The organism is Amycolatopsis sp. SB7-3 (assembly GCF_041021335.1).
GTDB classification, from domain to species: Bacteria; Actinomycetota; Actinomycetes; order Mycobacteriales; family Pseudonocardiaceae; genus Amycolatopsis; species Amycolatopsis japonica.
The window spans coordinates 1-227,257 of record NZ_JBFPJQ010000006.1 but is presented as its reverse complement, the minus strand read 5'-3'; the positions used below and the strand labels follow the sequence as shown (position 1 = coordinate 227,257).

General features: G+C 69.2%; 217 protein-coding genes, 2 tRNA genes and 1 riboswitch. Of the genes, 96 read left to right on the top strand and 123 right to left on the bottom strand.

Annotated elements, in window-relative coordinates:
- Positions 1–95 precede the first annotated feature (95 nt).
- The 5 genes from AB8M46_RS33775 to AB8M46_RS33755 are packed head-to-tail and all read left to right on the top strand — an operon-like array spanning position 96 to position 4,872.
- Positions 96–1,253 carry a CaiB/BaiF CoA-transferase family protein gene (locus AB8M46_RS33775; RefSeq protein WP_037343019.1) on the top strand — a complete coding sequence of 386 codons (1,158 nt, stop codon included), beginning with the start codon at positions 96–98 and terminating at the stop codon, positions 1,251–1,253.
- A gap of 9 nt (positions 1,254–1,262) precedes the next feature.
- Entirely contained in the window at positions 1,263–2,027 is a 765-nt protein-coding gene (locus AB8M46_RS33770; protein WP_394362843.1) for a crotonase/enoyl-CoA hydratase family protein, read from the top strand.
- A 1-nt stretch (position 2,028) separates the two neighbouring features.
- A complete protein-coding gene (locus AB8M46_RS33765) occupies positions 2,029–2,775 on the top strand; it encodes an acetoacetate decarboxylase (protein WP_394362842.1) in 747 nt (248 codons plus the stop codon).
- The gene (locus tag AB8M46_RS33760) at positions 2,772–3,701 is read left to right on the top strand and encodes a 3-hydroxyacyl-CoA dehydrogenase NAD-binding domain-containing protein (protein ID WP_394362841.1); all 930 of its coding nucleotides are present in this window, start codon (positions 2,772–2,774) and stop codon (positions 3,699–3,701) included. Before AB8M46_RS33765 ends, AB8M46_RS33760 begins: the two co-directional genes overlap by 4 nt.
- Before the next feature lies 1 nt (position 3,702).
- Positions 3,703–4,872 (top strand): acyl-CoA dehydrogenase family protein, encoded by a 1,170-nt coding sequence (locus AB8M46_RS33755; RefSeq protein ID WP_394362840.1) that lies wholly within the window; start codon positions 3,703–3,705, stop codon positions 4,870–4,872.
- Positions 4,873–4,946: 74 nt separating this feature from the next.
- Here the strand turns inward: AB8M46_RS33755 and AB8M46_RS33750 are convergent, their stop codons facing one another.
- The 4 genes from AB8M46_RS33750 to AB8M46_RS33735 all read right to left on the bottom strand — a co-directional run bounded on the left by AB8M46_RS33750 (position 4,947) and on the right by AB8M46_RS33735 (position 9,500).
- Complete coding sequence (locus AB8M46_RS33750) at positions 4,947–6,332, bottom strand: neutral zinc metallopeptidase (protein WP_394362839.1); 1,386 nt, start codon at positions 6,330–6,332, stop codon at positions 4,947–4,949.
- A gap of 26 nt (positions 6,333–6,358) precedes the next feature.
- The gene (locus tag AB8M46_RS33745) at positions 6,359–7,243 is read right to left on the bottom strand and encodes a hypothetical protein (protein WP_394362838.1); all 885 of its coding nucleotides are present in this window, start codon (positions 7,241–7,243) and stop codon (positions 6,359–6,361) included.
- Between the two features lie 138 nt (positions 7,244–7,381).
- Complete coding sequence (locus tag AB8M46_RS33740) at positions 7,382–8,581, bottom strand: LCP family protein (RefSeq protein WP_394362949.1); 1,200 nt, start codon at positions 8,579–8,581, stop codon at positions 7,382–7,384.
- Positions 8,582–8,756: 175 nt separating this feature from the next.
- A complete protein-coding gene (locus AB8M46_RS33735; protein ID WP_394362837.1) occupies positions 8,757–9,500 on the bottom strand; it encodes an SDR family NAD(P)-dependent oxidoreductase in 744 nt (247 codons plus the stop codon).
- Positions 9,501–9,600: 100 nt separating this feature from the next.
- On the opposite strand from AB8M46_RS33735, the gene AB8M46_RS33730 reads away from it, so the two are divergent.
- Both AB8M46_RS33730 and AB8M46_RS33725 read left to right on the top strand, forming a co-directional pair.
- A complete protein-coding gene (locus AB8M46_RS33730; RefSeq protein WP_378429323.1) occupies positions 9,601–10,227 on the top strand; it encodes a TetR/AcrR family transcriptional regulator in 627 nt (208 codons plus the stop codon).
- A gap of 37 nt (positions 10,228–10,264) precedes the next feature.
- Entirely contained in the window at positions 10,265–11,830 is a 1,566-nt protein-coding gene (locus tag AB8M46_RS33725; protein WP_394362836.1) for an MDR family MFS transporter, read from the top strand.
- Positions 11,831–11,928: 98 nt separating this feature from the next.
- Here AB8M46_RS33725 and AB8M46_RS33720 read toward each other — a convergent pair whose 3' ends face one another.
- On the bottom strand, positions 11,929–12,180 hold the full coding sequence (locus AB8M46_RS33720) for a WhiB family transcriptional regulator (RefSeq protein ID WP_125737219.1): 252 nt from the start codon (positions 12,178–12,180) through the stop codon (positions 11,929–11,931).
- Between the two features lie 178 nt (positions 12,181–12,358).
- Between AB8M46_RS33720 and shbA the strand changes: the two genes are divergently transcribed.
- Together shbA and AB8M46_RS33710 are read left to right on the top strand one after the other, a co-directional pair.
- Positions 12,359–13,534 carry an RNA polymerase sigma factor ShbA gene (gene shbA / locus AB8M46_RS33715; protein ID WP_394362948.1) on the top strand — a complete coding sequence of 392 codons (1,176 nt, stop codon included), beginning with the start codon at positions 12,359–12,361 and terminating at the stop codon, positions 13,532–13,534.
- A gap of 140 nt (positions 13,535–13,674) precedes the next feature.
- Positions 13,675–14,385: a DUF4190 domain-containing protein gene (locus AB8M46_RS33710; protein ID WP_394362835.1), complete on the top strand. Its 711-nt coding sequence runs from the start codon at positions 13,675–13,677 to the stop codon at positions 14,383–14,385.
- A gap of 43 nt (positions 14,386–14,428) precedes the next feature.
- On the opposite strand, the gene AB8M46_RS33705 is transcribed toward AB8M46_RS33710, so the two are convergent.
- Positions 14,429–15,001 (bottom strand): hypothetical protein, encoded by a 573-nt coding sequence (locus AB8M46_RS33705; RefSeq protein WP_394362834.1) that lies wholly within the window; start codon positions 14,999–15,001, stop codon positions 14,429–14,431.
- Between the two features lie 220 nt (positions 15,002–15,221).
- On the opposite strand from AB8M46_RS33705, the gene AB8M46_RS33700 reads away from it, so the two are divergent.
- Entirely contained in the window at positions 15,222–15,500 is a 279-nt protein-coding gene (locus tag AB8M46_RS33700) for a DUF3892 domain-containing protein (RefSeq protein WP_037342995.1), read from the top strand.
- A gap of 317 nt (positions 15,501–15,817) precedes the next feature.
- A complete protein-coding gene (locus AB8M46_RS33695; RefSeq protein WP_394362833.1) occupies positions 15,818–17,425 on the top strand; it encodes a TROVE domain-containing protein in 1,608 nt (535 codons plus the stop codon).
- A 138-nt stretch (positions 17,426–17,563) separates the two neighbouring features.
- Here AB8M46_RS33695 and AB8M46_RS33690 read toward each other — a convergent pair whose 3' ends face one another.
- The 5 genes from AB8M46_RS33690 to AB8M46_RS33670 form a co-directional block, all read right to left on the bottom strand.
- Positions 17,564–18,097, bottom strand: a complete 534-nt coding sequence (locus tag AB8M46_RS33690) for a hypothetical protein (RefSeq protein WP_394362832.1) — start codon at positions 18,095–18,097, stop codon at positions 17,564–17,566.
- A gap of 164 nt (positions 18,098–18,261) precedes the next feature.
- Entirely contained in the window at positions 18,262–18,966 is a 705-nt protein-coding gene (locus AB8M46_RS33685; RefSeq protein WP_394362831.1) for a DUF3558 family protein, read from the bottom strand.
- A 1,863-nt stretch (positions 18,967–20,829) separates the two neighbouring features.
- A complete protein-coding gene (locus tag AB8M46_RS33680; RefSeq protein WP_394362830.1) occupies positions 20,830–21,264 on the bottom strand; it encodes a hypothetical protein in 435 nt (144 codons plus the stop codon).
- Positions 21,265–21,341: 77 nt separating this feature from the next.
- On the bottom strand, positions 21,342–21,614 hold the full coding sequence (locus tag AB8M46_RS33675) for a hypothetical protein (protein ID WP_394362829.1): 273 nt from the start codon (positions 21,612–21,614) through the stop codon (positions 21,342–21,344).
- A gap of 294 nt (positions 21,615–21,908) precedes the next feature.
- Positions 21,909–21,985 (bottom strand) — tRNA-Ile (locus AB8M46_RS33670).
- 222 nt (positions 21,986–22,207) lie between these two features.
- Here AB8M46_RS33670 and AB8M46_RS33665 point away from each other — a divergent pair.
- Positions 22,208–22,357 (top strand): hypothetical protein, encoded by a 150-nt coding sequence (locus AB8M46_RS33665; protein ID WP_162836900.1) that lies wholly within the window; start codon positions 22,208–22,210, stop codon positions 22,355–22,357.
- Between the two features lie 25 nt (positions 22,358–22,382).
- Here the strand turns inward: AB8M46_RS33665 and AB8M46_RS33660 are convergent, their stop codons facing one another.
- The 7 genes from AB8M46_RS33660 to AB8M46_RS33630 all read right to left on the bottom strand — a co-directional run bounded on the left by AB8M46_RS33660 (position 22,383) and on the right by AB8M46_RS33630 (position 27,562).
- Positions 22,383–22,886 (bottom strand): hypothetical protein, encoded by a 504-nt coding sequence (locus AB8M46_RS33660; RefSeq protein ID WP_394362828.1) that lies wholly within the window; start codon positions 22,884–22,886, stop codon positions 22,383–22,385.
- Between the two features lie 57 nt (positions 22,887–22,943).
- Entirely contained in the window at positions 22,944–23,675 is a 732-nt protein-coding gene (locus AB8M46_RS33655) for a polyphosphate polymerase domain-containing protein (RefSeq protein WP_394362827.1), read from the bottom strand.
- A gap of 29 nt (positions 23,676–23,704) precedes the next feature.
- Positions 23,705–24,289, bottom strand: coding sequence for a DUF4956 domain-containing protein (locus AB8M46_RS33650; RefSeq protein WP_394362826.1), 585 nt, complete (start codon positions 24,287–24,289; stop codon positions 23,705–23,707).
- A gap of 60 nt (positions 24,290–24,349) precedes the next feature.
- On the bottom strand, positions 24,350–25,012 hold the full coding sequence (locus AB8M46_RS33645) for a response regulator transcription factor (RefSeq protein ID WP_037342964.1): 663 nt from the start codon (positions 25,010–25,012) through the stop codon (positions 24,350–24,352).
- Complete coding sequence (locus AB8M46_RS33640; RefSeq protein ID WP_394362825.1) at positions 25,009–26,400, bottom strand: sensor histidine kinase; 1,392 nt, start codon at positions 26,398–26,400, stop codon at positions 25,009–25,011. Before AB8M46_RS33640 ends, AB8M46_RS33645 begins: the two co-directional genes overlap by 4 nt.
- Positions 26,401–26,409: 9 nt before the next feature.
- Positions 26,410–26,670 carry a hypothetical protein gene (locus tag AB8M46_RS33635; protein ID WP_125737234.1) on the bottom strand — a complete coding sequence of 87 codons (261 nt, stop codon included), beginning with the start codon at positions 26,668–26,670 and terminating at the stop codon, positions 26,410–26,412.
- A 73-nt stretch (positions 26,671–26,743) separates the two neighbouring features.
- Positions 26,744–27,562, bottom strand: coding sequence for an NAD(P)H-binding protein (locus AB8M46_RS33630; RefSeq protein WP_394362824.1), 819 nt, complete (start codon positions 27,560–27,562; stop codon positions 26,744–26,746).
- Between the two features lie 136 nt (positions 27,563–27,698).
- Between AB8M46_RS33630 and AB8M46_RS33625 the strand changes: the two genes are divergently transcribed.
- The 6 genes from AB8M46_RS33625 to AB8M46_RS33600 all read left to right on the top strand — a co-directional run bounded on the left by AB8M46_RS33625 (position 27,699) and on the right by AB8M46_RS33600 (position 32,054).
- Positions 27,699–28,844, top strand: coding sequence for a CaiB/BaiF CoA-transferase family protein (locus tag AB8M46_RS33625; RefSeq protein ID WP_037342958.1), 1,146 nt, complete (start codon positions 27,699–27,701; stop codon positions 28,842–28,844).
- Between the two features lie 58 nt (positions 28,845–28,902).
- Positions 28,903–30,066, top strand: a complete 1,164-nt coding sequence (locus tag AB8M46_RS33620) for an FAD-dependent monooxygenase (protein WP_394362823.1) — start codon at positions 28,903–28,905, stop codon at positions 30,064–30,066.
- 156 nt (positions 30,067–30,222) lie between these two features.
- Complete coding sequence (locus AB8M46_RS33615) at positions 30,223–30,804, top strand: RNA polymerase sigma factor (protein WP_037342956.1); 582 nt, start codon at positions 30,223–30,225, stop codon at positions 30,802–30,804.
- Entirely contained in the window at positions 30,795–31,361 is a 567-nt protein-coding gene (locus tag AB8M46_RS33610; protein WP_394362822.1) for an Asp23/Gls24 family envelope stress response protein, read from the top strand. The genes AB8M46_RS33615 and AB8M46_RS33610 overlap by 10 nt, the downstream gene beginning before the upstream one ends.
- Positions 31,351–31,752 (top strand): Asp23/Gls24 family envelope stress response protein, encoded by a 402-nt coding sequence (locus tag AB8M46_RS33605; RefSeq protein WP_037342953.1) that lies wholly within the window; start codon positions 31,351–31,353, stop codon positions 31,750–31,752. The genes AB8M46_RS33610 and AB8M46_RS33605 overlap by 11 nt, the downstream gene beginning before the upstream one ends.
- Positions 31,749–32,054 carry a hypothetical protein gene (locus AB8M46_RS33600; protein WP_037342951.1) on the top strand — a complete coding sequence of 102 codons (306 nt, stop codon included), beginning with the start codon at positions 31,749–31,751 and terminating at the stop codon, positions 32,052–32,054. The genes AB8M46_RS33605 and AB8M46_RS33600 overlap by 4 nt, the downstream gene beginning before the upstream one ends.
- Positions 32,055–32,113: 59 nt before the next feature.
- Here the strand turns inward: AB8M46_RS33600 and AB8M46_RS33595 are convergent, their stop codons facing one another.
- Complete coding sequence (locus AB8M46_RS33595) at positions 32,114–32,791, bottom strand: fasciclin domain-containing protein (RefSeq protein ID WP_037342949.1); 678 nt, start codon at positions 32,789–32,791, stop codon at positions 32,114–32,116.
- A gap of 88 nt (positions 32,792–32,879) precedes the next feature.
- A complete protein-coding gene (locus tag AB8M46_RS33590; RefSeq protein ID WP_394362821.1) occupies positions 32,880–34,430 on the bottom strand; it encodes a molybdopterin-dependent oxidoreductase in 1,551 nt (516 codons plus the stop codon).
- Positions 34,431–34,596: 166 nt separating this feature from the next.
- On the opposite strand from AB8M46_RS33590, the gene argG reads away from it, so the two are divergent.
- A complete protein-coding gene (gene argG / locus AB8M46_RS33585) occupies positions 34,597–36,045 on the top strand; it encodes an argininosuccinate synthase (protein WP_037342945.1) in 1,449 nt (482 codons plus the stop codon).
- Between the two features lie 66 nt (positions 36,046–36,111).
- Here the strand turns inward: argG and AB8M46_RS33580 are convergent, their stop codons facing one another.
- Together AB8M46_RS33580 and AB8M46_RS33575 are read right to left on the bottom strand one after the other, a co-directional pair.
- Positions 36,112–37,368: an SON protein gene (locus AB8M46_RS33580; RefSeq protein ID WP_394362820.1), complete on the bottom strand. Its 1,257-nt coding sequence runs from the start codon at positions 37,366–37,368 to the stop codon at positions 36,112–36,114.
- A gap of 118 nt (positions 37,369–37,486) precedes the next feature.
- A complete protein-coding gene (locus tag AB8M46_RS33575; RefSeq protein WP_394362819.1) occupies positions 37,487–38,671 on the bottom strand; it encodes a PQQ-dependent sugar dehydrogenase in 1,185 nt (394 codons plus the stop codon).
- Between the two features lie 338 nt (positions 38,672–39,009).
- Between AB8M46_RS33575 and AB8M46_RS33570 the strand changes: the two genes are divergently transcribed.
- Entirely contained in the window at positions 39,010–39,369 is a 360-nt protein-coding gene (locus AB8M46_RS33570; protein ID WP_350592906.1) for a helix-turn-helix domain-containing protein, read from the top strand.
- 624 nt (positions 39,370–39,993) lie between these two features.
- On the opposite strand, the gene AB8M46_RS33565 is transcribed toward AB8M46_RS33570, so the two are convergent.
- Positions 39,994–43,023: a tetratricopeptide repeat protein gene (locus AB8M46_RS33565; protein WP_394362818.1), complete on the bottom strand. Its 3,030-nt coding sequence runs from the start codon at positions 43,021–43,023 to the stop codon at positions 39,994–39,996.
- Positions 43,024–43,245: 222 nt separating this feature from the next.
- Between AB8M46_RS33565 and AB8M46_RS33560 the strand changes: the two genes are divergently transcribed.
- Positions 43,246–44,463: a hypothetical protein gene (locus AB8M46_RS33560; protein ID WP_394362817.1), complete on the top strand. Its 1,218-nt coding sequence runs from the start codon at positions 43,246–43,248 to the stop codon at positions 44,461–44,463.
- Positions 44,464–44,720: 257 nt separating this feature from the next.
- On the opposite strand, the gene AB8M46_RS33555 is transcribed toward AB8M46_RS33560, so the two are convergent.
- The gene (locus AB8M46_RS33555; protein WP_394362816.1) at positions 44,721–46,811 is read right to left on the bottom strand and encodes a tetratricopeptide repeat protein; all 2,091 of its coding nucleotides are present in this window, start codon (positions 46,809–46,811) and stop codon (positions 44,721–44,723) included.
- Positions 46,812–47,554: 743 nt separating this feature from the next.
- On the opposite strand from AB8M46_RS33555, the gene AB8M46_RS33550 reads away from it, so the two are divergent.
- Positions 47,555–48,712 carry a Cys-Gln thioester bond-forming surface protein gene (locus AB8M46_RS33550; RefSeq protein WP_394362815.1) on the top strand — a complete coding sequence of 386 codons (1,158 nt, stop codon included), beginning with the start codon at positions 47,555–47,557 and terminating at the stop codon, positions 48,710–48,712.
- 54 nt (positions 48,713–48,766) lie between these two features.
- Here the strand turns inward: AB8M46_RS33550 and AB8M46_RS33545 are convergent, their stop codons facing one another.
- Positions 48,767–49,510 carry a helix-turn-helix domain-containing protein gene (locus AB8M46_RS33545; protein ID WP_394362814.1) on the bottom strand — a complete coding sequence of 248 codons (744 nt, stop codon included), beginning with the start codon at positions 49,508–49,510 and terminating at the stop codon, positions 48,767–48,769.
- Positions 49,511–49,564: 54 nt separating this feature from the next.
- Between AB8M46_RS33545 and AB8M46_RS33540 the strand changes: the two genes are divergently transcribed.
- The 3 genes from AB8M46_RS33540 (at position 49,565) to AB8M46_RS33530 (ending at position 52,871) form a co-directional block, all read left to right on the top strand.
- Positions 49,565–50,740: an MFS transporter gene (locus AB8M46_RS33540; protein ID WP_394362813.1), complete on the top strand. Its 1,176-nt coding sequence runs from the start codon at positions 49,565–49,567 to the stop codon at positions 50,738–50,740.
- A gap of 88 nt (positions 50,741–50,828) precedes the next feature.
- Entirely contained in the window at positions 50,829–52,139 is a 1,311-nt protein-coding gene (locus AB8M46_RS33535) for a lipase family protein (protein WP_394362812.1), read from the top strand.
- Positions 52,140–52,226: 87 nt separating this feature from the next.
- Positions 52,227–52,871 (top strand): TetR/AcrR family transcriptional regulator, encoded by a 645-nt coding sequence (locus AB8M46_RS33530; RefSeq protein ID WP_394362811.1) that lies wholly within the window; start codon positions 52,227–52,229, stop codon positions 52,869–52,871.
- On the opposite strand, the gene AB8M46_RS33525 is transcribed toward AB8M46_RS33530, so the two are convergent.
- Genes AB8M46_RS33525 through AB8M46_RS33515 form a run of 3 tightly spaced genes read right to left on the bottom strand, consistent with a single transcriptional unit; the run spans position 52,868 to position 56,102 of the window.
- Positions 52,868–53,716 carry an SDR family NAD(P)-dependent oxidoreductase gene (locus tag AB8M46_RS33525; protein ID WP_394362810.1) on the bottom strand — a complete coding sequence of 283 codons (849 nt, stop codon included), beginning with the start codon at positions 53,714–53,716 and terminating at the stop codon, positions 52,868–52,870. The genes AB8M46_RS33530 and AB8M46_RS33525 overlap by 4 nt on opposite strands.
- The gene (locus AB8M46_RS33520; RefSeq protein WP_394362809.1) at positions 53,713–54,612 is read right to left on the bottom strand and encodes an alpha/beta fold hydrolase; all 900 of its coding nucleotides are present in this window, start codon (positions 54,610–54,612) and stop codon (positions 53,713–53,715) included. Before AB8M46_RS33520 ends, AB8M46_RS33525 begins: the two co-directional genes overlap by 4 nt.
- On the bottom strand, positions 54,609–56,102 hold the full coding sequence (locus AB8M46_RS33515; RefSeq protein ID WP_394362808.1) for a flavin-containing monooxygenase: 1,494 nt from the start codon (positions 56,100–56,102) through the stop codon (positions 54,609–54,611). The genes AB8M46_RS33520 and AB8M46_RS33515 overlap by 4 nt, the downstream gene beginning before the upstream one ends.
- An 89-nt stretch (positions 56,103–56,191) precedes the next feature.
- Between AB8M46_RS33515 and AB8M46_RS33510 the strand changes: the two genes are divergently transcribed.
- Positions 56,192–57,436, top strand: coding sequence for a PucR family transcriptional regulator (locus tag AB8M46_RS33510; RefSeq protein WP_394362807.1), 1,245 nt, complete (start codon positions 56,192–56,194; stop codon positions 57,434–57,436).
- A gap of 4 nt (positions 57,437–57,440) precedes the next feature.
- On the opposite strand, the gene AB8M46_RS33505 is transcribed toward AB8M46_RS33510, so the two are convergent.
- Positions 57,441–57,746 carry a hypothetical protein gene (locus AB8M46_RS33505; protein WP_394362806.1) on the bottom strand — a complete coding sequence of 102 codons (306 nt, stop codon included), beginning with the start codon at positions 57,744–57,746 and terminating at the stop codon, positions 57,441–57,443.
- A gap of 114 nt (positions 57,747–57,860) precedes the next feature.
- Here AB8M46_RS33505 and AB8M46_RS33500 point away from each other — a divergent pair, with 114 nt between their 5' ends.
- The 4 genes from AB8M46_RS33500 (at position 57,861) to AB8M46_RS33485 (ending at position 61,778) form a co-directional block, all read left to right on the top strand.
- Complete coding sequence (locus tag AB8M46_RS33500) at positions 57,861–58,640, top strand: isocitrate lyase/phosphoenolpyruvate mutase family protein (protein ID WP_125737249.1); 780 nt, start codon at positions 57,861–57,863, stop codon at positions 58,638–58,640.
- Between the two features lie 34 nt (positions 58,641–58,674).
- Complete coding sequence (locus AB8M46_RS33495; protein WP_378426862.1) at positions 58,675–59,289, top strand: DUF2238 domain-containing protein; 615 nt, start codon at positions 58,675–58,677, stop codon at positions 59,287–59,289.
- Between the two features lie 42 nt (positions 59,290–59,331).
- Positions 59,332–60,729 carry an amino acid permease gene (locus AB8M46_RS33490; RefSeq protein ID WP_037342918.1) on the top strand — a complete coding sequence of 466 codons (1,398 nt, stop codon included), beginning with the start codon at positions 59,332–59,334 and terminating at the stop codon, positions 60,727–60,729.
- Positions 60,730–60,986: 257 nt separating this feature from the next.
- Positions 60,987–61,778, top strand: coding sequence for a hypothetical protein (locus tag AB8M46_RS33485; RefSeq protein WP_394362805.1), 792 nt, complete (start codon positions 60,987–60,989; stop codon positions 61,776–61,778).
- 52 nt (positions 61,779–61,830) lie between these two features.
- Here AB8M46_RS33485 and AB8M46_RS33480 read toward each other — a convergent pair whose 3' ends face one another.
- Positions 61,831–62,169 carry a nuclear transport factor 2 family protein gene (locus AB8M46_RS33480; protein WP_016332516.1) on the bottom strand — a complete coding sequence of 113 codons (339 nt, stop codon included), beginning with the start codon at positions 62,167–62,169 and terminating at the stop codon, positions 61,831–61,833.
- Between the two features lie 77 nt (positions 62,170–62,246).
- Here AB8M46_RS33480 and AB8M46_RS33475 point away from each other — a divergent pair, with 77 nt between their 5' ends.
- Genes AB8M46_RS33475 through AB8M46_RS33465 form a run of 3 tightly spaced genes read left to right on the top strand, consistent with a single transcriptional unit; the run spans position 62,247 to position 66,238 of the window.
- Positions 62,247–63,230 carry a helix-turn-helix transcriptional regulator gene (locus tag AB8M46_RS33475; protein WP_394362804.1) on the top strand — a complete coding sequence of 328 codons (984 nt, stop codon included), beginning with the start codon at positions 62,247–62,249 and terminating at the stop codon, positions 63,228–63,230.
- 30 nt (positions 63,231–63,260) lie between these two features.
- On the top strand, positions 63,261–65,642 hold the full coding sequence (locus AB8M46_RS33470; protein ID WP_394362803.1) for an ATP-binding protein: 2,382 nt from the start codon (positions 63,261–63,263) through the stop codon (positions 65,640–65,642).
- A gap of 53 nt (positions 65,643–65,695) precedes the next feature.
- The gene (locus AB8M46_RS33465) at positions 65,696–66,238 is read left to right on the top strand and encodes a GNAT family N-acetyltransferase (RefSeq protein ID WP_394362802.1); all 543 of its coding nucleotides are present in this window, start codon (positions 65,696–65,698) and stop codon (positions 66,236–66,238) included.
- Between the two features lie 77 nt (positions 66,239–66,315).
- Here the strand turns inward: AB8M46_RS33465 and AB8M46_RS33460 are convergent, their stop codons facing one another.
- The 3 genes from AB8M46_RS33460 to AB8M46_RS33450 form a co-directional block, all read right to left on the bottom strand.
- Entirely contained in the window at positions 66,316–67,569 is a 1,254-nt protein-coding gene (locus AB8M46_RS33460) for a DUF222 domain-containing protein (RefSeq protein WP_394362801.1), read from the bottom strand.
- A gap of 412 nt (positions 67,570–67,981) precedes the next feature.
- Positions 67,982–68,833, bottom strand: a complete 852-nt coding sequence (locus AB8M46_RS33455) for an SDR family oxidoreductase (protein ID WP_394362800.1) — start codon at positions 68,831–68,833, stop codon at positions 67,982–67,984.
- A 25-nt stretch (positions 68,834–68,858) separates the two neighbouring features.
- Positions 68,859–70,223 carry an MFS transporter gene (locus AB8M46_RS33450; RefSeq protein WP_394362799.1) on the bottom strand — a complete coding sequence of 455 codons (1,365 nt, stop codon included), beginning with the start codon at positions 70,221–70,223 and terminating at the stop codon, positions 68,859–68,861.
- 76 nt (positions 70,224–70,299) lie between these two features.
- Between AB8M46_RS33450 and AB8M46_RS33445 the strand changes: the two genes are divergently transcribed.
- A complete protein-coding gene (locus AB8M46_RS33445; RefSeq protein ID WP_394362798.1) occupies positions 70,300–72,990 on the top strand; it encodes an ATP-binding protein in 2,691 nt (896 codons plus the stop codon).
- A gap of 12 nt (positions 72,991–73,002) precedes the next feature.
- Here AB8M46_RS33445 and AB8M46_RS33440 read toward each other — a convergent pair whose 3' ends face one another.
- Entirely contained in the window at positions 73,003–73,881 is an 879-nt protein-coding gene (locus AB8M46_RS33440; protein WP_037342906.1) for a VCBS repeat-containing protein, read from the bottom strand.
- On the opposite strand from AB8M46_RS33440, the gene AB8M46_RS33435 reads away from it, so the two are divergent.
- The 3 genes from AB8M46_RS33435 (at position 73,868) to AB8M46_RS33425 (ending at position 80,385) form a co-directional block, all read left to right on the top strand.
- Positions 73,868–74,662, top strand: coding sequence for a helix-turn-helix domain-containing protein (locus tag AB8M46_RS33435; RefSeq protein WP_369797433.1), 795 nt, complete (start codon positions 73,868–73,870; stop codon positions 74,660–74,662). The genes AB8M46_RS33440 and AB8M46_RS33435 overlap by 14 nt on opposite strands.
- A 168-nt stretch (positions 74,663–74,830) precedes the next feature.
- Entirely contained in the window at positions 74,831–79,705 is a 4,875-nt protein-coding gene (locus AB8M46_RS33430) for an RHS repeat-associated core domain-containing protein (RefSeq protein WP_394362797.1), read from the top strand.
- 56 nt (positions 79,706–79,761) lie between these two features.
- Complete coding sequence (locus AB8M46_RS33425; protein WP_037342901.1) at positions 79,762–80,385, top strand: TetR/AcrR family transcriptional regulator; 624 nt, start codon at positions 79,762–79,764, stop codon at positions 80,383–80,385.
- 1 nt (position 80,386) lies between these two features.
- Here AB8M46_RS33425 and AB8M46_RS33420 read toward each other — a convergent pair whose 3' ends face one another.
- Positions 80,387–81,358 (bottom strand): amidohydrolase family protein, encoded by a 972-nt coding sequence (locus AB8M46_RS33420; protein ID WP_037342899.1) that lies wholly within the window; start codon positions 81,356–81,358, stop codon positions 80,387–80,389.
- A gap of 84 nt (positions 81,359–81,442) precedes the next feature.
- Between AB8M46_RS33420 and AB8M46_RS33415 the strand changes: the two genes are divergently transcribed.
- The 5 genes from AB8M46_RS33415 to AB8M46_RS33395 all read left to right on the top strand — a co-directional run bounded on the left by AB8M46_RS33415 (position 81,443) and on the right by AB8M46_RS33395 (position 86,143).
- On the top strand, positions 81,443–82,315 hold the full coding sequence (locus AB8M46_RS33415; protein WP_394362796.1) for an alpha/beta fold hydrolase: 873 nt from the start codon (positions 81,443–81,445) through the stop codon (positions 82,313–82,315).
- On the top strand, positions 82,312–83,280 hold the full coding sequence (locus AB8M46_RS33410) for a VOC family protein (protein WP_394362795.1): 969 nt from the start codon (positions 82,312–82,314) through the stop codon (positions 83,278–83,280). The genes AB8M46_RS33415 and AB8M46_RS33410 overlap by 4 nt, the downstream gene beginning before the upstream one ends.
- A gap of 13 nt (positions 83,281–83,293) precedes the next feature.
- On the top strand, positions 83,294–84,790 hold the full coding sequence (locus AB8M46_RS33405) for a bifunctional 3-(3-hydroxy-phenyl)propionate/3-hydroxycinnamic acid hydroxylase (RefSeq protein WP_394362794.1): 1,497 nt from the start codon (positions 83,294–83,296) through the stop codon (positions 84,788–84,790).
- Between the two features lie 84 nt (positions 84,791–84,874).
- Positions 84,875–85,690 (top strand): serine hydrolase, encoded by an 816-nt coding sequence (locus AB8M46_RS33400; protein ID WP_394362793.1) that lies wholly within the window; start codon positions 84,875–84,877, stop codon positions 85,688–85,690.
- A gap of 84 nt (positions 85,691–85,774) precedes the next feature.
- Positions 85,775–86,143 carry a VOC family protein gene (locus tag AB8M46_RS33395; protein ID WP_378425611.1) on the top strand — a complete coding sequence of 123 codons (369 nt, stop codon included), beginning with the start codon at positions 85,775–85,777 and terminating at the stop codon, positions 86,141–86,143.
- Here AB8M46_RS33395 and AB8M46_RS33390 read toward each other — a convergent pair.
- Positions 86,140–87,021: an alpha/beta fold hydrolase gene (locus tag AB8M46_RS33390; protein WP_394362792.1), complete on the bottom strand. Its 882-nt coding sequence runs from the start codon at positions 87,019–87,021 to the stop codon at positions 86,140–86,142. The genes AB8M46_RS33395 and AB8M46_RS33390 overlap by 4 nt on opposite strands.
- A 67-nt stretch (positions 87,022–87,088) precedes the next feature.
- Here AB8M46_RS33390 and AB8M46_RS33385 point away from each other — a divergent pair, with 67 nt between their 5' ends.
- Positions 87,089–87,715 carry a winged helix-turn-helix transcriptional regulator gene (locus tag AB8M46_RS33385; protein WP_394362791.1) on the top strand — a complete coding sequence of 209 codons (627 nt, stop codon included), beginning with the start codon at positions 87,089–87,091 and terminating at the stop codon, positions 87,713–87,715.
- 46 nt (positions 87,716–87,761) lie between these two features.
- Here AB8M46_RS33385 and AB8M46_RS33380 read toward each other — a convergent pair whose 3' ends face one another.
- Complete coding sequence (locus AB8M46_RS33380) at positions 87,762–88,268, bottom strand: O-acetyl-ADP-ribose deacetylase (protein ID WP_394362790.1); 507 nt, start codon at positions 88,266–88,268, stop codon at positions 87,762–87,764.
- A gap of 121 nt (positions 88,269–88,389) precedes the next feature.
- Positions 88,390–88,989 carry a TetR/AcrR family transcriptional regulator gene (locus AB8M46_RS33375; RefSeq protein ID WP_394362789.1) on the bottom strand — a complete coding sequence of 200 codons (600 nt, stop codon included), beginning with the start codon at positions 88,987–88,989 and terminating at the stop codon, positions 88,390–88,392.
- A gap of 90 nt (positions 88,990–89,079) precedes the next feature.
- Between AB8M46_RS33375 and AB8M46_RS33370 the strand changes: the two genes are divergently transcribed.
- The gene (locus tag AB8M46_RS33370) at positions 89,080–90,570 is read left to right on the top strand and encodes a carboxylesterase/lipase family protein (protein ID WP_394362788.1); all 1,491 of its coding nucleotides are present in this window, start codon (positions 89,080–89,082) and stop codon (positions 90,568–90,570) included.
- 16 nt (positions 90,571–90,586) lie between these two features.
- Here the strand turns inward: AB8M46_RS33370 and AB8M46_RS33365 are convergent, their stop codons facing one another.
- Positions 90,587–91,819: a PP2C family protein-serine/threonine phosphatase gene (locus AB8M46_RS33365; protein WP_394362787.1), complete on the bottom strand. Its 1,233-nt coding sequence runs from the start codon at positions 91,817–91,819 to the stop codon at positions 90,587–90,589.
- 142 nt (positions 91,820–91,961) lie between these two features.
- On the opposite strand from AB8M46_RS33365, the gene AB8M46_RS33360 reads away from it, so the two are divergent.
- From AB8M46_RS33360 to AB8M46_RS33325, 8 genes are all read left to right on the top strand, one after another.
- Positions 91,962–92,411, top strand: coding sequence for a MarR family transcriptional regulator (locus AB8M46_RS33360; protein WP_228708172.1), 450 nt, complete (start codon positions 91,962–91,964; stop codon positions 92,409–92,411).
- Between the two features lie 105 nt (positions 92,412–92,516).
- Positions 92,517–93,380, top strand: coding sequence for an STAS domain-containing protein (locus tag AB8M46_RS33355; protein WP_037342888.1), 864 nt, complete (start codon positions 92,517–92,519; stop codon positions 93,378–93,380).
- Positions 93,377–93,775 carry an STAS domain-containing protein gene (locus AB8M46_RS33350; protein WP_037342887.1) on the top strand — a complete coding sequence of 133 codons (399 nt, stop codon included), beginning with the start codon at positions 93,377–93,379 and terminating at the stop codon, positions 93,773–93,775. Before AB8M46_RS33355 ends, AB8M46_RS33350 begins: the two co-directional genes overlap by 4 nt.
- Complete coding sequence (locus tag AB8M46_RS33345; RefSeq protein ID WP_016335021.1) at positions 93,765–94,196, top strand: anti-sigma regulatory factor; 432 nt, start codon at positions 93,765–93,767, stop codon at positions 94,194–94,196. Before AB8M46_RS33350 ends, AB8M46_RS33345 begins: the two co-directional genes overlap by 11 nt.
- The gene (locus AB8M46_RS33340; RefSeq protein ID WP_394362786.1) at positions 94,193–95,191 is read left to right on the top strand and encodes an ATP-binding protein; all 999 of its coding nucleotides are present in this window, start codon (positions 94,193–94,195) and stop codon (positions 95,189–95,191) included. The genes AB8M46_RS33345 and AB8M46_RS33340 overlap by 4 nt, the downstream gene beginning before the upstream one ends.
- Positions 95,188–96,372, top strand: coding sequence for a PP2C family protein-serine/threonine phosphatase (locus tag AB8M46_RS33335; protein ID WP_037342885.1), 1,185 nt, complete (start codon positions 95,188–95,190; stop codon positions 96,370–96,372). The genes AB8M46_RS33340 and AB8M46_RS33335 overlap by 4 nt, the downstream gene beginning before the upstream one ends.
- Positions 96,373–96,500: 128 nt before the next feature.
- Positions 96,501–96,968, top strand: coding sequence for an ATP-binding protein (locus AB8M46_RS33330; RefSeq protein WP_394362785.1), 468 nt, complete (start codon positions 96,501–96,503; stop codon positions 96,966–96,968).
- Positions 96,969–97,045: 77 nt separating this feature from the next.
- Positions 97,046–97,444, top strand: a complete 399-nt coding sequence (locus AB8M46_RS33325; RefSeq protein ID WP_394362784.1) for an STAS domain-containing protein — start codon at positions 97,046–97,048, stop codon at positions 97,442–97,444.
- A gap of 59 nt (positions 97,445–97,503) precedes the next feature.
- Here AB8M46_RS33325 and AB8M46_RS33320 read toward each other — a convergent pair.
- Positions 97,504–97,576, bottom strand: a tRNA-Asn gene (locus AB8M46_RS33320).
- A gap of 163 nt (positions 97,577–97,739) precedes the next feature.
- Between AB8M46_RS33320 and AB8M46_RS33315 the strand changes: the two genes are divergently transcribed.
- Positions 97,740–97,919, top strand: a complete 180-nt coding sequence (locus AB8M46_RS33315) for a hypothetical protein (protein ID WP_007031230.1) — start codon at positions 97,740–97,742, stop codon at positions 97,917–97,919.
- A 50-nt stretch (positions 97,920–97,969) separates the two neighbouring features.
- On the opposite strand, the gene AB8M46_RS33310 is transcribed toward AB8M46_RS33315, so the two are convergent.
- Genes AB8M46_RS33310 through dnaG form a run of 3 tightly spaced genes read right to left on the bottom strand, consistent with a single transcriptional unit; the run spans position 97,970 to position 101,169 of the window.
- Positions 97,970–98,734, bottom strand: coding sequence for a trans-aconitate 2-methyltransferase (locus tag AB8M46_RS33310; RefSeq protein ID WP_394362783.1), 765 nt, complete (start codon positions 98,732–98,734; stop codon positions 97,970–97,972).
- Positions 98,735–98,749: 15 nt separating this feature from the next.
- A complete protein-coding gene (locus AB8M46_RS33305) occupies positions 98,750–99,262 on the bottom strand; it encodes a hypothetical protein (RefSeq protein WP_394362782.1) in 513 nt (170 codons plus the stop codon).
- 2 nt (positions 99,263–99,264) lie between these two features.
- On the bottom strand, positions 99,265–101,169 hold the full coding sequence (gene dnaG / locus AB8M46_RS33300; RefSeq protein ID WP_394362781.1) for a DNA primase: 1,905 nt from the start codon (positions 101,167–101,169) through the stop codon (positions 99,265–99,267).
- A 45-nt stretch (positions 101,170–101,214) separates the two neighbouring features.
- On the opposite strand from dnaG, the gene AB8M46_RS33295 reads away from it, so the two are divergent.
- A complete protein-coding gene (locus AB8M46_RS33295; protein ID WP_350592958.1) occupies positions 101,215–102,153 on the top strand; it encodes a sigma-70 family RNA polymerase sigma factor in 939 nt (312 codons plus the stop codon).
- Positions 102,154–102,211: 58 nt separating this feature from the next.
- Here AB8M46_RS33295 and AB8M46_RS33290 read toward each other — a convergent pair whose 3' ends face one another.
- On the bottom strand, positions 102,212–102,778 hold the full coding sequence (locus AB8M46_RS33290) for a carboxymuconolactone decarboxylase family protein (protein WP_394362780.1): 567 nt from the start codon (positions 102,776–102,778) through the stop codon (positions 102,212–102,214).
- Between the two features lie 174 nt (positions 102,779–102,952).
- Between AB8M46_RS33290 and AB8M46_RS33285 the strand changes: the two genes are divergently transcribed.
- On the top strand, positions 102,953–104,194 hold the full coding sequence (locus tag AB8M46_RS33285) for an aldehyde dehydrogenase family protein (RefSeq protein ID WP_394362779.1): 1,242 nt from the start codon (positions 102,953–102,955) through the stop codon (positions 104,192–104,194).
- Here AB8M46_RS33285 and AB8M46_RS33280 read toward each other — a convergent pair.
- The 12 genes from AB8M46_RS33280 to AB8M46_RS33225 all read right to left on the bottom strand — a co-directional run bounded on the left by AB8M46_RS33280 (position 104,184) and on the right by AB8M46_RS33225 (position 116,902).
- Positions 104,184–105,986, bottom strand: a complete 1,803-nt coding sequence (locus AB8M46_RS33280) for a glycosyl transferase (RefSeq protein WP_394362778.1) — start codon at positions 105,984–105,986, stop codon at positions 104,184–104,186. The two genes, AB8M46_RS33285 and AB8M46_RS33280, sit on opposite strands and share 11 nt — an antisense overlap.
- A 9-nt stretch (positions 105,987–105,995) precedes the next feature.
- Complete coding sequence (locus AB8M46_RS33275) at positions 105,996–107,072, bottom strand: serpin family protein (RefSeq protein WP_037342871.1); 1,077 nt, start codon at positions 107,070–107,072, stop codon at positions 105,996–105,998.
- A 196-nt stretch (positions 107,073–107,268) separates the two neighbouring features.
- Positions 107,269–108,549: a deoxyguanosinetriphosphate triphosphohydrolase gene (locus AB8M46_RS33270; RefSeq protein ID WP_394362777.1), complete on the bottom strand. Its 1,281-nt coding sequence runs from the start codon at positions 108,547–108,549 to the stop codon at positions 107,269–107,271.
- A 38-nt stretch (positions 108,550–108,587) separates the two neighbouring features.
- Positions 108,588–109,220, bottom strand: a complete 633-nt coding sequence (locus AB8M46_RS33265) for a YdcF family protein (RefSeq protein WP_394362776.1) — start codon at positions 109,218–109,220, stop codon at positions 108,588–108,590.
- A gap of 32 nt (positions 109,221–109,252) precedes the next feature.
- Positions 109,253–109,858 (bottom strand): response regulator transcription factor, encoded by a 606-nt coding sequence (locus AB8M46_RS33260; RefSeq protein WP_037342867.1) that lies wholly within the window; start codon positions 109,856–109,858, stop codon positions 109,253–109,255.
- Entirely contained in the window at positions 109,855–111,051 is a 1,197-nt protein-coding gene (locus AB8M46_RS33255; RefSeq protein ID WP_394362775.1) for a sensor histidine kinase, read from the bottom strand. Before AB8M46_RS33255 ends, AB8M46_RS33260 begins: the two co-directional genes overlap by 4 nt.
- Before the next feature lie 15 nt (positions 111,052–111,066).
- The gene (locus tag AB8M46_RS33250) at positions 111,067–111,795 is read right to left on the bottom strand and encodes an ABC transporter permease (protein ID WP_394362774.1); all 729 of its coding nucleotides are present in this window, start codon (positions 111,793–111,795) and stop codon (positions 111,067–111,069) included.
- Positions 111,792–112,715, bottom strand: a complete 924-nt coding sequence (locus tag AB8M46_RS33245) for an ABC transporter ATP-binding protein (RefSeq protein WP_394362773.1) — start codon at positions 112,713–112,715, stop codon at positions 111,792–111,794. The genes AB8M46_RS33250 and AB8M46_RS33245 overlap by 4 nt, the downstream gene beginning before the upstream one ends.
- Before the next feature lie 177 nt (positions 112,716–112,892).
- Positions 112,893–114,281, bottom strand: coding sequence for a glycine--tRNA ligase (locus tag AB8M46_RS33240; RefSeq protein WP_034316415.1), 1,389 nt, complete (start codon positions 114,279–114,281; stop codon positions 112,893–112,895).
- Between the two features lie 91 nt (positions 114,282–114,372).
- Complete coding sequence (locus AB8M46_RS33235; RefSeq protein WP_394362772.1) at positions 114,373–115,035, bottom strand: class F sortase; 663 nt, start codon at positions 115,033–115,035, stop codon at positions 114,373–114,375.
- A 156-nt stretch (positions 115,036–115,191) separates the two neighbouring features.
- Positions 115,192–115,821 carry a class F sortase gene (locus tag AB8M46_RS33230; protein WP_125736877.1) on the bottom strand — a complete coding sequence of 210 codons (630 nt, stop codon included), beginning with the start codon at positions 115,819–115,821 and terminating at the stop codon, positions 115,192–115,194.
- 7 nt (positions 115,822–115,828) lie between these two features.
- On the bottom strand, positions 115,829–116,902 hold the full coding sequence (locus AB8M46_RS33225; protein WP_394362771.1) for a hypothetical protein: 1,074 nt from the start codon (positions 116,900–116,902) through the stop codon (positions 115,829–115,831).
- 265 nt (positions 116,903–117,167) lie between these two features.
- Here AB8M46_RS33225 and AB8M46_RS33220 point away from each other — a divergent pair, with 265 nt between their 5' ends.
- Together AB8M46_RS33220 and AB8M46_RS33215 are read left to right on the top strand one after the other, a co-directional pair.
- Positions 117,168–117,551, top strand: a complete 384-nt coding sequence (locus tag AB8M46_RS33220) for a helix-turn-helix transcriptional regulator (RefSeq protein WP_037343441.1) — start codon at positions 117,168–117,170, stop codon at positions 117,549–117,551.
- A gap of 2 nt (positions 117,552–117,553) precedes the next feature.
- Positions 117,554–117,967, top strand: a complete 414-nt coding sequence (locus AB8M46_RS33215) for a Fur family transcriptional regulator (RefSeq protein ID WP_020629376.1) — start codon at positions 117,554–117,556, stop codon at positions 117,965–117,967.
- Positions 117,968–118,031: 64 nt separating this feature from the next.
- On the opposite strand, the gene AB8M46_RS33210 is transcribed toward AB8M46_RS33215, so the two are convergent.
- From AB8M46_RS33210 to AB8M46_RS33105, 22 genes are all read right to left on the bottom strand, one after another.
- Positions 118,032–118,562: a hypothetical protein gene (locus tag AB8M46_RS33210; protein WP_394362770.1), complete on the bottom strand. Its 531-nt coding sequence runs from the start codon at positions 118,560–118,562 to the stop codon at positions 118,032–118,034.
- 11 nt (positions 118,563–118,573) lie between these two features.
- Positions 118,574–119,299 carry a TIGR03943 family putative permease subunit gene (locus AB8M46_RS33205; RefSeq protein ID WP_394362769.1) on the bottom strand — a complete coding sequence of 242 codons (726 nt, stop codon included), beginning with the start codon at positions 119,297–119,299 and terminating at the stop codon, positions 118,574–118,576.
- Positions 119,296–120,312 (bottom strand): permease, encoded by a 1,017-nt coding sequence (locus AB8M46_RS33200; RefSeq protein WP_016332474.1) that lies wholly within the window; start codon positions 120,310–120,312, stop codon positions 119,296–119,298. Before AB8M46_RS33200 ends, AB8M46_RS33205 begins: the two co-directional genes overlap by 4 nt.
- A 37-nt stretch (positions 120,313–120,349) precedes the next feature.
- Positions 120,350–120,772: a hypothetical protein gene (locus AB8M46_RS33195; protein WP_005158775.1), complete on the bottom strand. Its 423-nt coding sequence runs from the start codon at positions 120,770–120,772 to the stop codon at positions 120,350–120,352.
- On the bottom strand, positions 120,769–121,590 hold the full coding sequence (locus tag AB8M46_RS33190; RefSeq protein ID WP_037342848.1) for an isoprenyl transferase: 822 nt from the start codon (positions 121,588–121,590) through the stop codon (positions 120,769–120,771). Before AB8M46_RS33190 ends, AB8M46_RS33195 begins: the two co-directional genes overlap by 4 nt.
- 39 nt (positions 121,591–121,629) lie before the next feature.
- On the bottom strand, positions 121,630–122,391 hold the full coding sequence (gene recO, locus AB8M46_RS33185) for a DNA repair protein RecO (RefSeq protein WP_037342846.1): 762 nt from the start codon (positions 122,389–122,391) through the stop codon (positions 121,630–121,632).
- A 49-nt stretch (positions 122,392–122,440) separates the two neighbouring features.
- On the bottom strand, positions 122,441–122,869 hold the full coding sequence (locus AB8M46_RS33180) for a CD225/dispanin family protein (RefSeq protein ID WP_037342843.1): 429 nt from the start codon (positions 122,867–122,869) through the stop codon (positions 122,441–122,443).
- A gap of 38 nt (positions 122,870–122,907) precedes the next feature.
- Positions 122,908–123,369 carry a CD225/dispanin family protein gene (locus AB8M46_RS33175; RefSeq protein WP_037342840.1) on the bottom strand — a complete coding sequence of 154 codons (462 nt, stop codon included), beginning with the start codon at positions 123,367–123,369 and terminating at the stop codon, positions 122,908–122,910.
- 55 nt (positions 123,370–123,424) lie between these two features.
- A complete protein-coding gene (locus AB8M46_RS33170; RefSeq protein WP_394362768.1) occupies positions 123,425–124,501 on the bottom strand; it encodes an RDD family protein in 1,077 nt (358 codons plus the stop codon).
- Positions 124,502–124,647: 146 nt separating this feature from the next.
- On the bottom strand, positions 124,648–125,100 hold the full coding sequence (locus tag AB8M46_RS33165) for a DUF2752 domain-containing protein (RefSeq protein ID WP_037342836.1): 453 nt from the start codon (positions 125,098–125,100) through the stop codon (positions 124,648–124,650).
- The gene (locus AB8M46_RS33160; RefSeq protein ID WP_016332466.1) at positions 125,097–125,447 is read right to left on the bottom strand and encodes a CD225/dispanin family protein; all 351 of its coding nucleotides are present in this window, start codon (positions 125,445–125,447) and stop codon (positions 125,097–125,099) included. Before AB8M46_RS33160 ends, AB8M46_RS33165 begins: the two co-directional genes overlap by 4 nt.
- Positions 125,448–125,472: 25 nt before the next feature.
- Positions 125,473–125,814 (bottom strand): CD225/dispanin family protein, encoded by a 342-nt coding sequence (locus tag AB8M46_RS33155; protein WP_016332465.1) that lies wholly within the window; start codon positions 125,812–125,814, stop codon positions 125,473–125,475.
- 156 nt (positions 125,815–125,970) lie between these two features.
- Positions 125,971–126,870 carry a GTPase Era gene (gene era / locus AB8M46_RS33150; protein ID WP_016332464.1) on the bottom strand — a complete coding sequence of 300 codons (900 nt, stop codon included), beginning with the start codon at positions 126,868–126,870 and terminating at the stop codon, positions 125,971–125,973.
- Positions 126,870–127,196 carry a hypothetical protein gene (locus tag AB8M46_RS33145; RefSeq protein WP_037342833.1) on the bottom strand — a complete coding sequence of 109 codons (327 nt, stop codon included), beginning with the start codon at positions 127,194–127,196 and terminating at the stop codon, positions 126,870–126,872. Before AB8M46_RS33145 ends, era begins: the two co-directional genes overlap by 1 nt.
- The gene (locus tag AB8M46_RS33140; protein WP_037342830.1) at positions 127,189–128,541 is read right to left on the bottom strand and encodes a hemolysin family protein; all 1,353 of its coding nucleotides are present in this window, start codon (positions 128,539–128,541) and stop codon (positions 127,189–127,191) included. Before AB8M46_RS33140 ends, AB8M46_RS33145 begins: the two co-directional genes overlap by 8 nt.
- A gap of 13 nt (positions 128,542–128,554) precedes the next feature.
- A complete protein-coding gene (gene ybeY / locus AB8M46_RS33135) occupies positions 128,555–129,109 on the bottom strand; it encodes an rRNA maturation RNase YbeY (protein WP_016332461.1) in 555 nt (184 codons plus the stop codon).
- Positions 129,106–130,191 (bottom strand): PhoH family protein, encoded by a 1,086-nt coding sequence (locus AB8M46_RS33130; protein WP_037342828.1) that lies wholly within the window; start codon positions 130,189–130,191, stop codon positions 129,106–129,108. The genes ybeY and AB8M46_RS33130 overlap by 4 nt, the downstream gene beginning before the upstream one ends.
- 114 nt (positions 130,192–130,305) lie before the next feature.
- Positions 130,306–130,656 (bottom strand): histidine triad nucleotide-binding protein, encoded by a 351-nt coding sequence (locus AB8M46_RS33125; RefSeq protein WP_037342826.1) that lies wholly within the window; start codon positions 130,654–130,656, stop codon positions 130,306–130,308.
- Between the two features lie 823 nt (positions 130,657–131,479).
- On the bottom strand, positions 131,480–132,232 hold the full coding sequence (locus tag AB8M46_RS33120; protein WP_037342824.1) for a 16S rRNA (uracil(1498)-N(3))-methyltransferase: 753 nt from the start codon (positions 132,230–132,232) through the stop codon (positions 131,480–131,482).
- Positions 132,233–132,235: 3 nt separating this feature from the next.
- Positions 132,236–133,399, bottom strand: coding sequence for a molecular chaperone DnaJ (dnaJ, locus tag AB8M46_RS33115; protein WP_037342822.1), 1,164 nt, complete (start codon positions 133,397–133,399; stop codon positions 132,236–132,238).
- A gap of 42 nt (positions 133,400–133,441) precedes the next feature.
- Positions 133,442–134,467, bottom strand: coding sequence for a heat-inducible transcriptional repressor HrcA (gene hrcA / locus AB8M46_RS33110; RefSeq protein WP_125737392.1), 1,026 nt, complete (start codon positions 134,465–134,467; stop codon positions 133,442–133,444).
- An 80-nt stretch (positions 134,468–134,547) separates the two neighbouring features.
- Complete coding sequence (locus AB8M46_RS33105) at positions 134,548–135,156, bottom strand: DUF1707 domain-containing protein (protein ID WP_394362767.1); 609 nt, start codon at positions 135,154–135,156, stop codon at positions 134,548–134,550.
- 189 nt (positions 135,157–135,345) lie between these two features.
- Here AB8M46_RS33105 and AB8M46_RS33100 point away from each other — a divergent pair, with 189 nt between their 5' ends.
- A complete protein-coding gene (locus tag AB8M46_RS33100; protein ID WP_394362766.1) occupies positions 135,346–136,572 on the top strand; it encodes a lipase family protein in 1,227 nt (408 codons plus the stop codon).
- An 87-nt stretch (positions 136,573–136,659) separates the two neighbouring features.
- Here the strand turns inward: AB8M46_RS33100 and AB8M46_RS33095 are convergent, their stop codons facing one another.
- Positions 136,660–138,156: a CoA-acylating methylmalonate-semialdehyde dehydrogenase gene (locus AB8M46_RS33095; RefSeq protein ID WP_394362765.1), complete on the bottom strand. Its 1,497-nt coding sequence runs from the start codon at positions 138,154–138,156 to the stop codon at positions 136,660–136,662.
- Positions 138,157–138,299: 143 nt separating this feature from the next.
- Here AB8M46_RS33095 and AB8M46_RS33090 point away from each other — a divergent pair, with 143 nt between their 5' ends.
- Both AB8M46_RS33090 and AB8M46_RS33085 read left to right on the top strand, forming a co-directional pair.
- Entirely contained in the window at positions 138,300–139,922 is a 1,623-nt protein-coding gene (locus AB8M46_RS33090) for a PucR family transcriptional regulator ligand-binding domain-containing protein (RefSeq protein WP_350573661.1), read from the top strand.
- Between the two features lie 59 nt (positions 139,923–139,981).
- Positions 139,982–140,347 carry an SSI family serine proteinase inhibitor gene (locus AB8M46_RS33085; RefSeq protein ID WP_125737397.1) on the top strand — a complete coding sequence of 122 codons (366 nt, stop codon included), beginning with the start codon at positions 139,982–139,984 and terminating at the stop codon, positions 140,345–140,347.
- Positions 140,348–140,467: 120 nt separating this feature from the next.
- Here the strand turns inward: AB8M46_RS33085 and AB8M46_RS33080 are convergent, their stop codons facing one another.
- The 3 genes from AB8M46_RS33080 to AB8M46_RS33070 form a co-directional block, all read right to left on the bottom strand.
- Positions 140,468–142,030, bottom strand: a complete 1,563-nt coding sequence (locus AB8M46_RS33080) for a DUF4153 domain-containing protein (protein WP_394362764.1) — start codon at positions 142,028–142,030, stop codon at positions 140,468–140,470.
- Between the two features lie 70 nt (positions 142,031–142,100).
- On the bottom strand, positions 142,101–143,126 hold the full coding sequence (locus AB8M46_RS33075; protein ID WP_037342812.1) for a HAMP domain-containing sensor histidine kinase: 1,026 nt from the start codon (positions 143,124–143,126) through the stop codon (positions 142,101–142,103).
- Positions 143,123–143,806 carry a response regulator transcription factor gene (locus AB8M46_RS33070; protein ID WP_394362947.1) on the bottom strand — a complete coding sequence of 228 codons (684 nt, stop codon included), beginning with the start codon at positions 143,804–143,806 and terminating at the stop codon, positions 143,123–143,125. Before AB8M46_RS33070 ends, AB8M46_RS33075 begins: the two co-directional genes overlap by 4 nt.
- Before the next feature lie 241 nt (positions 143,807–144,047).
- On the opposite strand from AB8M46_RS33070, the gene AB8M46_RS33065 reads away from it, so the two are divergent.
- Genes AB8M46_RS33065 through AB8M46_RS33050 form a run of 4 tightly spaced genes read left to right on the top strand, consistent with a single transcriptional unit; the run spans position 144,048 to position 148,797 of the window.
- Positions 144,048–145,619 carry an NCS1 family nucleobase:cation symporter-1 gene (locus AB8M46_RS33065; protein WP_394362763.1) on the top strand — a complete coding sequence of 524 codons (1,572 nt, stop codon included), beginning with the start codon at positions 144,048–144,050 and terminating at the stop codon, positions 145,617–145,619.
- Complete coding sequence (locus tag AB8M46_RS33060; RefSeq protein ID WP_073846488.1) at positions 145,570–146,412, top strand: nitrilase-related carbon-nitrogen hydrolase; 843 nt, start codon at positions 145,570–145,572, stop codon at positions 146,410–146,412. Before AB8M46_RS33065 ends, AB8M46_RS33060 begins: the two co-directional genes overlap by 50 nt.
- Positions 146,412–147,797, top strand: a complete 1,386-nt coding sequence (gene hydA / locus AB8M46_RS33055; protein ID WP_037342806.1) for a dihydropyrimidinase — start codon at positions 146,412–146,414, stop codon at positions 147,795–147,797. The genes AB8M46_RS33060 and hydA overlap by 1 nt, the downstream gene beginning before the upstream one ends.
- A 10-nt stretch (positions 147,798–147,807) precedes the next feature.
- Positions 147,808–148,797, top strand: coding sequence for a TIGR03842 family LLM class F420-dependent oxidoreductase (locus AB8M46_RS33050; RefSeq protein WP_394362762.1), 990 nt, complete (start codon positions 147,808–147,810; stop codon positions 148,795–148,797).
- 59 nt (positions 148,798–148,856) lie between these two features.
- Here the strand turns inward: AB8M46_RS33050 and AB8M46_RS33045 are convergent, their stop codons facing one another.
- Positions 148,857–150,347, bottom strand: coding sequence for an FAD-dependent monooxygenase (locus AB8M46_RS33045; RefSeq protein WP_394362761.1), 1,491 nt, complete (start codon positions 150,345–150,347; stop codon positions 148,857–148,859).
- A 173-nt stretch (positions 150,348–150,520) separates the two neighbouring features.
- Between AB8M46_RS33045 and AB8M46_RS33040 the strand changes: the two genes are divergently transcribed.
- A complete protein-coding gene (locus AB8M46_RS33040; protein WP_394362760.1) occupies positions 150,521–151,984 on the top strand; it encodes an alpha/beta hydrolase in 1,464 nt (487 codons plus the stop codon).
- A gap of 12 nt (positions 151,985–151,996) precedes the next feature.
- On the opposite strand, the gene AB8M46_RS33035 is transcribed toward AB8M46_RS33040, so the two are convergent.
- Genes AB8M46_RS33035 through AB8M46_RS33025 form a run of 3 tightly spaced genes read right to left on the bottom strand, consistent with a single transcriptional unit; the run spans position 151,997 to position 154,514 of the window.
- A complete protein-coding gene (locus AB8M46_RS33035; RefSeq protein ID WP_037342800.1) occupies positions 151,997–153,232 on the bottom strand; it encodes a serine hydrolase in 1,236 nt (411 codons plus the stop codon).
- A 10-nt stretch (positions 153,233–153,242) separates the two neighbouring features.
- Positions 153,243–154,043, bottom strand: coding sequence for a siderophore-interacting protein (locus tag AB8M46_RS33030; protein WP_394362759.1), 801 nt, complete (start codon positions 154,041–154,043; stop codon positions 153,243–153,245).
- Between the two features lie 30 nt (positions 154,044–154,073).
- Complete coding sequence (locus AB8M46_RS33025) at positions 154,074–154,514, bottom strand: SgcJ/EcaC family oxidoreductase (RefSeq protein WP_394362758.1); 441 nt, start codon at positions 154,512–154,514, stop codon at positions 154,074–154,076.
- Between the two features lie 112 nt (positions 154,515–154,626).
- Between AB8M46_RS33025 and AB8M46_RS33020 the strand changes: the two genes are divergently transcribed.
- Complete coding sequence (locus AB8M46_RS33020; RefSeq protein WP_394362757.1) at positions 154,627–155,301, top strand: TetR/AcrR family transcriptional regulator; 675 nt, start codon at positions 154,627–154,629, stop codon at positions 155,299–155,301.
- A gap of 3 nt (positions 155,302–155,304) precedes the next feature.
- Here AB8M46_RS33020 and AB8M46_RS33015 read toward each other — a convergent pair whose 3' ends face one another.
- The 5 genes from AB8M46_RS33015 to AB8M46_RS32995 are packed head-to-tail and all read right to left on the bottom strand — an operon-like array spanning position 155,305 to position 160,217.
- Positions 155,305–156,327, bottom strand: coding sequence for a GNAT family N-acetyltransferase (locus AB8M46_RS33015; protein ID WP_394362756.1), 1,023 nt, complete (start codon positions 156,325–156,327; stop codon positions 155,305–155,307).
- Positions 156,321–157,364 carry a GNAT family N-acetyltransferase gene (locus tag AB8M46_RS33010; protein WP_394362755.1) on the bottom strand — a complete coding sequence of 348 codons (1,044 nt, stop codon included), beginning with the start codon at positions 157,362–157,364 and terminating at the stop codon, positions 156,321–156,323. Before AB8M46_RS33010 ends, AB8M46_RS33015 begins: the two co-directional genes overlap by 7 nt.
- The gene (locus tag AB8M46_RS33005) at positions 157,361–158,464 is read right to left on the bottom strand and encodes a hypothetical protein (RefSeq protein WP_378423809.1); all 1,104 of its coding nucleotides are present in this window, start codon (positions 158,462–158,464) and stop codon (positions 157,361–157,363) included. The genes AB8M46_RS33010 and AB8M46_RS33005 overlap by 4 nt, the downstream gene beginning before the upstream one ends.
- Complete coding sequence (locus AB8M46_RS33000) at positions 158,458–159,495, bottom strand: GNAT family N-acetyltransferase (RefSeq protein ID WP_394362754.1); 1,038 nt, start codon at positions 159,493–159,495, stop codon at positions 158,458–158,460. Before AB8M46_RS33000 ends, AB8M46_RS33005 begins: the two co-directional genes overlap by 7 nt.
- On the bottom strand, positions 159,492–160,217 hold the full coding sequence (locus AB8M46_RS32995; protein ID WP_394362946.1) for a hypothetical protein: 726 nt from the start codon (positions 160,215–160,217) through the stop codon (positions 159,492–159,494). Before AB8M46_RS32995 ends, AB8M46_RS33000 begins: the two co-directional genes overlap by 4 nt.
- Positions 160,218–160,539: 322 nt before the next feature.
- Here AB8M46_RS32995 and AB8M46_RS32990 point away from each other — a divergent pair, with 322 nt between their 5' ends.
- Genes AB8M46_RS32990 through AB8M46_RS32975 form a run of 4 tightly spaced genes read left to right on the top strand, consistent with a single transcriptional unit; the run spans position 160,540 to position 166,579 of the window.
- Complete coding sequence (locus AB8M46_RS32990; protein WP_037342792.1) at positions 160,540–162,774, top strand: glycosyltransferase; 2,235 nt, start codon at positions 160,540–160,542, stop codon at positions 162,772–162,774.
- Entirely contained in the window at positions 162,771–164,048 is a 1,278-nt protein-coding gene (locus AB8M46_RS32985; RefSeq protein ID WP_394362753.1) for a hypothetical protein, read from the top strand. Before AB8M46_RS32990 ends, AB8M46_RS32985 begins: the two co-directional genes overlap by 4 nt.
- Before the next feature lie 21 nt (positions 164,049–164,069).
- On the top strand, positions 164,070–165,872 hold the full coding sequence (locus tag AB8M46_RS32980) for a carbamoyltransferase (RefSeq protein WP_394362752.1): 1,803 nt from the start codon (positions 164,070–164,072) through the stop codon (positions 165,870–165,872).
- On the top strand, positions 165,869–166,579 hold the full coding sequence (locus AB8M46_RS32975) for a hypothetical protein (RefSeq protein WP_394362751.1): 711 nt from the start codon (positions 165,869–165,871) through the stop codon (positions 166,577–166,579). Before AB8M46_RS32980 ends, AB8M46_RS32975 begins: the two co-directional genes overlap by 4 nt.
- Positions 166,580–166,799: 220 nt before the next feature.
- Here the strand turns inward: AB8M46_RS32975 and hemW are convergent, their stop codons facing one another.
- The 3 genes from hemW to AB8M46_RS32960 form a co-directional block, all read right to left on the bottom strand.
- Positions 166,800–168,014: a radical SAM family heme chaperone HemW gene (gene hemW, locus AB8M46_RS32970; protein ID WP_394362750.1), complete on the bottom strand. Its 1,215-nt coding sequence runs from the start codon at positions 168,012–168,014 to the stop codon at positions 166,800–166,802.
- A gap of 64 nt (positions 168,015–168,078) precedes the next feature.
- A complete protein-coding gene (locus AB8M46_RS32965) occupies positions 168,079–168,435 on the bottom strand; it encodes a hypothetical protein (protein ID WP_394362749.1) in 357 nt (118 codons plus the stop codon).
- Positions 168,436–168,520: 85 nt separating this feature from the next.
- A complete protein-coding gene (locus AB8M46_RS32960) occupies positions 168,521–168,934 on the bottom strand; it encodes a VOC family protein (RefSeq protein ID WP_037342777.1) in 414 nt (137 codons plus the stop codon).
- 81 nt (positions 168,935–169,015) lie between these two features.
- Between AB8M46_RS32960 and AB8M46_RS32955 the strand changes: the two genes are divergently transcribed.
- From AB8M46_RS32955 to AB8M46_RS32910, 10 genes are all read left to right on the top strand, one after another.
- A complete protein-coding gene (locus AB8M46_RS32955) occupies positions 169,016–169,588 on the top strand; it encodes a TetR/AcrR family transcriptional regulator (protein ID WP_063272848.1) in 573 nt (190 codons plus the stop codon).
- Between the two features lie 153 nt (positions 169,589–169,741).
- Positions 169,742–169,828 carry a putative leader peptide gene (locus AB8M46_RS32950; protein ID WP_350573702.1) on the top strand — a complete coding sequence of 29 codons (87 nt, stop codon included), beginning with the start codon at positions 169,742–169,744 and terminating at the stop codon, positions 169,826–169,828.
- 36 nt (positions 169,829–169,864) lie between these two features.
- Positions 169,865–171,559: a nitrite/sulfite reductase gene (locus AB8M46_RS32945; protein WP_394362748.1), complete on the top strand. Its 1,695-nt coding sequence runs from the start codon at positions 169,865–169,867 to the stop codon at positions 171,557–171,559.
- A complete protein-coding gene (locus tag AB8M46_RS32940) occupies positions 171,556–171,708 on the top strand; it encodes a hypothetical protein (protein WP_034316341.1) in 153 nt (50 codons plus the stop codon). The genes AB8M46_RS32945 and AB8M46_RS32940 overlap by 4 nt, the downstream gene beginning before the upstream one ends.
- Positions 171,705–172,400 (top strand): phosphoadenylyl-sulfate reductase, encoded by a 696-nt coding sequence (locus AB8M46_RS32935; protein ID WP_016332423.1) that lies wholly within the window; start codon positions 171,705–171,707, stop codon positions 172,398–172,400. Before AB8M46_RS32940 ends, AB8M46_RS32935 begins: the two co-directional genes overlap by 4 nt.
- Positions 172,401–172,411: 11 nt before the next feature.
- Positions 172,412–173,332 (top strand): sulfate adenylyltransferase subunit CysD, encoded by a 921-nt coding sequence (gene cysD, locus AB8M46_RS32930; RefSeq protein ID WP_037342770.1) that lies wholly within the window; start codon positions 172,412–172,414, stop codon positions 173,330–173,332.
- Positions 173,332–174,594: a sulfate adenylyltransferase subunit 1 gene (locus AB8M46_RS32925; RefSeq protein WP_038517152.1), complete on the top strand. Its 1,263-nt coding sequence runs from the start codon at positions 173,332–173,334 to the stop codon at positions 174,592–174,594. Before cysD ends, AB8M46_RS32925 begins: the two co-directional genes overlap by 1 nt.
- Positions 174,591–175,340 carry a sirohydrochlorin chelatase gene (locus tag AB8M46_RS32920; RefSeq protein WP_378423788.1) on the top strand — a complete coding sequence of 250 codons (750 nt, stop codon included), beginning with the start codon at positions 174,591–174,593 and terminating at the stop codon, positions 175,338–175,340. The genes AB8M46_RS32925 and AB8M46_RS32920 overlap by 4 nt, the downstream gene beginning before the upstream one ends.
- Positions 175,341–175,519: 179 nt before the next feature.
- On the top strand, positions 175,520–176,143 hold the full coding sequence (locus AB8M46_RS32915; protein WP_394362747.1) for a cyclase: 624 nt from the start codon (positions 175,520–175,522) through the stop codon (positions 176,141–176,143).
- Positions 176,144–176,221: 78 nt separating this feature from the next.
- Positions 176,222–176,995 carry an enoyl-CoA hydratase family protein gene (locus AB8M46_RS32910; RefSeq protein ID WP_016332418.1) on the top strand — a complete coding sequence of 258 codons (774 nt, stop codon included), beginning with the start codon at positions 176,222–176,224 and terminating at the stop codon, positions 176,993–176,995.
- A gap of 160 nt (positions 176,996–177,155) precedes the next feature.
- Here AB8M46_RS32910 and AB8M46_RS32905 read toward each other — a convergent pair whose 3' ends face one another.
- From AB8M46_RS32905 to AB8M46_RS32895, 3 genes are read right to left on the bottom strand one after another with little or no spacing between them, the layout of a single operon-like run.
- On the bottom strand, positions 177,156–177,512 hold the full coding sequence (locus tag AB8M46_RS32905; RefSeq protein ID WP_394362746.1) for a barstar family protein: 357 nt from the start codon (positions 177,510–177,512) through the stop codon (positions 177,156–177,158).
- Positions 177,509–177,988: a ribonuclease domain-containing protein gene (locus tag AB8M46_RS32900; RefSeq protein ID WP_125737423.1), complete on the bottom strand. Its 480-nt coding sequence runs from the start codon at positions 177,986–177,988 to the stop codon at positions 177,509–177,511. The genes AB8M46_RS32905 and AB8M46_RS32900 overlap by 4 nt, the downstream gene beginning before the upstream one ends.
- A gap of 11 nt (positions 177,989–177,999) precedes the next feature.
- Positions 178,000–178,203, bottom strand: coding sequence for a CDP-alcohol phosphatidyltransferase family protein (locus AB8M46_RS32895; RefSeq protein WP_037342760.1), 204 nt, complete (start codon positions 178,201–178,203; stop codon positions 178,000–178,002).
- Positions 178,204–178,262: 59 nt separating this feature from the next.
- Between AB8M46_RS32895 and AB8M46_RS32890 the strand changes: the two genes are divergently transcribed.
- The 3 genes from AB8M46_RS32890 to AB8M46_RS32880 all read left to right on the top strand — a co-directional run bounded on the left by AB8M46_RS32890 (position 178,263) and on the right by AB8M46_RS32880 (position 182,010).
- Positions 178,263–179,228, top strand: a complete 966-nt coding sequence (locus tag AB8M46_RS32890) for a zinc-binding dehydrogenase (RefSeq protein ID WP_037342758.1) — start codon at positions 178,263–178,265, stop codon at positions 179,226–179,228.
- 183 nt (positions 179,229–179,411) lie between these two features.
- On the top strand, positions 179,412–180,455 hold the full coding sequence (locus tag AB8M46_RS32885; protein ID WP_037342756.1) for an alpha/beta hydrolase: 1,044 nt from the start codon (positions 179,412–179,414) through the stop codon (positions 180,453–180,455).
- A gap of 79 nt (positions 180,456–180,534) precedes the next feature.
- The gene (locus AB8M46_RS32880; RefSeq protein WP_125737424.1) at positions 180,535–182,010 is read left to right on the top strand and encodes an amino acid permease; all 1,476 of its coding nucleotides are present in this window, start codon (positions 180,535–180,537) and stop codon (positions 182,008–182,010) included.
- Here AB8M46_RS32880 and AB8M46_RS32875 read toward each other — a convergent pair.
- Complete coding sequence (locus AB8M46_RS32875) at positions 181,985–183,037, bottom strand: NAD(P)H-dependent flavin oxidoreductase (RefSeq protein WP_394362745.1); 1,053 nt, start codon at positions 183,035–183,037, stop codon at positions 181,985–181,987. The two genes, AB8M46_RS32880 and AB8M46_RS32875, sit on opposite strands and share 26 nt — an antisense overlap.
- A 152-nt stretch (positions 183,038–183,189) precedes the next feature.
- Here AB8M46_RS32875 and AB8M46_RS32870 point away from each other — a divergent pair, with 152 nt between their 5' ends.
- Together AB8M46_RS32870 and AB8M46_RS32865 are read left to right on the top strand one after the other, a co-directional pair.
- The gene (locus AB8M46_RS32870) at positions 183,190–184,953 is read left to right on the top strand and encodes a family 20 glycosylhydrolase (RefSeq protein WP_394362744.1); all 1,764 of its coding nucleotides are present in this window, start codon (positions 183,190–183,192) and stop codon (positions 184,951–184,953) included.
- A 58-nt stretch (positions 184,954–185,011) separates the two neighbouring features.
- Positions 185,012–185,458: a pyridoxamine 5'-phosphate oxidase gene (locus AB8M46_RS32865; protein WP_037342749.1), complete on the top strand. Its 447-nt coding sequence runs from the start codon at positions 185,012–185,014 to the stop codon at positions 185,456–185,458.
- A gap of 51 nt (positions 185,459–185,509) precedes the next feature.
- Here the strand turns inward: AB8M46_RS32865 and lepA are convergent, their stop codons facing one another.
- A complete protein-coding gene (lepA, locus tag AB8M46_RS32860; protein ID WP_037342747.1) occupies positions 185,510–187,351 on the bottom strand; it encodes a translation elongation factor 4 in 1,842 nt (613 codons plus the stop codon).
- Between the two features lie 113 nt (positions 187,352–187,464).
- On the opposite strand from lepA, the gene AB8M46_RS32855 reads away from it, so the two are divergent.
- Positions 187,465–188,052: a class I SAM-dependent methyltransferase gene (locus AB8M46_RS32855; RefSeq protein ID WP_394362743.1), complete on the top strand. Its 588-nt coding sequence runs from the start codon at positions 187,465–187,467 to the stop codon at positions 188,050–188,052.
- On the opposite strand, the gene AB8M46_RS32850 is transcribed toward AB8M46_RS32855, so the two are convergent.
- Complete coding sequence (locus AB8M46_RS32850; protein WP_394362742.1) at positions 188,049–188,423, bottom strand: VOC family protein; 375 nt, start codon at positions 188,421–188,423, stop codon at positions 188,049–188,051. The genes AB8M46_RS32855 and AB8M46_RS32850 overlap by 4 nt on opposite strands.
- A 23-nt stretch (positions 188,424–188,446) precedes the next feature.
- The gene (locus tag AB8M46_RS32845; RefSeq protein ID WP_394362741.1) at positions 188,447–189,352 is read right to left on the bottom strand and encodes an EamA family transporter; all 906 of its coding nucleotides are present in this window, start codon (positions 189,350–189,352) and stop codon (positions 188,447–188,449) included.
- Between the two features lie 333 nt (positions 189,353–189,685).
- Here AB8M46_RS32845 and rpsT point away from each other — a divergent pair, with 333 nt between their 5' ends.
- Positions 189,686–189,946 (top strand): 30S ribosomal protein S20, encoded by a 261-nt coding sequence (rpsT, locus tag AB8M46_RS32840; RefSeq protein WP_005158599.1) that lies wholly within the window; start codon positions 189,686–189,688, stop codon positions 189,944–189,946.
- A 52-nt stretch (positions 189,947–189,998) separates the two neighbouring features.
- Here rpsT and holA read toward each other — a convergent pair whose 3' ends face one another.
- On the bottom strand, positions 189,999–190,982 hold the full coding sequence (holA, locus tag AB8M46_RS32835) for a DNA polymerase III subunit delta (protein ID WP_016332404.1): 984 nt from the start codon (positions 190,980–190,982) through the stop codon (positions 189,999–190,001).
- A 135-nt stretch (positions 190,983–191,117) separates the two neighbouring features.
- Positions 191,118–191,251: riboswitch (SAM riboswitch) on the top strand.
- 13 nt (positions 191,252–191,264) lie between these two features.
- On the opposite strand from holA, the gene thrC reads away from it, so the two are divergent.
- Entirely contained in the window at positions 191,265–192,530 is a 1,266-nt protein-coding gene (gene thrC, locus AB8M46_RS32830) for a threonine synthase (protein ID WP_005158594.1), read from the top strand.
- Positions 192,531–192,560: 30 nt separating this feature from the next.
- Here thrC and AB8M46_RS32825 read toward each other — a convergent pair whose 3' ends face one another.
- From AB8M46_RS32825 to nadD, 7 genes are all read right to left on the bottom strand, one after another.
- A complete protein-coding gene (locus tag AB8M46_RS32825; RefSeq protein WP_394362740.1) occupies positions 192,561–194,966 on the bottom strand; it encodes a ComEC/Rec2 family competence protein in 2,406 nt (801 codons plus the stop codon).
- Complete coding sequence (locus tag AB8M46_RS32820) at positions 194,963–195,685, bottom strand: ComEA family DNA-binding protein (protein ID WP_350591409.1); 723 nt, start codon at positions 195,683–195,685, stop codon at positions 194,963–194,965. Before AB8M46_RS32820 ends, AB8M46_RS32825 begins: the two co-directional genes overlap by 4 nt.
- A 145-nt stretch (positions 195,686–195,830) precedes the next feature.
- The gene (locus tag AB8M46_RS32815; protein ID WP_394362739.1) at positions 195,831–196,676 is read right to left on the bottom strand and encodes a DegV family protein; all 846 of its coding nucleotides are present in this window, start codon (positions 196,674–196,676) and stop codon (positions 195,831–195,833) included.
- Positions 196,677–196,686: 10 nt separating this feature from the next.
- Positions 196,687–197,415 carry a diglucosylglycerate octanoyltransferase gene (gene octT / locus AB8M46_RS32810; protein WP_037342735.1) on the bottom strand — a complete coding sequence of 243 codons (729 nt, stop codon included), beginning with the start codon at positions 197,413–197,415 and terminating at the stop codon, positions 196,687–196,689.
- Between the two features lie 3 nt (positions 197,416–197,418).
- On the bottom strand, positions 197,419–198,033 hold the full coding sequence (locus AB8M46_RS32805; RefSeq protein ID WP_037342734.1) for a histidine phosphatase family protein: 615 nt from the start codon (positions 198,031–198,033) through the stop codon (positions 197,419–197,421).
- The gene (gene rsfS, locus AB8M46_RS32800; protein ID WP_037342733.1) at positions 198,030–198,434 is read right to left on the bottom strand and encodes a ribosome silencing factor; all 405 of its coding nucleotides are present in this window, start codon (positions 198,432–198,434) and stop codon (positions 198,030–198,032) included. Before rsfS ends, AB8M46_RS32805 begins: the two co-directional genes overlap by 4 nt.
- Positions 198,435–198,456: 22 nt before the next feature.
- Entirely contained in the window at positions 198,457–199,089 is a 633-nt protein-coding gene (gene nadD / locus AB8M46_RS32795; RefSeq protein WP_081975916.1) for a nicotinate-nucleotide adenylyltransferase, read from the bottom strand.
- 161 nt (positions 199,090–199,250) lie between these two features.
- On the opposite strand from nadD, the gene AB8M46_RS32790 reads away from it, so the two are divergent.
- The 3 genes from AB8M46_RS32790 to argS all read left to right on the top strand — a co-directional run bounded on the left by AB8M46_RS32790 (position 199,251) and on the right by argS (position 204,529).
- Entirely contained in the window at positions 199,251–201,356 is a 2,106-nt protein-coding gene (locus AB8M46_RS32790) for a RecQ family ATP-dependent DNA helicase (protein WP_394362738.1), read from the top strand.
- A 91-nt stretch (positions 201,357–201,447) separates the two neighbouring features.
- Entirely contained in the window at positions 201,448–202,734 is a 1,287-nt protein-coding gene (locus AB8M46_RS32785) for an MFS transporter (protein WP_038517199.1), read from the top strand.
- A gap of 70 nt (positions 202,735–202,804) precedes the next feature.
- On the top strand, positions 202,805–204,529 hold the full coding sequence (argS, locus tag AB8M46_RS32780; protein ID WP_394362737.1) for an arginine--tRNA ligase: 1,725 nt from the start codon (positions 202,805–202,807) through the stop codon (positions 204,527–204,529).
- On the opposite strand, the gene AB8M46_RS32775 is transcribed toward argS, so the two are convergent.
- Positions 204,524–205,798, bottom strand: a complete 1,275-nt coding sequence (locus AB8M46_RS32775) for an FAD-dependent oxidoreductase (RefSeq protein ID WP_394362736.1) — start codon at positions 205,796–205,798, stop codon at positions 204,524–204,526. The genes argS and AB8M46_RS32775 overlap by 6 nt on opposite strands.
- 92 nt (positions 205,799–205,890) lie before the next feature.
- Here AB8M46_RS32775 and AB8M46_RS32770 point away from each other — a divergent pair, with 92 nt between their 5' ends.
- The gene (locus AB8M46_RS32770) at positions 205,891–206,520 is read left to right on the top strand and encodes a TetR/AcrR family transcriptional regulator (protein WP_394362735.1); all 630 of its coding nucleotides are present in this window, start codon (positions 205,891–205,893) and stop codon (positions 206,518–206,520) included.
- A 15-nt stretch (positions 206,521–206,535) separates the two neighbouring features.
- On the opposite strand, the gene proB is transcribed toward AB8M46_RS32770, so the two are convergent.
- The 5 genes from proB to AB8M46_RS32745 all read right to left on the bottom strand — a co-directional run bounded on the left by proB (position 206,536) and on the right by AB8M46_RS32745 (position 213,047).
- Positions 206,536–207,645, bottom strand: coding sequence for a glutamate 5-kinase (gene proB, locus AB8M46_RS32765; protein ID WP_394362734.1), 1,110 nt, complete (start codon positions 207,643–207,645; stop codon positions 206,536–206,538).
- The gene (gene obgE, locus AB8M46_RS32760) at positions 207,642–209,105 is read right to left on the bottom strand and encodes a GTPase ObgE (protein WP_037342724.1); all 1,464 of its coding nucleotides are present in this window, start codon (positions 209,103–209,105) and stop codon (positions 207,642–207,644) included. The genes proB and obgE overlap by 4 nt, the downstream gene beginning before the upstream one ends.
- Positions 209,106–209,218: 113 nt before the next feature.
- Positions 209,219–209,476: a 50S ribosomal protein L27 gene (gene rpmA / locus AB8M46_RS32755; RefSeq protein ID WP_007034782.1), complete on the bottom strand. Its 258-nt coding sequence runs from the start codon at positions 209,474–209,476 to the stop codon at positions 209,219–209,221.
- Positions 209,477–209,514: 38 nt separating this feature from the next.
- Positions 209,515–209,829 carry a 50S ribosomal protein L21 gene (gene rplU / locus AB8M46_RS32750; protein ID WP_005158538.1) on the bottom strand — a complete coding sequence of 105 codons (315 nt, stop codon included), beginning with the start codon at positions 209,827–209,829 and terminating at the stop codon, positions 209,515–209,517.
- 173 nt (positions 209,830–210,002) lie between these two features.
- Positions 210,003–213,047 carry a translation initiation factor IF-2 N-terminal domain-containing protein gene (locus AB8M46_RS32745; protein WP_394362733.1) on the bottom strand — a complete coding sequence of 1,015 codons (3,045 nt, stop codon included), beginning with the start codon at positions 213,045–213,047 and terminating at the stop codon, positions 210,003–210,005.
- Between the two features lie 524 nt (positions 213,048–213,571).
- Here AB8M46_RS32745 and AB8M46_RS32740 point away from each other — a divergent pair.
- Positions 213,572–215,002, top strand: a complete 1,431-nt coding sequence (locus AB8M46_RS32740) for a S8 family peptidase (protein ID WP_394362732.1) — start codon at positions 213,572–213,574, stop codon at positions 215,000–215,002.
- A gap of 4 nt (positions 215,003–215,006) precedes the next feature.
- Here the strand turns inward: AB8M46_RS32740 and AB8M46_RS32735 are convergent, their stop codons facing one another.
- The 3 genes from AB8M46_RS32735 to AB8M46_RS32725 are packed head-to-tail and all read right to left on the bottom strand — an operon-like array spanning position 215,007 to position 217,565.
- Positions 215,007–215,834, bottom strand: coding sequence for an ABC transporter permease (locus AB8M46_RS32735; RefSeq protein WP_037342719.1), 828 nt, complete (start codon positions 215,832–215,834; stop codon positions 215,007–215,009).
- 1 nt (position 215,835) lies between these two features.
- Positions 215,836–216,651 carry an ABC transporter permease gene (locus AB8M46_RS32730; RefSeq protein ID WP_394362731.1) on the bottom strand — a complete coding sequence of 272 codons (816 nt, stop codon included), beginning with the start codon at positions 216,649–216,651 and terminating at the stop codon, positions 215,836–215,838.
- Positions 216,651–217,565, bottom strand: a complete 915-nt coding sequence (locus AB8M46_RS32725; protein WP_051972852.1) for an ABC transporter ATP-binding protein — start codon at positions 217,563–217,565, stop codon at positions 216,651–216,653. Before AB8M46_RS32725 ends, AB8M46_RS32730 begins: the two co-directional genes overlap by 1 nt.
- Before the next feature lie 118 nt (positions 217,566–217,683).
- Here AB8M46_RS32725 and AB8M46_RS32720 point away from each other — a divergent pair, with 118 nt between their 5' ends.
- Complete coding sequence (locus AB8M46_RS32720; protein WP_394362730.1) at positions 217,684–218,694, top strand: M14 family zinc carboxypeptidase; 1,011 nt, start codon at positions 217,684–217,686, stop codon at positions 218,692–218,694.
- Positions 218,695–218,753: 59 nt separating this feature from the next.
- Here the strand turns inward: AB8M46_RS32720 and AB8M46_RS32715 are convergent, their stop codons facing one another.
- From AB8M46_RS32715 to AB8M46_RS32700, 4 genes are all read right to left on the bottom strand, one after another.
- A complete protein-coding gene (locus AB8M46_RS32715) occupies positions 218,754–222,098 on the bottom strand; it encodes a phosphodiester glycosidase family protein (protein ID WP_394362945.1) in 3,345 nt (1,114 codons plus the stop codon).
- Positions 222,099–222,225: 127 nt separating this feature from the next.
- Positions 222,226–222,969: a maleylpyruvate isomerase family mycothiol-dependent enzyme gene (locus AB8M46_RS32710; RefSeq protein WP_394362729.1), complete on the bottom strand. Its 744-nt coding sequence runs from the start codon at positions 222,967–222,969 to the stop codon at positions 222,226–222,228.
- A gap of 55 nt (positions 222,970–223,024) precedes the next feature.
- A complete protein-coding gene (gene ndk / locus AB8M46_RS32705; protein ID WP_005158515.1) occupies positions 223,025–223,435 on the bottom strand; it encodes a nucleoside-diphosphate kinase in 411 nt (136 codons plus the stop codon).
- Positions 223,436–223,499: 64 nt separating this feature from the next.
- Entirely contained in the window at positions 223,500–223,847 is a 348-nt protein-coding gene (locus AB8M46_RS32700) for a helix-turn-helix domain-containing protein (RefSeq protein WP_037342702.1), read from the bottom strand.
- Between the two features lie 112 nt (positions 223,848–223,959).
- Between AB8M46_RS32700 and AB8M46_RS32695 the strand changes: the two genes are divergently transcribed.
- Complete coding sequence (locus tag AB8M46_RS32695; protein WP_394362728.1) at positions 223,960–224,853, top strand: NAD(P)-dependent oxidoreductase; 894 nt, start codon at positions 223,960–223,962, stop codon at positions 224,851–224,853.
- Here the strand turns inward: AB8M46_RS32695 and AB8M46_RS32690 are convergent.
- Positions 224,807–226,363, bottom strand: a complete 1,557-nt coding sequence (locus AB8M46_RS32690; RefSeq protein WP_394362727.1) for an alkaline phosphatase D family protein — start codon at positions 226,361–226,363, stop codon at positions 224,807–224,809. The two genes, AB8M46_RS32695 and AB8M46_RS32690, sit on opposite strands and share 47 nt — an antisense overlap.
- A 231-nt stretch (positions 226,364–226,594) precedes the next feature.
- Between AB8M46_RS32690 and AB8M46_RS32685 the strand changes: the two genes are divergently transcribed.
- On the top strand, positions 226,595–227,257 hold a 663-nt coding region (locus AB8M46_RS32685; protein ID WP_394362726.1), incomplete at its 3' end, for a DUF222 domain-containing protein.

The following is a 227,257-nucleotide window of genomic DNA, read 5'->3' as shown; positions in this document are numbered from 1 at the left end:
CGTGGTCATACCATTCTGCTTTTCTTGATCATTCCCTTTCCCGCAATTCGCGCCTAACTTCGGTTGTAGAGCGAACAACGGCGAAGGGAAGCACAATGACTCACACCGCCACCGGACCACTGGACGGCGTTCGCGTGATCGACCTCTCGACGGTCGTCATGGGCCCGTACGCCGCGCAGATCCTCGGCGACCTGGGCGCCGACGTGATCAAGATCGAGTCCCCCGCCGACACCGTGCGGGTGGGCAGGTTCCGGACGACGCCGGGCATGACCGCGCTCAATCTGAACGTGAACCGCAACAAGCGCAGCGTCGCCCTCAACCTCAAGGACGAAGAGGAACGCGAGCAGGCGCTCAAGCTGATCGACACCGCCGACGTGCTGATCACCAACATGCGCCCCGGCGCGCTGAGCAGGCTCGGCATGAACTACGCCGACCTCGCCGCGCGCAACCCCGGCCTGGTCTACGCCCACGCGCAAGGCTTCCGCGGCGACTCCGACCGCGCCGGTCACGCCGCCTACGACGAGACGGTGCAGGCGTCGTCCGGGCTGGTCGACGTCGCGAACCGCGCGCTGGGCAAGCCGGTCTACCTGCCGACGATCATCGGCGACAAGGTCTCCTCCCTGACCATCGCCTACACCGTGCTCGCCGCGCTGGTGCACCGCGACCGGACGGGCGAGGGCCAGCGGGTCGAGATCCCGATGACCGACACGCTGATCGCGTTCAACCTCGTCGAGCATCTCGCCGGGCACGTCTTCGAGCCCGCCGAGGGACCGACCGGTTTCGGTCCGTCGATGAACCCCGGCCACCAGGCGGTGCACACCAAGGACGGCATGGCCTGCGTGATCCCGTACAACCCACAGAACTTCCGCGACTTCTTCCACGCCGCCGGGCGGCCGGAACTGGCCGAGGACCCGCGGGTCAACGGCGACGCGATCGACGGCGCCGACCACGAGGCACTGGCCGCGATGATCGCCGAATGCGCCCCGGCGCTGACCACCGCGGAATGGACCGAGGTCTGCGCGAAGCACAGCATCCCGATGGCCCCGGTCCTCGAACTCGACCACGCGCAGGACGACGAATACGTCCGCGACGGCCACCTGCTCGACGTCGTCGAGCACCCGAGCGAGGGCTCGATCCGCACCATCGGCATCCCGGTGAAGTTCTCCGCGACCCCCGGTTCCGTCCGGCGCCTGGCTCCCCTGCCGGGTCAGGACACCGAAGACGTCCTGCGCGAACTCGCCACCACTCGCTGAGGAAGAACCATGAGCAACGAAGTACGCACGGAACGGGTCGGCGGCACACTGCTGATCACGATCGACCGGCCCCAGGCGCGCAACGCGGTGAACGCCGCCGTCGCGGCAGGCCTTGCGGAAGCACTGGACCTGCTGGAATCCGATCCCACGTTGCGGGCCGGGGTCCTGACCGGCGCGGACGGCTCGTTCAGCGCCGGCATGGATCTCAAGGCGGCGCTGAAGGGCGAATCGCCCGAGATCCCCGGCCGCGGGTTCGGCGGGCTGACCGAGGCCGAACTGTCGAAGCCCCTGATCGCGGCCGTCGAAGGCTGGGCGATGGGCGGCGGGTTCGAACTGGCGCTGGGCTGCGACCTCATCGTCGCCGCCGAGGACGCGCAGTTCGGCCTGCCGGAAGTGAAGCGCGGGTTGATCGCCGCCGGTGGCGGTGTGATCCGGCTGCCGAAGCGGATCCCGCATCACCTGGCGATGGAGTTCCTGCTCACCGGCGAACCGATCGGCGCCGAGCGCGCCGGAAGCCTGGGGCTGGTGAACCGGGTCGTGCCGAGCGGCGAGGCCGCCGCGGTCGCCCTGCAACTGGCCGAGCGGATCGCCGCCAACGCTCCCCTGGCGCTGGCACTGGTCAAGAAGATCGTCCGCGCGGCGGACGGCGTCCCCGACGCGCAAGCGTTTGCCTCCCAGCGTTCGGAGCTCCCGGCGCTGATGAAATCGGCCGACGTCCGCGAAGGCATGCAGGCCTTCGCCGAGCGCCGCGCTCCACAGTGGACTGGAGAGTGAGATGAAGCAGCAGGACGTTCTCCGGCATGTGACCACGCCGCTCACCAACCCCGCGTACGCCCCGGTGGTGCCCCGGTTCACGAACCGCGAGTACCTGAACATCGTCTACCGCACCGACGCCGACGCCCTGCGCGCCGTCGTGCCGGAGCCGCTGGAGATCGACGAGCCGCTGGTGCGGTTCGAGGTGATGAAGATGGGCGACGTCAGCGGTTACGGGCCCTACACCGAGTCCGGGCAAGCGATCCCGGTGAGCTTCGAGGGCGAACGCGGCGAGTACCTGCACGCGATGTACCTCGACAACTTCCCGGCCACCGCGTCCGGCCGCGAGATCAGCGCCTACCCGAAGACCATCGGCTCGCCGAGGCTGTTCGCCGAGAACGGCGCGCTCGTCGGGACACTGGACTACGGCAGCCAGCGCGTCGCCACCGCGACCATGGGCTACAAGCACCACCGGCTGGACGTGGCCGAGGCGGAAGCGCAGATCACCGTGCCGACGTTCATGCTCAAGACCATCCCGGACTACGACGGTTCGCCCCGCGTGTTCGAGCTGGTCCGCACCGAGATCACCGACGTCGTGGTCAAGGAGGCCTGGACCGGGCCGGCGCGGTTGCAGCTGTTCCAGCACGTGCTGGCCCCGCTCGCCGACCTCCCGGTGCGGGAGGTCGTCTCCGCGAGCCACATCCTCACCGACCTGACGCTCGCCCCGGTCAAGCCGGTCTTCGACTACTTGAAGGGAGCACGGTCATGACTTTTCGCACCGCCGCCGTGATCGGCGCGGGCACGATCGGCCTGTCGTGGACGGCATTGTTCGCCGCGCACGGCATGGAGGTCCAGGTCTCGGATCCGCGGCCCGACCTCGCCGACGCCGTCGCGGACGCACTGGAGACGTTCGCCCCGCATCTCGGCCGGTCCGTCGCGGAACTCGCCCCTCGCGTCCACCTCGCCGCCGACGTCGCGGAGGCCGTCCGGAACGCGGACGTCGTGCAGGAGAACGGACCCGAGAACGTCGAGTTCAAAAAGGACCTGTTCGCGACGCTGGTCCGCGAAGCATCGTCTCACGCGTTGTTGCTCAGCTCGTCTTCCGCGATCCCCTCGACGGCGTTCGCGGCGGAGCTGGACGACGCGTCGCGAGTCCTCATCGGACACCCGTTCAACCCGCCGCATCTGATCCCGCTGGTCGAGGTCGTACCCGGTGAGCGCACGAGTGCCGAGTCGGTCGAGCGGGCCGTGGAGTTCTACCGGTTCGTCGGCCGCACCCCGGTGGTGGAACGCAAGGAGATCCCCGGCTTCGTCGGCAACCGGCTGCAGAACGCGCTGAGCCGCGAGGCGATCTACTTGGTGGAACAGGGTGTCGTGTCACCGTCCGAACTGGACACGGTGATGACGAACTCGCTCGGCATCCGCTGGTCGACGGTCGGGCCGTTCCTCGGCTCGCATCTGGGCGGCGGCCCCGGCGGCTACCGGCACATGGCCGAGCACATCGGCAAGTCGATGAAGAAGATGTGGGCGGGCCTCGGGCAGCCCTCGCAAGACCCCGAAGAACAGGAACGGCTCATCGAAGCCGTGGAATCCGCTTACGGCTCCTCCACGTACTCGGAACTCGCCGAGACGCGCGACCGCAAGCAGCTCGCTGTGCTGTCCGCTTTGGACAGTGCCGCCAGGGAGGAGAACTGACATGACCGCCGACTTCTACGCCTACGAAGACCTGCTGCCCGAGGAGGAGCGCAAGCTGCTGCTCAAGACGCGCGACTTCATGCGCACCGAGGTCAAGCCGCTGGTGAACGAGTACTGGGCCAAGGGCGAGTTCCCGCACGAACTCGTCGGCAAGTTCCGCGAACTCGGCCTCGCCGGGCTGCCCTACGAGGGCTACGGCGAACACCTCCCGGCCACCAGCCACCTGCTCAGCGGCATGATGGCGATGGAGATGACCCGCACCGACCCGTCCGTGGCCACGTTCTTCGGTGTCCACAACGGACTCGCGATGTACAGCATCTACTCCGGCGGCAGCCAGGAACAGCGTGATCGCTGGCTCCCGTCGATGGCGGCGATGGACAAGATCGGCGCCTTCGCGATGACCGAACCGCTCGGCGGTTCCGACGTCGCGGGCGGCATGCGCACCACGGCGAGGCGCGAGGGCGACACCTGGGTCCTCAACGGCGCCAAGAAGTGGATCGGCAACGCGACCTTCGCCGACCTGGTCATCGTGTGGGCCCGCGACGAGGAAGACAACAACGTCAAGGGTTTCGTGGTCGAGAAGGACTCGCCCGGATTCGTGCCGGTCAAGATCGAGAACAAATTCGCGTTCCGGATCGTGGAGAACGCCGAGATCACGCTGACCGACGTCCGGGTGCCGGAGGCCAACCGGCTGCAGGGCATCGACTCGTTCCGCGACGTCGCCGAGATCCTGCGCGCGACCCGGGGCGGCGTGGCCTGGCAGGCGCTGGGCGTGATGATCGGCGCCTACGAACTCGCGCTGGACTACGCCAAGGAACGCGAGCAGTTCGGCCGTCCGATCGCGCGGTTCCAGCTGGTGCAGGACCTGCTGGTGAAGAGCCTCGGCAACATCACCGCGTCGTGGGGCATGCTGGTGCAGCTCGCGCGGCTGCAGGACGCCGGGATCTTCAAGGACGAGCACTCGTCGCTGGCGAAGGCGTTCGTGACCTCGCGCATGCGAGAGGTCGTCGCCTGGGACCGTGAGATCTTCGGCGGCAACGGGATCGTGCTGGACAACGACATCATGCGGTTCTTCACCGACGCCGAGGCGATCTATTCGTTCGAAGGCACGCGGGAGATGAACACGCTGATCGTCGGGAAGGCGATCACCGGCCAGAGCGCCTTCGTCTGATCTGAAGGCCAAGTCCGTGAAGGCCTCCTTCACTACCTTGAGGGTAGGGAAGGAGGCCTTCACGGACTTGGCGGCTAGCGGTACTTCGTGCCGCAGGTGTCCTGGGTGCCGGACGAGAAACCGTCGCGGAAGGCGGCGACCCTGGCGAAACCCGCCGGGAGCGTCCGGCCCCGGACGTCCGCCGCGATCAGGCTGTTCCGCGTCAGCATCTCGGCGATCGCCTCGTCGAGGTCGCCCGGCGACAACGTGAGCGCCCCGCCGTCCGTGAGGGTCGAAGCCCAGAAGCCGGTGAGACACGCGGTGCGCTGCGCGGCCACCGGACCGTCGAGCCGGAACCCGCCTTCCTGCTGGACAGCGAGCGTGTAGCGCGACGCGACCTCGGCGAACGCGGCGAAGTCCCCGATGCCTCCCTGCCGCCCCCTGCGCGGCGGGGTCCCGATGCGGACGAGACCGTCGAGGTCGAGGTTGATCTGGTTGGACTCCGAGCAGTACGACGCGAGCGCGTCCTCCGCCGTCACGCCGCAGGCCGCACCGGTGGTGAGCGTCGGCGGGGTGGCCGCGAGCCGGAAGGCCTGCCGCAGGCTGGTGGTGAGGTCGGCCAGGGCCTGCCGGTCGTCGAGGCGGACGTTCGCCGCGGCCGAACCGAATCCGCCCTGTGTGCTCCGGCCTTCGATTTCCCGCACGTCGATCTTCGCGCATCGCGCGGGTCCGTCGGTGAACCCGAACTGGAACGCGGAAACCCGGTCGAACGCGTTGCCGTGCGCCCCGTCGTCGTCGAAGGCGACCCCCGCGGAGTCCCGGATCTGGAACAGGGCGGTGAGCACCTCGTTGAGCCCGCGGCCCGTGGACACCTGGAACATGGGCGACTTGTCCTCGGCGACCCAGCGGAGGTACGCCCCGGTGTAGCAATCGGCCTGCTGTTCCTTGACGATCGACGGCGCCGCGCCCGGCAGACCGAGCCGGTACTGGACGGCGTGACCGATCTCGTGGGCGAGCACGGTCATCACCGCCGCCGGGCCGAGGGAATCGTTGAGCATCGGCAACAACTCCCCGCGATCCCACGCGACGACGTCTTCCCCCGAGCAATAGAAGGCGTTCACGAGGCCGGCGGTCGAGGTGCCGCAGATCTCGCGGTCGCGGCCGCCCGAGTCGTAGGAGACGAGCGTGGTCAGCGGCCGGAACTCGCGGTCGAAGGTCGCGGGCAGATGCTCGCGCCAATACCGCTGGACGTCGGCGACGGCGTTGGCCGCGAGCCGGTCGATCTCGCCGCCGTCACCCCCGACGACCGGGAGACCGGCGTCGAGCACGCCGGGTTTGAACCCGCTGGGGCCGTCGGTGATCTCGAGCCCCGCGACGCGGGTGGGGTCCACCGGTTGTGCCGCTCCCCCTACCGTCGCGGCACAACCGGTGAGGAACAGAGACAGGCTCGCCATGATCGCCCAGCCGGACCGACGTTTCATCACACCATTCCCGTCTCTGCTGTCCGTCAACCGAAGAAGACCGAGCTGATCGTGTCGTCGAACTTGAGCTTGGCGAGATCCTTGACGTCACCGTCGATGACGAGGGACTTGCCCTTGCAGTCCTTTTCGGACCAGAGTTTGAGCGAACCGGAGGCGGAGACCGACGACGTCACGTCCGGGCGGGCGACGTTCTGGCAGCCCTTGCCCGCGAGTCCCTGGGACGGCTCGTCGTCGCTGAAGTTCTTGCCGTCGAAGAGAACCGCGCTGGACGCGGGCTTCTGCGGCGGTGCCGTCTCCTCCGGCTGCCCGTTCTGCGCCTTCTGGCCGTCGGGCGCGAGCCCGAACCACGTTCCGCCGACACCCTGCCCGAGCGTGTCACCGGGTTTGGTGTCCTTCGCGAACCGGTAGGCGGGCCAGCCGCCGAGGGTCAGCTGAAGGGTCCCGTCGTCGCGCTTGACCGTGCCGACGGCGGATTTCCTGATCCCGGCGAGGAAAACCTTGCTGCCGGGAGTGACGAGCACCGGCGGCCAGGTCTTGGCGCATTCACCGTTGCAGGTCGACTTCGACGGCTTGGCGGTGTCCTTGTCGAAGCGGTACAATGTCAGGCCGGCGCCGTTGACGACCACCGGATCGAGGTTCCCCGCCCTGGAAGCCTTGAGCTGCACCCATTTGCGCGCGACGTTCTGGTCCGCGGTGCCGGCCGTGCCGTCGGAACCCGTTGCCCAGTCACCGGTCTTGGGCTGCGCGTTGTTGGCCTTCGCGGTCCCGGCGAGGAAGGACAACCCCTCGGAGACCTGCTCGGCCGGCGCCGGTCCCGTCGGCAGCGCGGTGTTCTGCGAACCACAGGCGGCGAGTGACAACGCCCCGGCGGTGACGAGCACGGCGATCGGCAGAACTCGATTGCGAAGCATGCTTCTTTCTCCCCTGCACCCTTGGGTTCCAGGCTCTCTGGAACTCCCCTACGCCATCGACACGGACGACGGCTCGATGCGGTTCAAAAGAATCTTGGAAGAGTTTTCCGGGCCCCTCCTCGAGGCGGCCGGGAAGGCTCAGTTCACGCAGCCGGCCATCGCGGGCGGCGTGGAAGAACCGGACGACGAAGGCGGAGCGGCGAGCGAAGAAGTGGCCGCCACCGGCTTGATCCCGATCCCGCCGGTCGAATCCCCCACCGCGGCGACACTCGTCGCGTTCAGCGCGGACTTCACGAACGCCTTCACCTCGGCCGGATCGACCTTCACCGCGTCACCATCGGACGGCGTCGGCAGCGAAAGGCTCTGTACCGGGATCGTCTGGAACTTCAGCGCCCCCGAGCTCATCCCCCGCAGCTGCTGCGCGAAGCCGAGCACGTCCCAGCCGCGGTCGAGTACGACCGAACCCTGGATCGCGCCGATCAGGGAGCTCAGCCTGGTGGGATCGGTGAAGGTCCCGGCGTCGAGGACGGTCTTGGCCATGCTCGACAGGAACGCCTGCTGCCGCGCGATGCGGTCCAGGTCGCTGGGCAGGCCGTGCCGCTGCCGCACGAAGGCCAGCGCCTGCGGGCCCGAAAGCAACTGCTTGCCCGCCGGGAACGACGCACCGGAGAACTTGTCCTGCACGGGGTTGTTGAGGCAGACCTCGACACCGCCAACGGCTTCGCTCAGCGCGGAGAACCCGGCGAGGTTGACGGCGGCGTAGTGGTTGATGGACAGGCCGGTGAACTGCTCGATCGTCTGGATCGTGAGCTTGGCGCCCGCCTCGTTGGCCTTGACCTCGAGCTGCGGACCGGACAGGCCCTGCGCACGCAGCGTGTTCATCGCGGCGTTCTTGCCGCGGCTGTACGCCGAATTGATCTTGTGCTTGCCGAACCCGCCCGCGATGTCCACATAGGAATCACGCGGGATGGAGATGGCCGTGGCGCCCGCCCCGCCCGCCGGGATGTGGACCACGATCATGGTGTCGGTGGTGTCGCCGCCGTCGTCGCCGCTCCCGGCGTGCAACGCGTCGAGGACGTTCCGCGGCAACGGGTTCCCGTTGGCGTCGGTCCGGGAGTCGATTCCGACGAGCAGGATGTTCTGTGCCACCTTCAGCGGTTCGCCCGCCGGGCCGTCGGGTACCTGCGCGGAGGGGGCGATCACGTCGGCCGTGACGATCGCTTCGTCCAAACGGCTCAGCTGGGTCCACGCGAAACCCGTGACCCCCAAGACCGCCGTCGACACCAGGCCCAGTGCGACACGGCCGCCGATCCGCCGTCCTCGCGACGTGAGCAGCACGACCTTCTCCCCGCTTCCGTGAATGATCCCCCGCATTCGAGGATCACCGCGTTAGCTGGGAATTACCTGAGAAACGTGTCATAAGCGGGTCTTAAAGCCCGTTCGGACCATTCGAAGTGATCAAGCAGACAGCCGATCGCGACACCGAGTGCCGGACCGACCGCGTAGCGCTTCCCTAGCGGGGCATGCGCCGCCAGATCGCGCGTGGCACCACGCGCATCACCGCGAACATGGGCCTCAGGAGTCCCGGCACCCACACCGTTCCCCGGCGCTTCCGGAGCGCGGCGACCGTCGCGTCGGCGACCTGATCGGGGGTGCTGGAGAACGGCGCCGGCGACATGCCCTCGGTCATCCGGCCGATCACGAAGCCGGGCCGGACGAGCAGCAGCCGTACACCGGTGCCGTGCAGGGCGTCGGCCAGCCCGCTCGCGAAACCGTCGAGGCCCGCCTTCGCCGATCCGTAGACGTAGTTCGCCCGCCGGACCCGCACCCCGGCGACCGAAGAGAAGACCACGAGGCTGCCGTTTCCTTGCTCACGAAGCACATTGGCCACATGCGTCAGCACACTCACATGAGCCACATAGTCGGTGTGCACGATCGCGACGGCGTGTCCGGCGTCCGCTTCGGCACGCGCCTGGTCGCCGAGGATCCCGAAGGCGGTGACGACGACGTCGAGCGGCCCGTGTTCCGCGACGACCTTCTGCAGGAACGGCCCGTGCGCGGCGAGGTCGTCGGCGTCGAACTCGACGGCGTCGACGGTCTCCGCGCCCGCGGCCAGCAGCCGCTCGGACTCCGCTCCGAGGTCCGTGCTCCGTCGCGCGGCCAGCACGATCCGGCGCGCCCCGCCCTTGGCGAGCCGTTCCGCGACCGCGAGGCCGATCTCGCTGCGTCCGCCCAGTACCAGCACCGTTCCGCTCACCCGCCGCAGTCTGCCAGGCGGCCCGGCGCCGGCCGGCAGTGGCACGGTTCACAAACTGCAATTTTGCAGTATCTGCATCTTTGCGCGTATCGTGGTGCCCATGCCCGAACCCGTCAAAGGTCTCCGCGAGCGCAAGCGGCTGGAAACCCACCGCGCGCTGGCGACCACCGCCGTCCGGCTCGTCGCCGAACGCGGCCTGGACCAGGTGACGGTCGAGGACATCAGCGCGGCCGCGGGGGTTTCACCGCGCACGTTCTTCAACTACTTCGCGTCCAAAGAGGACGCTGTGGTCATCGCGCACGCCGACACCGCGGAGCGGACCCGGCGCACCATCGAGAAGTTCCTTGCCACGCCGAAGGAAGTCAGCACTCCGCGCGCTTTCGTCGACGCGCTGAAGGAGGACTTCGCCCAAGTCGACGAGAACCGCGAAGAGTGGCTCGGCCGCATGAAGGCCATTCAGGAGAACGCCACCCTGCATTCGCGCGCGGTGGCGATGAACCACGACACCATCGCGCCGATGATCGAGGCGATCGCCCGCCGCACGGGCGTGGATCCGAAGGCCGATCTGTATCCGTCGCTGGTGCTGTCCACGCTCGGCGGCGCGGTCAACGCCGTGCTGATGCTCTGGTATCAGCACGACGGCCGGATGTCCGCGCTCGACCTGCTCGACGACGCCGTCGAACTGCTTCTCGCCGGGCTCCCGGAGCCCGGCGGCCGCGCGCGCTGACGCGCCCGGCACCACAGGAACACGAAGGGGGACCACCATGTCCGTATCCACGACCGAACCACGAGAACCGGAGGCCCCGGCGGGCTCGATGGGCCGCAAACAGGTCCTCGAAGCGATGTCGGGGCTGATGATGGGCATGTTCGTCGCCATCCTCGCCTCGACGGTGGTGGCGAACGCGTTGCCGCGGATCGTCTCCGAACTCGGCGGCTCGCAGGCCTCCTACACCTGGGTGGTCACCACCGAACTGCTCGCGATGACCGCGACGGTGCCGCTCTGGGGCAAGCTTTCCGATCTGTACAACAAGAAGCTGCTGATCCAGCTCTCGCTCGGGTTGTTCGTGGTCGGTTCGCTGGTCGCCGGGTTCGCCGGCAACATCGAGCTCCTGATCGGCAGCCGGGTCGCGCAGGGCATCGGCGCGGGCGGGCTCACCGCGCTCGCGCAGGTGATCATGGCGGCCATCGTCTCGCCGCGTGAACTCGGGAAGTATTCGGGGATCTTCGGCGCCGTGTTCGCCGTCGGGACCATCGCGGGCCCGCTGATCGGCGGGGTCATGGTGGACACGTCGTGGCTCGGCTGGCGCTGGTGCTTCTTCCTCGGGGTCCCGTTCGCGATCGCGGCGATCCTGCTGCTGCAGCGCACCCTGAACCTGCCGACGATCCGGCGTGACGTGAAGGTCGACTACCTCGGCGCGTTCCTGATCATGGCCGGTGTCTCGACACTGCTGGTCTGGTCCTCGCTGGCCGGGCACCAGTTCGCGTGGAGCTCGTGGTGGACGGTCGGCCTGGTGACCGCGGGCGTCGTCATCCTCGCGCTCGCCGTCTACGTCGAGTCGAAGGTGGCCGAGCCGATCCTGCCGCTGACCCTGTTCCGCAACCACACGGTCACCCTGACCACCCTCGCGAGTTTCCTCGTCGGTGTCGCGATGTTCGGCGGGACGGTGTTCCTGTCGCAGTACTTCCAGCTGTCGCTCGGCAAATCGCCGACGGTGGCCGGATTGCTGAGCCTGCCGATGATCTTCGGCATCCTCGTGTCGTCCACGGTTTCGGGTCAGCTGATCAGCCGCACCGGCAAGTGGAAGAGCCACCTGCTGCTCGGCGCGACGCTGATGACGGCAGGCCTGGCGCTGCTGGGCACGATCGACGCGAAGACGAACCTGGTCATCCTGGGCGCGTACATGGTGCTGCTGGGCGTCGGCGTCGGCATGCTGATGCAGAACCTCGTCCTGGTGTCGCAGAACGACGTCGACGCGCACGACCTCGGCACGGCGACCTCGACGCTGTCGTTCTTCCGCAGCCTCGGCGGCTCGATCGGCGTGAGCGCGCTGGGCGCGGTGCTCGCGAACCGGGTCGTCGCGCTGATGAGCGAAAAGCTCGGGCCGCTGCCCGGCGGTGGCGAGGGCGGCGCGGTGCCGAACATCGCCACGCTGCCCGAACCGGTCGCGAACGTCGTCCGCGAGGCCTACGGGGAGGCGACCAGCGAGCTGTTCCTGATCAGCGCGCCGATCGCGCTGCTGGTGATCGTCGCCGTCGCCTTCCTCAAGCACAAGCCGCTCAAGACCCAGTCGGGCAACGAGCGGCTGGCCGAGGAGACCGCCGCCGCCTGATCGCCACGACCGAGGGGCCCGGTTCGCGGAACCGGGCCCCTCTTTTCGCGCGCACGAAGAACACGGTGGAAATTCGAGGAACGCGATGTCGAGTGATTTCAGGCGGCGTTGCCGACGCGAATCAGCTGGCGTCGTTCGCCGCCGGTCAGCCCGCCGAAAACGCCGTGGGCCAATCCGTTGTCCACGGCGTAGGCCAGACAGGCCGATACGACCGGGCACCGCGCGCAGACGGCCTTCGCCCTGGCCGCCTGACGTGCGCCGGGGCCGGTTTCGGTGACCGGGAAGAACAGTTCGGGATCCTCACCGCGGCAAGCGGCCTCACTCAGGTCTCCCGCCATCCTCGTTTCCATTTTCCTATCACCTCCTTTTTTCCGATTTTCCCTTCCCCGTCAAACGACTTCCGGGTATCCGCCCTCGTACGCACCGCAAACATCACCTTGACCGAATCGTTACACTCAGCGGCCCGCTCACTGCACCTGTCCTGTGAGGGCATTCGCGTCAGGCGGCTGAGAGCGGTGAGTGCGGGTGATGGTCCACGAAGGGTTCGACGAGTTCTTCCACGCCGAATTTCCGCTGCTCACCGGCTTCCTGTGCAAGGCGGGCTTCGCGCTGGACCCGGCCCGCGACGCGGCCGCGGAGGCGCTGCTCAACGCCTACGAGGACTGGCCGGGCATCACGCAGCCGAAGGCGTGGGTCCGCCGCGTCGGGCATCGGCGGGCGAAGGAGCAGACCGCGGTCCGGGCCGATTGGGCCTCCGCCGACGCCGGCCGGGAGGACAAACTCACCGCGCTCGCCGACGAGGCGTCGGCCGTCCTGACGATGCTGGGGAGCCTGCCGAAACGCCAGCAACTCGCCATGGCCTGGACGTTGGACGGCTACTCGGAGCGGGAGATCGCCGGGGTGCTGGGGATCGCGGACGAGGCGGTCGGCGCGACACTGCGCCACGCGCGTGGCCGGCTGGCTGAGCACGATCCCGGCTTCGCCGACCGGCTGGACAGCGCCAACGGCGCCTTCCTCTACGCCTTGCGGATGGGCCTCGACGCCGAAGACACCCTCGCCCGGATCAAGAACCGCGCGATGGTCAGGGAACTCGCCCTGGTGGCGCCCGGAACCCCGGCGGACTCGGAACCCGAGCAGGTGACGCCGTCGCAGTGGTACACCCTCGACGAACCCGTCGTGGCCGCCGGGAAGGGTGACAAGCGTGCGCTGGACCAGCTGCTGACCACCGTGCGCCCGCTCGTGATCCGGTACTGCCGGTCGCGGATCGGCAGACAGGAACGGACGTACGCGTCGGCGGACGACGTCGCGCAGGAGGTCTGTGTGGCGATCCTCCGCGCGCTGCCGACCTATCGGGAACGGGGACGGCCGTTCCTCGCCTTCGTCTACGGCATCGCCCAGCACAAGGTCGCCGACGCCCGCCGGGCCGCCGCCCGCAACCGCGCCGAGCCCGTCGCCGAAGTCCCCGACGGGATCTCGGAATCCGTGGGCCCGGAACAACGGGCGCTGCACAACGAATTGAGCGACCGGATGGGCGAACTGCTGCGGATCCTGCCGGACAAGCAACGGGAGATCGTCGTGCTGCGGATCGTCGTGGGCCTGTCGGCGGAGGAGACCGCCGGTGTCGTCGGTTCGACGGCCGGTGCCGTGCGAGTGGCGCAGCACCGCGCTTTGACGCGTTTGCGGAAGATCCTCGCCGAGGAATGAACGGTCACGGATACCTGATCGTTACGCCGTTTTCGTAACGTCCGGCGGTTCCGATTCGCGCGGAAAAATCGCCGACGATGAGACGTAACATGCCAATACGTCACGCCGATCTCCACGCGAAGACATGCGAAAGGATCATCGTGACCACTCCCTCGCCGTACCCCTATCAGGCGGCACCCGTCACTACGCCTCCACGTAACGGATTGGGCACCGCGGGGTTCGTACTCGGCCTCGTCGGGCTGCTGTTCTCCCCGATCCCGTTCATCGGCGTCATCGCCTGGCCGCTCGTCATCGTCGGGCTCATCCTCGCCGGAATCGGTTTCTCCCGCGCGAAAAGCGGCGTCGCGACCAACAAAGGTCTCGCACTGACAGGCATCATCCTGTCCGCGGTCGGCCTGGTCGTCTGCATTCTGTGGACGATCGTGTTCAGCAAGGCCGTCGTCGACGCGGCGAACTCGCTTCCGACGACGCCGGCATCCGCGCCTGGGGCGCCGATCGGCGGCGACGCGGGGACGTCCGCGCCGGAACAGCCCGCCAAACAACAGGCCGCCGAGCACACCGTGGTCTACCGGGTGACCGGGACCGGCGGCGCCAAGGCGGGCAACATCACCTACACGACCGACGGAATGACCACCAGCAATCAGGAAGCCAACGTCAAGCTCCCGTGGGAGAAGACGATCAAGCTGCCGGCGGGCGAGGCTCTGCAGATGGTGAGCATCCTGGCGCAGGGCAATGGCAAGGGGGCCGTCAAGGTCACCATCGAGGTCGACGGCAAGCTCATCAAGGAAGCCAGCGCCGAGGAGTACGGCGTCGCGCACGCGAGCGAGAACATCGGCTCGCTCGGCAACTGAGCGGTTGGTGCAGGCCCTGCCCGAACGGGCCTGCACCACCGAGTCAGGGGCGGCAGCGTTCCGCGGTCGCGGCGGCCGTTTTCAGCTCCGGAGCGCCCAAGACGGCCGCGACCGGGTCGAGCGCGCCGTGCGTGTCCTTCTGGGCGGCGATGAGCCCGTCGACCGCGCGGCCCTGCGCGGCGGTGTCGTTCTTCCCCGCCGCGTCCAGACCCGCCTTCGCTTTCACGGTCTTGTCGCGCGCCGAGGTGTACTTCGCGAGGAACTCCTGCTTCGCCGCGTCTCCGGCCGGAACCGGAGCGGCGGGCAGCGCGCCGAGGCCGTCGACCGTCTTGGTCAGAATCGCCGCGTAGTGCCCGAGCTGGTCGCTCGTGCTCTTCTTGATGGCTTCCAAGGTCTCGCCACTCGCCGACGGCATCTTGTTGTTGCCGTCGATGAAGTCCTTGACCACGCCGCAGAAGCCGTTCATCCAGGCCACCGCCGCGGCCGGTTCCGCCGCCGACGGCGAAGGCGCCGCCTGCGGGGCCGCCTCCGGTGCCGGCTCCGGCGCGCAGCCGGCCAAGACCGCCACGGCCAGGGCGATTCCCGCCAGGGCCGATCTCTTGTGGGCAGCGCACATGTCCGTTTCCCCTCTCCGCCGTCCGGTGTTCCCGCCGGCGTGAGGACGGTGACATGGCGAAACGCGCGCGGTCTGCGTCATCTGACTCAGAACGACGCCCCGCGCTCGAACTCGTAACGTTCGAAGCACGGCGACCGGACGGCGTAACGGGGTGCGGGCAGGTGGCGAGTACCGCTTTACCCCTGTTCGCTCGAGGGCATCCAGCCGAAGAGGTAGCACCATGGCCATCAAGATCATCGCAGCGCGGCTCGAAGGTGGGAAGTTCCACGAAAGCATCACGAAACTGCGCTGGATCAACCCCGGCAGCGGCGAGACCGGCGAGAGTTTCGTTTCGGCGATCGTGGCGTGGCTCGAGGACGACGACGGGAAGGCCTACGTGGACGAGGGGATCCACCGGGTGGCCGTGGAGATCATCAAGCCGACCTTCGGCCCGAAATTCCTCCGCACGCGCGCGGACGGGATCTGGAAAGACAACCTGCTGGAGCTTCCCCGCTTCTGAGGCTGGCCGGTTAATTCCGGAGACGCGGGCACGAGCACTCTGTTAGCTTGAGCGAGCACTCCCGGTGCGCAGGCCACGGTTACTTCCTCTTTCACAGGCACCCGTGACCGACAATTTCTCGGGAGCCATGATTTCGGATGTGCCCGGTGCGCAGGCGACGGTTACTTCGATTACCCAAGGGTTGCGGGTTCGAGCCCCGCCCGGCAGCCATCCTGCCGGTAGCTCAATCGGTAGAGCATTGGACAGCCACCGTCACCGACTTTTTCTCGGGCCTCATCCGGAATCGCAGCTCCCCTCGAACGAAACGAGGGTCGAGGGTGTCGAAGTTCAACACCACCGGTACACGGCCGGCGACGAGCTCACCGATCGTCGGCGAGCGCAGCCCCGGCGGCGTCACCCACGAAGGTGGCGACGGCTACGCGCGGGACACCAAGTCCGAACTGTTCCTGCTCGCCGTCACCAACATGGTCGGCGAGAACACCTTCTACGAGACCGGCGACAAGCGCGACACGCGATTCGCCGACCTCGTCCGGGAGACGGCGCTCGCCGACCCGGAGTGGACCGCGCGGTTCCTGCGCTGGCTCCGCACGGAGGCGAACATGCGGACCGCCGCGATCGTCGGCGCCGCCGAATACGTCCGCGCCCGGCTCGGCGGTGACCCGTCGCCTGACGCCTCCATCGCGAACCGTGCCGTCGTCGGCTCGGTACTCCAGCGCGCCGACGAGCCCGGCGAACTGCTCGCGTACTGGACCTCCCTGTACGGCAAGAAGATCCCGAAGCCGGTCAAGCGTGGCGTCGCCGACGCGGCCGTCCGGCTCTTCGACGAGAAGTCGTTCCTCAAGTGGGACTCCGCCGCGCGCGCTTTCCGGTTCGCGGACGTCCTCGGCCTGGCCCACCCGGACCCGAAGGATCCGGTGCAGGACGCCCTGTTCAAGCACATCGTCGACGTCCGGTTCAACCCCGGCCGCGAGATCCCCGCCGAACTGGAAGTCCTCGGCGCCCGCGCGGAGCTCATGGCGTGGGACAAGGAGAAGCGGCGCGAGCTCTTCAGCCGGCCCGACACCGCACGGTCCGCCCTCCGGCGGGCGGGCATGACGTGGGAGTCCCTGGCGGGCTGGCTCCAGGGCCCGATGGACGCGCGCGCTTGGGAAGCCATGATCCCTTCCATGGGCTACATGGCGCTGCTGCGGAACCTCCGGAACTTCGACGAGGCAGGCGTGTCCGACGAGGTGGCCGAGGGCGTCGCGGCGCGGCTGGCCGATCCGGAGCAGATCGCGAAGTCGCGGCAGTTCCCGATGAGGTTCCTCTCCGCGTATCGGGCGGCGCCGTCGCTTCGCTGGTCGTACCCGCTGGAAAAGGCGATCGCCCAGTCGCTGGCGAACGTGCCACGGCTCACCGGGAGGACACTGATCCTCGTCGACACCTCGGGTTCGATGAACGCGGGTTTCAGCAAGGACGGCACGCTGATGCGGTGGGACGCGGCCGCGATCTTCGGGATCGCGCTCGGCGCCCGCTGCGAGACGGCGGACGTCGTGTCGTTCTCGAACGCCTACTACGGCGGCACCGGTTCCAAGGCCTTCGACGTGCCCCGAGGTGAGTCACTGCTGCGCGGGCTCGACCGGTGGAAGAACGACGGCTACTTCATCGGCGCGGGCACCGACACCGTCGGCGCGATCCAGCGCCACCTGCGTCCGGACTACCACGACCGGGTGGTGATCCTGACCGACGAGCAGCACTCGTCCGGCAACGTCGGCCAGGCCGTGCCGAAGGACACGGCGTTGTACACGTGGAACCTCGCGGGCTACGAGCGCGGCCACTCGACGTCCGGACGGGGTAACCGGCACACCTTCGGCGGCCTCACGGACGCCGCTTTCACGATGATCCCGTTCCTCGAAGCGGGACGGAACGCGGACTGGCCGTTCTGACGAGGTCGGGGCGCGCGGCCATGTCGCGAAAGCCACTTTCGGGACATCAGACGTCGCGAAAGTGGCTTTCGCGTCCCATCCCGCCGTTCCAGCCAGCCACTTCTGTCCTTATTGGACATTACGTGTGCGTCGGTCAGTTCAGCGACTGTGGTGGATCTCGCAGTCGGGGTTCGGGCAGTCGGCAGCGTTCCGCGCGTTCCAGGCTGCGCGCATCGAGTCATACCGCCGGGTGAACTGGGCATCCCGTCGCACGCTCCACACCGACGGGGCCACTCTGCGGGTGACCAGGAGTTCATGAGGCGAGTAGTCGTTGTCAGTGCGGGATACCTCAAGCCCGGCAGCAGTGAGGATCTTCCGGATCGCCTCGGCCATCGCCTCGCCGATCGCGGACATCAACTGCGAGAACGCGGCGCATTCGTCGCCTTCCCGATGTGGGTCGTCGGCCCAGGCCTCCTGCCCCGCGTCAAGAAGGAGCGCGTGCTCCTGCCAGTCGACGAGCACTCCGCGCAGATCGGGCAAGTCGACCGACACGACCGCACCGGCGACGCCGGTCGGACGGCCGCCGGGGACCACCGGCAACCCGGCGGCCGCCAGCTCAGCCTGGACGACATCGCACAGCGTCTCCAGCCGGAACCGCCGATCCGAATCGACCTCAAGGGGTTCTTCCGTCATGCCGCCATCTTCGCAGGCGCCCCCGACAAGTCCGGTGACGGCGAAGTCAGCACAAATGACCCGAAACCTCGTCCAGTTGATCCGGAACGCCCTTCCGGCTCGCTTCCCGCCGGTATTGGGATACGGCGAAACGACAAGGCAGAAGAGCGCCGACTGAATGATGCTTAGCCGCGATTGCGTTCGTGTGCCTTGGTCAGCACGCTCGACATTTTCGAGGCCTCGTCGTCGGAGCCGCTCAGGTTCGGCGCGACGAGCTGGACGGACGTAAATCTCCCGCCACTGCAGGTTTGTCCGTTGATGGCCTTGGGGTTCTCCCGGGTGGGAATCAGATTCACGGTGCGGGAGCTGCCGGCCGGTAGTCCTTGAACCTCCAGCAGCGTGGAGAACAGCTCACAGGCACGATCCGGCGCGATCTCCTTGCCTGAGGCGATCAGGTCGCGAGCCGCTTCCAGTTTGCGAGCCGTCTCCGGATCGTCGAGCAGTCCCGACTTCTTCACCTGCTCTATTGCCGCGGGCAATTGCGTTGCCCACTTTTCCGCTGACGTACCGATCACCTGGACGCGACCTCCGGCAGGCGTCTCCCAGTGACACGCGGGCAATCCGCCGACTGCCCGCGCCTTCGGCTCGGACGCCTCTCCGGCAATCATCGACAGGTCAGCCGGTGTGAGAAGTTCACACAAAGCGTCCGGGGCGGCCGTCTCGGCAGCCGGGTCGGCGGACGACGGGGCCGCACTCTCGGCGACCTTGCCCTGCGGCGCCGAACCAGACTTGGCCGACGAACACCCGGCTAGCAATAGCATTGCCGACGCGGCGACAACCACTGCGATTCGACCGGCTCTCAGCGAGCCGAGGCACTCCACGTTCGACATCTTGCGCTCATCTCCCCCATCGAAAGTGAACAGAGGCTACCAGGAACGCAGTTGCGAGCGCGGGCAAGATACCGCCGACAGCCGGAAAAGCCGTTCTTCAGCAACGGAAACCGTCGCCGGCGAGGTCGATGAGATGCTCGATGCCCTCGGCGCCTTCGCGACCCTCTCCGACCCCACCATCAAAACCCCACCGCCCAAGCGGCTTGACCGCCACCGCACCACAAGCCCGCGCGTGCCACAATCAACGCCATGTCGACCATCCGAAAGGGCAATGCCGCGTAGATCACCAGCCCGTGTCCGGGCCGATACTCATCGCCGCTGCCGCACTGACGAGCGGATTCTCCCGCTTCGGGGCCTCTCACCCCGAGGACGAGCCGGCATCGCCCGCCTCGAACGCACCCGGCTTTGGCCCGGGGCCTCCGCCGAAGCACTTCAAGCTTGGAAGCTGTTCGTCCATGAACCCATGTGTCGACTCTGGGACCCTCACTGCGGCTGCGGCGTGCCGCAATGCTGCCCCGACCCAGCCGAATTGCGACGAACCCTCATCCTTGTCGCACACGCCCTTCCGCCCAAGGACGCCAGAATCTTCCGGAAACAACTCGCAATACTCGACGAACTATGGTGACCGGAAACCCATTCCCCGTTGACAACCACCATAGGGACACTGCCCGAATCCTGGCGATCAACACCTCACACGAACCCCCGCGCAAGGCCAGCGCCACAGCAGTCGGACTTGTGCTCTTCCCGCCACAGCGAGCTGTGACGAGAAAGGCTGCTACGAAGCGCTTCTCCAGCTACCGGCACGCCGGAGCGAACAGAGACCAATCGCGCTTGACCCAAGGCAAAATTGCCACCGAAGGGCCAACGTCCCCACAGGCCGGGCAACGATATCGATATGGTGGGCCGGGTCGGGGAGGCAACGGAGCCCAATCGGAGACGACGTGCCCTCCATTCGGCAGCACATTTGCCGCCAGCAGGATCACCATGCCCTTCCCGCTCACCCGGGGCGACATCCCGTCCCGCACCGCTGGAATCGCCAGCCGCCTCCAAATTATCAAGGCACTCCAGTCATCGTGCCGCGACATTCACCGCCCAGCTGAAAGAGGACTTCATGGGTGGCGACGCCTGCACCGCTTCGCGCCGTCATGGCCTTCGCCACCATTGACACCGCCGATCACCTCGGCGTCAACCAAGCGCATAGATCGATACTCGGGGCCAGATGTCGCCAATTGTCGACGCCCCCGCCGACCCGGTTAACACCGACGTCGCCCGGTCAGGGTTGTCGCCACTGCGCGGCTACGGAAGGCAGAATCGCTGATACTCAGCACGCAAGGCTGCCGGTCAGGTCCCGCGCGATCTTCCCCATGAAGGGGCGTCTGTTAGGGGACCGGACGCTTGACTATTCGATGTAATTCCCGGACCGTGCCGTCGCCGGGAGACACCCGTAGCGTCGCCGTCCACGACCTCAGACGCGTTCCCGTGCTACCTCAGATGTCTGGCCGCCTATCGGGGACCATCCGACTTACATCGACGAAGAGGCACTCATCGCCTTCCTGCACTCCGCTTGGCGCTGGAGCAGAATCTCCGAGCAGCCCGACGCCGCCGGAGGACCGTGCGGCTCATGACCGGACTTGCTACGCCGAGGCACCCTCGTCTAACGGCTGCGGATCCTGAGTCTCCCGCAATCCCAGCACTTCCCTCCGACCCCGATCGACGCGCTCTACGACGCCTGAGCGGCACCGCTGACTGCCGAACGCCAGGGCGATGTGTTTTAAGGGCTTCATGTGGCGGATAGCGAGCCGGGCTAACGCGACAGGGTGAGGACTGGTTTCTCCCTGTCCTCACCCTGTCTACAGTTTCGATTTAGGCGTATCCCCGCACTTTCTCCCTGCGTGGCCGGGAGAACAAACCCACGATGCCCGGGTTCCCTGGAAGTGACCATTGGCCGCCGGGCCATTCGACTGCCGCTGGACGCCAGCCGAGCAAGGTCTTCCTGGAGACCAGCTCAAGCTGCCCATCGACCAGGGCTCGTGTGAACGACGCGAACTCCTCGACGTCCTCCGGCAAAGTCTCGTCCACTTCGAACGGATCCAGATCGTCGAGGAACAGTTCCCCGACGCTTCCAGTCATGCGTAGCTCCAGGCGCGGCACACCCGAGACGGCCGGCTCAATGCGGACTGTTTTCTCCGCATCATTATGGTCGACGATGAGGGAGACCTTCCCGCTTTCGATCAGCTCCCCGTAAGCAGTTCTGAGCGCACCCACGAACTGGTCGGCTGATGGCTGCGAGTAGCTCATCGTCCTCCCTTGACCATGTGATAGTGGAAGTGGACGTTGATTCGTTTTCCACGCCATCGCACATAGCGCCCGCGGAATCAAAGGTACGAACGCTTCGACCCCACGCGCAGCGCGAGGCTGTGGTTACCCTTCTTCGCGCTACCTTTCCATGTCCAACCGAGTCTGAGCTTGTCGTTGCGGTTAAAGATACCGATCTTGTGCCTGCCGAACAATTTGCTGGGCGCGCCGAAGATCCTAGACTTCTGCACGATCTTACCAACGGCGGCTACGTAGCGAGCCCCACGGAAGGTGACCGCGCCTGCCGCATACATCGCCGCCTTACCCCAGTTGCCCCGGACCGCGTTGCCCACTGCGGCTATACCGCCGGCGACCATCCCGATTCGAGAACACGGATCACACTCAGCCGACTGTGACCACACCCAGCTTGCCCAGCTGTGGAAGCAAAGAACTCCGGACCTGCTGAAGGCCCCATCGCAGCGGCTGTGGCGAGGAGGTAGAAAGACTGCTACGCCACGAACCGGCTCTGCGGAGCACTTCGCCTGCTACCGGCACGCCGGAGCAAACAGAGACCAATCGCGCTTGACACCAAGGTGAATTTGCCGCCGAAGGGCCAATATCCCCACAGATCGGCAACGATATCGATATGGTGGGCCGGGTCGGGCTCGAACCGACGGCCAAGGGATTATGAGTCCCCTGCTCTAACCAACTGAGCTACCGGCCCCAACGGTGCCCTGACACCTCCGCGGGAGCCGTCCCCGCCCGAACAGCGGGTTTGCGAACGCACAGAAGTCCCAGTTCGCTCCAAGCTATCACAGCGTTCACCTGCCCCGATCGCCTAGGCCGATCAGCTGGTTTCCGGCGCCGGGCAAAGCCGGCTCGTCTAGGTTTCAGGGACCAGCGCCGGGCGGCTCGCCGTCCGGGCCCGTCGGGCAGGGAGGCGCTCGTGGCGAATCCGGTCGCCATCGGGCTCGGTGTCGTGGTCGTCATCGGCATCGTGTTGTCACTGAGGGCGAGCATCCGGGTACTGCGGCGAGCCGGTCTCCGGATCGACGCGATCCTGGCCGACGAGCTGGACGACCGGCCGCCGCGGTAGTCGATTACCGGTCCAATTTGGACGGTCAGCCACCCAAGCCCGAACCGCCTCCCGGAGGTGTAGTGCCAGGTGTGGGCGTCTCACTTGTCGGAGGCGTCGTAGTCGGCGTCGGCTTCGGCGTTGTCGACGACGGAAGCTTCGTCGGAGTCGGGCTGGTCGTCACCGGCGCCCCGCCATAGGCCGCATAGCTGAACCAGATCGCCCCGCCCACCTTCGGCGTGGTCTGGTCGAACATCGCCCGCACCTTGAACGTGGTCGCCGTGTACGAACCCTGCACCGTGTTCAGCATGTACGCGTTGAACTGTCCCGGCGTGTTCGCCGAGACGACCACCACCGCCGGGACCGCGCCCAGCGTGTGCTGCACGGTGCACATCCCGGCGCCGTCGGTCACGCACGACGTCTCCGCGGCCTGCACGCTCGGCGCCGGCGACGGGCCGACGGCGCCGGACGTCCCGGCGAACACCGTGCCCCCGGCCGCGGCGACGGCCAGCCCCGCCACGGCGAGCGCGGCCTTCTCCCTGGTCCTCATGTTCGTCCTCCCTCGCTCGGAACCCGAAGGCAAGGGTCGGCGGCCGCGCCGCGATCGTTACGCCACCCCGAGTCGCCGCAGCGCCGGTCGCCACCGGTTCCCGCCGGTCGCCAGCCCCAGCGCCACGAGGCCCGCGCAGTACTTGCTCACCGATTGCTCCCGGATCCGCAGCTTCGCCAGCGCCTCGGTGACGCTGTTGCGCTCGGAAGCCGACTTCACCTCCAGCAGCACCAGGTCGTCCCCCGCCGCCAGGCTCCGCGGGCCGGAACGCCAGATCAGCGACGTGTCGCAGGTGATCCGCGTGTCGGCGGTGACGAGGGTGGTCCGCCGGTAGTCGGTCACCAGCGCGGGGAGCAGCGGCCGGGGCGCTGGGCGGCCGTAGGCGGCGGTGAGGGCGTCGTCCAGGAACCTCAGGGCGGGTGTGGTCAGGCCGTGCGCAGCCTCGGCCGGATGGGGGCGGCGGACCTTGACCGTTTCGTCGCGTCGTCCGCTGACCTTGAGTTCGCAGTAGGTGTCGGCCGAGTCGGTGTAGGTCCGCGTGCGGATCTTGAACCGGCGACGGCGATCCTGCCGGTGCGCGCGGAAGATCGCCAGATCCGGTGTGTCGAAATAGGTCGACGAGTAGCCGAACACCCGTTGCCCGCCGATTTCCAGGCAGCGGAGCGACAGCACGTCGGTGACGGCAAGGAAGTCGTTGAGCGGCAGGACGTACTTGCGGTCCGTCCTGCTCATCAGCCCGCTCGTGGCGACGACTTCGGCCAGCGACAGCGAAGGAAGCCTCTTCGCCACCGCGGCGACGGTGGCCGTCCCGCGCCCGTTCACCGGTGCCCCGCCGGAGCACCGTGGACGACGGCTGCGGTGTCCGGCCGGAACCGGACGTCGACGACGGTGACCTCGCGGACATAGTCCACTTCGGACACACTGTGCCGCACGACCGTTCCGCCGAGCCGCGCGCGCAGCTCCATCAGCATCGTCTGCTCGTCGGGGTACACGGTGTCGAGCACGACCGTCCGCCGCTGCGGACCACGGGTGCGCGACGGGTGGTCGGCGACGTACATGACGGCCAGCAACAGCACGTTGAAGACGGCGATGATCCGCCAGTCCGCGGACGGCAGCCCGTTCACCAGGCCGAGCACCAGCGCGACGAAGTAGTACGCGACCTCCTGCTGGCTGATCGAATCGGATCGCAGCCGGATGATCGACAGTACCCCGAAAAGGCCGAGCCCGAGCGCGCTCGCGGTCGACACGGAAAGCAGCACGGCGACCGAAACGCAGACTCCGACGTTCAGCGCGAGATAGGCGCACGCGAGGTCACCGCGATGATGACGACGGGCGTAGATACCGTAGGCGAGGATCACGGCGGCGACGAGGTCGACGGCGAGATGAAGCAGTGTCGTGGTCATGGAAACCACTGTGCCGCCCGAGAAAGAGACCGTCGTGAGATCGCGATGAGAACCGTCTCATCAGGACTCACCGAGCCGGTAGCCCATCCCCCGCACGGTTTCGATCCGCTCGGCGCCGATCTTCCCGCGCAGGTAACGGATGTAGACGTCCACCACGTTCGATCCCGGATCGAAATCGAAACCCCAGACCCCGCCGAGCAGTTGCTCACGGGACAGCACCTGGCCGCGGTTGCGCAGCAACGTCTCCAGCAGCGCGAACTCGCGGGCGGTGAGGTCCTTCTCCTCCCCGGCCACCGAAACCCGCCGTGTGCGCAGGTCGAGGGCGAGGTCTCCGGCCCGCAGCACCGCCGGCTCGGCTTCGGGATTTCCCCGTAGCCGCAACCGGATCCGCGCCAGCAGTTCCTCGAAGGCGAACGGTTTCGCGAGATAGTCGTCGGCGCCGCCGGACAGCCCGGCGACCCGGTCGACGACGCTGTCGCGCGCGGTCAGGATGATCACCGGCACCGTGCGGCCCGCCGCGCGCAGCGCCCGCAGCAGATCCGAGCCGTCGAGGTCCGGGAGACCGAGATCGAGGACCACGAGGTCGTGCGCGCCGGTCAACGCCTCGGTCAGCCCTTCGGACCCGGTCTTGACCCAGCGGGTCGCGAAACCCTGCGCCCGCAGGCCTTTCTCGACGAAGGCACCGATCCTGGCGGAATCCTCCACCACGAGCACGCTGGTCACCGCTCCGCACCTTCCGTGACGGGGATCTCCATGGTGAACGTCGCTCCTTCGCCGGGCACGGTGTCGAGCAGCACCCGGCCACCGTGCGCTTCGGCGATCGCGGCGACGATCGCCAGGCCGAGCCCGGCTCCGTCGTCGCCGCTGGAATTGCTGCCGCGTTTGAACCGTTCGAAGATCCGGCTCCTCGAATCCGGCGGGACACCCTCGCCGGTGTCACGGACCCAGAGCCGCGCCGTCGTCGCCGTCACCTCGGAGCCGAGGGCGATCTCGTCGCCGGGTGCGGTGTGCCGGACCGCGTTGGAGACCAGCTGCAGCAGCGCCTGCGCGAGCCGTTGCCCGTCCGCGCGGACCTTCACCTCGGCCACCGCGTCGAGCCGCCAGACGCGGTCGGCCAGCGGACGGGATTTGGCCAGGGTTTCGACGGTGAGATCGGCGAGGTCGGTCTCACCGGGCGCGAGGAAGCCGGGGTCGCCGGATTTGGCGAGCACCAGCAGATCGTCCACGATCCGTTGCATCCGCCCGAGTTCGTCGAGGACCAGCCGCCGCGTCTCCGCGTTCTCCTCGGGATCTTCACCCATCAGCTCGATATGGCCACGGACGATCGTGATCGGCGTGCGCAGTTCGTGCCCGGCGTCGTCGATGAAGTCACGCTGCCCGGCGAAGGCGCTTTCGAGCCGGTCCAGCATCGTGTTGAAGGTGCGGCCGAGCGCGGCGACGTCATCCGAGCCCCGGACCTCGATCCGGCGGGAAAGATCGGTTTCGCCGATCTGCTCGGCGGCCAGGCGTACCTCCCGGACCGGCGCGAGGATGCGGCCGGCGACCAGCCAGCCGATCAGCCCGGCCAGTACCAGCGCGGCGCCCGACATCGCGGCCATCACGCCGACGACGTCGTTGATCTCGCCCGCGGCGTGGTCGACGAACTCGACGATCACCAGCGCGCCGCGGCCCGGCGAGCCCTCGATGGTCACCGGGACGACGCCGTAGCGCGCGGACCCGACCGCGGTGGTGACCGTGCCGTACGCCGGGCTCGTGGCCCTGGAGAGTTCGGCGACGAATTTCGGGTCCGTGTCGAGGCGGACCGGCGGCTCGATCGCGCTCCGCCTCGACGCGGCACCGTCGCTGATCGAGAAGAACGTCTCGTACTTCTCGGGCAGATTCCGTTCCAAGTGGCGGCCGAGGACCGCTTCGACGGTGGCGGGCTGCCCGGCCGGACGGGCATCCGGAGACGCCAGGAAGGCTCGGAGTTTGCCGGTCTCGTGCGCGATCTCGTTGTCGAGGCGCTGGTCCAGCTGATTGTGCAGGACGGTCCGGGTCGCCAGCAGCGAACCGGCGAGCGCGAGCAGCACGACCAGCAGGACCCACGCGAGGATCCGGGCTCGGGCGCTCATCGGCCCCGCTCAGTCGTCGAGGTCGAAGTGGTCATCGGCGTCATCAGGGTCATCATCGACGTCGTCGTCGTGCCCGGCCAGCCGGGGCGGGACGACGGCGGGTGGGGCGCCCGCCTCCCCCGGTCCGGAGACGGCCCGGCCCGCGGGGGCGACCACGGCGGGGCCGAGATCGGGCGGCGAGACCGCGGTGGCCGCGATGACGGCGAACGTGCCGGTGGCCGCCACCACGACGGCGGCGACCCCGGCCAGGACGATGATTCGGACTCGCATACCCCCAGGCTGCCCGGACCGGGTGAGCCGCCGATGAGGGCTCGATGAGAACTTTCTCATCGAGCCCTCCCGCTCATTTGAACGCCGCCACGTTCCGCGCCGCCCATTCGGCGAACGTGCGTCCCGGCCGGCCGAGGACTTTTTCGACGTCGGGGCTGACCCGCAGTTCGTCCTCCGTGGGCGCGCCGAGGATCGAGAGCGTGGCCTCCACGACCACCGGCGGCATGAACTCCGACATCGCGGCGCGGGCCTCGTCCTCGCTCAGTTCGGTGAACCGCACCGGCTCGCCCAGCGCCTCGCCGAGGTCGGCCGCCTGCCGCCGGGGCGAGATCGGTTCGGGTCCGGTGAGCACATAGGTCCGGCCGTGGTGGCCGGGTTCGCGCAGCACGGCCGCCGCGACGTCGGCGATGTCCGCCGGGTCGATGACGGGCAAGGCGACGTCGCCGAACGGGGCGGCGACCACCCGGTCGGCCCGGATCGACTGCGCCCACTGGAAGGCGTTCGACGCGAAACCACCTGGACGCAGCACCGTCCACTCCGGACTCGACGCCTTGACCGCCTCTTCGAACGCGGGCGCGTGCCGTCCGGACCCGACTCCTTGGGAGGACAGGAGCACGATCCCCGCTCCCCCTGCCGCCGCGACGATTTCCGCGACGTCGCCGCCCGCCGCCATGAATTCCCCTGAGGTCAGCAGGAAAATCCGATCCGCGCCGTCGAAGACCTGCTTCAATCCGTCGGACCTCGTGAGGTCGGCTTGCACGGTCCGCACGCCGTCGGGCACGTCCGCCGCCGAGATCCGGCGCGACACCGCCGTCACCTCTTCTCCCGCCGCGGCAAGGGTTTCCACCAGCAGCCGTCCGACGTTCCCGGTCGCTCCGGTCACCACGATCATGGTCTCTCCTCGAATCACGTTGCGTTGACGCGACCGAAGCTACCTTCCTGGAGATAGTAGGTACCTAGAGGAAAGTATTGGGTTCGTGAGCGCGATCACAACTTGTAAGACACGAGGGGCCGCTTAGGGTCGGGCCATGTCCGAAACCGCACTCGGCCCGCTTCGCGTCCTCGATTTCTCGCGGGTGCTCGCCGGCCCGTTCGCCACCATGCTGCTGGCCGACCTCGGCGCGACGGTGATCAAGGTCGAGCGGCCGGGCACCGGCGACGACACCCGCAGCTGGGGCCCGCCCTACGACGCGGCCGGTCAGGCGACGTACTTCCAGTCGGTGAACCGGAACAAGACGAGTGTGGCGCTGGACCTCGGGAATCCGGACGACCTCGCCCAGGCCCGCGCGCTCGCGCTGGAGGCCGACGTCGTGGTCGAGAACTTCCGGCCGGGCGTGATGGAGCGCCTCGGCCTCGGCCCGGAGGTGCTGCTGGCGGCGAACCCCGGCCTAGTCCTCTGCTCCGTCACGGGTTTCGGTTCCGGCGGCGGCGCCGCGCTGCCCGGTTACGACCTGCTCATCCAGGCCGTGGGCGGGCTGATGAGCATCACCGGCGACCCGGCGGGTGAACCGCAGAAAGTCGGCGTCGCGCTCGTCGACGTGCTGGCCGGGCTGTTCGCGAGCGTCGGCATCCTCGCCGCCCTGCGCCACCGCGACCGCACCGGGCAGGGACAGCGCGTCGAGATCGACCTGCTGTCCAGCCTGCTCGCCGCCCTGGTCAACCAGGGCAGCGCCTACACCTCCGGCGGGACGGTCCCGGCGCGGATGGGCAACCGGCATCCCAGCATCGCCCCGTACGAACTCGTCCCCTGCGCCGATCACGAACTCGCGCTCGCCGTCGGCAACGACCGGCAGTTCGCGGCGCTGTGCGAGGTCATCGGCCTGCCGGAACTCGCGGAAGACAGCCGGTTCGCCACCAATCCGGCACGGGTCGCGCACCGGACCGGCCTTCGCGCGCTGCTCGAAGACCATTTCGGCAAACGTCCCGCGGCCGAGTGGGCGGCGGAGCTGAGCGCGGCGGGCGTTCCCGCCGGGGAGGTCAACGACGTCGCGGGCGCGTTCGCGCTGGCCGAACGGCTCGGCCTGAACCCGACGGTCGATCTCCCGCGGCCCGACGGCACCTCCGTGCGGCTGACCCGCAACCCGATCGGGCTGTCGGCGACACCACCTCGCTACGAGACGGCGCCGCCGGAAGCCCCTGGGCAACTCACCCTTCCGCTCCCCGGCTGGAGCTGACGGACGGCGGTCAGCGGACTGTCAGCACTTCGTCAACGCCGGCCGCGAATCTCCTGCCATGACGAACAAGACAGTCCTCATCTCCGGCGCCAGCATCGCCGGTCCCGCGCTCGCCTTCTGGCTTTCCCGCCAGGGCTACGCGGTCACCGTCGTCGAACGGTCGCGGGAACTCCGCAGCGGTGGCCAGGCGGTCGATTTCAAGGGCGCCACCCACCGCGCCGTCCTCGAGCAGATGGGCATCCTCGACGAGATCGAGCGGCAGCAGACCGGCGGGCTCGACCAGACCATCGTCGACGCCGAGGGGCGGCCGCTCGCCGTCCTGCCCGGTGAGTTCACCGGCGGCGACGTCGAGATCCGGCGCGGCGATCTGGCCCGGATCCTGTACGACCGGACCTCGGCGGACTGCGAGTACGTCTTCGGCGACTCGATCACTTCGCTGACCGAGACCCCCGACGGCGTCGACGTCACCTTCGAGCGCGAAGCCTCGAGGCGGTTCGACCTCGTCTTCGGCGCCGACGGCATTCACTCGACCGTGCGACGGCTGGCGTTCGGCCCGGAAGCCGACTACGTGCAGCACCTCGGCCACTACTACGCCCTGGTCGAGACCGGCGAAACCGACGGCGGCCCGGCCGTGATGTACAACGAACCCGGCCGCATGGCCGCCACCGGCGGGCCCAAGGCGACCGCTTTCTTCGTGTTCGCCTCCCCGGAAATCAGTTACGACCGATACGACACCGGACGGCAGAAGGAGATCCTGACCACCGCGTTCGAGGGCGGTGGCTGGCGGCTGCCCGAGCTGATGGAGATGGTGAAACGCTCGGACGACGTCTACCTGGACTCGATCGCCCGGGTGACGATGGACGGCTACTCCACCGGCCGCGTCGCGCTGCTCGGCGACGCGGCGTACGGCAACACGCTGGGCGGCTTCGGCACCGGGCTCGCCGTGGTGGCCGCGTACGTCATCGCGGGCGAACTCGCCGCGGCGGACGGTGACCACGAACTCGCCTTCCGCCGGTACGACGAGAAGTTCCGTGGTTACGCCAAGATCGCCCGCAACGCCAACGCCGGGCCGTTCCTCGCGCCGCCGACCCCGCTGCGGATCAAGCTGCGCGACCAGATGTTCAAGCGCCGGTTCCTGCTGCGCGGGATGCTGTGGGTGACCGACAGGTTCGCCACCGACATCACCCTCGACGAGTACCCCGCACTCGCCCGGCAGGGCTGACCACCCGGCTTCGGCGTGCGCGATCCGCCGTGCCGTGGTCGGCTGGATCGGGTTTCCCGCGTGACGTTTCCGGGGAAGCGGTGTCTTGAAGGGTGACCACCTGTCCGGGTGGGGTGAAGGGAGCTTCGGCATGACGGCGCTGCACAGGTGCGCTCGATGACGACTTCGGCGAGAACAGAGCCGCTCGCGGCCGGCGAAACGGTGCTGGACGACGCGACGCTGGTGGCGCGCGCCCGCGACGGCGAGATCCGCGCGTACGAGCAGCTCGTCCTGCGCTTCCAGGGGCCGATGTACCGGCTGGCGCTGCGGATGCTGGGGAACAAGGGCGACGCCGAAGACGTCGTCCAGGAGGTGTTCCTCATCGCCTGGCGGCGGCTCGACCAGCTGCAGGAGGACGCGGCGTTCGTCGGCTGGCTCTACCGGATGACGACCAACCGGTGCCTGAACGTGATCCGCGCCAGGAAGCCGGTGGCCGACGTCGAGCTGGACCAGCAGGAGTCCACCGGTTCGGCGGGCCGTCCGGACCGCGCGGCCGAGACGAGCGCGCAGATGACGGCGCTCACCGGGGCGCTGGACCAGCTGACCGCCGAGCAACGGGCCTGCTGGCTGTTGCGGGAGGTCCACGGTCGCTCCTACGAGGAGATCGCGAAGGCGATCGGGGCGACCACCACCGCGGTGCGCGGACGCATCGCGCGAGCACGAGCACAGTTGGCGGAGGTGATGGCGCCATGGCGATGAACCACGCGACCCGCGACTACCTGCTGCCGTGCGGCCGTGATGTGGAACAGGTCTGGGAACGGCTCGACGAGGTCGACGCCGGCCGGGCGGACGCGCACGAACTCGACTGCCCGCACTGCCGGGCGACCCGCGAAAGCCTGCTGGTGCTGCGCGGACTGACCAGGGAACTGGCCGACGACGACGCCGAGCCGTCGCCGGATCTCACCGGCCGCATCATGTCCGCGATCCGCGCCGAGGTGCGGCGTCGCGATCTGGTGCCGCTGGCGAGCCCGGAGCCGGGCGAGGTCCAGGTGAGCGATCAGGCGGTGGCGGCCGTGCTGCGGTTCGCCGCGGACTCCGTCGACGGCGTCCGCGCGCGGCGCTGCCGGGTCCTGCCCGCACCGGACATCGCCGACCCGCTGGCCGTGAACGTGGAGCTGAGCCTGGCGATCGCGCATGATTTCGACGGTGACTCGCTGGACGTCGTCCGTGAGCGGGTCACCGCGGCGGCGGGTGCCAGGGTCGGCGTCCGCCTGGCCCGGCTCGATCTGGTGGTGGAGGACCTCTATGACGCGTGAGCAGGCCACGGCCCGGCAACTGGTCGAGACGGTGATCGCCCCGCCGGTGATCGCGGCGGTCGCCGCGCATGCCGCGGCCCGGGTCCCCGGCGTGGTACGCCTGGAACCCGGGCTGCGCGGGCTGGCCGGTTCGCTGACCAGGATCGCGCGGCAGCGGATCAAGGGCCTCGAACCGGCGCCCACGGAAGGGGTCCGCGCGTTCGTCGAGCACGACCCGCCGGACGTCCGGGTGGAGATCGATCTTTCGCTCTCCGGCCTGGACCAGGCCGCCGCGACCGCGCAGGCGGTGCAGCGGGCCGTGGGCAAGGCGGTCACCGAGGCGACCGGGCTCACCCCGTCCGCCGTCTCGGTGTCCATTTTGGACATCGAAATCCGTGGAGGACTGTTGTGACCGCACGTTCCGAACTGACCGCTTCGCTGCTCAGCGCCCTCCGCGAGATACCGGGGCTGCGCGCGGCCACGCCGTCGACCACGGCCGCCGCGTCGGCGGTGCCGTGGGATCTCGACGTGATGGCCGTCGACATCTCCGAGAACGTCGTCGAGATCCGCGTGGTCGCGCTGGAGGTGCCGATCCCGCCGCTCACGGAGGTCGCCGGGGCCACGTTACGCGCTGTGCTGGCCGGAACCCCTTGGGAGAACGCGAGTCTGCGGCTCGTGGTGACCGATGTGGACGCCGCCGCGCTCGTTCCCTGAAACGCGGATCGCGGTGGCCGCGCCGTGAGGCGTGACCACCGCGATCGCGGGGTGGGGACCTAGTTCTTGTTGGTGCCCGGGGTCAGGACCTTGTCGATGACGAAGACGGTGGCGTTCTTGGTGGGGATGTTGCCGCACAGGATCTTCGCGCCGTTGACGGTCATGTTCTCGCCGGAGCCCTCGATCTTGACCGGGCCGCCCGCGGTGTTCAGGCTCTCCACGGACTTGGCGGACTCCAGGCCCTTGGCGTCGTAACGCTTGCCGACGACGTGGTACTGCAGGATCGGCGCCAGCTGGTCCGGCTTGCCGGCGAGTTCGGTGAACTTGGCCTCGCCCAAGGCTTCGAAGGCCGGGTCCGCCGGAGCGAACACGGTGATGGCCTGCTGGCTGTTGAGCGTGTCCACCAGGTTGGTGGCCTTCACCGCGGCGACCAGCTTGGTCAGCAGCGGGTTGGTCGAGGCGGCACTGGCGACCGGCTGCGGGCCCATCGAGTCCAGCGAACCCGGCGCACTGCCCTGCGGCAGCTGCGAACAGGCCGGGCCGAACACGTCGGCGTTGGTGGTGACGCCGTCACCGGAAGCGGCGCTGGACATCGGGGCCGACATCGACGAGGACGGGGCGGGCGCGGGGGCGCTGCTGGAGCTGCCGGACGAAGCGCTGTCGTTGCTGCTGCAGGCGGCCAGGGCCAGCGCGGTGACCGCGGTGAAACCGATTCCTGCGACGCGAAGCTTGCTCACGGAAAATCACTCCATTTGTTTTTCGGACTCTTACCGGGTATTCGGAACCACGGTGAAATCGGATTGCCACCCATTCGAGTGACGCCGATCACCGTGCGGTGAAACTGATGACATGCCAGCCGGTCGCCCCGTCGGGGACGGTTCCGGCGCGCGCGTCGGTCTGGGTGTAACCGGATTTGTCGACAGCCCGGACGGTGACCTGATGACTGCCCGCCGGAACGTCGAATTCGGTCCACCACATCCGCCAGGTGTTCCGCCCCACCTCACGGGAAAGCGTTGCGGGCAGCCAGCTTCCGTTCGCGCCGAGCCGGACTTCGACCCGCTCGATCCCGGTGTGCTGCGCCCAGGCGACACCCGAGACCCGGACCTTGCCGGCGGGTACCGTTTCGAATCCTTTCGGACTGTCGATCCTGGATTGCGTTTTGATCGGGGCCTGTTCACCCCAGCCGCGATCGAGCCAGTACGCGCGGCGCGCTTTCCACGTGGTGATCTCCAGATCCTTGACCCATTTCGTCGCCGAAACGTAGCCATAGAGACCGGGGATGACCATGCGCGCGGGAAAACCGTGTTCCACCGGAAGCGGTTCCCCGTTCATCCCGATCGCGAGCATCGCGCCCCGCTCCGGATCGAGCGCGGCGACGACCGGGCTGCCCGCGGTCCAGCCGTCGACGCTGGTGGAGAAGATCTGCTCGGCACCGGGCAGGATCCCGGCCTCCCGCAACAAGTCTCCGAGATCCACGCCGATGAAGTTCGCCGTCGACACGTACGTCCCGCCGACCTCGTTGGACACGCAGGTCATGGTGATCGTGCGTTCGATCAGCGGCCGGTCGCGGATGTCGTCGTAGCTGAACCGTTTCTCCTCGCGCACCATGCCGTGCAGCCGGAGGCTCCAGTCCTCGGCCCGGACCTGCGGCACCGACAGCGCCGTGTCGACGCGGTAGAAGTCGCGGTTCGAGGTGAGGAACGTCGGCGTGCCGAGCTTCGCGAAATCCGCGTCGGCCGGAATGGGCGGCGCCGGCTCGGCGGGAACGAGCCGCCCGACGGCCGCCCGCGAAGACTCCGCGTCTCGCGTGCCGGCGAGGAGCTGACCTCCGGCCCCCGCCGCCCCTGCGGCCACGACGGCACCCGCTCCGGCCAGCAACACCGACCTGCGTGATGCGCCCGCGACCTCGGTCTGGGGAGTGGCCGAGGCCAGGCGATGCAGCCAGAGGAAGACGCCCACCCCGGCGATCAGGCTGGCCAGCGGCGCGAGCAGCGCGACCGGCGAGAGGTCGGGCCGCAGCGCCACGGCGAGCCCGCCCAGCAGGCCGAAGGCGGCGATCAGCACGATGCCCGGAAGGGGTGACCGGCGCGAGGCGATCCCGGCCACGGCTGCGGCGAGCACCATCACCACCGCCATCCCGCCGAGCAGCACGAGCTTGTCGTAGACGCCGAACGTGCGGACTGCGAAATCCTTCAGCCCGACCGGCGTCAGATCGATCGCCCCGTTGCCGACCGCGAGGTACGGCGAGGCGTTGGCGCTGATGAACCCGGCCACCAGATGGCCGGCCGCCAAGGCCGCGGCGAGGGCCACGACCCCGATCAGCGCCGCCCCGAAGAAGGGAAGGCGTGGTTCCCGAGCGGCCCGCGAAGTCTCCATGCCGGGTATTCGAGGCGGCCGGGCCCGCGGACAGGTCGCGTGGGTCGTGAGTGGCGATTCGGGTTAGAACCCGAATCGCCACTCACGACCCAGGCGACCACCCACCCGAGTTGCGCCGCTCACCCCGGCTTGCATGGTCATACACTCCTATGCATATACTTCCATCATGTCCAAGGTACTCACCTCTCTGCCTGTCGGCGAACGCGTCGGGATCGCCTTCTCCGGCGGCCTCGACACCTCGGTAGCGGTCGCGTGGATGCGCGAGAAGGGTGCAGTGCCGTGCACCTACACCGCTGACATCGGCCAATACGACGAACCCGACATCGCGTCGGTCCCAGGCCGGGCGAAGGCCTACGGCGCCGAGATCGCGCGTGCCGTCGACTGCAAGGCCGCGCTGGTCGAGGAAGGTCTCGCGGCGCTGTCCTGCGGCGCCTTCCACATCCGCAACGGCGGTCGCACCTACTTCAACACGACCCCGCTCGGCCGCGCGGTCACCGGCACCCTGCTGGTGCGCGCGATGCTCGAGGACGACGTCCAGATCTGGGGCGACGGCTCCACCTTCAAGGGCAACGACATCGAGCGGTTCTACCGCTACGGCCTGCTCGCGAACCCGTCCCTGCGGATCTACAAGCCGTGGCTGGACGCCGCGTTCGTCAGCGAACTCGGCGGCCGCAAGGAGATGTCCGAGTGGCTGCAGGCCCACGGCCTGCCGTACCGGGACAGCACCGAGAAGGCCTACTCCACCGACGCGAACATCTGGGGCGCGACGCACGAGGCCAAGTCGCTGGAGCACCTCGACACCGGCATCGAGATCGTGAACCCGATCATGGGCGTCCGGTTCTGGGACCCCGAGGTCGAGATCGCGGCCGAGGACGTCACGATCGGCTTCGAGCAGGGCCGCCCGGTGACGATCAACGGCAAGGAGTTCGCCACCGCGGTCGACCTGGTCCTGGAGGCCAACGCCATCGGCGGACGGCACGGGCTCGGCATGTCCGACCAGATCGAGAACCGGATCATCGAGGCCAAGAGCCGCGGTATCTACGAGGCGCCGGGCATGGCGCTGCTGCACGCGGCGTACGAGCGGCTCGTCAACGCGATCCACAACGAGGACACCCTCGCCAGCTACCACAACGAGGGCCGCCGCCTCGGCAGGCTGATGTACGAAGGCCGCTGGCTGGACCCGCAGGCGATGATGCTGCGCGAGTCGCTGCAGCGGTGGGTCGGCGCGGCCGTCACCGGCGAGGTCACCCTGCGGCTGCGGCGCGGCGAGGACTACTCGATCCTCGACACCACCGGCCCGTTCTTCAGCTACCACCCGGACAAGCTGTCCATGGAGCGCACCGAGGACTCGGCGTTCGGCCCGGTGGACCGGATCGGCCAGCTCACCATGCGGAACCTCGACATCGCGGACTCGCGCGCCAAACTCGAGCAGTACGCCGGGCTCGGCATGGTCGGCGGCGGGCACCCGACGCTGATCGGCGCCGCGCAGGCCGCGTCGACCGGCCTGATCGGGGCGATGGACGCGGGCGGCGCGCAGGCGATCGCCTCGCGCGGCAAGGCCTCGGGCGAGGACGAACTGCTCGACCACGCCGCGATCGAATCCGGTACGGACTGACCCGAACAGACGGGACGCGAAAGCGCCGGGCGCGCGGCATCGAAGCCGTTCGCCCGGCGCTGTTTTTTACTTGCCGCCCAGCTGGGACCGCCGCTGCCCCAGCTCGTCCACGAGCCGGGTGACCTCGACCTGCCCGATCGCTTCGGCCAGCACGGAAACCGAGGCGATGCTCTCGATCTGATACTGGACCGGAACGCCGCCCGACGCCCGCGACCGCGCTTCCGCGTCCGCCTTCTTCTCCGCCTCGACGGCCGAGAAGACGCCGCCGGCCCCGCCGTTGACGCAGCTGATCGAGCCGGAGCCGTTCATCGGCAGCGTGGCCGTGTTCCGGCAACTGCCCGCCGAGCGGCCGCCGATCGTGACGTTCGCGGTCATCGTGGCGTTGACCTGGCCGGTGACCTTCCCGCCGCTCGCCGAGGCGGAACTCGAGACGTTCGCGGTCACCGTGCAGCCCGAGGCACTGCACGCGACCGTGGCCGCGCCGTCCATGTCGAACCGCACACCGGTATTCACTGCGCCGGTCAGCTTCTTGGTGTTCGACGTCAGTTCTTCGTAGACGGCGTCGGTCTCCTGCGGCGACAAAGCGTCCACATCGGAGTCACCGAGACCGGCACCCGACGACGGCTGCGGCAGCGAACCCGCGCCGGGCAGGGAAGGCATACCGCCGGGCATCTTCACGGAGTACCGGAGAAGCCGGTGCGGCGCTTCCTTCGACACGTACAGGTCACCGGCGGGCGTGCTCGCCTTGAGCGCCGGGACGTCCCGGATGCTCGGGCCCTCGGTGATCTCGTCCGCCCGCTCCAGCGCCTCACGCAACCGGGTCGCGAGTTTCTCCGGGGACTCGAACTGCTGCAGGACCGGGCCGAACAGCTCGTCCTCACCGGTGATCCACCGGTCCTTGAGCTCCTCGGCCGAGTCCGTGGACGCCCCGGGCAGCATCCCGTCGGGCGCCTTGAAGAACACCTTCCCGCCGACGACGAGGATCTCGATCTTCTTGCCCTGGAAGGACATCGTGCCGGACGTCTCGCCGTACGCCGTGGTCTTGACGTCCGTCTCGATCATCCCGCCGACCGCGGAGGTGCTGTTCCGGACGGCGGGCGCCGACGAAAGCCCGGCCAGTGCCTGCTCGAAGGGCTCACGGCCGGCGTTCGAGGGCCACAGCAACCAGGTCGTCAGACCCGCGAGGAGCACCACCACCAGCCCGGCGATCCCGGCGAACAGCGGCCACCGGGGTTTCCGGGCGGGCGGCGCCGGTACCGGTTGCGGGACCCAGCCCTGCGGCGGCGGCCACTGCGCGCCTCCGGGTGGGAATGATTGCTCCACGTCGCCCTCCATCACTGAATTCATCGAACGAACTCAAGCTAGGGAGGAAGGATGAAAACTTGATGAAACACGATCAGGTCCCCTGCCGCGCCGGGCGGACGCGGCAGGGGAAGCCGGTTCAGCCCTTGCGCGCGAACGAGATCCGGTGCAGCCCACCGGGCGTCTCGTCGGCCAGGTACAGCTCGCCGTTCTGATCGGTGCCGAACGTGGTGGCGTCGAGCGGGAACTGGCCGATCTTGGCGCTTTCATAAGTGCCGTCGGCCTTCTTGCGGACGGCCCAGGCCGTTCCCTGGCAGAAGTCGGTGGCGAGATAGGTCCCGCCCGCCAGCGAGGCGTACTTCCGGCCGCGGTAGACGTGCCCGCCGATCACCGCGCAGCCCTCCGCGCCGGAGATGTAGTGGAAGACCGGTTCGGTATAGGTCACGCCGTCCTTGCACCGCGTCTCGTCGAAGACGACCGGCCCCTCCTTGCAGGACCAGCCGAAGTTCGCGCCGCCCTTGCCCTTGGCGAGGTGGTCGACCTCCTCGAACCGGCCCTGGCCGACGTCGCCGATCCACAGCGAGCCGTCGGCCGGGTCGAAGGAGAACCGCCAGGGATTGCGCAGCCCGTACGACCAGATCTCCGCCCGCGCGCCCGCGACGCCGACGAACGGGTTGCCCGGCGGCACGCAGTACTTCAGCGGACGGCACGCGCGGTTGACGTCGACGCGCAGGATCTTGCCCAGCAGCGTGTCCAGGCGCTGCCCGCTGGCCAGCGGGTCGCCTCCTCCGCCGCCGTCGCCGATCCCCCAGTACAGGTAGCCGTCCGGGCCGAACGCCAGCTGGCCGCCGTTGTGGTTGGGGAACTCGGCGTGCGGCTGCGTGATCAGCTCGGTGAGCTCCCCGGTGTCGAACCGGACGCGGGACAACGTCACCGCGCTGTCGGACTTGCGGGTGTACGCGACGTAGGCGCGCCGGTCCTTGGCGATCGCGAGCCCGAGCAGCCCGCGTTCGACGTCCGCGCCGTTCACCTTGTCGCTGATGTCGAGGACCGGTTTGGCGGCGAGTCCGGTCTTGGGGTGGTAAGCCCGGACGACCCCTCGCTTCTCCACGATGAGGATCCGGCCGCTCCCGTCGTCGAGCGCCGTGATCGCGGTCGGGTTCACCAGCCCGGACGCGACCTTGGTTGCCGTGGCGGTCAGCTCGCCGAGCGGAACACCCCGCGCTTCCTGGGTCTCCGCGCTGCTCGCGGCCGGGAGCAGCGCCCCGGCCAAGGCGAGCCCGGCCACCAGGGACAACCCCCGGCGGAGGTGCCGTCGCGTCATGAAGGACTCCAATCGCCAGTGAATGGTCTGGTCCAATTCAACAGCGGTCGGCGGAGCGGCGGTACCTCCATACGCGAGGTTTTCGTTGGTTTCTTTCCGGCGCGGAGCAGTCCTCTGAGGGATGGAGTTGCGGCCAGGCACTCGCGAAATGGACACCATGCGCCCGCAAGCCGTCGGCGACCTGCCGCTCCCGACCGCTATCCGCGAGTCGAAACACTCGGATAGCGGTGTGGGATCCGACGGTCATGCCGTTGGCTGGAAGGTCGAAATAGAGCCTGAGCCACCAGGGACCTCGCGTCGGACAACGATCGATCAGCTGTGCGGGCGGCGATGATCTGATGACCGAAGAAGATGACAGCCCCGGGGAACATACCGGCACCACCGAGCGCGAGGACGACCTCGGCTCACTGAACGATGAGCTTGTCCGTCTCTACAACGACGGCGAGACGATCGAGAGTCTCGCGGCACGCTACGCGTTGAGCTATCACAAGGTACGCACCACCCTGCTGGCCGCCGGTGTCACGCTCCGGCCGCCGAAAATCCAACTCCCGCCCACACCTCCAGGCTTGGTCAACGCCTATCTGGCAGGCCGGAGCATTCGGCAGCTCGCCGACATTCACGGCATGAGCTACAACCAGACCCGCCGAATCCTTCTCGCCGAAGGCGTTACCCTGCGCCCACGAGGGCGACAGCAATAAGTCTTGCGACCACCCCCGAAGCCGGATACCCCGGGCGGGCGGTGCCGCGCCACGCCCGGAGAACCGAAACCCTACTCACAGCGCACGACTTCGATCGTCACGCAGAGTACACAATCCAGATGTAGCGTTCCATTACGCTGGCCTGCTCCTTTCACGTCTCTCTTGGTGTGCACCCACCCGCCCGATAGGGTCGCATCTTCAGGCTTGCGAAGAGCTCATTCGCATATTGAGCAGGCTTGAATTGAAGGTCGCCTTGTGAGTGACGGGGGCAGCCTACAGCCACTCAGCCAGCCGCTTTCAGCACCCCGTCACACCATTGCGCAACCGTCGCAGCAACACGCCACACGATGGGCTTGACGTGCAGTTTCTCTTTGCGCACACGCAAGCCCGACCGACGTTGGCGCAAACGTCGGCACATCGGTACCACGCGCCGCGGCCAACGGCCGCCGCCTCACCGAGATGCGCATCCTTGATCTACTGATCAGTAATCGCGGAATCGGCCTAGCTCGAGGAATTCACTCGACACCAAGGAGTGAATGGAACGCCGCGAAAGCTGCTTTGAGTAGCGTTACACGGCCGGACATCCACACGACCGATTGTTACCCAGCGGTACCATTCGACGTCTCAGGAACGGTGGTCGCCATGGACGATCCGGAGATGCGGCGAGGGCATCGCCACGGTGTCTCCGTCACCTTCACGAGCCGCCGGGACGAGATGGCCGTGCGCGTCCAGTTCCGCCAGCAGCGTCTCGATGGCGTCCGCCTTCGCCAGGCGAGCCCGCCCGCGGTAGAGCTCGGCGGCCTCCCGCCACAGTTCCCGCGCGTCGTCGGGATCGCCGTGCTCACAGAGGACCGCCGCCAGTGCGGAAAGCGCCCGGGCCCGTCCCGTCGCGTGTCGGGTCCGGTTCGCCAACGCGACCGCCAGATGCGCATGCCGGAGCGCCGCCCGAGCGTCGCCTTCCGCGTGCCGCAGCTGAGCGAGCACCGTGTTGAGCTTCATGACCGTCGGAAGATCTTGACTCACCTCGATCAACGCCTGCCCGGCGGCGCACTCCTCCGACGCTTCGGAGAGTCTGCCGAGCCGGACCAGCAACGCCCCGAGGGCGGCATGGGCTCGCATCAGTTCGGTCGCATCACCGGCTTCGCGCCGATGCCGCACAGCTTCCCGGTACAGAGCGAGCGCTTCCTCGTCGTGACCGCCCATCTCGAGCAGCGCGTCGGCGAAGCGGTGCTCCGCGCTGGCGCACAACATCGGCTCGCCCAGCGCGCGAACGGCCGGAAGTACCTTCCGGTACCTTTCGACCGCTTCGGCCGCGCGACCGGCATGGAAGTGCACTCGGGCCAGGTTCAGCCTGGTCGTCACACCGCCGATCGCGATCCCGTGGGCGTCGGCCAGTTCCAGCGCGCGCAGCAGGCACCGCTCGGCCGCGTCGTCGGCGCCGGCCAGCATGTGCACGACCCCGAGATCATTCAGGCATGAAGCCAATGAGTTCATGTCGCCTTGCGCCGTCGCGGCACGGATCGCGATGGTCAGCCCTTCGACCGCGTCGGGGTATCTCCCCTGTAACAAGAAGAATTCCGAGGCCATTGCCGGCAGGAGATACGAGATTCCGTTGAGAACGCCTTCTGACGCCGCGCTGATGGCCATCAGCGACTTTCGTTCCCGCAGCACCCATTGCCGCGCTTCGGCGACGTTCCGGAACCCGGGCGTTGGCGCCGCCCGCACCATCGGAGGTAGGTTCAGCAGCTCTTTGTGCGGGAACTGCAAGCGATATGCGTCGATGACCACGCGCAGGTAGAACTCGAACATCTTCCTCCGCGCGAGGTCCACATCGGACAGTTGGGTGGCCAGCGACGCGGCGTACAGATGAAGAAGGTCGTGCACGCGATAGCGGTCGAGGTCGGCCGGGTGGTCGATCAGGTGCGCGGCGACCAGTATGTCGAGCGAGCGCCGCACCTCCGATGCCGGGCGCCCGTCCGCGGCGGCGATCACCGCGGTGGTCATCTCGGCGCTCGGATGCAGGCCGATCAGGGCGAACACACGCCGCTCGGCGGGTTCGAGGTCCTGATACGAAAGGGCGAAGGCGGACCTCAGGCTCATCCCCGGCCAGTCGCCCTCGTCGCCGAGGTCCAGAAACAGGTCGGCGTCGCGCAGCTGGCTCGCCAGGGTCCGCATCCGCGTGCCCGCCCTGGAGATGGCGCGTTCGGCCACCAGGGTCAGCGCCAACGGGTTGCCGTCGCACAGCCGCACCAGTTCTTCGACTCCCTCCGCGTCGTCTCGCGCGCGGTGACCGATTCGCCGGGTCAACAGAGCGGAGGAATACTGGTCGGCGAGCGGGAACACCGTGATCACCGGCGGAGTCAGTTTCGCCGACAAGGATTTCAGGCGCCATCGCGAAACGATCAGTACCGTGCACGACGACAGGACACCCAGCAGCGGCGCGACCTGATCGGAACTGCGCACGTTGTCGAGGATCACCAGCATCGAGCGCCGGGCGAGCAGCGCCGACAGTTTCGCGGCGCGGGCGATCGGATTGACCACTTGGTCGACCGGGAAATCCAGCAACGACAAGAGCGTGTCGACTATCTCGCCGGCGTCGGCCTTCGCGGCCTGACTGTCCCCGCGAAGATCCAGCATGACCGCGCCGTGCCGGTAGCGTCGTTCCGCACGATGGGCCCATTTGGCCGCCAAGGTCGTCTTCCCGACCCCGGGTCCTCCGGTCACCACCACCGCGGCCCGTTTCGGCGCGCCCGCGGAATCGGTCGTGTAAGCGTCGAGCAGCGCGATCAGGTCGACTCTCCCCGCGACATCGTCGACGTCCGGCGGCAAATGCCGGATCACGTGTTCGCTTTGGCTCGCGGGATCGAGCGGAGCCGGTTTGCGCCGGGCCATCACCCGTTCCGGCCGCATCAGTACCTTGTCGTTGACCGCCCGCAGTTCGTCCGCGGCCCTTGTCTCCCCTGCCTCACGGTAACGGGCATACGTCGCCCGGAAGAAATCGGCGGCTTCGGCGGGCTGATCGGCTTCGGCCAGCGCCCGGATTTTCAATTTCTCGAAACTCAGTTCCCCCGGATGCGCCTGTTCCAGTTCCGCCAGTTTCCGCACCGCGGCGTCGGCTTTTCCGGTCGCCAAATGCTCCGCCACGACGAACGCGTTGGCGGGTATCCACGTACTGCGCTCCCATAAGGCACGCCACGCGTCGGCGCGCTCGGTCCGGAGATCGGCCAAAGGTTCGTCCCGGCACAACCGGAGGGCCGAAAGCGCTTCGACGAGCGCGCGGTCGTGCTGACCGAGTTCCCGGAACCGGCGCGCCCTGTCCATCGTGGTCTGGAAGCCGAAGTGATCGACCAGTGCAGGCTCGATCTCCAACAGGCAACCAGCTTTGCTTACACTCACCTTCGCGGGCACGGTGTTTTTGTCGAACGCCTGGCGCAGCTTCGTCGCGTTCTGGTGAAGCGTCGAAAGTGCGTCCTGTGGCGCGCCCTCGTGCTCCTGCCACACCCAGTCGACGACGACGTCCAGCGGCAATCGGCGGTTCGGCGCCGTCAGCAACGCGGTCAGCACCTGCCTCGGCCGAGGCCCCGCCCAGTTCACATCCACATTCCCGTGCATTAGCATGGCCGTCTGCCCGAGAATTCCGAAAGCGATTTCCACGAGTGCGCCCCTTCCCCATGGCGAACCCGGGTTCGCCACCCCTGTCCCGCCGGATCATTTTTCCATCCGCCCGCGCATAAGGCCAGGTCATCGGCTTAATTGTCAAACTTCGGCGATCACCGTTGATCATCTGTCAATGAACTGACAACCGGCCGAAGCCGTTTTCTCCACGATCGCTCCCATGCTGACTGCGGATACCGGAGTACGAGCGAGGGGAATTTCATGACCGAGTCATCGTGGGTCCGCAGTCCGGTCGGCGGTTCCGATCAGCACTGGGCGACACGCAAGGGCGTCAAATCCGTACTGGTGATGATCCCGCACATCGTCGCGGGCAACCGGCTCCTCGATCTGCTTCCGCTCTTCGAGGCCGACCACCGCGTCCAGGCGACCTTCACCGTCCCGGAATGGGAATCCTGGCGTGCCACCCACGACTTCGTGGAGGCACAAGGCGGAATAGTCCTCCCCTGGGCGCAGGCCCGGCGCGGCGAGTACGACCTCGTCCTCGCCGCCAGCCAGCGCGGCATCGACGAAGTCGCGGGACCGGTACTGCTGGTCCCGCACGGCGGCGGATTCGGCCAGTACCGGCCGTCACGGCCTCCGGGCGCCGGCTCCGGCTGGAGTCCCCAGATCGGGCTCGACGCGGGTCAGCTGATGCGGGAAGGCCGGGTTCGCGCCGACTCGATCGTGCTCGTCCACGATCGCGAAATGGACGTCCTCGCCGAGACCTGCCCTCGCGCGGTTCCCGCCGCCGTCGTCGCGGGCGACATCGCACTGGACCGGCTCACCGCCAGCCTTCCCTTCCGCGATCACTACCGGCGAGGGCTCGGCGTGACCGACGACCGGCGCCTGGTGGTCGTCACCTCGACCTGGTCCGACCGGTCGGCCTTCGGCCGTCACCACGACCTGTTCGAGCGGGTGCTCGGCGAACTCCCGCCCGATCACTTCCGGGTGCTCGGTGTCCTGCATCCCCAGATCTGGTCGCACCACAGCCTTTGGCAGATCCGCACCTGGCTGGCCGACAGTCTGCGGTCCGGGCTCGAGCTACTGCGCCCCGAAGGGAGCTGGCGGGCCGCCTTGATCGCCGCGGACCACGTCATCGGCGACTACGGCTCCGTGACCGGCTACGCGGCGGGTATCGGCAAACCGGTGCTCCTGGCCGTGGACGGGACCGAGCCGTTGCTGCCGGGCACACCCGGTGCGGTCATCGCCGAACACGCGCCCCGGTGGGCGCCCGGCAGTTCCCTTCTCCCCCTGTTGTGCGAGGCGGAGTCCTCCGGCGTGGCCGAGCGGGTCCGCGAGCTGCTCTCGTCCCGGCCGGGTCGCGCCGGCGAGATCCTGCGCGCCGAGATGTACCGGCTCCTCGGCTTGCCCGAACCCACCAGGGCGGTCCCGGTGTCCCCGGTGCCGATGGCGGAGGTGCTGCCGTGCCGGCCTCTCTAGCGGGCAGCTCGTTCCTCCTGTCCTATGCGAACGGCGGAACCCGTGCCTCCCTCGCCGATGTGCTCGTCCACCCAGGACCGCGTCCGGTCGCGGACGCCCGCGCTGTACTCGCGAGCGACTTCGACCGGCTGCCCGGCCTCACGGTCGTCGCCGTAGCGTGCTCCCCCGGACGCTGTCTCGTCGGCGACCGCACGGGAGACGTGGTCGTCCTCTCGTGCGTGTCCGCCGAATTGGCGGGCGCGGGAGCCTATCTGTGGCTACTCGCCGGCCGTCGGCTCCGCCTGTTGCGGATGGTCGCCCCGTGCGGCCAAGGCATCCAACCGGGCTCGGGCCCGCTGCACCCGCAGCCCGCCGATCGGGCCGCACAGCTCGAGTGCCCTGGCCAGATGGCCGCGGGCGGCACCGAAATCGCCCTCGAGCTCAGCGACCTCGGCGAACGCCACCAGCACATCGGACTGATAGACGGCCGAGCCTGACTCGTCGAACACCGCGGCGGCGCGGGCCAGTTCACGTTTCGCCGCGGTGATCTCGCCCGCCCGCGCGTCGATCCGCGCCAACGAGAGGGTGACCTCGGCCTCGCCTTTCACATCACCGATCCCGGTGAACAGCTCCTGCGCGAGACGCAGGTTCCGGGCGGCGTCGGCGGTCCGGCCCGCCTGCAGCAACGCCTCCCCGATCCGGCGGTGGCGCTGGGCGACGCCGCGGTCGATCCCGAGTTCCCTCTCGATCACGAGGCTCTGGCCGAAGAACTCGACCGCCCGCTCGAAGTCGCCACGGCCTTGTGCCGCCATGCCCAGCTGGTCCAAGGCCACGGACTCGTTGTGGCGGCTCCCGGCCGCCCTCGCCAGGTCCGCGGCTTTCAGACATTCGGTTTCGGCCGTTTCGAACCGTCCCAGGTCCAGGTGGGCGCGGGCCAGCTGGCAGCGCAACCGTGCTTCGGCGATGGTGTGGCCGCACCGGTGTGCCGCGGCGATGCCGACCTCGTGCGTCCGGAGCCAAAGCCGATAGTGCTTGCGGTAGAGGAACAGTTCCCACAGGGCTTCGCACAGTTGCCAGGCGAGCTCGTCCTGCCCCAGCGCGGACGTCTCTTCGAGCACCTCGACGATGTCCGGCAGCCGTTCGTCCAGCCATTGAAGGGCTTCGGCACCTGTGGCGAACAACGCGGGCGCGGCGTCGTACCGGGCGCGTACGGTACCGATCGTCCACCGCATCGGGATCACCACCAGGTTCGCCCGCGTCATCCGGTGCAGGTACCAGTCCGCGATACGGGCGACGACTTCGAACCGTTCGTCGTCCGGCAGCGCCCGCGCGTGCAACCGCACCAGATCGTGGAAGCGGTAGCCGCGCTCGCCGACTTCTTCGAGAAGGCTGGCGTCCGCCAGTTCTTGGAGCCCGTCCGCGGCCTCGTTTTCGGAGACCCGCGCCGCGGCGGCCGCCGCTCCCACTTCGATCGTCGGCCCCGGATACTCGCCTGCCAGCCGATAGAGCCTGGCCGCGCGCGGCGACAAGGCCGAATAGGACGAGTCGAAAGTGGCCGTCAACGACGCCTCCCCCACCGGCGACAGCTTCGTCAACCGCACCCGTTCGTCACGGAGCTCCGCCACCATCCTGGCCACCGGCCAGTTCGGCCGCGACGCCAATCTCGCGCCCGCCACCCGGAGTGCGATCGGCAACCGTCCGCACAGAGCCGCCAGCGTGGTCACCTCCGGGAGTTCCCCCGCCACCCGCGATTCGCCGACCGAACGCCTCAGCAGCTCGACGGCGTGCTCCTCCGGCAGCGGCGCCATGTCGACGAACCGCGCGCCCTCCGCGTGCAGACCGTCCAGCCTCAGCCTGCTGGTGACCACCACGACGCATCCCGACGAGGCGGGGATCAACGGCCGCACCTGCGCGGCCGAGATCGCGTTGTCCGCCACCAGCAGCAGCCGCATCCCCGCGGTGGTGGTCCGGAACAGCGCCGCCTGCTCGGCCAGCCCCACCGGCACCCGCTCCGGCGGAACCCCCAGCGCCCGAAGGAACGCTCCGAGCGCGTCCTCGGGCGGCACGGCCGTCTCCGGCGAGAACCCGCGCAGATCCGCGTAAAGCTGGCCCGACGGGAAGCGTCCGGCGTTCCGGACCGCCCAGGTGACCGCGAGCGCGGTCTTGCCCACCCCACCGGGCCCGACCACCACCGTCACCGCGGGCGACCGGTCGGCCGAAGCGTCCTCCTCGCGAGCGGCGGCCGAGTCGAGCGCTTCGAGTTCGGCGATCCTGCTCGTGAAGTGCGCCGGGACCGGAGGCAACTGACGAGGGACGGGGGTACCGGAGGGTGATCGCTCGACGGTCGCCGAGCCGAGGTCATCTCCCATGACCACCCCCCGGCAGGCGACTATCCGGGCGCGAATTGCGCGGCCGCGGTTCTTCACGTTCGAGAACGGACTTCCACGACGAACAGAATCGTGGGTCACGCGTCAAAGATCGCATGCTCGTGTCTCCCCACACGGCCGTCTTCTTTTGTCCGCGCAATTCCCCGCGCCGCGAACTCCCGGCAATGCCCGAACCTCCCTGTCTACCTCGCCGAGCGGGATCCCTCCCAGCGAACCGGGTACATGTACCCGAAAGAACCAAGGCATCGGCCCCCGAGCCCCGGATACGGCTCGTTGCAGGAGGCGCCGACGACATCACCACATACAGTGATCTCGGACACTTCCATTTCCGCAAACAATCGAACCGACGAGAACGGCAAGCGGAAATCAGCCGACGAGAAAGAATACTATCGGAAACGCCGCGAAAAACCGGGACAGTTCCCTGTTCTGCGATTCTCCGGCCGGACGATCACACGGCGGCCCCTTCCGACGGACCGTGACCGCCACGAGGCCCGTCCGACGACAGGCGTCATCTACTCGCCCAAGATCATTCTCTTGGCGTTCACCCTTCTTTCGGGGCAATCCGGACATCGGCCATACCCCTGAGTAGCCACATGTATGACCTCTGTATGCTCCGCTCTCGCTCGATGGGATTGTTCATCCCCCGTTCGGGCGAGCCGTTGCGGTCGGGGCCTGTGGTCGCACGCGGCGCTGGCATTCGTGGTCCGTATCCGGATGGGAGACACATGCACGGCAGGTCAGTTCTGGTTCGCGGCGGGATCGCGGTGGCCACCGCGGCCGTCGCGCTGACGATGGCCGCTCCGGCCGCCCTCGCCGACGACGGCGCGGCGCGCGGCCGGGTCGACGGTGACGCCGGCACCGGCGGTTTCAAGGTGAACTTCGAAGGCGGGAAGCACGCCGACACGGTGCTGTTCACGCTGAAGCTGTCGGACGGCAGCAAGCTCAAGATGTACTGCGTGCAGGTCGAGGTCGGCATGCGCACCGATCAGGACATGATCGAGCGCCCGTGGAACAAGTACCCGGACACCGCCTCGCCGTTCAACAAGAACAACGAGAAGATCAACTGGGTGCTGCACCACGGCTACCCGGCGGCCTCGGCGAAGGCTCTCGAAGCCACGCTGGGCAAGAGCGACGTCAAGCTCAACGGCGGCCTTTCCGTCAAGGAGGCCATCACCGCGACCCAGGCCGCGGTCTGGCACTTCAGTGACGGCAAGAACCTGAAGCGCGCGGAGCCGATTTCGGGTGCGGCCGCGGAAGACTCCGCCGACGTGCTGGCCGTCTACGACTACCTCGTCGGCAAGGACAACGTCGGCATCGGCCAGCAGCCGAAGCCGACCCTCGACATCGGCCCGGCCAAGGCCTCGGGCGCGACCGGTTCCCGGATCGGTCCGTTCAGCATCGCCACCAGCGGTGACATCACCGAGCTGACGAGCAAGCTGCCCGAGGGCGTCAAGGTCACCGACGCCGACGGCAAGGAGATCAAGGCCGCCGACGTCAAGGACGGCACCAAGGTCTACGTCGACGTCCCCAAGGACGCCAAGGACGGCAACGGCACGTTCGCGCTGAAGGTCAGCGGCCACCTCGACACCGGCCGCCTGTTCGTCAGCGAGAACTACGCGAAGGTGCCCGCCCAGTCCCTGATCGTGGCGGAGTCCGAGAAGACCTCGGTCGTCGCGAACGCGACCGCGACCTGGAAGCAGGGTGGCGCCCCCGCCACCGACACCCCGGCGCCCACCACCCCCGGTGGCGCCGAGTCGGGTGGCGGCAACGAGCTGGCCAACACCGGTGCCTCCGCGACCATGCCGCTGGTCATCGGTGGCGCGCTCCTCGGCGCGGGTGTGCTGATGGTGCTGCTGGTGCGCCGTCGCCGTAGCGAGGCGTAAGAAGCGAACGACGAAGCGGGGCCGGTCCATTGTGGACCGGCCCCGCTTTCGCGTTCACCGGTCGTAGTGCGTGCCCGGCGTGTGCCCGAAGGCGCGGCGGAAGACGTCGATGAACGCGCTCGTGGACGCCCAGCCGCAGGCATGCGCCACCGCGGTCACCGGAGTGTCCTCGGCCAGGAGGACCAAAGCACGGTAGAGCCGCAACTGCGTGCGCCACTGCGGGAACGTCATGCCGAGATCGGCCTTGAAGAGCCGGGCCAGCGTTCGGTCACTGGCCCCGACGCTGGCGCCGAGGGCGGCCAGTGTCCGGTTGTCGGCGGGATCGGCGCTGAGGATCTCGCACAGTGCGCGCAGCCGCGGGTCGTCCGGCGTCGGCAGGTGCAAGGGTTGCTGCGGCGAGGCGCGCAGCTGATCGAGCAGGACCGCGCGCAGCCGGCGGCGTTCCGGGGTGTCCTCGCGCGGCGGATCCGTGTACGCGCGGATGAGTTCTCGCAGGAGCGGGCCGACGGCCAGCACGCTCGGTTCGTTCAGCCGCAAGGGGTTCACCGTGGCGGGCAGGCCGACCAGCCGGAGTTCGAGGTCGCCGTGCGCCTGGTGGGCGTGCACGGTCCCGGCGGGCACCCAGATCGCCCTGGTGGCCGGCGCGACCCAGGAACCCTTGTCGGTCGTGATGGCCAGGACGCCACGGGCCGCGTAGACGACTTGATGCTCGTCGTGGCGATGCGCGTCGACGATCGTGCCGGAGGCCAGTGACCGGACCTGGGTCGGCGCCGCGGGCAGGTGGCGGATTTCCGTCATCGTTTGTCATTTTATCGGAAGCGCGACACCGGTGCCCACGACGAGCATGACGGCATGCCGAAGATCAAAGCGATCGCCCTGCTCTCGGCCGGGCACGCGTGTGTGGATGTGTATCAGGGTTCGGTCGCCGCGCTGGTGCCGTTCTTCGCGGCCGAACGCGCCTACGGATACGCGGCGGTGTCGGGAATCGTGCTCGCCGCGTCGCTGCTTTCGTCAGTGGCGCAGCCGTTGTTCGGCGCGCTGACCGACCGCTGGGCGATGCCGTGGCTGCTGCCGTCGGCCACCCTCCTCGGCGGCCTCGGGATCGGGCTCGGCGGGCTGGTCGACTCGTACGCGCTGACGCTCGCTTTCGTCGCCCTGTCGGGAATCGGCGTCGCCGCTTACCACCCCGAGGCCGCGAGGGTCGCGAGGATTACGAGCGGCGGAGGGCATACGGCCATGGGCTGGTTCTCCCTCGGCGGGAACGTCGGATTCGCCGCCGCACCCGTCCTCGTCGCCGCGGTCATGGCGCTGGGCGGGCTCCGGATGTCGCCGCTGCTCGTCGTTCCCGCGCTGGCGGGATCCGTGCTCTGCCTTCCCGTGCTGCGCGCCCTCACGCGGAAGGCCGGCGCCGGCGGCTCGCGATCGGACGCCGCCGGCTTCGACGACTGGAGGTCGTTCGCGAAGCTGTCGGCGGCGGTCGTCTTCCGCTCGATCGTGTTCGTCGGGCTGAGCACGTTCGTCTCCCTCTACGCCCAGCAGCGGACCGGCGGCGGCACGACGACGGGCAGCGCCGCCCTGTTCCTGCTCTATGTCGGCGGCGCCGTGGGCACCCTGCTGGGAAGCAGGCTGGCCGGACGCCGGGGCCGGGTCACCGTGATCCGGTGGTCGTATCTGGCCACCGTCGGCACGGTCGCGGGAGTCGTGTTCGTTCCGGGCCCGGCCTTCTTCGCCTTCGTCCTCCTGGCCGCGGTGAGCCTGTACATCCCGTTCTCACTCCAGATCACCCTCTCCCAGGACTATCTCCCCACGCGGGTCGGCACCGCCAGCGGCGTCACGCTCGGCCTGACGGTCAGCATCGGCGGTCTCGCGAGTCCCGTCATCGGAACGGTCGCCGACCACACCTCTCTGCAAACGGCCTTGATTCCGTTGATCGCACTGCCGTTTTTGTGCTGGATCACAACCCGCACCCTGTCCGAGCCGTGCTCCGTCCAAACCGGAGTGGAAGAAGTGTCAATGTCGCGCCAATAAATGGTGTACGGCCCTGTACATCATCGGTTACCGGCTGGTAGGTTCCGGGAATCCAAACGTGATCCACTTCATGATTCAAAGGGGAGTCATGACCCGAAAGCCCGCTCGTCTGCTGGCCGTCGCGATCGCCCTCATCGTCGGTTTCGCCGCCGCGCCCGCCGCCTCCGCCGCCCCCGTCACCGACCCGTTCTACAGCTACGACGGCAGCGAACCGTTGTCTTCGTACAGCCCCGGGACCGTTTTGAAGACCCGGACGCTCAATTACCACGTCCTCGGCATTTCCACGCCGCTCAAGGTGACCCAGTTGCTCTACCGGTCCACCGACGCGCAGGGGAAGCCGTCCGCCAACGTCACCTCGGTGCTGCGCAGCCTCACCGGCGACAGCACCAAAGCCGTTTCGTACCAATCGTTCTACGATTCGCTGAACCCCGAGCACGGCCCGTCGAGGGCGATCGCCGGCGACGTCTCGCTCGGCGGCCTGATCGCCAACGCGGAGTCGCTGTTCATCGCCCCCGCGCTGCTGCTGGGCTACAACGTCGTCATCCCCGACACCGAAGGCCAGAAGGCGAACTTCGCCGCCGGGCCGGAATACGGGAAGAACACGCTCGATTCCATCCGCGCCGCCACGAGGTCGCCGGGGACGGGAATGAACGACAAGACCCGGTTCGGGCTCATCGGCTATTCGGGCGGCGCCATCGCGACCGGCTGGGCGGCCGCGCTCGCGCCGGATTACGCGCCCGAGGTCAACAAGAACCTCGTCGGTTTCACCGAAGGCGGAGTGCTCGTCAAACCGTCGCACAATCTCAAATACGTCAACGGCAGTGTCGCGTGGACCGGGGTCATCCCGATGGCGCTCATCGGCGTCTCGCGGTCTTTCGACATCGACCTCAAGCCGTACGCGAATTCGTACGGGCTCCAGGTGCTCAAGGACATGGAGAAGGCGTCGATCGTCGACGCGCTCGGCCGTTATCCCGGGCTGACGTGGGAGAAATTCGTCAAACCCGAGTACACGAACCCGAACAAGGTGCTGCCGTACGTCGAGGCCGTGAACAAGATCAACCTCGGTTCCGCGCCGACTCCGACCGTGCCCGGTTACATCGCGCAGGGCAACAACGGTGTCGTGGAAGGCACATTCGGCAACCCGCCGGGGATCGGGACCGGTGACGGCGTGATGGTCGCCGGTGACGTGCGCTCGCTCGCCCGGCAGTACTGCGACACCGGCAACAAGTCGATCAAGTACGACCAGTACGACCTGCTGAGCCACGTCGGGGCGGCCGCCGCCTGGGCACCGCAGGCCATCGGCTGGCTCAACGACCGGTTCGCGGGCAAGACCGCGCCGTCCAGCTGCGGGAAGATCGCGCCCGGCAACTCCCTCGCCCCGGAGGTGCCGGTCAGCTGACCGCTCGGTCCGTGAAGGCCTCCTTGAGGGACTCTGGGTCCCTTAAGGAGGCCTTCACGGATTTCGGGGACCGGTACGGTGCCGCACGTGACCGAGCACCGCAAGCTGCCGAAGGGGCCGCACAACCTCAGCCGCGACGAGGTCGCCGGAACCCAGCGCGCCCGGCTGATCGACGCGGTTCTGGAGAACGCCGGCAAACGCGGCTACGTCGCTACCACGGTCGGCCACATCACCGCCACGGCGGGCGTGTCACGGACCTCGTTCTACGAGCAGTTCACCGGTAAACAGGACGCGTTCCTCGCCGCCTATCGCGAGATCACCACCGAGTTCATCACGCAGGGCGTCGCCGCGGGCGCCGAAGCCGCCACTCCGCTGGACGCCGTCGCCGTCTGCTGCGATTTCCTCGTCGACTACGTGCATCGGCGTCCTACCGCCGTCCGCGCCGCGCTGCTGGAGATCTACGCGCTCGGCGACGCGGGGCTCGAAGCACGCGAGAAGACCTTGCGTGCCGGGGAAGCCGTCTTCGACCGGACGGCGGAATGGTTGCGCGCCACCGATCCCGCGCTGCCGTCACCGCCGCCGTTCACCGCGCGGACGGTCGTCGCCGCCACCATCGAGCTGATCACGCAGGCCATCTGGATCGGCACTCCGGACGCCTACGACCAGGCGCGCGAAGCCGTCCGTTACACCTGGCTGCTCGGCCTGTTCGGGCACCGGAGCGTCGAGGGCTAGCGGGCGAGGCGCCGCCGTTCGAAGTCGACGATCAGTTTCGGATACCGCCGCGGGAGCAACCGGACGAGCCGGTCGACCAGTTTCGCGTCGTTTCCGACGAGTACCCGAGGTTTCCCCGCCTCGACGCCGTCGACGATGATGCGGGCGGCCTGATCCGCCGGCATCTTCAGCAGTTTCTCGTTGTACACGCGGACGCGTTCCCGCTGTTCGGCGGTGGGCTCGATACCGCGCGCCTCGGCTTCCTTCAACGCCGCCGAGGCGATGCCGGTCTTGACGCCGCCCGGGTGGACGACCGTGACCCGCACCGGATGCCTGCCCGCGATCATCTCGGTGCGCAACGCCTCGGTGAACCCGCGGACGCCGAACTTGCTGGCGCAGTAGGCGCTGAGCGTCGGCTGGGCCATGAAACCGTTGAGGCTGGAGACGTTCACGACCTGGCCGTCACCGGATTCGATCAGATGCGGCAGGAAGGCCTTGGTGCCGTTGATGACGCCGAAGAGGTTGACCGCGAGGGTGCGGTCGTACAGTTCCCATTCGGCGTCGAGCACGGTCTGCCCGCCGCCCGCGATCCCCGCGTTGTTGTAGATCTGGTGCACCACACCGAATTGCCCGGCGACGGTGGTCGCGTACTCCTGCACGGCCGCACGGTCGCTGACGTCCAGTGCGGCGCCCTGTACTTCCGCTCCGAGGGCCTTGACCTCGGCGACGGTCTCGGCCAGCCCGCCTTCGTCCACATCGGACACCGCGAGCCGCGCTCCTCGCCGGGCGAGTTCGAGCGCCAGCTGACGGCCGATGCCGGAACCGGCGCCGGTGACGACGGCGACCTTCCCGCGAACGCTGCTCATCGGGTTTCTCCTGCCGGATCGAGGGCCACTTCGGCGGTGAGCTCGACGAGCCGCTCCACCAGATCCGGGGCGATGTGGTGCCCCATTCCGGGGATTTCGACGTAGCGAGCACCGCTGATGGCCTTGGCGGTCGCGCGACCGCCGCTGTGGTGGACCATCCGGTCGGTGTCGCCGTGGACCACGACCGTCGGGCAGGTGATACGGGCGAGTTCGGCGGTGCGGTCGCCGCTGGCCTGGATCGCGCCGATCTGGCGGGCGATACCGCTGCGGGCGCGCCGTCCCCCGGCGCGTTCCCACAGGCCCTCGGCCCAGGCCGTTTCGACGTCCTTGTCCAGCGGGAACTTCGCCGAACCGAGGTGGCCCATCAGCGACAGGTGTCCCACCACGGATTCTTCGACCGTCCGGGCGGGCCGCCTCGCCATGCGCACCAACGTCGACTTCGCGGGCTGCCCGACGCGGCGATGTCCGGTGGTGGAGAAGATCGACGTCAGCGACAGGACGCGGCCGGGGTTCCGGGCGGCGACGGTCTGGGCGATCATGCCGCCCATCGACATGCCGACCAGATGCGTCTTCTCGATGCCCAGGTGGTCCAGCAGGCCGACGGTGTCCGCCGCCATGTCGCCCAGGTCGTACGCGCCCGGCAGCGGTTTGGCCAGCAGTTGCCGGAGTTTGCCCGGGTTCGGCGCCTTGATGCGGTCCGAACAACCCGCGTCCCGATTGTCGAACCGGATGACACGGAAGCCGCGGCGGGTGAAACCGTCGATCATTTCCCGCGGCCACGACGTGAGGTCCAGGCCGAGGCCGGCGATCAGCACCAGCGGCATCCCGTCGGCCGGGCCGTCCTCGCGGTAGCAGAGCCGCGGGCCGCCGGGGAGGTCGGCGAAGCTGTCGGTCACGAGCCCACCGCCTCACGGACCTTGGCGCGGGAGAAGTGCAGCTCGGGATCGGTGATGTCGTCCGCGCGCAGCAGTTTGATGTCCGAGTGGTAGCTCATCGAAGTCAGCCACGGCATGCGGTCGCCCTGACGCGGGAGCTGGTCGAGAGCGCGCTGCACGTATCCGGCGGCGAAGTCCAGGAACGGCTTCGTCGGCATGTCCGGATCGGCGAGGACGGGGCGGCAGACGTCGTAGCCGTGGGTGTCCATATGCGTCAGCAGGCGGCAGAAGTGCTCGCACAGCAGGCCGATCTTGAGCGTCCACGACGAGTTCGTGTACCCGATCGCGAAAGCGACGTTCGGCACGTCCGAGAGCATCATCCCCTTGTACGCGACCGTTTCCGACAGGACCACCGGCTTGCCGTCGACGCTGAACTTCGCCCCGCCGAACACCTGCAGGTTCAGGCCGGTGGCGGTGACGATGATGTCCGCCTCCAGCTCGCGCCCGGATTCGAGCAGGATCCCCTTCTCGGTGAACGTCTTGATCTTGTCGGTGACGACGTCCGCCTTCCCCTTGCGGATCGCGGCGAACAGGTCGCCGCCGGGCACCGCGCACAGCCGCTGGTCCCACGGGTCGTACGGCGGGTTGAAGTGCTCGTCGACCGGATAGTCCTTGGGAAGCTGCTTCTTGTTGACGTACCGGATGAGCCCGCGGGCGGTCTTCGGGAACTTCTGGCAGAACTGCCAGACCGCGAGTCCCTTGCGGATGTTCTTGCGGCGTGTCAACGCGTACGCCCGCTCGTCGCCGAGGATCTTGCGCAGGCCGTTCGCGATCTTGTCCTCGCGCGGCACCGGCATCACGTACGTCGGGGTGCGCTGCAGCATCGTCACGTGCGCCGCGGTGCCCGCCATCGCCGGGATCAGGGTGACCGCGGTGGCGCCGCTGCCGATCACGACGACGCGTTTGCCCGCGTAGTCGAGGTCTTCCGGCCAGTGCTGCGGGTGCACGATCGTGCCGGCGAAGCGGTCGCGGCCTTCGAAGCGCGGGGTGAAGCCCTCGTCGTAGCGGTAGTAGCCGCCCGCGTTGAACAGCCAGCCCGCGCTGAGCCGGGTGCGCTCGCCGGTGTCGGTCCGCTCGATCTCCAGCAGCCAGCGCGCCTCGTCACTCGACCAGGCGGCCGAGAGCAGCTTGTGGTGGTAGCGGATGCTGGGCTCGATGCCGTTCTCGGCGATCGTCTCGCGCAGGTACGACAGGATCCGGGGCGCGTCGGCGATCGACTGCTTGTCCCGCCACGGTTTGAACTCGTAGCCGAAGGTGTGGAGGTCGGAGTCGGAGCGGATGCCCGGGTAGCGGAACAGGTCCCAGGTGCCGCCGGACGTGCCGCGGGCCTCCAGGATGGCGAACGTCTTGCCCGGGTTCTCGGTCTTCAGGTAGCGCGCGGCCCCGATCCCGGAAATCCCGGCACCGATGATGACCACGTCGAGGTGCTCGACGGGTGTGCTCGTCGTCATGCGGTACTCCAGCCTCGTCTCGGTTCCCTCCACGATGCGGGGCGGCCGTGGAGTTGCGCTAGCACTATCTGCACCATCATGCTGCACTCATGGTGCAAAGTGCCGCATCGCCGTGGCCGACCCTGTCGCCCGAGGCCCGTGACCTCTTCCGGCGAGGCGCGGAAATCGTGCTGCATCCGCGCGCCGAATGGATCGAGGAACTGCACGAAGCCTCCCTCGGCGGCGACAGCATGCGCGCGGTCGCCGAAGACCCCGTGCTCACCGAGGGGACCAAACGCGCGAATCTGGCGAATCTGCTGCACTGGGCGGCCGCCAACGTGCAGCATCCCGGCAAACGCGTCTCCGCCAACCTGAACCAGGAAGTGCTCGACGGCGCCCGCGACATGGTGCGCCGCGGCTTCGACTCCGGCGGCCTCGACGCCTACCGGCGGGCGCAAGGAGTGGCCTGGCGCCGGTGGATCGAGATCTGTTTCGACCTCACGTCGGATCCGGTCCTGCTCCGCGAACTGCTCGACGTCTCGTCGCTGTCCATCACCACGTTCATCGAGGACACCGTCGCCGCGGTGTCGGAACGGATGGCCGCCGAACGCACGGAACTGACCCGCGGCGCCCACGCAGAACGACGGGCGACGGTCACGTTGCTGCTGGAAGGCGCGCCCATCAGCCGCTCGCGCGCCGAAGCCCAGCTCGGCTACCCGCTCGCCGGCCCGCATACGGCCGCGATCGTCTGGAGTGGCTCGGCCACCCCGTCGTCGCAACAGCTCGAAACCGCCGCGGAAACGCTCATGCGGGCCAGCGGCGCCTCACACCGGCTGACCGTCGTCGCGAGCGCCGCCGCGTTGTGGGTCTGGCTGCCCGGCCGGACGCCGCCACGCACGGACCGGCTCGCCGAAGACCTCGCGCCGCATCCCGACGTCCGGGTCGCACTGGGGCGGCCCGGCAGCGGGATCGACGGCTTCCGCCGCAGCCACCTGGACGCCGCCGCCACCCAGCGGATGCTCGCCCGGCTCACCTCACCGCAGCAGATCGCGCGGTACCAGGACATCCAGCTGCTCGTGCTGCTCACCGGTGATCCGGCGCAGGCGGGCGAGTTCATCGCGGACACCCTCGGCGAACTCCGGCACGCCGACGCCGAGACCCGGGAGACCGTGCGGACCTACGTGCACGAACTGGGCAACACGACGCGGACCGCGGAACGGCTCTACACGCACCGCAACACCGTCGTCCGGCGGCTGGCGCGGGCCGACGAACTGCTCCCCAGGCCGTTGGCGGAGAACGCGGTGGACGTGGCTGTGGCGCTGGAAACGTTGCGGTGGCTGGGAAGCGGGGCTTGAGCCGTCACGACAACGGCAGGTCGAGGTTCCGGATCATGGCGCGTTGTTCCGCCGTCAGCTCCCCCTCGACCGTGATGGTGAACGGCGGTGTTTCCGTGCGGGAGCGAAGAAAGTTGCCCCAGGCGATCCCCAGGTTCGCCAGCCCGGTCAGGGAGCCGATGGACATGCAGATGACCTCGAAGACATCGGGGTTCCGTGCCCCGGCGAGACTGAGCGTCGCGGACCGCGTCACGTCGACGTCGTCGCGGAGCCAGCTGTAGAACTCGGTCAGCGCTTGTTCGTCGCCGGCGGCGTTGATCGTCAGCTCCATGGGGCCTCCCTCGAACGTGCTATGCCTCCCAGTCGTGGCCTCGGCCCAGGGCGTAACAGGTTTGGCGCACTCATCTCCTCGTCGTGATCCGGGTGCAACCTCTAGATTGGAGGCATGGTTTCCACCGCCGAGAAGGCCACGCGGCTGCAGGAGTTGCACGCCGCCCCCGAACTGCTGCTCGTCGTCAACGTCTGGGACGCGATTACCGCGAAGGTCGTCGCCGAAACCCCTGGCACCCAGGCGCTCGCCACGCCGAGCCACGGTATCGCCGCCGCCCGCGGCTATCCCGACGGCGAGGTGATCCCCCGCGACGAAATGATTTCCGAGGTCGCCCTGATCGTCCGGGTGGCGGGCGATCTGCCGGTCACCGCCGACCTGGAAGCCGGCTACGGCGACCCGGGCGGCACGGTCGCCCGCGCGATCGAGGTCGGCGCGGTCGGCTGCAACCTCGAAGACCAGATGAAACCGCTGGCCGAATCGGTCAAGGCCGTCGAGGCCGCGGTCGCCGCCGCCCAGTCCTCCGGTGTCGACTTCGTGCTCAACGCCCGCACCGACGCCTTCCTCCGGGCGGGCGACCGTGACCCCGAAGAGGTGCTGGCCGACGCGATCGCCCGTGGCCGCGCGTACCTGGACGCGGGCGCGTCGAACGTCTTCGTGCCCGGCAAGCTCGACGAGAGCCAGGTCGGCAGGCTGGTCGAGGCGCTGGGCGAGCGCAAGGTGAACCTGATCGGCGTCCCGGGTTCGATCCCGCTGGCCACCGCGCAGAAGCTCGGTGTCTCCCGCGTGTCCTACGGGCCGTTCAGCCAGAACGTCGCGCTCACCGCGCTGGCGAAGCTCACCGAGGACGTCTACGCCGGCGGCGGTCTGCCCGCCGACATGCGCAAGCTGAACTGAGCGAGCGGGAGTCCGTCGAAGTAGGGTCCCTTCCATGGTGCGCGGTGTCGGCCGGACGGAAGGGACCCTGCTGGCAGGCGCGGTGCTCGCGGCACTCGTGGTGACCGGCGTCCAGGCGAAATCCCCCGGCACGTGGCTGCTGGAAGTCGTCTGGGTGCTGATCGGGTTGCCGCTGGTGGTGGCGCTGCGCAAACGCTTTCCCTTGACCCGTTTGCTGTGCTGGTTGCTGGTGCTGCACGCGTTCGTGCTGTGTTACGGCGGGCAGTACACCTACGCCGAGACGCCTGCCGGGGAGTGGTTCCAGGCCTGGATGGGCACTCAGCGGAACAACTACGACCGGTTCGCCCACTTCGTCCAGGGTTTCGTCCCCGCGATCGCCGTGCGCGAGGTGCTGCTGCGACGGACGCCACTGCGCCCCGGCGGCTGGGTCGCGTTCCTGACCGTCTGTGTCTGCCTGTCGATCGCCGCCGGCTTCGAATTCGTGGAGTGGTCCAGCGCACTCCTCGCCGGTTCGGGCGCGGACGACTTCCTGGGCACCCAAGGGGATGTCTGGGACACCCAGTGGGACATGTTCCTCTGCCTGTGCGGCGCGGTGGTGTCCTTGCTGGTCTGGCGCCGGACGCACGACCGGCAGCTCGACGGGCGATAGCCGGGCCCGGGGGCTTCCGACGCGGCAGATACGGTCGTCGTCATGAATTTGCGAGCCGCGGCGGTGCGGCGTAAACCGGTCGCCGACCTGATCACCGAAAGTGATCACGGCACGCTGAAGCGCTCCCTCGGCCTCGGGCAGCTGACCATGCTCAGCATCGGCGCGACGCTGGGCAGCGGGATCTTCGTCGTACTCGGTGAGGCGGTTCCCGTCGCGGGTCCCGCGGTCGTGCTGTCGTTCGTGCTGGCCGGTGTCACCGCGCTGTTCTCGGCGCTCTCCTACGCCGAACTGGCCGGGATGATCCCGGTGTCCGGTTCGTCCTACTCCTACGCGTACGCCACGCTCGGCGAACTGGTCGCTTGGGTCTGCGGCTGGTGTCTGGTGCTCGAGTACGGCGTCTCGGTGGCGTCGGTCGCCGTCGGCTGGGGGCAGTACCTCAACGAACTGCTGCGGCTGACGTTCGGGTTCGCCATCCCCGACGCGTTGAGCCAGCCGCCGGGGTCGGGCGGGATCGTCAACGTCCCGGCCATCGTCGTCGTGCTGCTCGCCATGTTCCTGTTGCTGTCGGGTGCGAAGGAGAGCGCGCGGGCCAACGCGATCATGGTCGTGATCAAGGTCGGCACGCTGGTGCTGTTCTGCGCGATCGCGTTCTCGGCGGTGCGGGCGGCGAATTTCACCCCGTTCCTGCCGCTCGGCCTGGCCGGGCTGAGCGCGGGTGCCGCGAAACTCTTCTTCTCCTACATCGGTTTCGACGCCGCGTCCACGGCGGGCGAGGAGGCGAAGAACCCGCAGCGCGACCTGCCTCGGGCGATCCTGCTCTCGCTCGCCATCGTCACCGTGCTGTACTGCCTGGTCGCCGTGGCCGCGGTCGGCGCGTTGCCGTGGCAGGAGTTCGACGGCCAGGAGGCCGCGCTCTCGCATGTGCTCGGCGTCGTGGCGGACAACCCGTTGTGGGCCGGGCTGCTCGCCGTCGGCGCGATCGTGGCGATCTCCAGCGTGGTGCTGACCGTCCTCTACGGACAGACACGCATCCTGTTCTCGATGTCCCGCGACGGCCTGGTGCCCGCCGCGCTGTCCAAAGTGGACCCCAAAAGCGGCACGCCCCGGATCAACACCCTCGTGGTCTCCGGTTTCGTCGCGGCGCTGGCCGCGTTCATCCCGCTCGGGAAGCTGGCCGACGCCACCAGTATCGGCACGCTCTTCGCCTTCGGGCTGGTGAACGTCGCCGTCCTGCTGCTGCGACGGCGGCAGCCGGAGGCACCGCGCTCGTTCCGGGTTCCGTTCTCCCCCGTCACGCCGGTCCTCGGGGTGCTGTGCTGCGGCTACATGATGCTCAGCCTCGACGGCGCCACCTGGATCGTCTTCGCCGGCTGGATGGCGCTCGGCCTGCTGATCTACTTCGGTTACAGCATGCGCCGATCCCGGCTGGCCGCGGAATAGCCCGTTCGCCGCCATAATTCCTAGCCTGTCCAGCCGCAGTACGGGCCGGATCGTTGAAGTGACGGTGATCGATAGGGGACACTTCCGTCCGACCACGGAAAACCCTACCGTGAACCGAGGAATTCATGCGCCGAAATCGCATTACCGTGCTGACCGCGTGCCTCGTCCTGTCCCTCTCCCCATTCCCCGTGTCCGCCGCCGCGCAAGAGACGGCGGCCCCCTTCTGTTATGAAGAACCCGTCCAGCCGAAAGCCGATGTGAGTGACATAAAGGCCGGTTTCCAGTCCACGAAGTGGCTTCAGACGATCCAGGCCGTATACAAGCGGCGCTGGCCCAGCGGCGAAGGCCTCGCGACCGCCCAGGCCAAGGACAAGTACTTCAGCCAGTTCGTGAACAAGACCAGCTTCAACGCGCTCGCCGAGTCCCTGATGGTGGCGATCCACGAAGAGACCCACATGTGGGATCTGGATCCTTCGAGAACCTCGTGGGACGTCTATGTCTCCGCCTGGATCGACGCTTCCCGCAAGGCGATGAAGGTCCCGATCCACGGCGGATTCCCGCGCCGCGAAATACTGCCGCTGATCACGGACGATCTCACGCGGTCGATGGACGACATCTACCTGCGCGACCAGCAGCAGGGGTCGTACCGGATCCAAGGGGTCATCGCGGAGCTCAACGCCGGCCTCATGGGATTGCCCGCGGCGACCGTCGTCGCCGAGTACATCCAAGGAGTCGGCGCGAGCAATTCCCGCGACATCGCGGCGACGAACATGCGCTACCTCCAGCTGTACCTGCGCGTCGCCAAGACGAAGCATCCCGATTACTGGGCCAAGATCAAGGCACAGCCCGAATTACGCGAATTCGTGCTCATCGAGTTCCTTCGGACGGCCTACTGGCTGGATCAATCCGCACCCCATGCCGCCAAACTCGGCAGTGCGGACGTGGCCAAGATCGTCGCCAAGAACTACGCCCCCGAGAACATCGCGATCATCGAGGAGTTCACCGGCGCCAAGGTGAACACCGGCACGGCCAGGAACTGCACGGTCTGACGCCGTACCCGGCTCGCCGGTGACGGGGCCCGTCACCGGCGAGCCGCCGGCGTCACGGCACGAACACCGGCTGATCCAGCGCCCACAGCCAGGAGCCGTCCGGCTGACGGCGGGCGACCTCGACGGTCATCTCACCGGTGGTCAGCGTGGACGCGGTGAGCGCGAGGTCCCCGCTCACCAGCGCCGGGTGCTGCCTGCCCGGCAGGAGTTCCGGCGCGGCCGCGACGAACTCCTCGTACACCTTGCGGATCTCCGCGTGCCCGGTCGCGACGTTGCCCGGCGGGAACGCCAGCACCGCGTCCGGTTCGTACAACGCCACCAGCCCGTCGACATCGCCCGCGTTGCCTCGTTCGATGAAGAACCTGCCCAGATCGTTCGGCTCAGTGGCCACAGTCCTGCTTGTCATGGGGATGAGCTTCGCAGCGAATACACGACATCCTGTGTCGTGTATTCCGCTAGGGTTTTCGCATGCGCGCCGACCGGCTGGTCTCCCTGGTGTTGCTGTTGCGGCACCGGGGCAGGCTGTCCGCGACCACGCTCGCCCGCGAGCTGGAGGTCTCCACCCGCACCGTGCTGCGCGACATCGAGGCGTTGTCGGCGGCTGGTGTCCCGGTGTACGCCGAACGCGGCAGGCACGGCGGTTTCGCGCTGCTGCCCGGTTTCCAGACGGAACTCACCGGACTGAACCACGACGAGGCACTCGCGCTGCTGATCGCGGGTTCGCGCCGTGGCGCGCAGGCGTTCGGCCTCGGTTCCGCGCTCGCCTCGGCCATGCTCAAGGTGATCGACGCGCTGCCGGAGGGCCAGCGGGACACCGCGGCGGGCGCGGCCCGGCGCCTGCTCGTCGACCCGGAGACCGATCTCCTCTCGCGCCGGGTGGCCGGCGAGGAGGTGTCCGACGCCATCGTCGCCGAGGTCCGGCGCGCGGTGTTCTCCGGGCACAAGCTGCGCATTCACTACGCGGCCTCGGGTCAGGCGGCGCGCTGGCGCACGGTGGACCCGATCGGGCTGGTCACCGTCCGGGATCAGGGTTATCTGCTGGCCACGAGGGCAGGCGAGGACCGTACTTACCGGCTGTCCCGGCTACGGGCCGCCGAGGAACTCCCCGAACCCGCGGAACGACCGGAGCGCGTCGATCTGGACCGGACCTGGCAGGAACGCAGCACGAGGTTCCGGACCGGCGGGGACCAGGTCGCGGTCGAGGTACGGGTGGATCCGGCACGGCGGGACCAGCTGGTGGGCACCGCGCTGGCCGTCCTCGCGGAGGAAACCGACGAGGACGGCACGCTGCGGCTGGAGGTGACGTTCCAGGACGCGCGGCACGCCGAATGGGCGCTGTGGAACCTCGCCGCGGACGCGGAAGCCCTTGCCCCGCCTTGGTTACGCGATTCCTTGCGGGACAGGGCGGCGGCGATCACGGCCCGCTATCCCGTGAGACAAAAGTCAAGTTGAGGCCGCAGGTCGGGGCGGGATAATCCGATCATGACGAACGCCGCCCCTGGCCGGGCAGCCACGAGTTTCCGCGTGCTGCTGAAGGGTTACCGCGTCCGCGCCGACCTCACGCAGGAGGAGCTCGCCGAGGGGTCCGGGGTGAGCGTCCGCGCGATCAGCGACATGGAGCGGGGGATCGCGAAAAGCCCGCAACGCCGGACTATCGAAGCACTCGCCGCGCGGCTGTCCTTGACCGACGAAGAGCTGACCGGCCTGCAGAAGGCCGCGAGGCGGGGCCGGGCCCCCTCCCCCGGTATCCCCAAGACGCACCTGATCGGCGTGCTTCCGGCGGACGTCGACGACCTCACCGGACGCGAGAGTGATCTCGACGCGCTGCGTGCCCTTTCCGCGGATCTGTGCGACGGACGGCGCCGGGCGGGGCGGGTCGCGATCCTGAGCGGACCGCCCGGGACCGGCAAGACCACCCTCGCGGTCCGTGTGGCGCACAACCTCGCCGAGGAGTTCCCCGACGGCAGGCTTTTCCTGAAGCTACGCGGCATGTCCGCCGACCCGGCGAACCCGGCGGACGTGCTGCATCTGATCCTGCGTTCGCTGGGTGTCGACGCCGTGCGCATCCCCGCCGATCCGGAAGACCGGGCGGGCCTGTGCCGGTCACTCCTGCGGGATCGGGCCGTCCTGATCGTCTTGGACGACGCGGCCGACGAAGCCCAGGTCCGCCCGCTGCTGGTCGGCGGGCCGCGGTGCCTCACCCTGGTCACCGGCCGTCAGATGCTGGTGGGCCTGGAATGCGCGAGCAGGCTCCCTCTCGACGTCTTCAGCGAGCGCGACGCCGTCTCCCTGCTGTCGGCCATCATCGGGGCGGACCGCGTCGCGCGTGAACGGCGAGCGGCACTCGAACTGGTCGAACTGTGCGGCAGGCTGCCGCTGGCGCTGCGGATCGCGGGCAATCGGCTGGCGAGCCGTCCGACGTGGCCGCTGTCGCGTCTGGTGGACCAGCTCCGCGACCGCGGCCGTCGGCTGACCGCACTGACCGCCGGCGATCTCTGCGTGCGCAGCGTGTTCGAACTGTCGTATCGCCAGCTCAGCCCGAACGCCGCCGCGATGTTCCGGCGGCTGTCGCTCGTCCCGGCCGCGGATTTCCCGGTGGGTGCCGCGATGACGCTCGTCGAAGCTTCCGACGAGGACGACGCCGCCGTCTTCCTGGAGGAACTGGCCGACGCGAGCCTGCTGCAGACGTCTCAGGAGAACGGGCGATACCAGTTCCACGACCTCCTGCGGGTCTTCGCGACCGAACGGCTCGCCCGGGAGGAATCCCCCGAAGTCGCCGCAGCGGCGGAAAAGCGGCTGACGGACTGGCTGGTGCGCACCGCGACGGCGGCGGGCCGCTACTTCCACCCGACCGACGGGGTCAGCCCGCTCCCGGTCGCCACGCCGTCGTTCGGTGACCACACCGGCGCGGGCAGATGGCTCGAAGCCGAGCTGAAGAACTGGCTCGCCGCGGTCAAAAGCGTCGCCGCGCGCGGTGACCACCGGCCGGTCCTCGACCTCGCCGAGTCGATGCACTGGTATTCGGAGATCGGCGGTACCGCGAGCGTCTGGTACGACGTGTTCGGGCTCGCGGTGAACTCGGCCATCGCGCTCGGCAGCAAACGGGACGAGGCGGTGCACCGGAACTATCTGTCCTGGGTGCACGCTTCGCTGCGTGACCGGGCGGAGGAGTCGATCCGGATGGCCCGGCTGGCGTGGGACGCCGCGGTGGAGGCGGGCGACCGGCGCGAACAGGGCTGGGCGCGGGTGTACCTGACGAGCGCCCACGCCCGCGACGCCGACGCCACGACGTCACCGAAGCTCTTCGACGAGGCGGCGCGTCTGTTCGAAGAGGCCGGCTACCCGCTCGGAGTCCACGTGGCGCGGACGATGCGGGCTTCGTACTGGTACCGGAACGGCCGGTTCGCCGACGCCGCCGAGGAGTTCGACGTCTGCGTCCGTTACTTCGCGCAGGAGCACGGCGGCACGCGGACCCCGGTGGACGACACCAACTACGCGTACGTGCTGCTGCGGTCCGCGCGGAACCTGGCCGCGCTCGACGCACCCGATCGGGCGCTCACCCAATGCGAAACGGCGCTCGCCCTGTTCCGCAAGCACGGAGCGGCCATGGGCCAGGCCCGCGCGCTGCAGGAGACGGGACGGCTCCTGCGCCGTCAGGGCGACCACGCGAACGCGCACCGCCGCTTGTCCGAGGCCGAGGAGCTCTACGAACGCATCGGGCTGACGCAGGCCCAGATCGAAACACTCGTCGAACGAGCGGCTCTGGCCGACGAGAGCGGCGATCCGGCGTCGGCACGCGCGGACCGGGAACGGGCTCGTGGTCTCGGCTTTGGGACGTCAGATGTCCCGAAACCCACACAGTGAGCCCTTTCAAAGGCTGCCTGACAGGTGGTGTTCCGGACGCGATACTGGCTTTCATGATTCCAGCGAACCGCCCGGACACAGTCCACTTGAGGGCGTTCACCGAGGCCGACCTCGCCTTTCTCGACCGTCTCTGCACGGATCCCGATGCGCTCGGCGAGTTCGAGTGGCCCGGATTCGGTGATCCGAGGGCACGCCGCAAGCGATGGGAGCTCGACGGGTACATCTCCGCCGAGTCCGCGTCGGTCGCGATCGCGCGGGCCGACGACACGGTTGTCGGTATCGTCACCTGGAAGCCCCGCGGCTTCCCCTCGGGTGTCACCTACGAGATCGGCGTGGGGGTGCTACCCGAACATCGTGGACAGGGGGTGGGCACGGCGGCGCAGAAGTTGCTCGTGGACTACCTGTTCGGCCGCACGACCGCGAACAGAATCGAAGCCCTCACCAATGGCGGTAACCTCGGCGAGCAGAAAGCCCTCGAACGCCTGGGGTTCCGCCGGGAAGGGGTCATGCGCAGCAGATCCTTCTACCACGGCGAGTATGTCGATGTGCTCGTCTACGGTCTGCTCCGCTCGGAGCATTCTCCCGGAACGCCATGAGCAACCTAAAGGCTCAGTGACCGACTGCGGGCATGCCGAGGGGCCCGTCGCCTGGGTGGCCGACGGGCTCCTCGGGTTCAGCGGTGGTGCAGGGTGTTGCGCCGAGGTTGTCGGAGCGGGTCCCGGTATTGGGGTGGGATGAAGTCCGGTAGCCCATCGGCCGCCATGCGGACTTCCCAATCGCCGTGGTGAATCAACCGATGATGGAACCCGCAGAGCAACACGAGATTCCGAAGATCCGTCGGGCCGCCGTCTGTCCAGTGGTGAATGTGGTGGGCGTGGCAGTTCTTGGGTTTCCGGTGGCAGCCGGGGAATGCGCAACCACCGTCGCGGATGTTCAACGCCCGTCGCTGCCCTGGGGTGACGAACCGTCTCAGCCGCCCCATATCCAGCGGCTCACCCGAGGCACCCATAACCACCGGCACCATCAGGCAATCGCAAGCGGCCAGTCGGGCTTCGCGGGCGGTCATCGTTCCGACGAAGTCGAGACAGGCGGTCCCGAGACCGGACTTCAGTTCCTCGAGTCCGACGGTGACGTGCACCAACGTCCGGTAGCCGCTGGTCCCCGGTTGGTCGGGGCAGGCGATGGCCAGGTCGAGGAGTTCGGCCCAGGCGTCTCCCAGGCGCTCGCACTTCATCCGCAGATCCGCTTGCCCGAACTCGTCCACCGGCCGCGGCTGGGCATGCGCCTCCAACGCGGCCGCGGTCCGGGCCCCGGTGTCGTCATCGAGAAGACCGGTGAGTTTCCAGAAGCCGTCTTTGCGGCGTTCCAGGGTGATCTCGCGGCGTGGTTCCTTGGGTTCGGGGTCTTTGGGTTCGTTGCCGTCGGGGTTCAGTAAGCCCTGCAGGTTCGCCTCGGCCTTGGCGAGTTGGCGGGGTCCGGCGGTCGGGGCGAGGTTTGCGAGGATCTGCTCCGCACCGGCCCGGTCCTCGGCCGAAATGTCGGCCGGGAGGTTTTTCAAGATCTCCAGGATCTGATCGATCCGCTCGTCCCCGACCAGCCCCTGGGCGGCGACCGCGGCGGTCGCGGGCGCGACCGGCGGAACCTCCGTGCCATCCAGGGCCCGGGTGGGGTTCAGCGCGATGGCGCGCTTCACCACCGCACCCGCCTCACCCCGTGACAACCCCGCGATCTCGGCGAGCCAGCTCGCCGTGCTCCCGTGCCCGTACAAGTCTTTGGCGCCCCGAGACTCGATCTCCGCCAGGAACCGCCCCAGACAAACGGTCGCGATCCGGATCACCTGCAAAGACTGCTGCACACCATGAGCAAGCTCCAGCTTGCCGGCGCGCCACAGCTCCTGCGGCAACTCGGGAAGGAAGGTCTCGGACACAACTCCATGATACCGCAATTTCCTCGAACACGTGTTCGTAATTTTAGCAACAAGCCAACTCGTACCGACAACACTGAAGGGTGAAACAGTCGCCAACGCCGCATCACCCTGAGCGACTCGCATTTAGTCGACTAAATGCGAAGAGATCCACGCAGTTAGTCGACTAAATGATGAATCGGCAACTCCCAGGCGCCGCACTACCGGTGTACCCCCAAGCCCCGCAACCAACTCCGCCACATCCGGCACATCCGCGAGATGCGCCGGGTGATTCATGTACCGCTCGTACCCCTCGATGTCTTCGAGCACAGTCACGGCGCCGTAGTCGAATTCACCGCCGAAATCGGGACCGACGACGCGTGTTTTTCTTCGTCGGACACTCCGGGCTTGAGCGTGAACCGGATGCAGTGGTAGATCATCGGGCGGCCTCGAAGGCGGCGGCGTGGTCGCGGGCGAAATCGATCACGTCACGCGCGGGGTGTCCGGTCAGGTCGGCGACGGACGTGTGCACTTCGGCGGCTTCGCCTCGGGCGTAGTGGGCGTAGTCCTCGATGAGGCCGTCGAGCTGCCACGGCGGAAGCAGACCGCTCAGCGCGGCGGCGAACTGGTCGGCGGACGTGTCGTGGAAGACGACGCTCCGTCCCAGAACCGCGGAAAGCGCGTGGGCGATCTCGGTGTGAGTCACGGCGCGCGGGCCGGTCAGCGTGTACGTCCTTCCCGCGTGGCCCGGATCGGTGAGCACGACCGCGGCGGAGTCCGCGATGTCCCTGGTGTCGATCGCGCTGACGGCGGCGTCGCCGATGGGTGCGGCGATGAAGCCCTGCGCGATGGTGCGGGAGAAGGCGAGCAGCGCCTGCAGGTACAGGTTGGGGCGCAGCACGGTGTGCTCGATCCCGAGGTTTCGGACGTATTCCTCGACTTCGGCGTGCCAGCGCAGGAATCGTACCGGCGAGCCGGCGTTCGCCGCGTACTGCGAGAGCAGCACGAGCCGGTTGACGCCGGCGTCCCGGGCCAGGTCGGCGAACCGGATCTGGTGCGCGGCGGCGTCGGCCGCGGACGGGCTGTTGAGGAAGGCCGCGTCGACGCCTTTCAGTGCCGCGGCGACGGATTCCGGATCACCCAGATCGGCGACGACGGTTTCGGCGCCGGGAACGGAGCGGCCCGGGTCCCGGGTCATGGCGCGGACGGCGACTCCGCGAGCTCGAAGGGCGGGGATCAAGGCGGATCCGACGGTTCCGGTCGCGCCGGTCACCAACACGGTGTCCATTGTGGAGTGTCCTTTCTGGTCGCGATCAACGTTTGGCGGAGGCGAGCGACACCGCGAGGGCGATGACGACGAAGGCTGCCTCGCCGAGGAAAGCGGTCGTGAACGAGATGTCGCCGTGGGTTCCGGCGGCACCGATGGCGATTCCGGCGAGCGCGGCGAGGCCGACCGCGCCGCCCAGCTGCTGCGCGGCGTTGACCAGTCCGCTGAGCAGACCCGCTTCGCCGTCCGCGCTGTCGCGGACCGCCATCGCGGTGGCGTTGACGGCGCCCAGCCCGAGTCCGGTGCCGATCAGCAGGAACGCGCCCAGCAGGCTGATCGAGAAGCCACTGGTCGTCGGATCCCAGGCCAGCCACAGGAAACCGGCGAGCAGGACGGTGAGAGCTGTCGGCAGCGCGCGGCCGGGCCCGACGCGTTTCGCCAGTATCGGCGCCAGGACACTGCCGACGATGATCATGACGGCGAGCGGAAGCTGGGTCATCCCGGTCGCCAGCGGGCTCATCCCGAGCACGTCCTGCTGGTACTGGGGCAGGAAGAAGAACAGGCTCGTCAGGGTGCCGCCGATCAGCACCATCACCAGATTCGCGGTGACCACCGGCTTCCGGCGGAACACCCCCAGCGGGACCAGTGGCCGCGCGGAACGCCGCTCGACGACCACGAACGCCGCCAGCGAAACGAGACCCGTGGCGAGCCCGGCGACCGTGCCGGGCGCGGTCCAGCCGGCGTCCGAGGCGGAGACCATGCCCAGCGCGAGCCCGGAGATCCCGATGGTGATCGTGACGGCGCCCAGCGCGTCGAACCGGCCCGGCCTGCCGGGCACCGGCGCCACCGCGCGCCACACGACGAACGCGCCGAGGACACCGAACGGCACCGGCGTCACGAACACCGCCTGCCAGCCGAGCAGTTCGGTGAGCGTTCCGCCGAGGAAGACGCCGGCGAGGCTGCCCGCCCCCGCGACCGCGCCCCAGATCCCCATCGCCCGGGTGCGTTCCGTGGGCGACGGGTAGAGGCCGAGCACGAGCGACAGCGCGGCGGGCATCAGGACCGCGGCCCCGATCCCCTGCCCGATCCGCCCGGCGATCAGCATCCCGCCGCCGGTGGCCAGCGCGCAGAAGGCGGTCGCCGCGAGATAGCCCGTCATTCCGGCCAGGAACACCTTCCTGGCCCCGAGCACGTCGGCGAGGCGGCCGCCGAGCAGCAGCAGACCGGCGAAGGTCACCAGGTAGCTGTCCACCACCACGGTGAGTTCGGCGGCGCTGAGCCCCAGGCCCTGCCGGATCCTGGATCCGGCCAGGTTGACCATCGCGGCATCGAGGATGACCAGGAACATGGCGCTCGCCAGACCGGCCATCGCCATCCCGCGCGAGATCCGTTTCGTCTCTCGTACTGTCATGCCGCAACGATCGCGCGGACCCGCCTCCGCTCGCGTCGGCGACAATCACCTACTTCATCTCGCTAGGGTTCGGGCCATGCCCACGACGTCCTCCCGTCCGCTCGTCGGCAGGCGCGACGAGATCGATCGCCTCCTCGCCCTGGTCCACGCGGCCGGCCGGGGTGAGGGCGGGGTGCTCGTCCTCCGTGGTGAACCCGGGATCGGCAAGAGCGCGCTGCTCGACCACGTCGAGCAGGCGGCCGCCGGGGAATTCCAGCTCATCCGCGCGTCCGGGTCGGAGTTCGAGGGCGAACTGCCGTTCGCGGCATTGCATCAGCTGTGCGTTCCGGCGCTGGCGCATCTCGACACGCTGTCGGCGCCGTACCGCGAGTCCCTCCTCGTCGCTTTCGGGCTGGCCGACGGCGCGCCGGACCCGTTCCGGGTCGGCCTCGCCGCGCTCGAACTGCTGTCGACCGCCGCCGGGGCGCGTCCGATGCTGTGCCTGGTCGACGACGCGCATTGGCTGGACACCGCGTCGGCGAGGGCGCTGACGTTCCTGGCGAGGCGGATCGCGGCCGAGCCGATCGCGATGGTCTTCGCCGCCCGCGACCGGGATCCGGTCCGCGGCCTGGACGAGCTGCCCGGCCTGACGGTCGGCGGCCTGACCGACGCGCACGCGCGCGCCTTGCTGGCCGCGGAGAAGACCGTGACGCTGGACGAGCGGGTGCGTGACCGCCTGCTCGCCGAGGCACGCGGCAACCCGCTCGCCCTGATCGAACTGCCGAAAGCGGGTGGCTTCGCGCCGCCGGAGCCGTCGCCGGTCGCGAACCGGATCGAACGCAGTTTCCTGGCCAGGATGGCGGAGCTGCCCGTGGACGCGCGGAGGCTGTTGATCCTCGCGAGCGCCGATCCCACCGGCGATCCCGGTCTGCTGTGGGCGGCCGCGGGGCGGCTGGACATCGACGTGCCCACCGCGAGCGCCGCCGCCGAGGCGTCCGGGCTGATCCGGTTCGACACACGGGCGCGCTTCTGCCATCCGCTGGCGCGGTCCGCCGCGTACCGCGCGGCCGAGCCGGAGCAGCGCCATACCGCGCATCGCGCGCTGGCCGAGGTCACCGACGCGGAAACCGCCGGGGACCGGCGGGCCTGGCACCGTGCGCAGGCCACCACCGGACCGGACGAGGAGGTCGCGGCGGAGCTGGAGCTGTCGGCGTCGCGGGCGCAGGCGCGCGGTGGTGTGGCGGCCGCCGCCGCGTTCCTCGAACGGGCGGCGGCGCTTTCGCTCGATTCCGCCAAGCAGACCGAGCGCACCCTCGCGGCCGCGCGGACGACGCTCGAAGCGGGCGGGACGGAGGCGGCGGCGGATCTGCTGGCCAGCGTCGACACGGAGACCTTGGACGTGCCGCAGCACGCGTCCGTCGACCTGCTGCGGGGGCGGATCGCGTTCGTCCAAGGCGCGGAGGGGGCCGTGCGGGGGCCGGAGCTCATTTTGCGGGCGGCGCAACGGCTCGCCACCGTCGATCCGGGGCGATCGCGCGAGTTCTTCGTCGCGGCACTGGAAATGGGGCTCGTCGTCGGCAGGGCCGCGGGAGTGCTGGACCGCGTCCTCGACGCGGCGCGCTCGGCGCCTCCGGGGCCGCCGGACCTCCTCGACGCGCTCGTGCGGCTGACCACCGAGGGACACCATGCCGGTGTTCCCGCGCTTCGCCGGGTTCTCGCCGGCGACGACGACGGCTGGACCAGGACGCCGGCCTTGGCCACCGTGCTCGCGGGCGAGCTGTGGGACATCGAGCTGCACGCGACGATCGTCGACTGGCTCGTGCGGACCGGGCGCGACACCGGATCGCCGATGACCATCCGGCTCGGTCTCTCCCAGGTGGCGCTGCACGCGGTGCTCACCGGGAACTTCGGCCGGGCGATGGACGCGATCGCGGAAGAGGAGGCGATCGCGGACGCCGTCGGCGACGCGCCGCAGCTCTACCCGCGAGTGCATCTGGCGGCCCTGCGCGGCCGTCGTGAGGAAGTGCTCGACCTGTTCGCCGAGGCGACGACGCGGGGCAGCGGCCAGCTGACCGCGAACGCCCACTGGGCGACGGCCGTGCTGTACAACGGTCTCGCCGAATACCCGGCCGCGCTGGACGCGGCGACACGTGCCGTGGCGAGCGGTGATCTTTTCCTCGCCGGGATCGCGCTGCCCGAGCTCGTGGAGGCCGCGGTCCGGTGCGGGGAGCACGCCGTCGCCCGGTCGGCGCTGGACTCCTTGACCGAACGCACGGAACCCGCCGGAACCGCGTTCGCCCTCGGGATCGCGGCGGCCGCGCGGGCGTTGGTCAGCGACGCGGAGGCCGATCACCTGGAAGCGTTGGGGCAGCTGGAAAACAGCCCGGTCTCGGTACATCTCGCGCGGGCGCGCCTGCGGTACGGCGAGTGGCTGCGCCGCGAGGGCCGCCGACGCGAGGCACGCGAACACCTGCGCACCGCGCACGAACGGCTGTCGGACATCGGGCTGGAGGCGTTCACCCGGCGGGCCGCCGACGAACTGCGGGCGACCGGGGAGGTCGCCCGCAGCCGCACCGGACATTCCTACGACCACCTGACCATGCAGGAGACGCATATCGCGCGCCAGGTCGCCGCGGGCGCGACCTCGAAGGAGGTGGCCACGCGCCTGTTCCTCAGCCCCCGCACGGTGGACGCCCACCTGCGCAACATCTTCCGCAAGCTCGGCATCACCTCGCGCAGGCAGCTGAGGGGTATGCCCGACCTCCTCGACGCGGAGGCCGCTTCTTGACTTTCACACCGCTCAGACCGGGATGTCGCCCGCTGTCCCCCATTGGGTGGTGAACAGGTTCAGGCCGTACCAGGTCCCGTTCGACGGGCGCCACACCACGAAGTCCGCCCGCGGGTCGCCGCCGAAATCGCCGCCCAGGGGCACGTCGCCCGCCACACCCCATTGCTGGGTGGCGATACCGAGCACGTACCAGACGCCGTTACCCGGCCGCCAAACGGCGAAATCGGCCCGGCCGTCGGCGTTGAAATCGCCGGCCACCGGAATGTCGCCCACGGTGCCCCATTGCTGGGTCGCGATTCCCCGTACGTACCAGACGCCGTCGCTCGGCCGCCAAACGGTGAAGTCGGTTCGGCCGTCCGCGTCGAAATCGTCCGCGACCGGAACGTCACCGGCGACACCCCATTGCACGGTGGCGATACCCAGCACGTACCAGGTCCCATTACTCGGCCGCCACACGGCGAAATCGGAGCGGCCGTCGGCATTGAAATCGCCGGTCAACGGAACGTCGCCCGCCACGCCCCACTGCTGGGTCACCACCACGCCGTTGCTGCTCTGGATGATGTACCAAATACCGTTGCCCGGCCGCCATACGGCGAAGTCGGCCCGGTGGTCACCGTCGTAGTCGGCGGCGACCGGCACGTCACCCGAGACGCCCCACTGCTGCGTCACCACGCTGCCGTCGCTGCTGCGGATCACATACCAGACACCGTTGCCAGGGCGCCAAACCGCCTTGTCGGCGAACCCGTCGCCGTCGAAGTCCGCCGCGGTCTTCTGCGACGGTGGCGAGGCGGCGATCCGGACGTCGCCCTCGTCCGCGCCCGCCGCGGGTGCCACGAGCAGACCGGCGAGCAGACCGGCCAGCGCCGTCCCCAGCCGAATGGATCTTCGCATTTTGCTCGAACCTCTTTCCGTTCGGTGGATGCACTCTTCCCAGTTCGCGTTTTTTGACCGAAGATACGCACCGGGACCGTTCCACCCTGACACCGACGTGTTGGCCTTGTCAGCAAGGTTTCCGTCCAGTGGACCGCGCGAGGGGATTTCAATGGAGACCAAGAGAAGACCGAGAAGCGTCCTCGAAGGCGCTTTCACCCTATTGGATGCCTTGGTACGACATCAAGGTGAAGCGGGATTGACCCAGCTGGCGAATTCGTGCTCGATACCGAAAGCGACGGCACATCGATTACTCGAGCAATTGACCGCGCTGGAGGTTGTCCAGCGCAGCGAAAACCGCTATCGCGTCGGCGCGCAGGCATTCCGGCTCGGCCAATCGTGGCAACCCTATCCACGTCTGCTGGAACTGGCCCGCGGCGAGCTCCGGCGCCTGACCGCGACGACGCGAGCCAGTTCGGTGCTCGCCGTGCCCTGCGACGGGCACTTCCTGATCGCCGCCGCCAGCCTCGCCCGGCCGGAGGATCACCTCCTTTTCCGCCCTGGATCGACCGTGCCGCAGCGCATCGGCCGGTTCTGCCCCGTCTGGCAGGCGGAACACGAACTCGTCGCCATCGAAGCGGCCATCAGGTTGCCGACCGGTCGCGCGGTCGGTTCGATCGCGGCCGTACTCGCGCCGCGGCAGCCACTCGCCGCGCTGTCCGAAACCGTCGCCCGCACCGCCCGCACGCTCGGCGCGGCGCTGGTGCGCAAGGCCGACACCATGTCGCCAATGTCCCTTTGAGCGCACAACGCGGTTTTCGAACGTTCGGGCCGCTTGCCCATTCGGGCAGACTTACCCCGTCCCACCGGCGATCCCGGCACAGGGCGCCGGATCCGGCCGTGCTCGGGATGATTGAATGACAAGGTTGTCACCCCGGCGTCCCGATCACCTTGAAGCGAGGCAAGTCGCGTGTCCAATCCGTTGATCGCGCCCACTCAGGATTCGACGAAGTGGTTCACCGGCGTCTCGTTGCTGGAGACCGCGGACGGGCTGAAGACGGCGATCGAATCCGGGGACTGGGCGGGCGTCGCGATGGGCGCGGTCGGGACCGCGCTGGACGCGCTGTCGATGGCGCTGGACCCGTTCGGCGCGATCCTGGCGGCCGGGGTGTCGTGGCTGATGGAGCACGTCGGCCCGCTCAAGGACGCGCTGGACGCGTTGGCGGGCAACGCCGACGAGGTCCAGGCGCAAGCGCAGACGTGGGCGAACGTGGCCAAGGAACTGGGCGAGGTCAGCGAGGAGCTGACCGTCCTGGTCAAGAAGGACATCGAGTCGTGGAAGGGCGAGGCGGCCGACGCCTACCGCAAACAAGCGACCGACACCGCCACCGTCATCCAATCCGCGCAAAAGGGATCCGAAGGCGCGTCGTCCGGGGTGAAGACCGCGGGCGAGGTCGTCGCCGCGGTGCGGACCCTGGTGCGCGACATCATCGCCGAGCTGATCGGGCATCTGATCTCGTGGGCGCTGCAGGTGGTGTTCACCCTCGGCATCGGGCTGACCTGGGTGGTGCCGCAGGTGGTGGCGGCCGTGGCGAAGACGGCGGCGAAGATCACCGACCTGACGACCAAACTGGTGAAGGCGCTCAAGGCGCTGGTCCCGCTGCTGAAGAAGGCCGGGGACCTGTTCGACGACGCGGCGAAGGCGTTGAAGAACCTCAAGGGCGGCAAGGTCACTCCCTCGGGCAAGCCGAAGGACCTGGACACGAAGCCCAAAGGACCGCCCAAGGACAAGGACAAGGGCGGCGACGACTCCACCACGCCGTCGGGCGACCACTCCTCCCCGAAGAACGACCCGCCGAAGAACGACCCGCCACCCAAGAACGATCCGCCGCCGAAGAACGACCCGCCGGACAACTCGCGCGGCCTCGACGGTTCGCACGGCGACGGCTCGACCACCACCTCCGGCGCGAAAGGCGGTGGAGGCAAACGGGATCGGACCGAGACCAACGAACCGGGCTGCAAGGAAGGCAGCGGTGACCCGATCGACGTCCAGAGCGGGGACGTGCTGGTCACCGAAAGCGATCTGGTCGTGCCGGGACCGCTGGGCCAGCTCGTGGTCCGCAACCACGTCTCGTCCTACCGGGGCGGTCGCTGGTTCGGCCCGTCGTGGGCGACGCTGGTGGACGAGCGGCTGACCGTCGCGAACGGGACGGTCACCTATTACTCCGCCGACGCGATGATCCTGCGGTTCCCGGTGCCCGCGCCGGGAACGGAGGCCACCGCCGTGCACGGCCCGCCGCGCCGGCTGCGCGGCGAGGGTGCCGAGTACTTCCTGACGGATCCGGGACGCGGCACCGAACGCCGGTTCGTGCCGGCCGAAGGCGACCCGGGTCTGTTCCTGCTCAAGGAGATCCGGACCGAGGAGCACGCCTACGTCGAGCTGGAGCACGACGACGACGGCGCTCCCGCCAGGCTCAGGCACTTCGGCGGCGCGTGGATCGCCTTCGACGTCTCCGACGGCCGGATCCGCGCCATCCGCGCGCTGGGCGAAGCCACCGAAGTCCCCGTCGCCCGCTACGACTACGACACGCGCGGACATCTCAGTGTCCGCACGAATTCCTCGCCCCATCCGGCCCGTTACAGCCACGACGCCGAGGGCCGGATCACCGGCTGGACCGACCACAGCGGCGCCTGGTACCGCTACGTCTACGACGAGCACGGCCGCTGTGTCCGGGGCGTCGGGGATCAGGGCTACCTCGACACCTCGCTCGGCTACGGCGAGCGGATCACCACCGTCACCGACTCCTTCGGCCTTCGCACGGTGTACGAGTTCGACGAGGACGGGAACACCGCGGGGCTGACCGACCGGCTCGGCGGCGTGATCCGGAGCGAGTACGGTCCGCGCGACGTGCTGCTCAACCGCACCGACCAGCTCGGCAGGCGGACGCAGTTCGAGCACGACGCGGCCGGGCGGCTCCGCTCGGTGCTCCGCGCCGACGGCTCGCGCGTGGTGCTCACGGAATGGACCCACACCGAGCTCGCGATCGAGGTGACCGACGGCGGCCGGGTGTTCCGGCGGCGGTACACGGCCCCGAACGTGCCGGATCCGTACACCGACCCGCTCGGCGTCACCGAGGACCAGCACCTCGAGGACTCCTACGTCGACGATCCCGCCCCGGGTGACGAGGTGCCCCGGCTCGAGGTCGATCTCTTCGGGCGGCCGCGCGCGGTCGAGGAGGCCGGCGGCCGGACGACGTACGCGTGGACGGTGGAAGGTTCCCTGCGGGAGGTCGTCGCCGCGAACGGGACCCGCCGCCAGTGGGCTTTCGACGGCGAGAGCCGGGAAACCGCCCGCATCGACGAACTCGGCAGGACGACCCGTACCGAGAACGGCCCGATGGGCACGATCACCGCCACGATCGACCCCGGCGGAGCGCGCACCACTTGGCGCTACGACACCGAACTGCGGCTCGTGGCGGTGACCAACCCCGCCGGGCAGACGTGGCACTTCACCTACGACGCCGAAGGACGGCTGCTCACCCAGCAGGATTTCGCGGGCCGGATCACCCGGTGCGATTACGACGCCGCCGGGCAGCGGGTGCGGCGGGTCAACGCGGCCGGTGAGTCCGTGGAGTGGCGGTACGACCTGCTCGGCAACCCGATCGAGCGGATCAGCCCGTCGGGTACCGAGACCTACCGTTACGACCCGGTGGGGCGTCTCGTGCGCGCCACCGGCCCGGACGGTGTCGTCGAGCTGGAACACGACGAGGCGGGCCGGGTCGTCCGCCAGGCGGGCACGGCCGGGAACACCGCCGTCGGTTATTCCACCGACACCAAGACCATGCGCACTCCGTCCGGAATGGACGTCCATTGGGGACAGACCGACGACGGGGCGGAGCTGCTGCGGATCGCGGGCACCGAACTGACCTTGCGCGAAGACGCCGCCGGGCGCACGGTCGCCGTCTCCGCCGGAGTGAATCCGTTGCTGCGGCAGGAATTCGACCCGGCGGGCAGGCTCGTCGCGCAGCACACCCCGGCCGGCACCAAGCGCTACCACCGGCGGCCGGACGGCAGCGTCGCCGCGCGGGAGGACCCGGCGGGCGGAGTGCGCTACGAGTACGACTACGCGGGCCGGATCACCGCGGCGCACCATCACGGCGCTGCGGAGCACTACACCTACGACGTACTCGGCAATCTGCTCACCTCGTCGCTCGGGCCGGGCGCGGCGCGTTACGTCCACGACGGGCAGGGCAGGCTCATCCGGCGGACCCTGCCCGCACCGGACGGGACCGAGCTGACCTGGGTGTTCGGCTGGGACGCGCACGACCACCTGGTCACCGTGCACACGCCGGACGGCGCCCGGTGGCGCTACCGCTACGACGCGCTGGACCGGCGCGTGGCCAAGGAGCGACTGGACTTCACGGGCGCGGTCGCCGAACGGGTCGATTTCACTTGGGACGGCAACGATCTCGTCGAAGCCCGGCACACCTTCGGCGGGGCCCCGGTGGAGACCCTGACCTGGATCCGCCATCCGTACGGGAACCGGGTGGTGGCGCAGGCGCGCACCCTGCCCGACGGCCGCACCGAGGTCGCCGCGGTGATCACCGACGAGATCGGCACCCCCACGGAGCTGGTCGGCCCGGTGGACGGCCGGGTCAGCCTGGTCCGGACGAGCGTCTGGGGCCTCGTCGCCCCCGGCACCCGCCCGGAGACGCCGCTCCGGTTCCCCGGCCAGTTCCACGACGCGGAAACCGGGCTGTACTTCAACCTCTTCCGCTACTACGACCCGGTCAACGCGCGCTACATCTCGCCGGACCCGCTCGGCCTGACCCCCGGGCCGAATCCGGAGACCTACGTCGACGATCCGTTCCTTGAGGCCGACCCGCTCGGTCTCACCAGGAACTCCGGCAAGCAGACCAACTACGCCGACGACCCGTACGCCTACCTCGACGACGACTCCACCTTCAACGCCCCGGCCCCGTGCAAGAAAGCCAAGCGGCCCGCGGCGAACCAGAACCCGGGGGCGGGCAACGCGGGCAACGGCGCCGGTTTCGCCAAGAAGCCCAAGACGGGCAGGCACGAACCCCCGATCACCGGCGACGCCAACAAGTCGCACGGCGATTCCGGCCGCACGGTGATGGAGGGCGGCGGCAAGGAGGGCAAGGGAACGCTCGACGGCTCCGGAAAGGGCGAATACCCGGGCGGAACCGACCCCGCGGGCAACCACCTCACCGACGTCGACGGCCTGAACGGCAAGGGCCACTCGAACTACGATCCGCGCCTGCGGGCCGAGCTCGACAAGCTGCGCTCGTCCGACCCCAACGACAAGATCGGCTACAAACCCGACCACCCCAACGGCTACTTCATCAAGGGCCACCTGCAGAACCAGGTGCTCGGCGGCTCCGGCACCGCGGACAACATGACCACCCTGTCCCGCAAGGCGAACGCCCAGATGTCGGGCAACTTCGAGGGGAAGCTCAAGGAGGCCGACATCAAGATCGGCCAGGTCAAGGAAGCCGTCGGCGGGATGAAGGATCCGGAGCTGCAGCGAAAGCTGAACGCGTTGGGTATCGACAAGACACCGGCGGAGTTCCGGCAAGAGGCCGGGCGCCTGGAGGTGGACTACTCGGTCACCGCCAGCGACAAGGTCAAATGGAAGGACGCCGTCAACCCGGAAGAGCGCGGCATCCGGGACCACGTCGTGCTCAACGCCGAATACAAGAACCTGACACCCGATCTGCAGAAGTTCATCGATTTCCGGATGAAGGACGACTTCCTGACGAAATTCCCGCCCGTGGGCACGAAGATGGACACGATCAGCGGCAAGTTCGACCCGCCGCTGTGACCGGCACGCCTTCCCGTGTCCCGTAGCATTCACTCCAGTAAGTGGAGGGAGCTCGGATGACGGAAGCCCGCAAGACGCGACAGCGCCGCGCGAACGGCGAGGAGTCGCGACGCCGGATCCTGGACGCGGCCGCCGAGATCGCTGGCGAACGCGGCTACGACGGCACCAGCATCGCGCAGGTCAGTGAGCGCTGCGGGCTGCCGGCCAGCTCGATCTACTGGCACTTCCGCGACAAGGACGAGCTCATCGCCGCGGTCATCGAGCGCAGTTTCACCAGCTGGCTGGGCGCGTTCACGCTCCCGGCGGACGGCACGCGTCTCACTCTCGGGGCGTTCACCGAAGTCGCGACCCAGGTCGGGAAGACCCTTCTGGCCACGCCGGACTTCCTGCGCCTCGGCTTGATGCTGGCGCTCGCGCGACGCCCGGAGGAGCCCACGGCGCGACGGAAGTTCCTGGAGGTCCGGGAGATCGCGCTTCGCCGGGTGGAGTCGGCCTTCGCCGCGTCCGCGCCCTGGCTGACCGAAGACACCGTGCGCCTGGTCGCCCTCTACGCGCTGGCCGCCGTCGATGGTTTCTTCGTCGCCAAGGAGATCGGCGGGGACGACGTCGACCTGCACCGCTTGCTGGCGTTGCACGCGCGGGCCGTGTTCGACCTCGTCGACGGCGACCGGCCTTCGTGATTCATCCTTTCAAGCGCGGGAACAGCGCTTCGGAGTTCCCGCGATCGATCGCGGCGCGCAGGCCGGGGTCGAGCGGGTACTTCTCGAACTGCTTGTTCAGGAACCCGATCGCGACGGGCGGCGCGAACGGGAAGTCGCTGCCGTAGGTGATGTGGTCGGGTGACGCGACTTCGAGCAGGCTGGGCAGCGCGGCCGGGCTCGCCGACAGGGCGACGTCGTAGTAGAACCGCTTCAGCACCGAAAGTTGTTTGGGTACCTGGTGTTTCTGGTCGAGCAGCGTCCAGGCCTGCTGCGCCTTGTTCTTCTCGTTCAGCATGGCGAGCAGGATCCGGTAGGCGATGTAGGGCACGAACCCGCCGGCGTGGGCGAGGATGAACTTGATACCGGGGTACTTCTTCATCGAGCCCGACAGGATCAGGCTGATCGCCGTGCGGGTGGTGTCCAGCAGGAAATCGGCGGTGAACGTCGGGATGCCGGGGACCTCCGGGGCGGGCAGCTCGCCGGGATGGACGAAGACGACGGCGCCGCGTTCGTGCAGGAACCGCAACAGCGGCTCGAAGCCGGGGTCGCCGAGGTAGCGGCCGTCGTTGTTGGCCAGCAGCACGATTCCGTCCGCGTGCAGCACGTCGAGCGCGTACTCGGCCTCGGCGACGGCCCCCTCGACGTCGGGAAGGGTCAGGGTGGCGAAGAACCCGAACCGGTCTGGCTCTCGTGCCACGACCTCGGCGCTGAATTCGTTGATCTCCCGCGCCCAGCGGCGCGCCTCGGCGACGTCCCCGAAATAGACTCCCGGCGTCGACAGTGACAGCACGCCGGTCTGGATGTCGTTGCCGTCCATGAACTTCAGCGCGGCCCCTTCCGACCACGCGGGCAGGTCCACCCCGCCGGGGCGAATGCCTTTCTCGTGCATCCAGGCCGCGTAGCGCGGCGGGACCAGGTGCTGGTGGGTGTCGATTCGGCGGGCACGGCTCATCGGTTTCCTCTTCCTTGACGTCTCGTCGCCTCAAGCTTACCGTAACGATCGCTCCAATTGTATCGATCACTACAGGAGTCACGTATGACCTCGACCCGCACGGTCCGTGCCGGCGCCCGCGACGTCTTCCTCGCCGACGTGTCGCCCCGGGGCGGCCGCGAGGCACGGCGTCCCCCGCTTCTCCTCCTGCACGGAGGCGGGCCCGGGGCCACCGGTCTGTCGAACTACGCGCGCAACGTCGACGCGCTGGTGGCGGCGGGACATCGGGTCCTCGTACCGGACATGCCCGGCTACGGACAGTCCACAAAGGACCTAGATCAGACCGATCCGTTCGGTGATCTCGCGATCTTCGTTCGCGAACTGCTGGACGCGCTCGATGTCGAGAAGGCGCACGTGGTCGGCAATTCCTACGGGGGCGCGGCCGCGTTGCGGCTCGCGCTGGACCGGCCGGACCGGGTCTCGTCGCTGGTGCTGATGGGACCCGGCGGTATCGGCACGACCCGGAAGCCGCCCACGAAAGGCCTCAACGCGCTCCTGGACTACTACGCCGGGAACGGCCCGAGCCGGGCGAAGCTGACGACGTTCGTCCGTGACTACCTGGTGCACGACGCCTCATCGGTGCCGGACGAGCTGATCGAATCCCGCTACCAGGCGAGCATCGACCCCGCCGTGATCGCCGCCCCGCCGTTGCGGCGGCCGTCCGGCCGCGACGCCCTACGCACCCTCTGGCGGATGGACTTCACCCGCCAGAGGGGCCGGCTCGAACGCTGCGCGATCCCGACGCTGGCCGTCTGGGGAACCCTCGACAAGGTGAATCGGCCCTCCGGTGGGCCGTGGCTGGCACGCACCATGCCCCGCTGCGATCTGCATCTGTTCGCCCAGACCGGTCATTGGGTCCAGTACGAGCAGGCGGACCGGTTCAACCGGCTGCTGCTCGACTGGGTGAGCGCGGCATGACCCGCCCCGACATCTTCGGCGCCGCGCGGCTGGGTTACGTCGTCGTCGAATCCCGGCGGCTGACCGAGTGGAACCGGTTCGGCGCCGACGCGATCGGCCTGCACGTCGACGCGCTGACCCGCGACACGCTCCGGTTCCGGCTCGACGACCGCGAATGCCGTTTCCTGATCCAGCGCGGTCCCGCCGAGGACGTCACCGCCGCGGGCTGGGAGGTCGACGACCACACGAGCTTCGAGGTGATCCTCGGCCGGGCCACGGCGGCCGGCCTGCCGGTCACGGAAGGGACTGCGGAGGAAGCCGCACTCCGCGGCGTCGAACGGCTCTGGCGCTTCCCCGGCCCCAAAGGCATCGCCACCGAGATCTTCACCCGCGCCCGCACGAGCACGACGTCGCCGCGGATGCTCAACGCCGCCTTCGTGACCGGGCGGAGCGGCATGGGCCATCTCGCGATCACCACCACCCGGCCCGAGCGGCTGCACGCGTACTGGGACGACCTGCTCGATCTGCGGTTGTCCGACCGGATCGTCGAGCGGATCGGCCCGGCCAGGCTGAACATCCGGTTCCTGCGCAGCGGGCGACGCCATCATTCGATCGCGGTCGCCAGCGTCGCGGGCCTCGCGATCGACCCCATCCGCACCTCGGTGCAGCACGTGAACATCGAGATCGCCACCCTGGACGACCTGCTCGCGAGCTTCCACCGGGTCACCGAACTCGGCTTCGCCATGGCGTGGTCGATCGGGCAGCACACCAACGACCGGGAACTGTCCTACTACTGCGTCACGCCATCGGGTTTCGAGCTGGAGGTCGGCTGGAACCCCGTCGTCGTCACCCCGGAACTCGAACGCACCTGGGAACCGACGACCTACGACGGCATTTCGCTCTGGGGCCACACCCCCGCCGGCGTGCGCGTCGCCACCCTCATGTCCCGATTCCAGGCCGCGGTGCGGTCACTTCGCGAAGGCTAGGAGGCACGACACCGTGTCCGGCATTGCGCATTACGACGTGGCCGTCATCGGCTACGGCCCCAGCGGGGTCACCGCCGCCAACCTGCTCGGCGCGCAGGGGCTCTCGGTGGTGGTGATCGAACGCGAGCCCGAGGTCTACGGCCGGGCGCGGGCCATCTCCACCGACGAGGAGGTCGTGCGGATCTGGCAGCAGACCGGCCTGGCCGACGAACTCACCCGCGACATGCTCGCCGGGCTGCCGATCGATTTCGTCGACGACCACGGCGTCCCGTTCCTGAGCGCGGCCTTCGAATCCGCGGGGCACGGCCATCCGCCGCAGCAATTCCTGTACCAGCCCGCGTTGGAAGCCGTTCTCCGTTCCGGTGTCGCCCGCTTCCCGAACGTGGAACTGCTGCTGGGACACGAAAGCCTGCGCGTCCGGCAGGATTCCGGCGGTGTGGAACTGCTGCTCACCGACGGCGACCGGCTCGACCGGGTCCGCGCCTCCTGGGTGATCGCCGCCGACGGCGGCTCCAGCGCCACCCGCGGTCAGCTCGGCATCGGCTTCGACGGCCGCACCTACGAAACCCGCTGGGTCGTCATCGACACCGCGGTCAAGAAGGAATGGCCGGGTATCGGGCGGTTGCGCTTCCACTGCGATCCTCGTCGCCCCGCCGTGGACTGCCCGACGCCGCTCGGGCATCACCGCTGGGAGTTCCCGGTGCTCGACGGCGAGGACGAACGCGAGCTGGTCACCGACTCAGCTGTCGGGGAACTGTTGGCACGACAGGGAATCACCTCAGAGCACGTCACGGTCCTCCGAGCGGTGGTCTACAGCCATCACGTGCGCATCGCCGCGCGCTGGCGTGCCGGCCGGGTGTTCCTGGCCGGGGACGCGGCGCACGCCATGCCACCGTGGATCGGCCAGGGCATGGCCGCGGGCGTACGCGACGTCGCCAACCTGTGCTGGAAACTGGCCGCCGTCGTCCGCGGGGACCTCCCCGAATCGGTACTGGAATCCTATGAGGCGGAACGCAAACCGCACGTTCGCGAAGTGACCCGCCGGGCCGTCCTGGTCGGCGGCCTCATCACCCAGCGCCGCCCCGCCGCCACCCGGCTGCGCAACGCGGTGCTCCGCCCCCTCGCCCGCCGCCGGTTCGTGCGCCGGACGCTGGTCAAGCACTCGTGGGTGCCGGAAGCCCGGTACCGCGACGGATTTTTCGGCGCCCGCACCACTCCCGCGGTCGGACGCAAGATCCCGCAACCGTGGGTCCTCGATTCCGGCGGCACCCGCCGTCGTCTCGACGACGTCCTCGGCGGACGGTGGGCGGTGCTGGCGACCGGCGAGGTGGCTCTCGACTGCGAGCGGGACGCCGTCCGGCTCACCGTCCTCCCGCCCGGCACGCGCCCGGCCGACGGCGGCGTGGTCGACATCGACGGAACCCTCCTGGCGTGGCTGCGGCGGCACCGGTCCGGCGCGGTCGCGCTACGGCCGGACGGCTTCGTCCACACGGCATCGGCCGGAAAATGACCGTACGCCCGGCCGTGGCAACCTCGGCCGCCCGCGAACGTCTTGTCCCTCAGGAAGAACCGCTACCGAAAACCTGGGGAACGCATGAAGAGACTTTCCGCCGTCCTGACCGCGATGCTGGTGGTGCTGGCCTTGACACCTGCCACGCCCGCGGGCGCGACGACCCGCTTCGACCGGGAACTCCAAGCCCGCATCGTCCGCGCCCAGGCCTACGCCGACAGCAGGCCCGGTGACACCGGGATCGTCCTGCGGGACCGGTGGACCGGCGCCGTCTACCGCAGCGCGGACGCCGGGACCCTCATTTGGGCCTGCTCCACGCCGAAGCTGGCGATGGTCGTCGACCTGTTGCTGCGCAACGATTCCGGTGCCGTCCAGCTGACCGCGGAAGACCGCGACCTGATGCACCGGATGCTCAACTCCAGTGACGATGCCGCCGCTCACACCCTGTGGACTCGCTACGGCGGCGAGGCCGAATTCGCGCGGCGCTTCCCGTCCTACGGGATGACCGACATGCGGTTCACCGACCAGCACCCGCATCACTGGGGCTGGATCCTCACCACCGCGAACGACCTGGACCGGCTGATCAACCACGTCCTGACGAAGCTGCCCCGCCATCACCGCGACTACATCGTCCACGAGATGCGCACCGTCGACGTCAACCAGCAGTGGGGCGTCTGGGGCGCCGGCCCCGCCGCCCGTCCGGGCAACAAGGACGGCTGGTCCGACGACAACGACGACGGCTCCTGGATCATGAACTCGGTCGGCTTCGTCGGGCCGCACGAGCGGTACACCCTCGCGTTGATGAACAACACCAAGGTCATCCAGAACGGCTACGAAACCGGGCAGGAGACCACCACCAAGATCAGCGAGATCCTGTTCAAGGGCTACTTCAAGGACTGACCGGCGCCCACCTTGACTCGTGTCAGCATCCTGACATACCCTCGGCTATGTCAGGATGCTGACACGACGAAAAGGAGCACGACCATGCCCGCCACCGGCCCGGATTTCATCTCGCTGCAAGCGCGTGATCTCGACGCTTCGCAGGCGTTCTACGAGCAGTACCTCGGCCTCGTCCGCTCACCGGCCGGACCGCCGCACGCCGTCGTCTTCGAGACGAAGCCGATCGCTTTCGCGCTCCGCGAGGTCATTCCCGGCACCGATCTCGAATCCGTCCCGCAGCCCGGCATCGGTGCCGCGATCTGGCTCCACGCCACGGATGTCCAGGCCATTCACGACGCGCTCGTCGCCGGCGGGCGCACCATCGTCTCCGCGCCGATCGACGGCCCCTTCGGCCGGACGTTCACCTTCGCCGACCCCGACGGCTACCGGATCACCCTCCACGACCGCGTCTAAGACGCCGCCCAGTCGCGGAACGCGGCCACGAATTCCTCGGGTGCGTCGGATTCCACGTAGGTGCCGGCACCTTCGACGATCACGGTCACATGGTCGGTGAAGGTGGCTTCCAGGCGTTCACGTTCCCGGGGACGGAATGCGATGTCCTTGTCGCCCCACACGATCAGCGTCGGGAAGTGGGCGATGTCCGCGAGCCCGGCCTCGATCTCGGCGAAGAAGTCGCGGCTGGCGAGGACCCGATGCGGGAACATGGCGGAGGCCCGGCGCCGCTCCGGAATGTCCATGGGCCGCCGGTAATGCGCCATCTCGAGGGCGGTCGGCTTGCGTCGTCGATGTCCTAACGGGACGAACATGTTGACGACGAAGTTCAGTCGCCTGGCCAGAAAACGGCCAGGAGGGCCGCCGAAGATCCGAGAAAAGTACTCGAAGTGGAAGACGCCGTTGACCGGCCAGGCCCAGGTGTTGGCGAGCACCAGCCGGGTGAAGACGTCAGGCCGCCGCTGCACGGTGGCCAGGCCGATCAGGCCGCCCCAGTCCTGCCCGACCAGAGTGACGTCCTCGATGCCGAGCGCGTCGACGAACGCGGTGACCACGTCGGCGTGCTCCTCGGGCCAGTAACGGTATCCGGGCTTCGGTGTCGACAAGCCGAAGCCCGGGTAGTCGAGGGCGACGCACCGGAAGTCTTCGCGCAGGGCGCGGATCACGTCGCGCCACAGGAACGACCAAGTCGGGTTGCCGTGCAGGAGCAGAAGTGTGGGGCCGGATCCCTCGTCGAGGTAATGGACGGCGTTCCCGTCGATGTCGACGAACCGGCTCTCGAACGGGAACAGGTCGTCGTCGACCCAGGCGGGCCTCACGTTCGCGGTGACATCCGACATGGCGACCCCTCTCCGGTAGACTTGAGCTTGTCACGCGCACTTGAGAAAAACAAGCAGAGGGAACTCGATGCGGAGCTACGGCCAGTACTGCGGGCTCGCCCGTTCCCTCGAAGTCGTGGGCGATCGGTGGAATCTGCTCATCGTCCGCCAGCTCCTCATCGGCCCCGCCCGGTACCGGGAGCTGCTCGACGGACTGCCCGGTATCGCGACCAACCTCCTCGCCGACCGGCTCCGTGACCTGGAGTCCTCGGGCGTGGTCGAGCGGCGGCTGGCCGGTTCGGGCAGCGTGGTCGAGTACGCCCTCACGCCGTGGGGCGCCGAACTTCGCGAGCCGATCGAGAGCCTGATCCGCTGGTCCGCCCCGTTGATGACCCGCGGCCCCGGAGACGACTCGTTCCGCCCGGAGTGGCTCGCGCTCGCCCTTCCCGCCTTGCTCGTCGCCCGGGTGAAGGTCCGCTCCGCGGTGACGATCGGCCTCGAAATCGGTGGCCCGCCCTACCAGCTCCGCGCGACGCGCTCCGGCTTCCAGGTCGACCCGCACGACGGCCGCGAACTCGACGCCGCCGTTCGCGCCGACCCCGCCTGCGTCCTCGGACTCGCCGCCGGCGCCCTCACCCTCGAAGACGCCCGCGCGCTCGGCCTGGTCGAGATCGATGGTGACGAGTCCGTCGTCCGGGCGGTCTTCGCCGCCTGACGGGGTCGGAGTCAAGAGGAGGAAATGCAGCGCAAAGGATGGCGGCCTATTGTTCTCGCAATACGGCAGCGAGGTGCTCATAGGCGTCTTGGTCGAACGCGACCAGCCGGATCTGCCTGACGCGAGTCGGCGTGGACCTGAGGGTGGCGATCGCGATGTGCGCCGCCTGGCCGGCGGGATATCCGTAGACACCGGTGGCGATGGCGGGGAAGGCCATGCTGCGTGCACCCAGCTCATCCGCGACTTGAACGCTTCGGCGGTAGCACGAGGCGAGGATCTCCGCCTCGCCTTGGTCACCACCTTCCCAGACCGGCCCCACCGTGTGGATGACATGGCGAATGGGCGGGCCGAGATCGAAGGCCGGGGTTGCCATCGCGTCACCGGGCAGGCACGGCCCGATGGCAACACCCGCCTCGGCCAGCCGAGGTCCTGCCGCGCGATGGATGGCCCCATCGACTCCGCCGCCGCCGAGCAACGACTCGTTGGCGGCGGTCACCACGGCGTCCACATTCTCTTCGGTGATATCACCACGCACTAACTGAATGTCGACCATAGCCGGATGGTGCCATCGGCCCGGTGCGCACATGAGTCGAACCGAGCAGGTCATTGTCCGCTTGTCGCGAACCGAACCGGCTGCCTTCAGCGTCGATCGAACACCCGCGGCACAGCAGCGGTCACGTACTCCTGAACAGCCGGTCCAGATGCACGTCGATCGCGGCAAGTGCGTCCTGGGGCTTGATCACGTCGAGTTCGAGCAGGGAGGCGAAGCCGGTGAGGGCGAGGAGCAGGTTGGTCTCGGTCGCCGGGTCGCGGCCGGAGTCGATGTGCCCGTCGGCGATCGCCTGGCGGACCAACTGCTCGACGAGGGCCCGCCCTTGGACGAGGCCGCGGCGCGCCTGCTCGTGCACGGCCTCGTCGTGCAAGGCCTCCAGGACGTAGGCGGTGCTCATCCGGCTGGTCGCGCGGGCGTCGGCGTGCAGGGGGAGCATTTCCGCGAGCGTCAGTCGCAGCACGTCACGGGGGTGCGGACGGTCACCGAGCTTCTCGATCCCCTGGCGTACGCGCATCGAGGTCTGCTCGGACGCGAAATCCATGGCGAAGGAGAGCATGTCGGTCCGGGCGGCGAAGTAGTGCTGCAGCTGCCCGAGTGACATACCCGCCTCCTGCGCCACCACGCGCATCGTCAGCTGTGTGACGCCGCGCTGCTCCACCACCCGCCACAGTGCACGGGCGATCGCTTCGCGGCGTCCGCGGTGATCCACCTGTTTCGGCATCGCCCGGCCTTCCCCTCATGCCGTTCCAATACAGTTGACATAATACACCTGACCCATAATCCTGGGTTCGCTCGAGGGGAAGGAATCGTCATGTCCGAACAGCCGAAGGTGCGGACCACGGAAGGCGTGGTGCAGGGGCTCCGGCGGCAGGGGCACGCGGTGTTCCGCGGCATCCCCTACGCCCAGCCCCCGGTCGGACAGCTCCGCTTCGCCGCGCCCGCGCCGCCGCACCGCTGGGAAGGGACGAGGCAGGCGGTCGAGTTCGGCCCCGTGGTGCCGTTGTCCCTGCCGATCGACGTGCCCCCGCAGGGCGGCGACTGGCTGACGCTCAACGTCGGCACGCCGGATCCCGGCGCGGCGGGACTGCCGGTGCTGGTGTGGATCCCCGTGGGCGGCTACCTCTCGGCGGCGTCGAGCGACCCGATGTACGACCCGGCGGCGCTGGCCGAGGCCGGAGTCGTCGTGGTGACCATCAACTGCCGCGTGGGCGTGGAGGGATTCGCCTTCCTCGACGACGCGCCGCCCAACCGCGGCTTCCTCGACCAGATCGCGGCGCTGGAATGGGTGCAGCGCAACATCGCCGCCTTCGGAGGCGACCCCGGCCGGGTCACCGTGGGCGGGGTGTCCGCCGGGGCGGGCTCGGTCGCCGCCCTGCTGACGATGAAATCCGCACGCGGCCTGTTCCGGCGGGCCATCGCCCATTCGGTCCCGGGGCTGCACAACACGCCCACGCTGGCACGGCGAGTCACCGCCGCGTTCGCGGACCGGGTCGGCGCGACGGCCCCCACCGCCGAGGCCCTGCGCGACATCGACCCATGGCGCCTGGCCGCCGAGCTCACCTCCTTCAACGCCGGCCTCCACGCGCACCGGGAGAGCTGGGGACGCCTCACGGAGACCGGCACCGCGCTGTGCCCCGTCGTCGACGGCGAGGTCCTCCCGGAAACGCCGTGGCCCGCGCTGACCGGCGGGCGCGCCAGCGGGACCGAACTGCTCGTCGGCCACACCCGGGACGAGTTCCGGTACTTCAGCGTCATCAGCGGACGGCACGGCACCTTCACCGAGGAGGACGCCCACTCCGCCCTGCGACTGCACGCCCCGCGGCCGGACGGCGCGCGGGCCTACCGCGCCGCGTTCCCGCGAGCGAGCCCGGAGGAACTGGTGGAGACGCTGTACTCCGACGCCCTCTTCCGCATGCCGTCGCAGCAGCTGGCCGAGGCGAACACCGAAGCCGGCGGCACCTCCTACCTGTTCGAACTGTGCTGGGTCGCCCCCGCCCTCGGCGGCATCCTCGGCGCCTGCCACAGCCTCGACGTCCCCCTGGCGTTCGGCACGCTGAACAGCCCCGTCGGCACCCAGCTCATCGGCGAGGAACCCACTCCCGACGCCGTCGCGCTCTCCCGCGAACTCCAGCAGACATGGGTCCGCTTCGTCACCACCGGCGACGCGGGCTGGCCCGCCCACCGGCCCGGCGAGCACCTCACCCGCGTCCTGGACACCGAGTCGAAGACCCTCCCCTACCCCGAACAGGCATCCCGCCGGATCTGGGAAGGCCACTCCCCCGCCCCCTTCGATCTCTCGTGATCGTCCGGGCCGGTTCCTACCGCGACGCCGCCACTCGGACCGATGTGTCCTCGATGGTCGCGGAGGCGATGTCGGATTCCCGGTCGGCGCTGGGGTTCGAGCCGAACCAGTCGAGGCAGACGACCATGGCGTCGTCGGCGGCCAGCCCACCGTGACGCCGGTCGTGCAGTTCGGCGAGAACGGCGCTCGGAACGTGCGCCGCGGGCAGGTCCGCGGTCGTGAGGATGGCCTGGGTCAGTTCGCTGTCGCCGTAAAGCTCGCCGTGGGGTCCGGCCGCGTTGTACACGCCGTCGCTGACGAAGACGAACCGGTCGCCTGGCAGGGCCTGCAGGGTTTCGGCGGTGTACTGGGTGTCTTCGAAGGTGCCGAGGGGAAGCTGTTCGTCGAAGTGGACGCGTTCGGCTTTGCCGTCGCGTAGCCGCCAGAGGCGCGGCGAGCCCGCGTCGACGGCGGTGATCCCCCCGGTCGCGAGGTCGAATTCCAGCAGGAGCGTGGCGACGTGTTCCTGACCGCGGTGCTGCGCGTAGATGGCTTGGTCGGCGAGTTCCGCCTGTGCTTCCAGGGGAATCCCGGCGCGGCGGGCGTTGCGCAGCGCGTTGACGGCGAGGTTGGTCAGCAGGGCGGCGCTGCTTCCTTCGCCCATGCCGTTGACCAGTGTGACCGCCAAGGTGCGGGCGGAGGCCGACCAGTCGAAGCAGTCGCCGTAGATGGCGTAGGCGGGTTCCAGCTGGCCGCCGAGCGCGAATTCGGGCCGGCTGCACGCGCGACCGGGGAGCAGCTGCCACTGCATCTCCGCGGCGAGCGTCAGCCGGGACGAGCGGCGGGCCTGCACGTACAGATCGGTGTCACGGTCGGCGACGAAGACCTCGTGCCCGAGCGCCTCGGCGAACCGGCCGAGTTCGGCCCACACCGGCGGTTCCGGCTCTTCGGGCAGCGTGACGGCCAGGACGCCCAGCCGATCGCCGCGCACGGTGACCGGGAGGTTGGCGCGGATACCGTCTTCGCCGCGTTCGAACGTCGCCGACTGGCTGGTGAAGGCCTCGCCCGCCGTGGTGCCGACCACCGGCATGGGCTCGGTCGTGTACGGCAGGACGGTCACTCGCCGCAGTTCGGTGAGACTGTAGTCGGCCATCAGCAGTTCGACGTCGCCCGCGCCGAAGTGTTCGCTCAACGCCGCGCGCAGCCCGTCGAGCAGCGCGTGCGGCTGAACGCCACGCAGAACACGCTCGACTGCCAAGGATCTGTCCACCGGGTTGCCTTCCGCTCGCCCGAAACCCGGCCCTCGGATCGAGTACACGGGAATGAGTCCGCACCGCTCCGTCGGACCGGTCGCAGGACGTGCCGCGGTGAGCTGAGCTGACAGTTCAGCATAAGGATGCGAGAGTGGGTCTGTGAATCGGTCCTCCGAGCCGCCCGGCACCGAGACGGTGGCGGCGGCCGTGACCGAGACGGCCGAGCTGCTCGAGATCATGTTCGAGCGGGCTCGCGAGGCGTCACCGCGTCCGCTGTCGACGTCCCAGGTACGCGCGGTCGTGGCGCTCGATCACCACGACGGCCTGAACCTGCGCGCCCTCGCCGACGTCCTCGGCTCCACCCCGCCGCTGGTGAGTCGCCTGTGCGACCGGCTGGAGGCCGTCGGGTTCCTCGAACGGCTCCCCAGTTCGGCCAGCCGCCGCGAAATCACGCTGCGGCTCAGCGACCGTGGCCGCGCGTATCTGCGGGATCTGCGGGCCCGGCGGCGGGAAAGCCTGCAGGCCGTGCTGGCGAAACTCACCCCCGAGACCAGGGCGGCGCTCGCCACGGGCCTCCGGGAATTCCGTGAGGCCGCGGCGGGCGACTAGGTCCGGGTATGGCGTGACCGGTTCTCTCCAGTAGGCTAACTATTGTCATATGACAACGGTTGCTGTGGATATCGGGCAGCGGCCTGGAGCCCCTGGGAGGCCTCAGTGCTGAGGACGGACGACTCCGCCGTCCGGGACCTGCTTTCGCGGATCTTCGGTGAAGACCAAGGCGAGCTGGTCGACGAGTGGGTTCGATGGCAGCTGGCGGACTCGTCGGCCCGGCTCGACGAGACCGCGCTGCGGCGCGAGGCGACCGAACTACTGGGTGCGCTCCGTGAAGCGCTCGCCATCGGGATGCCGCTGAGCCAGATCGTCGAGCGCGACCAGGCGGTCCGCTCCGCCCTGCGCGGGCTTTCCGAACGACGCGCCCGTGCGGGTACCGCGCCGGCCCTCACGGCCACGGCGATCCTCGCGCTGAAACACACGACCACGGCCGCGGTCGAACGCCGGAGCGAGGACCCGGCGCTGCGCTATGAGGCGTCACTGCTGGTCAACCAGCTCCTGGACGCCGCGAGCCTGCTCACCTTCTCGGTGTACGTCGAAGGGCGCGAGGAGATCATCCGCCGCCAGCACCAGCAGATGCTGGAGCTGTCCACGCCGGTGGTGCGGCTGTGGCGACAGGTGCTGGCCGTCCCCCTGATCGGTACGCTCGACAGCGCTCGCACCCAGGTCGTGATGAACAGCCTGCTGGAGGCGATCCAGACCCACGAAGCCCGTGTGGCGATCATCGACATCACCGGAGTGTCCACAGTGGACACCGCAGTGGCCCAGCATCTGCTGCAGACGGTCAGCGCGGTGCGGCTCATGGGCGCCGAATGCCTGATCAGCGGGGTCCGTCCGTCGATCGCGCAGACCGTCACGCAGCTCGGCATCGATCTCTCCCACATCGTGACCCGCGGCTCGCTGGCCGACGCCCTCGCCGCCGCGCTGGAGCTGCTCGGCGACCGCACCGCCGCGGTGACGGGATGACGGCGGACGCGGGCCTGCCGATCCTGCGGCTCGGCGACATCCTGATCAGCGGGCTGCTGGCCGACCTGGACGACACCACCGCGCTGCGGTTCACCGACGAACTCACCACCCGCATCTCCGACGAGGGGATCCGCGGGGTCATCCTCGACATCTCCCGGCTGGAGATCATCGATTCCTTCGTCGCCCGGGTGCTGATGCAGCTGGCCGCCACCGGACGGCTGCTCGGGGCACGGATGATCGTCGCCGGCATGCGCCCCGCGGTCGCGATCACCCTGTCCGAACTCGGCCTGCGGCTCACCGGCGTCCAGACCGCGCTCAACGCGGAACAGGCCATGGAACTGCTGGGGTGGCGCCGCCCCGCCGAGGCCGCCGAAGAGGCGCCTCATGCTTCCTGACGAACTCACCGGTTCCGGGCGCGACATCCCCGCGCGCGAACACGCCGTCCGCGCCGAGGAAGACCTCCTCACCGCCCGCCACGCCGTGCGGGCCTGCGCGGTCGCCGTGGGCTTCTCCATCGTCGACCAGACGAAAATCGTCACCGCGGCCAGCGAACTGGTCCGCAACGCCTACATCCACGGCGGCGGGGGCTCGATGACGATCACCGTCGTACGAGAGGGCCGGGTGGGCCTGAAGCTGACCGTGCGCGACGAGGGCCCCGGCATCGCCGACGTCGAGCAGGCCATGGCCGACGGGTTCAGCACCGGCGCCGGGCTCGGGCACGGTCTCGGCGGCACCCGGCGCCTCGTGGACGAGTTCACCATCGACACCGCTCCCGGCCGCGGCACCACGGTCACGATCGTGCGCTGGAAGCCATGACCATCACCGTCGCGGACCTCACCCGCCAGATCCGGATCGACCACATCAGCGCGGTCTACACGGCGGCGCGCGCCGCCAGGGAGGTCGCCGCGGAAACGGGATTGCCCGAGGTGCTGGCCGAGCGCGCGGCCGTCATCGCGTCCGAACTGGCGGGCAACATCGACAAACACGCCACCGACGGCACGGTCTTCATCCACCGCTCCCTCGCCGGGGACGGCGTGGACATCTACGCCGCGGACTCCGGACCGGGCATGGCCGACCTGGACTACTGGCGCATCGACGGCCACAGCACGACCGCGACGCTCGGCACGGGCCTCGGCGCCGTCGGCAGGCTGGCCACCGAGTTCCGGATCCGGTCGGCGACGGCCTCGGGCACCACCGCGGCGGCACGAACGCTGGTCACCGGCGCCAAGGCCGCGGCCGTCGCGCACGTCCGACTGGCCCGCGACGGCGAAGACCGGTGCGGCGACGGCCTGGCACTGGCCTGCGTGCCCGGAGTCCGGACCATCGCCATCGTGGACGGCCTCGGCCACGGCCCCGCCGCGGGCGACGCGGCGGTGGCCGCGATCGACGTCTTCCACCGCAACCCGGGCCGCCCGCTCCGCGACCACCTCACCGCCATGCACCGGTCGCTGCGGCAGACCCGCGGCGCGGCCGTCGCGCTCGCCCGGATCTCCGGCGGCCTGCTCGAATTCTGCGGCGTCGGGAACATCGGCGGCATGGTACTGACGCCGGGACGGAGCAGGCCGCTGCTCAGCATGCCCGGCATCGTCGGGTTCACCCTGCCGGACCCCCACGTCCGGACCGTGGACCTGCCCGAACACCACGTCCTCGTCCTGCACACCGACGGAATCGGCACCGGCTGGCGCGGCGCCGCACCCCTCGGCCCGCTCCCGGTCCCGGCACTCCTCGCCGCCGACCTGGCCCACCGGCACCGCGACCCGCACGACGACGCCACCCTGATCGCGATCGGCTCCGGAACGGGCACGTCATGACGCGCTCCCCCATCGCCCGGCTACGCCACCGCCTTCGCGAAGCCTGCGCCGCCGCGGGGGTCACCACCGACGACCGCGCCAAACTGGTCCTCGCGGTGACCCTGCTCGCCGAGCGAGCGGGGCACCCGCCCGAGCTGTCGACCCACGCGGGCAACGGCAGGCTGGCGGTCACCCTCCGGTTGCCCGGCCTGGTCGGCCAGGACCACCGCAACGCCCTGCCGCTGCTGCCCGACGCCGGCGACAGCGCGGTCCTGACCTGGCACCTCCCCGCCGTCCACGGCGCGGCGCCGGTTCCGCTCGACGACGAACTGGCCACCCGCGAGGAAATGCTCGCGCTCATCGCCCGCGCCGACACCCTCGCCCAGGAGCAGCGCGAACTCAAACACGAACTCGCCGAAACCAACAGCGGCGTGCTCGCCATGTACGTCGAACTCGAGGAACGGGACGAACGACTCCGGCAGGCCCACGCGGTGATCTTCCGCGAACTGGAAGACGCGCTGCGCCCGCCGCCACCACCTGTGGACGCTTTCGACCTGGCCGTGCACTACGCGCCCAGCGAAGCGGACTCCCCGACCGGCGGCGATCTCTACGACTGGTTCGTGCTGCCCGACGGGACCGTGCACATCACCCTCGTCGACGCCGTCGGCCACGGCGTCACCTCGACCCGGCACGCGCTGACCGTCACCCACGCCATCCGCACGCTGGCGCTGGAAGGCCATCCCCTCCACGATCTGATCGCCCGCGCCGCCGGCACGCTGGCGACCATCGAGCCCGGCCTGATGGCGACCGTGCTGCTCGCCCGGCTCGACCCGGTGACCGGCGACGTCACCGTCGCCAACGGCAGCCATCCGCGCCCGGTCCTCGTCACCGCCGCGGGCGACACCGAACTCCTGGTGCCCTCCATCGTCGGGCGAGGTATCGGATTTCCCGACCCTGGCAACGGAAGCCTGGTCGGCCGCACTCTCGCCGCGGGCGATCTGCTCCTCCTGTACACCGACGGCTTGACCGAAAGCCGCAAAAACCATCAGGAAGGCGAAGGCCGGCTGCTGGCCGCGGCACGCCGCCACGCCGGGGAATCCACGGCGACCATCCCGCACACCCTCGCCGCCGAGATGCACGACATCGTCCTGCACGCCGACGACACCGTCGTCATCGCGATCAGACGCAAACCGGCCCCGTAGCTCCTGAGCCGAGCCTGCGGGTGACAGTGACGCAGCACCCCTTGGCGTTTGCTTTTGTTCACCTCCGGGTACTGCATTCAGTGCGCGAAGTTTTCCGATCAAAGATCTAGAACGAGGCGGTGGGACGGATGTCGACGCAGCCGGGAACCACTGAGCGCAACGAGCCGTACCCGGGCGACGTGACCTTCGATCTGGACACGACCCCGACCAGGGACGTCCGCCACGGCGTCCGGCAGATGCTGTGCCACTACCGGGGACTCGCCGTGGACGACGCGGTTCTGGTGGCGGACGAACTGATCAGCAACGCCCACCGGCACGGTGACGCGCCCCGCGTCTGCCGTCTCGGCCTCACGCATCAGGGCCGGTACCTGCGGATCGAGGTCGACGACGCCTCGCCGCGCCGGCCGCGGCGGCGGACCCCGGACGGTTCCGGCGGGCGTGGCTTGCTCCTGATCGACCGGCTCGCCGCCACCTGGGGCGTCCGGAATTTCGCCGACCACAAGACCGTGTGGGTCGAACTCGCGTTGCACCACGGGGGAAACAGCGGTCACGCGCCGCACTTGTCGACGGCGCGCACCTGGGACAGCGAGGACTAGCCGTGCGCCGCGGAACGGGCGGAACCCGGTCCGGCGTCGCCTTTCCCCGCGTCGCCGGTCCGGTACCGTCGCCCGGTGTGAATCACCCGCCCCAGGCCGAATCGCCACCGCCCGACCTGGACATCGTCCGCCGCGTCGTGAGCGGGCGCGTCGTGGTCGCGGTGACCGGCGAAGTCGACACCGACGCCGCGCCGATACTGCGCACGGCGGTCATGACCGCGATCGACGACACCGCCGGTACCTGTGTCCTTGATCTGACCACAGTGGACTTCCTCGACTCCGCCGGCCTCGCCACACTGATCACCACCGACGCTTACGCGAAGGAACAAGGAAAATCACTGCGTATCGCCGTGGACTCCAACAGCCCGGTGATCCGGCCCATCGAAATCACCGGACTCGACATCGTGCTGAGGCTCTACCACACCGTCGACGAAGCCCTGCACGCCTCGAACCGGCGCCCGCACCCCGAGCGCTGACAGACGAAGACGTCGAGCCCTGAAAACGAAGAAGCCCAGGCCTGTGGCCTGGGCTTGTGCTCCCCCGCTTGGACTCGAACCAAGAACCCTCCGGTTAACAGCCGAATGCTCTGCCAGTTGAGCTACAGGGGATCGTGCTCCGTACCGGCCGGATCGCTCCGACCGATGAGAGAACTTTAGCCCATGCCCTCCGGCGGCCGTTCACCCACCCCCCACTTTCGACATCACCTCGTCAAGCTCGCGTTTTGAGGGACAATGACAGCCGGAGCAAGATCGAACGGAGGCGTGGACTCGGATGAAGATGTTCCTGCTGGGTGCGGCCGCGGGCTATGTGCTGGGCGCGAAGGCCGGCCGCGGGCGGTACGAGCAGATCGTGCGGACCTACCGCAAGATCGCCGACCACCCCATGGTGCAGGGCGCCGCCGGGGTCGCTCGCGCCAAGGTCGGTGAGCGGTTCGGGCGGCCTCAGCGCTGATCCTGGGCCGAAGGGGCCTTTCGCCGCGTTTGACGCGGCGAAAGGCCCCTTCACTGCGTCACGGCGACCACGAAGACGCGCCGGAACTCGAACCAGGTGGTCCCGTCGGGGCGTGGCGGGTAGGCCTCGTCCAGTTCACGGGCGAGCTGCGCGCGGAAGCGGTCCCAGTCTTCCCCACGCAAGACCTCTTTGACCGGCCGCAGCGCGGTGCCGGTGATCCATTCGAGTACGGCGTCCTCCCCGACCAGCCGCTGCAGATACGTCGTCTCCCAGGCGTCGACGGCGCAGCCCGCGTCGGCGAGCAGATTCCCGTAGCCGAGCGGGCTTTCGACGGCCCCGTTCTCCCGCAGGACGACGTCGGCGAGGCGCGTGGCCCACTCTTCGGTGCGCGCGAGGGCGCGGATCAGGGCGTGCGACGGGGCGTCGAAGTTGCCGGGGACCTGGAACGCGAGCGTCGCCCCGGACGGCAGGAGGTCCACCCAGCGGCGGAGCAGGTCACGGTGTTCCGGGACCCACTGGAGCACGGCGTTCGAGATGACCACGTCGGTGTCCGGTTCGGGCACCCAGTCGTTGACGTCGAGCACTCGCGCGTCGACACCCCGCGTTCGCGCGGCTTCGACCATTTCGGGTGAACTGTCGCTCGCTTCGATGATCGCGTCCGGCCAGCGTTCCGCCAGGCCGGCGGTCAGATTCCCGGGGCCGCAGCCGAGGTCGACGACACGGCGGGGCGCCTCGGCGGGTATCCGCCCGACGAGGTCGTGGAACGGCCTGGCCCGCAGGTCGGCGTAGTCGAGGTACTTCACCGGATCCCACACAGTACGAGCGTACTGCTAGCCGTTCGGCTTCGCCAGCTTCTTGGCCGCTTCCTCGGCGATCGCCTTGACCAGCTCGACATCGGTGCCTGGGTCGGGCCGCACCTGCAGCACCGTGCCGTCCTGACCGGGGACCTTGCGCTCGACGAACCACGCTCCCCCGGTCCCGATTTCCTTGCGGTGCCGCCCTCGGACCGAGCCGTCCACCCGCTGCCGCACGAGGATCGGGACCTTGCCGGGCCGGGTGAGCTCGAACCGGACCGGCGTCTTGTCGGCCAGCAGCACGGCGTCCCCCGCCGTGCCGGTCTCCTCGGATTCGGTCAGGGTCAGCACGCCGGTGGACCACGCCGCCTTGCCGACCAGATGCCAGCCGACCCGGCGCGGCCCCGGGATCCACAGCCCCAGCGGTGTGACCAGCAGATATCCGCCGCCTTCGACCGCCGCGCTCCCGACGACGTGCTCACCGTCGTCCAGCGAGCCGCCGAAATCCGCCGGGACACGGTCACCCAGCAGGTGGCGCAGCCAGCCCATGCTCAGTCCAATCCGCCGATGGCCTGTTCCTTCAGCGCCTTCCGGTACTGCTCGAGCGCGACGAGGTCGCCGAACAGCGCGCGATAGTCGTCCGGCGCCTCGACCGGGGAAAGCCGCTGGAGCTTCGACTTGATCTCGTTGATCTGGCGGCCGACCAGGCTTTCCTGCACCGCAGCGAGCTGCGCGGAGATATAGCGCGAGTCGACCTCTCCCTTGGCGCGCAACGGTTCCACCGAAAGCTCGCTGAGCACGCGCCGCACCGTGCCCTGCGGGCAGTGCGAGGCGGCCGCGTCGAGCAGGGCGGGCCCCGTCAGCCCGGAGCCCGCTCCGCCGGCGGACAGCAGCGCCTTGTGGATGGCGACGTAAACCGGATGAGTGAAGGCGTCCTCGGGCAGGGCGTCGTACTCGGCTCCGGCGAGCATGGGCTGCTGCAGTGCCGCCTTGAGCGCCTCGCGCTGCGCGATGAAGCGCGGATCGCCGGGTGCGGGCCTGGGCAGGTCCTCTTCGGCGGTGGCGGTGGCCGCGGCGGCCGGGCGCCGGACCTCGACGGTGGCGGAGCGTTTCGCCGCCGCCCCGGCGCTGCCGCGCACCCGGTTCACCACCTGCGCCGCGTCCTGCCAGCCGACCCACCAGGCGAGTTTCGACGCGTAGCCGTCGCGGCTGGCCCGGTCCTTGATCCCCGCCACCAGCGGGACGGTCTTCTGCAGCGCCGCGACCTGGCCGTCGACGGAGTCGAGGTCGAAGGCCTTGAGCATGCTCTTGATCGCGAACTCGAACAGCGGGATCCGCCGCGCGACCAGGTCGCGCACCGCGGTGTCGCCCTTGGCGAGCCGCAGTTCGCACGGGTCCATGCCGTCGGGCGCGACCGCGATGTAGGTCTGCCCGGCGAAGGTCTGGTCGCCCTCGAAGGCCTTCAACGCCGCCTTCTGACCGGCTTCGTCACCGTCGAAGGTGAAGATCACTTCGCCGCGGAAGGCGTCGTCGTCCATCATCAGCCGCCGGAGGACCTTCATGTGGTCCTCGCCGAACGCCGTCCCCGAGGACGCGACGGCCGTCGGGACCCCGGCGGCGTGCATCGCCATCACGTCGGTGTAGCCCTCGACGACGACGACCTGGTGCCGCTTCGCGATCTCGCGTTTCGCCAGGTCGAGACCGAACATCACCTGCGACTTCTTGTAGATCGGCGATTCCGCGGTGTTCAGGTACTTCGCCGAGACACGGTCGTCGTCGTAGAGGCGCCGCGCGCCGAACCCGACCACCTCGTTGCCGACGTCGCGGATGGGCCACAGCAGCCGCCGGTTGAACCGGTCCATCGGCCCGCGCTGCCCCTCCTTGGCCAGCCCGGCCGTGAGCAGTTCCTTGACCTCGAACCCGCGGTTGAGCAGATGTTTGGTGAGTTTGTCCCAGCCCGCCGGCGCGTATCCGCAGCCGAACGTCTGCGCGGCGGCGGCGTCGAAACCCCGTTCCGACAGGAAGTCCCGCGCCGCACGCGCGTCCGGGGTGAGCAGCTGCTCGGCGTAGAACTCCTGGGCCGCGCGGTGCGCCTCGATCAGCCGGGCGCGGGTGCCGCGATCGCGCTGGACGCTTCCGCCGCCGCCTTCGTAGGTCAGCCGGAAACCCACGCGATCCGCGAGCCGCTCGACGGCCTCCACGAACGAGATCAGGTCCATCTTCTGGATGAACTTGATCACGTCACCGCCTTCGCCACAGCCGAAGCAGTGGAAGGTGCCGTGGGTGGGGCGCACGTTGAACGACGGGGTCTTCTCGTTGTGGAACGGGCAAAGCCCTTTCAGGCTGCCCCCGCCCGCGCTGCGCAGCGCCACGTAATCGCCGATGACCTCGTCGATCCGGTTGCGCTCGCGCACCTCCGCGATGTCGCTCTCCCGAATCCGTCCTGCCACGCTCATCACTCTAGTTCCCGCTCTCAGAGCGCTGTGCGGCACACTCGGGGAATGAGCACCGCCCTGGACGAACTCGCCGGGAACTTCGCCGCGCTGCGGCCTCATCTGGTGTCGGTCGCCTACCGGCTCACCGGCGCGCTGTCCGACGCCGAGGACGCGGTCCAGGAGTCGTGGCTGCGCCTGAGCGGCATGGACGAACGCCGCCGCGCGGCCATCGAAGACCACAAGGGCTGGCTGACCACCGTCGTCAGCCGGATCTGCCTCGACCGGCTGCGGTCGGCGGTGGTGCGGCGCGAACGGTACGTCGGGGAATGGCTGCCCGAACCGGTTCTCGGCCCGCTGGGCACCCCTTCGTCGGAGGACCCGCTGGCCGTCGCCGTCCGCGACGACGGCATGCGCATGGCGGCGATGGTGGTCCTCGACCGGCTGACGCCGGAGCAACGTGTCGCGTTCGTCCTGCACGACGCGTTTTCGGTGCCGTTCGGCGAGATCGCCGAGATCTTGGGCTGCACGACGGACGCCGCGCGCCAGCACGGTTCCCGCGGCCGCCGCGCGGTCGCCGACGCCGATCCGCCGCCGCGGACCGCGCTCGCCGAGCAGCAGCAGATCATCGAGAAGTTCATGACGGCCATGCTCACCGGGGACATCCAGGCGGTGGCGGAGGTCCTGCATCCCGACGTCGTCCTCGTCGGCGACGGCGGCGGCAAGGCGCGCACCGCGGTGCACACGGTCGCCGGGTTCGACAAGGTCACCCGCCTGTTCCAGGGCCTCATGCGGATGTACGACCCGGCGGGGATGGACCAGGCGCGGCTCGCGCTGGTCAACGGCGACCTCGGGGTCTACCTGCCGCCGCAGCCCGGTTCCGAGCGGTACCGGGCGCTCGACGAGCACGTCGACGCGTTCTCCATCCGCGACGGGAAGATCGTGGCGATCTACGACATGGCGAACCCGGACAAGCTCACCACCGCGCGGACCCGCGTCGGCCTCTGACCGCGTTTAGTCCTCTGAATGCGCCCAGGCGCATTCAGAGGACTAAACGCGGGTGGTTTCAGGGGAGCGGGATCTTGCAGGCATCACCCGACGTGAAGCCCTGCGCGGTGATGTCGAGCGCGCTGTTCATCCGGGCACGCATGTTCTCGAGGCCGATCTGGTAGGTCAGCTCGATGACGCCCTTGCGGCCGAATTCGCGTTCCAGTTCGGCGACCTGCTCGTCGGTGGCGGTCACCGGGCTCGCGGTCATCGCGTCGGCGTACGCGAGCGCGAGCCGTTCCTGGTCGGTGAAAGCGGGCGACTTCGCGTAGTCGTCGATGTTCTTCAGCCGTTCGATGTCGAGCCCCTCGTGCAGTTGCAGCATGGTCCCGAAGTCGACGCACCACGAGCAGCCGAGCTGGGTCGCGACGCGGTACACGGCCAGCTCGCGCACGTTCGACGGCAGCGTCTTGCTGGCTTTCTCGGCCATCATCTCGTGCATGCCGTTCGCCCGCAGCAGGGCGGGATGGTGCGCGTAGACGGCCATCGGCTCGGGCACGGCGCCGAAACGCTTGCCGGCGAACTTGTAGAACAGCTTCAGCAGGAAGCCGGCTTCGGCGGTCTTCACGGCGGGAATGCGCGGCATGGTGTCCTCCTCGTGCGAGTGCGTACACCGACTGGACGAGGCGGCCCGCACGGACGTGACAGCACCGTCGGTGACGTGCGCCACCCTCGCTTTTTAGCCTTTTCGCCGGAACCGCCAGTCGATCATCGACGCTAAGCTGGTGAGCTGGCACTTTTCCTTCCACCGAGGAGGACCATGCTCGCCGTCGAGGATCCCGCCACCGGACAACGGATCACGGACGTCCCCGACTGCGGGCCCGCCGAAGTCGACAAAGCGGTACGCGCCGCGGCGGCCGCCTCCCCCGCCTGGCGTGCCACGGACCGGCGCGCGGCCTTGATGTCGTGCGCGGTCGTCGTCGAGGAGGCCGCGCCCGTGCTGGCCCCCGTTCTCACCGAGGAGCAGGGGAAACCGCTTCGCGAAGCCGAGGCCGAGTTCGCCGGAGCGGCGGCACGCTTCCGGTACTTCGCCGGTTCCGGGCCCGAATCCGGGGTGCCGGTCGACGGACCGGTCGCCGCGATCACGTCGTGGAACTTCCCCGTGCAGCTGGCCGTCGCGATGCTCGCACCGGCGTTCGCCGCGGGGAACACGGTGGTGCTCAAGCCTTCGCCGCGCACGCCGCTCACCACACTGCACCTCGGGCGGATGCTCGCGGAGGTGCTGCCGCCGGGCGTGCTGACCGTGCTCACCGGCCACGATCCCCTCGGCGAGCTCCTCATCGCCCATCCCGGAATCCGGCAGGTCGCCTTCACCGGCTCGGCCGAAACCGGGAAGCGGATGGCGGCCGCGCCGGAATGGCGACAGCTGACGCTCGAACTGGGCGGCAACGCTCCCGCGATCGTCCTTCCCGGCACCGATCCGGCCGCCATCGCGGAACGGCTCTTCTGGAGCGCTTTCGCCAACTGCGGGCAGATCGGCGTGGCGGTGGAACGGGTCTACGCCGTCGGACCGGTCTACGACGGCGTCGTCGAGGCGCTGGCGGCCATGGCGACGGAAGTCGTGGTGGGCGACGGAAGGACGCCGGGAACGCAGATCGGCCCGGTGAACAACCGGCCGCGCCACGACCGCGTCACCGGTCTCACCGACGAGGCGCGGGCGAGCGGCGCGCGGATCGTCACCGGCGGACCGCTCGACGGGCCGGGGTACTTCTTCGCGCCGGCGATCCTCGCCGAGGCGCACGACGGGATGCGGGTGGTGACCGAGGAGCAGTTCGGACCGGTGCTTCCGGTCGTCCGATGCTCCACAGTGGACGAAGCCGTCGGGCTCGCGAACGCCACGGCGCCCGGTCTGTGCGGATCGGTGTGGGGCGCGGACGGGGAGCACGCCGCCGAAGTCGCGGCGCGGCTCGACTTCGGCACGGTCCGGGTCAACGACCACCGGGCCGACGAGCCGTTCGCCGGCTCGCGGTGGTCCGCGAGCCGGGCCGGGCTCAGGGAGTGATCGTCCGGACGTCCCACACCCAGACACCGTCGATGAACTCGGCGGGCTTCCGCAGCAGAAGGTCCACTGTGGTCCGGAAAGCGTCCTGGTGTTCGCGCGGGATCAGCACGAGCACGTCGGCGTTCCAGTACCGCAGATCCGCCAGCGCCTGCACCCGCTGCGACTCGGTGATCGTCGCGGGCACGCCGGTCTGTTTGATCTGGTCGAAGATGATCGACGTCGGCCGCTGGATGGCGCCGTAGCGGCCGCGTTTGTCGTCGGGACCGCTCGGGCCCACGAAGTAGCCCTCCGGCATCGAGTAGCCGAGCCCCGCGTCGATCTGCCAGTGCAGTGGTTCGGATTCGCCGGAACTCGGCAACGGCACGGGCACCACGGTCCCGCCGGGCGCGACGTAGCTCCGCCAGGTGCCGTCGGCGAGGAATCTGGGTGTCTGCGGCCGGTCCTTGACGATCAGCTGGGTCGGCGCGATCGGCAGCAGGACCGCGATGACGACGCCAATCCACACCAGCCGCAACGGGAATCGCCGCTCCCCCGGCACTTCGGGCAGTTTCGACGCGACCGTGTAGACGCGTTCGGTCGCCAGCGCGAGCAAGGCGCCGATGAGCGGGATACAGCCCATCGCCAGCCGCGATTCCAGCAGCGATTCGAACAACGGCAGTTCCGAAAGCAGCTTCCACGGCCCCGGGATCCCGGTCTCCTCGTGCACCACGATCAGTTGCACGCCAAGGGAAAGCCAGGCCATCACGAACATGGAGATCGCCAGCGCCCGTGCGAACACCTCGCGCCACAGCCATGCGGTGATGACCACCATCAGCACGATCAGCGGCCAGCCGAAGAAGGCGTTCTCCTCGGTGCGGTTCATCGACACGTCGGCGGCGGCCTGCGGCTGCCCGGCGACGGACTGCGTCGCGAACCGGGTGAACGCGGCCGTGTCGTTCCCGACCGGGCCGTGCTCGATCGCCTGATAGCTCTGCGGGCCGAAGAACTGCCACCACAGCGGGAAAGCGCACAGTACGAGCGCCACGAGCACCCCGATGCCGACGCCGATCCCCAGCGGTTTGGCCATCGGCGGGAACTCGCGGTAGTTCGTCGCGAAGTAGGCGATGGCGAAGATCGCGAACGCCATCGCGAAGATCAGCAGCGGTTCCTCGCCGAGGAAGATCTGGTACGCCGCCAGCAGCCCCAGGAAGATCCCGTTGCGGACCGGGCGTTCGCCGCGTGCGATCTTGAAGACCTTCAGCGCGATGAACGGCAGGACGAACCACGCGACGAAGTTCGGGTGCGCGTTGCCGTGCGAGATCATCGGCGGGGCGAAGCCGACGAACGCGCCGCCGATGGCCGCGCCGACCCGGTGGGTGACCAGATGCCGCGAGAAGACCCAGTACCAGGCGGCCGCCGTGCCGGCGAGACCGCCGGTGAGCGCGATGGCCCAGGTGACCGTCGGGCCGAAGGTGAGCGTGACCGGCGAAAGCGGGATGCCGATGCCGAGCATGGCCGTGTTGGCCATCAGGTTCACGCCGAGCGGATGGTTCTGGAAGTGCGAACTGAGCGGGTTCCTCAGGTGCAGCACGTTGTCCGCGGTGACGGAGAAGAACCACTCCCACAGGTTCTGATCCGACGCGCTGTTCCAGAGATAGCCTTCCTTGAGGTCGAGCCAGAGCCCGTTGTAGAGCAGGAAGGCGAACAGCAGGAAGCCGCCCATGATGGCGGCGTCGGCGGCGGCGAACCGGCGGGGTCTCGTGGGAGCCTTCCCGGCATCCACATCCGCCGCCTCAGCCTGGAAAAGGCTCACTGACCGTCCTCACGGCTCGACTACGCGGGCGAGAAAGTAGATCACACCCGTCGAGGCATGCCTCACGAGCAGAAGAAAGGGCCGATCGACGGCGACTTCCAGGGGTTCGTCGACGATGAGCGACGTCAGCCGCATCAGCACCGCCGTCGCGGCGGCGCCTTCGAGGCCCTGCTCGTCGATGCGGAGCACTGTCTGGTGGAGCACCTCGGACACTTCGAGCCGGTCGTCGTCGGCGAGCCCGGTGAGATCGGCGCTCGCGGTGAACATCGTCCGCACGCCGAGATCCTGGAGTTTCGCCGTCAGCGGGCTGTCGACGTCGAGGTCGAGTTTCGGCAGGGACAGCGCGATCGTCTTGGACCGCGTGTTCTCCAGCAGCCGCGCCAGCTTCCCCGCGTCGAGTTCGGCGTCGTCGAGGTCGCCGTCGGGCAGCAGGACGATCGCCTCCACCCCGCCCTCGGCGCCGAGGCGGACGACCTGCCAGCCGTCCTCGTGGGTGTGGTCGAGCTGTTTTTCGAGCCACATCGTCGGCACCGTACGGGTGCCGGACGGCGCGTGGAAGTCCGCGGGCGCGGTGTTGTCACGCGAGAACGGATTGGTCCAGGCGGTTTTGAGATACAGGGCGTTGACGATCGCGGCGACGGTGTCCTCCGCGACGGTCCCCGGCTTCAGGAGTTCGGGGATCAGCTCGCGGGTGGCCCGCGCGACGTCGGCGTTGATCAGCGCTCGCGCGGCCTCGGGATCGTCGCCGAACGGGGCGCTCTCGACCTTCCCGCCCGGCCAGGTGGCGAGTTCCTCGCGGAAGGAGTCTTCGAGCGGGAGCCCGTCCCAGGCCCAGAGCGTGTTCGCGACCGCGAGTTCGGGACCGTCTTCGAGCAGCGACGAGGCCTTGCCCAGCAGGTCGGCGAGCTCGTCCGGGTCGCCGAGCAGCGCGATCAGTTCGTCTCTGGTCTTCCCCTTGGCGGCCTGGGTCACCAGGCCGAGCGCGCTCGCGATCGAGTACGGCGAGAAGCACGCGTTCTCCGCGCGGCTCGCCAGCACCCGATAGAGGTCCAGACCAAACCGGAGGTGGCTTTCGACAGCTCCCATGCCGCAGACCGTACCGTGCACGGGCCCGTCCGTCTCCTGTCCGAAGGTAGGTGCCGTTTCGGTTCGGCGGTCGTGCGTGTGCGAGGGGACGGCGCGTGTGATCAGACGGACGACACGCGTGACTGGACGGACGACACGGGCGTAGCCGGAGCCGATCCCCGTGTCGTCCGTCTGATCACGCGTGTCGTCCATCCAGTCACGCGACACCGCCGTGGCGGCCGGTGTGCCAGGCGTGCCACGCGTACGCCTGCGCGTCCGTGAGGGACGCCACCTGGTCGACGACCACGCGCAGGCGGGCCGCGTCGTCCGCGGCGGCCTCCCAGGCGGGCAGGAACAGGCCGTCGAGCGCGTCCGGGGCGCGGCGGCACAGCGCGCCGACCAGTTCGGCGAGCGTCTGACGTTGACCGTCCTGCATCGCGAGGCGCCGTTTGTCGCTCATCACGTACCGCAGCGCGAGCGCCTTGAACAACGCGACCTCGGCCGCGACCTGCTCCGGAATGACCAGGCGTGCGGCATAGCGGCTCAGCGGCCCTTCGCCGTACACCTCCCTCGTCGCGCCGACCACCGCCGTCGCGAACCGGCCGACCAGCTCGCTCGTCAGCCGTTTCAACGCGACCTGCGCCTTGAGCGAGCCGTCGAGCCCCGGTTCGGTGAGTTCCGCGACCACGGGCAGGTCGAGCAGTTCCTTCGCCGCACCTTCCAAAGTGGACTGCGACTGGTGCGAAAACCTGCGCGCCGCCTCGGCCACCGCTGCGCGTTCCTCCGCGTCGGCCAGTACCCGCAACGAGATCCGCCCGGCCAGCACCCCGTCCTCGACGTCGTGCACGGAATACGCGACGTCGTCGGACCAATCCATGATCTGCGCTTCCAGACTGGTGCGGCGCTCCGGCGCACCAGCCCGGACCCACGCGAAGACCTCGGCGTCGTCGGCGTACACGCCGTACTTCGGATTGCCTTCTTCCCGGGGCCACGGGTACTTCGTCGAGGCGTCGAGACAGGCGCGGGTGAGGTTCAGCCCGCCGGCGAACCCGCCTTCGAGCAGGACCTTGGGCTCCAGCCTGGTCAGGATCCGCAAGGTCTGCGCGTTGCCCTCGAACCCACCGCACGGCTGCGCGACCTCGTCCAGCGCGCGCTCGCCGTTGTGCCCGAACGGCGGGTGCCCGATGTCGTGCGCGAGACCGGCGGTGTCCACCAGATCCGGGTCCGCGCCCAGTTCGTCCGCGATCCCTCTGCCGATCTGGGCGACCTCCAGCGAATGCGTCAGCCGCGTGCGCGGTACGCCGCTGACCTCGGCACCTTCCCCCGGGCCGACCACCTGGGTCTTGCCGGCCAGCCGCCGCAGGGCCGCCGAGTGCAGCACGCGTGCGCGATCACGGGCGAAGGCGCTTCGCCCGTCTTCCGCGCCCTCCAGCGCTGCGCCCTTGGGCCGCTCGGGCAGCAGACGCGCCCTGTCGGCCTCGGTGTAGGTGTCGCTCACCAGCCAAGCTTAAGCGCGATCACCGACACTCATCGGGTTCAGACCTCCGCGGGGAACCTGGTGAGGCGGTAGTACAGCAGCGCGCCGGTCTCGCGGACGATGTAGCGCGCCTGCGTCTCGCGGGCCTGCACGATCGGGCCGCGGTGCGTGGGCGACGTCCAGGCGTCGAGGCCGAGGTCGTCGGCCATCACCCGCGCGCGGAACGAGTGCCACGGGTCGCTGACCAGCACGGCGGTCTTCCAGCCCCGCTGCTGCACCTGGTCGGCGACCGCGCGGAGGCTGCGCAGGGTGTCGCTGCCCTCACCGACCGGCAGCGTCGCCGACACGGGCACACCCCGTTTGCGCAGCCATTGCGCGCCCGCGTGCGCCTCGGTGTAGTTGTCGTCGGCCTTCTTGCCGCCCGCGGTGACGATGACCTCGGCGACGCCCTGGTCGTACAGCGCCTTCGCCTTCTCCAGCCGGGACCGGAAGATCTCCGACGGCCTGCCGTTGTACTGGGCCGCGCCGAGCACCACGATGACGTCGGCGCGGTCGCGCACGTCCTCCCGCGCCACCTGCCAGACCCGGAACGCCGTTCCGCCGATCAGCGCGACGACGATCAGCAGGAACCCCGCCAAGGTCCGGCGCACCCAGCTCGCGCGGGTGGGTTTGGTCCGTTCGGCGGTACTCACGAAGGTGATTCTCGCAGAGCCGCGAGGTGATCTCAGAGCCAGCCGTGCTCTTCCGCGAGCCGCACCGCCTCGGCCCTCGTCCTCGCCCCGGTCTTGCCCATCGCGGCCGAAAGATGGTTGCGCACGGTGCCTTCGGAAAGGTGCAGCGCGCGGGCGATGTCGGCCACCGTGCTGCCGTCCTTGGCCGCCTTGAGGACGTCGTGTTCGCGTCCGGTGAGCGGGCTCGCGCCGGTGGCGAGCGATTCGGCGGCGAGTGCGGGATCGACCACCCGGAGCCCGCCGTGGACCCGGCGGACGGCGTCGACGAGCTGCTCCGGCGGAGCGTCCTTGACCACGAATCCCGCGGCGCCCGCGGCCATCGCCCGCGACAGGTAGCCGGGCCTGCCGAAGGTGGTGCAGATGATGATCCGGCACAGCGGGAGCGCGCCGTGCAGTTCGGCGGCGGCTTCGAGACCGTCCTTGCCCGGCATCTGGACGTCGAGCAGCGCGACGTCCGGCGAAGTCTCCTTCGCCCGCTGAAGCACTTCGTCGCCCGAGCCGACCTGGGCGACCACCTCGATGTCGGCTTCGAGGCCGAGCACGGTGGCCAAGGCCCCGCGCACCATCGCCTGGTCGTCGGCGAGCAGGACCCGGATCACGCGCAGCCTCCAGTGGGTTCGGAGAGCGGCGCGGCCACGTCGCTCCGCAGGGCGGACTCGGGTACGTCCGCCCGGACGAGCCATCCTCCCCCAGGTGGCGTGGTGGCGGTCAAGGTCCCGCCGACCGCGTCCAACCGTTCGGTGAGGCCGCGCAGGCCGTTGCCCGCCATCGCCTCGCCGCCTTCGCCGTCGTCCTCGACTTCCAGCCAGGTCTTGCCGAGACGGACCTTCACGCGCTTCGCCCCGGAATGCCGGAGCACATTGGTGACCGCTTCCCGCAGCACGTAACCGAAAGTGCGCTGCAGGGCGGGAGCGACGTTGTCCACCGCGTGTGGCAGATCCGCGTCGATTTCGGCCGCCCGCAGCGCCGCCCGCGCTCCGGCGACCTCCGCCGACAGCGACACCTCGCGATACTCGGAGACCGTGGCACGGATGTCCGCGAGAGCGCTGCGAGTCAGGCTCTCGACCTCGCTGATCTCCTGCAGGGCACGGGTGTCGTCCTTGCCGCTCTCCAGGATCCGGCGGGCGAGCCCGGCCTTGACCGTGATGGTGGTGAGGCTGTGGCCGAGGATGTCGTGCAGATCCCGCGCCAGGCGCTCGCGTTCACCCGCCACCGCGAGCGTGGCGATCTCCTGGTTCGCCGCCTCCAGTTTCCGCACCGCGCGGACCAGGTTCGCCATGAAGAACATCGCCGCCGTGATCGAGATGACCGCGATGAGATCGCCGAAGTCGTATTTGCCGATGATCAGATGGACGGCCAGCACCAGCAGCAGGGCGCCGCCGTCGAGGATCAGCGACCAAGCCGGCGGCAGCGTGAAGGCCAGCACCGCCGTCGCGTAGATCAGGATGTACGGGTTGTTGTCGTGCAGGAACACCAGCGTGAGACCGATGAGCAGCATCAGCACCGAGAAGACGTAGGTCGTCTTCCGCCGGGAAGGCCGCAGACTGAGCGGGAACAGCACGTAGCAGGCGCCGTAGAAGAGCAGGAGAACGGCGATCACCAGCTCTTTCGCGGTCGCCCCGTCGGTGGCCAGATCGACCGCCGCGGGGACGAAGCCGGGCACGATGAAGGCGAGGCCGAAGAACACCCACCGCCTCGGCCGGGGGCCCCGTCCGGTTCGCGGCGGCATGTCCGCCCACCAGTTCTCCCGGCTGTTCAAGCCCGTCTCGACCCTGCCCGGGTAGTCGCTCACCGGTTCACCCATCTCTCAGACCCGCGCACTGTCCTTACGGTAACGCCTGATCACCAGCGCCCCGAGGACCGCGGTCCACGCCGCCAGCACGCCGAGCGCGGCCGGGAGACTCACCGTGAGATGGTCGGTGACCACCGGGCGGACCAGCTGGATCAGCCAGTACGTCGGCGTCACCTGGGCGATGTCGGCCATCCACGACGGCATCCCGTCGATCGGGATCCACAGGCCGCCCAGGAAACCCATGCCCATCATCACGATCATGTTCAGCGGCTGCATCGACTCCGGTGTGCCGAACTGGCCCAGCAGCAGGCCGAGCAGCACCAGCGGGATCGCGCCGAGCCAGCAGCCCAGCACCAGCCGCAGCCAGCCGGCGGCGTCGAGGTGGACACCTTGGAACAGGACGCCGATCAGCGGGACGACGAGCAACGACGGGAGCGCGACGAGCATCGCCGAGAGCGCCTTGCCGCCGAGATAGCCGGCGCCCGTCAGCGGGGTCAGCCGCAGCTGGCGCTGCCAGCCCGTGGACCGCTCGATGGCCAGTTTCGCGCCGCTCGTCATCGCGGCGGAGAAGGTGCCGAAGGCCATCATGTTCACCATGATCACGCCGGCGATGTCCATTTGGCCCGAGGCGAAGACGTTGGCCTGCAACAGGAACATCAGCACCGGAAAGGCGACGGCGAAGAGCACGAACCGGGTCGAACGGAAGGTGCGGACGATCTCGGTCTTGAGATAGATCGGGTTCATCGGACGGTTTCCTCGGTGGCTTCGGTGGTCAGGGACAAGAACGCGCCTTCAAGACCGACGGCGCTGATCTCGATGTCGTGCGCTTCGGGGATTTCGGTCAGCAACGCGCGCAGCGTGGCGTCGGAATCGGAACTGGAGATCGCGGCGCGGCCACCGCGGAGTTCGAATCCGGTGACCGCCGGCAGCCCCGCGATCACCGGCTCCGCCGCCGCGGGCACGACCGCGCGGATCGTGCGTCCCCCGGCCAGCGCACGGACCTGCGCGACCGAACCGTCCGCGACGATCCGCCCCGACCGCATCAGCACGACACGGTCGGCGAATTCTTCGGCCTCTTCGAGATAGTGGGTGGCGAACAGGACCGTGCGGCCGGTGTCCGTGTACTCGTACATGGACTTCCAGAACTCGCGGCGCGTGCCGACGTCCATCGCGGCGGTCGGTTCGTCGAGGATCAGCAGATCGGGGTCGCTCACGAGCGCGACGGCGAACCGCACGCGCTGCTTCTGCCCGCCGGAAAGCCTGGTGGAGCGCCGGTTCGCGAGGTCCTCGATCCCGGCGCGGCGCAACGCTTCCCGCACCGGCATCGGCTTGCGGTGCAACGCCGCGACCATGCCGACGGTCTCGGCGACCGTGAGATCTTCGACGAGCGCGCCGCCCTGCAGCATCGCGCCGATCATCCCGTCGCCGACCGCGTCCCCCGGCTCGCGGCCGAACACGGTCACGGTGCCGCTGTCGGGCACGCTCAGGCCCAGGATCATGTCGACGGTGGTGGATTTGCCCGCGCCGTTGGGGCCGAGGAGCGCGACCACCTCACCCGGCGCGATCGTCAGGTCCACGCCGTCGACGGCGTGGACGTCGCCATAGTGCTTACGCAGCCCGGAAAGCCGTACCGCCGCCCCCGCGGTGATGTCTTGTTCTCGCATGCTTAGAGCTTGTCGCGCGAGAGGGTCGCGGACGTGGGCCGCGCGTCACGACCTGAGGATGACAGTTGTCAGGGGTGCGCCGCTCCCGAACGTCATGAAAGGGCCGTTCAGGACAAGAAACGTCCTGAACGGCCCTTTCATGACATTGGCCGGGCGTGCGGCGCGAGTATGCGGAACTCAGGCGCCGATCAGCCGGCCGGCCAGGTACGACTCGAGTTTGTCGATCGCGACCCGTTCCTGCGCCATGGTGTCGCGCTCCCGCACGGTCACCGCGTGGTCGTTGAGCGAGTCGAAGTCGACGGTCACGCAGTACGGCGTCCCGATCTCGTCCTGGCGCCGGTAGCGGCGGCCGATCGCGCCGGCGTCGTCGAAGTCGACGTTCCAGTGCTTGCGCAGCGCCGCCGCGACGTCGCGCGCCTTCGGCGTGAGATCGGCGTTGCGGGACAACGGGAGGACGGCGACCTTGAACGGCGCGAGCCGGTAGTCCAGCTTGAGCACCGCGCGGGTGTCGGTGCTGCCCTTGGCGTTCGGCACCTCTTCCTCGTGGTACGCGTCGACGAGGAACGCCATCATCGACCGGCCGACACCGGCCGCGGGTTCGATGACGAACGGGCGGAACCGCTGCTTCGTGGCCTGGTCGAAGAACGACAGGTCCACACCGGAGTGGTTCGAGTGCGTCGTGAGGTCGAAGTCGGTGCGGTTCGCGATACCTTCGAGCTCGCCCCATTCCTGGCCCGCGTTGAACGCGAAGCGGTACTCGATGTCGACGGTGCGCTTCGAGTAGTGGGAGAGTTTTTCCTTCGGGTGCTCGTAAAGGCGGAGGTTGTCCGCTTTGATGCCGAGGTCCTTGTACCACTCGGTGCGCGCGTCGATCCAGTACTGGTGCCAGGTCTCGTCTTCGCCCGGCTCGACGAAGAACTCCATCTCCATCTGCTCGAACTCACGCGTGCGGAAGATGAAGTTGCCCGGCGTGATCTCGTTGCGGAACGACTTGCCGATCTGGCCGATGCCGAACGGCGGCTTCTTGCGCGCCGCGGTCTGCACGTTGAGGAAGTTGATGAAGATGCCCTGCGCGGTCTCCGGGCGGAGGTAGTGCACGCCTTCCTCGGACTCGACCGGGCCGAGGTAGGTCTTGAGCATCATGTTGAAGTCACGCGGCGCGGTGTACTGCCCGCGGGTGCCGCAGTTCGGGCACGGCACCTCGGACAGGTCGTCCTCGGACACCTCCTTGCCCGAGCGGGCGGAGAAGTCCTCGGCCAGCTGGTCGGCGCGGAACCTCTTGTGGCAGGAGAGACATTCGATCAGCGGGTCGGTGAAGACGTCCAGGTGACCCGACGCGACCCACACCTGACGGGGCAGGATCACCGACGAGTCGAGGCCGACGACGTCGTCGCGGCTCTGCACGACGGTCTTCCACCACTGGCGCTTGATGTTGTCCTTGAGTTCGACACCGAGGGGCCCGTAGTCCCACGCCGACTTGGTACCGCCGTAGATCTCTCCACACGGGAAAACGAAGCCTCGACGCTTGCACAGGCTGACGACGGTCTCAATGGTGTTGGCGGGCACTCCACGCTCCGAAGCATGCGGGGACGGGTATGGGCTAGAAGGACAAGACTAACCGCCCGTCCCCGCGCGACCTCCGGCGAGGTCGGACCGCTCAGGGCCTGCTGACCAACGAGGCGGTGACGATGCGGTTGTCCTCGTAGCCGTCGGTCCCGCCGACGTACTCGCCACCGCAGGTGACCAGCACCAGCCGATGCGGCCCGTCCGGCCCGAACAGCTTCTCCGACTGTTCGGCGAGCTTCGTCTTGTGCACGGTGACGATCTCGCCGATCTTGTACACCCACTTACCGCCGTCGGTGTCGACGACGTCGACCTCCTGGCCGGTCTTGAGCCGCCACAATTCGTCGAACGGGCCCTTCTTCCCCTTCCAGTTCACATGTCCGGAAAGCAGGGAAGCGCCCTGGTCGGCGCCCAGTTTCGCGCCCCACCAGGTGGCTTCGTCGAGACCCTCGGGGATGGGCAGGGTCCCGTCCGCGGTCAGTTCCTTGCGGATCAGTTTCGCCGTGCCGCCGCCGGGGAGTTTGACCGTGCCGGGCGCCTGTCCCAGGTCGGCCGGGGTCTGGGGCGGCTGAGCCGCCGACGTGGTCGCCTGACCCTGGGTGGCCGCGACGACAGGATCACTCGTTCCGGTGAACACGAACACCGCGACCACGGCCGCCACCACGAAGATCGCGGCACCGATGAGGATCAACCCCAGGCTGGAGCGCTTCTTCGGCTGCTCCTCGCTCGCCGTACCGTCGTCGAACTGTCCCACCATCGGGTATTACTCCTTGCTCGCGTGTGGCCGCCGGAGCGGCCGGTGTCGCTAGACACGCGACGCGAGCCGAGAGAGGTTGCACCGACTTCCCGCGTTTCGTCCTCTGAATGCGGTCCTTGCGCGTGCAACTACCGCATTCAGAGGACGAAACGCGGGTCAGGCGGGCGGGCCGGAAACGGGGGTCGCGACGATCACCCGGTTGTCCCGGTAGCCGTCGGTCCCGCCCAGGTAGTCGCCGCCGCAGGTGACCAGGACCAGCCGATGCGGCCCGCTCTGCGCGAACAGCTTCGCCGCCTGCGCGGGCAGGTCGTTCTTGTGCACCGTGACGACCTCCCGCACGCGATAGACCCAGATGCCGCCCGCCGCGTCGCTGACGGCCACCTCCTGGCCCTCGTGCATCCGCCACAACTCGTCGAACGGCCCTTTGACGCCGCCCCAGTTGACGTGCCCGGAGATCAGCGACGTACCCGCTTCGGCACCGAGCCGCGCGCCCCACCAGGCCGCGTCGCCGAGCCCTCGCGGGATCGGGAGGACGCCGGTGGAGTTGACCTCGGAACGCACGAGCCTCGCCGATCCGCCTTCGGGCAGGCGGATGGTGCCGGGCCGCTGCCCGCGTTTCGAACTGTCGGCGGGCAACGCCAGCGGGGCGCCGTCCTCACCGGGCAAGACCGCGGGTTCCGCGAGCGACACCGGCTGTTCCGGCGGGATCCAGGTCAGCACGATCACGCCCGCGGAGATGGCGAGCGCCGAGACGACGGCGGACAGTGCCGCCAGCCAAGGCCGCACGAGGTCGCTACTTCTCCCGCACCGGAACGGGTTTGCGACGACGCGAGAGCAGCATGGCCGCGGCGCCGATCACGATGCCGCCGCCCAGCAGCCCCAGCCCGACCACGGTCCGCGTCGAGTCGGCGGCCTGCGGCGGGATACCGCCCGCGGGCACCGTCCCCGGTACCGCGGGCTGTTCGGGCGCCGCGCCCGGGCCGGTACCGCCGGCGGGTTTCGCGACGAAGTTCTTCGGGATCGAGCAGCTCACGCCGCCGAGCACGAGCGTCGTGCGGGCTTCACGCAGATCCTTGCCCGCGCCGTCGCGCACGTGCGTGACGATGTCCACCTTCCAGCCCGCCACCGCGGTCACGTCGCCGTCGCGCCAGCCGTCCTGCCGGATCAGCTGGTCGAAGGCGGTCACGCGGGACACGGTCAGGTCGGAGGTGGTCTTGTCCTTGCTGGCCGTTTTGTCGATTTCGCCGGTCGAGGGCGGGCCGAGCTTGAGCCCCCTGACATCGACGCCCGAAGCGCCGGACGGCTTGAGCGCGCCGGTTTCGTCCCGCACCCAGATCTTGCCCACGCTCGTCGACGACGTCGCCTTGCTCGGCGACAAGCAGTCGACGGCGCTCTTCGCGCCTTCGAGGACCAGCACGGTGTTGTCGGCGGGCTTCGCGCCACCGCGCCCGTTGTCGAGCAGGGCGTAGTTGCTCTCCGCGACCGCCGTCGGGACCGTGGTCTGCTGCAGCGCGGCGAGCACGTTGTGGTCGCGGCTGGCGATACCGGGAGGGAACGGGCTCTGGGCGCCGAAGCGGCCGAGGTTGACGGCCCATTTGTCGCCGAAGGTGTTTTTCTCGCCGTTGTCACGCGGGACGACGGTGCGGTCCGGGGAGAGTTTCGACTGGCCGGGCGTCAGCGGTGAGCGCTGGGTTTCGGTGATCAACGATCCCGGGTTCCCGATGCGCACCGACGCCACATTCGCGAACGACACGGGGCCGGTCTTCTCATCGACGGCCTGCGTCGTCTGCGCCGAGGCGAGCCCCGGGACCGACGCCAAAGCGACGGCCGCCGTCGCGGCGGCCAGCTTCGTCACGAATCGAGTCATGTCTCCCCACTGCCTCTCCGGGCCCTCAGAGCGCGGTCGTCGGCATACGAGAAGCGACGAAACGCTCCGCGACAACCTTGCACCGTTGGCGACCACATGCGAAGTGGAATGGTCATTTCTTTGCGAAGTCACCCGAATGGAGCAGTAACATCGCCGCCAAGTGGTCGCCCGGTCGGCGAACAGACCACCGGGGACGGGAACACTAAGATGGGCTGGACTGTTACTGGCAATGACTTCGGAAATCATGATGGACATGGAGGCGGCGATGGCTACGGTGACCCCGGACTCTGCCGCCCCGGGTCTCGCGGAAGACCCCGGACCGCATTCGTCGGCCCGTCCCCCCGCCGAACCCGCGACGTCGGCCTCGCCCGCCGTCCTCGCGGACGCCGGCGACCTGCTCAGGGCGCTCGCCGCGCCCGTGCGCATCGCCATCGTCCTGCAGTTGCGTAACGCGGACAGGTGCGTGCACGAACTGGTGGACACACTCGATGTCGCGCAGCCGCTGATCAGCCAGCACCTGCGGGTGCTGAAGACCGCGGGTGTCGTACAGGGTGAGCGACGCGGCCGTGAGGTGGTGTACCGGCTGGTCGACGATCACCTTGCGCATATCGTGGTGGACGCCGTAGCCCACGTTCAGGAGGGGAAGTGAGCATGAGTCCGACGACGGCCAACAGTTCCGCGCCGGTGCCGGGACGCCGGTCGACGAAACAGCGGGCCGCCGTGGTCGAGCTGCTCAAGGAGATCGACGACTTCCGTTCCGCCCAGGAACTGCACGACGAACTGCGCAAACGCGGCGACGGCATCGGGCTCACCACGGTGTACCGCACGCTGCAGTCGCTGTCGGAGGCCGGCGAGATCGACGTCCTGCGCACCGACACCGGCGAGGCCATCTACCGGCGTTGCTCGTCGCACCACCACCATCACCTGGTGTGCCGCCTCTGCGGCAGCACGGTCGAGGTCGAGGGCCCCGCGGTGGAGCGGTGGGCCGAGAAGATCGCTTCGGAGCACGGGTTCTCCGACATCAGCCACACCGTGGAGATCGTCGGGACCTGCTCGAACCACTGACGAGCGCTATGAAAGGTCCTTTCCTTGCAAAATTTGCAAGGAAAGGACCTTTCATGGCATCGGGTCAGCCCACGATGAACCCGCCGTGGCCGGAAGTCTCGCGGAGCCAGGCGAGCCAATCCCGCCACAGTTCGTCGGCCTCCAGTTCGGAGCGCAGCACCGCGGGCGCCGTTGCGTAGCGTTCGAGCGCTTGTCCGATCTCCTGGTCGCCGACGATCCACGGCCCGTTGCTCATCAGCTTGAACTCCGGGATCCCCACCATGCCCGCGACGGTCTGCGCCGAAGCGGCGCGCTCGGCGCGGTCATACTCGTCGCGACGGTCCTGCGCCGCGGACAGCCAGTCCTCGGTGTCGGCGAAAGGCCAGGCGGGAAACGGACGATATTCCGCTTCGTAGGTCATCGCCGTGCGCCGCATCCCCTCCCGGCACGCTGCCATCCCCATGACGTTCAGGTGGAACTGGAACGGCGCGGCCAGTTCGAAATACGAGCTCGCGCAGTGGGGGACGTGCACACAGCGGACAAGGCAGGCCTCGAAACGGTCCCGGGCGGCCGCGGCCGGCTCCGGTAGGTCCACCCACTCCAGGTCGTAACCCATGACGTCCGGGCTCAGTACTCGTAGGGGTCCTTCGGCGCCGGCACCTGCCGCACCGAAGTGAGCGCCAGGTCCGGCATGTAGCTGTTCTCCCGCACCGCGGTCCCCGGCACGACCGTCCCGGTGACCTCCAGCCAGGTGTCGTTCCCGAAACCCGACACGCCCTCGCCCACCATCCGCACGGTGATCGGGAAGGCGTCGGCCGCGCAGCAGCCGATGACCATCCGCGCCAGCATCGTGTTGCCCTCGTTGTGCACGACGAAGCCGGACAGCCGCACCGTGCGCCCGTTCAGCGAGCCGCTGGAATCCCACCCCGCCCGGCTCACGAACTCGTTGACCTCCAGCGGGACCACGTCCCCGGCGGGCAGGGGCGGGAAGGCGGCCGCGTTGCTCGCCGAAGCGCTCTGTGGCGCCCTGGCCTCGGTGCGGGTTACCGAATCGGCGCCCAGCGCGGGCGGCGCGACCAGGAACACGGCCAGCACCGGCACCATCAGCAGCCACGCCGACCGGGTGTTGTGGTCGTGCGCGTGGACGTCCCCGGACACGACGGCGGCGGCCCGCGCGGCCAGCAGGTCGCGGACGATCGCGACCGCGCCCAGCGCCACCATCACCGCGCCGCCCGCGATGATCCACGGTTGCTGCGCGGGTTTGACGTAGCGCAGGTAGTCGCCGTTGATCGCGATCTTCAGCAACGCGCCGCCGAGCAGGATCAACAGGATGTTCTGGGTCTCGCGTTTCAAGCGCCACCTCCGAGGATCAGCACACCCGACACGACGGCGCACGAGAGCGCGACCACGAACGTCACCGGCGCGAACCGGAGCGCGAAGGACTTGCCGAAGGTGCCCGTCTGCAGAGCGAACAGCTTCACGTCGATCGCGGGCCCGACCACCAGGAAAACCAGTTTCGGCAGCAGCGGCATCGCGGTCAGCGACGCGGCGACGAAGGCGTCGGCCTCACTGCACAGGGCCAGCACGACGGCGAGCACGGCCATCACCAGCACCCCGAGCACGATCTGCTCCCCCAGCACCCCGAACCACTTGGCGGGCACCAGCACGTTCATCGCGGCGGCGATCATCGCGCCGAGCACGAGGAAACCGCCCGCCTCGACCAGATCCGCCCGCGCGGTCTCGGCGAAGGTCTTCCACCGCGAACCGTGCTGAACCTCGGGAAGCCGCCGCAGAGCCCGCTCCGCGATCCAGTCGAGCTTGCCCCACTTCGCCCACAGCCAGCCCATCACCATCGCGGTGGCGAGCGAGCCGGCGAACCGGGCGAACACCATTTCCGGGTTTCCGGGGAACGCCACCGCCGTGGCGACCAGCACCACCGGGTTCACCGCGGGCGCGGCGAGCAGGAAGGTCAGCGCGGCCGCGGGCGCGACGCCCTGGCCGATCAGCCGCCGCGCGACCGGCACCGACGCGCATTCACAACCCGGCAGGGCGACCCCGGCCAGCCCCGCGACACCGACCGCGGCACCGGCCCGGCGAGGGAGCACCTTCTCCAGCACCCGCGCGGGCACGAACGCCGCGATCGCGCCGCTGATCAGCACCCCGAGCACCAGGAACGGCAGCGCCTGCACGCAGACGGCGACGAACACGGTCGAGCCGGTCCGCAGCGCGGGCACGTCGAACACCTGCTGGAGCCAGCTCTGCCCGAGGATCGCGATCAGCAGGATCGCGCAGAGCACCTCGATCGAGGTGATCTTGAACCGCCGGGCCGGCTTCTTCTCCGGGGCGCTTCTGGAAATGGTTTCCATGCGCGCGATGATGCCAGGTGACCGTGCGTTCCGGCGGTCACTCCCCGGGAGCGGTGCCCAGCAGGTCCGAACGCAGCTGCGACGCGGTCGAGACGACCAGCATGAGCAGCGTCCCGAGCGGCGAGGGGTCCATGCCCTCGGCCGGGAACGCGTACCTCAGCGTGATGTCGATGCCCTTCTCCGAACGCACGACCCCGAGCGTGCCGAACAGGCCCTGTCCGGCGCGTTCCGCCGCCGAGGCCGCGATCGCCGGGTCGTCCGGCAGATCCCAGGCCACGACGCAGGTCAGGCTCAGCACGGTCAGCCCTTCGGCCAGCCGGGTCGCCTGGATGACGCACGGGACGTCCGCGTGCGAGAAGGTCAGCGCGCCGTCGTCGTCGACGTGGACTTCGAGATAGCGCTCGAGCGCTTCCCGCGCGGAGGTGAGCAGGGCCGCCGTGTCCGCCGCCTCGGTGGTCATGAGGTTCCTTCCGAAGCCTTGTCGACGGCTCCGCCGAAGCGGCGGTCCCGTTTCGCGAATTCGAGGCACGCCCGCCACAGGTGGGTGCGGTCGAAGTCGGGGAAGAGCGTGTCCTGGTAGACCATCTCGGCGTAGGCCGACTGCCAGAGCAGGAAGTTCGACGTCCGCTGCTCCCCCGACGGCCGCAGGAACAGGTCCACGTCCGGCATGTCGGGCTGGTAGAGGTACTTGCCGATGGTCTTCTCGGTGACCTTGTCCGGGTTCAGTTTCCCGTCGGCGACGTCCTGCGCGATCCGGCGCATGGCGTCGCCCAGTTCGGCACGGCCGCCGTAGTTGACGCACATCGTCATGTTCAGCGCCGTGTTGTGCTTGGTCTTCTCCTCGGCGACCTGGAGTTCCTTGATGACGCTCGCCCACAGCTTGGGGCGGCGGCCCGCCCAGCGGATGCGGACGCCGATCGAACCGAGGTAGTCGACCTGGCGGCGGATGGTGTCGCGGTTGAAGCCCATCAGGAAACGGACCTCCTCCGGACTCCGCTTCCAGTTCTCGGTGGAGAACGCGTACACCGAAAGCCATTTGACGCCGAGCTCCACGGCGCCGCTGGCGACGTCGATCATCACCGCTTCACCGCGTTTGTGGCCCTCGATCCGCGGCAGTCCGCGCTGGTTCGCCCAGCGGCCGTTGCCGTCCATCACCAGCGCCACGTGCTTCGGGAGGAGTTCCTTGGGGATCTCCGGCGGCCGGGCACCGGACGGATGCGGCTCCGGCGCGCGAAGTTCGAATTGTGACGCCTTGTTCTCGCGTCCCCTGCGCAGCACCTTCGAGCCTCCTGAACGAGTGAACCTGTGCCTGCGACCCTACTGCGCCTGCGCGCCGGCCTCCCGCGCACGCCTCTCCACCAGCGGCAGCGACCGCAACTGACGCTCCAGATGCCACTGCAGATGCGCCGCGACCAGGCCGGACGCGTCCCGCCGCGGCACCGGCAGCGACGCCTCGGCCACCGGCCACTCGCCGTGCAGGAGCGCCGCGAGCAGCGTCAGCACCTCCTGGGAGGGGTGGACACAGCCGGGAACCCGGCAATCCGGGCACATCGAACCCCCGGCGGACACGCTGAACGCCTTGTGCGGACCGGGCAGGCCGCAGCGGGCGCATTCGGTGATCGCGGGCGCCCAGCCGGCGTAGGCCATGGCCCGCAGGAAAAAGGCGTCGAGGATGAGGGAACTGTCCCGTTCGCCGCCCGCCAGCGCCCGGAGCGCTCCGACGACGAGCATGTAGAGCTTGAGCACCGGCTCGCCTTCTTCGGCGGACAGCCGGTCCGCGGTCTCGGCGATGGCGCTCGCGGCGGTGTAGCGCTGGTAGTCGGCCACCAGCGGCAGCGCGAAGGCGTCGACCGTCTCGACCTGGGTGATCACGTCGAGCGAGCGGCCGGTGTAGAACTGGACGTCGACGTGCCCGAACGGCTCCAGACGCGCCCCGAAGCGCGATGACGTCCGACGCACGCCCTTCGCGACCGCACGGACCTTGCCGTGCCGCCGCGTGAGCAGGGTGACGATCCGGTCGGCCTCACCCAGCTTGTGCGTCCGCAACACCACTCCGGTGTCGCGATAGAGGTTCACCACCCCGACATCGTCCCACCTGGGACCGACATCGGGGTGGTGCGCCCCGGAATCAGCAGTAGCTGCTGCTGTAGCAGCTCGAGACCGACGCGGTCGCGACGATCGAGATGATGATCATCACGATGGCGAACACGCAGCCGAGGCCGCCGATGATCGACGCGATCATGCACATGGTCCTCGTGGACCTCGACGCGTCCGCGGCGGCGGCGTAGTTGCCCTGCATCTTGTACGTGTTGACCTCGTTGGACTTCATGATCGCGAAGATCGCGATGATCCAGCAGAGGAAGATGCAGCCGATCGCCCAGCCCTTGTAGTCCTTGATGGCGTTGATGTCGCCCCCGGGCATACCGCCCGGCGCGCCGTAAGGGGAAGGCTGACCGTACGGAGCAGGCTGGCCGTAGGGGGCGGGCATGCCACCGGACGGCGGCCCGTAGCCAGGCTGCTGTCCGTAAGGCTGCTGCTGGCCGTAGGGGTTGGTCATGAAAGTGGTCCTCGTCGTTCTTTCGGCTACGGGTCGGGCTAGATGCTCGCGGCGACCAGGACGATCCAGAGAATGGAGAACAGGCAGCCGACACCGCCGATGATCGAGGCGATCATGCACATGGTCTTCGTCGACTTCGACGCGTCCATGGCGGCGGCGTAGTTGCCCTGCATCTTGTACGTGTTGACCTCGTTGGACTTCATGATCGCGAAGATCGCGATGATCCAGCAGAGGAAGATGCAGCCGATCGCCCAGCCCTTGTAGTCCGGGATCGAGTTGATGTCACCGCCACCGGGCATACCGCCCGGCGCGCCATAGGGCGCGGGCTGACCGTACGGCGCGGGCTGACCGTACGGCGCCGGCTGGCCGTACGGCATCGGGTTCGGGCCGGAAGGCTGGCCGTACGGCGCGGGCGTGGCGCCGGACGGGGGTCCGTATCCGGGCTGAGGCTGCTGGCCATAGGGCTGCTGGCCGGGCTGCTGGCCGTACGGGTTCGTCATCGGGGTTCCCCACTTTTGTCGCATTTGCCGACGGGTGGATCCCGCCGGTTTTTCCTTACTGTTGCGGTGTTCCGGGCCCGTTCGGCCCATCCGCTCCGGGCAACTGCTGCCTCAGCTGCTCCGGGGTGATCTTCTGCGTCGGCTCGGCTTCGTCGAACCCTGACGGTGCCTGCTGAGGCTGCTGCCCCGGGCGGAGGACCTGCGTCGGCTCGGCCTCGCCCAGAGCCGGCTCAGGCTGGGACTCCGGTGACGGCGCCGCGGTTCCGTGCGGCGGCTGCCCGAAGGGCTGGGACGGCGGCTGCCCGAACGGCTGCGGCGGCTGGGGCTGCTGGCCGAACGGAGACTGCTGCTGCGGCTGTTGTTGCGGCTGGCCGAACGGCGCGGGCGGCGCGGGGAACGGCGAAGACGCCGGAGGCGCCGGGAATCCCGGCGTCTGGCCGAACGGCGCCGCCGCGGCCGCCGACGCTTCGCCCGGCACGACGATGGTGCTGAGGATCTTGTCGGCGAAGGTCTGCTTCTTCTCGTCCCACAGCGGCCAGAGGTAACCGAGACCGCAGACCCAGCCGTCCAGGTTGTGGCACAGGTCCCGGACGAAGGCCATCAGCGGGCCGATCGGCTGGCCGTCACTCTCGCGGACGAGCTTGATCTTCAAGATCTTCTTGCCGAGCGACTGACCGGTGGTGCCCATCTTGATCCACCGGTTGTAGACGGTCCAGGCGAACCCGGCGAGATAACCGAGACCGGCGACGAACAGGCCGATCGTGTCAGGCCCCACCGCCGAGATGATCGCGCCGATGATCGGCAGCACGACGATCGGGCCGAAGTCGATGAGCGTCGCGCCCGCACGCACTCCCCAGTGGGCGTAGTCGGTCCGCGGCCCGAACTGGGAGGCCTGGCCGAACGGCGAAGCCTGCCCCTGCTGCCCGAAGGGCGACTGCGGCTGCTGCTGGCCGAACGGAGACGACGGCTGCTGGCCGAAAGGCGACTGCGGCTGCTGCCCGAAGGGCGAGGGCTGTTCTCCCGACGGCTGCTGCCCGAACGGCGACTGCGGCTGCGGCGACTGCGGCTGCCCATCCCCGGATCCGGGCGGCGGCTGCTGTCCCGGCGGCTGCTGGCCGTAGGGAGTGGTCATCGAAATCCCCTCGCTGGTTCCTCGCCCCTGGCGCGCGGGGCCTCTGCGGCGACCCGGGCTGAATGTACGGCATGGGTACACACCGAGCAGACCGGTGCGCGGGAGCGTACTCGGTACCACCGACGATCCGGGCCTCGGCCCGGCACTCACACGTAAAGCGAGGTGAACGGGGCGAAGGGCAGGTTACGGATGACGAACCAGACGACGAACACGACACCGAACGCGAGCGGCGTCCAGCGCCAGTGCAGCCAGCTGTCCACCGCGCGGCCGCGGAGCCTGCCGACCGCCCAGGCGACCGTGCTCCAGATGAGCAGCAGAACGACCACAAAGGACACCGCGTTGTAGTGCAGCGCGGCGGGGATGTCCCCGTGCAGCGCGCTGTAGACCATGCGCATGCCGCCGCAGCCCGGACACGCGATGCCCAGCAGGGTCTTGGTGGGACAGACCGGAAGCGGCCCGCCCGGAGTGGTGGGATCGCCCAGCCAGAGGGCGACACAGCCGAGGCCCGCCCCGGCGGCGATGGCCAGGGGCGGCCCCAGCGCGCGGGCCTTGGCTTTGAACCCGCGCGCCGGGAATCCCGTGTAGACGGACGACGTCACGGCGTGAAGCTTCCCGCCGACGCGCCGATGATGATCATCACCACGATGAAGATGATGTACAGCAGGAAAAGACCGCCGGTGGCGATCGCTCCCCACATGGACCACTTCTTCGCGTCGTCGGCGGCCTTCTGGGCTTCGGCGTGGAAGCCCTGCGACCACAACGTCTGCACCTGGCTCGACTTCACGATCGCGACGATACCCAGCGGCAAGCAGCACAACACCGTGCAGAGGATGGCCCACACCAGGTTGTTGTCCGGCGGGGGTCCGTAGTTCGGCATGCCGCCGTAATACGGCTGCTGCGGCGGTGGCCCGCCAGGAGGCGGGTAGTTCGGGTACTGGTCGGTCATGAGGTCTCCCCCTCGAGCGCCGGGATCAGCGGTAGTTGTTCACGTCCACCGAGGCCGCGAACACGCCGAGGAAGACGACGAGGACAACGTACAGAACGATGAGGACGCCACCGACGATCGCCGCGATGATCGACCACTTCTTGGCCGCGTCGGCCGCTTCCTGCGCGGCGGCGGGCTGGCCCTGCGCCCAGAGGGTGTTCACCTGGTTCGCCTTGACGATGGCGACGATACCGAAGGGCAGGCAGCACAGGATCGTGGTGAGGATCGCCCACACCAGGTTGTTGTTGGGCGGCGGGCCGGGGTTGTTGAAGCCTCCACCGCCCTGAGGGTCGCCGGAGTAGTTGGGCAGGCCCTGGTTGTCGGTCATTTACCGCTTTCCCTTCACGAATGAGATGTGGAACTGCGACCCGGGCGCGCCGCCCGATCAGCGATCACCGGAGTCAAGGGTTGAGACTCTAAGGTCACCCGTCCGGTTCCACACCATCAACCGGTCTCCGCGACCGAATCGAGACATTCCGTTCAGTCAGAAGCCCAGCCGTCGCAACTGACGGGGGTCGCGCTGCCACTCTTTGGCGACCTTGATGTGCAGATCGAGGTAGACCTTCGAACCGAGGAGCCCCTCGATCTGCTGCCGGGCGCGGGCGCCGACGTCCTTGAGCCGCTCCCCCTTGTGCCCGAGGATGATGCCCTTCTGACTCGGTCGTTCCACATAAAGGAACGCGTGCACGTCGATCATGTCGTCCCTGCCCTCGTGGGGCAGCATCTCCTCGACGGTGACGGCGATCGAGTGCGGGAGTTCGTCCCGGACGCCCTCCAGTGCCGCCTCGCGGATCAGCTCGGCGACCAGGGTCTGTTCCGGCTCGTCGGTGAGTTCGCCGCCCGGATACAGCTGCGGGCCCTCGGGAAGGTGGCGCACCAACAGGTCCGACAGCGCGCCGACCTGGAAACCGTCCACAGCGGACACCGGGATCAGCTCGGCGAACTCCATGACCTCCTGCAGGGCGAGCAGCTGCTCGGCGACCTGCTCGGGTTTCACGAGATCCGTCTTGGTGACGACGCCGATCACCGGGGTGCGCTTGGCGATCTTCTTCAGTTCGGCGGCGATGAACCGGTCGCCGGGGCCGACTTTTTCGTTGGCGGGCACGCAAAGTCCGACAACGTCCACTTCGGACCAGGTCGAGTGGACGATGTCGTTCAGCCGCTCGCCGAGCAGGGTCCTCGGCCGGTGCAGGCCCGGTGTGTCGATGATCACCAGCTGCGCGTCGTCGCGGTGGACGATGCCGCGGATGGCGTGCCGGGTGGTCTGCGGTTTGCTGGAGGTGATCGCGACCTTGCTGCCGACGAGCGCGTTGGTCAGCGTCGACTTGCCCGCGTTGGGGCGCCCGACGAAGCAGGCGAAACCGGAACGATGCGGCTCGGCCATCAGTTCAGCACCTTGCCGCTGGGGTCGGCCAGGTAGATCGGGGCCTCGGCGGCGATATCGCGCACCGCGTGCACGGAAGCCTCCTGGAGCAGCCCTTCGGCGCTGACCACGACGGCGGCCTCGATTCCTTCGGCTCCGCTCGAAACGGCGGCGGCGACGGCGGCCTGCAGCGCGGTGAGCTTGAACGACGGCTGGTCGACCGTGCTCGCCGCGTACGTGCGGCCGTCGGTGTCGCGGAGCGCGGCGCCTTCGGCGGCCTGGGTGCGGGCTCGCGCGGACCTGGCCAGGGTCACCAGCTTCTCGTCCTCGGCGTCCAGCTCAGGCATGTTCGACACTCCTGTCACTTTCATCGGGCTGCGGGACCCGGGTCCGGCGCCTGCCCTGGGCTGCGTCGGTCACCGCGTCCGCGTCGGCGGGGTGGACGACCACCGTGGTGATCCGCATCCGCCCGCGCCGGTCCTTACCGCCTTCGGCGAACAGCCGAAGTCCGGCGACCTCGGCTTCGGCCCCCGGCAGCGGGACCCTACCCAGTCGCTCGGCGAGCAGCCCGCCCACGGTCTCCACGTCGTGGTCTTCGAGGTCGATCCCGAACAGTTCACCCAGGTCGTCGATCGAGAGCCGGGACGAGACGCGGACCGCGCCGTTTTCGAGTTCTTCGACCTCGGGGCGTTCGTCGGCGTCGGATTCGTCGGTGATCTCGCCGACGATCTCCTCGAGGATGTCCTCGATGGTGAGCAGGCCGGCGGTCCCGCCGTATTCGTCGACGGCGATCGCCATGTGGTTGTGCGAGACCTGCATCTCCTTGAGCAGATCGTCGAGCCGTTTGGAGTCCGGCACGAAACTCGCCGGGTTCATCAGCTCCTCGACCCGCCGCTGCGAGCCGCCTTCGGCCATGTACGCGGGCATGAGGTCCTTGATGTTGACCACGCCCACCACGTCGTCGACGGAGTCGCCGATCACCGGCAGCCGGGTGAACCCGGTGCGCAGGGCCAGCGCGAGCGCCTGGCGCACGGTCTTGTCGTGCTCGATCCAGACGATCTCCGTGCGCGGCACCATGACCTCGCGCGCGACGGTGTCGCCGAGTTCGAACACCGAGTGGATCATCTCGCGTTCGGATTCCTCGACGACGCCGCGTTCCTGGGCGAGGTCGACCAGTTCACGCAGTTCGACTTCGGAGGTGAACGGGCCTTCGCGGAAACCGCGGCCCGGGGTGATGGCGTTACCGAGGACGATCAGCAGCCTGCTGAGCGGGCCGAGGATCGATCCGAGGACGCGGACGGGTCCCGCGACGACGAGCCCGATCCGGTACGGGTGCTGGCGGCCGAGGGTGCGCGGGCCGACACCGATGAGCACGTAGCTCACCACGACCATCACCCCCGCGGCGACCACGATGGCGAGCCACAGCGGCCGGATCCAGCCGAGGATGTCGACGGTGACCAGCACGGTGGCGGTCAGCTCGCAGGTCATCCGCAGCAGCAGGATCAGGTTGATGTGGCGGCGGCGTTCGGCGATGACCAGCGACAGCTGACGCGCGCCGGGGCGGCCGAGCCGGACGAGACCGTCGGCGCGGGCCTTGGAGACCGTGCTGACGGCGGCGTCGGCGGCCGCGAACACCCCGGCGAGCAGGATCAGCGCGATGGCGATGACCAGCAGGGCCGTGGGACTACCCATGTCCGCGGACCGCCTAGGCGGGGGGCTCTTCGGCGGGCGCGGCGTCGAGGCCGGCGGTGCCGAGGAGCCTGTCGTCCGCGGAGCGCTGCGCGTCGCGCTTGTTGTGCGCGGCCACCGCGGCCTGGAACTCGCCGAGGATCCGCTTCTGCAGACCGAACATCTCGCGTTCCTCGGCGGGTTCGGCGTGGTCGTAGCCGAGCAGGTGCAGCACACCGTGGGTGGTGAGCAGGTGCAGCTCGTCCATCAGCGCGTGCCCGGCCGTCTTGGCCTGGTCCTTCGCGAACGCCGGGCACAGCACGATGTCGCCGAGCAGGGCGGGCGAGGCGTCGGGCGCGTCGGGACGGCGCGACGAGTCGAGCTCGTCCATCGGGAAGGCCATCACGTCGGTGGGACCGGGCAGGTCCATCCACCGCTCGTGCAGATCCTCCATCACCTCGAGGGTGACGAGCAGGATGGACAGCTCGGCGAGCGGGCTGACCTCCATCTTGTCGAGCGCGAAGCGGGCGGCCGACACGATCGAGGTCTCGTCGACGTTCACGCCCGATTCATTGGCGATTTCGATGCTCATGAACGGCGCTGACCCTTCCAACCGCTGCCCTGGTCCTTGCTGTCCTGCAGCGCCTGCCACTTCTCGTACGCGTCGACGATGTCGCCGACGAGCTTGTGCCGCACCACGTCCTGGCTGGTGAGCTGGGCGAAGTGCAGATCCTCGACACCTTCGAGGATGTCGCGGACCACCCGGAGGCCGCTCTTCTGGCCGTTGGGGAGGTCGACCTGCGTGACGTCGCCGGTGACGACGATCTTGGCGCCGAACCCGAGCCGGGTGAGGAACATCTTCATCTGTTCCGGCGTGGTGTTCTGCGCTTCGTCGAGGATGATGAAGGCGTCGTTGAGGGTGCGGCCGCGCATGTACGCCAGCGGCGCGATCTCGATGGTGCCCGCCTGCATCAGCCGCGGGATCGACTCGGGCTCGACCATGTCGTGCAGCGCGTCGTACAACGGGCGCAGGTACGGGTCGATCTTCTCGTTGAGCGTGCCCGGCAGGTAGCCGAGGCGCTCACCGGCTTCGACCGCGGGGCGGGTCAGCACGATGCGGGTGACCTGCTTCGCCTGCAGCGCCTGGACGGCCTTGGCCATGGCGAGGTACGTCTTGCCGGTACCGGCGGGGCCGATGCCGAAGACGATCGTGTGCTTGTCGATGGCGTCGACGTAGCGCTTCTGGTTGAGCGTCTTGGGCCGGATCGTCTTGCCGCGCCGGGAGATGATGTTCATGCTCAGCACTTCGGCCGGTGACTCGTGGTCACCGGTGGAGAGCATGCCGACGGTGCGGCGGACGGTGGCCGGGTCGACCTGCTGGCCGCGGCCGGCGAGCGTCACGAGTTCGGCGAAGACGCGTTCGGCGAAGGCGACGTCGGCGGGAGCGCCGGTCAGGGTGACCTCGTTGCCCCGGACGTGGACGTCGGCGGCGAGGAGCTCTTCGGCGACCCGGAGGTTTTCGTCCCTCGAGCCGAGCAGGCTGAGCGCGGCGGCGTCGGGGATGGGGAATCGGGACTGGGCCGCTTCGGTGATGGCGGCTTCATCAGCCTTCGTCGGGGTGACGTCCGCGGGAACGTCGGGTCGGGCGGCTTCACCCGGTACGGTTCCGGCCACGTGGCCTCGGGCCTACTTCCTGCGCTTACGCTGCGATTTTCAACGACAGTGACGAGTTCGATGTTACTGGTTGCGGGTGGCGGCACGCAGTCCGGTTTCCGCAGGCCGCGCGCTTCAGCGCCCGAAATGCCCCAGCTGCTCGCCGCCGAGCACGTGCGCGTGCACGTGGAAGACGGTCTGTCCGGCGTCACCGTCGGTGTTGAAGACCACCCGATACCCGGACTCCGCGATCCCCTCGATCTCCGCGACCTTGCGAGCCGTCGACGCGACGTCCGCGAGCAGCTGCGGATCGGCGGCGGCCAGCTCGGCGACGTTCCGGTACCGCTTCTTCGGCACCACGAGCACATGCACGCGAGCCTGCGGCGCTATGTCCCGGAACGCATACGTCGTCGCGTCCTCGTACACCTTGTCGGACGGGATCTCCCCCGCGATGATCCGCTCGAACAACGTCTCCGCGTCACTCATCCCCCCACCCTATCGCCCGCGGGAGCCCCACGCGGACGGGGCAAAGGGAGCTTTCGCCGCGTCGCATGCGAGGAAAGTCCCCTTCGCGTCCAGGCATTTCGGTCGGGGTGGTCGTTCTGGCTGGGGCTGAACGCATGCCCTGTCCGTGAAGGCCTCCTTCACTACCTTCAGGGTAGGCAAGGAGGCCTTCACGGACCTCGTGATCACCACTTTCACCCCAGACGCACCAGCAGCCACAACGGCTGCGCGTGAACGCCCCCTTCCCCAATACTTGAAGCAGACAGGCCGCCGGCGACCGTTCGGTCGGGGTACCGATCAGCCGCACTCACGTGATCGAAGCCGGAACTCGCGTGATTCGCGGCGGAACACCCCGAGTGCGGCCTGCAAGCACGCGAGTCACGTCCCTGATCACGCGAGTCACGCCTTCACTCACGCCTCACCCTGTGATCCCAAGTCCGTGAGGCACCCTTCGCCCTAGCCCGAAACGCCGCTCACGACCACCCCGGCCGTCGACCTCACCGTGGGCCCACGGGGCAACACGCGGAACCGCGCCACGGCGCGAATTTCGGAGCGCGGCGAAGAGCGAAGTACTTGCGAAGGGCTCGAAATGAAGATGCCGCGGCGCGGTGGGCCCTGGGGGTCGGCCCACCGCCGCCGCGGCTCCGCCGGACCGAGGGGGGAGGTGCCCGGCGGGGATTCACGCGCGCGACCGGGCTTCATCCCCAGTGGCGCGCCGAAACCGTGTGTTGCGCGTCAGTTAACGAGAGTAACGGCTGTTTGCGTGATCGCGCCATAACTCGCCGCAAATTAGTGGGGTGTTTTTTCACTTCCAGCGGTCGGTGAGAACCCCCAGCGCGCCGAGTGCCACGGCGGCGGCGGTGGAGGTGCGCAAAACGGTGGGGCCCAACCGGATGGCGGTGGCGCCGGCGTCGGTGAGGGTGTTCAGTTCTTCGTCGGTGATGCCGCCCTCGGGGCCGACGACGAGAAGGATGTCGCCTTGTGCCGGGAGTTCGATCTCGGTGAGGCGGGTGGTGATGCCGGATTCGAGGACGAGTGCGCGGGAAACGGTCTGCGCGAGTTCGGCGAGTTCGCGGGTGGTGGCGGGTTCGGCGACTTCGGGGACGTGGGCGCGGCGGGCTTGTTTGGCGGCGGCGCGCGCGGTGGTGCGCCAGCGGGTGAGGGCTTTGTCGCCGCGGGTGCCTTCTTCCCAGCGGGCGACGCTGCGGGCGGCGCGCCAGGGGACGATGGCGTCGGCGCCGGCTTCGGTGGCGAGTTCGACGGCGAGTTCGCCGCGGTCGCCTTTCGCGAGGGCCTGGGCGACGATGACGCGCAGCGCGGGCGGGTCCTCGATCCAGTGTTCCTCGATGGCGAGGGTGAGCGCCGCGTCCCTGCCCGCCTGGACGGCTTCGACGACGCAGCGCGCCATGCCGCCTTCGCCGTCGGAGAGCACGAGACGTTCGCCGACGCGCAGGCGGCGGACGGTGGCGGCGTGCCGGGCTTCCTCGCCGTCGAGGGTGGTGCGCCCGGAACCGGGCAGCGCGGCGGTGAGGAAGACCGGCAGTGTCGTCTCGGGCACGGGTTACCGGTGGTTCTTGGTGCGCAGCTTGGAGAACAGCCCGCCGGGCTTGGAGCCGTTCGAGGACAGCGAAGGCACGTCTTCGCCGCGCTGCTGGGCGAGTTCGACGAGGAGGTCGCGCTGGGCGTCGTCGAGTTTGGTCGGCACGACGACGTCGATGTGGACGTGCAGGTCGCCGCGGCCGTCGACGCGGCCGGAGGACCGCAGCCGGGGCATGCCCTTGGCGGTGAGCACGAGTTCGGTGGCGGGCTGGGTGCCCGGCTCGATGTCGAGTTCGTAGTCGCCGTCGACGAGGGTCTCGATGGGCACCGTGGCGCCGAGGGCGGCGGTGGTCATCGGGATGCGGAAGTTGCAGTGCAGATCGTTGCCCTGCCGGACGAACACCTCGTGCGGCGCCTCGTCGATCTCGACGTAGAGGTCGCCGGCGGGGCCGCCGCCGGGGCCGACCTCGCCCTGACCGGAGAGGCGGATGCGCATCCCGTCGCCGACGCCCGGCGGGATCTTGGCGGTGACGTTGCGGCGGGCGCGGACCCGGCCGTCGCCGCCGCACTGGCGGCAGGGGTCCGGGATGACCTCGCCGAAGCCGCGGCAGACCGGGCAGGGGCGGGCGGTGACGACCTGGCCGAGGAACGACCGCTGCACGGACTGGACCTCGCCCGCGCCACCGCAGGTGTCGCAGGTCTTGGTGCCGGTGCCTTCGGCCGCGCCGGCGCCGCGGCACAGGTCGCAGACGATGGCGGTGTCGACGGTGATCTCGCGGTCGACACCGGTGGCGCACTCCTCGAGGGTCAGGCCGAGGCGGATGAGCGCGTCTGAGCCGGGCTGCACGCGGCTGCGCGGGCCACGACCGCGGCCGCCGCCACCACCGGCGGCGCCGAAGAAGGCGTCCATGATGTCGCCGAGGCCGCCGAAGCCCGAGAACGGGTCTCCGCCGCCACCGCGGGCGCCGCCGTCCATCGGGTCGCCGCCGAGGTCGACGACCTTGCGCTTCTGCGGATCCGACAGCACCTCGTACGCGGTGGTCACCTCGCCGAAACGGTGCTGGGCGTCCTCCGACGGGTTGACGTCGGGGTGCAGTTCACGGGCCAGTTTGCGGTACGCGCGCTTGATCTCCTGATCCGTCGCGTTCTTCGCCACCCCGAGAATGCCGTAATAGTCCCTCGCCACCGTCTTCGCCTTCTCCTTCTGACTTCGACCTCACCGCCGCGTTCAGCGACCGGAGAGGATCTGCCCCACGTAGTTCGCCACCGCGCGCACCGCGGCGATGGTGTTCGGGTAGTCCATCCTGGTCGGCCCGACGACGCCCATCCCGCCCAGCAGCATGTCGTCCATGCCGTAGCCGATGGAGACCACCGAGGTGCTGCGCATCTGCTCGTCCTCATTTTCCTCACCGATGCGCACGCTGATCGCACCGGGGTTGCGGGCGGCCGCGAGGAGCTTGAGGACGATGACCTGCTCCTCGAGCGCCTCCAGCACCTGCCGCAGCGATCCGGGGAAGTCCGCGACGTTGCGGGTGAGGTTCGCCGTGCCACCGAGCACCAGCCGCTCCTCGGGGTGCTCGACCAGCGATTCCACCAGCACGGTACAGACGCGGGTGAGGCTGTCGCGCAGTTCGCCCGGCGACTTCTCGGGCAGTTCGGCGACCGCCGCCGCGGCATCGGAGAGACGGCGGCCGGCCAGTGCCCCGTTGAGCACCGTGCGCAGCCTGCCGACGTTCTCCTCGGTGATGACGTCCCCGAGGTCGACGGTGCGCTGGTCGACGCGGCCGGAATCGGTGATCAGCACGAGCATCAGCCGGGCCGGGGTGAGCGGCACCACTTCCAGGTGCCGGACGGCGGAGTTGGTCATCATCGGGTACTGGATGACCGCGACCTGCCTGGTCAGCTGCGCGAGCAGCCGGACGGAACGGCGCAGGACGTCGTCCACGTCGGTTCCGCTGTCGAGGAACGCGGTGATGGCCCGGCGCTCCGCCGAACTGAGCGGTTTGACCTCGGCGATCCGGTCGACGAACAGCCGGTACCCCTTGTCCGTGGGGATCCGGCCCGCACTGGTGTGGGGCTGTGTGATGTAGCCCTCTTCTTCCAGCGCCGCCATGTCGTTACGCACGGTGGCGCTGGACACACCGAGGTTGTGCCGGTCGACGATCGCCTTGGATCCGACGGGCTCCTGGTTGGACACGTAATCGGCGACGATCGCGCGCAGCACTTCGAAGCGGCGCTCTTCCGCGTTGGCCACCTGCACCTCCCTCGCTCGTCCTCACAACGAGTTTACGGAAGGCGGAGTGCCCGGCGAGCCACCGGACTTCTTTGGGCCCCTCAGCCGCGCCCCCGGAAGGAGCGCCGCCGCCGCTCCAACGGCCTCCGGATCACCTTCACCGAACCCCACCAGGCGAAACCCGTGACACGCAGCACCGGCGCGCCCGGCTCCGGACGCCGCCGCCCGGTCCCGCGGCCGGTGCCGAATCCGCCCATCAGGCCGAGTCCCCGGACGTCGAGGGCGAAGTCCTCGGGCACGACGATCTCGACGCCGCCCATCACCGCCACCGCCCTGATCGTGCAGGAACCGGCGGCGATCCGGGCCCGCCGCAGATCGAGGCGCACGCTGCCCCAGAACGCGCGGCTGACATGGCGCGGCGGAAGCGGCCCGTCGAATCGTCGCGTGGTGCCGGACATGACGGCGAACGAGCGTCGCCCGCCTTGCTCCTCGTCGCCGGTGTGGGACAGGGCGAGCGCCCCGCCGGGCGACAGATCCGCGACGACGGGTTCGAATTCCGCGAAGGTCTTGGCCGCGTAGACCGAGTCCAGTCTCGTTTCCAGTTCACCGGCGGTGATCCGCCCCGCGCCCATGGCTTCGTACAGCAGTCTCGCGACGTTCTCACGATCGGAATCGGCCACCCGCATCGCCGACCGCTTCGGTTCTGACATGCCCGCGACGATAACCGCGATCGGCGAATTCCGGAAATGACCCGTCCGCCACACGGAAAGGCATGAGTGAAATCAGTTTCGCCACCCTGACGGGAATGACAATTCGACGACCAGCCATTGACCGACCGGTACCGGAAGGTCTTCCATCTAGCTCACTTGCGGAAGTTCCGACTCAGCGTGGAGCGCACTATGACTTCTTCCTTCCGTCATGTCCTGATCGCCGCCATGACCGTGACTTTGGTCGCGGTGGGCGCGCCGGCCGCGAGCGCGGACTCCGATTCGGTATACGTTTCCTCTTCACCGCTTCCCGCCGGCGAGAACGGTGACGTGCTCAAATCGCAGCCCTCGACGTACAACGGGGCGAAATCGACCCGGATCCAATATCTTTCCCGGGACAACAAGGACAAGCAGGTGGCCGTGAGCGGTACCGTCCTGGTGCCGAACAATCCGTGGAACGGTCCCGGCGAACGGCCGATCGTGGCCTATGCGCCGTTCACCTTCGGCATGGGGCCGGACTGCGCTCCCTCGAAAACCCTCGCGGGCGAGGGCTCTTCGGATCTGGTCTCCGGTTTCCAAGGCGGTTTCGTCAACGCGTTGCTGGGCGCCGGATTCGCCGTGGCGCAGACCGACTACATCGGACCGTGGGTGGAAGGCAGCGGCGACCACCCGTACGTCGTCCGGCTGTCCGAGGCGCACACCGTGCTCGACGTCCTCCGCGCCGCGCAGCGCCTGCCCGGAACGGGTCTTCCCGCCGACGGCCCGGTCGGTATCGCCGGCTACTCCGAGGGCGGCAGCGCCGCCGCGGCCGCCGCCGAACTGGCCGCCACCTACGCGCCCGAACTGAAGGTCAAGGGCGTCTACTCCGGCGCGGCGCCCGCGGACAAGGCCGCGCTGTCCAAGTCGCTCGACGGCGGGATGTACGCCGGATTCCTCGGTTACGCCCTGATCGGTATCAACCAGGCCTATCCGGAGGCCAGGTTGATGGACCTGGCCAACCCGGCCGGGGCAGATCTGTTCCTGAAGGCCCGGCAGACCTGCACGCTGAACGCGGTCTTCCAGTTCATGTACAAGCAGACCAGCTCGCTGACGAAGGAGGGCAAGCCGGTGTCCGCCTACCTGTCCCAGCCGCCGTTCGACGCGATCGTGGCGGAGAACCGGATCGGTACCGTCAAGCCCGCGATGCCGGTGCTGGTCGAACACAGCCCGATGGACGACGTCATCCCGGCGGCCGTCGGGAAGCAGATGGCGAAGGACTGGTGCGGCAAGGGCGCCAACGTCCAGTGGAAGGACCTGCCGACGTTCACGCCGTTCTTCTCCCACGCGCTGGGCATGACGACCGCGTCGGCCGACGCCGCCGAGTGGCTGAAGGGCGCGTTCAACGGCCAAGCGGGCAAGGGCAACTGCGGCCGGTTCTGATCCGCACCGAAGTACATGAAGGCCCCCTTCCTTGCGCCTGGCGCAAGGAAGGGGGCCTTCATGTACTTCAAGAGCAAGGCGCTGTCGTCAGCTGTTGCGCGGGAACCCGAGGTTCACCCCGCCCTGCGAAGGATCGGGCCACCGCGAGGTGACGACCTTCGTCCGCGTGAAGAAGTGGAACCCTTCCGGCCCGTAGGCGTGGCTGTCCCCGAACAGCGAGTCCTTCCACCCGCCGAACGAGTAGTAGCCGACCGGCACCGGGATCGGCACGTTCACGCCGACCATCCCGACCTCGACCTCGTTCTGGAACCGCCGCGCGGCCCGCCCGTCGTTGGTGAAGATCGCGGTGCCGTTGCCGTAGGGGTTGGCGTTGATCAGCTCCAGCGCCGCGTCGTAGCCCTCGGCCCGCGCGACCGCCAGCACCGGCCCGAAGATCTCGTCGGTGTACACGGACATGTCCGGGGTGACCTGGTCGAACAGCGTCGGGCCCAGCCAGAAGCCGCCGTCCTCGCCGTCGACCTCGATACCGCGGCCGTCGACGACGAGCCGGGCGCCCGCTTCGACCCCAGCCTCCACATAGGACTCGACGCGTTCGTGGTGGGCGGCGGTGACGAGCGGCCCCATCTCCGAAGTGGGCCGCATCCCGTCACCGACGCGCAGCCGCTTGATCCGCTCGGCGATCTTCGCGACCAGTTCGTCGCCGACCGGGTCGACCGCGACCACGACCGACACCGCCATGCACCGCTCCCCCGCCGAGCCGAAGCCCGCCGAGACGGCCGCGTCGGCGGCGAGGTCGAGGTCCGCGTCCGGGAGGACGACCATGTGGTTCTTCGCGCCGCCGAGCGCCTGCACGCGTTTCCCGTGCCTGGTCCCGGTTTCGTAGACATACTTCGCGATCGGCGTCGACCCGACGAACGAGATCGCCTTGACGTCGCGATGTTCCAGCAGGCCGTCGACGGCCACCTTGTCGCCGTGCAAGACATTGAGGACGCCGTCGGGCAGGCCCGCCTCGGCGAACAGTTCCGCGATGAACACGGCCGCGGACGGGTCCTTCTCGCTCGGCTTGAGCACGACGGTGTTGCCGCAGGCGAGCGCGTTCGGCACGAACCACAGCGGGACCATCGCCGGGAAGTTGAACGGCGAGATCACGCCGACCACGCCCAGCGGCTGCGAGATCGAGTACACGTCGACACCGGTCGAGGCGTTCTCGCTGAACCCGCCCTTGAGCATCTGCGCCGCGCCGCAGGCGTACTCGACGTTCTCGATCGCACGCGCGACTTCGCCCGCCGCGTCGGATTCGACCTTGCCGTGTTCGCTCGTGACGATCTTCGCCAGTTCGTGACGCCGCGCCGAAAGCAGCTCACGGAAGGCGAACAGCACCCGGGTCCGCCCCGCCAGCGAAGTCCCGCGCCAGCCCGGCAGCGCCCGGGACGCGGCCGCGACGGCGGCCTCGACGTCGTCCTGCGCCGCGAAGGCGACCTTCGCCCGCACCTGGCCGGTGGCCGGATCGAACACGTCACCCGATCGTTCGCTCACGCCTTCGCTCGGTTTGCCGTCGATCCAGTGGTTGATGCGGTCGGTCACGGGCTCCGCCTTCCTGGTCCTGATACCTGCTCCCGGTCGAGTCTGGGTGCGCGCGCCACACCGACGCCATCGTCAACGTGTACGGACTCCCGGTCCCGCCCGTACAGTCTGTCTCCAGCGTTGTCGAACCGGGTGGGAGGCCGATGTACCCGACCGTCGCCGAGGTGCTCGCGCTGCCGGTGCTGCGTCAGGGCAGGCCCCATGTGGTGGCGGGGGCGGCGGGGCTGGACGCGCCGGTCCGCTGGGCGCACGTCGCCGAGGTCGCGGACATCGCCCCGTTGCTGCGGGGCGGGGAACTCGTGCTCACCACCGGGGTCGCGCTGCCCGACGACGGCGCCGCGCTGGCCAGGTACGTCGGTGACCTGGCGGGGATCGGGGTCGCCGGGATCGTCGTCGAACTGGTCCGGCATTGGAGCGAGAAGCTGCCGCCCGCGCTGGTCGACGCCGCGGACCGCCACGGTGTCCCGCTGATCACCCTTTCGCGCGAGACGCGGTTCGTGTCGGTCACCGAGGCGGTGAACGGACTGATCGTCGACGCCCAGGTCGACGAACTACGCGCGGCTGAGCGAGTCCACGAGACCTTCACCGCGCTCACGATCGCCGGGGCCGAGCCGGGCGAAATCCTGCGCGAGGTCGCGAGGCTCACCGAACATCCCGTCGTACTGGAGACGCTCTCGCACGAGGTCCTCGCCTACGACACGGCGGGGACCGATCCCGGTGAACTGCTGCCCGGCTGGCCGTCCCGGTCGCGCCCGGTGCAAGTCGGCGAGCGGACCGGCTACCACCAGGGCGCGGGCTGGCTGATCACCGTGGTCGGCGCGCGCGGGCACGACTGGGGACGATTGGTCGTCGTCTGCGGGGATCCGCCGCCACACCGGCACGTCGTGGTCGCCGAACGGGCGGCGTCCGCGCTCGCGGTGCACCGGCTGGTCGCGAAGGACACCGACAGCCTCGAACGCCAGGCGCACCGCGCGATCCTGACCGAACTGCTGGCGAACCCGGTGCCGCCCGCCGAACTGACCGCGCGGGCCTCCGCGCTGGGTGTCCCGCTCACCGGGCGGCTGCTGGTCGGGGTCGCCGTGCGGCCCCGGATCACCGTGACCGCCAAAACCGCGCAGTCCACCCCGGTGCTGCTGCGGGAACTCGCCGAGGCGACGGTGCTCGCCGCGCGGCACGCCAAGGTGTCCGCACTGGTGGCCACCGACGACACCCAGGTGCGCGCGCTGATCGCGCTCTCGCCGGAGGCGGGGGTCGACGCGGTCCTGCGACGGCTGGCCACCGACGTCCACGAGGCCCGCGCCGGCGCGCCCGCGGTGGTCGCGGTCGGGACCACGGGCAGCGGGCCCGCCGAGGCGCGGCGGACACTCGTCGAAGCCGCGCAGGTCGCCGCCGCGGCGCTCGCCGAGAACGTCGAACGCGTGCTCCACCGGCTCGACGACGTCCGGTTGCGAGGACTGCTGCATCTGCTGGCAGGCGACGAACGGATCACCGCGTTCGCCGCGCGGGAGCTCGGCCCGTTGCTGAGCCGGGACGCCGCGCAGGGCAGCAGACTCGTTCAGGCGTTGAGGCATTACTGCGAGCACGGCGGCAACAAGTCCGCGGCGGCCGCCGCCGCGCACACCTCCCGCACCGCGTACTACCAGCAGCTGGCCCGGATCGAGCAGGTCCTGGGCGTGCGGCTCGAAGATCCGGAGTCGATGCTCTCGCTTTATGTCGCTTTGCTCGCCCACGACATTCGAAAAGCGGACGACCACACGTCCGGGTGAGCAAATCTCACCCGAGCGTGGAACACAGTGATCGGGCCACGTCAGCCGATAGGGTTGATATGGCTTTCTTCGAACCGATCGGCGCCTGCGTGCTCGCGCTGGCCTGTATGGCCCCGGCGCAACCCGCCGAATCCACGTTTCAGCTGACCAGCCACGACACCCGGGGCCGGATCGGCACCGTCTCGCTCACCTGCGGGCCCACCGGGGGCTCCCATCCCACGCGCGGGAACGCCTGCGGCAAACTGTCCGAAGTGGACGGAAAGTTCGAGAAGCTCCGTCCGGAACCGCGGGCCTGCACCCTCGAATACTCGCCGGTGGACGTCTCCGCGGTCGGCAAATGGCGCGGCGAACCGGTCACCTTCCGCACCTCGTACGCCAACCGGTGTGTCGCCGACGCCGAGTCGGCCGGCGTCTTCACCTTCTGACCACGGCACTTCCGACGAGGTGACCGCCGGACCTCCCCCTCGGTGGCCCGGCGGCGCCGTTCACCGCCGCCTTGATCGCCCTCACCCCCAAAGAGGGCGATCAAGGCCGTGGGTCACCACTCAAGGACGGATCACGTACCGGCAGCCGGTCCCGTCCTTCGCGGTGACGGGGGTCTGACGCGCGAGGGACCGGCTCAGGTTCCATTCGCGCCAATCATCTTCCGGGATTTCCCGCACGACCGGTCCGAGCACACAGGACCGCAGCGGCTCGGGGAGCCGGTCGGCCGACGGCACCACGTCGGCGGAAAACCGTGACAGGTAAGTGGTGTCGAGTGTCTTGCCGTGCGCGAGCCGGTCGATGTTGCGGTCGGCGATGAACCGTTCCGGATCGAGCACGGCCAGCCCCAGCAGTGCCGCGACGGCCGCTCCGATGGCCGCGCGCGGCAGCCAGGCCGACCGCAGCGGGATCAGGGACGCGAGCACCAGCAGGAAGATCAGGCCGATCCAGAGCTCGCAGACCTCGACCAGCAGCCGCAGCACGGTGAACCCGTACGCCTGCTGGTATGTCCACATGCGACTCAACGCCGACGCGACCAGCACCAGGCTGAGCACGCTCAACGCGCCGAGCAACCCGCGCTGCCAGGCACGATCGGCCACCGAGGTCTTCGGCGCCCAGCGGAGAGCGGCGGCGACCAGCAGCAGGGTCAGCACGGTGATGGCGGAGAGCTGCCAGAACCCGCTCCTGGCGTACTCGGCCGCCGTCAGGCCGCTCGTGGCCAGCAGGTATTCGGTGCCGCCGAACAACACGACCAGGCGGACCACGACGAAACTCGTGAACAGCAGCACCAGCACACCCAGCGGCAACGTCCATTCGAGCCGGTGCGCGAGCCGTTTGCGCGGCGCGTCTTCGGCGGCGGGCAGCGGGGGCGCCGCCAGCAGGTAACACGCCCCGGTGACGGCGAACACGGCCACCACGAACAGGAAACCCCAGCGCACGAAGGTTCCCGGGTTCAGTTCGGGGATCACCGCGTCGACGACGCTCGCGAACGCGGCGTCCGCGCCCCGCAACAGCGGGACGAACACCAGCAGCAGCAAGGCGCTCGCCAGCACCGGCACGAGGAACCTCGGCCGTGTCCGGCCTTCCTGTTTCTTGCCGAGCTTCGTGAGCCCGCGCCCGACCCACGGGATCGAAAGCAGCGCTTCGATGGGGACCGCGAAGACGTCGTAGAAGATCGTGTTCACGGTGCGTTTCCCGACCACGGCGAGGGATCCCGCGACGAAGGCCGCCAGCACGCACAAGACGTTCAGCCACACCGACGCGCGGAGCATCCCGACCGCGAGCAGGCCGAGGGCGGCCGCCGCCCAGACCGCGTTGACCAGCCCGAAATGCGGCTCGGCGTCACCACGGGCGCGCTTGTCGGCGAAGTAGACGGCCACCGCGAAGGCGAACCCGGCCACGAACCAGCCCGCCCCGGGGTCGTCCGGCATGACGACCGCGGTGACGAGCCCGGCCGCGACCGCCGCGGGCAGTACGGAGGCGGGCAGCGGGACGATCGCCGACTTCGGCGGTACCCGCGGCCGCATCAGCACCGGCACGGGCGGTACCGGCGGGGCGGGCGGCAGGGTGGTCGTCGCCGAGGGCGGCGACGCGTGCGCCTGCTTCTCCTCTTGCTCTTCGCTCATCGAATCCTCCAGTTTGCGAAAGCACATCACGTTGGCCGTGCGCGGCCGCCCGAATGAAGCGACCGGGGAACTAGGGAACGGGGATCACGACGCGGATGACACAGCCCGGCCGTCCTTCGGGGGTGACGACGGCGATGCTGCCGTCGTGCAGGTCCACCACCCACCGCGCGATCGCGAGCCCGAGGCCGGTGCCCCCGCCGCCGGCCCGCTCACCGCGGGTGAACCGCTCGAACACGCTGTCCCGCTCTCCAAGCGGGATGCCGGGGCCTTCGTCCTCGACCTCGATGACGACGTCGGCCTCGCGGGCCTCCGCCCGCACCCGGACCTCTCCCCCGGCGGGTCCGTGCCGGACGGCGTTGTCGAGCAGGTTGACCACGACCTGGTAGAGCCGGCCGCGGTCGGCCACAGCGGTCGCGCCGGGCGGCTGGACGTCGACGGAGAACCGCACGCCGCGACCGGTGACCCCGGCTTCGGTGGCGACCTCCTCCAGGAGCAGTTCGAGATCGAACTCCTCCAGCTGCAACGGGAAGGCGCCCGCGTCGATCCGGGAGAGATCCAGCAGTTCCGAGACCAGCCTGCCGAGCCGTTCGGTCTGCTGCAGCGCGGTCTTCAGCGTCGCCGGATCGGGTTCGGCGACCCCGTCGACCAGGTTCTCCAGCACCCCGTTCAGCGCGGTGATCGGGGTGCGGAGCTCGTGGGAGACGTTCGCGATCAGCTCGCGGCGGCGCTGATCCGAGGCGTCCAGGTCGGCGGCCATCTGGTTGAAGGCGTGCGACAGCTCGCCGACCTCGTCGCGGGCGGTCGCGCGGACCCGCCGGGTGTAGTCGCCCTTGGCCATCGCGCGGGCCGCGGCGGTCATCTCCCGCAGCGGCCTGGTCATCCCGTGCGCCAGGATCTGCGAGGTGACCACGGCCAGCACCATGGCGGCGATCGTGGTCCGCGGCGGCAGCCAGCCGATCTGCCAGTTGAAGAAGGCGAACGCGATCCCGCCCGACGACACCAGCAGGATCGCGAGCTTGAGCTTGATGGAGCGGACCGGGTCGAGCGGTCTCGGGAGCGCGTCGACCACGCGGCCGAGCAGCGGGCGGAGCTTCACGATCCCACCTCCAGGGCGTATCCCACGCCGTGCACGGTGCGGATGAGGTCGGCGCCCAGTTTGCGGCGCAGCGCCTTGATGTGGCTGTCGACCGCGCGGGTGCCCGAACCGGTGCCCGCGACGTCCCAGTCCCACACCTCGCTGAGCAGCCGTTCCCTCGGCTGCACCGCCCTCGGGCGTTTCGCGAAGTGGACGAGGAGGTCGAACTCGATCGGCGTCAGCTGTGCCTGGGTGCCCGCCCGCGTGACCCGCCGCTGGTCGACGTCGATTTCGAGGTCGCCGAGCACGATCTTCGTGCCCGCTTCCTCGCCCTCGGCGCGCGCTGACCGTTCGACGCGGCGCAACAGCGCGTGCACCCGCGCCGAGAGCACCCGCATCGAGAACGGTTTGGTGAGGTAGTCGTCCGCGCCGACGCCGAGACCGATCAGCATGTCCGTCTCGTCCGAGCGGGCGGTCAGCATGAGCACCGGGACCGGGCGGCGGGCCTGGACCCGGCGGCAGACCTCCAGCCCGTCGAAGCCCGGCAGCATCACGTCGAGCACCACCAGGTCCGGCTCCCGCTCGGCGTCCGTCTCCACACCGGACGGGCCGTCGTGCGCCAGATCGACCGAGAAACCTTCGGCCCGCAAACGCGCGGCGATGCTCTCCGCGATGGTCACGTCGTCCTCGACGACCAGCACCCGGCGTCCTCCCAGTTCCATGGGGATGACTGTAGGCATCGGCCGTGGAGACCATCCGGGTGAGCTGTGGAGATCCTGTGGAGATGTTTCGGCCGGTTTGCCGGATTGCTACGTCCGTGTGTGTGACGCAGGTCATGCACCAGTGGCCTTCGAACGCAATCGACAGTCTGCGTTCCGACACCCTCAACAGTGAACAGTCTGCCAGTCCCACCCGCGCGGCGCGGGCGAGCACGATTCCGCAATGGAGCCGACGGCACGCGGTACGCAGCACGTGCATCCTGATGGCCGGGTGGAACTCGGCGAGGTCGAGTCCTTGAAGGACAGCCGCTTCTACAACGAAGAACTCGCCCCGGTCCCGGTCGAAAAGCGGACCTGGACCACGTACACCTACTTCGCGCTGTGGATGGGCATGGCGCACAACATCCCGTCCTACGCGCTCGCGGCGTCGCTGATCGCGCTCGGCATGGACTGGGTGCAGGCGCTGCTCACCATCACCATCGGCAACCTGATCGTGTTGATCCCGATGCTGCTCAACAGCCACGCCGGGACGAAGTACGGCATCCCGTTCCCGGTGTTCGCCCGTGCCTTCTTCGGGATGCGCGGCGCGAATCTGGCGGCGTTGCTGCGGGCGTTCATCGCGTGCGGCTGGTTCGGCATCCAGACCTGGGTCGGCGGCGAGGCGATCTACATCATCGTCGGACGGCTGGCGGGGTCCGGCTGGAAGGACTCCACCGTCGTCCTCGGCCAGCACTGGACACTGTGGCTTTCGTTCGGCCTCTTCTGGCTGTTCCAGATGCTCATCATCTGGCGCGGGATGGAGGCGGTCCGCCGGTTCGAGAACTGGACGGCTCCGCTGGTGTCGGTCGGCTTCCTGATCCTGCTGGGCTACGTGCTGGTCAAGGCGGGCGGGCTCGGCCCGATCCTGTCCGAACCCGGGAAACTCGGCTGGGGGCCGGACTTCTGGAAGGTGTTCGCCCCGTCGCTGATGGCGATGATCGCGTTCTGGTCGACGCTCTCGCTGAACATGCCGGACTTCACCCGGTTCGGCGGCAGCCAGGGCAAGCAGGTCCGCGGCCAGATCCTCGGCCTGCCGACCACGATGACGTTCATCGCGATCGTGGCCATCCTGACCACCTCGGGCGGCAGCGTCCTCTACGGCGAGCAGATCTGGGATCCGGCGAAACTGGCCGACCGGTTCGATTCCCCGGTCGTCGTGGTGGTCGCGCTGGTCGCGCTGGTACTGGCGACCGTGTCGGCGAACCTCGCGGCCAACGTGGTCAGCCCGTCCTACGACTTCTCCAACGCCTTCCCGAAGAAGATCACGTTCGCGGTCGGCGGGCTGATCACCGGCATCATCGGCATCGTCATCCAGCCGTGGCGGCTCTACTCAGACCCGAACATCTACATCTTCGCGTGGCTCGGCTTCTACGGCGGCCTGCTCGGCGCCGTCGCCGGGGTGATGGTCGCCGGCTACTGGGTCGTCTACCGCACCAAGCTGCGCCTGCGGGATCTGTACACCGAACGCGGGATCTACTGGTTCAACGGCGGCTGGAACTGGCGTGCGCTCGTCGCGACGCTGGTCGGCGCCGTGCTCGCGGTCGGCGGCGCGTACGGCGGGCCGTTCCCCGCCGACGGGCTGATCCCGTTCCTCAAACCCCTCTACGACTACAACTGGGTCGTCGGCCTGGCGGGCGCCTTCGTCGTCTACCTGCTGCTGTCCCTGCCCGAACGCAAGCGCACCACCGAAATCGAGGAGGATGCAAGTGAGCGACGTGGTCCGAGCCGGATTGATCCAGCAGCGGTGGACGGGTGACAAGGAGTCCATGATCGCGAACGCGGTCGATGCCATCGGCAAGGCCGCTTCGCAGGGCGCGCAGGTCGTCTGCCTGCAGGAGTTGTTCTACGGCCCGTACTTCTGCCAGGTGCAGGACACCGACTACTACTCCTACACCGAAGGCATCCCCGACGGGCCGACGACGAAGCTCATGCAGGAGGTCGCCGAACGCCACGGTGTCGTGCTGGTCGTGCCGATGTACGAGGTCGAGCAGCCCGGCGTGTACTACAACACCGCCGCGGTGATCGACGCCGACGGCACCTACCTCGGCAAGCACCGCAAGAACCACATCCCGCAGGTGAAGGGCTTCTGGGAGAAGTTCTACTTCCGGCCCGGGAACATGGGTTACCCGGTGTTCGACACCGCCGTCGGCCGTATCGGCGTCTACATCTGTTACGAGCGGCACTTCCCGGAGGGCTGGCGGGCGCTGGGCCTGGCCGGGGCGAAGATCGTGTTCAACCCGTCGGCGACCAGCCGGGGTCTTTCGGAGTACCTGTGGCGGCTGGAGCAGCCCGCGGCCGCCGTCGCGAACGAGTACTACGTCGGTACGATCAACCGTGTCGGGGTGGAACCCTTGGGCGACAACGACTTCTACGGCCAGTCGTATTTCGCGGACCCGCGCGGCCAGCTCGTCGGCGAAGCCGCGTCCGACACCGAGGAGGAGATCGTCGTCCGCGATCTCGACATGGGCAAGCTCGCCGAAGTGCGGGACCTGTGGGCCTTCTACCGGGACCGGCGTCCCGACAGCTACGGACCCCTCGCGGAGGCGTGATGACCACCCTCATCAGCGGCGGGCAGGTGCTGTCCACGATGGGCGCTTCGGCGGCGGACGTCCTCGTCGACGGCGAGACGATCTCGGCCGTCGGTGCCCCCGGCACGCTGGGGCCCGCCGACGAGACCATCGACGCCACCGGGAAGTACGTCCTGCCCGGCGGGATCGACGCGCACACCCATATGGAGATGCCGTTCGGCGGAACGCATTCCGTCGACACCTTCGGCACCGGGACGACGGCGGCGGCGTGGGGCGGGACGACCACGATCATCGACTTCGCCGTCCAGGCCAAGGGCACCTCACTGCTGTCCACTATGGACAAATGGCACGAGAAGGCCGACGGCAACTGCGCCATCGACTACGGCTTCCACATGATCGTCTCCGACGTCAACGATTCGTCGTTGAAGGAGATGCAGGCCTGTGTCGACGGCGGGGTCGGCAGCTTCAAGATGTTCATGGCCTATCCGGGGGTGTTCTACTCCACGGACGGCGAGATCCTGCTGGCCATGCAGAAGGCGCGCGAGATCGGCGCGACGATCATGATGCACGCGGAGAACGGCATCGCGATCGACCAACTCGCCGCGCAGGCGTTCGCGGCCGGGAAGATCGACCCGGTGCAGCACGGGCTCACCCGCCCGCCGGAACTGGAGGGCGAGGCGACCTCGCGCGCGATCCAGCTGGCCAAGGTGACCGGGGCGCCGCTGTACATCGTGCACCTCTCGGCGTCGCAGGCGCTGGCGGCGGTCGCGGAAGCGCGGAACGACGGGCAGAACGTCTTCGCGGAGACGTGTCCTCAGTATCTGTATCTGTCCATCGAGGACTTGGCGAAGCCGGATTTCGAGGGCTCGAAGTACGTCGCCTCTCCCCCGCTGCGCGAGAAGTCGCATCAGGCGGATCTGTGGCGAGGGCTGCGGACCAACGATCTCTCGGTGGTGTCGACGGATCACTGTCCCTTCTGTTTCAAGGACCAGAAGGAACTCGGCCGCGGCGACTTCCGCGCGATCCCCAACGGGATCCCCGGCGTCGAGCACCGGATGGACCTGCTGCACCAAGGGGTCGTGGCCGGCGAGCTCACGCTCGGACGCTGGGTCGAGACCTGCTCGACCACCCCGGCGCGCATGTTCGGGCTGTACCCGCGCAAGGGGGTGATCGCGGCGGGTTCCGACGCGGACATCGTCGTCTACGACCCGGCGGCGAAGCAGACCCTGTCGGTCGAAACGCATCACATGAACGTGGATTACTCGGCCTACGAGGGCATGGAGATCACCGGCAAGGTCGACACCGTGCTCTCGCGCGGGCGCGTGGTGGTGTCGCCGTCCGGTTTCTCGGGCAGTACGACGCACGGGAAATTCCTCTCGCGCGACCTGAACCAGTACCTGAACTGAGGCGGTGGCCGTGGATTTCGGGATTGTTCTCCAGACCGACCCGCCCGCGCGCGACCTCGTGCGGCTGATGAAGGCCGCCGAGGACCAGGGGTTCCGCTACGGCTGGACCTTCGACTCGTGTGTGCTGTGGCAGGAGCCGTTCGTCATCTACTCGCAGATCCTCGCGGCGACGTCGTCGATGATCGTGGGCCCGATGGTGACCAGCCCGGCCACGCGGGACTGGTCGGTGATGGCGTCGACCTTCGCCACGCTCAACGACATGTACGGCAACCGGACGGTGTGCGGGATCGGCCGCGGCGACTCGGCGCACCGGGTGGTCGGCATGCCACCGTCCACTTTGGCCACCGTGCGCGACTGCATGCACGTGGTCAAGGAGCTGGCCGAAGGACGCGAGGTCCTGTTGCGGGACAAGCCGGTGCAGATCCCGTGGATCCGCAACGGCAGGCTTGAGATGTGGATGGCGGGTTACGGGCCGAAGGCGCTGAAGACCGTCGGCGAACACGCTGACGGCTTCATCCTGCAGTGCGCCGATCCCGCGATCGCCCGATGGACCATCGGTTCCGTCCGCGAGGCCGCTCGCGCGGCGGGACGGGATCCGGCCGGGATCACGATCTGCCTCGCGGCCCCGGCGTACGTCGGCGACGATCTGGCGCATCAACGCGAGCAGTTGCGCTGGTTCGGCGGGATGGTCGGCAACCATGTCGCGGATCTCGTGGCGCGGTACGGCGATTCCGGGCCGGTGCCGCACGAGCTGACCGACTACATCCGTGAGCGGCAGGGCTACGACTACTCGCACCACGGGCGGGCGGGGAATCCGTCGACCGACTTCGTCCCGGACGAGATCGTGGACCGGTTCTGCCTGCTCGGGCCGTCGTCGGCGCACGTCGAACGGCTGGAGGAGCTGGCTTCGCTCGGTGTCGACCAGTTCTCGCTGTACCTGATGCACGACCAGCGCGAGGAAACCCTGAAGCGCTACGGCTCGGAAGTCATCAACCACTGACACCCGCATTTCGTCCTCTGAATGCGTTCTTCCGCATTCAGAGGACGAAATGCGTGGGGTCAGGCGCCGAACCAGGCGGCGAGGGACTCACGCAGGCCATCCGCGTCGTCGCCCGCCCAGGCGACGTAGCCGTCCGGGCGGATCAGGAGGACGTCGGCGGGCCTGTCCTCGGCCTTCGCGGTGTGGACGTCGGCGCGGCCTTGCGCGAGTTCACGCAGATCGGGCCGTCCCGCGAGGTCGAGCAGCACCGGCCGCGCCCCGCGCAGCAGCTCGGCGACGCTGGTCGCCCCGTCGTCGGTCTCCAGCGCGAGATCCGGGACGAACATGCCGGCGAGCGCGTGCGCGGAACCCGGCATCGGGTAGCGCGTGTCGGTCCCGGCGACATGGGACGCCAGCCGTCGCGCGGCCGACTCGTCGTCCAGCAGTTCCTGGAAGACCGCGCGGAGCGCTTCGGCGGCTTCGTCGTGCCCACGCCGCAACGCGACCTGCGCCCGGGACTGCAGCAGTGCACGTGCACCGGCGGCGTGCCGTTCCGCGTGATAGGTGTCCAGCAGTCCTTCCGGTGCCCGGCCCTGGATCTCGGCGGCCAGCTTCCAGGCGAGGTTGACCGAGTCGGACATGCCGACGTTGATCGCCGTGCCGGTGGAGGGCAGCAGGTGGGCCGCGTCGCCCGCCAGCAGGATCCGGCCTTCGCGGTAGCGCTCGGCCTGGCGGGCGGAGAACTGGTAGCGCGAGAGCCGGACCGGCTCGCCCAGCGGGACGTCCCCGCCGAGCACGCGGCGGATGCTGTCCCCGAGTTCGGCCAGGGTCATCGGCACGTCGTCGTCGATCTCGCCGGGATCGTCCTCCGTGGTCTGGATGAACACGATCCCCGGCGTCAGCGATCCGAGCGCGAACACGCCGGTGTCGGTGCGGGTGAAACCCGCCTTGATCCGACCCAGCTCCGGCGTCTCGATGTCGCCGTTGTCGTGCACGGTCAGTCCCTCGGGGATCTTGACCTGCCCGATCCGGTTCACCTCGGGATAGGTGGTGCCGGGGAAGCCGATCCCCGCCATCGCCCGGACGGGGCTGCGCCCACCGTCGCACCCGACCAGATACGGGGCGGTGACCTCGTACGTCCCGTCCGGGCCGCGCACCTCGGCGGTCACCGACACGTCGTCCTGGCGCAGCCCGACGACCTCGTGCCCGCGACGCACTTCCGCGCCGAGTTCCGTGGCGTGCTCCTCCAACAGCCGCTCCAGAGCCTGCTGCCGTACCGAAAGCGCCTTCAGCGGCGGCTCGTCGAACCGCGTGAGGTCGACGTGGACCCCACCGAAGGGAAAGCGGTGCGGCGGCACGGGATCGGTGACGAGCCCCCGCACCTTCTCCAGCAGGCCGCGATGGTGCAGCAGGTCCAGGATCTGCCCGCTGAGGCCGTGGGCCTTCGGAGTCTTCCCCTGTTCCGGCCGCCGTTCCAGGACCAGCGGGCGCGCACCGGCCAGCCGCAGTTCGGCGGCCAGCATCAGACCGGTCGGGCCGGCACCCACGATGATCACGTCGACGTCCGTCAAATCTTCACTCCTGTTCGGCCTGTTCTGGCTACGGCCGAGGATTCTGCGGCATCACCGGGGTCTTGCCGCAAGCCCCTGGGTGCGCTATATGTTGAACATGGAGGGGCGTACCCACCATCTTTCCGGGTACAGGCACCAGGGATCGCGCGCCCGCGAGGCGAGACGCTGGCCCGGTGACCAGAATCCGCGTCGCCGCCGCGCTCACACTTTCCGCACTCGCCGTCCTCACGATCACGCCCGCGGCTTCGGCCGCGCCGAGAGGTCTCGCCTGGGGCGCCTGTCCGTCCGGCTCGCCACCGGGCTACGACTGCGCCGAGATCGAGGTCCCGTTGTCCTATCAGGACCCTGACGGCCCGCGGATCACCATCGCGCTCGGCCGTCTCCCGGCGACGGACCGGAAGCACAAACGCGGCACCCTCTTCACCAACCCCGGCGGCCCCGGGAACCACGGCCGCTTCAGCAGGTTCCAGACCCCGTCCCTGCACCGGCAATTCGACATCGTCGGCTTCGACCCGCGCGGCGTCGGCGCCAGCACACCGGTCCGGTGCTTCACCAGCGACGCGGAAACCGCTCCCCTCAAACGAATCCTGGGCACCTTCCCGATCACCGCCGAGCAGGAGATCCGGCATTTCGCCGACGCCCGCGAGGTCACCGCCTCCTGCGGCCGCAACGCCGGGCCGCTGCTGAACCACCTGTCGACCGCGAACGTCGCCAGGGACCTCGACCGGATGCGCCAAGCCGTCGGCGAGCCCCGCCTGCGTTACTACGGGCTTTCCTACGGCACCTACGTCGGCGAGGTGTACGCCAACCTGTTCCCGCATCGGGTCGGCGCCTTGGCACTGGACGCCGTCGACGATCCGATCGCCTGGTCCACCGGGTACCGCCCGGAGGACGCGAACGTCCCGTTCAGCACCAGGCTCGGCGGTTTCCGGGACGCGGACCGCGCGCTGCAGGCCTTCCTCGACACGTGCGCGGCCGACGTCCGGTGCGCGTTCCGCGAGCCGAGGGTTGATCTGCGGGCCAAGTACGACGCGCTCCTCGACCGGCTCGAAGCCACACCGGGACCGATCACCTATCAGGACGTCGTCCGGCGTACCCACAACGCGTTGACCGACGAGGCCCATTCCCCAGCGCTGGCGGAATTCCTCCAGTCCGCGACGAAACCAATCGCGGCGAAGGCCATCCCGACACCATTCGATTCCGTGATGGGTGGCGGCGGGACGATCTGCGCGGACACCGCGAATCCGCGGGACCCGGCCGCCTGGCCCCGCGCCGCCCGCGCGGCCGACCGGGAAGGCCGCGGTTTCGGTTCGTACGACACGTATCTCTCCCTGCCGTGCGCCTTCTGGCCCGCCACCGACGACGCGCGGTACACGGGACCGTGGAACCGGCCGACCGCGCCGATCCTGTTGCTGGCCAACGGCAAGGGCGATCCGGAAACCCCGTACGCCGGGGCGGAGCGCACCGAACGCATCCTTGGCAACGCCCGGCTCCTGACGCTGGACGCGTGGGGGCACGGCGCGTTGAACCGCAGCGCCTGTGTCGACGCGGCCGTCGACGCCTACCTGACCCACGGACGCCTTCCGGCACGCGGCACCGTCTGCGCCCCGGATCACGCGCCTTTCGACGCCAGGTAGGCGGGCTTCCCCTCAGTCGACCAAGGCTTGATACACCAGGTTCCTCAATTCGACGCGGATCGGGTACGTCGACGACGGCAGCAATTGAGTGAAGAACAGGACCGTGATGTCCTCGTCCGGATCGACCCAGAACGCCGTGCTCGCCGCGCCACCCCAGGCGAACTCGCCCGCACTGGCGAGGGTCTTGGCCTTCACCGGGTCGTCGAGGACGGAGAAACCGAGCCCGAAGCCGAAACCGTCGTACGGCGCCTCGGAGAATCCGGTCCGGCCGCAGGTCTCCAGATCCACGCCGCCGGGCAGGTGGTTGGTCGCCATGAGCCGGAGCGTGCGCGGGCCGAGCAGGCGGACACCGTCGAGTTCGCCGCCGCGCACCAGCATCTGGGCGAACCGGTGGAAGTCACCCGCCGTGGAGACCAGCCCTCCGCCTCCCGAGAAACACGTGGGCGCGACTCGGCCGAGTGCGCCCATCTCGTCGTGACGGAACGGCTCCTTGGTGACCGGATGCGGCACGTAGAGCGCGGCCAGCCGGTCGAGATCGCCGGCGGCGGCCTGGAACCCCGTCTCGTGCATGCCGAGCGGGGTGAAGATCCGCTCGGCGAAGAAGACGTCGAGCGGCTGACCGGAGACGACCTCGATCAGCCTGCCGAGGATGTCCGTCGCGACCGAATAGTTCCATTCCGAACCCGGCTCGAACAGCAGCGGCAGCCGCGCGATCGCCTCGGAGACACCGGCCAGGTCGAGCCCTGGCGCGGTGCCGAAGTCGAAGCCGGCGTCGCGGTAGGCCGCGTCGACCGGATGCGTGCGGTGGAACCCGTAGGTGAGCCCCGCGGTGTGGGTGAGCAGATGCCAGAGGCGGATCGGTTCGGTCGCGGGCACGGTCGCCTGCTTCACCGACGAGCCTCCGGCGAAGACGCGCGGCTCCGAGAACTCCGGCAGCCAGCGGGAGATCGGATCCTTGAGATCGATGAGTCCCGCTTCGACGAGCATCATCGCGGCGACCGACGTGACCGGCTTGGTCATCGAGTAGATGCGCCAGATCGTGTCGGTCTCGACCGGCAGCCCGGCCTCGATGTCGCGCTGCCCGTTCGCCGCGAGATGCGCGACCTTCCCGTTCCTGGTCACCACGGCCAGATACCCGGGAAGCCGGTTCCGCTCCAGGTATCCGTCGAAGTGCTTGTCGATCCGGCGCAGCCGCTCCGCGTCGAAACCCACCTCGGCCGGGTCGACGTCCACCTTCAGCTCGATCATGCGACCGAGGCTACGCGTTCCGCTCGGCTTGTTTCTCCAGTCGCCACGCCTCGTCGGTCTTCCCGATCCGCCAGTATCCGGAGATCGACAGCAGGTCGCGCCGCATCCCCCGGTCGTCCAGCAGATGACGCCGCAGCTCACGGACGAACCCGGCCTCGCCGTGGACGAACGCCTGCACGACACCATCGCGCCAGTCGAGCGCGCGGACGGCTGCCGCGAGGTCGTCGCCCCGGCTCCGGTGAAGCCAGGTGATCCGCGCGTCGCCCTTGGTGGTGAGCGACTGCTCTTCGCCCGCGTCCTCCACGAGGATGAACGCGTGCACGGGAACCCCCGCCGGCATCGCCTCGAGAGAAGCGGCGATCGCCGGCAGGGCGCTCTCGTCACCGGCGAGCAGATGCCAGTCCGCCTCCTCGCCCGGCGCGTACGCCCCGCCGGGTCCGGAGATCAGCAGTTCGTCGCCGGGTTTCGCGGCGGCGGCCCACGGTCCGGCGACCCCCTCGTCACCGTGGTGGACGAAGTCGAGCACCAGTTCGCCGAGATTCGGGTCGAAGGCCCGGACGGTGTAGGAGCGCATCCGCGGCCACTGCTCGCGCGGCAGCTCCTCGCGGATCCGCGCCAGGTCGAACGGCTCGGGATAGGTGACGCCGGGCACCCGGAAGTGCACCTTGACGTAGGCGTCGGTGAAGTCGTTGGGCTGGAACGACGCGATCCCTTCGCCCCCGGCGACGATCCGGACCATGTGCGGGGTGATCCGCTCGGTGCGCAGCACCCGCAACCGGGTCGTCGACACCGCTCTCCTCGCCTCGGCCATCCACACTCCCTTTTCATGACTTAGGTGAACCTAACCGAGCGTACGCCTCTCCCCGCCCGCCGGGGCGCCCGCGGCCGGATCGCTCACCCGGGTGTTCTGGAAGGACGCGACCCGCCAGCCGCCGGGCTCCTCGACGAGGACGTACGTCAGCGTCGATTCCCGGCCCGGCTCGGGTGCTCCGCCCGAGAGCGACGATCCGCCGCCGGACACGACGATCGCGACGTCCGGCCGGACGAACCGGACCTTCGGCTCACCGCCGCCCGAGACCAGTTTCGATCCCCGGAGCGGTCCCTCGAAAAGGGCACGGTGCGCGCTTTCGATGATCGCGCGACCCGGCATGTTCATCCCGAAGAAGGTCACGTAGTCGGCGTCTTCGGTGAAGTGCGAGGCGTACGCGGCCGCGTCGCCCTCGTTCCACGCGTCGGCGAGCTCGCCCAGCACGGCCAGCACTTCGTTCTTTCGTTCGGTCATGGCTTCCTCCAGTTAGACGAACACCGTTCGTTGGACGAACACTGTTCTACAGACGAACGGTGTTCGCGTCAAGTAGAGTTCCCGGCGAACCCCGGATCAGGAGGCGAACGAAGTGAGCAGGCCCCGGCGTCGCGCCGAGAAACCCGTGCTGTCCCAGGAGCTCGTGGTGCAGACGGCTCTGGACCTCCTCGCCCGCGAAGGGCTGGAGGCGGTGAGCATGCGGTGTGTGGCCAAGGCGCTGGAGACCGGCCCGGCGTCGCTCTACGCCCATGTGGCGAACAAGGAAGAGCTCCACGAGCTGATGGTCGACCACGTCCTCGCCTTCGGCCCGTTCCCCGAACCCGACCCGGATCACTGGGTCGAACAGGCGAAGGATCTGCTGCGCGACAACGTGCGCGCGCTGACGTCGGTCCCCGGGATCGCCAAGATCGCGTGGGCCATCCCCGTCCCGGTCGGCGCGAACGCCCTTCAGCAGGCCGAAGCGATGCTCGCGGTCCTGCGCGCGGGCGGTCTCGATCTCAAGCGGGCACTGTTCGCCGCCGACGCCCTATGGCTCTACGCCAAGGCTTTCGCCTACGAAGGCGCCGGCTGGCAACACGGCGACATCGACCTCGCCGAGCAGGAACAGCGCGGCAAGCGGATGGTCGAGTACATGACGTCCTTCCCGCCCGGCGCCTTCCCGAACCTGCTGGGCGCGGGCGAGTACTTCACCGCGGAGACCGCGCAGGAGCGGTTCGAGTTCGCCATCGACCTCTTCCTGCGCGGCTTGGCCTCCGCCGCCTCGTGAGGCTCAGAGCAGCGCGACCGCGGCCGCGTACTGCGGCACCAGACGCGCCCCCAGCGAGGCCTTCATCTCGGACATCTTCTTGCCGAACACCACCTGCGGCCGCCCGGCTTCGAGCGCCCAGCGCACCGCTTCGCCGTAGAAGTGGAAGTAAAGATCGGGCCGTCCGCCGAGTTCCCGCGGCAGCGCCGCCCAGTGCCGGGCGATCGGCAGCGTCGGATGGTCGAGCAGGGTCGCGACGGCGACCGCCCGGCCGGTGGCGGTCTCGCGGTACTCGATGACGTGCACGTCCGGTTGCCGCAGCAGTCTGCCGAGATGGCCCACGAACGCCGGCAGCGGCACGATCGGCACATCGTGGTGTTTGGTTTCGTTGTGCCGCAGCAGTTCCGCGATCTCGACGGGATCGGCCCCGGCGCCCGGGCGCACGCGCACCGTGAGCGACGGATCGGCGTCGAAGGTGCGGAAGATCTTGCGCAGGTTCTGTTTGCGTTTCCTGGCCAGCGAGTGCATCCAGTCGTCCCGGCTCGAGAACGGCGTGACGTCGAGGACGGCGACGTCCTCCGTGCGGCGCACCATCTTCGGCCCGCCGCGGACACTGTCCACTCCGGACTCGCCGACCTGGCGCACCAGCAGCGCGCGCAGGCCGAACCCGAGTTCCTCGCGCATGGCCGGGACGAAGGTGTCCAGCAGCCTGCCGACGCCGCCGTCTTCGTCCTCGCCGTCGAACCACCAGCCCGGCATCGCTCCCGCGCCCGGGGAGCGGACGTCGAGCCCGCCGAGCCGCCCCCGTCCCGCCGTGCGGGCGAACCGGTGCCTCCGGGTGAGCCCGGTGACCCACGCCGAGCTGACCACGCCCCGCGGTTCGCCGTCTTCGAGCAGGACCGTGACCGGCTGTTCGGTGCGCGCCGCCCACGCCTGGGCGGTGAGCACCTCCCAGCTCCAGTCCGCGCGCAGCCCCGCCTTGCCCCGCAACGACTTCCAGTACGCGGGCTCCGGGTCTCGGCGGGGGTCCAGCACCTCGATCACCATCGCGTCACCGGTCTCGGCACGATGACCCCGAGCAGCGGGACCGGCTGGAAACCGAGCGTCGCCTTGAGATCGGTCAGGCCCCGGCCCATCGACAGGGATTTCCGGTTGCCCTCGATCATGTAGCGCACGTTCCGGACGACCGCCTCGAAGTAGAGGTGCTTCGGGCGTCCCTCCTCCGGGGCGAGCGCGGCCCAATGCTGGTGCAGCGGCGCGACGGGGTGGTCGAGCACGTTCGTGAACGCGAGCAGCCTGCCTTCGCCGTCGTGGTAGGTCGAGGTGATGACATCCGGCCTGCGCACGAGTTCACCGAGGTATTCGGCGGTGACCGGACCGCGCCGGTCGAATTTCACCCTCCCCATCCGCTCGCGGTGCTCCCGCAGCATGGTGGCCAGTTCCAGCGCGTCGAGGTCGGTGCGGGCGGCTTCGGTGCGGACCACGACGTCCGGGTCGGCGGCGATCTTCTTCGACTGGCCGCGCAGGCTCAGCCGCCTGCTGCGGCGCAGGGACGCCAGCCAGCCGTCGACGTCGACGAACCGGTTCTCCAGCACCGACGTCGGCATCGTGTCGCGAACGGGCCTGCCCCGTCCGGTCAGCATGTCGAGCGACTCCGGCGGGACGGTGCGGTAGACGACGCCGAGGCAGCCCGGCCCGGTGAAGCGGCCGACGGCCCGCTCGAACCGGCGCATGATCTCCCGCCGGTCGGCCGCGTCGAGGCCGTCGGCGAACAACCACGGCGGGTATCCGGAAAGCCACGCGTGCTGCACCTCGACCCAGCGCGGACCCAGCCGCGCGATACCGCGCACGGCACCGGGACCCGCCGGGGAGATCGGGGCGCACAGCATCGCCAGCACCGCGGCGACGATCTCGCCGCCGTCGCTGATCACGGTGAGCGCGGTGGGGCTCGGCGAAAAGCGGGACTCCACCCGCAGCAACCCGTAGTCCCACGGGACCGGGGCCTGCTGCGCGTCGAGGAAACCGGCCCAGCCCTCGGGTTCCGGATCGGTCCGCGGGTCGAGCACCCGCACGTCCCAGGTCATCGGCCCAGCACCGGTCTCGGTACGGCGACCGACACCAGGGACCTGGTGCCGAAGCCGAGCGGGGTCTTGTTCTCCAGCATCGCCCGGCCCGCGGTCAGTTCGGGGCGCCGATGCGTGATCATGTGCTCCACTCCCCTGGCGTAGAAGTCGACATAGAGCCCTTTCCGTCCGCCTGCCGCGCTCGGCGGCGCGGCCCACTGGTGCAGCGCGCATCCGTCGTCGGCGTCGAACAACGTGCCGAAACCCAGCAGCCGTCCGGATCCGTCACGGTAGGTACGGGTGACGACGTCCGGGCGGCGGATCAACGCGTCCAGATAGGACGGTGCGATCGGGCTCCGGGTGTCCATGTGCAACCCGCCGAACCGCGACCGCTGCCCGCCTGCCCAGGCCCGGTCGTCCTGCCTGCGCCGGTGGGCGTTGAGCAGGACGGCGAGCTCGTGGCAGTCCAGATCCCGGCGGGCGGTGGCCGCCTCGGTGCGCAGGTCCCCGTCTTCCCGCAGTTCGCGCAGTGTCTTCCGGGTCTCGTCGTCGAGCGTTCGTTCCCAATCGTCCACAGTGGAGTAGTCGTTGGTCAGGACAGCGGCCGGGTCGATCTCCCGGGACATCCGGCCCGGGCCGTCGAGCGCCGGGAGGAGCTCCGGATTCATCGCCCGGTAGATCAGGCCCAGCAGTCCCGGGCCGAGGTGGGCGCACAGTGCCCGTTCGAACCGGCGCACCACTTCCCGCCGCTCGGCCTCGTCGAGCCGCTCGTCGAGCACCCCGGCGGGATAGCCGCTGAGCTGCCAGAGGTAGGCCTCGGCCCAGCGCGGGCGGAACCGTCCACCGAGGACGGACAACGGCGCGAAATCGCCCGCCCGCCAGCTCCGGCACACCATCACGGTGAACGCGCCGACGATCGTCCCGTTCCGGCGCAGCACCGCGAGCACCGCGGGGTTCTTCGCCATCCAGGCTTCCCGGCGCAGGACGTCGTACTCCCAGACCGGCCACAGCTTCGCCCGCCGCTGGAAACCACTCCAGCCCTCGGGTTCGGCCGCGGTCCTCGGATCGAGCACCTCGGCCTCGAACACGGTGCTTCTCGCCGCCACCTTCATCGTCACCATCCCAGTACCGGTCTCGGCACGGCCGCGGCGTACACCGGGCGCGCCCGGAAACCCAGCGTGGCCTTGAGTTCGGGTAGTCCGCGCCCGGCGGTGAGCTCCTTGACCCCGCGCCGCGTGGCGTACCGCATGGCGTGGATGTAGGAGTCGAACAGCAGCCCCCGCCGCCCGCCTTCGTCCACCGGCAAGGTGCCCCAATGCTGTTTCGCCGGGCTGTCCGGATGATCGAGCAACGTGTTCACCGCGAGCAGCCTGCCGTCCGCGCCGGTGTAGGTCAGCGTGTGCACGTCCGGCCGCCGCAGGAACCGGTGCAGGAACGCGGCGGAAGGCGGCGTCCTGGTGTCGAGCGGGAGCTTGCCGTGCCGGTCACGATGCCCCTGGATGAGGGTCGCGACCTCGGCGCTGTCGAGGTCTTCCCGGCCGGCACCACCGACGACCACCACACCGGGATCGTCGGCGATCCGGCGCCGCTGCCGTCGCAGCCCGCCCCGCCGCGACTTGGGCAGCGAGGCGATCCATTCGTCTTCCGAAGCGAAGCGGTTTTCCAGCACGGCCACGGAATCGACGGCCTTCACCAGCCGCCCGCGGCCCTGGAGGTCGTGCGCGAGGTCCTGCCCCAACGCCCGGTACAGCACTCCGAGCAGGCCGGGGCCGAGCCTCCGGCGCAGGGATCGTTCGAAGTCCCGGATCAGCGGACGACGGTCGGCGGCGGTGACCTCCGGTGCGAACGCGAGCCCCGGGTAGCCGCTCAGCCAGGGCTGGCACACCTCGGCCCAGAACGGGCGCAGCAACCGGTGTCCCGGTGTCGGCGCGAAGCGGTATCGCAGCCGGGGACGGCACACCAGCACCGAAAACGCCGCGACGATCCTGGCACCGTCCGAGACGGTGGCGAGCACCGGCGGGTTCCGCGCGGTCCAGGCGTCGAGCCCCATCACGTCGTAGTCCCACACCGGATGCAGGCGGGCGGCGCGGGAGAACTCCGGCCAGCCGACGGGAACGGGATCGGTGCGGGGATCGTGGAAACCCGTCTTCACGTGAGCACGACCGGCGTCCCGTGTCGCGGGCACGGCGCGATCTCACCACGGACGCCGCCGGCCGGGAGCACGTCCACGAACCGCGGGGAATCCTGGCGCAGCAGCGTGAACGCGAGCCCGCCCGTCGTCGGGCGCGCGTAGACACGCGGCCAGTCGAGATGCCAGCGGCCGCATTCCTCGATCGCGCCCAGATAACCGAGCGCCGGATCGTGGAGCACCCCATACGGCCCGGAGTCCATTGTGTCCAGTTCCCGTCGCGGTACGGATTCGACCCGGTACGCACGGTCTTCGGGCAAGGCGGCGGCGAAGACGGCCAGCTGCTTGTCGTCGCCGACCGCGAGCACGCGACGGCCGCGGCGAAGCGCGGAGGACACCTCCGCCAGCACGCCCGGCGCCGGGACGTCGGGATCCACCACACAGCAACGAACCCCGCGCGGCAGGTCCGACGGCGGCCGCACCCCGTCCCCGCCGAGCACCACGACCAGTGCGTCACCGCTCACCGAGCGTGCCTTACGCAGCACGGGACCCAGGCCCCGGCTCGGTTCGATCCGTTGCGTGCCACCGGCGAGCGGAACCAGATCGACGATCTTGTGCACCGCTTCGGCCAGTGGCGCCGCGCCCGAATCCGTCCCGGTGCGACCGGGCACCAGCACGGGATCCGTTCTGCCGTCCAGAGCCCAGCGTTCCCGGTAGAACGGCACCGTCGCGAAGGCCGACCGCACCGACCGCCGGTAGGCGGCCCGCCAGGCAGCATTCACCCCCACAGTCCACATGGCGCGCAAGCCTGCGTCATCACCGGCGGTTTGGGAATACCCCGCGTCGGATTCATCCGGTTTTCGCCCGACTTCCCACCTTTTCGACTGAGCTGAAAGGACGAACTTGCGGATTCCCCTAGCGGCAGCAAAGCGAGTCTGCCTATAACACGGGAACTTTCGATCCGGCACGACCTGCCGGACGCCTGGGGCCAAGGGGACTCATGAACCGTGAAAACACAACGCGTGACGCTACGAACACAATAGCGCACTCATCGCAGGGATTCGACAGATGAGCTGGTCGACCCCCGGCCCGGCGGAAAGTGGACTCACCGTAGTCGTCCCGTGCTTCAACGAAGTCGACAACGTCGAGCCCTCCTATCGGGAGATCGTCGCCGAGTTGGGAAATCTCCCCCTCGAACTGCTCTATGTGGACGATGGGAGCACGGACGGGACCCTGGACGTCATCCGGGCGCTCGCGCATACCGACCCCCGGGTGCGCTATCTGTCCTTCACCAGGAACTTCGGCTTCGAAGCGGCCTTTTCCGCCGGTTACCGGTACGCCGGGAAACCGTGGCTCCTGCACATGGACGCCGATCAACAGTTCCCGGCCTCCGAGGTGGGGAAATTGATCATGGCCGCCGAAGCGGGCAACGACGCCGTTTTCGGTGTTCGCACCAATAGGCAAGATCCCTTACTAAGACGCTGGGGAACCGCCGCGTTCCATTTCGTCGGCCGCCGCGTCCTGCGCATCGAGATCCCGCCCGGCGCGACGGCGTTCCGCCTGGTGCGCACGGAGCTCGCGCGCAAGATCGTCGATCTCCGGCTGGGCACCCCGTACTTCCTCGCCACCGTGCCGAGGCTGACCAGCCGCTACACCACCGTCCAGGTGGCACACCGGGCCCGCGAACGCGGTGAGTCCAAAGTGGGCTTCGGTTTCCTTTCCTCGCACGCCATCGAGTTGTTCGTCGGCTTCACCCGGCGGCTGACGACGATGGCCTCGACCGCGGCGGTGCTGGCCGCCGGGATCTCGGTGCTCGCCGGGATCGCGGCCGCCACCGGGCTGCTCGGGCTGACCGCCGCTTCGGCGCTGACGTTCGTCATGTTCTCCGTACTGCTGACCGTGCTCGCGTTGTCCGTCCGCTACCTGGTCGTGGTCGGCGCGGGGCAGGCGCGGCCACGGCAGTTCTACATCAGGGAAGCCAGCTTCCCGGTCGACGAGGACGACCGGCTCTACTCCTCGGCCACGGCCGAGATCCATCCTGGGGAAAGGCAAGCGGGAGTGAAGAACACCGAAGACACGGCGGCGGTACGGAGCCTGGTGATCCTGGGCGGCGCCGACGGTTCGGTCAGCACGTACCACCGGGCGCGGGAACTCGGTTTCCGCACCATCTGCGTCGACGTCCGCGCGAGCGCGCCCGCGGTGGCACTGGCCGACGAGTTCGTCCAGGTCAGCGTCCGCGCGCCGGAACAGATCGCGGCGGCACTCGAGGGACGGGACGACATCGCCGGGGTGCTCTGCCCGGCCAGCGACGTCGGGCTGCCCGCGCTCGCCTGGCTCACCCGGCACTGGAACCTGCCCGACCCGTTGCCCGAAGCCGCCGTCGCCGCGTCCGTCGACAAGTCCGTCTTCCGCGAACTCTGTGACCGGCTGCGTCTGCCGACCTATCGCAGCGTCGGCGGGAAGCCCGGCCCGGACCTCGCGCTCGCCGCGCAGCAGCTGCGGTTCCCGACGCTGGTGAAGCCGGTCGACTCCTCCGGCAGCCGCGGTGTCGTCTCCTGCGCGAGCCCCGGCGGCCTCACCACCGCGTTCTCCGACTCCCTCGCGTTCTCGCCGTCGGGCAAGCTGGTCGTCGAGGAGCACCTCGACGGCTCGCACTACACGATCGAAGCACTCGCGGTCGACGGCCGGATCGTGTTCCACGCGGTCACCCGGCGCACGCTGACACCGCCGCCGTTCTTCGTGACGGCGTCGCATCTGCTGCCCGCCGGACTGCCGCCGGTGGTCGACCGCGCGCTCCCGGTGATGCTGGCCGCGTTGTGCGCCGAACTCGGTTACCGCACCGGGCCGCTCACCCTCGACGCCGTCCTGGGCCGTGACGGGAAGTTCTATCTCATCGAGATGGGCGCCCGGATGGGCGGGAACGGCCTGGCCGAGGCGATCGAGCACAGCACCGGCGTCGACCTGATCGCCGCGGGGATCGCCGCCGCGACCGGCGGCGAGGTCGTGCTCTCCCCGCGCGACCCGCGCCCGACGCTCATCCACATCCTCGCCTCCGACCGCGGCGGCCGGATCGTGCGCATCGAGGGCGTCGACGAGGTCCGCGCCATGCCCGCGGTGCACAACCTGGAGCTGTTCGCGGAAGAGGACACCTACGTCAAACCGTACGAGCAGGCCGGTTACAAGATGGGGTACGCCGTGCTTTCGGCGCCGACCGTGCCCGACGTGCTCGCGGCGGAGGACGAACTGCGCGGCACGCTGAAGTTCCTGCTCGACGAGCAGGGTGCGGCGGTACCGCTCCCTTGACCGGCACTTCGCTCACCGGCGCCGGCACCGCGTCCATCGCGGCGCCGAAGCCGTCCATGGTGCTCCGGCTGCTCGCCGGTCGTGGCGTGTTCCGGCTGGCGATCCAGGCGATGGGCCTGGTGCTGGTCACCGCCTGGGGCGCGCACGACTACGGCCGGTTCGCCACCGCGCTCGGGCTGATGACGTGGCTCAACTTCGTGCCGTCGGCGGCGGAGAAGTCGGCGTTGAAATGCCTGCCGCGCCTGCGGATGACGCGGGACGCGGTCGCCGCGCTGGCCGTCCGCGTCGCCGTCGTCCCGGTGCTGGTGGTGCTGGCGGCGATGGCGGTCGCGCTGATCGTCGCACCGGATTCGGACGCCGCGCTGTACCTGACGGCCGCGGGCTGGTCGATCTCCGGCGGTCTGCTGATGACCGTCTCGGGCCTGCACCGCTTCACCGGAAAGTCCACTTTGGACGCTCTGGCGTTCACCGCGGGCGCGCTGGTGGTCGGCGCCGTGACAGTGGGCACGTGGTTCGTCCGCTGGTCACCGTTGACGCATCTCGGCCTGTTGCTCGGCGGGATCCTGGTCATCCTCGGCTTCTCCGCGGCGATGCTGCCGAAGAAATGGCTGCGGGTGGAAAGGATCGACGGACACCGGCTCCTGCCCGCCTTCGGCCGGACCACCGTGCTGCTCGGGCTGACCGAAGTGCTGGACGTCCTCGCGACGTCGACGGTGTTCGGCGTGCTGGCGCTGGCCGGGCGGACCGTCGACAGTGGACCGTTCTACGTCGCCCTGCTGGCCAGCAGCGCGTTCTGTTCGCTGCTGTTCTATCAGCTTCGCGTGCACCAGCCGGCGATTTCGGCGCGGCTGCGCGGCAGTGGGGCGGCGGCGGGCCGATCCCGCGCGGTCGACCTGCTGAAACTGGTCGAACGGGGTGCGCTCGCGTTCCTCGTCCTGGCGGGGATCGCCCTCGCGATCCCGGCGGCCCGCGCGGTGCTGACCGCCGAAGACACCGTCGGCGCATACGTGGTCCTCGGCGTCTTCGTCCTGGTCGAAACGGTGCTGTTCGCCGTCCGGCTCTACGCGGGCTTCCTGATCGAAAACACCAACAGCAAGGTCCTCACGCTCACGGCGTCGGCCTCGATCGCCGGGCTGATCGCCACCCCGCTGGCCGCCGCCGCGCTCGTCCCGGCGATGGGACCGGTCGGCGGATTCGCCGCCCTCGTCTTCGCCATCGGTGTCCGGGCGACCGTCCTCCGTCGGCTGCTGCGCCGCCACCACCCCGAACTCTGAACGTCGCACTGGAGAAGGAACATGTACGTACTGGGAATCAGCAGGGTCCACGACTCGGCGGCCGCGCTCGTGCGCGACGGCGAGATCATCGCTTTCGCCGAAGAGGAACGCTTCACCCGCAAGAAGCACGACGGGGACTTCCCCGCCGAGGCGATCAAGTTCTGCCTGGAGCGCGGCGGGATCACCCTCGCCGACGTCGACCACGTCGCCTACTACTGGCAGCGCTGGCGTGAAGGCATCCACGCGGCGAAGGTGTTCGCGAAGTACTTCCCGGCCACGCTGGAGGTGTTCCGCAACCAGAACGGCGACGAGGGCGGCTCGTCGGCTGGCATGGTGGAGACGTTCAAAACCGGTGGCGGCAAAGGGGTCGACGACTACCACGTCGGCGGCGCGGTGCTCGCGCACATCAAGCGGTCCTTCACCCTCGAACGCGACGTGAAGGAGGCCGTGGGCTGGACCGGCCCGACGAAGTTCAAGACGCATCTGGTCGACCACCACAAGGCGCACGCCGCCAGCGGCTACTTCATCTCGCCGTGGGAAGAGTCGGCGGTGCTCACCTTCGACGGCATCGGCAGCGACGGCACCGCGACCTATCTGGGCCACGGCAAGGGAAACCGGATCATCGACATCCGGCGGATCAAGTTCCCGCACTCGCTCGGCGCGATGTACGCGGGTGTCACCGGCTATCTGGGCTTCTACCCCACCCGTGACGAAGGCAAGATCATGGGGCTGGCCCCGCTCGGGAACGACACCTACGTCGACGCGTTCAAGCAGCTGATCCACCTCGACGACGACGGCGGGTACGAGCTTGACCTGAGCTTCTTCGGGCACCACCGCACCGGCAAGCACGTGATGGCGAAGAAGTTCACCGACCTGTTCGGCCCGGCGAGGCCCAAGACCCGGGTCACCGCGGAGAACCCGGTGCCGCAGCACTACTGCGACATCGCCTACGCGCTGCAGGTCACCCTGGAGGAGGCCGGGCTGCACATCGCGCGCTGGCTGCAACGGGAGACTGGGTCGCGGCGGCTGTCCGTCGCGGGCGGCGTCGCGCTGAACAGCGTGATGAACGGACGGATCCTGCTGGAAACGCCGTTCGAGGACTTCTTCGCCCAGCCCGCGGCGGCCGACGACGGCTGCGCGCTCGGTTCGGCGCTGGAGGTTTCGGTCGGCAAGTACGGCAAGCCCCGTCCTCGCGACGGCTTCACCTACACCGGCCCGGACTACACCGAGGCGGAGATGGAACTCGCGCTGCAGGACGCCGGGGTCCGCTACACCAAGGTCGACGACATCGCCGCGCACACGGCGAAGAAGATCTCCGAGGGCAAGATCGTCGGCTGGGTGCAGGGCAGGATGGAATGCGGGCCGCGCGCGCTCGGCAACCGTTCGCTGGTGGCCGACCCGCGCGACCCCGACTCGAAGACGCGGATGAACGAGAAGGTCAAGCACCGCGAGGCGTTCCGGCCGTTCGCGCCCTCGTGCCTCGCCGAACGCGCGGGCGACTGGTTCGTCAGCGACTACCCGTCGCCGGTCATGCTGCTGGTGTTCGACGTCCTGCCGGACAAACGCGACGAGGTTCCGGCCATCACCCACGTCGACGGGACGGCCCGCGTGCAGACGGTGACCGAATCGGACAACCCGTTGTACTACCGGATGATCAGCGAGTTCGAGAAGCTCACCGGCGTGCCGATGGTGGTCAACACCTCGTTCAACGACAACAACGAACCGATCGTCGCCAGCCCGGCCGACGCGGTGGCCTGCTACCTGAAGACCGACGTCGACGCCCTCGCCCTCGGGCCGTTCTGGGCAGAGAAGGACGACCTGTGACCGCCACCCTGCCCGAAACCGACGGCTGGATCCCCGCGCTCTACCGGCGGCGCAAATGGCTGTGGCTGGTGGCCGCCGTCCCGGCCGTGGTGACCGCACTGCTGATCATGGTGATCCTGCCGCCGGACCAGACACTGGACAACGTCGCGGACTGGGCGTTCAAACTGTGCCCGTTCGTCTTCGCGGTCGTTACGGTGGCGCTCTTCCCCCGCACCAAATGGGGCCCGGCGCTGATCGTGCTCGCGGTGTTCGTCTACATGTCCTATTTGGACACCGAGCTGATCATGCGGATCCAGGCGTTCGCCAGGAACGCCGCCACCGACGAGGACGCCTTCCAGCCGGTGTACCAGTTCGAGCTGTTCATCGTGACGTTCATCGTCCTGTTCGGGCTGATGGCGTACCGGCTGGGCGGCGGCCGGACGGCGAACGTGCTCAAGGCCGGTGTCGCGTCGATCCTCGTGGTGATCTCGGGCGCGAACGACCTGACCTTCTGGGCGCTCAACGACGTCTGGTCCGCCGGGACGAAACCGACCGAGCTCAAATGGGCCTCGCATATGATCGTGTTCCTCGGCGGACCGCCGAGTGTCCCGGTCGCGGTGCTGTTCATGCTGGTGCACCTGGTGCTGGCGGCGATCGTGGTGGCGCTGCCGGTGGGCCGATGGGTCGACCGGGCCCTGGGGCTCGCTTCCACCTCGCGCGAGGCATAAGTCTCGCCGGCACGTGTCGCGAAAGCCACTTTCAGGACGTTGAATGTCTCGAAAGTGGCTTTCGCGACACGCCTGCCAACAAGCCACGTCCTCGCCAGGACTTACGCAGCGAAAACGGTGTTGCGAGGAGAAATGGTGCTGCGAAAGCCGCTTTCGCAACCTTCAACGTTGCGAAAGTGGCTTTCGCAACGCACTCTCCAGGTCGACCGGGCCCTGGGGCTCAGGTGAGCCGGCGCACCAGCCCGTCGGCCAGCAACCGGCCGCGGTCGGTCAGCACCGCACGGCCCTGACCGTCCAAAGCGGACTGTTCCAGCAATCCCTCGGCGGCGGCGGCGCGGGCTTCGGCCCGGCCGTCGTCGTCGAGCGCGTCGAGCGGGAGCCCTTCGGACAGCCGGAGTTCCAGCATCACGCGTTCGAGATGCCGGTCTTCGCCGGTCAGCAGTTCACGGCCCGCGGCAGGTGATTCACCGGCCGCGAGGGACGCGGCGTAGCGGGCCGGATGCTTGACGTTCCACCAGCGGACGCCGCCGACGTGGCTGTGCGCGCCCGGCCCGGCGCCCCACCAGTCGCCGCCGCGCCAGTAGCCGATGTTGTGCCGGCAGCGGGCTTCCTCCGAGGTCGCCCAGTTGGACACCTCGTACCAGCGCAACCCCGCCGAGGCGAGGACGCGGTCGATCATCTCGTAGTCGGCGGCCAGCACGTCGTCGTCCGGCGCGGGCAGTTCGCCGCGGCGGATGCGGCGGGCGAGCGCGGTGCCCTCCTCGACGATCAGCGCGTACGCCGAGACGTGGTCGACACCGGCGGCCAGCACCGCGTCGAGCGAAGCCTGGAGATCCTCGATCCGCTCCCCCGGCGTGCCGTAGATGACGTCGAGGTTGACGTGGTCGAATCCGGCGGCACGCGCTTCCTCCGCGGCCGCGACCGGACGGCCGGCGGTGTGTACGCGGTCGAGGATCTTCAGCACGTGCTGCGCGGCCGATTGCATCCCGAGGGAGATCCGGTTGTATCCGGCGTCACGGATGCCCGCGAAGAACTCGGGCGACGTGGACTCCGGATTGGACTCGGTCGTCACCTCCGCGTCCGGCGCGAGCCCGAAGACGTCGCGAACGGCGTCGAGGACGCTTCGCAGCCCGTCGGCTCCGAGAAGGGACGGAGTGCCGCCGCCGACGAAGACGGTGTCGACCGCGGGCGGCGCCTTCAGCACACGCGCGGCCAGGTCGAACTCGCGCTTGAGGCCTTCGAGCCACGACTGCGGCGACGAATCGCTGTCCAGCTCTCCGGCGGTGTAGGTGTTGAAGTCGCAGTAGCCGCACCGGGTCGCGCAGAACGGGACGTGCACGTAGACGCCGAACGGTCGCGTGCCGAGCCCTTCCAGCGCGCTCTCGGGGAGCGCGGATTCGACGGGCGTGGTGGTTTCGGGCAGCAACGCGGGCACACCCCAGTGTCCCCCACGCCGTGAAGGCCTCCTTCCCGGGGGAAAGAGGCCTTCACGGAACGCGTCATCGGTCGGCGATGCGCACCTTGGCCGAGGTCGACCGGGTGCCGTCGTCGAACCGCACCCAGACGAGGGTCTCCATGTTCAGCGAGTAGTCGTTGACCACGTGGTCGACCGACCAGTCGCCGTGCTCGTCCGTGACGGCGTCGCGGGTCATGGCGACCTCGACCAGCACCGTATGGGAGACGTGTCCCCGGGCACCCGGCGAACAGCCGACCGCCTCGAACCGGTACGAGTCGCCCTTGTGCAGCACCGCCCCTTCCTCGGGCGAGACCAGCCTGCAGCCCTGCTGAGCCCCGGAAGCGGTACCCGGGATCAGCAGGGACGCCAGCACCATCGCGGCGACCACCCATCGGCGCATGCGCAACTCCTCCGTCCTCTGTGGATCGGAGACCGAAGCTAGCGCCGACGGCGTCCCCGCGCGGCCCCACTCACCCGAAGCGGTACTAAGCCAGCCCGTTAGCGGCCAGCCACTCCGCGGACGGCGGGATGGCCTCGATGATGTCGATCAGGAAGCCGTTCAGGTCCTCGATGTAGAAGTGCCGCTGGCCGAACTCCTCGTCGACGAGTTCCGTCACGATCTTGACCCCCTCCCCGCGCAGGCGCTCGTACTCGCCCGCGGCGTCTTCGACCATGAGCCCGACCATCGATCCGGCCGCTTCCTGCGCCCGCCAGGGCTCCGGGGTGGACTTGTGCCCCCGCTTCACGAAGCTCATCTCATAACCCGGCGCGCCGACGTTGAGGCTGGAGAACCAGTCCAGCTCGATCGTCACCGTCAACCCCAGGTGCCGCTTCCACCAGGCGGTGGTCTCGGCGATGTCCTCGACGACCACGCAGGCGCCGAAACCGTTGAGTTGCATCCGGTGTTCCTCCCAGTTCTAACCACTTGATGCGTAGTACTATAGACATAGTGGTTTGACTTAGGCAAGGAGAATGTCCCGATGCGACAGAACCCGGAGCGCCGGACCGCGCTCACCGACGCCGCCATCACCGTCCTCGCCCGCGAGGGCGCACGCGGGCTCACCTATCGCGCCGTGGACGTCGAGGCGGACGTGCCGCCGGGGACGACGTCCAACTACTTCCGCAATCGGGACCAGTTGCTCGGCGAGGTCGGCGTCCGGGTGCAGGAGCGGCTGTCGGCACCGGCCGAGGTGATGGCGAACCCGCAGGCCGAGTCGCCCTCCCATGACCGGGTCGGCGTCCTGCTCGGCGAACTCATGGGACGGCTGACCGGTCACCGGGAGCCTTATCTCGCCTTGCTCGAACTCCGGCTCGAAGCCACCCGGCGCCCGGATCTTTCGGCCGAGCTGACCAAGACCGTCCGCGAAGGCATCGACATGAGCGTCGACTGGCACGTCGCGGCGGGCATGCCGGGCGGGCGCGCCGAAGTACTGCTGATGTACCTCGCGCTGACCGGACTCACCGTCGAGCGGCTCACGCTGCCGGAGGTGCTCGCGGACGTCACCGACGAGGAGGTCATCCGGATCATCGTGGACCGCGTCCTGCCCTCTTGAGTCGTGCGCGTTCTGCGTCACAATGCTGGGCCGCGAAGCCGGGCTTGACCGGCGAAGCACGCCCTTGACCAGGCAAAACAGTCGCCTTCGGACACTGTTCCCAGTATTCGGACCGGCCTAGACCACATAGTGGGCGCGTGGCACGCTGAATGAATGACCCGCGCCGGAATCAGCCTCGTGGCACGCCGCCACGTGGACCTCCGTCGTGTGGCGAGCGCGCTCTGTGCGACGAACCGCTGACTCCCCGCCACCACCACGATCAGCCGGAGGATTCCCATGTCGTCGCCCACGCGCGAGACCCCTGCCCGCACGCCCCGGGTCAAACAGAAACGGGGCGAGGGACAGTGGGCACTGGGGTATCGCGAGCCGTTGAACCCCAACGAGCGGTCCAAGAAGGACGACAACCCGCTCAACGTCCGGGCGCGGATCGAGAACATCTACGCCCGCGGCGGTTTCGATTCGATCGACCCGGGTGACCTCCGCGGCCGGTTCCGCTGGTTCGGTCTCTACACCCAGCGCAAGCCGGGGATCGACGGCGGCCGTACCGCGACGCTGGAGCCCGAAGAGCTCGACGACCGCTACTTCATGCTGCGGGTGCGGCTCGACGGCGGCGCGCTGACCACCGAGCAGCTGGCCGTGCTCGCGGAGATCTCGCAGACCCACGCCCGCGACACCGCCGACATCACCGACCGGCAGAACATCCAGTACCACTGGATCCAGATCGAGGACGTCCCCACGATCTGGTCGAAGCTCGAGAACGCCGGGATGACCACGATGGAGGCGTGCGGCGACAGCCCGCGCGTCATCCTGGGCTCCCCCGTCGCCGGTATCGCGGCCGACGAGATCATCGACGGCACCCCCGCGATCGACGAGATCAAACGCCGCTACATCGGCGACCCGCGCTACTCGAACCTGCCGCGCAAGTTCAAGACCGCGGTCTCCGGGCAGCAGGACGTCGCGCACGAGATCAACGACGTCGCCTTCGTCGGTGTGAACCACCCCGAGCACGGCCCCGGCTTCGACGTCTGGGTCGGCGGCGGCCTGTCCACCAACCCGATGATCGGGCAGCGTCTCGGCGCCTGGGTCCCGCTCGACGAGGTCCCGGACGTCTGGGAAGGCGTGATCAGTGTCTTCCGCGACTACGGCTACCGGCGGCTGCGCGCCCGTGCGCGGATCAAGTTCCTGGTGAAGGACTGGGGCGTCGCGAAGTTCCGCCAGGTGCTGGAAGACGAGTACCTCAAGCGCAAGCTGACCGACGGCCCGGCGCCCGAGGTGCCCGCCACCCAGATCGACCACGTCGGCGTGCACCCGCAGATCGACGGCCGGTTCTACGTCGGCGCCGCGCCGGTCGCGGGCCGCGTCTCCGGCTCCACCCTGCTGGCGGTCGCCAAGGCCGCCGAGCGGGCCGGGTCGAACCGCGTCCGCCTCACCCCGCACCAGAAACTCGTGGTCCTCGACGTCCCCGAGGCCGAGGTGAACGGGCTGAAGTCCGAACTGGCCGATCTCGGCCTGCAGACCGAGCCCTCGCCGTGGCGGCGCGGGATCATGGCCTGCACGGGCCTGGAATTCTGCAAACTCGCGATCGTCGAGACGAAGGCCCGCGCGATCGAACTGGTCACCGACCTGGAGAAGCGTCTCGCCGACATCCAGGCCGAGATCGAGAACCCGGTGACCGTGCACCTCAACGGCTGCCCCAACTCCTGCGCCCGGATCCAGACCGCCGACATCGGGCTCAAGGGCCAGATCGTCACCGACGAGGACGGCAAGCAGGTCGAAGGCTTCCAGGTGCACCTCGGCGGCGGGCTCGGCCTGGACGCCGGATTCGGCCGGAAACTGCGCGGGCACAAGGTGACCGCGGCGGAGCTGACCGCGTACGTCGAGCGGGTCGTGCGGGCGTACCTCGCCGGCCGCGAACCCGGCGAGCGGTTCGCCCAGTGGGTCCTGCGGGCCGACGAAGGCGTCTTGCAATGACCGAACGCGCGACCCCGTACTACTGCCCTTTCTGTGGCGATGAAGACCTCCGGCCGGAGGAAGGCGGCTCGTGGCTGTGCTCGGGCTGCCGCCGGGTCTTCACCGTGAAGTTCCTCGGACTGTCCTTTCCGGAGGTGTCGCAAGGATGACCGCCACTGCCGACTACAAGACACTCGCCGAACGAGCCTCGAAGGAACTCGCGGAGGCCACCGCGACCGAAGCCCTGCGCTGGACCGCGGAGACCTTCGGCGACGACTTCATCGTCGCGTCGAACATGCAGGACGCCGTCCTGATCGATCTGGCCACCCAGGTCAAACCCGACGTCGACGTGCTGTTCCTGCAGACCGGCTACCACTTCCCGGAGACCATCGGCACCCGTGACGCGGTGCAGGCGGTGTACCCGGGCGTGCGGATCGTCAACGCCGAAGCCGAACAGAGCGTCGCCGAACAGGACGCGGAGTACGGACCGAAACTGCACGAACGCGACCCGAACCAGTGCTGCCACCTGCGCAAGGTGGTACCGCTGCGGAAGACGCTCGCGAAGTACTCGGCGTGGGTGACCGGCGTCCGCCGCGTCGACGCGCCGACCCGCGCGAACACCCCCATCGTCACCTGGGACGACCGCAACGGGCTGGTGAAGATCAACCCGATCGCGCCGTGGTCCGACGACGAGTTCAACGGCTACATCAGCGAACACGGGATCCTCGAGAACCCGTTGGTGTCCATCGGTTATCTGTCGATCGGCTGCGCGCCGTGCACCGCGAAGGTCGCTCCGGGTCAGGACCCGCGCAGCGGCCGCTGGGCCGGGCAGGGCAAGACCGAATGCGGCCTGCACGGGTGAGAAGGGACGAAATGACCACGCTCGAACCGGCCGCTGACGCCGCCCAGGACAACCTGGCGGCGCTGGAATCCGAGGCCATCCACATCTTCCGCGAGGTGGCGGGTGAGTTCGACCGGCCGGTGATCCTCTTCTCCGGCGGCAAGGACTCCACGCTCCTGCTGCACCTGGCGATCAAGGCGTTCTGGCCGGCGCCGGTGCCGTTCCCGTTGCTGCACGTGGACACCGGGCACAACTTCGACGAGGTCATCGACTTCCGCGACCGCGTGGTCGAGCAGCACGGGCTCCGGCTGGTCGTGGCGAAGGTCCAGGACTGGATCGACGACGGCAGGCTCGAAGAGCGCGCCGACGGGATGCGCAACCCGCTGCAGACCACGCCGCTGCTCGACACGATCGCCGAGAACAAGTTCGACGCGGTCTTCGGCGGCGGGCGCCGCGACGAGGAACGCGCCCGCGCCAAGGAGCGGATCTTCAGTCTGCGCAACGCTTTCGGCCAATGGGAGCCGCGACGGCAGCGTCCGGAACTGTGGAACCTCTACAACGGCCGTCACCGCCCCGGCGAGCAGGTCCGCGTGTTCCCGCTGTCCAACTGGACCGAGGCGGACGTCTGGAACTACATCGCGCGGGAGAAGGTCGAACTGCCGTCGATCTACTACGCGCACCGGCGCGAGGTCTACCAGCGCGACGGCATGTGGCTGGCCGAAGGGCCGTGGGGCGGCCCGCGGCCGGACGAGGTCGTCCGGGAACTGACCGTGCGCTACCGGACCGTCGGCGACGGTTCGTGCACGGGCGCCATCGAATCGACCGCCGCCACGGTGGACGAGGTCATCGCCGAGGTCTCGGCCTCCCGGCTCACCGAACGCGGCGCCACCCGTGCCGACGACCGGATGTCGGAGGCGGCGATGGAAGACCGCAAGCGGGAAGGGTACTTCTGATGTCCAGCCTCCTCAGGCTCGCGACCGCGGGCAGTGTGGACGACGGGAAGTCGACCCTGGTCGGACGGCTCCTGTACGACACCAAATCCGTCCTCGCCGACCAGCTGGACGCGGTCACCCGCGCCAGTGTCGACAAAGGACTGTCCACTCCGGACCTCTCGCTGCTCGTGGACGGCCTGCGCTCGGAACGCGAGCAGGGCATCACGATCGACGTGGCGTACCGGTACTTCGCGACGCCGAAGCGCAGTTTCGTGCTCGCGGACACGCCGGGTCACGTGCAGTACACGCGGAACACGGTGACCGGGGCGTCCACCGCACAGCTCGCTGTGCTGCTGGTCGACGCGCGCAAGGGCGTCATCGAGCAGACCCGCCGCCACGCCGCGGTGCTCGCGCTGCTGGGTGTGCCGAACCTGGTGCTGGCGGTGAACAAGATCGACCTCGTCGGCTACGACGAAGCGACGTTCACCGTGATCGCCGAGGAGTTCGCCGAGCACGCCGCGTCCCTGGGCTACGAACGGGGTTCCGTGCTCGCGGTGCCGGTTTCGGCGCTGGTGGGCGACAACGTGGCCGAGAAGTCGGACAAGACCCCGTGGTACTCGGGCCCGACCCTGCTGGAGCATCTGGAAACCGTGCCGGTGGCGCCGGATCCGCACGATTCGGCGTTCCGTTTCCCGGTGCAGTACGTGATCCGGCCGCGCACGGCCGACCATCCCGACTACCGCGGGTACGCCGGGCAGATCGCGGCGGGCACCGTGCGGCCGGGTGACGAGATCGTCGTGCTCCCGCAAGGGATCCGCAGCCGGGTCGAGGCCATCGACACCGCCGACGGGCCGCTCGCCGAAGCCGGCGCGGGTACCTCGGTGACCCTGTTGCTCGCCGACGACGTCGACATCTCGCGCGGTGACCTGATCGCCGCCGCCGACCGGCAGCCGACGGTGACCGACGAGATCACCGCGACCCTGTGCTGGCTCTCGGCCAAGGCGCTCAAACCGGGCGCTCGGGTGCTGGTGAAGCACGGAACGCGGACGGTGCAGGCCCTGGTCGGCGAACTCCACGCCCGCTTCGACGAGCAGACTCTGTCCAGTGTGGACGATCCGGCCACCTTGGAGCTCAACGACATCGGCCGGGTGACCCTGCGGCTGGCCGAAGAGATCGGCGTGGACGACTACGGCGTCAGCCCCCGGACGGGCGCGTTCCTGGTCATCGACCCGAAGGACGGCGACACCCTCGCCGCCGGACTCGTCGGCGAAAGGTTCGCATGACCCCACCCCGCACTCCGCCCCTGGTCGCCGTCGCCCACGGCAGCCGCGATCCGCGGTCCGCCGCGACCATCCGCGCCCTGCTCGACGTCTCCCGCGGGCTGGCACCGGGTCTCGACATCCGCGAGTCCTTTTTGGATCTTTCGGAGCCGCTGCTCACCGATGCCCTTCGTGGCCTGTACGCCGAGGGACACCGCGAAGTCGTCGTGGTGCCCCTGCTGCTCGGCGTGGCGTACCACGCCCGGGTCGACCTGCCCGCGCTCGTCGCCGAGGTGACCGCGGACTGCCCGGGCCTCGACGTGCGGGTTTCCGGAGTGCTGGGCATCGACCCGCTCATCGAGACGGTCGCGCTGGACAGGCTCACCGAAGCGGGCGCCGATCTGGACGACCCGGGCCTCGGTGTCCTGCTGGCCGGTGTCGGCTCGTCGAACGTGGCGGCGAACGACGCCGTCGCCGGGATCACCACTCGCTGGCATCTGCGGCGCGGACTGCTCGCGACCCCCGCCTTCGCCAGTGCCGCGCAGCCGGACGTGCCGGCCGCCATCGCGCGGTTGCGGCTCAATGGCGCGCGACGGCTCGCGGTCGCGGGCTGGTTCCTCGCACCCGGACTGCTGCCGGACCGGATCGCGCGCCTTGCCCGCGAGGCCGACCCGTCCGTGATCGTCGCCGGGCCGTTGGGGCCGGATCCGCGGATCGCCGGGCTCGTCCTGGACCGCTACGACGTCGCCGCCGCCCGGCTCGCCGCCTGAGTAGCACGACCCGTCCCGTACGGGCGCTTGATACCGATTTTCGGTGGGTTCCGTTCCCAGTTCCGTGACACCCCGCGTATGGGAACGGAGATTTCTTGACGAGTTACTTAACTTGCCGGTAACTCTCTAATCGCTGCGCAGCTCCCTCTCTCCCCATCGAACCCCCAGGTAGGTGGAACATGAAGGCTGCCATCCGTGCCCTCGTCTGCGCTTCGGCCGTACTCGTCCCGATCGCCGGTCTGGCCGCGCCGGCTTCCGCGGCGACCACCGTCGTCTTCGACTGCGAGGCGAAGCCGCCGCTCGTCGGCAACAAGTACCTCAAGTTGAACCAGGACGCGGACGTCACCGCCCCGGCCACGGTCGCCCCCGGTGCCGCGCTCGACATCGTCATCGACCCGGCGGCGAACACCGTCCCGGCCGAGGTCAGCGGCTACCAGGTCAAGAACATCAAGGACTTCTCCCTGAAGATCCCGATCCCGGCGAACTCGACCTGGGTGGGCGCCGACCTCGCCGGCGGCTCCGGTATCGGCTCGACCCCGCCGAAGATCACCGTCTCCGGCAGCGTCGCGACGCTGAGCTTCCCCGGCCCGATCGCGGGCGGCTCGACGTTCGAGCTGCCGACCGTGACCGCGCATCTCACCGCGGGTTCGTCCGGCACCATCGAGACGAAACTGGGCGGTTCCAGCTACAGCGACCCGGGTCTGACGTTCACCGCCGTGGTCAGCGCCGGTTTCGACGTCTCCGCCCCGACGGCCTGTTTCCCGAACCCGAGCCCGACGTTCACCACGACGACGATCGGCTGACCCGTGCCTGCGCCACCGTCGTGACGAGGGTGGCGCAGGCCACTGCCCGGCCCGACTTCGCCCGTGCGAAGGTGGGGCATGGCTGACGAACTGGTGCACTACGACGTGGTGGGCGGCACCGCCACGATCACCTTGGACTCCCCGCACAACCGCAACGCGCTCTCCGCCCAGCTGCGGCGTGAACTGAGCGAATCGCTGGACAAGGCACAGGCGGACGACGCGGTGCGGGTCATCGTGCTCACCCACACCGGTCCGGTGTTCTGCGCGGGTATGGATCTCAAGGAGGCCCGCGGCGCCGGTGCGGGCGCCCAGGGCGTGAACGAGTTCCCGAAGATCCTCGAGCAGCTGTGGACCAGCCCCAAGCCCGTCGTGGCGAGGCTCGCGGGCCCCGCCCGGGCAGGCGGGATCGGCATGGTGGCCGCGACCGACATCGCCGTCGCCGTCCCCGAAGCGACCTTCGCCTTCTCCGAGGTGCGGATCGGCGTCGTCCCCGCCGTCATCTCGCTCACCGTGCTGCCGCGGCTCAACGCCCGCGCCGCGCACGAGCTGTTCCTGACCGGTGACACCTTCGACGCGAAGCGCGCCGTCGAGATCGGCCTGCTGAACTCGGCCGTCCCCGCCGACGAACTCGACGACGAGGTCGCCCGCTACGTCAAGGCGCTCGCGCTCGGCGGCCCGAAGGCGCTCGCGGCGACGAAGGAACTGCTCAGCAAGCCGCGCCCGGCGACACCCGCCGAAGGCTTCGAAGCCATGAACAAGCTGTCCGCCGGATTCTTCGCGAGCGAAGAAGGCCAGGAGGGCATCACGGCCTTCGCGCAGAAACGCAAGCCGAACTGGGTGCCGGAGGCATAGGCCGTGTCCTGCGAGTCTTGTTCGCGGTCTTCGCGCCCAAGCGGTCCCTGACGGCACGGGCGGGCTCGGCCGAGTACGACCCGGTACGAGGCCGACCCGCCCGCACCGTCAGGAACCACCTGGATCACGAAGCCCATCGAACAGACTCACAGGACACGGCCTAGTCCGGCAGGACGACGGTGAGGCGCCGGGAGTCCGTCCGATCGCCGGACGGCCCCAGCGCCCGCTGCGCGTCGGAAAGCACGCTGCGGACGGCCAGGTACGCCTTGGGATCACGCTCCCGCAGCCCCGAGGAACCAGCCCAGATCAGGACGTGCTCGCCGGGCGGGAGCCAGGACAGGTCGGTGAGGCAGTCGTAGAGCGCGTCGAGGTTCTTCCCGAAGTACTCCGGGAACGACAGCGCCTCCGCGATCGCGTCGAGGGTCGAGTCCTTGTCGACCGTGCGTGTGCCGTCGATCAGGTGCGGATACGCGCCGCGGGCGAACGCCTTGTCCGCCGCGTCCTTGCCCCCGCTCATCGGCTCGGATCCACTACGACGAAGGACTTGTAGTGGTCCTCGGTGTAGTACAGCTCCTTGCCGCTGCCGGTCACGAGCCGCCTCGCCCCGCGATCCGGGCTGCCCGGCGTCTTCACCGTGTACTCCCGGTAGTAGCCGGACCCCTTGGCGGGCAAGACCTTCTCCCGGTTCTGGAAGGTGACGTCGTCGTTGCGCGGATACGGGTACGGCCCGCCCGCTTGGATGAGCTTCCAGGTGTCGGACGCCTGCGAAGGAAGCTTCGTCAGCGGCTTGACCGGGAGACCGGAATCCTCGCCCGCGACCTTGCCCTTCGCCCCGCTCGCCGCGGCGTCGCCCGACGGCGCGGCCGAAGCGGACGAACTCGCCGGAGCGCTCTTCGTGTCGTCACCGCTGATGCCGTCCTTGACGAACCAGCCTGCGAGCACCAGCACGATCAGGCCGATCAGGGCGGCGGTGATCCGCCTACGGTTGAACATGGTGTGCCAGCTTAGGACGGCCGGTCGGAGTCGTTCGCATCGCGGGCAGTGCCGAAGCGCCGGGCGACCTTTCCGAAGATCGTGTCGAGCACCCAGGCCGCGACCAGGCACAGCGGCACCACGACCGCCATGACCAGCACGAACTGCACGGGGAACGGGGCCTGCGCGAGCCACAGTTCGACGCCGTCCCACCAGTCCGCAAGCCCGTTGAACACAGTGTGAGCCTACGCTCGCATCCAGTGCCGTCACCCGTCAGGCCATGTAAGTTGCTGCCATGTTCGCCGTTTACGCTTCCGAACCCAACGCCGAAAAGCCGCTGGACTCGCTGGTGATCGGCGAGCGGCCCGAACCCGAGGTCCCCGAAGGCTGGGTGCGGGTCAACGTCAAGGCCGCCAGCCTCAACATGCACGACCTGTGGACGTTGCGCGGCGTCGGCATCAAACCCGAGCAGTTCCCGATGATCCTGGGCTGTGACGGCGCGGGCACCCTCGACGACGGCACCGAGGTCGTCGTCCATTCGGTGATCAACGCCCCGGGCTGGCAGGGCGACGACACCCTCGACCCGAAGCGCACCCTGCTCACCGAGAAGCACCAGGGCACCTTCGCCGAGCAGGTCGTGGTGCCGGCGCGCAATGTCGTTCCGAAGCCGTCGGGCCTGAGCTTCGCGGAGGCCGCGACCATGGGCACGGCGTGGCTGACCGCGTACCGGATGCTGTTCGTGAAGTCCGGGCTGCGGCCTGGGCAGACGATGCTCGTCCAGGGCGCCTCCGGCGGCGTCTCGACCGCGCTGATCCAGCTCGGGCGTGCGGCCGGTTTCCGGGTCTGGGTCACCGGGCGTAGCGAAGAGAAGCGTGCGCTGGCCGAGAATCTGGGCGCACATCAGACCTTTGAGTCCGGCGCGCGGTTGCCGGAGCGGGTCGACGCGGTCTTCGAAACCGTCGGCAAGGCGACCTGGTCCCATTCGGTGAAGTCGCTGAAGCCTGGCGGCATCATTGTCGTCTCGGGCTCGACCAGCGGTCCGGACGCTCACGCGGAGTTGCAGCGCGTGTTCTTTCTGCAACTGCGCATCGCGGGTTCGACCATGGGGACCAGGGACGAGCTGAACGATCTCCTCGCCTACCTGGAGCTCACCGGGGTCCGCCCGCAGATCGGTGCCGAACTGCCGTTCGCGGAAGCCGAAACCGGGTTTAAGAACATGCTCGACGGGGAAACTTCAGGAAAGGTCGTCTTCACGCATTGATCGGAGGGGTGAGTCCGCCCCCTCGCCGTGATCAAGCGCGCACATAAGCGCACGTCCGCGCGTTCCACGCAGGTCAAACAGCTATTTCGCGGTCTTGTCAAGTGTCAAGAACGTTATGACTTGGCGAGCTTCTTACGACCAAAGTTCGACCAAAATCCGACCTCTCGCGGTTAGCCTGGAACCATGACCGCATCGCAGCGGCCCGAACCGGCGGACCCCGGGGGCCGGACCACCACCGACACCGACCCGATCCGCGTCTCGTTCCGGCGCTACGCCGGTGTCCGCACCAGAGTGCTCGAAGTCGGGCCGCAGCCGGTGGAATCCACCGACCGCGCCCCTCGGCGGATGCTCGGCAAACGGGCCACGGCGCGCGGGCAGGTCAAGCCGACCGCGCCGAGGCTGGTGCTGCTGCACGGCTACTGCGACAGCGCCGACACCTGGCGCCCAGTTCTGGAGCTGCTCGCGGCAGCCGGTGTTCCGGCGGTCGCGGTCGATCTGCCCGGATTCGGTGACGCTCAGCCACTGCGGCCGGGCCCGATGCTGCCGCAGCTGGACGCGTTCACCGCGGCCGTGGTCAAGGAGCAGGCCGTACTCGGCACGGTGGTGCTCGCCGGCAACTCGCTCGGCGGCACGATGAGCCTGCGGGCCGCGGAGAACCACCGGCTGCCGGTCGCCGGCGTGGTGTCGATCGCCGCGCCCGGTTTCGTGGACAGCTGGCTCATCCGCACCGTGGCCCGGTACCCGCTGCCGCTGCGGATGTACTCGGCCCTGCCGCTGCCGATCCCCGGCTTCCTCGTGCGCGCCGTCGCCGAGCAGGTCGTCCCCCGGCTCCTGTACGCCGACTCGGCCGCCGCCGACGCCGCCCAGGTGCGCCGGTTCACCTCCTTGTTCCCGGACTACCGCTCCACCACCACCAGGCTCGAACAGGCGAGGCAGCTCGTCGAGGAGCTGGCGAACGCGTACCGGCTCGAAGAGGTCCGTGTCCCGCTCCTGGTGGTCGTCTGCGGCAAGGACAAGCTGGTCAGCGCCGCCTCCGGACGGCAGCTGCACGCGCTGGTCCCGCACAGCAGGCTGATGGTGCGTGAGGACTGGGGCCACTGCCCGCAGCTGGACGACCCCGTCGAGATCTCGGAGCTGCTCACCTACTTCTCCGCCGGCGCCTCCAGGCCGTCGAAGATCGCCGCTCGCGTGGCGGCCGAAGTGAGCGAGGACACCGTCGCCGGATAGGTGCGATCGGCCGTCTGCCAGTACGGTGCCCTTCGGACTGTGACCCAGTCCGAAGGGCACAACCTGTTGGGAGACGACGATGTCCGCACCGCGCAGCCTGGGCTCGGGATCCGGGATTTTCCGCCGTAAACCGATCGATCAGATCCAAGAACTCAGTGGGGGCGGAGGGCTCCAACGCACGCTGGGCCTGCGGCAGCTGACCGCGATCGGCGTCGGCGGCATCATCGGCGCGGGGATCTTCTCCCTGGCCGGCGCGGTCGCGAACAAGACGGCCGGACCCGCCGTGCTCATCTCGTTCCTCATCGCGGGTATCGCCAGCGCCGCCGCCGCGTTCTCCTACGCCGAGTTCGCCGGGCTGATCCCCCGTGCCGGGTCGGCCTACACCTACGGCTACACCGTGCTGGGCGAGATCGTCGGCTGGTTCATCGGCTGGGACCTGCTGCTGGAGTACACCGCGATCGTGGCGGTGGTCGCGATCGGCATCTCCGGCTACTTCAACGAGTTGCTGGGCTACCTGAACATCGAGCTGCCGACCTGGATGCTGGGCGCTCCGGGCACCGAAAAGGCCGGTGTCGAGCCGGGTTCCTACAAGATCAACTTGTTCGCCGTGCTGCTGTGCCTGCTGATCGCCTTCATCCTCAACCAGGGGATGAAGAACGCGGCCCGGTTCGAAACGCTGCTGGTCTACCTGAAGGTCGGCCTGGTCCTGCTCGTGATCGTCGTCGGTGTCTTCCACATCAACAGCGACAACTACTCGAACTTCTTCCCGTTCGGCCTCAGCGGCGCGTTCACCGGAGCGGCGACGGTGTTCTTCGCGGTCTTCGGATACGACGCCATGTCCACCGCGGCCGAAGAATCGACCGACTCCCAGAAGCACATGCCGAAGGCGATCATCTACTCGCTCGCCATCTCGATGGTGCTCTACGTGCTGGCCTGCCTGGTCCTGACCGGCATGGTCAACTACAAGGACATCGACAGCGAGGCCGCTTTCTCCAGCGCCTTCGCCGGCCTCGGGATGAAGTGGCTCGGCCTGATCATCGCCGTGGGCGCGATCATCGGTATCACCACGGTGCTGTTCACCTTCCTCATGGGCGCGAGCCGCGTCGGCTACTCGATGAGCCGCGACGGCCTGCTGCCCAAGTGGTTCGGCAAGACCCACCCGGTGCGCAAGGTGCCGAGCCGGATGACCTGGGTGCTCGGTATCGCGTCGGCGGTCATCGCCGGTCTGCTGCCCATCGGTGAGGCCGCGGAACTGACGAACATCGGCATCCTGCTCGCGTTCGTCGTCGTCTGCGTCGCGGTGATCGTGCTGCGCTACAAGCAGCCGGACCTGCCGCGCTCGTTCAAGACGCCGGGCATGCCGATCGTGCCGATCATCGGGATCGTCTTCTCGATCTGGCTGATCACCTTCCTGAACCCGGAGACCTGGCTGCGGTTCGCGGTCTGGTTCGGCATCGGCCTGATCATCTACTTCGCCTACAGCCGCCGTCACTCGGTGATGAACACGAACAACGGCGACGCGAAGCAGGTCAGCGGAGACGACTCAAACGCGTAGCGGCTTCGCGGGCTTCGACCTGGAGGCGTTCGACGATCGACGCCGCCGGACCGGAGCCCGCGAGTTCGTAGGTCTGCCCCGCGTAGAGGGACATGATCTCGGGGTCACCCGCCTTGCCCGCCGCCGCGCGGATCGGCTTGGTCAGGTTGTTGACCTCCGGATACGCCGACGGCGCGGTGGCCGAGAAATCCGCGACCGCGCGATTGACCAGTGACCGGGCGGGACGTCCGCTGAACGCCCGGGTGAACGCCGTCGGCCTTCCCCCGTCCGCCAGTGCCTGCCGATGCGCGGGCTGGGTCCCGGCCTCGTCCGCCCGCAGGAACGCGGTACCCAGCTGCGCCGCGACGGCCCCCGCCGCCAGTACCGCCGCGATGTCGGCGCCGTGCACGAGCCCACCGGTCGCGACGAGCGGCAGATCCGTCCGCGCCGCGACCAGCCGGAGCAGGCTCAGGACGCCATACTGCGCACCCCCGCCTTCGGCTCCGGGCTCGTCGGCGAAAAGCCCTCGATGCGCTCCGGCTTCGAACCCCTGGACCACGAGCGCGTCCGCGCCGACGGCTACGGCCCGATCGGCTTCCGCCGGGCTGGTGACCGTGGCGGCCACCTTGCTCCCGTTGGCGTGCAAGCGTTCGACGTCCTCGGCCGAAGGCGTGCCGAACGTGAAGGAAACGACCGGCACCTTCCGCGCCAAGACGACCTCGAGCTTCGCGGCATAGGCGTCGTCGTCCCAGCGCGGCTCGCCGGGTTCGACGCCGAGGCCCTCGGCCTCCGCACGCCAGCGCTCGATGTGCGCACCGAGATCCGCGTCGGTGGCGGAGCCACCCGATACGAAGAGGTTCACGCCGAACGGTTCAGCGGTCAGCTCGGCCGTCTTGGCGATCCGGTCCGAGAGGGCGTCGGCGCTCAGATAGCCCCCGGCCAGGAAGCCGAATCCACCCGCCGCGGTCACCGCGGCCACGAGCTCGGGAGTGGTCGGCCCGCCCGCCATCGGGGCCGCGATCAGGGGGAAACGCAGGTCTTCGAACACGTTTCCGACGATAGTCCCCTCGCGGTGACACGCATTGTGACGTTCGAGTCACTCCAAGGTTCGCTCGTGGTGGTCTAGACCTTTAACGGCGAAAATGCGACGATCGGACGGTCGTGACGCACGTCACGCCCTCGTCCCCCTTGGAGGCCCCGGTGAAGACCTTGAGAGCGCGGCTGGGTCGCGCCTTCGTCGGGGTGGCGCTGCTCGCCGGCGCCACCACCGCTGCCGCCCCGGTCGCCGACGCGGCCACCCCGCCGCTGCAGGCGATCGTCCCGGTCCCGGTCTCGGCCCAAGCGGTCACCGGCTCCGACCACACCTTGACCGCGAACACCAAGATCTACACCCAGGCCGGGTCGGCACAAGCCAAAGCCGTCGGCGAGTACCTCGCCGGGATCTTCCGCACGTCCACCGGCTTCCCCCTGCCCGTCGCCGACGCGCCGTCCGGCACACCGGCCGACGGCATCTCGCTCCTCCTGTCCGGTGCGGACACCCGCGTCGGCGACCAGGGCTACCAGCTGAACTCCACGTCCGCGTCGGTCATCCTTCGCGCGACGACGGCACAAGGTCTCTTCGGCGGCGTCCAGACGCTGCGCCAGCTGCTGCCCGGCAAGATCGAAAGCCCCACGGTGCAGCAAGGTCCTTGGACGATCCCCGGCGCGAACATCCTGGACTATCCGCGCTTCGGCTACCGAGGCGCGATGCTCGACGTCGCCCGGCACTTCCACCCGGTCGCCACGGTCAAGCGGTACATCGACCAGCTGGCCCAGTACAAGATCAACAACCTGCACCTGCACCTCGCCGACGACCAGGGCTGGCGCATCCAGATCGACAGCTGGCCGCGGCTGACCACCCACGGCGGCAGCACCCAGGTCGGTGGCGGCGCCGGCGGCTACTACACCAAGGCGCAGTACACGGAGATCGTGAACTACGCGGCCTCGCGGTTCATCACGGTCATCCCGGAGATCGACATGCCGGGCCACACCAACGCCGCCTTGGCGTCGTACGCCGAGCTGAACTGCAACAACACCGCCCCTCCCCTGCGCACCGACACCGCCGTCGGCTACAGCTCGCTCTGCATCTCGAAGGACATCACCTACACCTTCGTCAACGACGTCATCCGTGAGGTCGCCGCGCTGACGCCCGGACCGTACTTCCATCTCGGCGGCGACGAGGCCCAGGCCACCAGCGACACGGACTACCGCACGTTCATGAACCGGGTGCTGCCGATGGTGGCCGCCGCGGGCAAGCAGGTCGTCGGCTGGCACGAGATCGGCAAGGCCACCCTGCCCGCCACCGCGACCCCGCAGTTCTGGGGCACGACGACGTCCAGCACGGAGGTCTCCAACGCCGTCGCCCGCGGCAGCAAGGTGATCCTGTCGCCGGCGAACAAGGCGTACCTGGACATGAAGTACAACTCCAGCACGCCGATCGGGCTCTCGTGGGCCGGCTACATCGAGGTCCAGGACGCCTACAACTGGAACCCGGGCGCCTACCTCTCCGGTGTACCCGAATCCGCCGTCCGCGGCGTCGAATCCCCGCTGTGGACCGAAACCGTGGTGACACCGGCGAACATCGACTACCTCGCCTTCCCCCGGCTCCCGGCGCACGCCGAACTCGGCTGGTCGCCGTGGTCGACGCACGACTGGAACACCTTCCGGGTGCGCCTCGGCGCGCAGGCGCCGCGCTGGCAGGCGCAGGGCCTCGACTACTACAAGTCGAGCCAGGTGCCCTGGGAAACCGGATCAGGTAACCCGGGCACCTGCACGCTGCCTGCGTGGGACCGTGCGTCGGTCTATACCGGCGGAGCGACCGTGTCCCATAACGGGCACAAGTGGACGGCCCAGTGGTGGACACAGGGCGAAGAACCCGGAACGACCGGCCAATGGGGCGTCTGGCGCGACAACGGCACCTGCTGACCCGCCCCGTGGTCCCGCTCGGCCCCTGCACCGGGCCGAGCGGGACTACGGTGGTCCCATGGCCGCAGACCTCGAACTCGTCCGCACTCTTTCCTTGCGTGAAAACGGACTCGCGACCGTCTCGACGGTTCGCTCGGACGGCACCGTCCATTCCTCGGTGGTGAACGCAGGGGTCTTCGAAGACCCGGTCACCAAGGCACCCGGAGTCGCCTTCGTGGCAATGGGCGGAGTGAAGAAACTCGACCTGTTCCGCCGGGCCGGCCACGCCACGATCACCTTCCGGCGCGGCTGGGAGTGGGCGGCGGTCCAGGGAAGCACCCACCTCATCGGCCCGGACGACCCGGATCCGGCCTTCGACCCCGCTGGTCTCCCCAAGCTGCTGCGCGAGGTCTTCATCGCGGCGACCGGCACCCACGACGATTGGGACGAGTACGACCGTGTGATGGCCGCCGAACGCCGTGTCGCCGTCTTCGTCACCGCGAACCGGATCTCCGGAAACCGCTGATACGAAAAAGGCCGCCCGGACGGTGATCCGGGCGGCCTTCGCGAGTATCGGTTACTTCTTCTTGCTGCCGGCGTCCTCAGTGGACAGAGCGGCGACGAACGCCTCCTGCGGGACCTCGACCCGGCCGACGGTCTTCATCCGCTTCTTGCCTTCCTTCTGCTTCTCCAGCAGCTTGCGCTTACGCGAGATGTCACCGCCGTAACACTTCGCGAGCACGTCCTTGCGGATCGCGCGGATGGTCTCGCGGGCGATGATCCGCGACCCGACGGCCGCCTGGATCGGCACCTCGAACTGCTGCCGCGGGATCAGCTCGCGCAGCCGCGTCGCCATCCGGTTTCCGTAGCCGTACGCGGCGTCCTTGTGCACGATCGCCGAGAAGGCGTCGACGGTCTCCCCCTGCAGCAGGATGTCGACCTTGACCAGATCCGCGATCTGGTCGCCGCCCTCTTCGTAATCGAGCGACGCGTAGCCGCGCGTACGCGACTTCAGCGTGTCGAAGAAGTCGAAGATGATCTCCGCGAGCGGGATGTTGTACCGCAGCTCGACGCGGTCCTCGGAGAGGTAGTCCATCCCCAGCAGCGTCCCGCGCTTGGCCTGGCACAGCTCCATGATCGTGCCGACGAACTCCGACGGCGCCAGGATGCTCACCTTGGAAACCGGCTCGTGGACCTCGGAGATCTTCATCCCGGACGGCCAGTCCGAGGGGTTCGTCACCACGACCTCGCTCTTGTCCTCGAGCACGACGTTGTAGATGACGTTCGGAGCGGTCGAGATCAGGTCGAGGCCGAATTCGCGTTCGAGCCGGTCCCGCGTGATCTCCAGATGGAGCAGGCCGAGGAAGCCGCAGCGGAACCCGAACCCGAGCGCCACGGAGGTCTCCGGCTCGTAGGCGAGCGCGGCGTCATTGAGCTGGAGCTTGTCCAGTGCCTCACGCAGTTCGGGATAGTCCGAACCGTCGACCGGGTAGAGGCCGGAGTAGACCATGGGCTTCGGCTCGCGGTAGCCCGCGAGCGGCTGCTCGGCGCCCTTGCGCTCGGAGGTGACAGTGTCGCCGACCTTCGACTGACGGACGTCCTTCACCCCGGTGATGAGGTACCCCACCTCGCCGACCCCGAGTCCCTTGCTCGCCTTGGGCTCCGGCGAGATGATCCCGACCTCGAGGAGTTCGTGGGTGGCGCCGGTGGACATCATCTTGATCCGCTCGCGCGGCGTGATCTTGCCGTCGACGACCCTGATGTAGGTCACGACGCCCCGGTAGGTGTCGTAGACCGAGTCGAAGATCATCGCGCGGGCGGGCGCGTCCGCGTCGCCGACCGGCGCCGGCACCTGCCGCACGCACTCGTCCAGCAGTTCGGTCACGCCCATGCCGGTCTTGGCCGACACGCGGAGCACGTCCGACGGTTCGCAGCCGATGATGTGCGCCAGCTCGGCCGCATACTTGTCCGGGTCGGCCGACGGCAGGTCGATCTTGTTCAGCACCGGGATGATGTGCAGGTTCTTCTCGAGCGCCAGGTAGAGGTTCGCCAGCGTCTGCGCCTCGATCCCCTGCGCGGCGTCGACCAGCAGAATCGCCCCTTCACAGGCCTCCAAGGCCCGGGAGACCTCGTAGGTGAAGTCCACGTGGCCCGGGGTGTCGATCAGGTGCAGGACGTGGTCCTGGCCGTCGACCTTCCAGGGCAGGCGCACGTTCTGCGCCTTGATGGTGATCCCGCGTTCCCGTTCGATGTCCATGCGGTCGAGGTACTGAGCGCGCATGGCCCGCTCCTCGACCACGCCGGTGAGCTGCAGCATGCGGTCGGCCAGGGTCGACTTGCCGTGGTCGATGTGCGCGATGATGCAGAAGTTCCGGATGAGCTCCGGGGGCGTGAAGGTCGTGTCGGCGAACGTCGTCAACGGGTTTCCTCGCGAAGGTCGGGGTGTGCCACCTCTATGGTCCCATGCCGCTCCGGGTGCGAGTGGGGGTCATCCCCGATGCGGCCCGTGATGAGCTGTGGTGCCCTCGAAGTATGAGTACTTCACTGTCCCAAATGCTCGACCGGACGTTCGGTCGTCCCCGGGGACTGCTCGGCCGGTTCGGCGGGCGGGCGATGGCGCACGGCAACGCGGCCACCGAGCTTCGCGTCGTCGAGCTGGCGTCGATCGAGTCCACCGAGACCGCCCTCGTCGTCGGCCCCGGCCCCGGAATCGGCCTGCAGGCCACGGCCGAACGCGCGGCCCGGACGATCGGTGTCGACCCCTCGCAGGAGATGCTCGCGCGATCCCGTCGCCGCTGCGGCGACGAAGTGGAGCTGCGGCAGGGCACCGCGGACGCCACAGGTGAGCCCGACGACAGCGTCGACGTGGTCCTGAGCGTCAACAACGTGCAGCTGTGGGACGACCGGTCGGCCGGGTTCGCCGAACTGTTCCGGGTGCTGCGCCCCGGCGGCAGGCTGCTGCTTTCGTCGCACGAGAAGTGGTTGCCGGTGTCCCGGCACGAGCTGGCCGACGAGGCGGCCGCCGCCGGTTTCGTCGATCTGCAGACCTGGACCTGGGACCCGCCGGGCTTCGGCGCCTCCCTCGCCGCTCAGCTACGCGCGATCAAGCCCCTCGCCTAGCGCGGGTCAGTGCGCAACGGGTGCTCGCGCGGCACCTCGACCAGCACGATCCTGGTGCCGTCCGGGTCGGCGATCCACGCCTCGTCCAGCCCCCAGGGCTCGCGCCGCGCGCCGCGAACCGGTTCCAAGCCCTTCTCCGCGAGTTCTCCGAGCGCCGCGGGCAGGTCCCGGACCTGAAGCCATAAGGCGACGTCAGGGGTCGGGCCGGTCTCTCCGGTGCCGACGATCTCGATCGACCCGTTGCCGGCGAAGAACACCGTCCCGCCGGGGAACTCCTTGTCGACGGCCAGGCCCAGGGTGTCCCGGTAGAACGCCGTCGACACGTCGAGGTCCTTCGGGTGGATCAGCACCCTGCTGCTCAGCACGTCCATGGCTCAATCCCTACCGGATGGGTTCAGGCCATCGCAATCGCGGCGATACCCGCCAGCACCACCACCGACCCGGCCAGCCGGCGGACGGCGTTCGCCTCCCCCAGGACCAGCCAGGCGGCGATACCGCCCAAGACGATGCTCAGCTCCCTCGCGGGCGCGACGAGGCTCACCGGGGCGATCTGGAGGGCATAGAGCACCAGCAGGTAGGCCACGGGCGAGAACACGCCGACGATGACGACCTCACGCTTGTGCTCGCGCCAGAGCCACGAGATCTCCTCTCGGTCCTTCAGCGCGTACGGCGCCATGAGCAGGCTCTGCACGATCGCGCCGGTTCCGAAGTACACGATCGGCGGGACCCCGAGACCGGTGACCGAATGCGCGTCCCACAGCGTGTAGGCGGCGATCGTGAGACCGGTCAGCAGGCCGTAGAACAGGCCCTTGCGGCGAGCGACACGGTCGGCGGCGTCGGCGTGGGCCGGTGCCCGCCCGGTCCCGATCACCAGTACCCCGGCGACCACGAGGAACGCGCCCACCAGGCCGAGGATCCCCGGCCGCTCGCCGAGCAGCACGACGGCGGCGAGCACCGAGATCAGCGGCCCGGTACCGCGGGCGACGGGATAGACGACGGACAGATCGCCGACGGCGTATCCCCGTTGGAGGACGATGCCGTACGTGACATGGAACACGGCGGTGACCACGGCGGCGAACAGCCAGGTCCACTGTGGACGTTGTGGTTCCACGGCCAGCGAGACCGCCATGACGGGGACGAGCAGGATCGCGGAAAGGCTGTAGTACGCCCAGACGAACCTGGCTCCGCCGCGGCGGATCCGCTTGGCGGCGAGGTTCCAGCCCGCGTGGATGACGGCGGCGATGACGACGAAGGACAGAGCGGTGGCGTTCACAGCGGACCTTTCACGTTTTCCGCGCATGCGGAAAACCCGGTCCTCCAGGCTTTTGTCCCGTCAGATGAACGGCGGCGCTTCCGGCTCCGCCGATGGTGCCGCTCGGACCGGTCCCGTCTGCCCTGATTGTGTGTTTTCGCTGAACGGGCAGGCGGCGGAACCCTAGGCACTACGATCTTCACCGTACCGCAAGCAGCCCTCCCGAGGCTGGCGCGAGCCGTGCCGGGACGGCTGTTAAGCTTGCCTTTCACCGTCGTGTGGCATTCCGTCATGGAGGAAACCCGCGCCGCTCCTACGAGCACGCAGGGCCGGTCACAGCGCGGCGGTGAAACCACCGAGAGATTCAAGAGGAGCGCCCCCGTGGCCAACATCAAGTCGCAGATCAAGCGCATCACCACCAACGAGAAGGCGCGTCAGCGCAACCAGGCGATCCGGTCCTCGGTGAAGACCGCGATCCGCAAGTTCCGCGAGGCCGCCGACGCCGGCGACAAGGCCAAGGCCCTGGAGCTGCAGAAGGACGCTGCCAAGAAGCTGGACAAGGCCGTGACCAAGGGCGTCATCCACGCCAACCAGGCCGCCAACAAGAAGTCCGCGCTCGCGAAGCGCGCGAACTCTCTCTGATCGGCTTTCGAAGGGCCCCGGCGACTCGCGTCGCCGGGGCCCTTCGCCGTTCTCAGCGGCTTGTGCCGTGGGCGTCGACGACCTCCAGGACAGCGCGCTCCAAGGCGTACTCCGGGTTGGCCGCCACGCCCTTGACCTCGGCGTTGAGCCGGGCGACCACGCGCATCGCGGTGGCCAGACCGTCCTGCCCCCAGCCGCGGGCCTGCCCCTGCGCCTTGCGCACCTTCCAGGGCGGCATCCCCAGCTCGCCCGCCATCTGATTCGGGTTGCCGCGACCGGCGCCGGACACTCGCGCGATCGTGCGGACGGCGTCGGCGAGCGCGTCCGCGACCAGCACGTGCGGTACGCCCAGCTGCATCGCCCAGCGCAGCGACTCCAGCGCCGCCGCCTTGTCACCGGCGACGGCCTTCTCGGCGACGGCGAAACCGTTCACGTCCGCGCGGCCACGGTGGTAGCGCCGGACGGCCTGCTCGTCGACCGCCCCGCCGGCGTCCGCGACGAGCTGGGTCGCCGCCGACGACAGCTCGCGCAGATCCGAGCCGACGGCGTCGATCAACGCGAGCACGGCCGCACCGTCGATCTTCCCGCCGACCCGGCGGACCTCGTTGCGGACAAAGGATTCCCGCTCGGCGGCCTTGGTCAGCTTCGGGCATTCGACGACCTCCGCGCCCGCCTTCTTCAAGGCGGCTGGAAGCCCTTTCGCGGCCTTGCTCCGGCCGCCTCCGCTGTGCACGACGACGAGCACGATGCCGTCGGCGGGCGCCTTGACGTAGGCCATCACCCCGTCGGCGAGCTCCTGCGAGATGTCGTGCGCGGATTCGAGGACGATCACCCTGCCCTCGGCGAACAGCGAAGGGCTGACCATTTCCGCGAGCGCCGGGACTGTGAGGTCCGACACCCGGATCCGGGTGAGATCCGCCGTCGGATCGGCCGCTTTGGCCGCGTCCGAAGCACTGCGGACCGCACGTTCGATCAGCAGCTCTTCCTCACCGAGAACCAGGACCAGCGGCGATGGGGCGGAAGCTTGCGTCGTCACGGTGACGATCCTGCCACTCGTCCTCTCGTGTGCTTTGTCCGGTGATGTGTTCCGGGCACGGTGGCCCCACCTGAGGCTCATGTCGTACGGTGTTGGCGAGGCGACGCGCTGACGCGCGTGCCGACAATCGAATACCGCTCATCCAGAGGGGCAGAGGGAACGGCCCGATGAAGCCCCGGCAACCGGCGTCAGCCTGTCATCCCGCGATCGCGGGGTAGCTGACGAACACGGTGCCAATTCCGGCCCGCCACCGGCGGGGCAGATGAGGAAAGGAACCTCGTGATGACCGCAACCCTCGGCACGACCTCCACCACCAAGACCCCGGATCTCGGACCGGCAGTCGAACTGGTGTCGAAGGAAGAGGGACACCGGCAGCCGCTCGCCCCCGAATTCGTTTCCGCCGAGGACTTCTCGCCGCTCGAGGTCGCCTACGACTTCGGCCGCGTGCGCCGCGAGGACATCGAAGCCGGACCGAAGAACATCTGGCGCTACAAGAAGCTCCTTCCCGTTCCGTCGAATGTCGAAGAAATCCCCAACACCGAACCCGGCGCCACCCGGCTCATCCAGGCCGACAGGCTCGCGAAAGCCTTGGGTGTCAAGAAGGTCTGGGTCAAGGACGACACCGGGAACCCCACCCACTCGTTCAAGGACCGCGTGGTCGCCGTCGCGCTGGCCGCCGCCCGCGAATTCGGATTCGACGTGCTGGCCTGTCCGTCGACCGGCAACCTGGCCAACGCCGTCGCCGCCGCGGCGGCCCGCGCGGGCTGGCGGTCGGTCGTGCTGATCCCGAAGACCCTCGAACGCGCCAAGATCCTCACCACCGCCGTGTACGACGGCGACCTGATCGCGGTCGACGGCAACTACGACGACGTGAACCGGCTCGCCACCCAGCTCGCCGCCGAGCAGGAGAGCTGGGCGTTCGTCAACGTGAACGTCCGGCCCTACTACTCGGAAGGCTCCAAGACGCTGGCCTTCGAGGTCGCCGAACAGCTCGGCTGGCGGCTTCCCTCCCAGATCGTGGTGCCGATCGCCTCCGGTTCCCAGCTCACCAAGGTGGACAAGGGTTTCCGCGAGTTCGGTCAGCTCGGCCTCGTCGACGAGACGCCGTACAAGGTGTTCGGCGCGCAGGCCACCGGCTGCTCCCCCGTCTCGGCGGCCTTCCGCGCCGGTCACGACGTCGTCCAGCCGGTCAAGCCGGACACGATCGCCCGGTCGCTGGCGATCGGGAACCCGGCCGACGGCCCCTACGTCCTCGACGTGGTCAACCGCACCGGTGGCGCGATCGAAGACGTCACCGACGAAGAGGTAGTCGAGGGCATCCGGCTGCTCGCCCGCACCGAGGGCATCTTCACCGAGACCGCGGGTGGCGTGACCGTCGCGACGGCCAAGAAGCTCATCGAGACCGGCAAGCTCAACCCGGACGAGGAGATCGTCCTGCTGATCACCGGTGACGGCCTCAAGACCCTCGACGCCGTCGAGGACAAGATCGGCCCGAAGGCCACCGTCAGCGCCTCGGCCGACGCAGTCCGCGAAGCTCTGGGTATCTAAGCTCGGCCATCTCAGTTCCCGCGGCCCACCTCAGGAACGAGGCGGGCCGCGGGGCTCACCCCGGCGTACCAGGGCGAGGCCTCGCCCGTCCGCGACCACCGCGGTGTCGCCGTCCGTGTCCGTCCTGGCGACCGACGCGCCGACGGCCACCAGGCTGTCCAAAGTGGACTTGTTCGGATGACCGTAGGTGTTTCCGGCACCGACGCTCACCAACGCGGCCCGCGGTGCGACGGCGTTGAGGAAGTCCGGTGCTGTGTAACGACTTCCGTGATGCGGGACCTTCAGGATCTCGGCACGCAGATCGGCACCCTCGGCCATCAGGTCGGACTGTGCGGCGAGCTCGATGTCGCCTGTCAGCAGCAACCGGCCCGCCGGGGTCCCGGCGCGCAGGACGACCGAACCGTTGTTGATCACCGTGCCGTCCTGTTCACGGACCGAGCGCCGGGTGACATAACGCGGCCCCAGTACGTCGAGTGACAACGCCTGCCATTCCAGCCGTTGTCCGATCTCCAGCTCCAGCAAGGGAATCCCGCGCCACGCCGTCTCGTCCGCGACCTGCTGCCACGCCCAGGCCGGAGCCCGTCCCGGGCCGACGGCGACCGCTCCGACCGACCGGCCCTCGAAAACGGATCCGAGACCGCCGATGTGGTCGGCGTGCAGATGACTCAGCACGATCAGCGGCACGCGGTCCACGCCGAGCCTGCTCAGGCATTCGTCCACCGGTCCCAGTTCTGGCCCGGTGTCGACCAGGACCGCCCTCCCCTGCTCACCTGTGGCGAGGACGACGGCATCGCCCTGTCCGACGTCACAGGCGACGGCGTTCCACGCCGGCGGTGGCCACGCCGGTGCCAGCACCCGCACCGGTACGAAGACGACCAACCCGGTGGCCAACGCGATCGCCAGCAGGATCCGCCCGTGCCGCAACCGGATGACGACGAGCAGCACGGCGAGCAGTCCGGCCGCCAAAAGCCCGCCCCACCAGCCATCCGGCCAGTCCACGACGGCTCCCGGCGCCCGGGCACCGTGACGGGCCACGGTGATGAGCCAGCTCGCCTCGGGTTCGGTCAAGCGGACCAGCAGCCGGCCCGCCGACGGCCACCACGGTCCGACGGCGGTGGCGAGCACGCCGAACACGGTGGCCGGGGCGACCACCGGCGCGGCGAGCACGTTGGTCAGCACCGAGACGAGACTGACCGATCCCGCCATGCCCGCGATGACCGGCGCCGTCATCACGAACGCGGCCAGCGGGATGGCCAGCCCCTCGGCGTAACCGGCCGGAACACCGCGTCCGACCAGCCACTCCGCCCATTTCGGCGCCAGCAGTACGAGCCCGGCCGTGGCGAGCACCGACAGCGCGAACCCGAAGTCGGCGGCCATCGCCGGATCGGCCACCACGAGCCCGGCCACCGCGAACGCCAGCGCGGGCAGCGCCGAACCCCGGCGCCCCAATGCCAGCGCCAGCAGCCCGACCGCCCCCATCACCCCGGCGCGGAGCACGCTGGGCGCGGGCCCGGCGAGGACCACGAACCCGGCCAGCCCCACGGCGGCCGCGGTGGCGGAAGTCCGCGGCCCGACCCGGAGCACTCTCAGCAGGAGCAGGATCGAGCCACAGACGATCGCCACGTTCCCACCGCTCACGGCCATCAGGTGGGACATGCCGGAGTCGGTGAACTCGTGTTCCACCCTCGGGGAGAGCGTGCTCGTGTCCCCCACGACCAGTCCGGGCACGAGACCGGCCTCTTCCTCCGGGAGGACGGCGCACAGGTCCCGGAGCCCGGTGCGCAGCGATTCCGCGGCTCGCTGCCACCAGGGCGCCGGTCCGGCGTCCGACGGCGGGCCTCGCACCGAGAGGACCGCGACCGTCAGTTCGGCCCCCTTCGCCGGTGCGAGCCGCCCGGAGGCGGTGACCTGCTGCCCGGGCAGCAGGTCCTTCCACCCCTCGGCGGGAGCGAGCAGGAGGATCCGGCCGGCCGAATCCACCGCCCGCTCACCCGTCACCGCGGCGTCCACCGTCGCGGCGATGACCACCAGGCGGGTGCCCGCCCGGCGATCGGCGTATCCGGCACCGCGGACCGGACGTGGCCGCTCGGTGACCACCACCCTCGTGGTGGCGTCGCTCCCCCGTGCGGCGGCGGCACGGAGGTCGTCGTGCTCGGCGGCCCGGATCCGCAGCGCCACCGGGCCGGCGGCGAGCACGCCGAGGACCGCCAGGGCACCCAGGCCCGCCACCCACCGGGACGCCGTCCGGCGGGCACGGACACCGGCGAGGATCGCGAGCACCACGGCGGCCGCACCGCAGAGCATCGTGATCCACCAGCCGGCGAGAAGTCCGGAAAGAGTGCCGAGCCAGGCCGTCGCCGCGGCCGGTAACAGCCGCAGGTCCTGACCTCGCCACGACGCGGTGTCCACTTCGGACGGATCGGCGGACGGGTTCATCCGACGGACACCAATTCCCGGAATTTTCTATACTTGCTTTCGCCGATCCCTTCTACGTCACGGAGTTGCTCGACGGTGGTGAACCCGCCGTGCCCGGACCGCCAGTCGATGATGCGTTTCGCCATCACCTCGCCGACCCCGGGCAGCGTGTCGAGTTGCTCGGCCGTGGCCGTGTTCAGGTCGAGCTTCCCCGCCGGTGCCGCCGTTCCGGCCGCGGCCGGGACGGGGACACCGACGGCCACCTGCTCACCGTCGGTGAGCCGCCGGGCCAGATTCACTCCGGTCAGATCCGTTCCGGGCTGTGCCCCACCGGCCGCCGTGAGGGCATCGGCGACCCGTGCGCCCGGAGGGATCGTGACCAGGCCGGGTCTGAGTACCCGGCCGACGACGCTGACCACCAGAGGCGCCTTGCCCGCCGCGGCGGGGACGTCTCCGGCGGCCTTCGCCGACGGCAGGGGCGGCACGGTCTCCGCCCCTGGCCGGTGTCCGAACAAGGCGATCGCTCCGGCCACGATCACGGCCACCGCGATCAGCACGGCCACCACGGCGAACCACCGCCGGTTCACCGGAATCCCGTCCGCCGTGAACCGGGCGGGCACCCAGCGGCGTGCGAGCCTGCCCGCGGGCGGGCCCTGGGTGGGCGACGACAGCTGTGCGGCCAGCCACGCCAGCCTGGCGTTGACGGAGGGACCCGGTGACCGGGCGGTTTGGTCGAACACGTGAACGACGCTACGGAGCGGGGACGGCGGGCGGCAGTGGAGAATCCCGAGGCTGTGGACAAGTGGGGTGTTGTGGACAACTCGGCCGCGGCCGAGGCCGGATCACCGTTTTCCGTCGGGACCGTATGGGACGCTGGCGGGTTCCCTAACCCGCGCGCTGGATCACCACACCGAGCACACCGGGTCCGGTGTGGGCCCCGATGACGGCGCCGATTTCCGAGACCACGCACCCTTCCGGGCAGTCGATGGACTCCTCGAGCCGGTTGGCCAGCTCGACGGCGCGCTCGGGCGAAGCCAGATGGTGGACGGCGATATCGGCGAGCCCGCCTTCGGCCGCCTTCACGGCGAGTTCGACCAGCCGCGCCACCGCGCGATTCATCGTCCTCACCTTTTCCAGGGGCTGGATCCGGCCATCGGACATGTGGAGCACCGGTTTCACCGCGAGCGCCGTGCCGAGCAGGGCGGCCGCGGGGCCGATCCGCCCGCCGCGGCGCAGGTATTCGAGGGTCTCGACGGCGAACAGCGTCTCCGAGCGGCTCACCGCGTCGACCGCGGCCGCCTCCACCTCGGCCGGATCCGCTCCCTCCGCGGCGGCGCCCGCCGCGCGCAAGGCGGCGAACCCGAGTCCCATCGCGGTGCTGCGCGAATCGACCACGCGCACCTTGTCCGGTCCGACCTCCTGGGCCGCGAGCACCGCCGCCTCCCAGGTCCCCGACAGCTCCCGGGACAGGTGGACCGACACGACGGCGTCCGCGCCCTCGGCCAGCGCTGCCCGGAACTCCTTGACGAACTCGGCGGGGGTCGGCCGGGAGGTCGTCACCAGGCTGCGTTTGCCGAGCGCCTCTGCCAGGGCCGCGGGCCCCATCTCGACGCCGTCGAGGAAGACGACGCCGTCCACGAGGACATGCAGCGGGACCACCCGGATCCCGTTCCGTTCGGCGAAGCCTTCCGGCAGGTGGGCGGTGGAATCCGTGACTACGGCGACCGACACGGCAGCCAGCCTACGTTGCCGAGGGGCGGAGCACCGGGGCCATCAGGCGGGCCATTTCCGCGCCGACGGCGGCATGTCCTTCCCACCCCCAGTGCATCCCGTCCGGATTGCCCCGTCCGCTCAGCACGTGGTCGCCGACGACGGCTCCGAGATCCAGCAGCGGGACGTCCGCGCGACGACCCCATGCGGCGATCGCGGCCGCGGCACCGGCGCGGGCGGTGTGCACGCGACCGTAGGCGTCGGACCGGTGGACCGACGGCAGGATGCCGAAGACCGGCAGGTCCGGTCGCAGCGCCCGTAAGGCCCCGACGGCGGTGTCGAGGTACTGGACGGTGAGCTTCGACGGCAGGACCGCCGGACGTCCTCGAAATGCGATCGCGAGCCGCGGCTGGGCGGCGAGATACGCCTTGCGCGCCACTCGCCGCAGCGGGTCGGGCCGCAGGTACCGCAGTCCGGTGCGCAGGTACGTGGGCAGCGGCGAGGGCAGCGTGTCCATACTCCCGACGGCCAGGACGACGGCGTCGACGTGATGGAGATCCGCCCAGACCCGCGGGTCGCCGATCAGCGACCACCAGGCGTCACGGGCGGTCCAGCCGAACCCGGCGACGAGGTCCACGCCACCACCACCGAGTGCTTCGGCGGCGACGTTGGGCCACAGGCGCGCGTCGTCGGCGGCGTGCGGGCCGTCCGGACCGTGGAAACTGAGGGAATCGCCGAACACGAGCAGGCGCGGGGCCATGGATCAGCCGGTGATTCCCGCGTTGTAGGCGGCCAGGCGCCAGTTGCCGTCGCGCCTGGTCAGCTCGACCCAGTGGCAGTTCGCGATCCCGCCCAGCGACGGCCACGACTCGACCGGCAGGCCGAGCAGTTTCGCGGTCAGCGCGATGATCAGGCCGCCGTGCGTGGCCAGCAGTACCGCGTCGCCCGCGTCGGAATTGGCCTGATCCAGGTCCGCGACGACCTCGAGCGCGCGCTCGGCGACGTCGACCCGTGACTCGCCGCCGGGCGGCGCCCAGGTCGCGTCGACGCGCCAGCGGGCACGTTCGCCGGGATACGCCTCGTCGACCTGCTGGCCGGTGAAGCCCTGCCATTCACCCAGATGGGTTTCCCGCAGGCGCTTGTCGATGCGCAGCGGGACGCCGATGGCCTCGGTGAGCACCGTGGCCGTGTCGGTGGCCCGGCGCAGATCCGACGCGATCACCAGATCCGGGGAGAACCGGGCGAGCGCGGGAACGGCGAACCTGGCCTGGTTCCAGCCGACCTGGGTCAGCGCGGAGTCCAGATGCCCCTGCATCCGGCCCGCCGCGTTGTAATCGGTCTCGCCGTGGCGCCAGAGCACCAGCCGCCGCGGGCTCACGAGGCGCCTTGCGCGTCGGCGGGGTCCTCCTCGGCGGGTGTCTCCAAACCTTCGACCTCGATCCGCGGGCAGTCCTTCCAGAGCCGCTCGAGACCGTAGAAGGAGCGCTCCTCCTGGTGCTGGACGTGGATGACGACGTCGACGTAGTCCAGCAGAACCCAGCGGCCTTCGCGGGCGCCTTCGCGGCGGACGGGCTTGTGCCCGTTGAGCCGCAGCTGCTCCTCGACGTTGTCGACGATGGCGCCGACCTGGCGTTCGTTGGGCGCGGACGCGATGACGAAGGCGTCGGTGATGACAAGCTGGTCGGACACGTCCAGCACGACCACGTCGCTCGCCTTCTTGTCCGCCGCCGCATGGGCGGCCGCTACGGCCAGCTCTCGTGCCTCGGACGTGGCTGTCACAGTTCTCCTCAAACAGATGGCTTTACTCGCGGGTGCGCCCGACGAGGGTACCCGGTGGGGAACCACGGTCTTTGCGATAGAGGTCCTTTTTGGCGATGTAGCGCACCACGCCGTCGGGGACGAGGTACCAGACGGGCTCCCCGCCTTCGACCCGTTCACGGCACGCGGTGGACGAGATCGCCATCGCGGTCACCTCGACCAGGCTCACCTTCCCGCTCGGCAGATGCTGCGAGTTGAGGCGGTAACCCGGCCTGGTGACGCCGATGAAATGCGCGAGGTCGAACAGCTCGTCGGCGTTGCGCCAGGTGAGGATCTGTTCGAGCGCGTCCGCGCCGGTGATGAAGAACAGCTGGTCTTCCGGGTATTCCGCGCGCAGGTCGCGCAGGGTGTCGACAGTGTAGGTCTGCCCGACGCGGTCGATGTCGACACGGCTGACCGAGAAGACGGGGTTGGACGCCGTCGCGATCACCGTCATCAGATAGCGGTCCTCGGCACGGGTGACCACCCTGTCGGACTTCTGCCACGGCTGACCGGTGGGCACGAAGATGACCTCGTCGAGCGCGAACCGCGACTGGACCTCACTGGCCGCGACGAGGTGCCCGTGGTGAATGGGGTCGAACGTGCCGCCCATGACCCCGATCCTGCGTGGTGACATGGGTCGTGAGCCTATACAGCGCGCGAGGCTTCACGCTCGGGTCGCCGGACCCGCCGACCAGGCGTGATCTAGATCACATTACAGTCGGTTCCATGGATGAACGGCCCGTTCACGACTTCCCGGTCGCGACTTCGTCGGTGGCATGGGGTAGAGGTGGGGACGTGGACACATCGACTCTCCGGGATCGCGCCGAGACCCTCCTCCAGTCGTTGGCGGGCGAGGGCGCCCGGCTGCGTGACGACCAGTGGACGGCCATCGAGGCGCTGGTCGCGCACCGCCGTCGCGCGCTCGTCGTGCAGCGCACCGGCTGGGGCAAGTCCGCGGTGTACTTCCTGGCCACCGCGTTGCTGCGGGAGCGGGGCAACGGCCCGACCGTGATCATCTCGCCGCTGCTCGCGCTGATGCGCAACCAGATCTCCGCGGCGGCGAGGGCGGGCATCCACGCGGCGACGATGAACTCCGCGAACCCGCAGGAGTGGGATCAGGTCCAGGCCGCGATCGCGGCGGGCGAGGTCGACGTCCTGCTGGTCAGCCCGGAACGGCTCAACAACCCGGACTTCCGGGACACCGTCCTGCCGAAGCTGACCGCGAGCGCCGGCCTGCTCGTGGTCGACGAGGCGCACTGCATCTCGGACTGGGGGCACGACTTCCGGCCGGACTACCGGCGGTTGCGGACGCTGCTGAAGGACCTGCCCGACGGCGTCCCGGTGCTCGCCACCACCGCGACCGCGAACGACCGCGTGGCGACCGACGTCGCCGAACAGCTCGGCATCGGCAACGGGGGCGACACCCTCGTCCTGCGGGGCAGCCTGGACCGCGAAAGCCTGCACCTCTCGGTGGCCAAGCTTCCGACGTCGCAGGCCCGGCTCGCCTGGCTGGCCGAGCATCTGGAGGAACTGCCGGGCTCCGGCATCATCTACACGCTCACCGTCGCCGCCGCCCACGACGTGGCGGGCCTGCTGACCGAACGCGGCTATCCGGTCGCCGCCTACACCGGGAAGACCGACCCCGCGGACCGTCAGGCGGCCGAAGACGATCTGTTGAACAACAACGTCAAGGCGCTGGTGGCCACTTCGGCGCTGGGCATGGGGTTCGACAAGCCGGATCTGGGCTTCGTCGTCCACCTCGGAGCTCCGTCCTCCCCCATCGCGTACTACCAGCAGGTCGGCCGTGCCGGACGTGGCGTCGATCGCGCCGAGGTGATCCTGTTGCCGGGCCACGAGGACAAGGACATCTGGGCGTACTTCGGCTCGCTCGCGTTCCCGGACGAACTGCGGGTGACCCAGGTGCTCAACGCGCTGGCGTACGCGGACCGTCCACTCTCGACACCCGCGCTCGAACCGTTCGTCGAGCTGTCCCGGTCCCGGCTGGAGATGGTCCTCAAGGTGCTGGACGTCGACGGCGCCGTCCGCCGGGTGAAGGGCGGCTGGGAAGGCACCGGCGAGGAGTGGCGGTACGACAAGGAACGCTATGCGCGGGTGAGCGCGGCGCGGACCAACGAGCAGAACGCCATGCTGGCCTACCTCGAAACCGACGGCTGCCGGATGGAGTACCTGCGGAAACAGCTGGACGATCCGGAGGCGACGCCCTGCGGACGGTGCGACAACTGCACCGGTAAGTATTGGGACACCACGATTTCCGACGACGTCGTCGACGCCACCCGGCAGCGGTTGCGTCGGCCGGGGGTCGAGGTCGCGCCGCGGAAGATGTGGCCGACCGGGATGGCGGGGCTGGAGGTCCCGCTCTCCGGACGGCTGCCGGCGGGCGAGCAGGCCGAAACCGGCCAGGTCGTCGGGCGGGTGACCGACGTCGGCTGGGGCACGCGGCTGCGCGAGCTCGTCGGACCGTCCGCAGTGGACACCGAACTCCCCGACCCGGTCTTCCAAGCCTGCATCGAGGTACTCAAGGGCTGGCAGTGGTCCGAGCGTCCGGTCGCGGTCGTGGAGGTGCCGTCCGCCACCCGGCCCCAGCTGGTCCACAGTCTGGCGACGAAGCTGGCGTCCATCGGGCGGCTGAACTACCTGGGCGCCATGACTTCGACGGGGCCGCCCCCGCGTCAGGCGAACAGCGCGCAGCGGCTGGCCGACCTGTGGAATCGCCTCGGCCTTTCCGAAGGGCTCGCCGCCGAGGTCGCCTCGGCCGAGGGGCCGATCCTGCTGGTCGACGATCTGATCGACACCGGATGGACGATGACCCTGTCCGCCCGCTTGCTTCGCCAGGCCGGGGCTCGCGCCGTTCTGCCGTTCGCGCTCGCGAGCACTTCGTAACCGAGGATCCCGATCCCGACATTCGACAGGTTCTTTCCCGCGCGGGGACTTTCTGGCAAGGTTCCGTCCACGCGCGAGTACGGAGGTGCCGATGGCGGACGCAACGACGGAGCGGCTGAGGCATCGGCTCCCGGTGAAGAAGTTGTTCGCCGCCAGCGTCGGGAACGCGCTGGAATGGTTCGACTGGACCATCTACGCGACCTTCAGCATCTACTTCGCCAGCGAGTTCTTCCCGAAGGGCAATGAAGCGCTGGCGTTGATCAACACCTTCGCCACGTACGCGCTGGCGTTCTTCTTCCGGCCGCTCGGCGGGATGTTGCTCGGCCGCTTCGCCGACATCAAGGGCCGGAAGCCCGCGATGATCCTGACGATCGTGCTGATGGCGGGCGGTTCGGTGGCCATCGGTCTCCTGCCGACGTTCGACCAGGTCGGCTGGCTGGCCCCGATCCTGTTGCTGCTCGCGAGGGTGGCGCAGGGCCTGTCGCTCGGCGGCGAGGTCTCCAACGCGTCGGCGTACCTCGGCGAGATCGCGCCACCCGCCCGCCGCGGGCGGTACTCCGCGTTCTTCTACATCTCGACCGGCTCCGCCGTCCTGATCGCCTCGATCCTCGGCTTCGTGCTCGCCAGGACGATGTCCAAGGCGGATCTGACGGCGTACGGCTGGCGGATCCCGTTCCTGCTCGGCGGCGTTCTCGGCATCATCGGCCTGTGGCTGCGCCGCAGTCTCGCCGAGACCGAGATCTTCGAGGAGAAGAAGTCGACGGCGCGCCGGGTCGAGCGGCCGCTGCGCACCACCCTCCGCGAGCACCCGCGGGCCGTCGTGCAGCTCGTGGGTTTCTCGATGCTGTCGACCCTTTGCTACTACACGTTCTTCAGCGCGCTGACCTCGTTCGCGGTCAAGACCCGCAAGGCCGACGACGTCGACGTGTTCCTCGCGTTGTCGATCGCGACGGCGTTGTTCGTCGCGCTCCAGTACCCGATGGGCGCCCTGTCGGATCGCTTCGGCCGCAAGCCACAGCTGCTCGTCTGGGCGGCGGCGACCGCGATCCTCATCGTCCCGCTGTCCACTTTGGTCCGGCCGGGCCTGCCGGGTCTGCTGGTCGTGTTCTGCGTGGGGCTCTGCCTGTACACGGCGATGACGTCGATCGCGCCCGCGATCATGAGCGAGCTGTTCCCCACCGAACTGCGCGGCCTCGGCATCGGCGCCTGGTACAACCTGACCGTCGCGTTGTTCGGCGGGACCGCTCCCCTTGTGCTCACGGCACTGTCCGACGCCGGGCTGTCGACACTGTTCTTCTGGTACGTGGCCGCCGGAGCGGTGATCGCGTTCTTCGTCATCCGGACCCTGCCGGAGACCAAGGGCAGCGACCTTCGCTGAAACTCCGTCGCCGACGACGCGGGTAGTGGCTACCCTCGCGCTCCTACGACGAGCGCGAAGGAGGGACACCGTGTTGTTCGGCGATGTAAGCGAGGAATTGGCGCGACGCGTGGTGAAAGCTCTTCGCCACGTCACCGACTTCGAACCGCCGTCCGCCCTGGTGCGGGTCTCCGCGCAAAGCGGCGTCGACTATCAATGCGATCTCGCGATGAGCCTGGGCAAACGGCTCGGCAAACCACCGAGGGAGATCGCCGCCGACATCGCGGCGCGGCTCGACGTCGCCGATCTCGCCGAACCACCGGAGGTCGCGGGGCCGGGCTTCCTCAACGTCACCCTGCGCTCGTCGTGGCTGGCCGAGCGGACGACCGCGCTCAACGGCGACCCACGGCTGGGTGTCCCGGCGACGCCGCGGCCCCGCCGGATCGCCGTCGACTACAGCAGCCCGAACGTGGCGAAGGAAATGCACGTCGGGCACCTCCGGTCGACCGTCATCGGCGACGCGATCGTCCGGCTGTCACGGTTCGCCGGACACGAGGTCGTCCCGCACAACCATCTCGGCGATTGGGGCACTCCGTTCGGCATGCTGATCGAGCATCTGCTCGACGAACGCCCGTCCGGCGCGTACGCGATCGGAGACCTCAACGGCTTCTATCGGGCCGCCCGGGCGAAGTTCGACACCGACGACGGCTTCGCGACCCGCTCGCGTGAGCGGGTGGTGCTCCTGCAAAGCGGTGACGAAGAGACGCTGTCGCTGTGGCAACGTCTGGTCGACGAATCGACACGGCATTTCACCCAGGTCTACGAACTTCTCGGGATCGGCCTGGCGAGTGAGGACGTCTACGGCGAGAGCTTCTACAACCCGTTGCTCGCCGCGGTCGTGGACGATCTGGACGCCGCCGGGCTGACCGAGATCAGCGACGGCGCGGTGTGCGTCTTTCCCAACGGTTTCCGCAACCGGGAAGGCGATCCGCTGCCGCTCATCGTGCGGAAGCGGGACGGCGGTTACGGCTACGCGGCCACCGATCTCGCGACCCTGCGGTACTGGACGGAACAACGCGAGGTCACCGATCTGCTCTACGTCGTCGGCGCGCCGCAAGCACAGCATTTCGCGATGGTGTTCGCCGTATGCCGGGCCGCCGGCTGGCTCCGCGAGGAGCACCGAGCCGAGCACGTCGGGTTCGGCTCGGTACTCGGTGAGGACGGCCGCGCCATGAAGACCCGGGCGGGCGAGTCGGTCCGGCTTTCCGACCTGCTCACCGAAGCGATCTCCCACGCCGCCGAGGTCATCGACGACCGGGCCGACCTCTCCCCCGAAATCAGGGAAGAGGTCGCCGAGGCGATCGGGATCGGCGCGATCAAGTACGCCGACCTTTCCGGCGATCGCGAACGTGACTACGTCTTCTCCTGGGACCGGATGCTCGCCAAGAGCGGGAACACGTCGGTCTATCTGCAGTACGCCAACGCGCGGATCCGTTCCGTGCTGGCGAAAGCGGATCAGGACCTCGCCGGCGCGCGGGTCCTGATCGGCCATCCCGCGGAGCGTGCCTTGGCACTCGCGCTGACCCGCTTCCCCGAAGCGGTCGGCGCGGCGACCGCCGGACATCTCCCCCACAAACTGTGCACCTATCTGTACGAGACCGCGGTCGTCTTCTCGCGGTTCTACGAACAGTGCCCGGTGCTGGACGCCGAAGGCGACGGCGTCCGTGACTCACGACTGCTGCTGGCCGAACTCACGTCGAAGACGCTGACGTTGGGCCTGTCCCTGCTGGGCATCTCCACCCCCGCCCGGCTATGAGTCGCCGTGGTCGCTGAAGACCTTGCGCTTCAGCGGAGGGACCGCCTGGAAGAAGCGGAACATCCCTCGCGCCATCGTGCGGCCCGCCCGGTTCTCCGACACGAACTGGCGAGCGCTGCGTTCCGAGTCGCGCACCGCCGCGAAGCCGTAGTCACGCATCTTCTGCTCGTAGTCGGCGACCGCGGAGCGCACCGCGCCGGTCTTGCGGGCTTCGACGAGGTTGCGGCACAACAGTTGCGCGTCCCGGAGCGCGGTGTTCGCGCCGATCCCGCGGAACGGGGTCATGCTGTGGATCGCGTCGCCGAGCAAGGTGACGTTGCTCGTCGGCCACGGCTCGACGGGCTTCGAGGTGAAGATCGGCAGCCGGGAGACCGCCTGCTCGGGCGAACCGGCGACCAGTTCCTTGAACGCGGGATCCCAGCCGTCGATCAGGTCCAGCACCAGGGTCCGCAGCGCGGCACCGTCCAATGAGGACAGGTCGCTCGGGTAGCGCCGGTCGTCCGCCGCGTACGCCCACATGATGTAACTCGAGGTGTTGTCGAACAGAACTGGGTCGTAGTCCGCCGTTTCGTCGTTCACCGACGAGGCGCCGGACAGCTCGTGCGGCGCGGTGAACAAGCCAGCCCCGGTACGCGGCATCACCATGCTCGGACCGTCGGTGAGCCGGGCGGGTAAACGCCTGCGCGTCTCTTCGGTCAGCGGATGCTTTCCCGCGATCGCGATGATTCCCGTGTCCACTCGCTCGGCATCCGGAAGGAACTGTTTGCGCACACGGGAATTGGCCCCGTCGGCGCCGATGACCAAGTCGGCTTCGACGGTGCTGCCGTCGGCGAACTCGCAGACGACCACCTCGCCTTCACGGCGATAGCCGACGAACTCCTTGCCGTGGTGCAGAACTCCTTCGAGCCCGTCGGACAGCACCTGATGCAGGCTGATCCGGCTGACCGAATGATGGTTCGACGCGGGATCGGGGCTCGACGTGAGCTCGGCGTCGATCACCATCAGGTCGCGCAGCCGCTCCGTCACGAAGGAGAACGGGCCGCTCGTGGTGCCGGTGGTGTCCAGGAACCGCTGCCAGAGCTCGGGCGGCAGGCATTCGTGCAGGGCCGCGGCGCCGTGCGGGTTGATGTGCACGCGATAGCCCTGCAGACGTTCGGTCCGGGTGCGGCTGCGTTCGTGAACGGACACGTCGATTCCCGCCTTGCGCAGCCCTTGCGCCAAGCAGAGACCGCCCGTTCCGCCGCCGATGATCGCGATTCTCGTGGTCATGGGATTTCTCCTCTCTCCGCCGACAACTATCAACCATACGGATGATAGTGTCAACCGTACGTTTGAAAGAGTCAGCGGCTAAGCTGAACCGCATGTCCGAAGCCGCCGCGCGCAGCCCTCGCCGCGCCCCCGTCGAACGCCAGCGCGATCCCGAGCGCACGAAGGCCCAGCTCTTGGAGGCGGCGAAGGCCGAGTTCGGCGCGAAGGGCTACGCCGCGGCACGGGTCAGCGAGATCGCCGCGAGAGCGGGCGTGAACAAGCAGCTGATCTCGTACTACTTCGGCGGCAAGGAAGGGCTGTACAACGCGCTGACCGCGACGATGTACGGCGACTACGCCGCGGTCGCCGACCACGAGAAACCGTTCGCAGAAGTCGTCCGGTTCTTCGCCCGGTCGGGAGTCCGGGACCACGACCTCGCCAAGCTGTTCCTCTGGGAGAACCTGACCGACGGCGCCCCCGACGCGATCGGCGTCGAGGGGCAGCGCGAATTCCTCCAGCGGCAGGTGGAGTACGTACGAGCGCGTCAGGCCGCGGGCGATTTCCCCGCCGATCTCGACCCGGCGTTCCTGCTGGTGATCTTCATGGCCGCGTCCAGTGCCGCGCTGGCGCTGCCCCGCGTCGTCCGGGCCGTTTCGGGCCAGGACCCCCAGTCGGCCGAGTTCGCCGAGGCTTACGGCGAACAGCTGGCGCGCGTGGTCGGCCACCTCGCCGATTCGCCCTGACGCCGGGCCTGGGCCCTAGCGCCGGAGGGGAACGAGATCGTCCGCGTGGACGACCTCGCGACGCTGCTCCGCGGGCAGGTCGTGACTGGAGCGGCCGATGAGGTCGGGCAGTTCGCCCGCGTCGAAGGCCACGACGCCACGCGCCACGGTCCGCTGCCGGAGATCGACCAGATCGACGACGTCGCCCGCCTGGAAGTCGCCGTCGACTCCGGTGATCCCGGCGGCCAGCAGCGAGCGACGGCGGCGGACGACGGCCGCGACCGCGCCGTCGTCGAGATGCAGTTTCCCGGACGCGCCCGCGGCGTAACCCAGCCAGAACCGGCGGGCCGACAGCCGGGAGTCCGCGGCGGCGAACGCCGTGCCGACCTCGGCGGTGGTCAGAGCGTGGGCGGCTTCGGAAGCGGCGGCGAGCAGGACCGGGATCCCGGCGCCGGCGGCGGTGCGGGCGGCGGCGAGCTTCGACACCATGCCGCCGGTGCCGAGCCCGGAACTCGACATGCCGACGGTGATGCCGTCCACATCGGACTCCCCGGCGACTTCGGCGATCTTGCGGGTCGCGCCGTCACGGGGGTCCCCGTCGTACAGACCGTCCACATCGGACAAAAGAACGAGAGCGTCGGCGCCGATCAGATGCGCCACCAGCGCGGCAAGTCGGTCGTTGTCGCCGAAGCGGATCTCTTCGGTGGCCACGGTGTCGTTCTCGTTGACCACGGGAACGGCGCCGAGGGCCAGCAGCCGGGTGAACGTGTTCTGCGCGTTGCGGTAGTGCGCACGGCGCACGACGTCGTCCGAAGTCAGCAGAACCTGGCCCACCGTCAACGAAAACCGGCCGAACGACTCGGCGTAGGCGTGGGCCAGCGCGAGCTGCCCGACGCTGGCCGCGGCCTGCTGGGTGGCGAGGTCACGCGGTCGTTTGCCGAGCGAGAGCGGCGCGAGTCCCGCGCCGATCGCGCCCGAGGACACCAGCACGATCTGCGTGCCACGGGAGACCCGGTCGGCGATCGCGTCCACCAAGGCGTCCAGCCTGGCCACGTCGAGACCGTCGCCGGCGGTGGTCAGTGCGGAGGAACCGACCTTGACGACCACACGCTTCGCGTCGGCGATCGCCACCCGGGTTGAGCTCACTCGTCGTCCATCTCGTCTTCGTCTTCGACGCCGTCCGGACCGTCACGACGGATCCGGCGGGCTTCCTTGCGCTCGGCGGCACCGACGCGGCTGGTGTTCTCCAGCCGCACGTCCGTGCCCCGGCCCGACAGGTGCACCGCGACCCCGGCCGGGGTCGACGGCTCCCATTCGAACTGGACGTCGCCGATGGTGACGGGGCTGCCCGGTACGGCGCCCTTGCGTGCCAGTACTTCCTCGACACCCAGCCGGTTGAGCCGGTCCGCGAGGTAACCCACGGCTTCGTCGTTGCCGAAGTTGGTCTGCCGGATCCACCGCTCCGGACGGGAGCCGCGGATGATGAACGCGCCTTCCTCCTCCGGGTCGAGTTCGACGGTGAAGCCCGCGTCGTCGACGGCCATCGGCCGGAGCACCACCTTCGCCGGCTCGGGGGCGGGCTGGTCGGCGCGGTACTTCTCGACGACGGCGGCGAGCGCGTAGGTCAGTTCCTTCAGTCCCTGCCGCGACGCGGTCGAGATCTCGAACACGCTGAGGCCGCGGGCTTCCAGTTCCGGGCGCACGAACTCGGCGAGTTCGGCGGCGTCCGGGATGTCGATCTTGTTCAGCACCACCACCCGCGGCCGGTCGGCGAGGTCGCCGCCGAGGCTCGGGGTGTAGCGGGCCAGCTCTTCTTCGAGGGCGTCGATGTCGGACAGCGGGTCGCGACCGGGCTCGAAGGTGGCGCAGTCGACGACGTGCACCAGCACGGCGCAGCGTTCGATGTGACGCAGGAAGTCGAGGCCGAGCCCCTTGCCCTCGCTCGCGCCCGGGATCAGCCCCGGCACGTCGGCCATGGTGAACACGGTCGATCCGGCGGTGATCACGCCCAGGTTCGGCACCAGGGTGGTGAACGGGTAGTCGGCGATCTTCGGCTTGGCCGCGGACAGCACCGAGATCAGCGACGATTTGCCCGCGGACGGGAAGCCCAGCAGCCCGACGTCGGCGACCGAACGCAGCTCCAGGACGAGGTCGCGGGTCTCCCCCGGCTCGCCCAGCAGCGCGAACCCGGGCGCCCGGCGGGCCTTGGAGGCCAGCGCCGCGTTGCCGAGGCCGCCACGGCCACCCTGGGCGGCGACGAAGGTGGTTCCCGGTCCGACGAGGTCGGCCAGGATCTCGCCGTCCTCGGTCATCACGACGGTGCCGGACGGGACGCGCATCTCCAGCGTCTCCCCCGCCGCACCGGCGCGGTTGCCGCCCTGGCCCAGCTTGCCGTTGCCGGCGCGGGCGTGCGGGCGGAAGTGGAAGTCGAGCAGCGTGTGGACGTTCGGATCGACGACCAGCAGCACGTCGCCGCCGTTGCCGCCGTTGCCGCCGTCCGGGCCGCCGAGGGGCTTGAACTTCTCGCGGTGCACCGAGGCGCAGCCGTTCCCACCGTCGCCGGCGGCCAGATGGATCACCGCTCGGTCCACGAACCGGGACGCCATGACTTGCCTCTATTCACTCGCGAAAAGAAAGGGGGATACACAAAACAAACGAGGGGTGGGCCCGGATATTCCGGCCCCACCCCTCGTCAGAGGTTCTAACTCGAAGCCGGAACTCAGGCTTCGGTCGGCACGATGTTGACCGTCTTGCGGCCACGCTTCTCGCCGAACTGGACCGCACCGGCGGCCAGCGCGAACAGCGTGTCGTCGCCGCCACGGCCGACGTTCACGCCGGGGTGGAACTTGGTGCCACGCTGGCGGATCAGGATCTCGCCCGCGTTGACTTCCTGGCCGCCGTAGCGCTTGACGCCCAGCCGCTGCGCGTTCGAATCGCGACCGTTGCGGGAGCTGGACGCACCCTTCTTGTGAGCCATGGCTCAATCCTCTTTCTGACGAAGATCCGGAGAAAGTCCTACTTGGAGATGCCGGTGACCTCGACGCGGGTCAGCTTCTGCCGGTGACCCTGGCGCTTGTGGTAGCCGGTCTTGTTCTTGAACTTGTGGATCCGGATCTTCGGACCCTTGGTCTGCTCGACGACCTTGCCGGTGACCGAGACCTTCGCCAGCGCGTCGGCGTCCGTGGTGACGTCGCCACCGTCCACGAAAAGGACTGCGGGGAAGGTGTGCTCTGTACCCGGCTCGCCTTCGAGCTTCTCGACCTCGACGACGTCGCCGACGGCCACCTTGTACTGCTTGCCGCCAGTCTTGACGATCGCGTACGCCGACACGGAAGTCTCCTGCTTACTCGACAACGGGTGGGGGCTTGCGTGATCGGCCCACCCAGAAGTTCTCTGTGGGTGGTCCAGATGCTGCGCAAGGTGCCCGCTCTAGGTGGCGGGCCGTTCTACAGGTTACGTGGGGCTCCCCGGTGCGATCACACCGGGGTGCCCCTAGGTGTTCACTAGCTCTTTTCCGACGCCTTGACCGGCGGACCGGCCGGCCGTGAGGCCGCCCGTCGCGGACGACGGCGGGTGGTGGAGCGCACGGCCGGGGCCGGAACGTCCACCTCGGGCTCGGTCTCCTCCTGAGCGGGAGGAGTCTCGGGCTCGGAAACCTCTTCTGTCACAACAGCCTCAGGAGTCACCGGCACCTCGGGCGCTTCGGGCTCCGGGCCCGATTCCGCGACGACGGCGATCTCTTCCTCGCGCACGGCCGGAGCCTCGTCGTCCGGAGTCGTCACCGGCTCACCGGCGAGTTCCGTCGCGGGCGCCTCGGCGACCGGCTCGGAGACCGGCTCAGCGGCCGCCTCGGCCGCCTGCTCGACGGTCGCTTCGGCCACGGGCTCCGAAGCCTGCGGGGCGTGCCCGTTCAGCGCGGCGCCCTCGACGTTCTCGGTGACCTCGTGCGCGTGCTCGCCCTTGGCCGCCTTCGTGGCGTTGGCCACGGCCTGGACCGCCGAAACCACCGACTCGCGCTGGGCGGGCGGAGGCGTTTCAACCTTGGCCGCGGCGGGCTCGTTCTGGCCCTGCCCCTGGTCCTCACCCTTGCCCCGGCCGCGGGACCGGCGGGAGCCCTGCTCCTTGCCGCCACCGCCGCCGTTGCCGTGGTTGTGACCGTTGCCGCCGCCACCGGTGCGCTGCGGCTCGGTCGAGACGACCACGCCGCGGCCCTTGCAGTGCTCGCACGGCGTCGAGAACGCCTCGAGCAGCCCGGTGCCGATCTTCTTGCGGGTCATCTGCACCAGGCCGAGCGAGGTGACCTCGGCGACCTGGTGACGCGTGCGGTCGCGGCCGAGGCATTCGGTCAGCCGCCGCAGCACGAGCTCGCGGTTGGATTCGAGCACCATGTCGATGAAGTCGATGACGATGATGCCGCCGATGTCCCGGAGCCGGAGCTGACGGACGATCTCCTCCGCCGACTCCAGGTTGTTCCTGGTCACCGTCTCCTCGAGGTTGCCACCCGATCCGGTGAACTTGCCGGTGTTGACGTCGATGACCGTCATCGCTTCGGTGCGGTCGATGACCAGGTAGCCACCCGAGGGCAGCCAGACCTTGCGGTCCAGCGCCTTGGTGATCTGCTCGTCGATGCGGTGGTCGGCGAAGGCCGAACCGGTGCCCGTGTACCGCTTGACGCGATCCGCCAGGTCCGGCGCCACGTGCTGCACGTAGTTGTAGATGGTGTCCCAGGCCTTGTCGCCCTGGATCTCCAGCTTGGCGAAGTCCTCGGTGAACAGGTCCCGGACGACCTTGACCAGCAGGTCCGGCTCTTCGTAGAGCATGACCGGGGCGCTGTTCTTCTTGCCGCCGTTGCCGGCTTCGGCCTTCTCCTTGATGACGTCCCACTGCGCCTTGAGGCGGCGGACGTCCCGGTCCAGCTCCTCCTCGCTGATGCCCTCGGAAGCGGTGCGGATGATCACACCGGCGTCCTCGGGGACGATGCGCTTGAGGATGTCCTTCAGGCGGCGGCGCTCGTTCTCCGGGAGCTTCCGGGAGATACCGGTGGCGCCACCCGCGGGCACGTAGACCAGGAAGCGGCCCGGCAGCGAGATCTGCGTGGTCAGCCGGGCGCCCTTGTGCCCGACCGGGTCCTTGGTGACCTGGACCAGCACGGAATCGCCGGTGGAGAGCGCCTGCTCGATCTTGCGGGCCTTGCCCTCGAGACCGGCGGCGTCCCAGTCGACCTCGCCGGCGTAGAGCACGGCGTTGCGGCCGCGGCCGATGTCGATGAAGGCGGCCTCCATCGACGGCAGCACGTTCTGCACGCGGCCGAGGTACACGTTGCCGACGATCGAGCCGGTGCCCGACGACGTCACGAAGTGCTCGCACAGGACGCCGTCCTCGAGCACGCCGATCTGCGTGGACTCGCCCTTCTCGGCGACGACCATGGTGCGCTCGACCGACTCGCGGCGGGCGAGGAACTCGGCCTCGGACAGGATCGGCGCACGACGACGGCCGGCCTCGCGGCCGTCCCGGCGGCGCTGGCGCTTGGCTTCGAGCCGGGTCGAGCCGCGCACGCTGCGGACCTCGTCCCGCGCGGGGCGCTCGGTCTCGGCGGCCTTGGCCTGGCGCACGTGGACGACCGTGTTGGGCGGGTCGTCGCTGGTGGCCTCGGCGGTGTCGTCATCCCCGCCCTTGCGACGACGGCGACGACGGCGACGCTTGCTACCGCTGTCCGAATCGCCCTCGTTGTCCGAATCGGGCTCCGCAGCGGCCTCTTCGGTGCTCTCGGCGCCGGCCTCTTCGGTCTCGGCGTCCTTGTCCTTCGCGCGCTGCTGACGGCCGCGCGGGGCTCGCGCCTCTTCGGACTGCTCGTCCTCGTTCTCGGACTCGGCCGAGCCCTCGTCGCCGCCCTTGCCCCGGCCACGGCCACGGCGTCCGCGACGACGGCGGCGACGGCCGTTGGCGTCGTCACCGTCCTCGTCGGTGCCCTGGCCTTCGGCCTGCTCCGCCTGCGTCTCGTCCTCGTCGGAAGCGGTTTCCTCGGTCGGCGCGAAGGCGGGCTCCGGCTTGCGGGCGGGCTTCGCCGCGACGGGCTCCGGCGGCAGGAACACCGGCGACGGCGCGGCGAACACCGGGAGGTGTGCGGCCACCTTCGACGGCCTGGTCGTCCGCTCCGGCGGCTCCGGGGTCACGGGGGCGGCCAGCGCGGGCGGAACGCGCCGCGAGGGGGCCTCCACCTGCGGAGCGGGCTCCGGCTCGGGCTCCGGCTCGGCCTTGACCTCGGGCTCGGGAGCCGCCGGGGTCTCGGCGACGGGAGTCGTTTCGGGCTCGTCTCCCCCGGTGAGGGCTTCGGCGAGCTTGAAGGCGACCTCGCGGGTGACGCTGGACTGCGCGCTGCGCACGGTCTCGCCGAGCTCACCGAGCTTGGCCATCAGTTCACGGCTGTTGGATCCCAGCAGCTTCGCCAGCGCGTGCACCCGGATCCGGGGCGGCAGTTCGCCCAGCTGGCCTGCGCTGGGTGTGGCGGTATTCCCGCCGGTGACGGCGGGTGTGTCCGCGTTCGACATATATCTCCTCCGCCCCCGGGCGCGTCGGCTGGCTCTCACCGGCTCGACGCGGCCGCGCAGGGGCCCCTTTCTGTTCGTTCCGCCGTGGTGGTCACCAGCAGCGGGAATCCTTGCCCGGACCGCGACGGCGCCGGGGTTGTCCGGGCGCCGCGTACGGCTGAAGGTCTGCTCGGCGGAGCGCTGGCCACGTTCGCGACATCGGGCCGCCCGCCACGTCGTCGAGCCGCATACAGCGGCGACGCGTGTGGAGGATGTGCAGCACACCACCGGGCCACGAGACCGCGAGCGCCACCTCTCACGTGTGCCCGTCGGCCAGCGGCCACCGCGAGTATCCCACACCCCGGCCCCACTCCGGTGTACTCGGTGCCACACACCTGGCTCCCGGGCGCGCCGCGGCCACCGGCCGAGCGAACTTCGCGGGAGAGCTTGTCGACCCGGCCGAGGGTGGCTAGCGTGCCGCTCGGGGGTACTGACGCGTAGGCAGCGGTGCCCCCGTCGTCCGATGTTCTCCGGTGGGAGGTCCGGTGTCCCTGCTGGGGCGGTCCCTGCGAGCGGCCGTGTGCGCCTTCGTGGTGCTCTGCGGTTCGGTCGCCGCTGTCGCGACGGCCGAGGCCGAGTCCTCGTGTCATCCCCAGGGACGGGCCCTGCGTTACGTCGTCGCCTTCGACAAGGGCACTCCCGAAGCCGAGGCCAGGGCGGCCGTCGCCGAGGGCTGTGGCAGCACGACCGTCTACTACCCGCAGATCGCCGTGGCCGTGGCGACCTCGGCCGACCGGGACTTCGCCGAGCTGGTCCGGCCGGCCGCCGCCTTCAGCGCGCAGGCCGAACGGCTGGCCGTGCAACGGGCCAACGGCACGTCACCGGCCAGATCCGCGCCCGCCCGCGCCGAACTCGAACCGACGGATCCGGCGAAGGTGCCCTCCGCCGACCGCACCGGCGAGCAGTGGGACATGCGCGCGATCGGCGCCGACAAGGCCCACGCGATCGAACCGGGCAGCCCGGACGTCGTCGTCGGCGTCCTCGACTCCGGCGTCGACCCCACCCACCCCGACCTGGCGAACACCCTCGACCCCGGCAAGTCCGCGGGCTGCCTGACCGGCGCGCCCGACCGGAACTGGGCCGCGACCACGTCGGTGCACGGCACCCACGTCGCGGGGATCATCGCCGCCGCCGACGACGGCAAAGGGGTCACCGGGGTGGCGCCCGGCGTGCGGATCGCCTCGGTGAAGGTGATCGACGATCGCGGGTACGCCGACCCCGAAGCCGCCGTCTGCGGGCTGATGTGGGCCGTTTCACAGGGCATGGCGGTGACGAACAGCAGCTACTTCGTCGATCCGTGGTCGCTCTCGTGCGCCCACGACGACAAACGGGGCGTCGTGAACGAGGTCATGGCCCGCGCCGTCGAGTACGCGACCTCGGCCGGCACCCTCAACGTCGCGGCGGCGACCAACGAAGCCGCCGAGCTGGTGCCGTCCCCGCGTTCGGGTGCCCGGCGCCCGGCCGAAGGCTGTCAGGCGCTGCCCGCCGGTCTGCGGGACGTCGTCGCGGTGTCGTCCGTGAGCGAAGAGCGGGTCAAGGCCGGGTACAGCTCGTACGGGCTCGGCGTGATCGACGTGACCGCTCCGGGCGGCGAGGCCGGGCGGTGCGTGCTTTCGACCGTTCCCGGCGGGTACGCACCGCTGTGCGGGACGTCGATGGCGGCGCCGCACGTCGCCGGTGTCGCGGCGTTGCTCGCTTCGAAGCATCCCGGCTACAGCGCCCGCCAGCTGCGGCGGACGCTGGACGCCCACGCCACCCCGATCGCGTGTCCCGCCGACTACGACCTGACCGGCGACGGCTCGCAGGACGCGTACTGCACCGGGTACGCGGGGTTCAACGGCTTCTACGGGCACGGCATGGTCGACGCGCTGGCCGCGGTGGCGCCCCGGCGAACGGGCTCGAACCCGGCCCGGTGACGGGTCAGCGCAGCAGGAGCTTGCCGAACCGCTTCGAGGACGCGTAGATCCCGACCGCGGCCAGCGCCACCAGGTACGCCACGTTCCCGACCATGCCCCACGACAGAACGCCCGCCGAGAGCCCGCGCATCAGCTCGATGCCGTGGTACAGCGGGAAGATCTGCACGATCCACTGGATCCCCGCCGGGTACACCGAAAGCGGGTAGAACGTCGTGGAGAACAGGAACAGCGGCATCAGCACGAGGTTGATGTAGTCGAACTGCGACACCGACCGCAGGAAGGTCACCAGCACGATGCCGATGGCCGAAAACGCCATCGCGATCAGCAGCGCCGCCGGGATCATCAGCAGGGCCCACCACGACCCGGGCAGTCCCATCACGGTCATCACGCCGAGGAACGTCGCCGAGTAGATCCCGCCGCGCAGCACCGACCAGCCGACCTCGCCGAGCGCGATGTCCAGCGGCCCGATCGGGGTGGCGAGCATGGCGTCGTACAGCTTGGCGTACTTCAGCTTGAAGAACAGGTTGTACGTCGAGTCGAGGATCGCGCCGTTCATCGCGGACGCCGCGAGCAGGCCGGGCGCGACGAACGCGACGTAACTCATCGCCTGGCCGCCGGGCCCGACGACCTCGCCGACGAGCTTGCCGAAGCCGAGCTGGAAGGCCATCAGGTAGAACAGCGGCTCGAAAACGCCGGACACGAACAGCATCCAGGCGTGCGAGTACGTCAGGAAGGTCCGCTCCAGCACCGCCGTCGACCGGCCGCTGTACAGCGCGGACGGCAGGATCCGCAGCAGCACCCCGCGACGCGGGGCTTCGGTGAGCACCGCCATTTCAGACCACCAGCCGTCGGTAGAAGTACTTGTGCGCCAGCGCCCAGCCCACCCCGGCCAGGACGACCAGGAAGGCGAGGTGGCCCAGCGTGGCGAGCGGGCCGACGGTGCCGAGGCTGACCGCCCTGGCGGCCTCGTTGCCGTGCCACAGCGGGGAGATCCACGCGATCCACATCAGCGGGGCCGGCAGTTCGGAGATGGGGAAGAACGTGCCGGAGAACAACGTCATCGGGATCAGGATGAACCGGAACACCAGGCCGAACCGGGTGCCCTCGTCGTAGGTGGTCGCGGCCAGCGCCATCACCGGGGTGCCGCACGCGATACCGGTGAGCGTGCCGATCAGGATGACGGCGAGCACGCCGAAACCCGTCCACGAACCGAAGAGCGCCGCGATGACGGCGTAGATCGTGCCCGCCAGGGTCAGCCGCAGGCTCACCCACATGATCTGACTGCCGAGCACCTGCCCCGGCGTGATCGGGGTGGCGGTGACGGCGATGTAGTCCTGCTGCCATTTGAACCCCGACAGCACCGGGTAGCTCGACTCCCCCACCGCCAGCTGCGCGGCGCCCGCCACGAGCAGCGCCGGGGCGACGTACTCCAGGTACGAGAAGCCGCCCGTCGCCGCACCGGCCTGGACCTGCGAGCCGAAACCGAGCCCCATCGCGGCCAGGAACAGCACCGGCTGCAGGCCCGTCGAGTACAAAGTGGACACCCAGTACCGGCGGTACCACATCCAATGGCCCTCGACCCGCAGCCAGGCTCCCGCCCAGCGCGAGACCACGCGGCCCGTCGACGCCTTCGTCTGCGCTGCGGTCATCAGTCCACCAGCGTCCGGCCGGTGAGGCGGAGGAAGACGTCCTCCAGCGAACTGCGGCGGACCAGGCTCGACAGCGGACGCAGCCCGCGCGCGTGCGCCTGTTCGAGGGTGGCCTCACCGGTCATCGTGTAGAGCAGGACGCGGTCCGGCAGCACCTCGACGCGTTCGGCGAGGCCCTCGATCCGCTTCGCGGCCGCCTCCTGTTCGCCGTTCGGGAAGCGCAGCTCCACGACCTCGCGGGTGGAATACCGGCTGATCAGATCCGCGGGCGAGCCCTCGGCGGCGATCCGGCCGTTGTCCATCACGACCAGCCTGTCGCAGAGCTGTTCCGCTTCGTCCATGTAATGCGTGGTGATGATCAACGTGGTCCCGCCCGCCTTGAGCCGGAACAGCCTGTCCCACAACAGGTGCCGGGCCTGCGGGTCGAGGCCCGTGGTCGGCTCGTCGAGCAGGAGCAGCTCCGGGTCGTTGACCAGGGACCGCGCGATGGTCAGCCGCCGCTTCATCCCGCCGGAGAGCGAATCGACCTCCGCGTTCGCCCGGTCGGTGAGCTGGGCGAACTCCATCAGCTCCTCGGCCTTGCTCCGTACGTGCGCGCGGGAAAGGCCGAAGTAGCGGCCGTAGATCTGCAGGTTCTGCCGGACGGTGAGCTCGGTGTCGAGGTTGTCCTGCTGCGGCACCACGCCGAGCCGGGCACGGATCTTCGGCCCCTCGACGTCCGGATCCATCCCGAGGACCCGCAGGTCGCCGTCGGTGCGCGGGGAGACGCTCGCGATCATGCGCATGGTGGAGGACTTGCCCGCGCCGTTGGGCCCGAGGAAGCCGAAGGCCTCCCCCGGGCGGACCTCGACGTCGATCCCGCGTACGGCCTCGAAATCGCCGAAACGCTTGACCAACGCCTTCGCCTGCACCATCGCCGGTTCGTGCTCCGAGTCACCCACGGTAGGCACCCTAGGACCTGCCACCGACAAAATTCGACCGGTTTATCCGGGCCCTTGTCGGCCGTTGCCCGCTCGTCGATACTCACCGACCATGAGTCTCAAGCCCAAAATCGCCCTGTTGTCCGTTTTTGTCAGTGCCGGGCTCCTGGTGGCGCCCGCCGCGCAGGCGGCCGAGACCCGTGCGGCCACTGTGGACCCGCGGCCGTCCACCGCGAAGCTGGCCTTCGAACTGCACAAGCTGGCGGCGCTCAGCCACGGCAAGATCCGCGTCGACAAGATCGGCCGCAGCAACGAGGGCCGTCCCGTGTGGGCGGCCAGGGTCGGCCACGGCAAGACCCGGATCCAGTACGTCACCCAGCAGCACGGCGACGAGCCGCTCGGCACGCCCGCCGCGCTCGAGTTCCTGCGCGAGGTCGGCGTCGGGAACAGCGCGTGGGCGCGGAAACTGCTCGCGAAGGTGACCGTCGACATCGTCGTGCGCGCCAACCCCGACGGGCACGAGCGCGACTGGCGCTACAACTACGACCCGGACGCCACTCCCGAATACGGCGAGAAGGGCAAGGGGTACGACATCAACCGCTACCACGACCCGGCCGTCGCGCCGAAGGACAACCCGGCCACCGAAGCGGGCCTGATCCAGCGGAGGAACGCGGAGTTCAAGCCGGACATCATGGTCGACTACCACATGCAAGGCCGCTACCGTGACGCGAACGGCAGGGAAATCACGGCTTCCACGCTGTGGCCGACGAATCCGGGCGTGAAACCGTCCGATGTGGACTTCGCGAAGCAGATCGCGGTGGTGGTGCAGCGGTCGATCGACGGTAACGGCGGCTACGTCTCGCAGTATCCCGGCGGCGACTACCAGGGCATCGCGCGCAACGGCTACGGGCTGCTCGGCAACGGCAGCGTGCTGATCGAGCTGAGCCTCATCCCGGAGCGGGAACAGCAGCAGATCCAGGACGCGCGGGCCTCGATGCTCGCGATCGCGCGGGCCGCGGCCGACGGTTCGGTGCGGAGCGTGGACCCGGCCGCCGCCGACGCGATCCCGCCGAGGGGGCCGGCGCTGCCGGGGACGGTCGAAGAGGCGCACGAAGCCGCCTGACGCGTGCTAGGAACGGTCCTTTCCTTGCGAAATTTGCAAGGAAAGGACCGTTCCTAGCATCAGCGGACGGTGACCGAGAGGCTCTTCGTGACCCCGTTGACGGTCACTGAGAGGTTCGCCGTCCCCGGCCGCAGCGCGGTCAGCACCCCGCTCGCCGGATCGAACGACACGACGTCCCACGGCATCGCGGGCAGGAATCCGCCGGCCACATGCGTGCCCCAGCCGCCCTTCCAGTTCGCGCTCACCGGGTACGAGACCGGAACCTGACGCGCTCCCTGCGTCACCACGGCCCGGACGTCCGCCTTCTCCCCGCGCGCCAGCGACGAGGGCCCGGACAGCGTCAGCGCGTCGACGTTCGGCCGCGTCTCGAACCGCACGGGCTGCGCTTTGTCGCCCGGCTCGAAGCGGACCATCGTCCAGCCGACGAACCCGCCGTCACCCGGCGCCGCCGCGGGCGACTTCCCGGAGTTGCCGTTCACCAGGTACGGCACGCCGTCGACCCTCGACAGGTTGAAAACGCCCGCGTGCGAGGCGATCGCGGCCGTCTGCTTGCCCGACTCGCGTTCGAACGCGGTCAGCCAGCCGGTCAGCATGGCGGCTTCCTTGCGGTCGGCCAGCTGCGAATTCCCGCTCGCGCTGGGGTCCTTCACCGGATGGTGCATCGCGACGACCACGCCGCGGATCCGCCGGTCCGCCTTCGCCCCGTCCAGTGCCTCGCGCAGCATCCGGATCTGATCGAATCCGCCCGCGCGCAGCGACCCGCGCGAGGAATCCATCAGCACCAGCCGGATCCCGGCGACGTCGGCGACGCGATGGGTCTCCCCGAACGCCGCCTGGAACTCCGCGAGCCCGTGCCCGCCGTCGGCCTCGTGGTTGCCCGGAACGTAGTACCAGGGCGCCTTGCCGACCAGTTCCTCATCGATGATCGAGCGGGCCAGCACGAAATCGGCGGCCGTGCCCCGGTCGACGAAGTCGCCGTTGATCAGCACGAGATCCGGTTTCGCCGCCACCGCCTCGCGCAGGGCGCGCCGCGCCTGGGCGACCAGCGGACCGTCCGGCTGGTCGGCGGTGAACTGCGCGTCGCTGACCACGGCGATCCGCAGGCCTCCGGTCGCGACGCCGTCGGTGATCAGCGCCGGGTCACGCGGTGCCGGGTCGGCGGGGACGGCCGCCGCGGGCGCGACCTCGAAGGTAAGGTCGTCGAAGACCAGCCGTCCTTCGTACTGCTGGTCCGGGACGTTCTCGACGGCGTAGAACTTCGTCAGCCGCTGCCCGCCGGGGAGCCCGGCCGGGATCGCCGCGCGGACGTAGCGCCAGCCCGTCCAGTCGACGCTCAGCGACAGGTCCACGACGGACGGGACGTTGGCGGCGTCACGGAGTTCCGCGCGCAGCCAAGCACCCTTCGCATCGCCGTTGACCCACAGGCCGACACGCTGGGTGCCGGGCGGCACCGCGAGCGGCGACGCCGAATTGACGTAGGCCGCGCGCGTGGCGTTGGTCCCGTTCAGCCGGTAGTCCAGCGCGAGACCGCGTCCACCGTCACGGCCGGGCGCCTCGGAAAGCGCGGCGCCGACGACGGACGGGAAGACGCTGGCGGTCCAGCCCGCGGGGCCGTCCAACGGTGCGGCGACCCGGGATTCCGTGCCGACCGAAGCCGCCAGATGCGTCACCTTCCCGCCGGCGGTGGCGGTGATCGCCGAAGCGCCGGACGCCTTCAGCGCCGTCACCGAGAACCCGTCACCGGACGGTTCGATCTTCACCACGGCGGGGTCGTAGTCGAGTTTGACGTCGTCGGGCTCGATCCACGTGCCATAACCGTCGGCGTCGTAGCCGAAGACCTTGAACGTGCTCTTCGCGCCTTCGCCGGACAGCGCGACCTGCTCGGTGCTCGTGCCCAGCCGGACGGGTGAGCCGAGAACGTTCAGCGTGGTCTTGCCCAGGACGCCGCCGCGTTTCGCGTAGACATCGACGTTCGCGGGAGCGTCGGGCCGGAGCCGGTCGGCGTGCGCGGTGAACACACCACCGGTCACGGTGCCGCGGAAGGGATTGGTGCTGAGCCATTGGACCTTGCCATCGACGGCGGCGCCGGTCTCGTCGTGGCCCCCCGCGACGAGCTTTCGCGTCAGCCCGGAAAGCACACGTGACGCGTCCGTGGTGTCCTGCGCGGGAGCGGGCGCGAATCCGGTCAGCCGCCCGCTTCCCGGCACGGTGGCGACGCCGATCCCGTTGGGCACCAGGCGTTCCCCGCCGTCCGACGGCGCATTGCGCACCAGCGGCGACTTCTCGCCCTCCTCACGGGCGAGCATCGTCGAGGAGCCGCCGCCGTCGAGGTTGAGGGCGTCGTCCGCGCCGAGCGATTTCATGTGCCGGGCGAGTTCGAGTTCGGTCATGCCGCGGCTGTCCGCCTGGCGGCCGTCGACCGTGGCCAGCCACATCTTCGTGCCGTCTGCGGAGAACCCGACCGCGGTCCGGGGGTGCATGGCGACGTTGTCGACCGGCTGGACCGCGCCGTCACGCAGCAGGACCTTGTTCCCGCCGACCGAGACGGACAGCTTGCCCGCGTCACTCTTCGGCGCGTACGCGACGCCCACCTTGTCGCCGGTCTTCAAGCCGGACAACGCGTCGACGCCGCCGTCACGGGCGAGCAGGATCGTCGCCCCCGCGGCGATCGGACCGTCGGCGGGCTGCGGCCGCACCTGGGTGACCACGCCGCCGGACACCTCGATCTCGACGACACTCCGGGCGCCCGCGACCGAGGTCCGCCGCGAGGACGCGCCCCACAACGGCGTGTAGACGCCGATCGCGTCGCCGCTCAGCACCGGGCTGTTGAAGTTCGAGGCGGGCACGACCTTGCCGTCGGGCAGGGTCACCGACGCTTCGAGGAACACCTCCGCGAGCCGCGCCTTGCCTTCTTCGGTGATCGACGCGGTCAGGTTGTGGCCGCGCGCGGGCGCCGTCTGGAGTTTCCCGGCGTCGACGCCGACGCCGATCGGCGCCCCGCTGGCGTTGATGTCGAAGAAGTCCCCGTTGACCCCGGCGACCGCACCGGCCCTGGCGACCTGCTGCGAAAGCGGCGTCCGCGCGGAAACCGTGCCGGGGCTGAGGTACGTCGGCTTGAGGGTCTTACTGGTGAGATCGACGGCGAGGGTGTCGCCGCGGATCCAGCCCGCCGGGTCGTACCGGTCGAACTCGGTGAGACTCAGGCCCGGCGCCACGCGCGAAGTCGCGCTGGTGGTGACGAGACCGTCGTCGGGCGCGGCCACGGCGTACGCGGACGGGCCCTCCTTCGCCGAAGAGGCCGCTGGGGCGGCTTCGACGGGCACCGGACCGAGTGGAGCGGCCAAGGGATCGGCGTGCGCCGGTGTGGCGACGAACGATCCGGGCAGCAGGGCAGCGAGCAACAACAGGCGTGAATTTCTCACGGATTACCCCACGATCGAGTGACAGGCAGCATCGCTCAGCACAGCGGACGCGGACCGCCAGGAGAAGACCCCGAGGTGAACGTGAACCGAACGGCGTAGGGCGCGAAGGTCAGGGCGTGAAAGGCCCGGCGAGGAAGGTCTTCGCCGCCGCGGCGTCACCGGTGATTTCGATATCCGCCCCGTCGATCTCGATCCGTTGCCACAGCAGCAGGTCCAGCGCTTCCGCGGTGCTTTCGACGACGGCGCCGGCCGCTTCGGCGGGATCCGCCCGCCGCGAGCCGGGGACGTCGGTTTCACCCGGCGGTGTGATCAACCAGGCGTGTCCGGTGTCGGATGTCTTCAGCAGCAACGGAACGGTGACCACGGGCGGGGTGTGCCAGCGCTTCACCTTCGGCAGCATGCCGAGGAGGACCTCGTCCGCGCCGTCGGCGGCGATGGCCGGGTCGAGGGTGTATTCGGTCCCTGCCGCGCGGTGGGCGTCGAGCAGGTGCACCGCGGTCTCGTGGACCTGGCGGCGGAACCAGAAGGCCTTGGTCTTGGCGGCGGCGGTGAAGTTCCAGGCGCCGTCTTCGGGAGATGCCTCGCGCAGTGCCTCGATGAGCTCTTCGGCGCTTTCGCGGTACCAGGCGGCGAGGTCCGTGCCGGGTTCGTCCTCGAAGCTCTGCGGGGCGAGTTCGCCGGTGCGCACGATCCCGGCCGCCCAGCGGTGGACGTTGCCGAGGTGGACGACCAGGTCACGCAGGCGCCAGTCGCCGCAGCACGGCACGGGCGCGGCGTGGTCCCCGGTGCGCGCCACTTGCGCGAAACCGGTGGTGAGTTCCCGCAGTCGTGCCAGGTACTCGTCCGGTGTCATCGACAACCCCCAGGTCCGTGGGTGACGCGGTCTTCCCGCGCCACCCACGAGTGTGTCAGACCTCGGGGAACCAGAGCTTGAGCTCGCGCTCGGCCGACTCCGGGGAGTCCGAACCGTGCACCAGGTTGTACTGGGTCTCCAGCGCGAAGTCGCCGCGCAGGGTGCCGGGGGTGGCCTTCTCGACCGGGTCGGTGCCGCCGGCGAGCTGACGGAAGGCGGCGATGGCGCGCGGGCCCTCGACGGCGATCGCGACCAGCGGGCCCGAGGTGATGAACTCGAGGAGGTCGCCGAAGAACGGGCGCTCCTTGTGCTCGGCGTAGTGCTCCTCGGCGACCGAGCGCTCGACGGTGCGCAGTTCGAGGGCGGCGAGCTTCAGGCCCTTGCGCTCGATGCGAGCGATGACCTCGCCGACGAGGCCGCGCGCGACGCCATCGGGCTTGACGAGGACCAGCGTGCGTTCAGTCACGGCGGTATTTCTCCTTGGGTGGGATTCGTGCTATTCGCCCGGAGCCTACTGGGTGCTTCTCCGCTCACTTCACGTCGGACCAGGGAATGGCCTCGATGCGCTCGAGGTGCTCCTCGCCCCACTCCCCGAGCGCGGCCATCGCGGTGTTGAGGGAATCCCCGAACTCCGTCAGCGAATACTCCACCTTGGGCGGAACCTGGTGGTACACCTCGCGATGCAGCAGTCCGGTGGTCTCCATCTCGCGCAACTGCAGGATCAGCACCCGTTCACTGATGCCGGGCACCGCGCGCCGCAGCTCCCCGAAGCGCAGCGGGCCGTCCTGGAGCGCGAACAGGATGAGCCCTTTCCATTTGCCGCCCATGACGGCGATCGCGGCGTCGAGGCCGCAGGTGAACGTGCGGTTCTTGGTCATCGTGTCACTTACCTTTTTGTCGGTACCCGGCAAAATAGTAGGTACTTGATCGAATGTACGCGACCACCCAGCATGGAGTCATCTCGAAGATTTCCTTTGACTGGAGCGAAAAATGCCGAAGACACCGGTGACCGTCGTGGGCCTCGGCTCGATGGGCTCGGCCCTCGCGGGCGCCTTCCTCGCGGCCGGGCATCCGACCACCGTGTGGAACAGGACGGCCTCGAAGGCCGATCTTCTCGTCGCGCGGGGAGCGATCCTGGCCGCGACGGCCGACGACGCGGTGCGGGCGAGCCCGTTGACCATCGCCTGCCTGACGACTTACGAAGACACTCGCGCGGCTTTGGAAGCGGCCTCGTTGACCGGACGTGCTTTGGTCACCCTGAACAGCGGCTCGCCGGTGGAAGCGCGCCGGATGGCCGAATGGGCGACGGGTCGCGGCGCGCGCTACCTCGACGGCGCGATCAAGAACGTGCCGTCCGCTGTGGGAGCGCCGGACACCCTGTTGTATTACGGCGGCGACAAGACCGTCTTCGACGAGCACCGGGAAACGTTGCGGGTGCTGGGCGGCGACACCGTCCACCTCGGCGAGGAGACCGATCTGGCGGCACTGTACGAAACGGCCGTCGGCGGCACCCTGTTGCCCGCGCTGGTCGGGTTCTTCCAGGGTGCCGCCGCGTTGCGGTCGCGTGGCCTCGAAGCGGAGACGCTCCTGCCGTACGCCACCAAGTGGTTCGAGATGATCATCTCGGTGCTTCCGATGTACGCCAAGGAAATCGACAGCGGCGACTACTCGGATCCGGCGGCCTCGGTGAACATCTTCCACGCCGGCGCCGCCGCCGACCTCGGACTGGCCGAGGAAGGCGTCGACGTCGGCTGGCAGCGGCCGATGCACGACCTCGTGCGGCGGGCCGCCGAGGCCGGGCACGGCGATCTCAGCATCGCGGTGCTGACGGAAGTGCTCAGCGTTGGGGCTGCAGGGTCTTCGACCACAGAGAAGCGCCCGTAGCGTCCCTCAGGTCGACCGTGAGCGCGCCGCTCCGTCCGTCGATGTTCACCTCGCCGAAGTGCTGGAAACCGTCGGCGGGCGAGGTGTTCGCGGCGGGCGGGGCGTGCACGAACACCGCTTCCGGCCCGAAGGTCGGGTCGAGTTTGTTCGGGCCGAACGCGCCGGCGTTGAGCGGGCCGGAGACGAACTCCCAGAACGGGTCGAACTCGGTGAAGGAAGCGCGATCCGGCGAGTAGTGGTGCGCCGCGGTGTAGTGCACGTCGGCGGTCAGCCAGACGACGTTGCGCACCCGGCGCCGCGAGATCTCCCGCAGCACCCAGGCGAGCTCGGTCTCGCGACCGCCGGGAGCGCCGGGAAGGCCGTTGGCGACGCCCTCGATGGCCTTGCCGTCCGGGACGGTGAGGCCGATCGGGAGGTCGGCCTGGATGATCTTCCAGGTCGCGGTGCTGCGGTCGAGCGCGTCGACGAGCCAGCGGGCCTGACGGTCGCCGAGGATGCGGCCCGGCTTGGTCTGGTCCGCGGTGTTGGCGTCCTTGTAGGTCCGCATGTCCAGCACGAAGACCTCGGCGCGCGAGCCGTGCCGGAAGTTGCGGTACACACGGCCGTCGACGGCCTGGCGGCGGTCGATCGGGTGCCATTCGTGGAACGCCTGGAACGCCCGCGCGGCGAGCACGTCGACGCGCTTCTCGGTGTATTCGGGGCGGTCGTTGAGGATTTCCCCCGGGTACCAGTTGTTCACGACTTCGTGGTCGTCCCACTGGACATAGGCGGGCACGCTCGCCGTGAAGCGCTTGAGGTTCTCGTCGAGCATGTTGTAGGCGAACTGGCCGCGGTACTCGTCGAGCGTCTCGGCGACCTTCGATTTCTCCGGGGTGACGATGTTGCGCCACACCCGCCCGCCGGGCAGCGCTACGGTCTCGGTGAGCGGCGCGTCGGCGTAGACCGTGTCTCCACAATGGAGGAACAGGTCCGGGCGGCGCTCGGCCATCGCGCGGTAGATCGTCATACCGCCGAGTTCGGGGTTGATGCCCCAGTTCTGCCCGGCGACGTCACCGGACCACAGCAGCCGGACGTCGGAGCGGCCGACGGGGGCGGTGGTGAAGCGACCGGTGAGGGCCTCGCTGCGAGTGCGGCCGTCGAGGTCTTCCGCGGTCACGCGGTAGTGGATTTCGGTCCCCGGCATGAGCCCCGCGACACGGACCTTGCCCGTACCGCCGGTCTCCGGGTTCATGACCGGACCACGCACGCGGCGCGCGTGCCGGAACGACGGATCCCGGGAGACCTCCACGATCAGCCGCGACGGCCGGTCGGCGCGCGACCAGACGATGCCGGAGCCGGTGGTGACGTCGCCGGACTGGACACCGTGCGTGAGCACCGGGCGGTCACGGCGGAGCAGCGGAACCGGGTTCGCCGTCGCGGTTCCCGGGACGAGCAGGCCGCCCGCGACCGCTCCGGCGCCGGTGAGACCGGCTTTGAGCAGCGTGCGGCGGTTGTGGTGGGTTGCGGTCATGGCGCGGTTCTATCCCGCGGCCACGGCCGGTGGGCCAACGGCGGTTTGCGCGGTGATGAACGAACGGACGGTAGCCATTCCGGCGTTCTCCGCGACTCTATTCGACTTGACGTGCTTCGTGCGTTATAGCCAGCGAAGCGCGCTTCGGTTCCCAGGGAATGTGAACCAATTTCCACACGATTTCTAACTTTCGATTCGAATACTTGTTCGATTCCTTGGTATTCTCGTGGGGTGTCCGGACAACGTATCCTCGAACCGCCGCGGGAGTTGTGGCGTGCCGGTGCGCGGGAGCTGGCGCATGGTGTGGTGGAGCGGTTGTCGGTGGCGCGGCAGGCGTTGGCGGAGGTCGGGCAGTTTCTGGTCGAGATCGAATCCCGCGGCCCGATGGAGTTGTTCGGGCACGGCTCGACCGCCGGCTGGTTTTCCGAGACCGCGCGGATCAGCCCGAAAGAAGCCGGTGACACGGTGGCCCGCGCGCTGGCTGTGAACGAGAGCCGGAACCTGGACGGCACTCCCGCCCCGGCGTTCGCGCCGATCGCCGGGGCCGCCGCGGCGGAAGGCGACCTGGGGCATCAGCAGCTGGATCCGATCCTCGCGGTGCTGAAGAAAATCCCGGACGAGGTCTCAGCCGATGACCGGACCGGCGCGGAGCAGATCCTGGTCACCCTGGCCCGCCACGCCGGACCGCAAGAGATCGCCAACGTCGGCGCCGACCTCTTGGCCCATCTCGACCCCGACGGCAACGAACCCAAAGACGAAGACCTCAAACCACCCTCACGCGAAGTGTATTTACGGAAGCGTGACGACGGGTGGTGGCGGCTCAACGGCTTACTGGATCCGGAATTCGGGGCCCGCGCGAACGCCCTGTTCGAAACCTGGGGGCAGCGAAGACCC

Bases quoted from the DNA above. Each gene is read 5' to 3' on its own strand.
- AB8M46_RS33775 (WP_037343019.1), top strand. From the start codon at position 96: ATGACTCACACCGCCACCGGACCACTGGACGGCGTTCGCGTGATCGAC.
- AB8M46_RS33770 (WP_394362843.1), top strand. From the start codon at position 1,263: ATGAGCAACGAAGTACGCACGGAACGGGTCGGCGGCACACTGCTGATC.
- AB8M46_RS33765 (WP_394362842.1), top strand. From the start codon at position 2,029: ATGAAGCAGCAGGACGTTCTCCGGCATGTGACCACGCCGCTCACCAAC.
- AB8M46_RS33760 (WP_394362841.1), top strand. From the start codon at position 2,772: ATGACTTTTCGCACCGCCGCCGTGATCGGCGCGGGCACGATCGGCCTG.
- AB8M46_RS33755 (WP_394362840.1), top strand. From the start codon at position 3,703: ATGACCGCCGACTTCTACGCCTACGAAGACCTGCTGCCCGAGGAGGAG.
- AB8M46_RS33750 (WP_394362839.1), bottom strand. From the start codon at position 6,332: ATGAAACGTCGGTCCGGCTGGGCGATCATGGCGAGCCTGTCTCTGTTC.
- AB8M46_RS33745 (WP_394362838.1), bottom strand. From the start codon at position 7,243: ATGCTTCGCAATCGAGTTCTGCCGATCGCCGTGCTCGTCACCGCCGGG.
- AB8M46_RS33730 (WP_378429323.1), top strand. From the start codon at position 9,601: ATGCCCGAACCCGTCAAAGGTCTCCGCGAGCGCAAGCGGCTGGAAACC.
- AB8M46_RS33725 (WP_394362836.1), top strand. From the start codon at position 10,265: ATGTCCGTATCCACGACCGAACCACGAGAACCGGAGGCCCCGGCGGGC.
- AB8M46_RS33720 (WP_125737219.1), bottom strand. From the start codon at position 12,180: ATGGAAACGAGGATGGCGGGAGACCTGAGTGAGGCCGCTTGCCGCGGT.
- shbA (WP_394362948.1), top strand. From the start codon at position 12,359: ATGGTCCACGAAGGGTTCGACGAGTTCTTCCACGCCGAATTTCCGCTG.
- AB8M46_RS33705 (WP_394362834.1), bottom strand. From the start codon at position 15,001: ATGTGCGCTGCCCACAAGAGATCGGCCCTGGCGGGAATCGCCCTGGCC.
- AB8M46_RS33700 (WP_037342995.1), top strand. From the start codon at position 15,222: ATGGCCATCAAGATCATCGCAGCGCGGCTCGAAGGTGGGAAGTTCCAC.
- AB8M46_RS33690 (WP_394362832.1), bottom strand. From the start codon at position 18,097: ATGACGGAAGAACCCCTTGAGGTCGATTCGGATCGGCGGTTCCGGCTG.
- AB8M46_RS33685 (WP_394362831.1), bottom strand. From the start codon at position 18,966: ATGTCGAACGTGGAGTGCCTCGGCTCGCTGAGAGCCGGTCGAATCGCA.
- AB8M46_RS33680 (WP_394362830.1), bottom strand. From the start codon at position 21,264: ATGAGCTACTCGCAGCCATCAGCCGACCAGTTCGTGGGTGCGCTCAGA.
- AB8M46_RS33660 (WP_394362828.1), bottom strand. From the start codon at position 22,886: ATGAGGACCAGGGAGAAGGCCGCGCTCGCCGTGGCGGGGCTGGCCGTC.
- AB8M46_RS33650 (WP_394362826.1), bottom strand. From the start codon at position 24,289: ATGACCACGACACTGCTTCATCTCGCCGTCGACCTCGTCGCCGCCGTG.
- AB8M46_RS33640 (WP_394362825.1), bottom strand. From the start codon at position 26,400: ATGAGCGCCCGAGCCCGGATCCTCGCGTGGGTCCTGCTGGTCGTGCTG.
- AB8M46_RS33635 (WP_125737234.1), bottom strand. From the start codon at position 26,670: ATGCGAGTCCGAATCATCGTCCTGGCCGGGGTCGCCGCCGTCGTGGTG.
- AB8M46_RS33630 (WP_394362824.1), bottom strand. From the start codon at position 27,562: ATGATCGTGGTGACCGGAGCGACCGGGAACGTCGGACGGCTGCTGGTG.
- AB8M46_RS33625 (WP_037342958.1), top strand. From the start codon at position 27,699: ATGTCCGAAACCGCACTCGGCCCGCTTCGCGTCCTCGATTTCTCGCGG.
- AB8M46_RS33620 (WP_394362823.1), top strand. From the start codon at position 28,903: ATGACGAACAAGACAGTCCTCATCTCCGGCGCCAGCATCGCCGGTCCC.
- AB8M46_RS33615 (WP_037342956.1), top strand. From the start codon at position 30,223: ATGACGACTTCGGCGAGAACAGAGCCGCTCGCGGCCGGCGAAACGGTG.
- AB8M46_RS33610 (WP_394362822.1), top strand. From the start codon at position 30,795: ATGGCGATGAACCACGCGACCCGCGACTACCTGCTGCCGTGCGGCCGT.
- AB8M46_RS33605 (WP_037342953.1), top strand. From the start codon at position 31,351: ATGACGCGTGAGCAGGCCACGGCCCGGCAACTGGTCGAGACGGTGATC.
- AB8M46_RS33590 (WP_394362821.1), bottom strand. From the start codon at position 34,430: ATGGAGACTTCGCGGGCCGCTCGGGAACCACGCCTTCCCTTCTTCGGG.
- argG (WP_037342945.1), top strand. From the start codon at position 34,597: ATGTCCAAGGTACTCACCTCTCTGCCTGTCGGCGAACGCGTCGGGATC.
- AB8M46_RS33575 (WP_394362819.1), bottom strand. From the start codon at position 38,671: ATGACGCGACGGCACCTCCGCCGGGGGTTGTCCCTGGTGGCCGGGCTC.
- AB8M46_RS33570 (WP_350592906.1), top strand. From the start codon at position 39,010: ATGACCGAAGAAGATGACAGCCCCGGGGAACATACCGGCACCACCGAG.
- AB8M46_RS33560 (WP_394362817.1), top strand. From the start codon at position 43,246: ATGACCGAGTCATCGTGGGTCCGCAGTCCGGTCGGCGGTTCCGATCAG.
- AB8M46_RS33555 (WP_394362816.1), bottom strand. From the start codon at position 46,811: ATGGGAGATGACCTCGGCTCGGCGACCGTCGAGCGATCACCCTCCGGT.
- AB8M46_RS33550 (WP_394362815.1), top strand. From the start codon at position 47,555: ATGCACGGCAGGTCAGTTCTGGTTCGCGGCGGGATCGCGGTGGCCACC.
- AB8M46_RS33545 (WP_394362814.1), bottom strand. From the start codon at position 49,510: ATGACGGAAATCCGCCACCTGCCCGCGGCGCCGACCCAGGTCCGGTCA.
- AB8M46_RS33540 (WP_394362813.1), top strand. From the start codon at position 49,565: ATGCCGAAGATCAAAGCGATCGCCCTGCTCTCGGCCGGGCACGCGTGT.
- AB8M46_RS33535 (WP_394362812.1), top strand. From the start codon at position 50,829: ATGACCCGAAAGCCCGCTCGTCTGCTGGCCGTCGCGATCGCCCTCATC.
- AB8M46_RS33525 (WP_394362810.1), bottom strand. From the start codon at position 53,716: ATGAGCAGCGTTCGCGGGAAGGTCGCCGTCGTCACCGGCGCCGGTTCC.
- AB8M46_RS33515 (WP_394362808.1), bottom strand. From the start codon at position 56,102: ATGACGACGAGCACACCCGTCGAGCACCTCGACGTGGTCATCATCGGT.
- AB8M46_RS33510 (WP_394362807.1), top strand. From the start codon at position 56,192: ATGGTGCAAAGTGCCGCATCGCCGTGGCCGACCCTGTCGCCCGAGGCC.
- AB8M46_RS33505 (WP_394362806.1), bottom strand. From the start codon at position 57,746: ATGGAGCTGACGATCAACGCCGCCGGCGACGAACAAGCGCTGACCGAG.
- AB8M46_RS33500 (WP_125737249.1), top strand. From the start codon at position 57,861: ATGGTTTCCACCGCCGAGAAGGCCACGCGGCTGCAGGAGTTGCACGCC.
- AB8M46_RS33495 (WP_378426862.1), top strand. From the start codon at position 58,675: ATGGTGCGCGGTGTCGGCCGGACGGAAGGGACCCTGCTGGCAGGCGCG.
- AB8M46_RS33490 (WP_037342918.1), top strand. From the start codon at position 59,332: ATGAATTTGCGAGCCGCGGCGGTGCGGCGTAAACCGGTCGCCGACCTG.
- AB8M46_RS33475 (WP_394362804.1), top strand. From the start codon at position 62,247: ATGCGCGCCGACCGGCTGGTCTCCCTGGTGTTGCTGTTGCGGCACCGG.
- AB8M46_RS33470 (WP_394362803.1), top strand. From the start codon at position 63,261: ATGACGAACGCCGCCCCTGGCCGGGCAGCCACGAGTTTCCGCGTGCTG.
- AB8M46_RS33465 (WP_394362802.1), top strand. From the start codon at position 65,696: ATGATTCCAGCGAACCGCCCGGACACAGTCCACTTGAGGGCGTTCACC.
- AB8M46_RS33455 (WP_394362800.1), bottom strand. From the start codon at position 68,833: ATGGACACCGTGTTGGTGACCGGCGCGACCGGAACCGTCGGATCCGCC.
- AB8M46_RS33450 (WP_394362799.1), bottom strand. From the start codon at position 70,223: ATGACAGTACGAGAGACGAAACGGATCTCGCGCGGGATGGCGATGGCC.
- AB8M46_RS33445 (WP_394362798.1), top strand. From the start codon at position 70,300: ATGCCCACGACGTCCTCCCGTCCGCTCGTCGGCAGGCGCGACGAGATC.
- AB8M46_RS33435 (WP_369797433.1), top strand. From the start codon at position 73,868: ATGGATCTTCGCATTTTGCTCGAACCTCTTTCCGTTCGGTGGATGCAC.
- AB8M46_RS33440 (WP_037342906.1), bottom strand. From the start codon at position 73,881: ATGCGAAGATCCATTCGGCTGGGGACGGCGCTGGCCGGTCTGCTCGCC.
- AB8M46_RS33425 (WP_037342901.1), top strand. From the start codon at position 79,762: ATGACGGAAGCCCGCAAGACGCGACAGCGCCGCGCGAACGGCGAGGAG.
- AB8M46_RS33420 (WP_037342899.1), bottom strand. From the start codon at position 81,358: ATGAGCCGTGCCCGCCGAATCGACACCCACCAGCACCTGGTCCCGCCG.
- AB8M46_RS33415 (WP_394362796.1), top strand. From the start codon at position 81,443: ATGACCTCGACCCGCACGGTCCGTGCCGGCGCCCGCGACGTCTTCCTC.
- AB8M46_RS33410 (WP_394362795.1), top strand. From the start codon at position 82,312: ATGACCCGCCCCGACATCTTCGGCGCCGCGCGGCTGGGTTACGTCGTC.
- AB8M46_RS33400 (WP_394362793.1), top strand. From the start codon at position 84,875: ATGAAGAGACTTTCCGCCGTCCTGACCGCGATGCTGGTGGTGCTGGCC.
- AB8M46_RS33395 (WP_378425611.1), top strand. From the start codon at position 85,775: ATGCCCGCCACCGGCCCGGATTTCATCTCGCTGCAAGCGCGTGATCTC.
- AB8M46_RS33390 (WP_394362792.1), bottom strand. From the start codon at position 87,021: ATGTCGGATGTCACCGCGAACGTGAGGCCCGCCTGGGTCGACGACGAC.
- AB8M46_RS33385 (WP_394362791.1), top strand. From the start codon at position 87,089: ATGCGGAGCTACGGCCAGTACTGCGGGCTCGCCCGTTCCCTCGAAGTC.
- AB8M46_RS33380 (WP_394362790.1), bottom strand. From the start codon at position 88,268: ATGGTCGACATTCAGTTAGTGCGTGGTGATATCACCGAAGAGAATGTG.
- AB8M46_RS33375 (WP_394362789.1), bottom strand. From the start codon at position 88,989: ATGCCGAAACAGGTGGATCACCGCGGACGCCGCGAAGCGATCGCCCGT.
- AB8M46_RS33370 (WP_394362788.1), top strand. From the start codon at position 89,080: ATGTCCGAACAGCCGAAGGTGCGGACCACGGAAGGCGTGGTGCAGGGG.
- AB8M46_RS33350 (WP_037342887.1), top strand. From the start codon at position 93,377: ATGACGGCGGACGCGGGCCTGCCGATCCTGCGGCTCGGCGACATCCTG.
- AB8M46_RS33345 (WP_016335021.1), top strand. From the start codon at position 93,765: ATGCTTCCTGACGAACTCACCGGTTCCGGGCGCGACATCCCCGCGCGC.
- AB8M46_RS33340 (WP_394362786.1), top strand. From the start codon at position 94,193: ATGACCATCACCGTCGCGGACCTCACCCGCCAGATCCGGATCGACCAC.
- AB8M46_RS33335 (WP_037342885.1), top strand. From the start codon at position 95,188: ATGACGCGCTCCCCCATCGCCCGGCTACGCCACCGCCTTCGCGAAGCC.
- AB8M46_RS33330 (WP_394362785.1), top strand. From the start codon at position 96,501: ATGTCGACGCAGCCGGGAACCACTGAGCGCAACGAGCCGTACCCGGGC.
- AB8M46_RS33315 (WP_007031230.1), top strand. From the start codon at position 97,740: ATGAAGATGTTCCTGCTGGGTGCGGCCGCGGGCTATGTGCTGGGCGCG.
- AB8M46_RS33305 (WP_394362782.1), bottom strand. From the start codon at position 99,262: ATGGGCTGGCTGCGCCACCTGCTGGGTGACCGTGTCCCGGCGGATTTC.
- dnaG (WP_394362781.1), bottom strand. From the start codon at position 101,169: ATGAGCGTGGCAGGACGGATTCGGGAGAGCGACATCGCGGAGGTGCGC.
- AB8M46_RS33295 (WP_350592958.1), top strand. From the start codon at position 101,215: ATGAGCACCGCCCTGGACGAACTCGCCGGGAACTTCGCCGCGCTGCGG.
- AB8M46_RS33290 (WP_394362780.1), bottom strand. From the start codon at position 102,778: ATGCCGCGCATTCCCGCCGTGAAGACCGCCGAAGCCGGCTTCCTGCTG.
- AB8M46_RS33285 (WP_394362779.1), top strand. From the start codon at position 102,953: ATGCTCGCCGTCGAGGATCCCGCCACCGGACAACGGATCACGGACGTC.
- AB8M46_RS33275 (WP_037342871.1), bottom strand. From the start codon at position 107,072: ATGGGAGCTGTCGAAAGCCACCTCCGGTTTGGTCTGGACCTCTATCGG.
- AB8M46_RS33250 (WP_394362774.1), bottom strand. From the start codon at position 111,795: ATGAACCCGATCTATCTCAAGACCGAGATCGTCCGCACCTTCCGTTCG.
- AB8M46_RS33245 (WP_394362773.1), bottom strand. From the start codon at position 112,715: ATGCGAGAACAAGACATCACCGCGGGGGCGGCGGTACGGCTTTCCGGG.
- AB8M46_RS33235 (WP_394362772.1), bottom strand. From the start codon at position 115,035: ATGGTGGGACAGTTCGACGACGGTACGGCGAGCGAGGAGCAGCCGAAG.
- AB8M46_RS33225 (WP_394362771.1), bottom strand. From the start codon at position 116,902: ATGACTCGATTCGTGACGAAGCTGGCCGCCGCGACGGCGGCCGTCGCT.
- AB8M46_RS33220 (WP_037343441.1), top strand. From the start codon at position 117,168: ATGGCTACGGTGACCCCGGACTCTGCCGCCCCGGGTCTCGCGGAAGAC.
- AB8M46_RS33215 (WP_020629376.1), top strand. From the start codon at position 117,554: ATGAGTCCGACGACGGCCAACAGTTCCGCGCCGGTGCCGGGACGCCGG.
- AB8M46_RS33210 (WP_394362770.1), bottom strand. From the start codon at position 118,562: ATGGGTTACGACCTGGAGTGGGTGGACCTACCGGAGCCGGCCGCGGCC.
- AB8M46_RS33200 (WP_016332474.1), bottom strand. From the start codon at position 120,312: ATGGAAACCATTTCCAGAAGCGCCCCGGAGAAGAAGCCGGCCCGGCGG.
- AB8M46_RS33195 (WP_005158775.1), bottom strand. From the start codon at position 120,772: ATGACCACCGAGGCGGCGGACACGGCGGCCCTGCTCACCTCCGCGCGG.
- AB8M46_RS33180 (WP_037342843.1), bottom strand. From the start codon at position 122,869: ATGACCAACCCCTACGGCCAGCAGCAGCCTTACGGACAGCAGCCTGGC.
- AB8M46_RS33175 (WP_037342840.1), bottom strand. From the start codon at position 123,369: ATGACGAACCCGTACGGCCAGCAGCCCGGCCAGCAGCCCTATGGCCAG.
- AB8M46_RS33170 (WP_394362768.1), bottom strand. From the start codon at position 124,501: ATGACCACTCCCTACGGCCAGCAGCCGCCGGGACAGCAGCCGCCGCCC.
- AB8M46_RS33160 (WP_016332466.1), bottom strand. From the start codon at position 125,447: ATGACCGACCAGTACCCGAACTACCCGCCTCCTGGCGGGCCACCGCCG.
- AB8M46_RS33155 (WP_016332465.1), bottom strand. From the start codon at position 125,814: ATGACCGACAACCAGGGCCTGCCCAACTACTCCGGCGACCCTCAGGGC.
- era (WP_016332464.1), bottom strand. From the start codon at position 126,870: ATGGCCGAGCCGCATCGTTCCGGTTTCGCCTGCTTCGTCGGGCGCCCC.
- AB8M46_RS33145 (WP_037342833.1), bottom strand. From the start codon at position 127,196: ATGCCTGAGCTGGACGCCGAGGACGAGAAGCTGGTGACCCTGGCCAGG.
- AB8M46_RS33140 (WP_037342830.1), bottom strand. From the start codon at position 128,541: ATGGGTAGTCCCACGGCCCTGCTGGTCATCGCCATCGCGCTGATCCTG.
- ybeY (WP_016332461.1), bottom strand. From the start codon at position 129,109: ATGAGCATCGAAATCGCCAATGAATCGGGCGTGAACGTCGACGAGACC.
- AB8M46_RS33125 (WP_037342826.1), bottom strand. From the start codon at position 130,656: ATGAGTGACGCGGAGACGTTGTTCGAGCGGATCATCGCGGGGGAGATC.
- AB8M46_RS33105 (WP_394362767.1), bottom strand. From the start codon at position 135,156: ATGTCAGAACCGAAGCGGTCGGCGATGCGGGTGGCCGATTCCGATCGT.
- AB8M46_RS33100 (WP_394362766.1), top strand. From the start codon at position 135,346: ATGACTTCTTCCTTCCGTCATGTCCTGATCGCCGCCATGACCGTGACT.
- AB8M46_RS33090 (WP_350573661.1), top strand. From the start codon at position 138,300: ATGTACCCGACCGTCGCCGAGGTGCTCGCGCTGCCGGTGCTGCGTCAG.
- AB8M46_RS33085 (WP_125737397.1), top strand. From the start codon at position 139,982: ATGGCTTTCTTCGAACCGATCGGCGCCTGCGTGCTCGCGCTGGCCTGT.
- AB8M46_RS33080 (WP_394362764.1), bottom strand. From the start codon at position 142,030: ATGAGCGAAGAGCAAGAGGAGAAGCAGGCGCACGCGTCGCCGCCCTCG.
- AB8M46_RS33065 (WP_394362763.1), top strand. From the start codon at position 144,048: ATGGAGCCGACGGCACGCGGTACGCAGCACGTGCATCCTGATGGCCGG.
- hydA (WP_037342806.1), top strand. From the start codon at position 146,412: ATGACCACCCTCATCAGCGGCGGGCAGGTGCTGTCCACGATGGGCGCT.
- AB8M46_RS33035 (WP_037342800.1), bottom strand. From the start codon at position 153,232: ATGATCGAGCTGAAGGTGGACGTCGACCCGGCCGAGGTGGGTTTCGAC.
- AB8M46_RS33030 (WP_394362759.1), bottom strand. From the start codon at position 154,043: ATGGCCGAGGCGAGGAGAGCGGTGTCGACGACCCGGTTGCGGGTGCTG.
- AB8M46_RS33025 (WP_394362758.1), bottom strand. From the start codon at position 154,514: ATGACCGAACGAAAGAACGAAGTGCTGGCCGTGCTGGGCGAGCTCGCC.
- AB8M46_RS33015 (WP_394362756.1), bottom strand. From the start codon at position 156,327: ATGGTGATCGAGGTGCTGGACCCCCGCCGAGACCCGGAGCCCGCGTAC.
- AB8M46_RS33010 (WP_394362755.1), bottom strand. From the start codon at position 157,364: ATGACCTGGGACGTGCGGGTGCTCGACCCGCGGACCGATCCGGAACCC.
- AB8M46_RS33005 (WP_378423809.1), bottom strand. From the start codon at position 158,464: ATGGTGACGATGAAGGTGGCGGCGAGAAGCACCGTGTTCGAGGCCGAG.
- AB8M46_RS32990 (WP_037342792.1), top strand. From the start codon at position 160,540: ATGAGCTGGTCGACCCCCGGCCCGGCGGAAAGTGGACTCACCGTAGTC.
- AB8M46_RS32980 (WP_394362752.1), top strand. From the start codon at position 164,070: ATGTACGTACTGGGAATCAGCAGGGTCCACGACTCGGCGGCCGCGCTC.
- AB8M46_RS32965 (WP_394362749.1), bottom strand. From the start codon at position 168,435: ATGCGCCGATGGGTGGTCGCCGCGATGGTGCTGGCGTCCCTGCTGATC.
- AB8M46_RS32960 (WP_037342777.1), bottom strand. From the start codon at position 168,934: ATGCAACTCAACGGTTTCGGCGCCTGCGTGGTCGTCGAGGACATCGCC.
- AB8M46_RS32955 (WP_063272848.1), top strand. From the start codon at position 169,016: ATGCGACAGAACCCGGAGCGCCGGACCGCGCTCACCGACGCCGCCATC.
- AB8M46_RS32950 (WP_350573702.1), top strand. From the start codon at position 169,742: ATGACCCGCGCCGGAATCAGCCTCGTGGCACGCCGCCACGTGGACCTC.
- AB8M46_RS32945 (WP_394362748.1), top strand. From the start codon at position 169,865: ATGTCGTCGCCCACGCGCGAGACCCCTGCCCGCACGCCCCGGGTCAAA.
- AB8M46_RS32940 (WP_034316341.1), top strand. From the start codon at position 171,556: ATGACCGAACGCGCGACCCCGTACTACTGCCCTTTCTGTGGCGATGAA.
- AB8M46_RS32935 (WP_016332423.1), top strand. From the start codon at position 171,705: ATGACCGCCACTGCCGACTACAAGACACTCGCCGAACGAGCCTCGAAG.
- cysD (WP_037342770.1), top strand. From the start codon at position 172,412: ATGACCACGCTCGAACCGGCCGCTGACGCCGCCCAGGACAACCTGGCG.
- AB8M46_RS32925 (WP_038517152.1), top strand. From the start codon at position 173,332: ATGTCCAGCCTCCTCAGGCTCGCGACCGCGGGCAGTGTGGACGACGGG.
- AB8M46_RS32920 (WP_378423788.1), top strand. From the start codon at position 174,591: ATGACCCCACCCCGCACTCCGCCCCTGGTCGCCGTCGCCCACGGCAGC.
- AB8M46_RS32915 (WP_394362747.1), top strand. From the start codon at position 175,520: ATGAAGGCTGCCATCCGTGCCCTCGTCTGCGCTTCGGCCGTACTCGTC.
- AB8M46_RS32910 (WP_016332418.1), top strand. From the start codon at position 176,222: ATGGCTGACGAACTGGTGCACTACGACGTGGTGGGCGGCACCGCCACG.
- AB8M46_RS32905 (WP_394362746.1), bottom strand. From the start codon at position 177,512: ATGAGCGGGGGCAAGGACGCGGCGGACAAGGCGTTCGCCCGCGGCGCG.
- AB8M46_RS32900 (WP_125737423.1), bottom strand. From the start codon at position 177,988: ATGTTCAACCGTAGGCGGATCACCGCCGCCCTGATCGGCCTGATCGTG.
- AB8M46_RS32890 (WP_037342758.1), top strand. From the start codon at position 178,263: ATGTTCGCCGTTTACGCTTCCGAACCCAACGCCGAAAAGCCGCTGGAC.
- AB8M46_RS32885 (WP_037342756.1), top strand. From the start codon at position 179,412: ATGACCGCATCGCAGCGGCCCGAACCGGCGGACCCCGGGGGCCGGACC.
- AB8M46_RS32880 (WP_125737424.1), top strand. From the start codon at position 180,535: ATGTCCGCACCGCGCAGCCTGGGCTCGGGATCCGGGATTTTCCGCCGT.
- AB8M46_RS32865 (WP_037342749.1), top strand. From the start codon at position 185,012: ATGGCCGCAGACCTCGAACTCGTCCGCACTCTTTCCTTGCGTGAAAAC.
- AB8M46_RS32855 (WP_394362743.1), top strand. From the start codon at position 187,465: ATGAGTACTTCACTGTCCCAAATGCTCGACCGGACGTTCGGTCGTCCC.
- AB8M46_RS32850 (WP_394362742.1), bottom strand. From the start codon at position 188,423: ATGGACGTGCTGAGCAGCAGGGTGCTGATCCACCCGAAGGACCTCGAC.
- AB8M46_RS32845 (WP_394362741.1), bottom strand. From the start codon at position 189,352: ATGCGCGGAAAACGTGAAAGGTCCGCTGTGAACGCCACCGCTCTGTCC.
- thrC (WP_005158594.1), top strand. From the start codon at position 191,265: ATGACCGCAACCCTCGGCACGACCTCCACCACCAAGACCCCGGATCTC.
- AB8M46_RS32825 (WP_394362740.1), bottom strand. From the start codon at position 194,966: ATGAACCCGTCCGCCGATCCGTCCGAAGTGGACACCGCGTCGTGGCGA.
- octT (WP_037342735.1), bottom strand. From the start codon at position 197,415: ATGGCCCCGCGCCTGCTCGTGTTCGGCGATTCCCTCAGTTTCCACGGT.
- nadD (WP_081975916.1), bottom strand. From the start codon at position 199,089: ATGTCACCACGCAGGATCGGGGTCATGGGCGGCACGTTCGACCCCATT.
- AB8M46_RS32785 (WP_038517199.1), top strand. From the start codon at position 201,448: ATGGCGGACGCAACGACGGAGCGGCTGAGGCATCGGCTCCCGGTGAAG.
- AB8M46_RS32775 (WP_394362736.1), bottom strand. From the start codon at position 205,798: ATGACCACGAGAATCGCGATCATCGGCGGCGGAACGGGCGGTCTCTGC.
- AB8M46_RS32770 (WP_394362735.1), top strand. From the start codon at position 205,891: ATGTCCGAAGCCGCCGCGCGCAGCCCTCGCCGCGCCCCCGTCGAACGC.
- obgE (WP_037342724.1), bottom strand. From the start codon at position 209,105: ATGGCGTCCCGGTTCGTGGACCGAGCGGTGATCCATCTGGCCGCCGGC.
- rpmA (WP_007034782.1), bottom strand. From the start codon at position 209,476: ATGGCTCACAAGAAGGGTGCGTCCAGCTCCCGCAACGGTCGCGATTCG.
- AB8M46_RS32745 (WP_394362733.1), bottom strand. From the start codon at position 213,047: ATGTCGAACGCGGACACACCCGCCGTCACCGGCGGGAATACCGCCACA.
- AB8M46_RS32735 (WP_037342719.1), bottom strand. From the start codon at position 215,834: ATGGCGGTGCTCACCGAAGCCCCGCGTCGCGGGGTGCTGCTGCGGATC.
- AB8M46_RS32730 (WP_394362731.1), bottom strand. From the start codon at position 216,651: ATGACCGCAGCGCAGACGAAGGCGTCGACGGGCCGCGTGGTCTCGCGC.
- AB8M46_RS32725 (WP_051972852.1), bottom strand. From the start codon at position 217,565: ATGGTGCAGGCGAAGGCGTTGGTCAAGCGTTTCGGCGATTTCGAGGCC.
- AB8M46_RS32720 (WP_394362730.1), top strand. From the start codon at position 217,684: ATGAGTCTCAAGCCCAAAATCGCCCTGTTGTCCGTTTTTGTCAGTGCC.
- AB8M46_RS32710 (WP_394362729.1), bottom strand. From the start codon at position 222,969: ATGACACCGGACGAGTACCTGGCACGACTGCGGGAACTCACCACCGGT.
- AB8M46_RS32700 (WP_037342702.1), bottom strand. From the start codon at position 223,847: ATGACCAAGAACCGCACGTTCACCTGCGGCCTCGACGCCGCGATCGCC.
- AB8M46_RS32695 (WP_394362728.1), top strand. From the start codon at position 223,960: ATGCCGAAGACACCGGTGACCGTCGTGGGCCTCGGCTCGATGGGCTCG.
- AB8M46_RS32690 (WP_394362727.1), bottom strand. From the start codon at position 226,363: ATGACCGCAACCCACCACAACCGCCGCACGCTGCTCAAAGCCGGTCTC.